This is a genomic window from Nitrospirillum pindoramense (assembly GCF_007827955.1).
Taxonomy (GTDB): domain Bacteria; phylum Pseudomonadota; class Alphaproteobacteria; order Azospirillales; family Azospirillaceae; genus Nitrospirillum; species Nitrospirillum amazonense_B.
The window spans coordinates 1-228,524 of sequence record NZ_VITR01000006.1 but is presented as its reverse complement, the minus strand read 5'-3'; the positions used below and the strand labels follow the sequence as shown (position 1 = coordinate 228,524).

Annotated in this window: 200 protein-coding genes, 4 tRNA genes and 1 riboswitch (1 of these 205 running past the window's edge); of the genes, 112 read left to right on the top strand and 92 right to left on the bottom strand. The window is 65.9% G+C overall.

Going from position 1 to position 228,524, the window contains the following annotated elements; translation table 11 throughout:
• The 4 genes from FBZ90_RS11915 to FBZ90_RS11900 all read left to right on the top strand — a co-directional run.
• Positions 1–283, top strand: partial view of a hypothetical protein gene (locus FBZ90_RS11915; protein WP_145732359.1) — the 3' portion only. The gene continues 11 nt to the left of window position 1, outside the view; 283 of the gene's 294 nt are visible here — the last part of the coding sequence; its start codon lies beyond the left edge, outside the window; its stop codon occupies positions 281–283.
• Positions 284–1,346: 1,063 nt separating this feature from the next.
• On the top strand, positions 1,347–1,934 hold the full coding sequence (locus tag FBZ90_RS11910) for a hypothetical protein (RefSeq protein WP_145732357.1): 588 nt from the start codon (positions 1,347–1,349) through the stop codon (positions 1,932–1,934).
• Between the two features lie 178 nt (positions 1,935–2,112).
• A complete protein-coding gene (locus FBZ90_RS11905) occupies positions 2,113–2,307 on the top strand; it encodes a hypothetical protein (protein ID WP_145732356.1) in 195 nt (64 codons plus the stop codon).
• A 142-nt stretch (positions 2,308–2,449) separates the two neighbouring features.
• Positions 2,450–2,893: a toll/interleukin-1 receptor domain-containing protein gene (locus tag FBZ90_RS11900; RefSeq protein ID WP_246130385.1), complete on the top strand. Its 444-nt coding sequence runs from the start codon at positions 2,450–2,452 to the stop codon at positions 2,891–2,893.
• 21 nt (positions 2,894–2,914) lie between these two features.
• Here FBZ90_RS11900 and FBZ90_RS11895 read toward each other — a convergent pair whose 3' ends face one another.
• The 3 genes from FBZ90_RS11895 to FBZ90_RS11885 form a co-directional block, all read right to left on the bottom strand.
• Positions 2,915–3,502 carry a hypothetical protein gene (locus tag FBZ90_RS11895; protein ID WP_145732352.1) on the bottom strand — a complete coding sequence of 196 codons (588 nt, stop codon included), beginning with the start codon at positions 3,500–3,502 and terminating at the stop codon, positions 2,915–2,917.
• A gap of 522 nt (positions 3,503–4,024) precedes the next feature.
• Positions 4,025–4,993 (bottom strand): HNH endonuclease, encoded by a 969-nt coding sequence (locus FBZ90_RS11890; RefSeq protein WP_145732350.1) that lies wholly within the window; start codon positions 4,991–4,993, stop codon positions 4,025–4,027.
• A 124-nt stretch (positions 4,994–5,117) separates the two neighbouring features.
• Positions 5,118–7,490 (bottom strand): hypothetical protein, encoded by a 2,373-nt coding sequence (locus FBZ90_RS11885; RefSeq protein WP_211102001.1) that lies wholly within the window; start codon positions 7,488–7,490, stop codon positions 5,118–5,120.
• A gap of 90 nt (positions 7,491–7,580) precedes the next feature.
• Between FBZ90_RS11885 and FBZ90_RS11880 the strand changes: the two genes are divergently transcribed.
• A complete protein-coding gene (locus tag FBZ90_RS11880) occupies positions 7,581–7,793 on the top strand; it encodes a hypothetical protein (protein ID WP_145732348.1) in 213 nt (70 codons plus the stop codon).
• Positions 7,794–7,808: 15 nt separating this feature from the next.
• Here the strand turns inward: FBZ90_RS11880 and FBZ90_RS11875 are convergent, their stop codons facing one another.
• The 4 genes from FBZ90_RS11875 to FBZ90_RS11860 are packed head-to-tail and all read right to left on the bottom strand — an operon-like array spanning position 7,809 to position 10,102.
• Positions 7,809–8,135, bottom strand: a complete 327-nt coding sequence (locus FBZ90_RS11875) for a DUF6634 family protein (protein ID WP_145732345.1) — start codon at positions 8,133–8,135, stop codon at positions 7,809–7,811.
• Between the two features lie 54 nt (positions 8,136–8,189).
• Positions 8,190–8,450, bottom strand: coding sequence for a helix-turn-helix domain-containing protein (locus FBZ90_RS11870; RefSeq protein ID WP_145732343.1), 261 nt, complete (start codon positions 8,448–8,450; stop codon positions 8,190–8,192).
• 6 nt (positions 8,451–8,456) lie between these two features.
• Complete coding sequence (locus FBZ90_RS11865; protein ID WP_145732341.1) at positions 8,457–9,791, bottom strand: AAA family ATPase; 1,335 nt, start codon at positions 9,789–9,791, stop codon at positions 8,457–8,459.
• The gene (locus tag FBZ90_RS11860; protein ID WP_145732339.1) at positions 9,788–10,102 is read right to left on the bottom strand and encodes a response regulator transcription factor; all 315 of its coding nucleotides are present in this window, start codon (positions 10,100–10,102) and stop codon (positions 9,788–9,790) included. Before FBZ90_RS11860 ends, FBZ90_RS11865 begins: the two co-directional genes overlap by 4 nt.
• On the opposite strand from FBZ90_RS11860, the gene FBZ90_RS11855 reads away from it, so the two are divergent.
• Together FBZ90_RS11855 and FBZ90_RS11850 are read left to right on the top strand one after the other, a co-directional pair.
• Positions 10,101–10,442 (top strand): helix-turn-helix domain-containing protein, encoded by a 342-nt coding sequence (locus FBZ90_RS11855; RefSeq protein ID WP_145732337.1) that lies wholly within the window; start codon positions 10,101–10,103, stop codon positions 10,440–10,442. The genes FBZ90_RS11860 and FBZ90_RS11855 overlap by 2 nt on opposite strands.
• A gap of 320 nt (positions 10,443–10,762) precedes the next feature.
• Positions 10,763–11,938, top strand: a complete 1,176-nt coding sequence (locus FBZ90_RS11850) for a hypothetical protein (protein WP_145732336.1) — start codon at positions 10,763–10,765, stop codon at positions 11,936–11,938.
• A gap of 370 nt (positions 11,939–12,308) precedes the next feature.
• Here FBZ90_RS11850 and FBZ90_RS11845 read toward each other — a convergent pair whose 3' ends face one another.
• Together FBZ90_RS11845 and FBZ90_RS11840 are read right to left on the bottom strand one after the other, a co-directional pair.
• Positions 12,309–12,608: a contact-dependent growth inhibition system immunity protein gene (locus FBZ90_RS11845; protein WP_145732334.1), complete on the bottom strand. Its 300-nt coding sequence runs from the start codon at positions 12,606–12,608 to the stop codon at positions 12,309–12,311.
• A 9-nt stretch (positions 12,609–12,617) separates the two neighbouring features.
• A complete protein-coding gene (locus tag FBZ90_RS11840; protein WP_145732332.1) occupies positions 12,618–13,478 on the bottom strand; it encodes an RNase A-like domain-containing protein in 861 nt (286 codons plus the stop codon).
• Between the two features lie 478 nt (positions 13,479–13,956).
• On the opposite strand from FBZ90_RS11840, the gene FBZ90_RS11835 reads away from it, so the two are divergent.
• A complete protein-coding gene (locus tag FBZ90_RS11835) occupies positions 13,957–14,373 on the top strand; it encodes a Ros/MucR family transcriptional regulator (protein WP_145732330.1) in 417 nt (138 codons plus the stop codon).
• Between the two features lie 818 nt (positions 14,374–15,191).
• On the opposite strand, the gene FBZ90_RS11830 is transcribed toward FBZ90_RS11835, so the two are convergent.
• The 3 genes from FBZ90_RS11830 to FBZ90_RS11820 all read right to left on the bottom strand — a co-directional run bounded on the left by FBZ90_RS11830 (position 15,192) and on the right by FBZ90_RS11820 (position 19,121).
• Complete coding sequence (locus FBZ90_RS11830; RefSeq protein WP_145732328.1) at positions 15,192–15,992, bottom strand: TIGR02391 family protein; 801 nt, start codon at positions 15,990–15,992, stop codon at positions 15,192–15,194.
• A gap of 2 nt (positions 15,993–15,994) precedes the next feature.
• Complete coding sequence (locus FBZ90_RS11825) at positions 15,995–17,854, bottom strand: hypothetical protein (RefSeq protein WP_145732325.1); 1,860 nt, start codon at positions 17,852–17,854, stop codon at positions 15,995–15,997.
• 823 nt (positions 17,855–18,677) lie between these two features.
• On the bottom strand, positions 18,678–19,121 hold the full coding sequence (locus FBZ90_RS11820) for an SOS response-associated peptidase (RefSeq protein ID WP_276509094.1): 444 nt from the start codon (positions 19,119–19,121) through the stop codon (positions 18,678–18,680).
• Positions 19,122–19,221: 100 nt separating this feature from the next.
• Between FBZ90_RS11820 and FBZ90_RS11815 the strand changes: the two genes are divergently transcribed.
• From FBZ90_RS11815 to FBZ90_RS11795, 5 genes are all read left to right on the top strand, one after another.
• Entirely contained in the window at positions 19,222–20,016 is a 795-nt protein-coding gene (locus tag FBZ90_RS11815) for a DNA/RNA non-specific endonuclease (RefSeq protein ID WP_186455758.1), read from the top strand.
• A gap of 314 nt (positions 20,017–20,330) precedes the next feature.
• Positions 20,331–21,602 carry an AAA family ATPase gene (locus tag FBZ90_RS11810; RefSeq protein ID WP_145732319.1) on the top strand — a complete coding sequence of 424 codons (1,272 nt, stop codon included), beginning with the start codon at positions 20,331–20,333 and terminating at the stop codon, positions 21,600–21,602.
• On the top strand, positions 21,599–22,282 hold the full coding sequence (locus FBZ90_RS11805) for a retron system putative HNH endonuclease (RefSeq protein WP_145732317.1): 684 nt from the start codon (positions 21,599–21,601) through the stop codon (positions 22,280–22,282). The genes FBZ90_RS11810 and FBZ90_RS11805 overlap by 4 nt, the downstream gene beginning before the upstream one ends.
• A gap of 567 nt (positions 22,283–22,849) precedes the next feature.
• Positions 22,850–23,128 carry a hypothetical protein gene (locus FBZ90_RS11800; RefSeq protein ID WP_145732315.1) on the top strand — a complete coding sequence of 93 codons (279 nt, stop codon included), beginning with the start codon at positions 22,850–22,852 and terminating at the stop codon, positions 23,126–23,128.
• 3 nt (positions 23,129–23,131) lie between these two features.
• The gene (locus tag FBZ90_RS11795; protein ID WP_186455757.1) at positions 23,132–23,593 is read left to right on the top strand and encodes a PIN domain-containing protein; all 462 of its coding nucleotides are present in this window, start codon (positions 23,132–23,134) and stop codon (positions 23,591–23,593) included.
• On the opposite strand, the gene FBZ90_RS11790 is transcribed toward FBZ90_RS11795, so the two are convergent.
• Positions 23,568–23,852: a hypothetical protein gene (locus FBZ90_RS11790; RefSeq protein WP_145732311.1), complete on the bottom strand. Its 285-nt coding sequence runs from the start codon at positions 23,850–23,852 to the stop codon at positions 23,568–23,570. The genes FBZ90_RS11795 and FBZ90_RS11790 overlap by 26 nt on opposite strands.
• A gap of 994 nt (positions 23,853–24,846) precedes the next feature.
• On the opposite strand from FBZ90_RS11790, the gene FBZ90_RS11785 reads away from it, so the two are divergent.
• The 5 genes from FBZ90_RS11785 to FBZ90_RS11765 all read left to right on the top strand — a co-directional run bounded on the left by FBZ90_RS11785 (position 24,847) and on the right by FBZ90_RS11765 (position 31,385).
• On the top strand, positions 24,847–25,548 hold the full coding sequence (locus FBZ90_RS11785; protein WP_145732309.1) for a hypothetical protein: 702 nt from the start codon (positions 24,847–24,849) through the stop codon (positions 25,546–25,548).
• A complete protein-coding gene (locus FBZ90_RS11780) occupies positions 25,545–27,695 on the top strand; it encodes a DDE-type integrase/transposase/recombinase (protein WP_145732308.1) in 2,151 nt (716 codons plus the stop codon). The genes FBZ90_RS11785 and FBZ90_RS11780 overlap by 4 nt, the downstream gene beginning before the upstream one ends.
• Before the next feature lies 1 nt (position 27,696).
• Positions 27,697–28,680: a TniB family NTP-binding protein gene (locus tag FBZ90_RS11775; RefSeq protein ID WP_186455756.1), complete on the top strand. Its 984-nt coding sequence runs from the start codon at positions 27,697–27,699 to the stop codon at positions 28,678–28,680.
• A gap of 2 nt (positions 28,681–28,682) precedes the next feature.
• The gene (locus FBZ90_RS11770) at positions 28,683–30,542 is read left to right on the top strand and encodes a TniQ family protein (protein WP_145732304.1); all 1,860 of its coding nucleotides are present in this window, start codon (positions 28,683–28,685) and stop codon (positions 30,540–30,542) included.
• 318 nt (positions 30,543–30,860) lie between these two features.
• Positions 30,861–31,385 carry an MbcA/ParS/Xre antitoxin family protein gene (locus FBZ90_RS11765; protein ID WP_145732302.1) on the top strand — a complete coding sequence of 175 codons (525 nt, stop codon included), beginning with the start codon at positions 30,861–30,863 and terminating at the stop codon, positions 31,383–31,385.
• 1,195 nt (positions 31,386–32,580) lie between these two features.
• Here FBZ90_RS11765 and FBZ90_RS11760 read toward each other — a convergent pair.
• From FBZ90_RS11760 to FBZ90_RS11745, 4 genes are all read right to left on the bottom strand, one after another.
• The gene (locus FBZ90_RS11760; protein WP_420872595.1) at positions 32,581–33,765 is read right to left on the bottom strand and encodes a beta/alpha barrel domain-containing protein; all 1,185 of its coding nucleotides are present in this window, start codon (positions 33,763–33,765) and stop codon (positions 32,581–32,583) included.
• 127 nt (positions 33,766–33,892) lie between these two features.
• Complete coding sequence (locus FBZ90_RS11755; RefSeq protein WP_145732300.1) at positions 33,893–34,333, bottom strand: periplasmic heavy metal sensor; 441 nt, start codon at positions 34,331–34,333, stop codon at positions 33,893–33,895.
• 59 nt (positions 34,334–34,392) lie between these two features.
• Complete coding sequence (locus FBZ90_RS11750) at positions 34,393–34,944, bottom strand: hypothetical protein (RefSeq protein WP_145732298.1); 552 nt, start codon at positions 34,942–34,944, stop codon at positions 34,393–34,395.
• Entirely contained in the window at positions 34,944–35,714 is a 771-nt protein-coding gene (locus tag FBZ90_RS11745) for an RNA polymerase sigma factor (protein ID WP_145732296.1), read from the bottom strand. The genes FBZ90_RS11750 and FBZ90_RS11745 overlap by 1 nt, the downstream gene beginning before the upstream one ends.
• Positions 35,715–36,067: 353 nt before the next feature.
• On the opposite strand from FBZ90_RS11745, the gene FBZ90_RS11740 reads away from it, so the two are divergent.
• A complete protein-coding gene (locus FBZ90_RS11740) occupies positions 36,068–36,916 on the top strand; it encodes a hypothetical protein (protein ID WP_145732294.1) in 849 nt (282 codons plus the stop codon).
• Positions 36,917–36,983: 67 nt separating this feature from the next.
• The gene (locus FBZ90_RS11735) at positions 36,984–37,820 is read left to right on the top strand and encodes an enoyl-CoA hydratase-related protein (RefSeq protein WP_145732292.1); all 837 of its coding nucleotides are present in this window, start codon (positions 36,984–36,986) and stop codon (positions 37,818–37,820) included.
• 37 nt (positions 37,821–37,857) lie between these two features.
• Here FBZ90_RS11735 and FBZ90_RS11730 read toward each other — a convergent pair whose 3' ends face one another.
• Positions 37,858–38,097 carry a hypothetical protein gene (locus FBZ90_RS11730; protein WP_145732290.1) on the bottom strand — a complete coding sequence of 80 codons (240 nt, stop codon included), beginning with the start codon at positions 38,095–38,097 and terminating at the stop codon, positions 37,858–37,860.
• Between the two features lie 381 nt (positions 38,098–38,478).
• Between FBZ90_RS11730 and FBZ90_RS11725 the strand changes: the two genes are divergently transcribed.
• Positions 38,479–39,372, top strand: a complete 894-nt coding sequence (locus FBZ90_RS11725) for a protein phosphatase CheZ (RefSeq protein WP_145732288.1) — start codon at positions 38,479–38,481, stop codon at positions 39,370–39,372.
• 25 nt (positions 39,373–39,397) lie between these two features.
• Here FBZ90_RS11725 and FBZ90_RS11720 read toward each other — a convergent pair whose 3' ends face one another.
• The 6 genes from FBZ90_RS11720 to FBZ90_RS11695 all read right to left on the bottom strand — a co-directional run bounded on the left by FBZ90_RS11720 (position 39,398) and on the right by FBZ90_RS11695 (position 47,049).
• Positions 39,398–40,036 carry an FMN-binding negative transcriptional regulator gene (locus FBZ90_RS11720; protein WP_145732286.1) on the bottom strand — a complete coding sequence of 213 codons (639 nt, stop codon included), beginning with the start codon at positions 40,034–40,036 and terminating at the stop codon, positions 39,398–39,400.
• 131 nt (positions 40,037–40,167) lie between these two features.
• Entirely contained in the window at positions 40,168–40,725 is a 558-nt protein-coding gene (locus FBZ90_RS11715; RefSeq protein ID WP_145732284.1) for a GNAT family N-acetyltransferase, read from the bottom strand.
• 103 nt (positions 40,726–40,828) lie between these two features.
• A complete protein-coding gene (locus FBZ90_RS11710; protein WP_145732282.1) occupies positions 40,829–43,063 on the bottom strand; it encodes an EAL domain-containing response regulator in 2,235 nt (744 codons plus the stop codon).
• Positions 43,063–44,769, bottom strand: a complete 1,707-nt coding sequence (locus FBZ90_RS11705) for an ATP-binding protein (RefSeq protein WP_186455755.1) — start codon at positions 44,767–44,769, stop codon at positions 43,063–43,065. The genes FBZ90_RS11710 and FBZ90_RS11705 overlap by 1 nt, the downstream gene beginning before the upstream one ends.
• A gap of 386 nt (positions 44,770–45,155) precedes the next feature.
• A complete protein-coding gene (glnA, locus tag FBZ90_RS11700; RefSeq protein ID WP_145732278.1) occupies positions 45,156–46,565 on the bottom strand; it encodes a type I glutamate--ammonia ligase in 1,410 nt (469 codons plus the stop codon).
• 145 nt (positions 46,566–46,710) lie between these two features.
• Positions 46,711–47,049: a P-II family nitrogen regulator gene (locus FBZ90_RS11695; protein ID WP_004274165.1), complete on the bottom strand. Its 339-nt coding sequence runs from the start codon at positions 47,047–47,049 to the stop codon at positions 46,711–46,713.
• 486 nt (positions 47,050–47,535) lie between these two features.
• On the opposite strand from FBZ90_RS11695, the gene FBZ90_RS11690 reads away from it, so the two are divergent.
• Positions 47,536–47,611, top strand: a tRNA-His gene (locus FBZ90_RS11690).
• 96 nt (positions 47,612–47,707) lie between these two features.
• On the opposite strand, the gene FBZ90_RS11685 is transcribed toward FBZ90_RS11690, so the two are convergent.
• Entirely contained in the window at positions 47,708–48,370 is a 663-nt protein-coding gene (locus tag FBZ90_RS11685; protein WP_145732276.1) for a glycine-rich domain-containing protein, read from the bottom strand.
• Positions 48,371–48,534: 164 nt separating this feature from the next.
• On the opposite strand from FBZ90_RS11685, the gene FBZ90_RS11680 reads away from it, so the two are divergent.
• The 4 genes from FBZ90_RS11680 to FBZ90_RS11665 all read left to right on the top strand — a co-directional run bounded on the left by FBZ90_RS11680 (position 48,535) and on the right by FBZ90_RS11665 (position 55,394).
• Positions 48,535–50,130, top strand: a complete 1,596-nt coding sequence (locus FBZ90_RS11680; RefSeq protein ID WP_145732274.1) for an NAD(P)H-hydrate dehydratase — start codon at positions 48,535–48,537, stop codon at positions 50,128–50,130.
• 453 nt (positions 50,131–50,583) lie between these two features.
• Positions 50,584–50,835 (top strand): hypothetical protein, encoded by a 252-nt coding sequence (locus FBZ90_RS11675; RefSeq protein WP_145732272.1) that lies wholly within the window; start codon positions 50,584–50,586, stop codon positions 50,833–50,835.
• Positions 50,836–51,114: 279 nt separating this feature from the next.
• A complete protein-coding gene (locus tag FBZ90_RS11670) occupies positions 51,115–52,899 on the top strand; it encodes a hybrid sensor histidine kinase/response regulator (protein ID WP_186455754.1) in 1,785 nt (594 codons plus the stop codon).
• A 143-nt stretch (positions 52,900–53,042) separates the two neighbouring features.
• Positions 53,043–55,394 (top strand): transketolase, encoded by a 2,352-nt coding sequence (locus FBZ90_RS11665; protein WP_145732267.1) that lies wholly within the window; start codon positions 53,043–53,045, stop codon positions 55,392–55,394.
• A 151-nt stretch (positions 55,395–55,545) separates the two neighbouring features.
• Here the strand turns inward: FBZ90_RS11665 and FBZ90_RS11660 are convergent, their stop codons facing one another.
• Positions 55,546–56,448 carry a LysR family transcriptional regulator gene (locus FBZ90_RS11660; protein WP_211102000.1) on the bottom strand — a complete coding sequence of 301 codons (903 nt, stop codon included), beginning with the start codon at positions 56,446–56,448 and terminating at the stop codon, positions 55,546–55,548.
• Between the two features lie 154 nt (positions 56,449–56,602).
• Here FBZ90_RS11660 and FBZ90_RS11655 point away from each other — a divergent pair, with 154 nt between their 5' ends.
• The 4 genes from FBZ90_RS11655 to FBZ90_RS11640 all read left to right on the top strand — a co-directional run bounded on the left by FBZ90_RS11655 (position 56,603) and on the right by FBZ90_RS11640 (position 59,236).
• Entirely contained in the window at positions 56,603–57,442 is an 840-nt protein-coding gene (locus FBZ90_RS11655; protein WP_145732263.1) for a DODA-type extradiol aromatic ring-opening family dioxygenase, read from the top strand.
• A gap of 2 nt (positions 57,443–57,444) precedes the next feature.
• On the top strand, positions 57,445–57,822 hold the full coding sequence (locus tag FBZ90_RS11650; RefSeq protein ID WP_145732261.1) for a glutathione S-transferase N-terminal domain-containing protein: 378 nt from the start codon (positions 57,445–57,447) through the stop codon (positions 57,820–57,822).
• Positions 57,823–57,846: 24 nt separating this feature from the next.
• Positions 57,847–58,260, top strand: coding sequence for a DoxX family protein (locus tag FBZ90_RS11645; RefSeq protein WP_145732259.1), 414 nt, complete (start codon positions 57,847–57,849; stop codon positions 58,258–58,260).
• Between the two features lie 73 nt (positions 58,261–58,333).
• Positions 58,334–59,236: an NADP-dependent oxidoreductase gene (locus FBZ90_RS11640; RefSeq protein WP_145732257.1), complete on the top strand. Its 903-nt coding sequence runs from the start codon at positions 58,334–58,336 to the stop codon at positions 59,234–59,236.
• 64 nt (positions 59,237–59,300) lie between these two features.
• Here FBZ90_RS11640 and FBZ90_RS11635 read toward each other — a convergent pair whose 3' ends face one another.
• Positions 59,301–59,975 (bottom strand): GNAT family N-acetyltransferase, encoded by a 675-nt coding sequence (locus FBZ90_RS11635; RefSeq protein ID WP_186455752.1) that lies wholly within the window; start codon positions 59,973–59,975, stop codon positions 59,301–59,303.
• Positions 59,976–60,261: 286 nt separating this feature from the next.
• Here FBZ90_RS11635 and FBZ90_RS11630 point away from each other — a divergent pair.
• The 32 genes from FBZ90_RS11630 (at position 60,262) to FBZ90_RS11475 (ending at position 91,425) form a co-directional block, all read left to right on the top strand.
• A tRNA-Leu gene (locus tag FBZ90_RS11630) sits at positions 60,262–60,346 on the top strand.
• A 108-nt stretch (positions 60,347–60,454) separates the two neighbouring features.
• Positions 60,455–61,792 (top strand): trigger factor, encoded by a 1,338-nt coding sequence (gene tig, locus FBZ90_RS11625; RefSeq protein WP_145732253.1) that lies wholly within the window; start codon positions 60,455–60,457, stop codon positions 61,790–61,792.
• Positions 61,793–61,923: 131 nt separating this feature from the next.
• Positions 61,924–62,559, top strand: a complete 636-nt coding sequence (gene clpP / locus FBZ90_RS11620) for an ATP-dependent Clp endopeptidase proteolytic subunit ClpP (protein ID WP_145732251.1) — start codon at positions 61,924–61,926, stop codon at positions 62,557–62,559.
• Positions 62,560–62,822: 263 nt separating this feature from the next.
• A complete protein-coding gene (gene clpX, locus FBZ90_RS11615; RefSeq protein WP_040849805.1) occupies positions 62,823–64,088 on the top strand; it encodes an ATP-dependent Clp protease ATP-binding subunit ClpX in 1,266 nt (421 codons plus the stop codon).
• Positions 64,089–64,444: 356 nt separating this feature from the next.
• On the top strand, positions 64,445–66,853 hold the full coding sequence (lon, locus tag FBZ90_RS11610) for an endopeptidase La (protein ID WP_145732248.1): 2,409 nt from the start codon (positions 64,445–64,447) through the stop codon (positions 66,851–66,853).
• A 157-nt stretch (positions 66,854–67,010) separates the two neighbouring features.
• The gene (locus FBZ90_RS11605) at positions 67,011–67,283 is read left to right on the top strand and encodes an HU family DNA-binding protein (RefSeq protein ID WP_004274300.1); all 273 of its coding nucleotides are present in this window, start codon (positions 67,011–67,013) and stop codon (positions 67,281–67,283) included.
• A gap of 326 nt (positions 67,284–67,609) precedes the next feature.
• Positions 67,610–67,684, top strand: a tRNA-Val gene (locus FBZ90_RS11600).
• Positions 67,685–67,977: 293 nt separating this feature from the next.
• Entirely contained in the window at positions 67,978–68,838 is an 861-nt protein-coding gene (locus FBZ90_RS11595; RefSeq protein ID WP_145732246.1) for a hypothetical protein, read from the top strand.
• Positions 68,838–69,050, top strand: coding sequence for a hypothetical protein (locus FBZ90_RS11590; protein WP_145732244.1), 213 nt, complete (start codon positions 68,838–68,840; stop codon positions 69,048–69,050). The genes FBZ90_RS11595 and FBZ90_RS11590 overlap by 1 nt, the downstream gene beginning before the upstream one ends.
• A 64-nt stretch (positions 69,051–69,114) precedes the next feature.
• Positions 69,115–70,800: a Na+/H+ antiporter gene (locus FBZ90_RS11585; protein ID WP_145732242.1), complete on the top strand. Its 1,686-nt coding sequence runs from the start codon at positions 69,115–69,117 to the stop codon at positions 70,798–70,800.
• Positions 70,801–70,926: 126 nt separating this feature from the next.
• Positions 70,927–71,220, top strand: coding sequence for a hypothetical protein (locus FBZ90_RS11580; RefSeq protein ID WP_246130343.1), 294 nt, complete (start codon positions 70,927–70,929; stop codon positions 71,218–71,220).
• A 175-nt stretch (positions 71,221–71,395) separates the two neighbouring features.
• Positions 71,396–71,472, top strand: a tRNA-Asp gene (locus tag FBZ90_RS11575).
• Between the two features lie 444 nt (positions 71,473–71,916).
• Positions 71,917–72,285, top strand: coding sequence for an NADH-quinone oxidoreductase subunit A (locus FBZ90_RS11570; RefSeq protein WP_145732644.1), 369 nt, complete (start codon positions 71,917–71,919; stop codon positions 72,283–72,285).
• 76 nt (positions 72,286–72,361) lie between these two features.
• A complete protein-coding gene (locus FBZ90_RS11565; RefSeq protein ID WP_463605636.1) occupies positions 72,362–72,922 on the top strand; it encodes a NuoB/complex I 20 kDa subunit family protein in 561 nt (186 codons plus the stop codon).
• Between the two features lie 19 nt (positions 72,923–72,941).
• A complete protein-coding gene (locus tag FBZ90_RS11560; RefSeq protein WP_145732238.1) occupies positions 72,942–73,589 on the top strand; it encodes an NADH-quinone oxidoreductase subunit C in 648 nt (215 codons plus the stop codon).
• Positions 73,590–73,597: 8 nt separating this feature from the next.
• Positions 73,598–74,791: an NADH-quinone oxidoreductase subunit D gene (locus tag FBZ90_RS11555; RefSeq protein ID WP_145732236.1), complete on the top strand. Its 1,194-nt coding sequence runs from the start codon at positions 73,598–73,600 to the stop codon at positions 74,789–74,791.
• The gene (nuoE, locus tag FBZ90_RS11550; protein ID WP_145732234.1) at positions 74,788–75,420 is read left to right on the top strand and encodes an NADH-quinone oxidoreductase subunit NuoE; all 633 of its coding nucleotides are present in this window, start codon (positions 74,788–74,790) and stop codon (positions 75,418–75,420) included. The genes FBZ90_RS11555 and nuoE overlap by 4 nt, the downstream gene beginning before the upstream one ends.
• A 5-nt stretch (positions 75,421–75,425) precedes the next feature.
• Positions 75,426–76,706, top strand: a complete 1,281-nt coding sequence (nuoF, locus tag FBZ90_RS11545) for an NADH-quinone oxidoreductase subunit NuoF (RefSeq protein WP_145732232.1) — start codon at positions 75,426–75,428, stop codon at positions 76,704–76,706.
• 20 nt (positions 76,707–76,726) lie between these two features.
• Positions 76,727–78,793, top strand: a complete 2,067-nt coding sequence (nuoG, locus tag FBZ90_RS11540; RefSeq protein WP_145732230.1) for an NADH-quinone oxidoreductase subunit NuoG — start codon at positions 76,727–76,729, stop codon at positions 78,791–78,793.
• Positions 78,786–79,805, top strand: coding sequence for an NADH-quinone oxidoreductase subunit NuoH (gene nuoH, locus FBZ90_RS11535; protein ID WP_145732228.1), 1,020 nt, complete (start codon positions 78,786–78,788; stop codon positions 79,803–79,805). Before nuoG ends, nuoH begins: the two co-directional genes overlap by 8 nt.
• 104 nt (positions 79,806–79,909) lie before the next feature.
• Positions 79,910–80,398, top strand: coding sequence for an NADH-quinone oxidoreductase subunit NuoI (gene nuoI / locus FBZ90_RS11530; protein ID WP_145732226.1), 489 nt, complete (start codon positions 79,910–79,912; stop codon positions 80,396–80,398).
• 154 nt (positions 80,399–80,552) lie between these two features.
• On the top strand, positions 80,553–81,161 hold the full coding sequence (locus tag FBZ90_RS11525) for an NADH-quinone oxidoreductase subunit J (protein WP_145732224.1): 609 nt from the start codon (positions 80,553–80,555) through the stop codon (positions 81,159–81,161).
• Between the two features lie 14 nt (positions 81,162–81,175).
• Positions 81,176–81,484: an NADH-quinone oxidoreductase subunit NuoK gene (nuoK, locus tag FBZ90_RS11520; protein WP_040846291.1), complete on the top strand. Its 309-nt coding sequence runs from the start codon at positions 81,176–81,178 to the stop codon at positions 81,482–81,484.
• Between the two features lie 5 nt (positions 81,485–81,489).
• Positions 81,490–83,436: an NADH-quinone oxidoreductase subunit L gene (gene nuoL / locus FBZ90_RS11515; protein WP_145732222.1), complete on the top strand. Its 1,947-nt coding sequence runs from the start codon at positions 81,490–81,492 to the stop codon at positions 83,434–83,436.
• A 19-nt stretch (positions 83,437–83,455) separates the two neighbouring features.
• A complete protein-coding gene (locus FBZ90_RS11510) occupies positions 83,456–85,171 on the top strand; it encodes an NADH-quinone oxidoreductase subunit M (protein ID WP_145732220.1) in 1,716 nt (571 codons plus the stop codon).
• An 18-nt stretch (positions 85,172–85,189) separates the two neighbouring features.
• Entirely contained in the window at positions 85,190–86,629 is a 1,440-nt protein-coding gene (gene nuoN, locus FBZ90_RS11505; protein ID WP_145732218.1) for an NADH-quinone oxidoreductase subunit NuoN, read from the top strand.
• A complete protein-coding gene (locus FBZ90_RS11500) occupies positions 86,626–87,414 on the top strand; it encodes a biotin--[acetyl-CoA-carboxylase] ligase (RefSeq protein WP_246130342.1) in 789 nt (262 codons plus the stop codon). The genes nuoN and FBZ90_RS11500 overlap by 4 nt, the downstream gene beginning before the upstream one ends.
• A gap of 15 nt (positions 87,415–87,429) precedes the next feature.
• Positions 87,430–88,221 carry a type III pantothenate kinase gene (locus tag FBZ90_RS11495; RefSeq protein ID WP_145732216.1) on the top strand — a complete coding sequence of 264 codons (792 nt, stop codon included), beginning with the start codon at positions 87,430–87,432 and terminating at the stop codon, positions 88,219–88,221.
• 56 nt (positions 88,222–88,277) lie between these two features.
• Entirely contained in the window at positions 88,278–89,942 is a 1,665-nt protein-coding gene (locus FBZ90_RS11490) for a ribonuclease J (protein WP_246130336.1), read from the top strand.
• A 118-nt stretch (positions 89,943–90,060) separates the two neighbouring features.
• Entirely contained in the window at positions 90,061–90,324 is a 264-nt protein-coding gene (locus FBZ90_RS11485; protein ID WP_145732214.1) for a DUF1467 family protein, read from the top strand.
• A gap of 61 nt (positions 90,325–90,385) precedes the next feature.
• On the top strand, positions 90,386–90,892 hold the full coding sequence (locus FBZ90_RS11480) for a hypothetical protein (protein ID WP_145732212.1): 507 nt from the start codon (positions 90,386–90,388) through the stop codon (positions 90,890–90,892).
• Positions 90,892–91,425, top strand: coding sequence for a hypothetical protein (locus tag FBZ90_RS11475; RefSeq protein ID WP_145732210.1), 534 nt, complete (start codon positions 90,892–90,894; stop codon positions 91,423–91,425). Before FBZ90_RS11480 ends, FBZ90_RS11475 begins: the two co-directional genes overlap by 1 nt.
• Before the next feature lie 58 nt (positions 91,426–91,483).
• Here FBZ90_RS11475 and FBZ90_RS11470 read toward each other — a convergent pair whose 3' ends face one another.
• Positions 91,484–91,816, bottom strand: a complete 333-nt coding sequence (locus FBZ90_RS11470; protein ID WP_145732208.1) for a YXWGXW repeat-containing protein — start codon at positions 91,814–91,816, stop codon at positions 91,484–91,486.
• 265 nt (positions 91,817–92,081) lie between these two features.
• Positions 92,082–92,420 (bottom strand): hypothetical protein, encoded by a 339-nt coding sequence (locus tag FBZ90_RS11465; RefSeq protein ID WP_145732206.1) that lies wholly within the window; start codon positions 92,418–92,420, stop codon positions 92,082–92,084.
• A 143-nt stretch (positions 92,421–92,563) separates the two neighbouring features.
• Between FBZ90_RS11465 and FBZ90_RS11460 the strand changes: the two genes are divergently transcribed.
• Complete coding sequence (locus tag FBZ90_RS11460) at positions 92,564–93,121, top strand: DNA-3-methyladenine glycosylase I (protein ID WP_145732204.1); 558 nt, start codon at positions 92,564–92,566, stop codon at positions 93,119–93,121.
• On the opposite strand, the gene FBZ90_RS11455 is transcribed toward FBZ90_RS11460, so the two are convergent.
• Complete coding sequence (locus FBZ90_RS11455) at positions 93,122–94,018, bottom strand: LysR family transcriptional regulator (protein WP_145732202.1); 897 nt, start codon at positions 94,016–94,018, stop codon at positions 93,122–93,124. It abuts the gene before it with no gap.
• Between the two features lie 201 nt (positions 94,019–94,219).
• Here FBZ90_RS11455 and FBZ90_RS11450 point away from each other — a divergent pair, with 201 nt between their 5' ends.
• Genes FBZ90_RS11450 through FBZ90_RS11440 form a run of 3 tightly spaced genes read left to right on the top strand, consistent with a single transcriptional unit; the run spans position 94,220 to position 97,228 of the window.
• Positions 94,220–95,002: a glycosyltransferase family 2 protein gene (locus FBZ90_RS11450; RefSeq protein WP_145732200.1), complete on the top strand. Its 783-nt coding sequence runs from the start codon at positions 94,220–94,222 to the stop codon at positions 95,000–95,002.
• On the top strand, positions 94,993–95,727 hold the full coding sequence (locus FBZ90_RS11445; RefSeq protein ID WP_145732198.1) for a TVP38/TMEM64 family protein: 735 nt from the start codon (positions 94,993–94,995) through the stop codon (positions 95,725–95,727). Before FBZ90_RS11450 ends, FBZ90_RS11445 begins: the two co-directional genes overlap by 10 nt.
• Entirely contained in the window at positions 95,720–97,228 is a 1,509-nt protein-coding gene (locus FBZ90_RS11440; protein ID WP_186455750.1) for a DUF2142 domain-containing protein, read from the top strand. Before FBZ90_RS11445 ends, FBZ90_RS11440 begins: the two co-directional genes overlap by 8 nt.
• A 644-nt stretch (positions 97,229–97,872) precedes the next feature.
• Here FBZ90_RS11440 and FBZ90_RS11435 read toward each other — a convergent pair.
• Positions 97,873–99,165 (bottom strand): NCS2 family permease, encoded by a 1,293-nt coding sequence (locus FBZ90_RS11435; protein ID WP_145732193.1) that lies wholly within the window; start codon positions 99,163–99,165, stop codon positions 97,873–97,875.
• Positions 99,166–99,249: 84 nt separating this feature from the next.
• On the opposite strand from FBZ90_RS11435, the gene FBZ90_RS11430 reads away from it, so the two are divergent.
• Positions 99,250–99,714 (top strand): hypothetical protein, encoded by a 465-nt coding sequence (locus tag FBZ90_RS11430; RefSeq protein ID WP_145732191.1) that lies wholly within the window; start codon positions 99,250–99,252, stop codon positions 99,712–99,714.
• A gap of 113 nt (positions 99,715–99,827) precedes the next feature.
• Positions 99,828–101,657 (top strand): DUF885 domain-containing protein, encoded by a 1,830-nt coding sequence (locus FBZ90_RS11425; protein ID WP_145732189.1) that lies wholly within the window; start codon positions 99,828–99,830, stop codon positions 101,655–101,657.
• Positions 101,658–102,059: 402 nt separating this feature from the next.
• Here the strand turns inward: FBZ90_RS11425 and FBZ90_RS11420 are convergent, their stop codons facing one another.
• The 4 genes from FBZ90_RS11420 to FBZ90_RS11405 form a co-directional block, all read right to left on the bottom strand.
• A complete protein-coding gene (locus FBZ90_RS11420; protein ID WP_186455749.1) occupies positions 102,060–103,751 on the bottom strand; it encodes a methyl-accepting chemotaxis protein in 1,692 nt (563 codons plus the stop codon).
• A 205-nt stretch (positions 103,752–103,956) separates the two neighbouring features.
• Complete coding sequence (locus FBZ90_RS11415; RefSeq protein WP_145732184.1) at positions 103,957–104,445, bottom strand: hypothetical protein; 489 nt, start codon at positions 104,443–104,445, stop codon at positions 103,957–103,959.
• Between the two features lie 176 nt (positions 104,446–104,621).
• The gene (locus FBZ90_RS11410; RefSeq protein WP_145732182.1) at positions 104,622–105,605 is read right to left on the bottom strand and encodes a helix-turn-helix domain-containing protein; all 984 of its coding nucleotides are present in this window, start codon (positions 105,603–105,605) and stop codon (positions 104,622–104,624) included.
• A 156-nt stretch (positions 105,606–105,761) separates the two neighbouring features.
• Positions 105,762–107,453 (bottom strand): methyl-accepting chemotaxis protein, encoded by a 1,692-nt coding sequence (locus FBZ90_RS11405; RefSeq protein ID WP_145732180.1) that lies wholly within the window; start codon positions 107,451–107,453, stop codon positions 105,762–105,764.
• A 487-nt stretch (positions 107,454–107,940) separates the two neighbouring features.
• Between FBZ90_RS11405 and proS the strand changes: the two genes are divergently transcribed.
• From proS to FBZ90_RS11370, 7 genes are all read left to right on the top strand, one after another.
• A complete protein-coding gene (gene proS / locus FBZ90_RS11400; protein ID WP_004273351.1) occupies positions 107,941–109,257 on the top strand; it encodes a proline--tRNA ligase in 1,317 nt (438 codons plus the stop codon).
• Between the two features lie 119 nt (positions 109,258–109,376).
• Positions 109,377–110,657, top strand: coding sequence for a lipoprotein-releasing ABC transporter permease subunit (locus tag FBZ90_RS11395; protein WP_145732177.1), 1,281 nt, complete (start codon positions 109,377–109,379; stop codon positions 110,655–110,657).
• On the top strand, positions 110,650–111,399 hold the full coding sequence (locus tag FBZ90_RS11390) for an ABC transporter ATP-binding protein (protein ID WP_246130334.1): 750 nt from the start codon (positions 110,650–110,652) through the stop codon (positions 111,397–111,399). Before FBZ90_RS11395 ends, FBZ90_RS11390 begins: the two co-directional genes overlap by 8 nt.
• Entirely contained in the window at positions 111,396–112,310 is a 915-nt protein-coding gene (locus tag FBZ90_RS11385) for a DNA-3-methyladenine glycosylase family protein (protein WP_145732175.1), read from the top strand. Before FBZ90_RS11390 ends, FBZ90_RS11385 begins: the two co-directional genes overlap by 4 nt.
• Before the next feature lie 141 nt (positions 112,311–112,451).
• Positions 112,452–113,444 carry a pepsin/retropepsin-like aspartic protease family protein gene (locus FBZ90_RS11380; protein WP_186455748.1) on the top strand — a complete coding sequence of 331 codons (993 nt, stop codon included), beginning with the start codon at positions 112,452–112,454 and terminating at the stop codon, positions 113,442–113,444.
• Between the two features lie 32 nt (positions 113,445–113,476).
• Entirely contained in the window at positions 113,477–114,436 is a 960-nt protein-coding gene (locus tag FBZ90_RS11375; RefSeq protein WP_145732171.1) for a retropepsin-like aspartic protease, read from the top strand.
• 65 nt (positions 114,437–114,501) lie between these two features.
• Positions 114,502–115,536 (top strand): retropepsin-like aspartic protease, encoded by a 1,035-nt coding sequence (locus FBZ90_RS11370; RefSeq protein ID WP_145732169.1) that lies wholly within the window; start codon positions 114,502–114,504, stop codon positions 115,534–115,536.
• Positions 115,537–115,556: 20 nt separating this feature from the next.
• Here FBZ90_RS11370 and FBZ90_RS11365 read toward each other — a convergent pair whose 3' ends face one another.
• Positions 115,557–118,037 carry an FtsX-like permease family protein gene (locus FBZ90_RS11365; protein ID WP_186455747.1) on the bottom strand — a complete coding sequence of 827 codons (2,481 nt, stop codon included), beginning with the start codon at positions 118,035–118,037 and terminating at the stop codon, positions 115,557–115,559.
• A 242-nt stretch (positions 118,038–118,279) separates the two neighbouring features.
• On the opposite strand from FBZ90_RS11365, the gene tcuC reads away from it, so the two are divergent.
• A complete protein-coding gene (gene tcuC / locus FBZ90_RS11360; protein ID WP_145732165.1) occupies positions 118,280–119,569 on the top strand; it encodes an MFS transporter in 1,290 nt (429 codons plus the stop codon).
• A gap of 6 nt (positions 119,570–119,575) precedes the next feature.
• On the opposite strand, the gene FBZ90_RS11355 is transcribed toward tcuC, so the two are convergent.
• From FBZ90_RS11355 to FBZ90_RS11330, 6 genes are all read right to left on the bottom strand, one after another.
• Positions 119,576–120,190 carry a class I SAM-dependent methyltransferase gene (locus tag FBZ90_RS11355; RefSeq protein ID WP_145732163.1) on the bottom strand — a complete coding sequence of 205 codons (615 nt, stop codon included), beginning with the start codon at positions 120,188–120,190 and terminating at the stop codon, positions 119,576–119,578.
• A gap of 79 nt (positions 120,191–120,269) precedes the next feature.
• Complete coding sequence (locus FBZ90_RS11350; protein WP_145732161.1) at positions 120,270–121,865, bottom strand: methyl-accepting chemotaxis protein; 1,596 nt, start codon at positions 121,863–121,865, stop codon at positions 120,270–120,272.
• Positions 121,866–121,990: 125 nt separating this feature from the next.
• On the bottom strand, positions 121,991–123,466 hold the full coding sequence (locus FBZ90_RS11345; RefSeq protein WP_246130332.1) for a sensor histidine kinase: 1,476 nt from the start codon (positions 123,464–123,466) through the stop codon (positions 121,991–121,993).
• Positions 123,451–124,125, bottom strand: a complete 675-nt coding sequence (locus FBZ90_RS11340) for a response regulator transcription factor (protein WP_145732159.1) — start codon at positions 124,123–124,125, stop codon at positions 123,451–123,453. Before FBZ90_RS11340 ends, FBZ90_RS11345 begins: the two co-directional genes overlap by 16 nt.
• A gap of 125 nt (positions 124,126–124,250) precedes the next feature.
• Positions 124,251–125,735, bottom strand: a complete 1,485-nt coding sequence (locus tag FBZ90_RS11335; RefSeq protein WP_145732157.1) for a Do family serine endopeptidase — start codon at positions 125,733–125,735, stop codon at positions 124,251–124,253.
• A gap of 132 nt (positions 125,736–125,867) precedes the next feature.
• Entirely contained in the window at positions 125,868–126,659 is a 792-nt protein-coding gene (locus FBZ90_RS11330; protein WP_145732155.1) for a DUF2076 domain-containing protein, read from the bottom strand.
• A 239-nt stretch (positions 126,660–126,898) separates the two neighbouring features.
• Here FBZ90_RS11330 and FBZ90_RS11325 point away from each other — a divergent pair, with 239 nt between their 5' ends.
• From FBZ90_RS11325 to FBZ90_RS11305, 5 genes are all read left to right on the top strand, one after another.
• Positions 126,899–127,681: an RluA family pseudouridine synthase gene (locus FBZ90_RS11325; protein ID WP_246130330.1), complete on the top strand. Its 783-nt coding sequence runs from the start codon at positions 126,899–126,901 to the stop codon at positions 127,679–127,681.
• Positions 127,682–128,492: 811 nt separating this feature from the next.
• On the top strand, positions 128,493–129,533 hold the full coding sequence (locus FBZ90_RS11320; RefSeq protein WP_186455746.1) for a glycosyltransferase family 2 protein: 1,041 nt from the start codon (positions 128,493–128,495) through the stop codon (positions 129,531–129,533).
• Positions 129,534–129,538: 5 nt separating this feature from the next.
• On the top strand, positions 129,539–131,287 hold the full coding sequence (locus FBZ90_RS11315) for a hypothetical protein (RefSeq protein WP_145732151.1): 1,749 nt from the start codon (positions 129,539–129,541) through the stop codon (positions 131,285–131,287).
• Positions 131,288–131,321: 34 nt separating this feature from the next.
• Positions 131,322–131,858: a molybdopterin-guanine dinucleotide biosynthesis protein B gene (mobB, locus tag FBZ90_RS11310; RefSeq protein WP_145732149.1), complete on the top strand. Its 537-nt coding sequence runs from the start codon at positions 131,322–131,324 to the stop codon at positions 131,856–131,858.
• 15 nt (positions 131,859–131,873) lie between these two features.
• Entirely contained in the window at positions 131,874–133,112 is a 1,239-nt protein-coding gene (locus FBZ90_RS11305; RefSeq protein WP_145732146.1) for a molybdopterin molybdotransferase MoeA, read from the top strand.
• A gap of 251 nt (positions 133,113–133,363) precedes the next feature.
• Here the strand turns inward: FBZ90_RS11305 and FBZ90_RS11300 are convergent, their stop codons facing one another.
• The 10 genes from FBZ90_RS11300 to FBZ90_RS11255 form a co-directional block, all read right to left on the bottom strand.
• Positions 133,364–134,620, bottom strand: a complete 1,257-nt coding sequence (locus FBZ90_RS11300; RefSeq protein ID WP_145732144.1) for a hypothetical protein — start codon at positions 134,618–134,620, stop codon at positions 133,364–133,366.
• A gap of 142 nt (positions 134,621–134,762) precedes the next feature.
• Complete coding sequence (locus FBZ90_RS11295; RefSeq protein ID WP_145732142.1) at positions 134,763–135,119, bottom strand: protealysin inhibitor emfourin; 357 nt, start codon at positions 135,117–135,119, stop codon at positions 134,763–134,765.
• Between the two features lie 14 nt (positions 135,120–135,133).
• Entirely contained in the window at positions 135,134–136,177 is a 1,044-nt protein-coding gene (locus FBZ90_RS11290; protein ID WP_211101999.1) for a M4 family metallopeptidase, read from the bottom strand.
• A gap of 68 nt (positions 136,178–136,245) precedes the next feature.
• The gene (mobA, locus tag FBZ90_RS11285; protein WP_145732140.1) at positions 136,246–136,911 is read right to left on the bottom strand and encodes a molybdenum cofactor guanylyltransferase MobA; all 666 of its coding nucleotides are present in this window, start codon (positions 136,909–136,911) and stop codon (positions 136,246–136,248) included.
• Complete coding sequence (locus FBZ90_RS11280) at positions 136,908–138,197, bottom strand: glycerate kinase type-2 family protein (protein ID WP_145732138.1); 1,290 nt, start codon at positions 138,195–138,197, stop codon at positions 136,908–136,910. Before FBZ90_RS11280 ends, mobA begins: the two co-directional genes overlap by 4 nt.
• The gene (locus tag FBZ90_RS11275) at positions 138,194–138,901 is read right to left on the bottom strand and encodes a YbhB/YbcL family Raf kinase inhibitor-like protein (protein WP_246130384.1); all 708 of its coding nucleotides are present in this window, start codon (positions 138,899–138,901) and stop codon (positions 138,194–138,196) included. The genes FBZ90_RS11280 and FBZ90_RS11275 overlap by 4 nt, the downstream gene beginning before the upstream one ends.
• Positions 138,902–138,903: 2 nt before the next feature.
• Positions 138,904–139,746, bottom strand: a complete 843-nt coding sequence (gene hexR, locus FBZ90_RS11270; RefSeq protein WP_145732134.1) for a transcriptional regulator HexR — start codon at positions 139,744–139,746, stop codon at positions 138,904–138,906.
• 140 nt (positions 139,747–139,886) lie between these two features.
• Positions 139,887–140,999, bottom strand: coding sequence for a HupE/UreJ family protein (locus tag FBZ90_RS28380; RefSeq protein ID WP_246130329.1), 1,113 nt, complete (start codon positions 140,997–140,999; stop codon positions 139,887–139,889).
• The gene (locus FBZ90_RS11260) at positions 140,996–141,820 is read right to left on the bottom strand and encodes a DUF4198 domain-containing protein (RefSeq protein ID WP_186455745.1); all 825 of its coding nucleotides are present in this window, start codon (positions 141,818–141,820) and stop codon (positions 140,996–140,998) included. The genes FBZ90_RS28380 and FBZ90_RS11260 overlap by 4 nt, the downstream gene beginning before the upstream one ends.
• Before the next feature lie 32 nt (positions 141,821–141,852).
• Positions 141,853–142,974: a hypothetical protein gene (locus FBZ90_RS11255; protein ID WP_186455744.1), complete on the bottom strand. Its 1,122-nt coding sequence runs from the start codon at positions 142,972–142,974 to the stop codon at positions 141,853–141,855.
• Positions 142,975–143,325: 351 nt separating this feature from the next.
• On the opposite strand from FBZ90_RS11255, the gene FBZ90_RS11250 reads away from it, so the two are divergent.
• The 4 genes from FBZ90_RS11250 to FBZ90_RS11235 all read left to right on the top strand — a co-directional run bounded on the left by FBZ90_RS11250 (position 143,326) and on the right by FBZ90_RS11235 (position 152,239).
• Positions 143,326–145,776: a hypothetical protein gene (locus FBZ90_RS11250; protein ID WP_145732130.1), complete on the top strand. Its 2,451-nt coding sequence runs from the start codon at positions 143,326–143,328 to the stop codon at positions 145,774–145,776.
• Positions 145,777–145,870: 94 nt separating this feature from the next.
• Positions 145,871–147,790, top strand: coding sequence for a GMC family oxidoreductase (locus tag FBZ90_RS11245; protein WP_211101998.1), 1,920 nt, complete (start codon positions 145,871–145,873; stop codon positions 147,788–147,790).
• 19 nt (positions 147,791–147,809) lie between these two features.
• A complete protein-coding gene (locus FBZ90_RS28105; RefSeq protein ID WP_211101997.1) occupies positions 147,810–150,782 on the top strand; it encodes a patatin-like phospholipase family protein in 2,973 nt (990 codons plus the stop codon).
• Between the two features lie 146 nt (positions 150,783–150,928).
• On the top strand, positions 150,929–152,239 hold the full coding sequence (locus FBZ90_RS11235) for an NRAMP family divalent metal transporter (RefSeq protein ID WP_145732127.1): 1,311 nt from the start codon (positions 150,929–150,931) through the stop codon (positions 152,237–152,239).
• Here the strand turns inward: FBZ90_RS11235 and sugE are convergent.
• On the bottom strand, positions 152,236–152,553 hold the full coding sequence (gene sugE, locus FBZ90_RS11230) for a quaternary ammonium compound efflux SMR transporter SugE (protein ID WP_145732125.1): 318 nt from the start codon (positions 152,551–152,553) through the stop codon (positions 152,236–152,238). The two genes, FBZ90_RS11235 and sugE, sit on opposite strands and share 4 nt — an antisense overlap.
• Before the next feature lie 153 nt (positions 152,554–152,706).
• On the opposite strand from sugE, the gene FBZ90_RS11225 reads away from it, so the two are divergent.
• Positions 152,707–153,885: a hypothetical protein gene (locus FBZ90_RS11225; protein ID WP_145732123.1), complete on the top strand. Its 1,179-nt coding sequence runs from the start codon at positions 152,707–152,709 to the stop codon at positions 153,883–153,885.
• A 7-nt stretch (positions 153,886–153,892) separates the two neighbouring features.
• On the opposite strand, the gene FBZ90_RS11220 is transcribed toward FBZ90_RS11225, so the two are convergent.
• From FBZ90_RS11220 to cysG, 5 genes are read right to left on the bottom strand one after another with little or no spacing between them, the layout of a single operon-like run.
• A complete protein-coding gene (locus tag FBZ90_RS11220; RefSeq protein WP_211102008.1) occupies positions 153,893–154,600 on the bottom strand; it encodes a phosphoadenylyl-sulfate reductase in 708 nt (235 codons plus the stop codon).
• 5 nt (positions 154,601–154,605) lie between these two features.
• Positions 154,606–155,118 carry a DUF934 domain-containing protein gene (locus tag FBZ90_RS11215; RefSeq protein WP_145732119.1) on the bottom strand — a complete coding sequence of 171 codons (513 nt, stop codon included), beginning with the start codon at positions 155,116–155,118 and terminating at the stop codon, positions 154,606–154,608.
• Positions 155,105–156,826 carry a nitrite/sulfite reductase gene (locus tag FBZ90_RS11210; protein WP_246130328.1) on the bottom strand — a complete coding sequence of 574 codons (1,722 nt, stop codon included), beginning with the start codon at positions 156,824–156,826 and terminating at the stop codon, positions 155,105–155,107. The genes FBZ90_RS11215 and FBZ90_RS11210 overlap by 14 nt, the downstream gene beginning before the upstream one ends.
• A 51-nt stretch (positions 156,827–156,877) precedes the next feature.
• Positions 156,878–157,180, bottom strand: coding sequence for a DUF2849 domain-containing protein (locus tag FBZ90_RS11205; protein ID WP_145732117.1), 303 nt, complete (start codon positions 157,178–157,180; stop codon positions 156,878–156,880).
• A 13-nt stretch (positions 157,181–157,193) separates the two neighbouring features.
• On the bottom strand, positions 157,194–158,690 hold the full coding sequence (cysG, locus tag FBZ90_RS11200; protein ID WP_145732115.1) for a siroheme synthase CysG: 1,497 nt from the start codon (positions 158,688–158,690) through the stop codon (positions 157,194–157,196).
• 509 nt (positions 158,691–159,199) lie between these two features.
• Between cysG and FBZ90_RS11195 the strand changes: the two genes are divergently transcribed.
• From FBZ90_RS11195 to dnaE, 6 genes are all read left to right on the top strand, one after another.
• Positions 159,200–160,207: a sulfate ABC transporter substrate-binding protein gene (locus FBZ90_RS11195; protein ID WP_211101996.1), complete on the top strand. Its 1,008-nt coding sequence runs from the start codon at positions 159,200–159,202 to the stop codon at positions 160,205–160,207.
• A gap of 168 nt (positions 160,208–160,375) precedes the next feature.
• Positions 160,376–160,894, top strand: a complete 519-nt coding sequence (locus FBZ90_RS11190; RefSeq protein WP_145732113.1) for a DUF2059 domain-containing protein — start codon at positions 160,376–160,378, stop codon at positions 160,892–160,894.
• Positions 160,895–161,048: 154 nt separating this feature from the next.
• Positions 161,049–161,561, top strand: a complete 513-nt coding sequence (locus FBZ90_RS11185; RefSeq protein WP_145732111.1) for a DUF2059 domain-containing protein — start codon at positions 161,049–161,051, stop codon at positions 161,559–161,561.
• Between the two features lie 428 nt (positions 161,562–161,989).
• On the top strand, positions 161,990–162,553 hold the full coding sequence (gene ahpC, locus FBZ90_RS11180) for an alkyl hydroperoxide reductase subunit C (RefSeq protein WP_145608432.1): 564 nt from the start codon (positions 161,990–161,992) through the stop codon (positions 162,551–162,553).
• Between the two features lie 268 nt (positions 162,554–162,821).
• Positions 162,822–164,384 carry an alkyl hydroperoxide reductase subunit F gene (gene ahpF / locus FBZ90_RS11175; protein ID WP_145732109.1) on the top strand — a complete coding sequence of 521 codons (1,563 nt, stop codon included), beginning with the start codon at positions 162,822–162,824 and terminating at the stop codon, positions 164,382–164,384.
• 174 nt (positions 164,385–164,558) lie between these two features.
• Complete coding sequence (gene dnaE, locus FBZ90_RS11170) at positions 164,559–168,053, top strand: DNA polymerase III subunit alpha (RefSeq protein ID WP_145732107.1); 3,495 nt, start codon at positions 164,559–164,561, stop codon at positions 168,051–168,053.
• A gap of 63 nt (positions 168,054–168,116) precedes the next feature.
• Here dnaE and FBZ90_RS11165 read toward each other — a convergent pair whose 3' ends face one another.
• The 3 genes from FBZ90_RS11165 to FBZ90_RS11155 all read right to left on the bottom strand — a co-directional run bounded on the left by FBZ90_RS11165 (position 168,117) and on the right by FBZ90_RS11155 (position 170,672).
• Positions 168,117–168,695, bottom strand: coding sequence for a hypothetical protein (locus FBZ90_RS11165; protein WP_145732102.1), 579 nt, complete (start codon positions 168,693–168,695; stop codon positions 168,117–168,119).
• Between the two features lie 301 nt (positions 168,696–168,996).
• A complete protein-coding gene (locus FBZ90_RS11160) occupies positions 168,997–169,530 on the bottom strand; it encodes a MarR family winged helix-turn-helix transcriptional regulator (protein ID WP_145732100.1) in 534 nt (177 codons plus the stop codon).
• Between the two features lie 188 nt (positions 169,531–169,718).
• A complete protein-coding gene (locus tag FBZ90_RS11155) occupies positions 169,719–170,672 on the bottom strand; it encodes an MlaA family lipoprotein (RefSeq protein WP_246130326.1) in 954 nt (317 codons plus the stop codon).
• Positions 170,673–171,085: 413 nt separating this feature from the next.
• Between FBZ90_RS11155 and FBZ90_RS11150 the strand changes: the two genes are divergently transcribed.
• Complete coding sequence (locus FBZ90_RS11150; protein ID WP_145732098.1) at positions 171,086–171,859, top strand: EF-hand domain-containing protein; 774 nt, start codon at positions 171,086–171,088, stop codon at positions 171,857–171,859.
• A gap of 140 nt (positions 171,860–171,999) precedes the next feature.
• Entirely contained in the window at positions 172,000–172,506 is a 507-nt protein-coding gene (locus tag FBZ90_RS11145; protein WP_145732096.1) for a TIGR00645 family protein, read from the top strand.
• Between the two features lie 25 nt (positions 172,507–172,531).
• Here the strand turns inward: FBZ90_RS11145 and FBZ90_RS11140 are convergent, their stop codons facing one another.
• Positions 172,532–174,454 (bottom strand): tetratricopeptide repeat protein, encoded by a 1,923-nt coding sequence (locus FBZ90_RS11140; protein ID WP_186455743.1) that lies wholly within the window; start codon positions 174,452–174,454, stop codon positions 172,532–172,534.
• A gap of 196 nt (positions 174,455–174,650) precedes the next feature.
• On the opposite strand from FBZ90_RS11140, the gene FBZ90_RS11135 reads away from it, so the two are divergent.
• From FBZ90_RS11135 to FBZ90_RS11125, 3 genes are read left to right on the top strand one after another with little or no spacing between them, the layout of a single operon-like run.
• Positions 174,651–176,165: a glycosyltransferase family 9 protein gene (locus FBZ90_RS11135; RefSeq protein ID WP_145732091.1), complete on the top strand. Its 1,515-nt coding sequence runs from the start codon at positions 174,651–174,653 to the stop codon at positions 176,163–176,165.
• A 16-nt stretch (positions 176,166–176,181) separates the two neighbouring features.
• Entirely contained in the window at positions 176,182–177,681 is a 1,500-nt protein-coding gene (locus FBZ90_RS11130; RefSeq protein WP_145732089.1) for a glycosyltransferase family 9 protein, read from the top strand.
• Positions 177,678–178,826: a glycoside hydrolase family 99-like domain-containing protein gene (locus tag FBZ90_RS11125; protein ID WP_145732087.1), complete on the top strand. Its 1,149-nt coding sequence runs from the start codon at positions 177,678–177,680 to the stop codon at positions 178,824–178,826. Before FBZ90_RS11130 ends, FBZ90_RS11125 begins: the two co-directional genes overlap by 4 nt.
• Here the strand turns inward: FBZ90_RS11125 and FBZ90_RS11120 are convergent.
• The gene (locus tag FBZ90_RS11120; protein WP_211101995.1) at positions 178,812–179,951 is read right to left on the bottom strand and encodes an FAD-dependent oxidoreductase; all 1,140 of its coding nucleotides are present in this window, start codon (positions 179,949–179,951) and stop codon (positions 178,812–178,814) included. The genes FBZ90_RS11125 and FBZ90_RS11120 overlap by 15 nt on opposite strands.
• A gap of 86 nt (positions 179,952–180,037) precedes the next feature.
• Between FBZ90_RS11120 and FBZ90_RS11115 the strand changes: the two genes are divergently transcribed.
• Complete coding sequence (locus tag FBZ90_RS11115) at positions 180,038–180,703, top strand: TetR/AcrR family transcriptional regulator (RefSeq protein ID WP_145732085.1); 666 nt, start codon at positions 180,038–180,040, stop codon at positions 180,701–180,703.
• 43 nt (positions 180,704–180,746) lie between these two features.
• Here the strand turns inward: FBZ90_RS11115 and thiC are convergent, their stop codons facing one another.
• Positions 180,747–182,600: a phosphomethylpyrimidine synthase ThiC gene (thiC, locus tag FBZ90_RS11110; RefSeq protein ID WP_246130324.1), complete on the bottom strand. Its 1,854-nt coding sequence runs from the start codon at positions 182,598–182,600 to the stop codon at positions 180,747–180,749.
• Between the two features lie 173 nt (positions 182,601–182,773).
• Positions 182,774–182,884, bottom strand: a riboswitch (TPP riboswitch).
• Positions 182,885–183,060: 176 nt separating this feature from the next.
• Here thiC and FBZ90_RS11105 point away from each other — a divergent pair.
• Both FBZ90_RS11105 and FBZ90_RS11100 read left to right on the top strand, forming a co-directional pair.
• Positions 183,061–183,774 (top strand): hypothetical protein, encoded by a 714-nt coding sequence (locus FBZ90_RS11105; RefSeq protein WP_145732083.1) that lies wholly within the window; start codon positions 183,061–183,063, stop codon positions 183,772–183,774.
• 7 nt (positions 183,775–183,781) lie between these two features.
• Positions 183,782–184,474, top strand: a complete 693-nt coding sequence (locus tag FBZ90_RS11100; protein ID WP_145732081.1) for a hypothetical protein — start codon at positions 183,782–183,784, stop codon at positions 184,472–184,474.
• 256 nt (positions 184,475–184,730) lie between these two features.
• On the opposite strand, the gene FBZ90_RS11095 is transcribed toward FBZ90_RS11100, so the two are convergent.
• The 19 genes from FBZ90_RS11095 to FBZ90_RS11005 all read right to left on the bottom strand — a co-directional run bounded on the left by FBZ90_RS11095 (position 184,731) and on the right by FBZ90_RS11005 (position 203,594).
• Positions 184,731–186,095 (bottom strand): lysozyme inhibitor LprI family protein, encoded by a 1,365-nt coding sequence (locus tag FBZ90_RS11095; protein ID WP_186455742.1) that lies wholly within the window; start codon positions 186,093–186,095, stop codon positions 184,731–184,733.
• A 53-nt stretch (positions 186,096–186,148) separates the two neighbouring features.
• Positions 186,149–187,480: a lysozyme inhibitor LprI family protein gene (locus FBZ90_RS11090; protein WP_186455741.1), complete on the bottom strand. Its 1,332-nt coding sequence runs from the start codon at positions 187,478–187,480 to the stop codon at positions 186,149–186,151.
• Positions 187,481–187,580: 100 nt separating this feature from the next.
• The gene (locus tag FBZ90_RS11085) at positions 187,581–188,909 is read right to left on the bottom strand and encodes a lysozyme inhibitor LprI family protein (RefSeq protein WP_145732076.1); all 1,329 of its coding nucleotides are present in this window, start codon (positions 188,907–188,909) and stop codon (positions 187,581–187,583) included.
• An 87-nt stretch (positions 188,910–188,996) separates the two neighbouring features.
• Entirely contained in the window at positions 188,997–189,335 is a 339-nt protein-coding gene (locus tag FBZ90_RS11080) for a c-type cytochrome (RefSeq protein WP_145732074.1), read from the bottom strand.
• 16 nt (positions 189,336–189,351) lie between these two features.
• A complete protein-coding gene (locus FBZ90_RS11075; protein ID WP_145732072.1) occupies positions 189,352–190,566 on the bottom strand; it encodes a molybdopterin-dependent oxidoreductase in 1,215 nt (404 codons plus the stop codon).
• A 161-nt stretch (positions 190,567–190,727) separates the two neighbouring features.
• Complete coding sequence (locus FBZ90_RS11070; protein ID WP_145732069.1) at positions 190,728–191,036, bottom strand: hypothetical protein; 309 nt, start codon at positions 191,034–191,036, stop codon at positions 190,728–190,730.
• 63 nt (positions 191,037–191,099) lie between these two features.
• Positions 191,100–191,531, bottom strand: a complete 432-nt coding sequence (locus FBZ90_RS11065; protein WP_145732067.1) for a protein tyrosine phosphatase family protein — start codon at positions 191,529–191,531, stop codon at positions 191,100–191,102.
• Positions 191,532–191,704: 173 nt separating this feature from the next.
• The gene (locus tag FBZ90_RS11060; protein ID WP_246130318.1) at positions 191,705–193,036 is read right to left on the bottom strand and encodes a Xaa-Pro dipeptidase; all 1,332 of its coding nucleotides are present in this window, start codon (positions 193,034–193,036) and stop codon (positions 191,705–191,707) included.
• Positions 193,037–193,447: 411 nt separating this feature from the next.
• Positions 193,448–193,855 (bottom strand): hypothetical protein, encoded by a 408-nt coding sequence (locus FBZ90_RS11055; protein ID WP_145732065.1) that lies wholly within the window; start codon positions 193,853–193,855, stop codon positions 193,448–193,450.
• Positions 193,845–194,561 carry a sigma-70 family RNA polymerase sigma factor gene (locus FBZ90_RS11050; RefSeq protein WP_186455740.1) on the bottom strand — a complete coding sequence of 239 codons (717 nt, stop codon included), beginning with the start codon at positions 194,559–194,561 and terminating at the stop codon, positions 193,845–193,847. Before FBZ90_RS11050 ends, FBZ90_RS11055 begins: the two co-directional genes overlap by 11 nt.
• A 220-nt stretch (positions 194,562–194,781) precedes the next feature.
• Positions 194,782–195,162, bottom strand: coding sequence for a flagellar export chaperone FliS (locus FBZ90_RS11045; RefSeq protein WP_145732061.1), 381 nt, complete (start codon positions 195,160–195,162; stop codon positions 194,782–194,784).
• Positions 195,163–195,237: 75 nt separating this feature from the next.
• A complete protein-coding gene (fliD, locus tag FBZ90_RS11040; protein ID WP_145732059.1) occupies positions 195,238–196,947 on the bottom strand; it encodes a flagellar filament capping protein FliD in 1,710 nt (569 codons plus the stop codon).
• Positions 196,948–197,024: 77 nt separating this feature from the next.
• On the bottom strand, positions 197,025–197,852 hold the full coding sequence (locus FBZ90_RS11035) for a flagellin N-terminal helical domain-containing protein (protein WP_145732057.1): 828 nt from the start codon (positions 197,850–197,852) through the stop codon (positions 197,025–197,027).
• A 141-nt stretch (positions 197,853–197,993) separates the two neighbouring features.
• Positions 197,994–198,908, bottom strand: coding sequence for a flagellin (locus FBZ90_RS11030; protein ID WP_145732055.1), 915 nt, complete (start codon positions 198,906–198,908; stop codon positions 197,994–197,996).
• Positions 198,909–198,919: 11 nt separating this feature from the next.
• A complete protein-coding gene (gene flgK / locus FBZ90_RS11025; protein ID WP_145732053.1) occupies positions 198,920–200,656 on the bottom strand; it encodes a flagellar hook-associated protein FlgK in 1,737 nt (578 codons plus the stop codon).
• 15 nt (positions 200,657–200,671) lie between these two features.
• Positions 200,672–201,196 (bottom strand): hypothetical protein, encoded by a 525-nt coding sequence (locus FBZ90_RS11020; protein WP_145732051.1) that lies wholly within the window; start codon positions 201,194–201,196, stop codon positions 200,672–200,674.
• Entirely contained in the window at positions 201,193–201,579 is a 387-nt protein-coding gene (locus FBZ90_RS11015; RefSeq protein WP_145732049.1) for a hypothetical protein, read from the bottom strand. Before FBZ90_RS11015 ends, FBZ90_RS11020 begins: the two co-directional genes overlap by 4 nt.
• A 10-nt stretch (positions 201,580–201,589) precedes the next feature.
• Positions 201,590–202,861: a flagellar hook protein FlgE gene (flgE, locus tag FBZ90_RS11010; protein ID WP_145732047.1), complete on the bottom strand. Its 1,272-nt coding sequence runs from the start codon at positions 202,859–202,861 to the stop codon at positions 201,590–201,592.
• A gap of 70 nt (positions 202,862–202,931) precedes the next feature.
• On the bottom strand, positions 202,932–203,594 hold the full coding sequence (locus FBZ90_RS11005) for a flagellar hook assembly protein FlgD (protein WP_145732044.1): 663 nt from the start codon (positions 203,592–203,594) through the stop codon (positions 202,932–202,934).
• 447 nt (positions 203,595–204,041) lie between these two features.
• Here FBZ90_RS11005 and FBZ90_RS11000 point away from each other — a divergent pair, with 447 nt between their 5' ends.
• Complete coding sequence (locus FBZ90_RS11000) at positions 204,042–205,706, top strand: tetratricopeptide repeat protein (protein WP_145732043.1); 1,665 nt, start codon at positions 204,042–204,044, stop codon at positions 205,704–205,706.
• A 75-nt stretch (positions 205,707–205,781) separates the two neighbouring features.
• On the opposite strand, the gene FBZ90_RS10995 is transcribed toward FBZ90_RS11000, so the two are convergent.
• The 3 genes from FBZ90_RS10995 to FBZ90_RS10985 form a co-directional block, all read right to left on the bottom strand.
• Positions 205,782–206,366, bottom strand: a complete 585-nt coding sequence (locus FBZ90_RS10995; RefSeq protein WP_186455739.1) for a MarR family winged helix-turn-helix transcriptional regulator — start codon at positions 206,364–206,366, stop codon at positions 205,782–205,784.
• A 181-nt stretch (positions 206,367–206,547) separates the two neighbouring features.
• Positions 206,548–206,757: a cold-shock protein gene (locus tag FBZ90_RS10990; RefSeq protein WP_040849967.1), complete on the bottom strand. Its 210-nt coding sequence runs from the start codon at positions 206,755–206,757 to the stop codon at positions 206,548–206,550.
• 279 nt (positions 206,758–207,036) lie between these two features.
• The gene (locus FBZ90_RS10985) at positions 207,037–208,053 is read right to left on the bottom strand and encodes a patatin-like phospholipase family protein (RefSeq protein WP_145732039.1); all 1,017 of its coding nucleotides are present in this window, start codon (positions 208,051–208,053) and stop codon (positions 207,037–207,039) included.
• A 196-nt stretch (positions 208,054–208,249) separates the two neighbouring features.
• Between FBZ90_RS10985 and FBZ90_RS10980 the strand changes: the two genes are divergently transcribed.
• Positions 208,250–208,966, top strand: coding sequence for a fumarylacetoacetate hydrolase family protein (locus FBZ90_RS10980; protein ID WP_145732038.1), 717 nt, complete (start codon positions 208,250–208,252; stop codon positions 208,964–208,966).
• Positions 208,967–209,018: 52 nt separating this feature from the next.
• Here FBZ90_RS10980 and FBZ90_RS10975 read toward each other — a convergent pair whose 3' ends face one another.
• Complete coding sequence (locus FBZ90_RS10975) at positions 209,019–209,693, bottom strand: class I SAM-dependent methyltransferase (RefSeq protein ID WP_186455738.1); 675 nt, start codon at positions 209,691–209,693, stop codon at positions 209,019–209,021.
• A gap of 485 nt (positions 209,694–210,178) precedes the next feature.
• On the opposite strand from FBZ90_RS10975, the gene FBZ90_RS10970 reads away from it, so the two are divergent.
• Both FBZ90_RS10970 and FBZ90_RS10965 read left to right on the top strand, forming a co-directional pair.
• Positions 210,179–212,014, top strand: a complete 1,836-nt coding sequence (locus FBZ90_RS10970; RefSeq protein ID WP_246130315.1) for an ABC transporter ATP-binding protein — start codon at positions 210,179–210,181, stop codon at positions 212,012–212,014.
• Between the two features lie 10 nt (positions 212,015–212,024).
• Positions 212,025–212,930: an alpha/beta hydrolase gene (locus FBZ90_RS10965; RefSeq protein WP_145732034.1), complete on the top strand. Its 906-nt coding sequence runs from the start codon at positions 212,025–212,027 to the stop codon at positions 212,928–212,930.
• Here FBZ90_RS10965 and FBZ90_RS10960 read toward each other — a convergent pair.
• On the bottom strand, positions 212,927–213,403 hold the full coding sequence (locus FBZ90_RS10960; protein ID WP_186455737.1) for a GNAT family N-acetyltransferase: 477 nt from the start codon (positions 213,401–213,403) through the stop codon (positions 212,927–212,929). The two genes, FBZ90_RS10965 and FBZ90_RS10960, sit on opposite strands and share 4 nt — an antisense overlap.
• A gap of 158 nt (positions 213,404–213,561) precedes the next feature.
• Here FBZ90_RS10960 and FBZ90_RS27805 point away from each other — a divergent pair, with 158 nt between their 5' ends.
• The 5 genes from FBZ90_RS27805 (at position 213,562) to FBZ90_RS10940 (ending at position 220,544) form a co-directional block, all read left to right on the top strand.
• On the top strand, positions 213,562–213,789 hold the full coding sequence (locus FBZ90_RS27805; RefSeq protein WP_186455736.1) for a hypothetical protein: 228 nt from the start codon (positions 213,562–213,564) through the stop codon (positions 213,787–213,789).
• Between the two features lie 13 nt (positions 213,790–213,802).
• Positions 213,803–215,413, top strand: coding sequence for a RimK family protein (locus tag FBZ90_RS10955; protein WP_186455735.1), 1,611 nt, complete (start codon positions 213,803–213,805; stop codon positions 215,411–215,413).
• A 206-nt stretch (positions 215,414–215,619) separates the two neighbouring features.
• Positions 215,620–218,145 (top strand): protein translocase subunit SecD, encoded by a 2,526-nt coding sequence (gene secD / locus FBZ90_RS10950; protein ID WP_145732028.1) that lies wholly within the window; start codon positions 215,620–215,622, stop codon positions 218,143–218,145.
• Between the two features lie 356 nt (positions 218,146–218,501).
• Entirely contained in the window at positions 218,502–219,497 is a 996-nt protein-coding gene (locus tag FBZ90_RS27800; RefSeq protein WP_211101994.1) for an EF-hand domain-containing protein, read from the top strand.
• A gap of 249 nt (positions 219,498–219,746) precedes the next feature.
• On the top strand, positions 219,747–220,544 hold the full coding sequence (locus tag FBZ90_RS10940) for an EF-hand domain-containing protein (protein WP_145732025.1): 798 nt from the start codon (positions 219,747–219,749) through the stop codon (positions 220,542–220,544).
• 76 nt (positions 220,545–220,620) lie between these two features.
• On the opposite strand, the gene rnd is transcribed toward FBZ90_RS10940, so the two are convergent.
• Positions 220,621–221,772 (bottom strand): ribonuclease D, encoded by a 1,152-nt coding sequence (gene rnd, locus FBZ90_RS10935; RefSeq protein ID WP_145732024.1) that lies wholly within the window; start codon positions 221,770–221,772, stop codon positions 220,621–220,623.
• Positions 221,773–222,088: 316 nt separating this feature from the next.
• Here rnd and FBZ90_RS10930 point away from each other — a divergent pair, with 316 nt between their 5' ends.
• From FBZ90_RS10930 to FBZ90_RS10920, 3 genes are all read left to right on the top strand, one after another.
• Positions 222,089–224,242: a TonB-dependent receptor gene (locus FBZ90_RS10930; protein WP_145732022.1), complete on the top strand. Its 2,154-nt coding sequence runs from the start codon at positions 222,089–222,091 to the stop codon at positions 224,240–224,242.
• A 154-nt stretch (positions 224,243–224,396) separates the two neighbouring features.
• The gene (gene aspS, locus FBZ90_RS10925) at positions 224,397–226,217 is read left to right on the top strand and encodes an aspartate--tRNA ligase (RefSeq protein ID WP_145732020.1); all 1,821 of its coding nucleotides are present in this window, start codon (positions 224,397–224,399) and stop codon (positions 226,215–226,217) included.
• 153 nt (positions 226,218–226,370) lie between these two features.
• A complete protein-coding gene (locus FBZ90_RS10920) occupies positions 226,371–227,003 on the top strand; it encodes a hypothetical protein (RefSeq protein WP_145732018.1) in 633 nt (210 codons plus the stop codon).
• An 11-nt stretch (positions 227,004–227,014) separates the two neighbouring features.
• Here the strand turns inward: FBZ90_RS10920 and FBZ90_RS10915 are convergent, their stop codons facing one another.
• The 3 genes from FBZ90_RS10915 to FBZ90_RS10905 form a co-directional block, all read right to left on the bottom strand.
• Positions 227,015–227,404, bottom strand: a complete 390-nt coding sequence (locus FBZ90_RS10915; RefSeq protein WP_145732016.1) for a type II toxin-antitoxin system VapC family toxin — start codon at positions 227,402–227,404, stop codon at positions 227,015–227,017.
• Positions 227,401–227,643 carry an antitoxin gene (locus FBZ90_RS10910; RefSeq protein WP_145732014.1) on the bottom strand — a complete coding sequence of 81 codons (243 nt, stop codon included), beginning with the start codon at positions 227,641–227,643 and terminating at the stop codon, positions 227,401–227,403. Before FBZ90_RS10910 ends, FBZ90_RS10915 begins: the two co-directional genes overlap by 4 nt.
• Before the next feature lie 104 nt (positions 227,644–227,747).
• On the bottom strand, positions 227,748–228,155 hold the full coding sequence (locus FBZ90_RS10905) for a hypothetical protein (protein ID WP_145732012.1): 408 nt from the start codon (positions 228,153–228,155) through the stop codon (positions 227,748–227,750).
• Between the last annotated feature and the right edge of the window lie 369 nt (positions 228,156–228,524).

The following is a 228,524-nucleotide window of genomic DNA, read 5'->3' as shown; positions in this document are numbered from 1 at the left end:
TGGGGTGCTGAAAATTCGGCAGGCTGTCCTCGCCGTGCTACTGGCCATCGGGCTGCTGTTCATCGGTACCACGGTGTCGGTAGCCGGTGGTGTGGCGCTGTTTCAGACGGAGCAGTCAGCGGCGGCTCATTGCCCCAAGGATGTGGTGGTGTGGGTGAACACACAGACGGGGGTGTTCCACTTCAAGGGCCAGCGCTGGTATGCGGCGACCAGGCAGGGTGCTTTCGTGTGCGAAGCTGAAGCCCTGCAAGGAGGCATGCGGGCCACCAGAAACGGCCAGTGATGGCTGTGGGCGAGCGACATGGGGCAATTTCCCGCCCTATGCCGGACGCCACGATGGATCACCGTGGCGTCAGAAGACAATTAGATCGATTCGGGCCACGCTTCAGGAACGGGGTTTCGGCCGCCAGGGGCTATGGGCACAGATCGTCTCCCACATCATCGGCACTTCCCCATCTGACTTCCACATATCCGCCCAAAACCTCTCAGGGGTGCTGACCCCCGGTCGCGCAATGCCGAAATTGAATTCCTTACCAACAAACGCTTCGATGACCAGGTCATCGGTTAAAGGCTTTCCCGTGTCTGGAACCCTACGCCTGCCATTATCGTAATCAATTCCAGATATATCCGAGCCATCGCTTCGTATAGAGTGCGAGTAAATTACGGCAGAGGCGACATCAATAATATCCCCTTGGTGTATTTGATCCTGGCTATTGGACATCACTTCCGTTACGTGGACCTTTAGGTGGATTAGCTCCGTTGGAATGCAGAATTTCGCGTCCTGAGGCATGGTCAATCGGCAGTCCTTGCTCTGAGCCTCAACAACCTCGCCACGTACCATCGATGATGCACTGCAGACCAACTGCTCTCGTGTGGCGGGCGTTGTTGCGTTCGCTGACGATGTGAGCAGTCCTACGAGGATGCCCGCTATCCCGATCCTCAATTTCCGCCGTCTCATCGTGGGGGCTCCATTCAATCCCCGGCGATGATGACCATTGAACGAGTTGATGTCCATCTGGTCGCCTCTTTGGATGACCGGCTGGGGGCCGACACACAGCCTTGGCTACCCGCGACATCAGCGGCCTTGTGTCCACACAGATGAACCGGGCGCCGATGGTTAGCAGAACGGCAGAAGCGGGGCATATCCGTGCCGCGCTCAGCCCTCGGGGACCGTGTGGGAGAGAAAGGCGTTGTCGATGTCCGTGCTATTGATCGTATCCAAGGTGGACCGGATAACCGCTCAATTTTCAGTTAGAGAAAGACGATCTCGGCGTGTAATGTCGGCAAAATGCATATACATTTCGGCCATAAACCATGTCGTCAGATTTAATATGGGGAGTAAATTTATGAAGAATCTTGCGTCAGTTGTTGGCTTGGCTCTGCTCGCTGCGGCATCCTTGACGGCGTGTGCATCCCAACCGGCGGGCCCATCCATTGCTCACGTCACGACGGATAAGTTTAGTAAGGTAGTTAGCATCAACGGCGTGTCTCTGTCCGATACGCCTTTTGGCGGAATTGGGAAGAAGTGGTACCTGCGCAGTTGGGTGGATAAAGATACCAAGGCGGTCACGCATCAGCTTTATGTATGGGTTAATTATGTTGGCGACTGGAAATTCTATCAATCTGCTTCTGATGATACTGCCCAGCCGTTGGCATTTACGTCAATAGCACGCGATGTTTCTGACTGCTCGGGCGGCAAGGTCTGCATTCTGAGTGAGACCTTCGGCTTGGACATTCCAGACTCCAAGCTGCGCGCCACGGCCGATAAGGGTTTCCAGGTGAAGATTATGGCGAAGACAGGCGAATGGATCGTGCTGTCGATTATTCCTGAGCAAATTCAGAAGCAATTGACGGGTGTTGACCAGGCCAACGCGCTGATCTCGGGTGTGCCGCCCGTGGCGCCTCCGGCAGTTCCGACGCCTTACAAATCGTAAAGTGGCTGGCTCAGGGGCATCGCGCCCCTGAGCCGACATTGCGATGGCTGACTTCCGCGTACCAGAGGCGGGCTGGTGACGAAAGGCACCACCCCGCCGCAGGAAGAGTCGCGTTGACATCGGAACAAAAGCAGAACAAAATCGGCGCGATATTTCTGACGTAAACCAGGAGGGGAAAATGGCGCCATCAATGTCCTTGCTGGTGACTGCATCCGAGGCGGACGAGGTGTCGCTGCTGGTGGCGGACCTGATTTACCTGTACGGAACGCGGATCCAGGTGACCGAGCGTTTCACCGATCCCACGGATGGCGATGCTGTTACCCATTGCGCCTCGCTGGAAATCCGTCGCCCAGAGGCTGCCCACGTTCCATAAGCCAGCTCGGCCGCCTGCATCGGAGGGGATGCAGGTGGCGTGGCCGTGGGCCAATGAACGATGAATCTATGTCCGGATCACCGCCGCCCAAGGAATGCGGCGGGTATCCCCTCTTTGTATCCGGAGGTCTGCCTTGGTTCGCGTGTTCATGTCATATTCCCATGCCGACGAGGCGCTGCGGGATCGCCTGGAGGTGCACTTGACGCCCTTGAAGCGTCGCGGCCTGGCGATTTGGCATGATAGGTTGCTGCTGCCCGGGGACGAGATCGACGGGGAGATCCAGGAGGCCCTGGCCGCCGCCGACATCGCGCTGATGCTGCTGAGCCCAGACTTTCTGGCGTCGACCTATTGCCATGACGTGGAGATGCAGCGCGCGGTAGACCGTCATCGGGCAGGCCTGTGCCGGGTAATTCCAGTGATTTTGAAGCCCTGTGACTGGCATTCGACGCCGCTACGGCAGTTATTGGCCCTTCCATACGACGGGAAGCCGATTACGCAGTGGCTGGATCAAGACCAGGCATTCTATGAGGTAGCTGTGGCAATTCGGAAAACGGTTGCAGGCCATAAAGGCGGCACCACGACGTAGCTATATGCGAAGATGTATTGCTCAGATTTCCTGTTTCTTATCTATCCGTTTCCTGGATATTAATTCCACATACATTTTTGCTGCTCTAATCTGAAGGAAATCCTCTAAGAAGCCGCTGGCAAAAATTACACCAATTGCGACGCAAAAACCCATGAGGATAGGCTGAGTATCCACGCCGGTCGCCAGGCGAAATAAGGCTACTGAGGATATAACAAAAAATAGAGCAGCAAAGGCAAAGTTGTCGCGTGCGGCAAGAGCAATAGCTTTGGATTTTGCGGCTTTACCACGAAGCCGGACCTCAAATTTATCTTCAAGGAAATGTGGCTCTAAATAAAAAGCACCCCTCCTGCGGAGCTTGTAGGCCATTGCGGAGAATCGACAGTTATCTATTAACGATTTCTCTTCCGAAGAAATTAATATTTTGTAATTCAAACTGACCCAACGCTCTTTAATGTATGGCGGTGTGTCTTTATCAGTCGATATATTGTATGATTCCTTCTCCGCTTTCAGTTCTTTCAGTGCCCTCGTGCGTCTTTCGTTAAAGAAAGTTTTGTATATCTCAGAAAATAAACTTAAAGATGATCTGGCGGTGTGAATAAGATCTTCCACTTCTCTTCCTCAAGATTATTGATGTAAAATAGAAATCACTCAGATCTATCGGGTCTCTACTCTGGGAACGGCAGGTCTGTGCTGTCCCATTTTCTAATGTTCGCAACAATATCATTGGATGTGTTGACAAGAGTATATGGGCAGTTAGAAACTCTGTCGCTGCACTGATAAAGGTACATGTGACCGATGCTCTTCTTTTTCTTTTGATTTATGGAATTACTGAATTTAACGTAGCCCGTTCCGAATGCAGCTGTTACTGCGCATTCTGGCATCCCTATACGAAGCTGACCGGAATCTATTAACCTAGCTTGTGTCTGAGAAATTACACCGCGTCGAAGCAGCTCGGCTCTAGATTCGTCAGATCTATTTAATCTAATGCCGTACATAGCGCATAAATCTTTCTCGCCAACTGAATGAATGTCGGAAGTCAGTGGATTTGTGGGCGCTGCGCAAGCAGAAACAATAGATAATAGAGATATGGCAACGTATATGATCTTCATAGTTTCCCAATCTGTTGAGAATTTAGAGTCGGTTGGCTGACCTTAACAACACCGAATCTCGGTGAAAATCCAAGAACTGCCTCTGCGCACTGGTGAAACTGCCGACGTTGATCTTCTCATCGACCTTGATGCCCATACGCTGAAGTGACGGTCGGTGGGCTGCTGGCGATATAATCAGGCGCCCGTTGTCCTCGAAGCCGATGAAGCCACGGTCGAAGAGGTGATCGATGGACGGCGTCAGCAGCAGGCCGTTCTCCCCGTTCAGGCGTTCCTCGTTGTTGGAATCTCGCCAGGGCTTGCAGTGGCTGGCCACTAGGTGCGTGGGGTTCTCGACGCCTGTGATCCGGCATCGTTTCTCAATCTGGCTGACGCGCTGCCTGAAGAGCCCCTGGCCAACCCGCGCGCGGACGATGGCGGTGCGGTCGGTATCCGGGATGGTTGGGTCTGCCTCTACCTGCTTCTGCATCTGGTGCTCCCACATATCGAGGTCGTCGGCCGCGACGGGGGGCACGCCGATGGCGGTCGCGCGCAGCGGCTCGACCTCAGCACCGATCAACCCTATCAGCACCTCAGCCAGCGGCACCGGAAGCTCAGTCAGGTAGACCGACTGAAGGCCATTTCCGTTTTCCTGGAGAGGGGAGTATTTCGGAGGGAGCAGTGGCGCCAGGATCGCCATGTGATCCTTGGGGCGCACGCGATGCCGGAGTTCGGTGAAGGCCACCTTCACCTTCCAGCCGACGTGATCCCAGTTCTGCCCGGCCGTTCCGAATTCCGTGGGCTTGGGGCTTTCCCAGCAATAGGATTCAGCAATTCCTATCGCGACGATGCGGGTGTCCATAAAGGAAAACACCAGGTCGCCGGGGGCCACCTCGCGCATGGATTCGTAATAAGGATTTCTGGCCTTGTTGGCGTTGCGCTTGGGCGACCAGAGATAGCCGCCCTTGACCTCCTGGCGGTACGTCTGATTCTGGTTGACCCACCAATAGCGCATTCGGTCGTAGGCTCGTCGGCGTGCTTTACGTCAGCAACGAGCAGGATAGGTTCGTCGCATAAGTGCCAGCATAACACGAGCCCGCGCCTTTTAAGCAATCCCGGCCATGCTGGCGAAGAAACGATCAGGCCGCCTCCCACACCTGGTTCAGCACTTGCGCGGCCAATGCCGCCTTATCCTGAGGGAGGAACCGGGCGTAGTGTTTGGCGACCGTATCCGGCGTATCCTGGATCGCGTAGCTGGCCTGCTCGAAGGAGCCGGTCATTTTCAGGATATGCGTCGCCAACACGTCGCGAACGCTGTGGGGGCCATGGGGCAGCAACCCTTTGATGGCCCCGCGCCCGGTGTGAGGGTTGTAGATGCCGTATCGCTGGATGATCAGCCGCCAGGCCTCGTAGAAGGTCGTTTGGTTGTAGGCCGCGTCCGCCGAGGTCGATTTCATCGTCTTCACGAAGAAGGTTCCTGGGTCAGCGGCGCCCCGCAGCAGCGCCTGCCGATGGCGTTCCAAGTAGGCATCGATGAAGCCGTACAGCCCGCCCAGGTCCGGCAGGATCAGCCTGAACGGTTTGCCGCCGAAATAGGTCGAGGTGGCATTCTTAAACGCCGCTGCCGGGATCAGCACTTCCCACCCCTGATCGCGCGCGCTCCACCTCAATTCTCCACACTGGCGGTCGGCCAACTGCCGTTCCGTCGAAGGAGTTTGGCCACGGGCTTTCACCAGGAGCTGACGCAGGTTCTTCTGCCGGACACCGAGGTGCAAGCCTAGCCGGATCAGCAAGAGGGATCGGACAGCTTCGGCCGCCGTAACGGGATAGCGGTTCTCATCGGGCATGCGGGCCAAGATCTCGTCGGCAATCTTCCGATACTCACCCACGGGGCTGTCCGACTCCAAGATTGGCAGGATGGGCTCGAATGGATCCCGGTGGACCTTAACCACCCGCTGGAGTTCACGGGCTCGCGCCGTGGCATGCCGATGAAGTGCTTCACAGGTTCCCGCCCAGTCGGCCTTGGCGGCGCTGATATCGGCTGCCGACACCAAGCCAGGGATCGGCGTCAGGTTTTCGACTAGCTGGGGAGACTGCCGCAGCCAACCGGTCTCGGCCCGAACCAGGGAGGCGGCCAGGGCCAGCATGTCGACCTCCCAGGCTGTGTAGAAACCCCGGCGACGTTCCCGCCACTGGATGTACCAGTCCCATGTCGCGGGGAAGGCGAGCAGGGCCAAGCTGAGGTGCCGGAGAGGAGCCCCCAGCCCCTGAACAGCGCCGCCGGGGGATGCCGCCATGGCACCGAACAGAAGCCCGAGGTGCTCAAGCTTCTGGGCTGCGGTTTCACCACCCCATACTCCGTTCCGCTTGAAGCCGATGCTGGTCAGGGTGGCTGTCTTGAAGCGGATCAGGCTGGACATCTCACCGGATAGGCGGGCGGGTGCCAGCTTCGTTCCCCACTCCAGCTCAGGGTCAATAACCTCATGGAGATCTTCATCTTCTGATGCCCGACTCATCTGATGGCCCACCGGCATATCTGCAAAACGCAGAGCATAGCGCTGCTTCATGGCCGCAGCCTGGAACAGTCGGTAGTCGGTGGTGCCGGTGATGATGTTGGTGCGAACCCATTCCAGGATCTGTTCTCGCTCGACCGGTGGACGGTTGGCGAAGTCATCGGGCAGGTGCCAGGCTAGGCGTCGTAACTCGGCGGCGCCCACACCGGCGACTTCGTGGCCCCGGGGCGCGGAATTGCGATTTGGCAACTTAGCCGCCAGATGTCCCTCCGGCAGACGGTACCGGCGTTCAATCACCTTGAGGACGCGGCGGGTCTTCAGAGTGCGTGGGACCGTCCGGCCCCGCAGCCAGTAGTACATGGTGGAGTAGTTGAGCGAGGGTTCGCTCAGGATGACTGCCCGGAACAGGGACCAGCCGGTGTCGCCGTGGCGTTCCATATGATAGCGGAGGGCATCCTTGAACACCTCCGGCTCGTTGGTCGGCATGTCGTGACGAGCGACTGGGAATTCCACGACAGGACGCGGCGGTACACCAGTTTTCCTTTTCGGCCGGACCAAGGTCGGCTCAGACAGCACGACCTCCGAGGTCAGTGCCTCTACGCCCTGATCCGGTCGCGAGGACCGTGCGGTGGTGGAGTGTGCCGCAGTTTTCGAGTTGGGCGTCGAACGAGGTGGTGCCGACTTCGCTGATGAATCTCCGAGTTTGGCTGCCTGCCGCTCCTTCTTCAGAGGGGGCAGCTTCCGGAGTCCCCGCACGATGGCGTCCAGTGCTGGGCGGATGTTGGCGGCGGCAGCATCGAGTGCATCGGCAGGCAGTCCAGCAGAGACCGCAAGCTGGGGTAGGTTGAAAGCGGAACTGGACCGCGGAGGCATGGTCCTGGTGCGGATCATATTGACCAGGTGTACCCGGAGCTGTTCGGCTTCTCGTGGCGGGAGCGCCTGGGTCAGGCGCGCTTTACAGAAGTCCGAGATCATTCGGGCGAGGACGACGGTGCTCATCAGGATTCCAAGCTATTTTCAGGAAGCCGGGAGCTGTGCCTTGCATTCCGAGGGACGGCCAGCTTTGCTGACATGCGGCTGGAGGGAGACATGGTGGATCAGGTCAGTGATCGGGACGTTTGGTTGGCAGCCAATGCATTGGTGAAGCGCCATGGCGATGACGCCGCGATCTTCGCCGCGACCCGGGCTGACGAGTGGCTGGCCCAAGGCGACATGGAACAATACCGGCTCTCGAAGCGCATCTTGGCAGCGGTGGACAGTTTGCTGGCCACCAGCGTCCCGCCCGGCACCAGGCTGACGTGACCATTGCGCACCGCGTCAGGCGCCATCACGCGGACGGGCGTGTCCCAAGCGATAGTATCGAGAGCGCGTCCGCATCCACCGATGCACGGGGTCAAATAAAACTACCTCGCTCGAAAGAAGCGGACCATCCATGATAGTCGGGTGGCCAAAGACGGTGCCCTGCAATGCAAACACCGGCCGGTCGATCAGCGAATAATTTTCGAGAATCGGTGCCACAGCCAGATCCCCCTCGGACGGCTTATTTCCTTGAAAGAATTCCTCTAAATCTTGGGAGAGCCGCTTATATTTATCGGCCTCGTCCGCTGCCATCAGATGCGCATATCTTGAATTGGTGTAGATCACGATCTTCCTTCCAATGTTATTTTCAGGCTGATGTCGGGGGGCCGGTGAGCAGGCCTATGGCTGCGCATCTTCTTCGTCGGTGATGAAGGCCAGAGCGCTACCCAACCCGACCGCGTACAGCACCGACACGTAGGCGCCGAAGGGCGTGGTGGTGTTGCCTTGCTCGATCTGCGCCAGCATCTCGGGTGATATGGCGGCCAACCTGGCAATTTCATCCTGCGATGCCCGCTGCCGCAGTCGGGCCGCCCGCAGCAGCTTCCCGATATTTTGGGCGGCCAACCGGGCGCCGCTGACAGGCGAATGAGCCGTCTGCATGGGGGACTAGCTGGCCAGCCGTTTTTCATCAGCGGCGGCAGCCATAGCCCGCCTGACCAAGGCGGTGAGCTGTCGGGCGGTCAGTGACCCCCGCCAGAATTCGCGCCGCATAAGCTCCACAGCCTCAGTGCTCAGTGCGGGCAGCATCATGGGGTGGACATCGAATTCCTTGGCCAGATCGTCCTGGATGGCCGCCAGGAGAGGGTGAAAGTCGGTGATCCCTGGCGCCTTCACTTCCACGGCCATGAACCGGGCGCGGAGCGCAGGCGGAACGAGGTCCAATCGATTTGCCGTCATGATCCAGTTCACCTTGGACAGGTTGACCGGCGCCCCGACACACTCGTCGTACCAATGGGGGGACACCTCGGGATCGGTCATCGTCAGCAGGGTGTCGGCGATATGCCCGTTGAGGCCTGAGCCACCCGCCTTGTCGATCTCCTCGATCAACAAGCCCGGGTTCCCGACTTGGTGGGTCAGGATCACCTTCACCGGCAGGCTTGGGTTGGCGTTGGCCCATCCTTCCGAGGTTCCGGCAAGATGGCGGTTATCGCTGCTCCCACCAGCGATGATCGTCACGAACGGGATCTGCATGATCTGAAGGAAGCGGCGGGCGAAGCGGCTCTTTCCGGCCCCTGGGCTGCCGTAAAGCAGAATCGGCCGGACTGTTACGTAAGGCCGCCCGCACGCCTCGGCCAGACGTAGCTCTGCCGTCACCGCATCGATGACGTTCCCCAACCAAGGAAATTCAATCCTCAGGGTGGCCGTGGCGACAGCAAGATCGCTGACGCCGACCAGGCGATGTGATCGGCGAAGCGCCCGGTACTTCTGCTTGATGTCGATGTCGTCCGCCACCACGCGGATCCAGTGGCCCGCCGATTCTGATGAGACGCTGCGCGGTTTAACTGACGCTCCGGATTTCCTGGCGCGGGGCAGAACCAAGTTGGCCGCCCCCAAAGCTGGAACGACGTGCGCTGGATCGAACGTCTTGAGTTCCAAGGCCTCGGCGACACGGCGGGCGATGCTAGACTTGGCTGAATGCTTGGCGGCGTGAACGACAAGCATGAGCTTCGCCCAAGGGATTTCATCGGCCAGCCAGAGGCAGGTGGCGATCAGGTCTTCCGCCCGGTCCACCATCATGGTGACCCCCAGCAGATCAGACGCCGCCTGAAGCCAGTCGGTTGCTGACGCGGTCTCCAGCGGCGGCACATGCACTTCCAGACCGTCTGAGGAATTCGCGAAGATGATGGCGCCGATGGCAGCCCTCTGAATTTCCGGCACCAGCGAGGCGGGCGGCGGAACTTCAGAACACCAACATCTCAGCAGATCGGCGTCGGAGCTCATTCTTCCAGCAGCCCCATTGCTAGGGCGACGACCACTGCATGCGTGGAGGTTTTGGCCCCCAGCTTCTGTCGGGCATGCAGCAGATAGGCATCGACCGATTTTAGACGGAGGCCCAGCTGGTGGGCGATCTGCTTCGTGCCTTCACCTTGCGCCAGCAACCGCAGGCACTGGGCTTCACGGGGTGACAGCATTGGGCGCATCGCTTCAATGACGCTAGCGGGGGACGGAAAATCGGAACCCAAATTGGCATTTTTAAAAATGCCAAAACGGTAATAGCTTGGCTGGGCCCTGGACGCCACAAATCTCGGCATGAATGGATTCGGCGCAAAACTCAGGGCGCGTTCGAAGGCGCTTGGCTTGACCGACGCGGAAGTCGCAGAGCGCCTGGGCCTGAGCCAGCCTCGGTATGCACGGTACGTGACCGACAAGCGGGAGCCAGACTTCGAGCTGTTGGTCCGGATCTGCAATCTCCTGGACATCACCCCCAACGATCTGTTGCTGGACGGTGGGCCCGAAAAGCCCGGAGATGTTGAACTGGACCGTGCCGTGGTCGCCCTGAAAGGCATGGAATCTCCGTTGCGCCAGGTGGTCGTTGATATGGTCGTTGCCGCCCAAAAGAAGGCGGCGAAGCAAGGCAAGACAGCGAACTAAAGGTTCCAAGGCGCCGGGACAATATGGGGAAATCACCGTATAGAGTGGTGGCCTGATGTGGCTTAAGCTGACATCCTCACTCTATGCGCCCGCACAATGAATTCATTGGGTGGTGGATATATTCCAATTTTGAAAATTTGACCGAATTTATATTCAGATATTTTCCAGAAATTAATACGTTAACATATGAATTATCAGCGCTTAGGCACGCTTGAATGTCGGGTGCAATATGGGGAATTCCCCACCTACCCCCTGAGAATGTGCGGATGCACGTTGGGCGCGAATAGGCACTTCGCCATGTCCTACGTGGAGAGTTTTCGATGTCGTGGAAGAAGGTGGTGGCCACGGGTTTGGCGACCAGCATCCTCGCGCCCGCCGCCTGGGCTGCCGACCCTACGCCGCTGACCCCGGAGGTCGCGGCGCTCTATTATCACAAGGTGGCCAACGATCCGCTCAACTTCGCTGAGGCGGCGAAGCGGTCACCGGCTGTCAAGGGGGCCAGCACGTTCGACAAGCCTGCCGCGCAGCAGGCCGAAGAAGATCGACTGAAGGCCGCCCAAGCCAAAGTCGACGACACTACCCCGCTGTCGATACATGTGACTGTCTCAATAGGCCAATACGACCTGAATGCCGGGCGCTTTCCCATCGAGGCGTTTGGTGAGAGGCATTACCTTTCCCTGGGGGCCTTCGGGAACCAATACCGGATTGCGTTTGCGAATGGCGACGGCGTCGGATTGAAGCTGCCGGTGGACCAGGCGCGCAAATTTGACAACGCGCTCGGCGTTCGTACTGTCACTGCGAACTTGGCCGCCCATTTTGTCGGCACGGGGGACCCCACCGGGAACCTGAACTCGCAGTACACAGTCAGGGTCGCCATCGACAAAATTACCCTGCGGCGTCTCGGTGGTGCTGAAGTTTTAGCCGAGATCATCCCGGACCAGGCGGCATCCGCGTCGGCTGCGACCCCACCCAAAGCGCCGTCTGACTGGGACGTAAGCGGCCTGAAGCTGGGAATGACTGAGTCCGAATTGACCTCGGCTGCCAAGGCGACCTTTGCCGACAAGAAGCTGGTCATCGGTAACGACCGCGACTGCGGCGGCGGGGCCGCCATGTACGCCAGTGGGAAGATGCCGTTGGGCGCGGTTTGCGTCGTGTACACCCTGGCCGCCGGGAAGGTGACCAGTGTGACGGTCAGGCAGGTGCTGGCGGATGCGAGATCGGTCTTCAACGATACGCGGCAGGCGTTGATCGCCAAGTATGGCCCCCCGGCTGTGTCGGATCGCGGGCGCTACTTTGGCTGGGGCCAGGGTGTCGGACGCCGCCCCCAGGACTACCCGCTGTACGCCGGTGTGGACGCATTGGCCACCCAGCAGGAACTCGATGTGGGGTCCAGCGGCACGCCGGTGTTGAGCGTGACGTTAACGGACATGGCGACGCTCCAGGCGAAGGCCGCCCAGGCGCCTAGTGCCGCCAAGCCGGTGTCGCCGCATCTGTAAATGGAGGGCACGGCCCTGTCCCAGTCTGCGCCGCGACCAGGGCCGTGGTTTTCTGAGGAGGTGACCGATGTCGGCTGATAAGCGCCATCACGACCCGGCTTATTGGGCGGCGAAGTGGGCAGAGGCTCGCCAGCGGGAAGTCGAGTTGCACGGCCACTGGTTTGACCGGCTGCTTGAAGGCGGGGCTGGACCGCCGGTCGATATCGTCCCGGTCGCGGGACAGAAGCGCCGCGTCCTCATTAAGCGCCGTCCCAGCGTCCCCCCCACATCGGAAGCCAGTTAGCAGCGGGCGCACGCCTAGGACCGCTGACATGCCCCTCAGAGTGCATGGTGACGGGCTCGCGGACTTCCAGGTTTGCCAGCTCCATCCCTACGCCCTTGCCAACAGCCCATCCAACCAGAGTAGGTATTCACGGGCGCTCGTCCCTGGTTTACGCGCCCAGTCGCCGCTGGTCAGTTCCTCCAGCGCGGCATCAAGGTGGTCAGCCTTGGCCCTGAGGAAACGTGCGATGTTCTCACGACCCTCCGTAATCTCGTCGGCTGAAGCATCATCGATGAACGCCTTCACCGCGTCCTCTAGTTTGGGGCCGTAGATGGTGTGGTCCTGGTTCAGGTAGCCGCCGATGATCTGGAGAAGTGCGGGGAATTCCCGCTCGATAGCGCTTTCCATGATTGCCCTTCAGACCGATGGGTAGGCAGTGAGGATGAAGTAGACCTTGTTGCCGGTGGTCGCTCGCCGGAGAACCACGATCATCTTCGACGTACGGGACATTGTGCCGGTGACGCGCGGAATCACCCACCCCACCGATTGGCCAGCATCATATTTCAGACGTAGCACCCTGGAATTGGTGGTGGCCCATTGCTGGATCTTGGGCGCGTTCGCTTTCATCGCCTCGCTGATGAACTTCTCGGCTTCTGACCGGGTGACGAATGTCCCAGCACCTGGGATGGTGGGCTCATTGACCAGGCGCTGCCGAAGATAGGCTTCCTCCTTGCGGACGTGCCGTTCAGCGATATGTCCGCCCGCATCATCCTCGACCGCGACGCTGATCCAGCCATTGCGGATGGAGATGATCCGGAGTGCCGCCCATTTGGCGGCAATGCTCACGGGTACCGCAATCTCGACTGCCAGGCCCACCTCGTCGGCAGTATCAGGGTCGCATCCCAGGGCGCGTGCAGCGGCGGCGGCCCCCTGGTAGGTGAGCGTGCTGTACTCGCGCCCGGTCCATAGTTTCTTGAGGCCGGTGGATACATTGTCGACGGCATCCAAAGCCATGGCCGTTCCGCCGACTTTGGTCAGCATGGTGGGTTCCGGCGTTACCATCAGGAACGACGCGCCCATGAACTCGATGGCGCCACTGACGATCTCCAGGGCGCCGAAAGCACGGGTCATGAAATGGCCGGTGTCGGTCTCGCCGCTAGTGATCGACAGGCCCTGGAGGATGGCTGACAGTTGGACCGGCGACAGGATGATGCTCAGACCGTCATCGTCCTGCGCGGTTGTTACATTGGCTTCCTGAAGCCACTCCAGCCCGTCCATCACTCCTCCTTGGCCTCTCCGGCGACCGGTCAGGTGATTAAGGGTGGTGTGTGGCTGAGGTCCTTCAACGTGGAGCGAGGCGATATGCCGAATGGGGGGATCGGGCGGCGGGGAAGCTGGGGCTTCACTGCGTTCGGTCCGCCGCCGACATCGCGGCATTCGCGTTCATGAAATATCTGACCTTGGGGTAGCAGCCGCTGGTGACCGGCGAAGTGGAAAGCCAGGAGCCATCTGGCCGCTGGACCGCCCATCCGAATTTGGCCTGCGGGGATATGAGCTGCGCTGTCATTCCATCTAGGCGGACCCAGGTTCCGTTGCTGTCTTCCACCCAATCCATGGTCTGAGCAAACCTACCCACTATTCCTCCACTGCGAACGTTCAGGCGAATCAGGCTCGGCTATACACTTTGCCGCGCGTATGAGGTAGACGCCAGCTTCAGGAAATGTACCATGCCCGGAGCGATAATAACGGGCTCATCATGAACGAATTCTTGAAGCTATCGGCGGACATCGTTGCTGCGTACGTCACGAAAAACCAGATCCCGCCGAACGATCTGCCTGGATTGATCCAGTCTGTTTACGGCTGCCTGGTTCACGTCGATAGCCCAGCGCCCGAGGTTATTCCCGAGGTCAAGCAGTTGCCTGCGGTCTCCATTCGGAAATCGGTCACGCCGGATTACATCGTGTGCTTAGAAGACGGCAAAAAGCTGAAGATGCTGAAGCGCTACCTGCGCACGGCCTACAACCTGACGCCGGACGAATATCGCGCCAAGTGGGGCTTGCCCGCCGATTACCCAATGACTGCCCCGAACTACGCCAGGGAGCGTTCTGGGTTGGCCAAGCAGATCGGTTTGGGCAGCCGGACACGCGAACCGAAGGCGAAGAAGAGCGCCTAGACTGATCGGATAACTACTGGAACAGCGCAGCGGGCGAAGCAGCCTTAAGCGGACAGAGCAGGGGCATGAGCCCTTACCAAAACAACGACGATGGTGATTAAATGATTACCATAGTTTTTAAACTAGGCACTGATGATCAAATGGCATTTGAGCTGCTTGCAGATAAAGTAAACTCCATTTGTTCTGGGAATAATTTGATGACCAAAAAAAGGGTGATTGGGGACCGAATAATTCTTGGAGATAATGATCAATTCACAATAACCCAGAGACATCCAGCGAGATTCACTGTGGAATCAACCATATTGAGTGCGGAAGAAATGAACGCATTGGAAATTATGCTTCGGAAGGCCCTGTCTGGGTCTCTTGCGCCCAAGGAGATGTTTATTTAACGAACAATTTGATTAGACAAAGATGAATGGTGCGGGCGCCGACAATGGAAAACGATATCGCTTTCGACCCAATTAAACATCTGGGCGAGTATATTTCATATTATATTGACCAGCTTGGCGTTGTAGACTTTGCTGTGATGATTGACGGCGAATGGGAATCCGGCGAGCCATACGTTGACACTCTGCCGCCTGCCGCGTCAACCTCGGCCAGTAACGCCGCACTCTCTGCCGTTGTCCAGCGCCGCCGCCGCGCCAGCACTGTCGCCTCTCCCACGTGCCCTCCTTCTTCTGGACCCCTCCAGAAGGAATCCCCATGGCAAAGCTTCCGCAGCTTCGTCACAGGCGCAAGACAGCCAAAGCCGGACGCTTACGGTCAGAACACAAGATGCCCAGTTGATAGCCCCTATGCGGTTGACACGGTTCTTGCCCTTAAGCCCGTGGCGGCATCGTCGCCGAATCCAGCCGCCGATGGATCAGTGATGCAAGGGAAAGCAAATCCTCTGCATCGGCCTTGGTCATCGACCAATGAATCCGCGCCGCATGCGCCGTGGTATTGCGGAACATGCCAAACGTGCCTTTGACTAGATTAGCGAAACCCTTCTGTTCACTCTTTTCACTCTCATTGGATAGCGCGTTGATGGCCAGCATCGGCGGATCGCCAGTCAGGGCATGATCCACAAGAAGCCCGCCGTCATCGGTAAGGCCGGTCCGCCGCCTGAGCTTGTCAGCGATGCTCTTGGTCGCCTCAAGGACCGCGTGAAAATAGTTGTCGGCCAGAAGCTCAGCCCGGCAGAAAACCAGGATGTCAGGATGGACGCCCCGCGAAAGTAAGTCAGTGCGCAGTTCGTTTGCCCGCCGCTCTGCCTCTGGCAGGGTAGTCGCCTGCTCTACATTACTAAGGATGCCGGACGCGTCGACGGCCAGTCCGGCAAACGCCAGCGCACGATTAAGATTGGCCCGCATGGGTTCAAAGCGAAGAGGCTGCCGGGCGAATCTCTCTGGCTTCATTGCATGGCGGATAAAAGCCAACACGGCCCTGCGGTCCTGCCGCACCTTCTGGCTCTCGACAAATGCATTGAAGAGCCGGTGTCGCTTGGTAAGCGATGGAGACGGATCTGACATCTTGCAGGTCGCAAGCAAATGCTCAATTTCCGATCCCGTCAGTCCCTCAGTCGTGTCAGCCAAAGAATTCGCAATCGCCTCAAGTTGGCTTTGAGAAAAGAAGGACATGATTATCCATTATTTTGAGCGTTATTCATTTCAGGCATGTTGAACTCGGAGCAGCGCCGGTTAATTTCAGGACAGGAACATATGTATGACTTTAGGTTTCGCACCTTCATTTCACTCAGGTAATCCAAGAAAGCCATCTCCGCTCCGTGAAGCATTCCGCGAGATGGCGTAAGAAAACGCCGATTATCTCCTGGGCTTCCAGAATAGTAAGTTGCCCCCCTAAGGGTTATGGATTTTATAAGACGATGTAGTGAGTCGCCATCATCCAGGTACTCATAAGAGAATTCAAAAGATAGTTCCTTTATCTCCATGTCCTTGTCCGATGGTTGGTGTGAAGGTAGAGTCAGCATGTAATCAAATTCAATTCCGTTGATATCTGGAATTCTCTGGATGCGGAAGCCGATTAGGTGATTTCCATGCTCGCGCACATCAAAAATCCGATAGAATTGCCTTATAAAATTTAAGGCGTCATTTTTCCCATCAACAATAGGAATGGAGATCATCTGCTGATGCACTTGAGCGCCATGGCCTATTTGTCGCTTAAGCATGAGATTTTGCCGATGTGTACGACCAACCTCTCGTCTTTCAACGCTGTAGCAAAAATAGACCCGCTCAGTGCCTTCAGGAAATGAAGTACCGAGAGCCGATGCCAGAAGGGTAATATCTTGTTTCATAAGATAATTTGCGCTGGTCTTGAGCTTCACCCCCGGAGTGAGAATGAATGATATGTCTTCTATGTTACCGATTTCGATGAACTCTCTCTCAAATTGGGGGAATTGGTCATGTGGATATTGCGGATAAAAGGCATCCGGCATGTTTGGCCTAATTACGAATCTAAATTCTCTCTGATATGAGTATTCAAATCTCTTGAAAAGTGATAAATTGCTTCCATAAGAAAGTAATTCTGAACACTCGTCTGCGAAAAATGGGTCATAATATTTTACGCTGCTGGCCACTATCGAAAATGAATGTCCTGTTTCATATCGCCTTCCGGCAAAAGCACTATTAGCTGCATCGTAAACACGCCGAACAAATTCGTTTACGTCGGTAATTACCAAACACCCAATCTGTTCATCTTCGTCATTTGCAACAGAATCGCCGGTAAAATTTCCAAAAAGCCGCCAATCATAAATCTGAGATAGGCAAAACATGTAATAGTCTGACTTTTGGTATATTTTGAGATTGATCGTATCTGTATCATCAGTTATCGTGACTTCATTCTGGCGCCCTGAAAAATTCAGAGAATCTGCGGGAAGCCTTATTTCAATCAGTATTTCATTATTGTCATTTCTGGCGCTGTCACTGGAAGAATCAACAGTAGAGGCGCAGCGTAGGTAGATTTTCCCTTCTTTTCTTAAGTTTTTAAGGTACTTTATCTTGTCATACCTGTAAAGGTTCGCCGAATTCGCACTCAGGTCCGGACTGACAATTTCAGAACTGGGCGAGAAAAAATTTAAGTCCGGCATATGTTTGAGCATAATCGAAGATGCCTCTGGACACTTTCCTCTAAGGCACGCTTCCTCTAGCGTATGGATGAGTCGTTTTTGCCAGTAGAATCCGTACCTGTTGTTTGCTGAATATACCCCGGAACTGGATATGTGAATCGAGTTGGCAATTATATTTGCGATCCGCTCCTCAATTTCTTCATCGTTCAAGTGGTATAGATATCTGTCTTCGTAATATTGCCTCCTAATACCCGCCTCGTCGGCAGGATAACGCTTAAGCCTTTGGTCGTTTGGCTCACCGTCTGCCAGTATCCTGCTCTTAGATTTGGCGTTCAAGGTACGGAGCGCTTTCATAGGGACTGATATCTGGATTTCCTGCGGAATTTTATCTAGGTCACCGCTGGAATTTTCGGCCATGAAAGCATCCCTATAGATGGTTGACATCCCTTTATGGCAGGATATCGTAAAAGTAGTAAGCAACAAAGGCATGGCTTATACAAAAACGCCCTTTGCGAGCTCGTTGAGCTACTCAGCGCCTCCGGAGCCGCCGCTACGGCAGCGCAGGAGGGAGGTTGATCATCCGGGACGGCCAACACTTGGTTCAGGCGACTCGGACTGGAGCGGCGGCGATACGTCATCGGGTCAAGGCCACGGATGGCGGTGGCCGGGCATCGGCGTGCAGAATCATCAGCCCCAGGGTTTCACCTGTTTCAGCAGCAAGCTGGAGACGGCGACACTGCGTCGGGGTGGGTAGCACGCCATCGCAGACCACAGCGGCCAGGCGGCGACACCGCAGGGCCTCTTCCAGTACCCACAGGGCTTCCTCAGGCTGGCGCGGATAGACCTGAATTAGCCTGCCGGACGCCAGGCCGAAGGCTGCCATCCCGGCCGGGTACAGGGACGGAACCTGCCCCAGCGGACGGCACCACAGAATACGTCCGGCGTCTTCCGGCAAGCGGCTCAAGATGGTTGCTATCTAGCCGTAAGCCGCGCCACAAGCCGCATCCGGGAGCAGCTCGTGGATGTCACCGGGAACCAGACCGCTGCCCGGTAGGGCCTGGTCTATGCTGACCAAGCCTATGCTGACCACGGTCGCGCCCGCCGTCACCCGGACTCTGTCCATGATGGAGAGACGAGCGCGGAGTTCCGCGATGGCTGAGGCACGGTCGGCCATGCCTCTATCGCGATGCTCTGCTTATGTTCTTATTGCAAGAGCGGGTTATGGTTAAAACGGATAGGCTTAAGGCTGGCCCAAGGGAATCAAGCCACTACATCGGATTGAGTAGGTATGGATCCATTCTTCGCTGGCTGGGTTTTTCCAACATTCCCACAACCCGGCGAAGGCCATCATCGGGTCATTGGCGAGCCCGATGGCATAGGGCTGCTTGCCTCCATCTGAGAGAACCTGCCATTCGAAGTAGGAATTGGTGGGCACCAGGCAGCGCCCCTTCTTGAATGCGGTCCTGAAGGAGGGTTTCGATGCGACCGTGTCGGCGCGCGCGTTGATGCATTTGGCCGCACCCGACATGTCCTTGGCGAACGACGGCACCAGACCCCATCGCAGCAGGCCAAGGTGACGTTCCCCGGTGTCCGGATGCAATCGGGATCTCATCAACATAGCCCGAGGGCTAAAATTCGTAGATAACGTTCGGCTGCGGCATGAACACTGGACTTGTAAGGGAATTCTTGACTCGTCCGATGGGCTAGGCGGCGGGGGGCTGACTGGTCATGATGGAGCCGGTTGGCGAGAGGATGGGGGCGAAATGCGGAGGCGTCTGCTGGGCTTGGCGTTGCTGGCCGGGTTGGGGTGGAGCGCAACTTCTGAATCTGCGGAGATTCCCGCTGACTGCCAGGCACAGGCCCCATGGGGAGCGCCGCAGTGGTCGGGGACGGAGCCCCACCTGACCCCGCTGGGCCGCCGGGCCTATGTGGCCCTGCACGACGACGTGAAGCTGGTGCCGGACTTTGTGTCCTGGAGCTTGACCGCCGAGCACGCGCTGGGGTGCTTGCCCCGCAAGGACTCGTTCGCCCCCGATCCTGATCTCCTGCCTGGCCACCGGGCTGAGCTGGCTGACTACAAAGGGCACAGCGGCATCTACGACCGAGGGTACTTCGCTCCGAACTCCGATTTCGAATGGGATGCGCGGGTTCTGCGCGAGAGCTTCTACCTGTCCAACATGAGCCCTCAGGCATCCCATCTGAATCAGTGGGAGTGGGAGATGCTGGAAGAGGCTACGCGGTCATGGGCGCTGACGCGGGGCCCGCTGGTGGTGATGGACGGCCCGATATGGAAGGACCCGGTGGAGACTATCGGCGCCGACGAGGTGGGCATCCCAGCGGCGTACTGGAAGGTGATCGTGGACGGGTCTGGCCAGGTCGCGGCGTTCATTATGCAGAACCAGCCGACCGCTAAGGGCGACTTAACGCCCCATGCCGTGTCGGTTGCCCAGGTGGAGCAGGCTGCTGGAGTTGCGCTGCCATTGCCTGCCAATACAGATAGAGGGAGTGTGAGCGCTGTTTGGCCCGTTGACCTTTACGCACTTCAAAAGAGAAAGCACGTTACCTGTCATATCCGCTAACTATCCGCTAACTCATCAAACTCATGCAGTGAAAATCGTATCTTTTTTGACCTAGCAGACGCAATCATATTTGCGAGGTCATAGGCGAATACTTTCATGAAAATACCTCTTGTTGGCAATGTTCGCGGGTGAACTCGGTAGTCTAGCTGTTGTTTATGAGTTGCATGTGCTCCAGACGGGGATGAAATGCCAGAATATATCTTTATATAGGCTGTTATATCTTTCAATATCGTCCTTCTCTCTGATCAATTTATTATAGTTGAGAAATTTACCCCAATCATATATAGTTCCATTGTATCGAAGGGTGTTGAGAGATGAAAATTCAGAAGTTGAGAATTAAGGGGTTCCGGGGCATCAGGGACGTGAATCTTGACCTCGATGCAAGGTTGACGGTTTTTGTAGGCGCGAACGGGGCGGGTAAAACGACCGTTTTGGACGCTATTTCTGTTCTATTAGATAATTACGTTGCCCGATTCGTTAGGGCTTCCCCCTCTTCGGCGAAGCGCATCGGCGAAATGGATATCAATACTGGCTGCTCAGAGGCAGAGCTGACTGTGGAGGTCGGTGTTGATAGTGAAGTCGTATCGTGGACTGTGAGGCGACAGAGGCGTGTTTCCAAGATACTCGGCCTGAAGTCAAGTGACTTCGAGCAATTAAATTCTTTAATTAGGAAGAAGGTCGCCACAAAGGGGGACGATTTATCCGGCGAACCTTTGATGGTATACTATGGCCAGCGTCGCGCAATACTCGATGTTCCTATGAGAATTCGGAATGGTGCTGAAATGACGGCTCTTGCCGCATTCCGTGGTACCTTAGCAGTTGGGGATCTGAATTTCAGGGATTTTATTGCTTGGTTCCGAGATAGAAGCTTACTGGAACTCCAGCAGAAACAGCTCAAGAAAAACCCTAAAAACTATGTGGATATTCAGTTGGAAGCTGTTCGGAAGGCGATGACTTCCGCTACTGACATGGAAAATCCAGTTTATAAAGTTGAGGTTCCTTTTGGGCTGTATGTCACCAAAAAAGGAAAGCAACTACGAGTCGACCAATTATCTAGCGGTGAGAGTGCATATTTAGCTCTAGCCGGTGATTTAGCGCGCCGCCTGGCCATGGCAAACCCTAATTCTTCTAACCCTCTCGATGGGGCTGCAATCGTTCTGATTGACGAAGTAGAGTTACATTTGCACCCCGTTTGGCAAAGAAAAATTATACCATGGCTTTGCGAAACTTTTAGAAATTGCCAGTTCATTATCTCGACTCACTCTGCCCAGGTTTTGGGGCTAATTTGTGCAGACGAAATTCGCATTATGAAGATTGACGAAAATACTGAGCTAAAGGTTATGATACCAGATGCCTCGAGAGGTAGGGACAGTAATTTCCTGCTACTGAATGTTCTGGGTGGAGATGAGCGGGATATTGATTTAAAAGAAAAGCTAGATGATCTACAGGCTGCGATTATTCAAGGTGAGAACGACAGAGCGGAAGGGCTGCTTTCGGTATTGAGGGGTCTCATGGAGGGCAGCCCTCCAGAATTGATAATAGCCCAGGCCCGTATAGAACGAAACCGGAGAGTTGCGCAGGAATGAAATATTCTTTCAAAGGACAAACTCCGGACGAGATGCAGGACTGGCTTGAGCTAGCTAATTCAGATTGGTCGCCGACTTGGAATAATTTCGGAGGTGATCCGAAGAAGAAAACCATAGAAGCTCTCTTAGTGGAGCAAGGTTATGTCTGTGCCTACTGTGGAAGGAGTATTGAAGCTTCGAAGTGTCACATCGATCATTTTTGGCCCCGCAAATTCTTTGATGGCACTAGCGATGGGGACGGTGTCACTCGTGCCGATCTAACCCTTTCCTACCAAAACTTCTTTGCGAGTTGCGGTCCTCAAAAGGAAAAACAGGGTGACAAAGCTCGTCTGCCGAGTACGTGTGGTGACGCCAAGAAGGCGTGGTTTAATGAGGGAAATGATATAATTCCATCATCATCTGTTTGCGAATCTCGATTTAAATATGGCTTTGATGGGAAGATATTCCCTTCAAATGCTAACGATCAGTTAGCTAAGAGTATAATAGAGGAATTTCGTCTTTTTGATGAATCTCTTGAGTATGAGAGAGGTGTAATAACAAAATATTTAGAGGAATCTATAGCAAATGGAGATATTGCGGACATTGACATGGAAATCCAAATTTGGAAACAGAAAAATGGCGATAAGCTTAAGGGGTTTTGCCAGGTGGCTGTTCGTTACTTGGAAGATTACCAGATATAGAATAGAACTTACCAATTAATAATGCTTTACGCAAAAATTATTGGCGCCAAGAATGTGGTTTGCATTCCACCTGGAGCCTGAATCACAAACCAAGCAGTCTGCCCGCCTCGTTTCCTCGCCGGTGCCGATGTCCAGAGGTACCAAGTTAATCGTTTTGCTTAATATCACTAGGAAATCCGTAAATGCGTTATCCGATCCGGGAAATCGCGACCTGTAAACTTGATCCGCTATCTCTAGAAAACTCTGAGTGAGTTTCGGCGAAAGGTGCGTGTCCGGTTTATCCGGCCCCGAGGGGAAACATTATGCTTTTTAAAGGGATAATCTGGAGTTGGAGGTCGTGACGGAGCCCGATAATGGGGCGAGCTTCTCGATTCCTATAATTCGCGAATTACCGCCATGGGTCTGTCTGAAGAGACCTTGCCGGGCTGAAATATCCAGAATACGCTTTTTCAGAAAATCCTGAGGGCGTGATTTTCAGGGACGTGCTGGGCCCGGTAGATACCGGTATATCCTGCGTGTCCCGATACGCTTGTGCGCGTCCTGGTGAAGTGTCGAGGCTAAGTCAGTATGGCGAACAAGGACTCCTGGGAACTGGGTCCCCTCGGCGATGGTGTTGCCGAGGTCGTCACGGCATGCCAACACGACGGCCCGCAAGCCCTTGCCAGCAACGGCGCGAACATCGCGGTCGTGATCTCCCAACCCGACTGGCTGGCCATTCGATCTCTACTGAAAGATCAGTTGGCCGCCGGATCGACAGCCGCTTACCCTGGAGGCCGGGCCGGTGACACCCCGTTCACCTGGATCCCCAGAATAGTCGGCAGGCAGGCCGGGGAGGATGGGAAATGACTGGTGACATACGTTGTCGACACCTGTGTCCTGTCCGATCTCCGGCGCGGCACTAAGCATCCAGAGCTACTGAGATGGTGGACTGACACGTCCCCTGAGCAACTCCTCGTCCCCGCTGTAGTGGTCTCAGAAATAGAACGCGGGATAACGCGCCTGCGGGTCCAGGGGCGAATAGCCGAGGCCAACGACAACGATCTCTGGTTCCGCGCCCTGACATTGGCGCTGCCGATCATTCCCTACGACGGCCAGATTGCCAGGCTCCACGGGGCGCTCTCCATCTCCGTTCCCCATGATGGGACCCCAAGCTTCGAACGGGATCTCATGATCGCCGCAACGGCCATGGACAGGGGCGCCATCATAGCAACCCGCAATATACGGCACTTTTCCCTCATCGCCGCCAGAACGGGTCTTGAACTGCTGAACCCCTATGACGGCCTGATCAATGTTGATGCACACTCGGGTTAGCCGCAACCGTCTGCAAGCCAGTCAGCATCGCCAGATGCACATGGACATTGGGGCGCCGTTTCAGACTGGTCGCCACCACCCCTGCGTCACTGCCTCCTAACTGTTCCACCGGCGGGATCAGCACCGGCAGCGGGGATCGGGCCCATTCCAAGCCCTCGACGATTTCCTCGATCAGCAAGTCGTGCCAAAAGCCGGGCGCCTTCTCGGACATCGCGTCCTCCATGTCTGGCTGAGCCCGCCATCCCTTCAGGGTGGCCATGTCAGTCAGCCTACGCCTCTTTGGCAGATAGTAGGACTCGATTCGGAACAATCGATGGCGGACGAATACTCCCCAGATGTGGCGCCCGAATTTTCCCCAGCTCCGCTAATCGGCCAGATCTCAAAGGCACGCTTTCCGCTACCTCATGGTCGCCGGTCACCGAACTGTCGTCGCAGACGTGGCGGAGGCTGGTAGTCCCACTTTGGAAATGAACGTGATCCTGGAACTCGGCCATGAAGGCTTGAGCACTGGAATTGAAGGGTTTATCCCGCAAATGAGCGATTTTGGAAAAACGCGGGATAAAGAGAAGCCCCACCAACGGCTCAACTCGCGTCCGAATTCGCCAGGATATAGAATGTCCAGACAAGCGGGGGCGTGACTATTCTTAAGATAAAGATTTTACGCCGAGACTATATCGGAAAAGTTCATTTTGCTTCTTGATGGGCAGATCCAGCGCAGGCCTAATGTCGGCAAGCCCTCATGCCCGGTGGCACGCCATGATCGACTGCTTAATGCTCAGCGAAGTATCTGGCCCACGTCTTCGGTCCCAATTTGGAATCGCAACGCGCCAAGCTGACATAATAGGCAGCGGCATATCCTTCGCTAGCATATGGCGAATAGGCATTTATTCGGGGATCTGACCGTTAAACCGGCCCAATCAAGGCCCCTGAAAATGCACGGCCTTGGTTAGGATCAAACTGGCCGGGTCAGGGTTTAATGGCCAAGTATCAGCCATAGCTAACTAACTATATACACCACCTTGAGGTCGCGCGCAATTGTTGCCGATACACGCCTGCGCGTGTGCACGTTGCGTCGTTACTCCATGCCGGAGTAGAAAATTATGGCCAAAGCAAATTATGCCACATACTCGACGGAATGCTGGCTACTTTCTACGGCCATTTCAATAATACTATCCCCAATAATATGACCTGAAACAGGCGTTGCGGCGCCAGATTCTTCCATTCTCGAAATCCCCCACATAAGCGAGGGTATTATGCCTTCGAGCATTTCGTTTACGGGATCTGATCGAGATCTCGGCCCTGGAGCTATTCGACTTTCAGAAACGGATGGCACCCCACCCAAGAACTATCGGACCCGGCAGAGCGGTATTTTCGCGACTAGGAAAGCTGTCGAAGGACAAGCTCGCTGGTATCGCGAAATCGACCGTGACTTCATGTACCTGCTCCAGGCGGACCCCGCCGTCATCAGGTTCAAGTCAAGGGCGCACGTCGCTCACTATGTCGTCAACGGCGAGCCGACCTCCCACGTCGTCGGATTCATCGTTCAGGCGGAGGCCGCCACCTATGCTGTCGACATCATCGACACGAGGCAGAGGCCGAAGGTTCGATATTGCGACATCGAACTCCTGACCACGGCATATGGTCAGTTGGGAATCGACTATCGCTGCCTCGATGATCGGTTCGTCCACCTCGAACCCAGGTTCAAGAACGCGGTCGAACTGAACCGGTGGAAAAACGCGCCCCTAAACCTGGCCAGCGAGCTTTCCATCATCGAGGCCATATCAAACGGCGCCAACACCGTAGGCAAGGTCATCCAGGCCATCGGTGCCACTGAAGTCGCAGGCCTGGCCCACGTCTACGGGCTAGTCCTCAAGGGCAAGCTGCGACTCAGCATGGGGCAGCCCTTATCCGTCAACACGTCAGTTCGCCTCGTCACGGGGAAGAAAACGCTATGACCAGCATTGCCCTGTTCCGCGACCAGTACCTGCGCATCGAGGGACGAATGGTTTCCTTCGAACGCCGTGATGCGAGTCGCAACCTGGTGTTCCAGGATGTCGCCAACAGTTCCCCTTTCGTGGTTCGCGAAGACGAACTGCTGGACCTGATGGCGAAGGGACAAGCGTACCGCGTCGGCGGTGCCGAAGAACGCGCCTTCAAGGAAGGCCGCAAGAGTGACCTGACATCGCTGGCCAAGCTCCAAGTCGATGAAGACCTGAAGGCCCGGACCCTCCGCCGCGTGACCTACGTCCAGGCTTGGGAGAGGAGCGGCTTGGAAACCCGGAAGCGGCAGGAACTCGTCCCTGTCATCGAAGCCACGGCGGCCGTGCTGAACGACCCTCACCCCCCTCAACCGGGCACGCTCCAGAGTTGGATCACCGAATGGCAGAAAAGCGGGCGCGATTTCCAGGCCTTGATGGACCGCATTGCCCAGCGCGGGCGACGCGGCTCGCAGCAGAAGCTCGACGCGCAGAACCTGTTTGACGAAACAGTCGAAGGCCTGTTCCTGAATTCAATGCAGTACGACGTAAGCAACGTCTACAGACAGGTCCGTGACGTATTCACGCGTCGCAATCGGCTGACCGGCGACACATGGGTGCCGAGCTACTCCACCGTCTACCGGAAAATCCAGACCTACGACCGATACGTGGCCACCGCGAACCGGAAAGGTGTCACCGTGGCAGACCGGATTTATCGACCGAAGACCGGACATGTCTCGACTGAGCGCCACCACGAGCGCACTGAACTGGATTTGCTCAAGACGGACCTAATCGTGGTCGACGCGGATGGAAATCCCATCGACCGGCCGGTCGTCATTATCGCCTACGACCACTTCAGCAGGATGCCGATTGGTCGCTACATCGGCTTCGAGCAATCTGTCGCCGCTGCCATCGAATGCATCCGTCACGCGACTTACCCGAAAACGTACGTGAAGGAAAAGTACCCTGACATCAAAGGGGAATGGCCGTGCTGGGGGCTGTCCGAAAATTACTTCGCGGACCTGGGGAGCCAGTTCGTCGCCAATGACTTCTCGGCGATGCTCAAGCTGCTCGGCTGCAACATCACCTTCGCGGCCCGCGAGACGCCCAATGACAAGGCGGCAATCGAACGATTCTTCGGCACCTTCACCCGCAGCCTGGTCCGCTACATCCCGGGCCGAACCTTCGAGGACTTCTATCGGCGGCGGAACGAAGAAGCCACCGAAATGCAGCCCGTCGTTACCCTGGAGGAATTGGACTACCTGGTCCATCGCTGGATTATCGAGGTCTATTCCCAGCAGTTTCACAGCGGAATCAACGACGCGCCTCATCGTCGATGGTCGGAGAGCGTAAGGCGGCATCACATCATTCCGCTGCCCGAACCGGAGGTGCTGAACGCTGCGTTCTGTCTAACAACGCATCGGCGGCTGTTCGATTACGGCGTCAGGATCAACAACCTGATCTACAACGGGCCGGAAATCGCGAGCATTCGCACCAGCCCCGCCTTTAACCCCGGCGGCACAGCGATGTGCAAGATCGACCCCAAAGATCTGGGAACCATCCAGGTCTTTGACCCGGGCAGAGAGTGCTTTGTCACCGTCCAACAGTCACCCAGTTCACGGCGGCTGTTCGATGCGCACGGTGTGACCCTCGTGCAGCAGGTCTTGGCGCTTAAACTCATCAAGGCCCGACCGGAAAAATATAGCGAAGACAACGTGGCAGCAGCTCACGCTGACCTACACCGCTACATCCAAGACAAGCATGTGTCCAAAGACAGAAAGGTTCGACGGCTGAAAGCTGCCTATGGTGCCCCTAAGCACCAAATTCCCAGTTCCATCAATCCGGTGTTAAGCGACCTTTCCATTTCGGACGCGTTGCAGCAACTGCCGGACTCAGTTCTTGCCGATGGCCTCGCCATTCCGGACGAGGACGACAACATCGGCCAGGGCTTCACCGCTTCCGCACCAACACCGGAGGTCACGGACCTACTCCCGTCCCCGACCGAATCCGTCGCATCGGATTTATCGGCCTCGGGGACGAACACATCAGCTTCCAACGCAGCAAGGTTCGCAGAGATGGCCCGCCGGATGGGGGTCACAGGTCGAGGTGGAAACAAGGATGCCTAAAATGGACCGTGAAGAGCGAATTGAACGCTTCAAAAACATCAGCAAAATCGCCATCGACCTGCCCCATCTGGCTCGCATTAAGCAGCGGATCCGGGATGCCATAGACATTGGCTGTTGCGGTAGGGAAGCCCAGTCGATGATGTTGCTGGGACCGACAGGCACCGGCAAGTCTACCCTTCTCAAGGAGATAGCCGACGAGTACCCGCCTGAACAGCGGGACCGCTATCTCTATCACCCGGTCCTATATGTCGGGATTCCTCCTCAGTCGACGCTGAAGGCCTTGGCTATCGCGATCTTGAAAGCGCTGGGCGATGTTTCTTCGAATCGCAGCATGTCTGAGTATACCCACATTGTTATTCAGATGCTGACCAGGGCGGCGCCTAAACTACTCATCCTCGACGAGATCCAGCACATCGTTAGCGCGGGGAACAAGCGAGCTAACGCGTATGCTTCAGGCGACCTCATCAAATCCATCCTGAACGCCGCCGTCTGTCCGATAATTCTCGGAGGTCAACCCGAGGGAGCCGAATTGATACGAGCGAATCCTCAATCACTGCGACGGAATAGATGGGCTGAATACCTTGAGCCCTTCGATTGGTTGAAGCAGGAAGATCGGGATACGTATCAATCCTTCCTCTATATGTATGAAGAACGCATGGGCCTCTCAGCGCCGTCGAACCTGTTCCACGATGACATGGCATTTCGCCTTTGGATCGCATCCAACGGCGCAATTGGCGAAACCACTAAATGGCTCCAAATGGCGGCCGAAATAGCACTGGTTGAACAAGAATCTTCATTGCCCTGCATAAGCAAGGAACTTCTCGCGGAGGCCTTCGACAGGGGACGGCTTGGTGCCAACCGACAAGAGCCGAACCCGTTCCTGTCCGACAAGCATTCGCTGAAGGTGCTGCGCCCGCCCACTACGGAGAAGCTCCGCCTCCCCCGGTTGCGTAAAGGCGATCAGGCGCTGAGGGAACTGCTGTAACCATGTTCAAACTAATTTTTCCACTGGTGCCGTACGCCGATGAAGGGTTCCTGGGTTTCGTCGCCAGGTCCGCTGAAGAGAATTTCAGACCCACCCCATGGGCCGTGCTGAGTTACGTAGCTCCGCGATTGATGGCGGCCCGCGCCTTCATGCTGTCGGATACCGACATGGAGCCCCTTCGCCGCCTCCTGTCGATGACGCCTGCCGAACTGGAACGCATGTCCTACCGCGCAGCCGATACCCGACACGTGCGCCTCCTCGGGCACACGCTGCCGAAGGAACTCGTCTCCCTCATTTGGCGGAAATGCTGCCCGCTGTGCCTGGCTGAAGCCCCTTATCATCGCGCTGTCTGGGACTTCGTGTTCATGGTGGCTTGCCCTCATCACAACGTCATGCTGGTCGACCGGTGTGCCGAGTGCAGGGGACCACTTAACTGGCTGACCAGCAAGTTGACCCACTGCGTGCATTGCGGTGCCGACTACCGCCTCATCGACCCCGAGCCTGCCCCTGACGATATTGAAGGCCTGAAAGCTGTTGTCTCTCTCCTCGAAGGTAAGCCCCCGCCGGAAGGGCTGGCAGGCATGGACGTCGGCTGCCTGCTGAAGACCATCTACATGCTGGGCCAATGCGTCCACGACACCTTGTTGAATGTCGCGGCGGTCAAAATCGGTCGGCATCATCCCGAACGAGTCCTTGCCTACCTGAACATCGGCTGGCAGGCCTGCGCGGACTGGCCCCATTCCTTCTACCGCCATATCGATTGGCTTCGGCAGGGGGCGGCTGATCGTCAGGACCAGCATGAGCGGATGTACCGCGACATCGGCGTTACCGCCAAATGGATCCTGAAACAGGATAAGGACCCGGCGTTTGGGCCCATTACCAGCACCTTCAGCCGGTATATCGCCGGTGATGTCAGGCTGGTAACCAAAGCCAGGGCCGTCGTCCGCGCGCGCAGGGCCAATCCATCACGGTCCTTCTTTCTCCCGCAGGAGGCTATTCGCCTCTTAGGGACCTCAATGCCTCGGCTGATGCGTCTGGCCGAGGAACGGGACATGTTCTTGGTTAGGGGGAAGGGCAAAGGCTACGGCTCCCGGCTCGACCCCCAGAAGCTCCTGGACCTCAAAGCTGAGGTCGAGAAATTCATCGACGGAAAGACAGCCCGGAAGATGTTGGCGGTCAATGACCGGATTCTTGGGCAAATGGAGGATGCCGGTCTTCTCACCGTGGCGTCCGAACCGGTCGCCACCACATTCTTTAAGCACCCGCTTCTCAAGGCGGAAGTTCAGGATCTCCTGGACGCCATCAACCGCTTGGAACTTACGGAGCTGCCGTCGCCGCTGGGCAAAGACATGATCACGACGGCCAACCTCATCAGGCGCATGCCGGTGAGTTATGACGACCGAAACGCCGCGACGGTGTATCGCGCTGTGATCGAGGGCGCATTGCTTCCGGCCGGGAGATTGGCGGGATCTCGGGGATTCGCCAATCTGGTCTTCACCATCGATGCGGTGAAGAAGTTGGCTGTGAAGCTTCGCCAGGACGCTCTGGCCGTTTCCGACATCGCGGCCAAGCTGAACGTTCAGACCAAGTCTGTTCGACTTTGGGTGCAAAACGACATCCTGAAATCCAGGGACAAGGTCGGACGCGTAACCCGCCGTGCTAAGGTCCTGAACAAGGATTTCCGGGACTTTTCTGGAAGGTACGTGCTCGCCAGGGACGTTGCGGCTCAGCGCGGTACGGATGTCAAATCAGTCAACTTGACGCTTCTCGGCAGCGGAGCACGACCGGTTTCCGGTCCGACCGTCGATGGCGGCGAGATGTATCTTTATGAGCGCAGTGATATCGACCGAATCATCGGATAGATAAATACAGGACAGCAGACGAATGGCTCGATGACGGTAAAATCCATGAATTTCGAGAACAGCTGGGCGTCGGGATAGGCAGGCCTACGTCGCCGCACGTGCCACCGGGTACTTCGGCTGCGGTCCACCGAGGGGAGCGATGGCTGGAACGGCTCCTGGAAACCGAAGGTGTCGAGGTGCCGGTGGAATTCATTCTCGAACCGGGGAAACCACGACGGCTGACCGTGGGGCAGAAGCCAAAGGCATGAAAGCCTGGTGACGGTGCCCTCCGTTCAGGGCGGCATTCTTGATTGCGGTGTGTTCACCAGGAGATTTACCATGACCCGTGTTCCAGAAGCCGAGGGTCCCTTCACTGGTCCCAAGATCGTCGCCATCGAGAATCTAACCAGGACCGATTTCCGCCGGGTCAGCGCGCCGGGCATGCGGGCGTTTCTGGCCATCGCCACCAGCTGGGGCCTGACCTTGGGAGAGCGAATCAACGTCCTCGGCAAGCCGGGGAAGTCCACCTATGGCCGATGGGTGTCGAAAGCTCGCTCTGGCGCCGATCTCACGCTGCCCTTGGATGTGCTCCTCAGAATCTCTGCTGTGCTGGGGATCTACCGGTCACTGCGGACTGTCTTTGCGCGAGATGAAGATGGCCTCGAATGGCTCCGGTGTCCTAACACCAGTCCACTTTTTGGGGGACAGCCGCCCTTGGCTCTGGTGATCAACGCCACCCAGGACGGCATCATTCTGGTCCGGCGGCACCTCGACGCCTGGCGTGGTGGGTTGTTCAATATGCCCGTCCATGGCTTCGATGATGTGGTGAAGCCAATTGCCGATGACGGACTGGTATTCCGGTGACCTATGTCTTGGCTTCTCTGGCCTGCCTGTTCCATCGCTCTTGATGGATCTGCCGTGTTCAGCGGCGGTGTTCTCCTGCATTCTGATGCGGTGGGGCGAGCGTGAGGGGCGAGCATGAACAGGCACTTGGTCTTGTGGTCACTGGCAGCGACTATAAGTTTTGTACTCCCCAGATTCGCGGTCGGGCAAACCCCAGGCACAGTGTCAGCGGCGGACACCACGGTTGCTGAATGCCAGCATCGAGGGCCCGATCCAGAAGGGAATTATCCTGGTCTTCGCCCTACTGAGACGTGGTGGTGTCCTTATGGCGAAGCTGAAGCGCGGGCCAAGATCGTGCGCTTCTTTGACACCAAGCATCAAAGCCTGCGCATCGAAGACGTGAAGCGCGACTTCAGGGTATCAGATGCGCAAACCTCCTTCGACGATGCCCGGCAGGCGAACTACTCTATTTTGCTGTCGGGAAACGGCGGTTGGCGGATGTACGTTTGGATTCGAGAGAGCTTCTTTCCGCTGAACAGTGGCCTAGCAAAATTTGTCCCGGGTCGGCACCCCAAGCGTTTGGATGCCTTTGAGAATAGTTCTCGGCGCATTGACATTAGCTTCAAAATTCCGGCCCAGAATGGCCGCACGGAAGCCGATTGCGAACGAATATTCTCATATGTTTCAGCGGCTAAGCAGGCCGGATGGACAAGCCCACCCATACTGTCTCTGCCCACCGATGGTGGCCGGAGGCACCCCTACCTGATCAGTGCGAGTGGTCGACATTTTAGCCTCATCCAACCGTTCGGGCCTGAGTGTCTTGCCCAAATTTCCCTCTGGGAAGACCCTCGGCCCCAGCACTAAATGTTCGGCCATCGTCCACAATGGCTGTGATCGGCGAATAAGCCCCAGTGCCGATTATCGGATTGTGAAGACGTGCCCAGGATGCGGTGGTGTGACACTGCTCCGGCGGACGGGAAGACGAATCCAGCGTTCTATGACAAGGACTGGCCTGAATCCGGCGTTCTATGAAAACGAATCCGGAATTCTATGAAAAGCATACCAGGCCTCCTGCGGCCCTCAGACGCCCAAGATCCGGATTTCTGTGAAAAAGGATGAAGATGAAAGGCGTCCAATAAGGCCCTTTTTATCTGGAATGCCCCCGGGCGGTTCTCTTCGAGCAATCGGGGAGGCCGCCCGGGGGCTTTTTGGGCTTTTATCGCTTCAGCAGGAATTCACGCCCCATCTTGACGCGGGCCACGCCGTCATAGGCGACGATGTCGGCGGTGGCATAGGTCTCACCCCAATGCTCTGGCAGGAAACTGCCGGTTCCCACCACGTCGATCGGGGCTTGAGCATCCGCCATAACCCGGCATTTGGCCGGGCTGAAACCACTGGAGGCCACGATTTTCACGGTGTGGAAGCCAGCTTCGTCCAAATGCTCCCGGACCCAATGCAGGCCCGCGGCGGATACGCCTGCACCGATCAGGTAGCGCAGCTCCGTTTCATCGCGATAACCGCGGATGCTGTCCGGGGCGCGGCGTTCAAGCACGGCATAGCTTTGTGGCGGGTCCAATCCTTCGATGAAGCGTCCGCCGGGCGTATCCAGCCGAACCGATAGTTTGCCGGCGGCCGCCAACTCCGGGAAGCGCCGGCACACCGCCAGCGTGTCACTGACTTCCCGCCCGAAATAGTCCACCAGCACGGTCATGGCTTCGTTGGGGAAGGTTTCGTTGTACAGTTCAGCCGCTTTGACCGTCGAGCCCGCATAACCAATCAGGGCATGCGGCATGGTGCCGAACCCATGGGACTGGCCAAAATAGTGAGCGGTGGCGTCGGTGGCGTTGCCGATGAAACCAATGGCGCCGGCCTTGCGCCGGGCGCGCTCGGAACCGACGCTGGCGGCGTAAGCCATCAGGTCCGCCATCTCGGTACCGGCACAATGGCGGGCATCCATGGCGAGGAAGGCGGATTTGGGCAGGCCCGCACTCATTACGAACGCGTTATGAGCGGCGACGCAGGCTGGACCCAATTTCATTAGGAACAGGGTTTCCAGTTCTGCGAGCTGCGAGAACGGGCCGGTGATCCACATCATGGGTTCGCCGGCGCCGACCCATTGGCCCTCGTGATAGCGAACCTCGATTTCCGGGGTGAAGCCCCGGGCAGCGGCCACCGACCTCAGCCAGTCCAAGGCCAAGTGGGGAGCGAACACCACAGGGCGGCGCATGAAAACGGCATAGGTCACAGCGACGTCGCCGTGGCGCTCCACGATGGTGCGGGTGCGCTTGAAATAGACGTCGGTCCATTGCCCAACGACGCCGGCGGGTGGCCATGGCGTGCCTATTTCCTGTGCCCTCGGGGCATCTACGGGGCCGGCCTGCAAGCGGGCCGTTTCATCCATTTTGTCCGCAGCCACGTGGCTATCCTTCCGTTGTCCTCAGGACATGCGGGTGGATCATAGTCGATGGTCGGTGGGCAAGGGCAAGCGGTGTCGTGAAGCGACGCGCCGAATGGCCTCCCAATCCATCTCATTGGGGCTTTTCAGGGGGCGTTGCCGGCGGCGTTTGGCCATAGGCGCGGGCGTAAGCGCCCAGGGCCGTTTCATGCACGCCTTGCTGGATCTCCCCAATCAGGGCCCGGACGCGGGCGAAGGCGGCGCTCGCGGCCGCCGGGTCGAAGGGCTGTGCCTTCAGTCGCTGCACGGCTTCATGCCGCGCATCCCGCAATTGCTGAAGCTGGATCTGCGCCAAATCCTGGCGGGCGGCGATGGCATCTTTGAGAAAAGGCAGCACCTGCTCCGGGGCGTTCTTCACGAACATGTCATAGGGACCGGGACGCGGATTGGCGTTGGGGTCGGGTCGGTTGACATTGACCCGAGCAACGACGTTGCTGCCGTCCAGGCGTTGACCCAGGACCATGCCCGCGACAAGGAGATTGATCGAAACGGAAATGATCAGCAGGACGATCATTACCTTGGAAAGCGAGCCTCCCGAGGAAGCGCCCAAGTCCGAATGCGCACGCCCCTCGGTCACTGCCCAATCTCCGTGTCGATTTCGGTCATAGCCTTCATATATTCCGTGGTGGCAGAGGCGTGGGTGTCGGCGGATGACAGGGCAATCGGCGAAACGCCGTGAACCCCCAGCACGATGCCCACGGCCGCAGCGGCCAGTCCGGAAGCCAGGGCAGCGGAAATGCCACCACCCCAAAGGCCGACCCCCGTCCCTCGGCCGCCACCTCCGGCGAAGATGGGCATGCGACCCGACCTCCAGCGGGGGCCCCCTATCATAAGCCGTTGGTCAGCCGGGCGCTGTTTTGAAGAGCGCGCTTCAACCGATGCAGTGGGAGATGCAGAGGGAATGGCGAGAATGGAGCGGCGTAATTCCGCGCTGGCTTGATCCAGCGGCATGGCGGTGAGCGCCTGTTCCATCAAGCGCGCCTGGGCCATGACAGTCTGCGCCGCCGATGACCGGGTCAGAAGTGCCACGGCCCGGGGCCGGTCGGCGGCGGGCCATAAGTCGGGATCCGGCCCATGCAGGTCGACCAGTTCCTCAAATTCCGCGATCATCATCATGTCGTCCATTATCGCGGTCCTCCCGTCCGTGAGCGCCGACCGTCCTGGGCATCAGAGGGGGCGAGGGGCGCCAATGTCGCCCTTAAGGCGCGGCGGGCCCGTACCAACAGGGTTTCCAGCGCGCCCACGCTCACCTCCATGGCGGCAGCGGCTTCGGCATTGCTCAGTCCTGCATCATAGCACAGGGAAATGGCTGCCCGCTGCCGCTCCGGCAGATCATCGACCGCGCGTGCCACGAGCCGCCCCAGTTCCGACCGCTCCACCAGGGCGACGGCGTCCAGCGATGGATCAACCGGCTCCGGCACGCTCTCCAATGCGTCATGGGCGGGCCGGCGCTTCCGGTCGAGGCAAAGGTTCATAGTGATTCGGTAAAACCAGGTCGAGAATCGGGCCTCCGCCGGTCGGAAACGTTCGGCATGTTGCCAGAGGCGCAGGAAAGCTTCCTGCGCCACGTCTTCCGCCTCCGCTGCGCCGCCGAGGACACGACGGGCCAATGTGACGGTTCGGTCCAAATGCCGATCTGTCAGCACGCGAAAGGCTTGCGCGTCGCCTTCGGCAACCCGTCCCACCAGGTACTCATCACTGCTGGTGGCCAACCCATGGCCATCGCTTCGCTGCACAGGCTTGCCTTTGCCGCCACTGGTGACAGGCAGCCCTGCCAGCCGCCCCACCCGCTTAGTTAGACCAATCGCGGCCGGTACGCCAGAGAGGTCATAACCACCCGCGCCGGCAGATGAGGCGATTGCGGCAGCTGAATGTGAGTTGGCATACGAAGGCATGGGCAGATGTATCCCTTGCGGTCTTTGGCATGGCCAAGTCGTGTCCATCAGCGTCGACACCAAGAACACCGGAAGGCCAAGCCACCGGAAGGCCGCCGCCAGTGGTGGCCTGAACTTGGGATTGATACGTCCCGTACCGCCGTAACCCTGCGCCGCCTAAGGCGGGACTCAAATGCGCGGGCGGGTGCCACCGACAATTTTGTTGTTACCCGCATAAGTGGTGTGCGCAATTAGTTAATCAATGTGACCAAATATGATATCGTGCTTTCTAAGGCGATTTGCCGGCTGGGGCGCTGCGGCAAGGTGGTGAGCAGCGGGCACAACGTGACTGTGGCTGCGGGCGGACTGTTTTCATGAGCTTGGCGGAGCGGGAACGGAAGACCAAGGGTGTTGTCTTCGGGCGCAGCCTCAACCACCGGCCGGAGCCGGTGGCAGGGGAAAGCGTTTCCTCGCCCTTGCGTCTGACGGACGTGGAATATTTCACCCTGCCGCAGAAATCCTGGCGCGATCAGCTGCGGCTATTCCTGCAAGCCAGCGGGCTCTCGACCATTCCGATGATGACTCGCCTGCGCTGGCAGGCCCATGACATCATCGAATCGCTGCAGGCGTCCCTTCTGGGCAAGGGGCGCGCAAAGCGGGCCGCCATCTCCCACCCCGTGCAGCTCCTGCCGGCGATGGAGTTCCTGATGGGATTGCCGCCGGACCTGGACGTGGAACGCCGCATGATCCAGACTTTGGTCGGCCGGGCGCTCATAGATTATCGCAAACGGATCAGCGAGGAGCGGGAGAAACCTTTCCTGTTCGCGCGCGAAGCATCGAACTATTTTTATGCTGGTTTTAAGGAACAGCAGCTGATTTCAAAAGTGTCTTCGCCAAGTGAGCAATTCTATATCGTTCAACGCATTTATAATAACTACTATTATTTCAGGCTTTTTTATATCTGCTCGATCATGTCGCGAGAACCGGCGGAGGGGGCAAACAAGCTCTTCTCCAAATTCATGCGCTCATCCTTTTTCCTGTCGACGGTGCAGGATGATGGCACCCTGGCGGCGAAGCCGTCCTATCGCTCCCTTCCCCCCAAAGACCACGTCGTCTACTTGGCCAAACGCGATCACGCACTGCAGGCGCGGCTGCGGGAGGACCAGGGCTTGCGTACCGAGCTGCAGTCCGTTCTGCGGTATTTCCGTCCCCTGCGGGGCTAAGCCGTTGCCTGCGCCAGCGGGTTCCGGCCACTATGCCGCCCTGTCCGGTCGTGGGGGTAAGTGACAGATGCATGAACGGGTTGCCGGCTTCGATCTGGCGGTGAACGGGGGAGTGGCCACCCTGACGGTCAACCGGCCGGGCAAGCACAACGCGCTGACGCTGGACATGTGGCTGGCCTTGCCCGAGCTTATGGCCACGGTCGGTGCCGACCCGGAGGTGCGGGTGGTGGTCGTTACCGGCGCTGGGAGTGAGGCATTTTCCGCAGGCGCGGACATTGCCGAGTTCGCTCAGGTTTTCAGCACCCCGGAAGGGACGGCCCGCTTCAATGCGGCGGTACGGTCGGGGAACCTGGCGGTCGAGCGCTGCCCCAAGCCGACCATCGCCATGATCCATGGCTTGTGTGTCGGCGGTGGGTGCGGATTGGCGCTGCATTGCGACCTGCGTTTCGCCGGGTCTGGCTCGCGCTTCGGCATTACCCCGGCCAAGCTGGGCTTAGTTTACCCGCTCGAGGACACGCGGCGGCTGGTGAACCACATCGGGCCGGCGCGGGCGAAGGACCTTTTGTTCAGCGGGCGGTTGATAGGCGCGGCGGAGGCCCTGGCCATCGGCCTGGTGGATCGGGTGGTGGGGGATACGGAACTGGGGGCAGCCGTGAAGGATTACGCCGCCACCCTATGCGGCCTATCGCAATTCTCTATCCAAGCGGCCAAGTGCATCGTGCAGTCCATCCAGGACGCGGCCCAGGACGGGCCCCAAGACGGAGCGGCGGGCGGCCCCGGCGGTGATGCCGAAACCTTCCTGGCCCATGCGGCCCGCAATGCCGACTTCGTCGAGGGGCGCGATGCGTTCCTGGTCAAGCGCCGCCCCAACTTCACCTGGCGAGGGTGGGACGAAGAGCCCTGACGGCGCGGCGGCGCCTGAGGTCACAGGCGGGTGGGTATCAGCGCACCAGGAAGCAGGTGCGCCCCTGGCAGCGGACATAGACCGCCAGATCCTTCCCATTCTGACACGTGATCTTATACACGATGTCGGGGTTGTTACCGACCAGGCGCTGCACCGCCTCCACCTTGTTGGGCTTGCAACTGGCTTCCAGCGCCACCGACTTGGCTTCAGCTTCTGACTCGGCGGCGGTTGCGCCGCTGGTCACACCCATGAACGCACCAGCCAGCAGGCCGATCATCCAGGGTATCCGACGCGGCGTAAGCTGGGACGGGAAGCGCATCTGACATCCATCTCGGAAAGATATCTCGGATCTTATCACTCTTGTTTGGCGAAGGTCACGACGGAGAGCGTGCCCGCGTGGCATGGGCTCGAGCCCTATCTCGGAAGGGGCTACCCAATTACTGCGTCGGTTCATGAGCCGGTGGAGAAATCTGTTCCTTTATTATCAAATGTTACGGGATATACCCATATTGCGTAAGGTAAAAATCATCTGAAATACATACGCCTACGGAGGAAGCCCATATTGACGGAAAAGCGATGCTTATGAGGAACATGGGACATCAGCATCGTGCGGCGGCTACGCCGGCGGCACCCTTATTTCCGAGAGGGCGTTATGGGCATGCAGACCACCCGTGGCTCAGGCCTGACATTGGACGAATACCGGCAGATGGAGGAGTCGCTGCTGGCCACGGCCAAGGGGCGCGACTTTTTCTACGAGGTCCAGCGCCGCGCCCGCTCGGTGGAAACTGATGAGCTTCGGCGTACCATCACCAGCATCCAACGCCTGATCGCCGCGTCCCGCAATGCCGCGGCCCCAACCACCACCGCGCTGGGCAACCCGGAAATCGCCTTCCTGAAGGCGGAGGTTGAGGCGATGGCCAACACCATCCGCCTGGTGAAACGCGAGATCGCCGCCATCAAGCCTAGTGATCCCAAAGCCGACCGCATCAGCGCCGCAACGTCCGAACTGGACGCCATCGTCACCGCGACGGAGGAGGCGACAAACCGCATCCTGACCACCGTGGAGCGTATGACCAACGCCTTGCGGCGCCTGCGCCCTGGGCGTGTGGTTGACGGTCAACTCCTGACGGCGCTGGAAAACGCCTGCATGGATGTGATGATGGCCTGTTCCTTCCAGGACATCTGCGGCCAGCGCACCGCCAAGGTGGTGAATACCCTGAGTTATATCGAGGAGCGGGTGGGTGTGATCACCGGCCTTTGGCGCACCCTGCCGCAGGCCTCGACCACCCCGGCCATGCCGCCGGCCGATGCCCCGCGCGACGTCTTGCTGCCCTATAAGCACGATGATGCCCGGCCGGATGCCCATCTTCTGCATGGTCCCGCGTTGCAGGCCCCCTCACAGACGGCCATTGACGCTCTGTTCGGCGCGGTAGCCCCCGCCCCGTCGGCAGCGGTGGTAAAGGATGTCGTCATCCCAAGCACCACCGGACTGTCCTCCGACGCGCTGCGGACCCAGCAGGAAATCGACGCCCTGTTCGAAGGGGCGCACTGACAGCCGTCCTAACGAGCTGAGCTGACTATCGGCCTTGCGCGCCACCGCTTCGCACCAAGGCGGCGACGTCGGTGGCCCCATCCTGGGCCAGCCCTTCCACCACGCCGTCGCGGTCGGCGGCGGGACGGTTCTGGCTCATCTTCCATTTGCCCTCCAGGCTGGTGAGGGCCAGCCGGAAGCCGACGATGCCGCGCAACTGAGCCTGAATGAAATCGACGGGGGCGTCATCCACCGCCCAGGGCACGGCGCGTCCATCCTCATGCCCCCGGGTCAGGCGGGTGACCAGATCCAGCAAGGCGTCCGCGTCCTCGAAAAAGGTGATGGGGCCCCGGGCATGGATGGTGGCGTAGTTCCAGGTGGGAACCACCTTCTCCGTCTCCGCCTTGGTCGCGTACCAGGACGGGCTGATATAGGCGTCCGGCCCCATGAAGATGGCCAGGGCCGGGCTGCCCGTCGGCGTGTCCCGCCACTGCGGATTGGCCTTGGCGAAATGGCCGTACAGCGTGCCGTAGGGCCCCTCATCCGCGCGCAGCAGCAGGGGCAGGGGGCTGGCATGGGGCGTTCCGTCCGCTCCCACCGTCACCACATTGGCTAGTCCGATCGCCGCCATGGCTTGGTGCAGCACGGGCAGGCGGTCTTCCTTGAAATGGGGCGGACGATACATGGCGGATCGCTTTCGGTCGGACTGTCCAGAGTAAGAGAGGGCGTCCACTTTTCCTCGGACTGGCGGACGGGCGATAATGCTGGTTTTCGCACCCTGGTCCGCCCATCCCGTGGGTCTGCCCCGCCCCGTGATCAGGTCGCCACCGGCAAGGGCGAAAGTTCCTTGCGCATGGGCACGAACTCGATGGTCTGGCCATTGGGCAAGGGGTGGAGCACCCGGCCTGTGGGCCGGAACCCCAGGGCGGTGTAGAGCGGCACGCCCGGCAGGGTGCCCATCAACTCCAGCGCCCGGAAGCCGGCCGCCAGGGCCTCCGCCTCGCAGGCTTTCAGCAGGGCGCGGCCGATGCCCTGGCGGGCCCGGCCGGGGTGGACGAAAAAGGCGCGGATGCGGGCGGGGTCGCGGGCCGGGTCCAGCATCTGGGAGGAGCGATCCGGACGGGCGTCGCCCCCGAACAGCGTCATGCGCCGGCTCCACCCACCGCAGCCCACGAACAGGCCGTCCTCTTCCTCCGCCACGAAATAGGTCTGGTCATGGATCAGTTCACTGTCCACGCCGAAGGCGCCCGCCAGCGCCCCTTCCACCACTTCCGGCGTATAGTGGCCCCCGCTGAGCCCCCGGGCGGAGGTCTGGATCAGATCCTGAAGCGCCGCCCTGTCGTCCAGCCGTGCCTTGCGCAGTGTATAGGCCATGTATCCCCCTGGCGCGCTATGCCGCGAAGCCCTTGAAGATACATCAGAATCACCCGGTCTCCACGTCCGGAATCATCGGCAGGCGCCTGGCCGAGGGGCCCTTTTACCCACGGGCCGCCGGCGCATCCTGCTTCAGCCACCAGGTCGCTAGGGCGTCGGCCGGCAGGGCGTGGCTGTAGAGGAAGCCTTGGGCCACGGGAACGCCCAAAGCCCGCAGGCGCGTGGCCTGTTCCTCCGTCTCCACGCCCTCGGCCACCACCTTCGCGTCGATGACGGCGGCCACCTGGACGATGGCGCGAACCAGCATGTCGGACTTCGAATCCTGGTTCATGCCCTGGATGAAGCGGCGATCCACCTTCACCGTGGTGGCGGGAAGGCGGTTCAGGTAGCTCAATGAGGAATAGCCGGTGCCGAAATCATCCAGCGCCACGCCAAAGCCCCGGTCGCGCAAGCCCTGGATATGGTCGAAGGCGCGCTGGTCGTCGCCGACGAAAACGGACTCGGTGATCTCCATCTCAAGACCGTCGGCCGTGGCATCCTGGGCCGCCAGCACGCCATCGATGCCATGCAGGAAATCCGCCTGCTGCACCTGCAGGGCACAGACGTTGACCGCCACCGGGATGTCCAGGCCCTCGGTCCGCCATAGGCGGCGCTGACGGATGGCCATTTCCAGCACCATCAGGCCCATGGGCAGAATCAGGCCACTGGCCTCCGCCAGGTCCAGGAACTGGGCCGGCATCAGCAGGCCGTGCCGGGGCGATTGCCACCGCACCAACGCCTCCACCCCGACCGGCCGTCCGGTCAGGAGATCCAGCTTGGGCTGGTAATGCAGCACCAGTTCGCGGTTGCGCAGGGCGGCGCGGAATTCGGCCAGCAGCGCCAGCCCGGCGTTATTGCGCCGTTCCAGCTCCGGGTTGAAGGCGACCAGGCGGCCCCGCGCCCGCAGCTTGGCGTCCTTCAGCGCCAGGGACGCCTGCTGCACCAATTGATCGCCGCTGTCGCCGGCGCTGATGGTGCAGCCGCTGGTGGCCGACAGGCTGGCATGGCGCCCGGCGACGTCGAAGCCGGCCTCGAACGCCATCTCTAGCTGCCGTTCCAGGGATGGCAACGACAGGCCCCCGTCCGTCGGCACCGGCAGGGCCAAGGCGAAACGGTCGCCGCCAAAACGGCTGACCGCCACGGCGTCGGGGAAGGTGGTCGCCAAGCGGTGGCCCACGGCGCGCAGCACGGCATCCGCCACCTGGAAGCCCAGGCGGGAGTTGATGAAATGGAACTGGTCCAGATCCAGCAGGATCACCACCAGGCCGCGTCCCGGTACCGCGTGGTCCCGCGCGTCCCGGTCCAGCGCGCTGATGAATCCGGCGCGGTTGGGCAGGCCGGTCAACGGGTCGGTGAAGGCCACGGAGCGCAGATGCTCGAACAAGGTCGCGGTTTCGAAGCCCAGCGCCACGTTGATGGTGAACAGGCGCAGCAGGTCGCGTTTCTGTTCATCCACCGGGATGGGGGTGGACATGTAGACGGCGGCCGGATGGGCGCTGCCCGACTGGAGGTACAGGATATCCCCATCCCGGCTCTTGAAGCCCTGGCGCCGTGAAAACGCCTCCAGCAGCGCGGCCTCGATCTCGACATTGCCCAGGGTGGCCAGGGGCTTGCGGATATGATCGGCGAATCGGCCGGCCGCGGCGACGATGACGGGGCCGTCCACCGTGCCCTGGGCGCACAACAGCCCCTCCGGTTCCGTTCCCATCTGGGCCGCCAGCTGGATCAGCACCCCGGCGCTGAACTCGTTCAGGCTGCGCTCGCTGAACAGGTCGGCGGAGGCCTTGATCACCTGCTCCAGTCCCCGGCGGTGGCGGTCCAGCGCCACGATCTGCTCATACGAGCGCAACGCCGTGATGATGCTGGAGGCCAGCCGGGTGACGGTCAGCTCCGTCTTGGCCTTGTAATCGTTGATGTCATACTGGCGGATGACGTCAAGTTCCGGGGCATAGCCCGGCTGGCCGGTGCGCAGCACGATGCGCACCTGGTCATTGCGCAGGTCCTCCCGGATGCGCCGCACCAGATCCAGCCCGGCGTGTTCATCCTCCATCACCACGTCCAGCAGCACCACGGCGATATCCGGGGTGTTGGACAGGTAATCGAACGCCTCCCAGGCGGAATAGCAGCTGTCCAAGGTCAGCGGCCGGCCCCGGAAATCCATGTCCTCCAGCGCCAGGCGCGTGGCCAGGTGAACCTGCTCATCATCGTCGACCACCAGGATGCGCCAGCCGGACCCGCCCTGCCGCGTGTCGTCCCGGTCATCCTCGATGTGGATCAGGGCCTCGGCCTGGTTCGCCATCAGCTGGATTCCTGGCCGGGGGCCCAGGTGCCGGGGCGGGCGCCGGCACTGTCGTCCGTCTGGGGCGCCACCAGCGGCAGGGTCAGGGTCACGCTGGTTCCCTGGCCGGGCGATGCGGCGACGGCGATGGAGCCGCCCAGGATGCCGGTCACGATGTTGTAGACGATGTGCATGCCCAGGCCCGACCCTCCCTGACCCAATTTCGTCGTGAAGAACGGTTCGAAAAGACGCCGGCGCACATCTTCGCTCATCCCCGCGCCGTTGTCCTGCACGCGCAGGGTTACCTCGCGGGCGTTGCGGCTGGCCTCGATGCGCAGCCTCTGGCCGGTGGCCTCCCGGTCCCGCGCCGAAACGGCGCCATCGAAGGCATGCAGTTCGGCGTTCTGGATCAGGTTGGTCAGCACCTGGCCCAGCGGGCCGGGATAGCTGTCGAGATCGATGCCGTCGGGAATGCGGGTTTCGACATTGAACGTGGCGCGCCGCAGCATGGGACCCAACGTGGTCAGGGTATCCGACACCATTTCCGCCAGGTCGAATCGCCGGCGCTGGGAACTGGTGCGGTCCACCGCCACCTGTTTGAAATGCTGCACCAGGCTGGTGGCGCGGTCCAGGTTGCGCTCCAGCAGGTCGGTGCTGTCGCGGGCCACGCGGGCGAAGCGGTCCACTGTGCTCTGTCGCAGTTGGCCGGCCTCGATGGCGGCCAGGAAGCGCTTGGTTTCCAGCGCCAGCGTGCTGCTGGCGCTGACCGCCACGCCCAGGGGGGAATTGACCTCGTGCGCCACGCCGGCGACCAGGGCGCCCAGGGCGGCCAGTTTTTCCGATTCGACCAACTGTTCCTGTAGTTGGCGCAGGGTGGCCAAGTTGGTTTCCGCCTCGGTCTTGGCGGCGGACAGGGACTGGGCCTCGTCCGTGCGGTCGGCGATCATCCGGTCGCGCTCCGCGCTTTTATCCCGCAGCACGGCCAGCGCCGCGGCAAGGTCAGCGATTTCGTCCCGCCGGTTTCTGCTTGGCAGGGGATGGTCGTAGCGGCCCTGCGCGAAGGCGGCGGTAGCCCTGGTCATGGCCTGTATCGGGGCGGCGATGGCGCGGTTGGCCAACATGGCCAGCAGGGTTCCCGCCGCGACGGCCAAGCCGATGCCCGCCCACAGCATCAGGCGCGTGGAGTCGTAGATGGCGTTGCCCTCGCGCGCCGTGGCGCGGCCCTGGTTCACGTTGAACGCCAGGTCACGCAGGATGGCGTCCGTCGCCTGGTTGTCGGCGTCCCGCAGCGGCCCATTGTACAGGGCGACGGCCTCCGCCTTGTTATGCTCCCTCACCAGGTCCTTGAGCCGCTGCTCGTATTGCCGGGCGGCGGCCCAGGCTTGGTCGAAGGCGTACAGGTGACGCTCATCCTCCGTATTCATGACGATGTACTGCTGATAATCGCGGCGCGCGATCTCCACATCCTGGTTGCGGTGGTCCAGCGTTTCCAGGTCCCTGTCCAGGGTGGACTCGTCAAAGAAAAGCAGCCGTGCCGTGGCCAGGCGATGGCTTTTGATGGCGGAGATCATCTGGCCGTTCACGGCCGTGCTGGGCAACCAATTGTCGCGGATGACGGTGGTCTTTTCATTCACGGCCGCCAGACGATTGACGGCGAGCAGCCCCGCCAGCACCACCCCCAAGGTCAACAGGCCGAAGGCCAGCAACAGCCGCAGGCGCACGGTCATCCCGCCCGTGGCCCGGCTCGGGGACGGGACGGGCAATGAGGCCCCGGGCGGGACGGTCCTCTCCGCCGTTCCCATCTCCATCGACCGGGGACCGGTGGACTGTGCCATGAGCCCTGCTTCCGCTTGTGACCCGCCCTATCCGCCCTTCCGTGACGGCGGACGTCCGGGAAAAGGCGCGACATCCCCCTGAGAGTAACGTTTGCCGGCGGTGGTGGACAGGGGCAGGGCGCTATCCTCCGGTACAGGGAAGGGCGGGGCAAGGGGGCGAGCGAGGGGGCGACGGCTGGTCGCGGTCCCGCCGCGGCCATGGCAGCCGCAAAAGAAAAGGGCCGCCCCGAGGGACGGCCCTTTCCCGACAGGAGGCTTCCCAGGGGAAGCCGATCCGATCAGACCGAGTAGTACATCTTGTATTCGATGGGGTGCGGCGAGGTCTCGAACGCCAGCACTTCTTCCATCTTCAGGTCGATGTAGCTGTTGATGAAGTCCTCGGTGAAGACATCGCCCTTCTTCAGGAAGGCGTTGTCGGCGGCCAGGGACTCCAGGGCCTCACGCAGCGAGCGGCAGACGGTCGGAACCTCCTTCAGCTCCTCCGGCGGCAGGTCGTACAGGTTCTTGTCCATCGCGTCGCCGGGGTGGATCTTGTTCTGGATGCCATCCAGACCAGCCATCAGCATGGCGGCGAAGGCCAGGTAGGGGTTCGCGCCCGGGTCCGGGAAGCGGACCTCGACGCGCTTGCCCTTCGGGCTGTTCACGAACGGGATGCGGCAGGAAGCCGAACGGTTGCGCGAGGAGTAGGCCAGCAGCACCGGCGCCTCGTAGCCCGGGACCAGACGCTTGTAGCTGTTGGTCAGCGGGTTGGTGAAGGCGTTCAGGGCGCGGGCGTGCTTAATGATGCCGCCGATGTAGTACAGGGCGGTTTCCGACAGGTCGGCGTAGCCCGAACCGGCGAACAGCGGCTTGCCGTCCTTCCAGATGGACTGGTGGCAGTGCATGCCCGAACCGTTGTCGCCGAACACCGGCTTCGGCATGAACGTGGCCGTCTTGCCATAGGCGTGGGCGACGTTGTGCACCACGTACTTAAAGATCTGCATGGTGTCGGCCATGCTGACCAGGGTGCCGAACTTGATGCCCAGTTCGTGCTGCGAAGCGGCCACTTCGTGGTGGTGCTTCTCGACCTCGACGCCCATGTCGGCCATCACGGTCACCATCTCGGCGCGCAGGTCCTGGCCGGCGTCGATCGGGGCGACCGGGAAGTAGCCGCCCTTGACGGCCGGACGGTGACCCAGGTTGCCTTCCGGATAAGCCTTGCCGGAGGTGTACGGGCCTTCCTCGCTGTCGAACTCGTACATGACGCGGTTCATCGAGACTTCGAACTTCACGTCGTCGAACACGAAGAACTCGGCCTCGGGGCCGAAGTAGGCGGTGTCGCCGATGCCGGCGCTGGCCATGTACTTCTCAGCGGCCTTGGCGATGGAGCGCGGGTCGCGCTTGTAGGGCTGGCCGGTGGACGGCTCCAGCACGTCGCAGAACACGGTCAGCAGCGGCTGGGCGGCGAACGGGTCCAGGACGGCGGTGGCGGGGTCGGGCATCAGGATCATGTCCGACTCGTTGATGGCCTTCCAACCGGCGATCGACGACCCGTCGAACATCACGCCGTCGGTGAACATTTCCTCGTTCACGGTGCTGATGTGCTGGGCGGTGTGCTGCAGCTTGCCGCGCGGATCGGTGAAACGGAAGTCGACGTACTTGACGTCGTGCTCCTTAACCAGGTCGAAGAACTTCGCGATATCGGACATCTTGATGGGTTCCCTAAAGTTCTGGGAGGTGTTGGGTTACTACTGACTGGTTCTCATGGGCGGGAACATCGCTGCACCCCCATCCCATACTGTTCCGGCGCCCAGGGTTACTCCCATCCCGTGCCGCCGGCCCCAAACTCGCGCGTCAGACGGCGTCCGGCCCGCGCTCCCCGGTGCGGATGCGGATGACATCCTCGACCGGAGTGACGAAGATTTTGCCGTCGCCGATGCGCCCGGTGTGCGCCGCCTGCTGGATGGCTTCGATCGCGCGGTCGACCAGCTGGTCGTCCATCACGATTTCGATCTTCACCTTGGGCAGGAAGTCCACGACGTACTCGGCGCCCCGGTATAGCTCGGTATGGCCCTTCTGGCGGCCGAAGCCCTTGGCTTCGGTCACGGTGATGCCCTTGATGCCGACTTCGTGCAGCGCTTCCTTCACCTCGTCCAGCTTGAACGGTTTGATGATGGCTTCGATCTTTTTCATCGCTTACGGCCACGCCTTCGCTTCAAGGGCGGGGGATGTTGGCGCCGCTGCCTGGGCTGGTGATCGACCCTTGGTCTCATCCCAGGGAAACGGTACCGGGAACCCCCCACGATTTTCAATTCGCTGTCTGGCCGATACACAACACGGCTTGGGCGTTTCCCGCAACAGGCGTTCCGCCCCACCCGTGTGGCCCGACCGGACCGGCCCGATAGGATAGCACGCCCCATGCCAACCCGCCGGATGGGGCGGTGCCGGCCCTCCTGGCCAACCGCCGCCCATGCATGCACTGTTTCTATGCAAACGGCAGCACAAAAAATAGACAATGGCCTGAAATTTACTCTTAAGCCATCCTCTCGCCCGGATTTGCGGGGGTGGCGCTGCCTCGATTGCGGCCTATCCCGCAACGCGACCCCGGCATGTGAAGATTATTTTATCAGAACGCTTGACGGGGTGGGGGTAGGTGGTGCAGAAACCCGCCTCACGGCGGCGGTGGTAGCTCAGCTGGTAGAGCTCTCGGTTGTGGTCCGAGCGGTCGTGGGTTCGAGTCCCATCCATCGCCCCATTCTCCTTATAGTATATATAAGGATGGCAAAGGCGCCCTTCGGGGCGCCTTTTTGCGTTATGGCGGTACGCTCGGCGGGCAGGCTCGCTTAAGGCCTCAATGGCCGCCGCAACTGCCGCCTCCGCAACCGCCATGGCCGCCGCATCCGCCGTGGCCGTCCCCACCATGGCCCGCCCCATGCCCATGGCCGCCCCCGCAGGAGCCGTGGGCTTGGCCGCTTCCGCTGTCCCAGCCGGTGGAGGACTCCGTCCCGCCCCCCTGGTCGCCCCGGGTCTTCTGCACCCGGGCGATGGCCATGGGGCTGGGGGCCGGCCAGGCTTGCGGATCGGGCACGCCATAGCATGCCTCATAGGCCAGCCAGGTGCGGGCGTAGGCCTCGGCGCTGCCGGCGCCGACATGGTGGTGGATGAACCGCCCGGCCGCCGCCCGGCAATAGTCGGCATAAAGCGCGGTGCACAGCACCAGCTCATGCCAGTAATCGTCCACTTGGCTGTCCGGCGCCCCCAGGGGCCGACCGGCGGCCAACGCCGGGGGCGTCGCCATCAGGCCGAAATAGCGGCGGAATTCCCGTTCCCAGAAGCCGGCGGTGGCCGCGTCCAGGCCTTGGCGTATGCGGAAGCGCTCCGTGGCCAGGGACAGGTCGTGGGCGAATACGGCCCGCAGGCGTTTTTGTCGTTGGTGAAGAAGGCGGCCGCCCCAGGCGGCAATGGTGGCCCAACTGGCCAGGATCAACGTACCCGGTCCCCAAATGGTGGACATAAGCCCTCGACGGGTGGTTACGGACGGCGCCATTGTACCCGGACATCCCCGGCGCCGCCAGTGGCGCGTTGTCCTGCCGATGCCGGGATCAACTTCAGGTCGCCCCGCCGCCGAGTGTCCGCCCTATGCCCCCGCGCGCCGCTTCCCTATTCCCGCCCGCCTCCATGAACGTCTTGCTGTCCGTCGCCCGCATGCGGGCTGCCGATGCCGCCGCCATCGCCGGTGGGGTATCCGGCATCACCTTGATGGAGCATGCGGGCCGGGCCGTGGCGGATGCCGTCATGGCCCATCAGCGTGGCGGCCAGGGCGTGGCGCCGGTGGCCGTGCTGTGCGGGCCCGGCAACAACGGGGGCGATGGCTTCGTCGCGGCCCGCCATCTGGCGGCCGCCGGTTGGCCTGTGCGCCTGGCCCTGCTGGGGGAACTGGACCGGCTGACGGGGGATGCCGCCCTGGCCGCCGCCGAATGGGTGGGGGCCTGGGGGCGAGACTCGGTGCTGGCGGCCGAGTCGCGGGTGTTGAACGGGGCCGCGGTGGTGATCGACGCCCTCTTCGGCACGGGGCTTACACGTCCGCTGTCTGGTGCTGCGAGGGAATTGGTGGTGGCGATGGCGGCGGCGCGCCGGGACGGCGCCATGGTGGTGGCGGTGGACGTGCCCAGCGGCCTGGACGCGGACACCGGCCATCCCGTGGGTAGCCGCCCGATGGAAGAGGGGGGCATGGTCCAGGCCGACCTCACCGTCACCTTCTTCCGCAAAAAGCCCGGCCACCTGCTTCTGCCTGGCCGTGTGGCCTGTGGCGCCACCCGTGTGGCGGATATTGGAATACCCGAGGGCGTGCTGGACGGGCCGGCGGTGGCGAGCGACGTGTGGGAGAACGGGCCGGCCCTGTTCGTGGACGCCCTGCCACGACCGCGCGTTGACGATCACAAATACCGGCGGGGCCATGCCTTGGTCGTGGGCGGGGCGGTTATGACAGGCGCCGCCCGTCTGGTGGCGCGGGCGGCGCAACGGGTCGGGGCCGGCATGGTGACGGTGGCCAGCCCGCCAGCGGCGGAATTGGTCTACCGTCTTTCCAGTCCCAGCCAGATCGTGCGTCCGATGTCGGACGCGACCGCCGCGGCCGACATGGTGGCGGATCCCCGTGTCGCCGCCGCCGTGTTCGGCCCCGGCGCCGGCACGGATGACGCGTCACAGGCCTTGCTGCATGCCTTGGTGGCGGCGGCCGGACGGCGGGGGTCCGATTTCGGCCTGGTGCTGGACGCTGATGTTTTCACCGCCTTTGCCGGCGCGGCTGACGCGCTGCGCCCGCATCTCACGGGGCGGGCTGTGCTGACGCCGCATGAGGGGGAATTCGCCCGGCTGTTTGGCGCCGGCCACCCGATCCTGTCCTCCACCGCTTCGGGCGCGGACAAGCTGTCCCGCGCGCGGACGGCGGCCCGGCATCTGGGCGCCGTCGTCCTGCTGAAGGGGGCGGACACAGTCATCGCCCATCCTGACGGCCGTGCGGTGATTGAGGCGGGCGGGCCAGCCACCTTGGCCACCGCCGGGTCGGGCGATGTGCTGGCGGGACTGTGCGTGGGGCTGCTGGCGGGGGGCATGGATGCCTTTCGCGCCGCCCAGGCCGCCGCCTGGCTGCACGCGCGGGCGGCGGTTCGCTTCGGCCCCGGCCTGGTCGCGGAAGACCTGCCCGAGCAGGTGCCGGCCCTTTTGTCGGTGCTGTTGCGGTCGATGGATGACCTCGACGTGGCCGCAGGCAAATAAAAAACCCGTAAAATTGCATATAATGCCGTGCCGTCTCCTTGGCGGCCGTCACGACCTTTTCAGGTCTCCTCGATGCCCATGAAGGGTGAAGGGGAATATTTGAAATTCGATTTTCGGCATACACCAAAAGCATTGCCCCTATAAAAACAATCGGATACTCTCCAATTCGAACTGAAACTGCCTTGCGACAGTCGTCCTCAACAGGGGGGGCGATTGACCGGCGCAATATCCACACACCGAACCATCTCTGCTTGCGGCATCTGTGTCTTTCGCAGTTTGGGTCGCGCTTCGCGTTTCAAGTATTCGCGAATCACGTTTTGGTTGTGGTTTGGGTCGAGCTGGCGCGGGTGGGGCAAGGCGGCGGGGCCTTTATCCCGAACGTCTGGCGCCGTGGCCGATCATCGCCCCGTTGTCTGGGGTCGGCCGTGGTGCCTGCTTTATAGGGGGGCGGGTGTGGGCTTCTCTCTTTTTCGCCGGTCGCGCCTGGACGATCCGTTGCAGGTCGGTGCGCAGTACCGTCGCGTCGTTTCCGGCAGTGTCACGGAAACGGCGGAGGTTTTGACCATCACCACGGACAGTTTCCATATCCCGCATGTGCGCTTCATGGTGCGCAATAACCTGCCCGAGGGCAGCAGCGCCCCGGACCAGCGCACCCTGTCGGCGGAAAGCTTCAGCCGGCTGTTCAACGAGCGCGTGGTCAACTGAGCCAGGGCGCCCGTCGCCGCCCGCCTCGCCTGACGGGGTAGCCCGCTAGCACGCTGGAACAACTGGCGGAATGTCCCCATCGTCTTATCTGGGGCCTCCGTTCAAGAAGGCCGGTTCTGTGTAACCGGCCGCCATCGGTGTCCCCGAACGGATGCGAACGGGGCGGACGGCATGGGATGGAAAGACGCGATTCCCCCCACGGCGGATGTCGTCCAGCCGGGCACGTCCGCGGCCCCTTTGAGGCTCACATCCCCCTTGGTCACACAGACACCCGTTCCCATGACCTCGCAGGCCCCCCTGGTGGCCGTTGACGGTCCCGCGGCGGGTTTGATCGAGCTGGTTCAGGCGCTGTCATTCTGCCGCGACATGGCCAGTGTCATGGCCCTGGTGCGCCGTGCCGCTCGCACGCTGAGCGGTGCTGACGGCGTCACCATCGTCCTGCGCGAGGGGGATCTGTGCCACTACGTGGATGAGGATGCCGTCGGTCCCTTGTGGAAGGGGCGCCGCTTCCTCTTGTCCACCTGCATTTCCGGCTGGGCCATGCTGAACCGCCAGCCGGCGGTCATTCCAGACATTTACCAGGACGACCGCGTTCCCCACGACGCCTATCGTCCCACCTTCGTGAAAAGCCTGGTGATGGTGCCCGTGCGCGTGGATGAGCCGATCGCCGCCATCGGCGCCTATTGGGCGGCGGTGCGCCAGCCGGCGCCGGAAGAGGTCGCGTTGTTGCAGGCGGTGGCCCATTCCACCGCGGTCGCGCTGACCAACGTCCAGCTTTATGAATCCCTGGACGCGGCATTGGCGGAAAGCCAAGCGCGGGCGGAGGAGGCGGAGAAGGCCAACCGCGCCAAGTCGGTCTTCCTCGCGGCCATCAGCCACGACCTGCGCCAGCCGTTGCAGACCATGCGCCTCTATCACACCATGTTGAGCGAGCGGGCGACGCTGGGCGCCGCGATCACCGGCGTGGCGACGGCGTTGGACCGCAAGCTCATCGCCGGCATGGGCGAGGCGCTGTCCTCTGGCGAGGAACTGTTGCGCGCCCTGCTGGACATATCGGTGCTGGACGCCGGCACGGTGCGGGTGAACCCCCAGCGCTTTTCGTTGGAAAATACCCTGGCCGGCTTGGTCAGCGCCATCCGCGGCGACGCGGAGAAGGCGGGCGTGGACATCCGCCTGCGTCCAAGCGCCAAGGCCGGCCCGCAGGCGGCGCTGGCGGAGGCGGATACCGACCCCGTCCTGCTGAAATGCATTCTGCGCAACCTGCTGACGAACGCCGTGCGCTACACCCCACGCGGGGGGCGCGTGCTGGTTTCCACCCGTCGGCGGGGCGATGCCATGCTGGTCCAGGTTTGGGACACCGGCGCCGGGATCGCCCCGGATCAATTAGGCGCCGTCTTCGAGGATTTTGTTCAGCTGAACAACCCCGAGCGGGACCGGGCCAAGGGCCTGGGCTTGGGGCTGGGCATCGTCCGCCGCATGGCCCGCCTGCTGGGCATTCCCGTCACGGTGCGCTCCCTTCCCGGCCGCGGTTCCGTCTTCTCGCTCGTGGTGCCCGCCGTGCCGGCGGCGGTGGCGCCCGGCGGCGACAGTCTGGTGGCCTTTCCCCGGGACAGCCAGCGTCCGGCCCAACGCGACTGCGACCCGCGGACCATCCTGGCGGTGGAGGATGACCCGCTGCAGCGCCTCGCGCTGGGCGCCATCATCGAAAGCTGGGGGTATCGCGTCATCACCGCAGCCGGTTCCGACGAGGCCATGGTCGCCATCCGCGGTGCCGGTCCCCTGCCCGGCCTGGTGATCAGCGACTTCCGCCTGCCCGGCCAACTCAACGGCGTGCAACTGGTGGCCCGCCTGGGCAATGAACTGCGGCGCCACCTTCCGGGCATCATCGTGACGGGGGATACCGATCCCGCCCGCATCCAGGAGGCGTCGGCCACCGGCTGCACCCTGATCCACAAGCCCTACCTGCCAGAGGTTCTGCGCGCCGCCATCGAGGGGGTGCTGCAAGGGCCAGAGGATGGCGCGCGTCCGGCCGTGCGGTCCCAGGCGGCCACCCGGGAGGGTTAGCGCGTGGTGTCAAAACTTTCAGGCGCCAAAAATTTTGAACACCGGTCTTCAGGGGCGCCGCGCGCGGGTCTATAACCCTGGGCATGAGCGGGCGCCGGGCCTTCGGCCCATGGGCGCCCCACCCCTGAGGGAAGACACGCGGCATGCCTGACGCCTCGACCGTTTCGGCCACCCACCCCGACAAGATCCGCCTGCTGGAGGCGCTGGAGCGCAAGGTGCTCTGGCTGTCGGCCTGGACCATCCACAACGCCAACCATATCCGCCCGTCGCGCGACGGTTTGAAGGTGGGCGGCCATCAGGCCTCCAGCGCCTCGCTGGCGAGCATCATGACGGCGCTTTACTTCGACGTTCTGCGGCCGCAGGACCGGGTGGCGGTGAAACCCCACGCCAGCCCCGTCTTTCACGCCATCCAGTACATGCTGGGCCGCCAGACTCGGGAGAAGCTGGAACGTTTCCGCGCCCTGGGGGGCGCGCAAAGCTATCCGTCGCGCACCAAGGACACCGATGATGTGGATTTTTCCACTGGATCGGTGGGGCTGGGCGTGGCGGTCACCGCCTTCGCCTCCCTGGTGCAGGATTATGTGCGGCTGAAGGGGCTGTCGGACCAGCCGGAGGGGCGCATGGTCGCCCTGGTGGGCGACGCGGAGATGGACGAGGGCAACGTCTTCGAGGCCATGCTGGAAGGCTGGAAGCACGATCTGCGCAATACCTGGTGGATCATCGACTATAACCGCCAGAGCCTGGACAGCGTGGTGTCGGACCGGCTGTGGGTGCCGATCGAGGGCATGTTCCGCTCGCTGGACTGGAACGTGCAGATCCTGAAGTACGGCAAGAAGCTGCAGGCCGCCTTCGCGCAGGAGGGCGGCGACGCCTTGCGCCAGTGGATCGACACCTGCCCCAACCAGCTCTATTCCGCGCTGACCTTCAAGGGCGGGGCCGCCTGGCGCGAGGCGTTGAGTCGCGACCTGGGCGACACCCGCGGTATCCGCCATATCCTGGACGCCCATGACGACGCGGCCCTGGGCGGGCTCATGACCAACTTGGCGGGCCATGACCTGCCCACCCTGCTGGAAACCTTCCACGGCACCACCGACGACCGGCCGGCCTGCTTCATCGCCTACACGGTCAAGGGCCGGGGGCTGCCCTTCCAGGGGCACAAGGACAACCATGCCGGCCTGATGAATCCGGAGCAGATGGCCGCCTTCAAGGTGGCTTGCGGCCTGGCCGAGGGCCAGGAGTGGGACCGGCATGCCGGCCTGGACGTGGATCCGGGCGACCTTGACGCCTTCCTCGCCCAGGTTCCTTTCGCGCAAGGAACGGGGCCCAAGGGGGCCAGCCGTCGCCTCAAGAGCGCGGCCATCCCGGTGCCGTCCACCCTGGCGGTGGATTTGGGCGCCCGCATGTCGACGCAGGAGGGCTTCGGCAAGATCTTGGGCGAGATCGCCAAAGGTGACGACGACCTGGCCGCCCGCATCGTCACCACCTCGCCCGATGTCACCGTATCCACCAATCTGGGTCCCTGGGTGAACCGGCGTGGCCTGTTCGCGCGGCAGGAGACCCAGGACATTTTCCGCGAACAGAAGGTGGTGTCCGCCCAGCGCTGGCAGGGCGCCCCCGGTGGCCAGCACATCGAGTTGGGCATCGCCGAGCACAACCTGTTCCTGATGCTGGCGGCATTGGGCCTCAGCCATGACTTGTTCGGGGCCCGGCTGCTGCCCATCGGCACGCTCTACGACCCCTTCATCAAGCGCGGCCTGGACGCCATGAACTACGCGGCCTACCAGGACGCCCGCTTCATGGTGGTGGCCACCCCCTCGGGCGTCACCCTGGCGCCGGAAGGCGGGGCGCACCAATCCATCGTCACGCCCCTGATCGGCATGGGCCTGCCCAACGTCTCCAGCTATGAGCCCGCCTTCGTGGATGAACTGGCCGCCATCATGGCCTGGGGCTTCGACCATATGCAGCGGCCGGACGGCGGCTCCCTCTACCTGCGCCTCAGCACCCGCCAGGTGGACCAGCCCCGGCGGGGGGAATCAGGGGGCCTGGACCGTGACGCCGTCATCCAGGGGGGCTATTGGCTGCGCCCCCCGGCACCGGACGCGGAATTCGCCATCGTCTATTGCGGCGCCCTGGCGCCGGAGGCGCTGGAGGCCCACGCCCAGGTGCTGGAGGATTGCCCCGGCGCCGGCCTGTTGGCGGTGACCTCCCCCGACCGGCTGCACGCCGGCTGGACGGCGGCCCAGCGCCAGGGGCGCGGGTGGGACGCCCATGTGCACCACCTGCTGTCCGCGCTGCCGCCCGACGCCCGCCTGGTGACCGTCATTGACGGGCATCCGGCGACGCTCTCCTGGCTGGGGTCGGTGCGTGGCCAGGCGGTGGCGGCGCTGGGCGTGGAAAAGTTCGGCCAGTCCGCCGACATCCCGGACCTTTACCAAGCCCAGGGTCTCGACGCCGACGCCATCGTCGATGCATGCGCCAGGGTGCTTTTGGGATAGGGTTTAGAGCCGAAACGCCTACCCCCTGATCGACCCGCAACCGCAACGGGACGGTGTTGAGCGACTTCGAAAGCGCATGGTGACGTGACGGTGGCGCATTCCCGTCAATATCGACCATATCTGCGATGGGCGAGCGGCATCGCCGATGCAACTATTTCGGGGGCAGGCCATAGGTGCAAGGGCCATTGTGCGACGCTAGGTAGTCGATAAAGGTTCTGACTTTGGCTGAGAGATATTTGCGGCTTGGGTAAACCGCATGGAGCGTTGTGCTGAATGCCGCCGTGCCCGGTAGCACGGCCTCCAGCCGTCCGGCGGCGACGTCGGGCTGGACCATCCAGAAAGGGAGCAGAGCAAGGCCCATTCCTTCGACTGCCGCCAAATGAAGGATGGTCTCGTTCCCGCTTCGAAGCACGATGCGGAAGCGGACAGTCTCAGGCCCCTCCGGTCCGTTGAACGTGAGATCCGGTCCGATGTTGACGCCGCTGTACATCAGCATTTGATGTCCATTGAGATCTGCAATCCTGGCGATACGGCCCGTGCGCTCGAGATAGGAGGGCGCGGCGACCAGGCGGAAGTCTATTTGGCCGAGCGGGCGGGCTATCAGGCCGGGATCGAGACGGTCGGGCGCCGTGGCGCGAAGCGCAAGGTCGAAGCCCTCGTCGACCAGATTGACGATCCGGCCGCTCAGATCAAGATCGAGGCATACATCGGGGTAGCGCCGGTGATACTCGGCCAACACGCCGGCCATCATGGCGTTCGCGATCCAGACAGGCGCGCTGACCTTGAGCGTTCCGCGCGGTGAGAGTGCGACGTTGCTGAGCGCCGCCTCGACCTCGTCCAGACCGTCAAGGGCCTGCCGGGCTTGCGCGAGATAAAGCGCGCCTGCCTCTGTCAGGCTGACATGGCGGCTGGTGCGGTTGAGCAACCGAATGCCCAGCCGATCCTCCAGGCGCTGCACATGCTTGCTGGTCATGGCCGGTGACAGGCCAAGGCGGAGCGAGGCAGCCGTGAAGCTCTCCAACTCGGCCACCGTGCAAAATACCCGCAAACTCATCAACGTATCCATCGATCATCAACATAGAAGAAACACTTCATCAATGGAAGCGCGGTTGTTCCACCAAAAGGAAACCATCACCTTGGTGGTGGCAAAGCGCCGCTGACCCAAAACCGCGGTGCCCACAGTTTGGGACATAGCAAGGATGTCAATCGTGAGCGCGGGACGCCTGCCGACCTATTTCATCAGCCACGGCGGAGGCCCCTGGCCGTATATGACGGGCGAGTTTCGCCGCCACTTTGACAAGTTGGAGCAATCGCTGATCGAGATGCGCGCCGAACTGCGCGACCTGCCGCGTTCCGTTCTCGTGATCTCCGGTCACTGGGAGGACGACGGCTTTGCGATCTCATCCGGCGAACGGCCCGGCATGGTCTACGACTATGGTGGCTTTCCAGAGTATCTCTATCACATCCGCTATGCCGCGCCGGGTTCACCAGAGCTGGCGCGCCGGGTGTGTGAACTGCTGGGTGCCGCCGGAATAGGGGCGAGGCTCGATCCGGCCCGTGGCTTCGATCACGGCACTTTCAGCATCATGAAACCCCTCTATCCCGATGAGGATATCCCCGTCGTCCAGCTCTCGCTCAACGTGGGGCTCGATCCCGCGCTGCATATCGCGGTCGGTCGGGCGCTTGCGCCGCTCCGCGACGAAGGCGTTCTGATCATTGGCAGCGGCTTGAGCTTCCACAACCTGTCGAGAATGAGCACTGAGGCCAGCCGCGAGTCTTCACGCCAGTTCGACGACTGGCTGCAGCAGACCGTGATCCATGCCGCACCTGATGCCCGTGTGGCCCGCCTCTTGGACTGGGAACAAGCACCTGCGGCGCGCAGAGCGCATCCGCGTGAAGACCATTTGATTCCTCTGATGGTGGCCGTCGGCGCCGCCGAGGCGGAGCCTGCGGCCCTTAGTTATCACCAGGCCGATTTCGCCGGAGGAATCACGGCTTCGAGCTTCCGCTTTGGCCCGCTTCCTGCCGCCCCTTCTCAAGGAGAATGAGCATGACCGAAGCCTTCAAGCCCATCGTCTATCTGAAGCAAAATTGCCCTTTTTGTATGAAGATCCGCCTGTTCATCCTGGAGGCGGGCCTTGGCGCCGAAGTCGAGACACGCGACTTCGGCAGTGGAACGCCGCAGGAAGACACGGTCCGCGCCGAGCTCAAGGATCACTTGGATAAAGTGAGCTTTCCGGCGGCCCATATCCAGCCTGGCCAATTCATCACGGAATCGGATGACATCATCGCTGCTCTGGCCCGGAAATCCGACCGCGATCCTGCGACCATGCCAATCTACCAGAACTATGTCGACGGGCCCTTCGCCGCCCTAATGAGGCTCTGGAAGGAAAATATGGACCTCAAAAAGGCCGCCGCGGCCGCCTGACCTGCTGTCTGGGAGAAAGAGACCATGATCAACACAGCCATTTGGACGCCGCGTGTCCTGGCCACTCTGCGGATCGTCACCGCACTTCTGTTCCTGGAACACGCAACGATGAAGTTCTTTCAGTTCCCAGCCGCGATCCCGGGCGTTCCCTATCCGCTGCCCGCCATCATGCTGATCGCCGGCGCCATCGAGGTCGTTACGTCGGTGCTGATCGCGGCTGGCTACCACACCCGCATCGCCGCCTTCATAGCGTCAGGAGAGATGGCTGCCGCCTATTTCATGGCTCATGCGACTCAGGGTTTCTGGCCCGCACTGAACATGGGTGAGCCCGCCATCCTGTTCTGCTTCATCTTCCTCTATCTCGCCTTCGCCGGCGCAGGCGCATGGGCGCTGGACAACATCCTGCGACCGGCGTCGCGGCAGAAGGCGGCGGTCTGAACCCGCCTCGGCAGCATCTCCATCCGATAGTCAGACCGCGCCCGCTCAGCGGCCCCCCGCAGGAAATCGTCCCATGAAAGCCGTTCTCCTCAAATCCTATGGTGACGTGGATCAGTTTGTCGTCGAGGACGTTGCGACGCCCGAGCCCGGTCCGGGCGAGGTCCTGCTCCGCCTCAAGGCGTCCGCCGTCAATCCGTTCGACCTCTATTTGCGCCAAGGCTACTTCACACAGTTCGTACCTTTAACCCTCCCAGCGATCCTGGGCGGTGATGCCGCCGGCGTCATAGCCAAGCTCGGAGCGGGCGTGAGTGGCTGGTCAGTGGGGGAGCGCGTCGTCGCCGACTTCATGGCTAATGGTCGTGGAGCCCATGCCGAATATGGCGTCGTTCCAAGCACTTCGATTGCGCGGTTGCCGGACGATCTGAGCTTCGAACAGGGCGCGGCATTGGTGAAGGCCGGCCTGACCGGAAGGCAGACCGTCACCGCGCTGGGCATCAAGGCTGGCGACCGCGTGCTGGTTTCAGGCGCCCTGGGTTCGGTGGGGCGCGCCGCCATCCAATATTTGCAGGAACTCGGCGCAAAGCCCGTAGCAGGGGTTCGCCCTCAGCGTCTCGAAGAGGCGCGCGCCTTGGCCGGCCAGGCGATTGACATAACCCTGCCGGCCAGCACGCCCGCCTTTGACTTCGCGATCAGCGCGGCGGCTCCGGTGGCGGGCAATTTGATCAGTCATGTGCGCGATGGTGGAACGGTCATCAGCATCGTTCCAGTTCCCGTTGGCGCCAACGCCGCCAACCGCGTGACCATCCGGGAGATCTTCCACCAGACCGACGCCACCACCCTCGACGCGGTTCTCGATGCGGCGGCTCGTGGAACATTGATCATACCCATCGCCCAGACATTCCTGCTGGATGAACTCGGCGCCGCGCACACGGCGGTTGCTGCCGGCGCACCGGGCAAGGTCGTGCTGAAACACTGATTGGTATTTCGACGCGCCACCGCGATGTCCGTGCCCCATGAAATTTCATGGGGCCCCCAGCCCCTCAAAACTCCCCCAACGCCTTGATCTGTGACCCGTCGCTCGTGAAGTTGTCCGGCGCGAGCCAGGCCGCCAGGCGCTGGCGGCGCATGGGCCACTCCGAATCCAGGATGGAAAAGACGTTGCTGTCCCAGTTGCGGCCCTTCATCCACAGGGTCTGGCGCAGCAAGCCCTCATGGGTGAAGCCATAGCGCAGCGCCGCCTTGACGGAGGCGACGTTGGGCGGTCCGCAGCGCCATTCCAGGCGGCGGTAACCCGATTGGCCCAGGGCGTAATCGATCAGCCGGAACACCCCCTCGGTCCCCGTCACCTTGCGGCTGAGGGCGGCACCGTAGACCAGGCCCATCTCCACCGTGCCCATGTCCGGGTTGGCGTTTAGCAGAAGCAGCAGGCCCGCGGGTGCCGGCGCTGCGCCGGTCTTGTCCATCACGACATAGATGCTCTGGCCGGGCCGGGGAATGCGGTCCCGCAGCCACTGCGTGAATATCTCGGGCTCGGCGAAGGGGCCGCCGGGGATATGGTCCCATAGGGTGTCGTGCCGGCCGATGGCCTGCCACAGGCCGGCGGCGTGCCGATCCAGATCCAGCCGTTCCAGGTCGACCGTGCGGCCGGCGAGCCGGTCGGCGGTGAGGGCGGGGCGGGGCAGGTCCGGGATGATGGGCGTCGGCGGTGTGGTCATGCGGGGGCAGCCTCGGGTGCGGGTGCAAAGGGGCCGCAGCATACCAAGCCCGTGGTCGCGCCGGATAGCCGCCGCCGCGCGCCCGGACACCCCACCCTCGGGTAGCACCGGGCCCACCCCTCAGCCTAGATTCCTATTTACGCGGGTGCGCGGGTGCTATAGATCGGACGGCGCCTGGAAGGGTCCGGGCGCTATTCCTATGCCTATTTCCCATTGGCGCCGCCGGCGTCGGCGGGGCGGGGCCGTGGGGTGGGCGCCCAGGCGACCTATAGTGCCGGGTTTGGACGCGGGCGTGGCGGAACTGGTAGACGCGCCGGATTTAGGTTCCGGTGACGAAAGTCGTGGGGGTTCGAGTCCCTTCGCCCGCACCAAGCACGAGATATCAACCCAACCGCCCGTGGTCCGTCCGGCCCCGGGCACCCAGGGGCCGGGGATGCCGGCATCCGGGGCCGATCACAGAGACAGGTTCGAATAGTCCCATGAACATCACCGAGACCAGCGCCGAAGGCCTGCGCCGCGAATACACGGTCGTCATTCCCGCCGCCGATCTGGCCGGCCGCGTGGACGCCCAATTGAAGGAAATCGGCAAGACCGTGCGCATGCCGGGCTTCCGCCCGGGCAAGGTGCCGATGTCGGTGCTGAAGCAGCGCTATGGGCAGTCGGTGATGGGTGAGGTGCTGGACAAGGCCATGTCCGACAGCGCCGCCAAGGTGGTCGAGCAGCACAGCCTCCGTCCCGCCCTGCAGCCCAAGGTGGAGATCGTGAAGTTCGAGGTCGAGTCCGAGAGCGACCTGGAATTCAAGCTGGCCTATGAGGTGCTGCCCGAGTTCGAGCCCGCCGACCTCGGCGGCGTCGCCATCGAGAAGCCGGTGGTGGAGATCACCGACGCGCAGGTGGACGAGGCCCTGGGCCGCATCGCCGCCGGCCGCAAGACCTCCGCCCCGCTGACCGAGGACCGTCCGTCCGCCAAGGGCGACATCGTGGTCATCGACTTCGACGGTTCCGTCGATGGCGAGAAGCGCCCGGGCATGAAGGGCGAGGGCCATGAGCTGGAGCTGGGCTCCGGCAGCTTCATCGACACCTTCGAGGAGCAGCTGGAGGGCACCCGCGCCGGCGACCACCGCACCGTCAACGTCACCTTCCCCGAGGGCTACCACGCCGCCGAGCTGGCCGGTAAGGCCGCCGTGTTCGAGGTGGACGTGAAGGAAGTGAAGCAGGCCGTCGAGGCGACCATCGACGATGAGTTCGCCAAGGGGCTGGGCTTCGACGATCTGGCCGCGCTGAAGACCGTCATTCGCGACCGTCTGGGCGGTGACTACACCGTCATGAGCCGCCTGCGCGCCAAGCGCGCCCTGCTGGACCAGCTGGCCGAGCTGCACAGCTTCGAGGTGCCGCAGGGTATGGTCGATATCGAGTTCGACCAGATCTGGAAGCGTCTGCAGGACGAGCTGAAGGCCGGCGACGCCGGTGAGGACGCTGGCAAGGACGAGGAAGAGCTCCGCAAGGAGTACCGCGATATCGCCATCCGTCGTGTTCGTTTGGGTCTGGTCCTTTCCGAGATCGGTCAGAAGAACAATATAACGGTGGCGAGGGAAGAGCTGAACCAGGCCGTGCTGGCCGAGGTGCGGCGCTACCCGGGCCAGGAGCGTGAGGTTTTCGACTTCTTCAAGAACAATCCCCAGGCCGTGGAAAGCCTGCGGGCGCCGGTTTTTGAAGACAAGGTTGTCGACTTCATCCTGGGACAGGTTAAGGTGACGGAGAAGCCCGTGTCGGCTGAAGAGCTGATGCAGGATCCCGATGAGGAAGAGGCGGCCTAAGGTCGCGTCTCCCGTCTTCGGTTTCTGACGGGCCTCGGTATTGAAACGGAATGGGGGAGGGATCGTCCCTCCCCCGGACCGGCAACGGGCCCGGGGATGGCCCCCGGGTCGGACGCAGCGCTGGAGCAGGCATGATCGACTTTGAGCCGCAGATGAACACGCTGGTCCCCATGGTGGTCGAGCAGACCAACCGGGGTGAGCGCGCTTACGACATCTATTCGCGCCTGTTGAAGGAACGGATCATCTTCCTCGTCGGTGGCGTGAACGACGCGGTGTCGAGCCTGATCTGCGCCCAGCTTCTGTTCCTGGAAGCGGAAAACCCCACGAAGGAAATCTCCTTCTACATCAATTCGCCGGGCGGCATCGTGACCTCGGGCCTGGCGATCTATGACACCATGCAGTACATCCGCTGCCCGGTGGCCACCCTGTGCATCGGCCAGGCGGCCTCCATGGGCTCGCTGCTGCTGGCCGGAGGTGCCGAGGGCCGGCGCTACTCGCTGCCCAACAGCCGCATCATGATCCATCAGCCGTCCGGCGGCGCCCAGGGTCAGGCCGCGGATATCGAGATCCAGGCGCGTGAGATCCTGAAGATCCGGCACCGCCTCAATGAGATTTACGTGCGCCACACCGGCCAGCCGATCGACAAGATCGAGCGGGCGATGGAGCGCGACAACTTCATGACCGCGGACGAGGCCAAGGCGTTCGGTCTGATCGACGACGTCATCGCCACCCGTCCCGGCGCCGGCGGAACAGCCCAGGCGGCATGAGGATTTGAGACGTTGAGCGTCCGGGGCTGGGCGGTGATTTCCGCCGCCCAGCCGTCCCACCGGGATACCCCGGTCAGGGAAACCGGACACAAGCCGACACACGGGGGGTTGAAAGCCCAGCGTTCCGTGGTGTTGAATGGGCGGGCAGTGGCGGGTGAGCGGTGTTCATCCCCTTGTCCGCCGGCCGATCCCGGGAGGATCGGGCCCCGGTTCCGTCATCGTGATGGCTCCGGGTGACTGTCCCGGTGATGTACGGAGCTTTTATGACCAAGTCGACCGGCAGCGATTCGAAGAATACCCTCTACTGCTCCTTCTGCGGGAAGAGCCAGCACGAGGTGCGGAAGCTCATTGCCGGCCCCACGGTGTTCATCTGCGATGAATGCGTGGAATTGTGCATGGACATCATCCGCGAAGAGAACAAGACGACGCTGGTGAAGTCCCGCGACGGCGTCCCCACCCCGCGCGACATCTGCGCGGTGCTGGATGACTACGTCATCGGGCAGAGCCACGCGAAGCGCGTCCTCTCGGTCGCCGTGCACAACCACTATAAGCGGCTGGCCCACGGCACCAAGCACAGCGACGTCGAATTGGCGAAGTCCAACATCCTGCTGATCGGCCCCACGGGCTGCGGCAAGACCCTGTTGGCCCAGACGCTGGCCCGCATCATCGATGTGCCCTTCACGATGGCCGACGCCACCACGCTGACCGAAGCCGGTTACGTGGGTGAGGATGTGGAAAACATCATTCTCAAGCTGTTGCAGGCCGCCGACTACAATGTTGAGCGGGCGCAGCGCGGCATCGTCTACATCGACGAAGTGGACAAGATCAGCCGCAAGTCCGACAACCCGTCCATCACCCGCGACGTGTCGGGTGAGGGCGTGCAGCAGGCCCTGCTGAAGATCATGGAGGGCACCGTGGCCTCCGTGCCGCCGCAGGGCGGCCGCAAGCATCCGCAGCAGGAATTCCTGCAGGTGGACACGACCAACATCCTGTTCATCTGCGGCGGCGCCTTCGCCGGCCTGGAGAAGATCATCGCCGCCCGCGGCAAGGGCACGTCCATCGGCTTCGGCGCCGATGTGAAGGGCCCGGACGACCGCCGTACCGGCGACGTCTTGCGCGAGGTGGAGCCCGAGGATCTGCTGAAGTTCGGCCTTATTCCGGAATTCGTCGGCCGTCTGCCCGTGGTGGCGACGCTGAACGACCTGGACGAGGAAGCGCTGATCGAGATCCTGACCAAGCCCAAGAACGCGCTGGTGAAGCAGTATCAGCGCCTGTTCGAGATGGAGGACGTGAAGCTCTCCTTCGCGGAAGAGGCGCTGAAGTCCATCGCCAACAAGGCCATCCAGCGCAAGACCGGCGCCCGTGGCCTGCGTTCGATCATGGAGTCCATCCTGCTGGAGTCGATGTTCGATCTGCCGGGCCTGCAGGGCGTGGATGAGATCGTCATCAATGGCGAGGTGGTCGAGGGCCGCGCCCAGCCGCTGTACATCTACGCCGACCGCAAGGCCGAGGCGGCGCCCGTCGCCTGACGGTTCCCGCGCAGGCGACGTAGCCAGTTCGGATAGTTGCAGCCCGGGAAGCTCCTCGTTGCGGAGTTTCCCGGGTTTTATTTTGCCTTCGCTCCGCATTTCAGCCGAAATTCAGGCACTTGGCCCCGATCATGTCCGGTTGTGGGGCGTCTACGCTTGCAAAAGCGCGATTTTCCCGCCTCCGCTCCCGTCCTTAGCGCAGAAATCACCGGGTTCAAGCCCTTGAAGGGGGTGGATCGGTGTGCCACGTTACCAGGGCGACCTCCCGACGCCGCGCCCATGACGGGGCGGCTGGTGGATGGCAGGCCAGGCCCATCACGGGCTGGCCGCTAAGATTTGAGTGGAAGGTCAGACCTATGTTGGAAGCCACCCGAGGCACCCTTTACCCGGTCCTCCCCTTGCGCGACATCGTGGTGTTCCCGCACATGATCGTGCCCCTGTTCGTGGGGCGCGAAAAGTCGGTGCGCGCGCTGGAAGACGTGATGAAGGATGACAAGCAGATCCTGCTGGTCACCCAGAAGAACGCCGCCCAGGACGATCCCACGCCCGACGACATCTATTCCGTCGGCACCATCGGCACCGTGCTGCAGCTGCTGAAGCTGCCCGATGGCACCGTGAAGGTGTTGGTCGAAGGCGGGCAGCGCGCGCGCATCGTCAGCTTTGAGCGCAGCGAGGACTTCTTCCAGGCCTATGCCGAGCCCATCGAGGAAAAGACGGGCGAGGCGCAGGAGGCGGAGGCTTTGGCCCGCGCCGCGGTGGCCCAGTTCGAGCAGTACATCAAGCTGAACAAGAAGATCCCGCCGGAGGTCCTGGTCTCGGTCAACCAGATCGAGGAACCGGGCAAGCTGGCCGACACCATCGCCTCGCACCTGGCGCTGAAAATTCCGGAGAAGCAGCAGCTTCTGGAAGCGGCGACGGTGGGGGAGCGGCTGGAAAAGGTCTACGCCTTCATGGAGGGCGAGATCGGCGTGCTTCAGGTGGAGAAGCGCATCCGCAACCGCGTCAAGCGGCAGATGGAGAAGACTCAGCGCGAGTACTATCTGAACGAGCAGATGAAGGCCATCCAGAAGGAACTCGGCGAGTCCGAGGATGGCAAGGACGAGGTTGCCGAGATCGAGGAGCGCATCGCCAAGACCCGCCTCAGCAAGGAGGCCCGGGAAAAGGCGCTGGCCGAGGTCAAGAAGCTGCGGACCATGAGCCCCATGTCCGCCGAGGCGACGGTGGTCCGCAACTACCTGGACTGGATGCTCTCCATTCCGTGGAAGAAGCGCACCAAGGTGAAGAAGGACATCAAGGGGGCCGAGGCCATCCTGGATGCCGATCACTACGGTTTGGAGAAGGTCAAGGAGCGTATCCTGGAGTACCTGGCCGTGCAGCAGCGCATGGACAAGGTGAAGGGTCCCATCCTGTGCCTCGTCGGCCCGCCCGGCGTGGGCAAGACCTCGCTGGGCAAGTCCATCGCCAAGGCCACCGGCCGCAACTTCGTCCGCGTGTCGCTGGGCGGTGTGCGGGATGAGGCCGAGGTGCGCGGTCACCGCCGCACCTACATCGGCTCCATGCCCGGCAAGGTCATCCAGGGCATGAAGAAGGCGAAGTCGTCGAACCCGCTGTTCCTGCTGGACGAGATCGACAAGCTGGGTGCCGATTGGCGGGGCGACCCGTCCTCCGCCCTGCTGGAGGTCCTGGACCCCGAGCAGAATGGCACGTTCAACGACCATTACCTGGAGGTGGATTACGACCTCTCGGACGTGATGTTCGTCTGCACGGCCAACACCCTGCGCATGCCCCAGCCCCTGCTGGACCGCATGGAGGTGATCCGGCTGTCGGGCTACACCGAGGACGAGAAGATCGAGATCACCCGCGGGCACCTGATCGACAAGGAGCTGAAGGCCCACGGCCTGAAGGCGGGCGAGTTCACCATCTCCGACGACGCGTTGCGCGACCTCATCCGCTACTACACCCGGGAAGCCGGCGTACGCAGCCTGGAGCGTGAGATCGCCAACCTGGCCCGCAAGGCCATCAAGGAGATCCTCATGAAGGGGGTCGACAAGGTGTCGATCACCCGCCGCAACCTCGACAAGTATGCTGGCGTGCGCCGGTATCACTATGGCGAGGCGGAGAAAGAGGATCTGGTGGGTTGCACCACCGGTCTTGCCTGGACCGAAGTGGGCGGTGAACTGCTGACCATTGAGGCGGTGATGCTGCGCGGCAAGGGCCGGGTCACCACGACGGGCAAGCTGGGCGATGTCATGAAGGAATCGGTGCAGGCCGCCGAGAGCTTCGTGAAATCCCGCTCCACCCAGTTCGGCATCAAACCGACGCTTTTCGAGCGCAAGGACATCCACGTCCACGTACCCGAAGGAGCTACGCCTAAGGATGGTCCGTCGGCCGGTGTCGCCATGACCACCTCCATCGTCTCCGTGCTGACAGGCATTCCCGTGCGCAAGGATGTCGCCATGACTGGCGAAATCACCCTGCGCGGCCGGGTCCTGCCCATCGGCGGATTGAAGGAGAAGCTGCTGGCGGCGCTGCGCGGCGGAATCAAGACCGTGTTGATTCCAAAGGATAATGAGAAGGATCTCGCGGACATTCCCGACAATGTGAAGCGTGGCCTGACCATCATCCCGGTGACGACGGCGGACGAGGTTCTGGCCAACGCCCTGGTGCAGCCGCTGGTTCCGATCGAGTGGTCGGAGCCGGAAGTGGTCGAGCCCGTGGCCGCGAAAGCCGCGGAAGAGGGCCAGGATGGCGTGATTCGGCATTGAAGTACGGACAGAAATCGTGTGAATTGAAGGCCTGACGCGACGGCCCCGGGGCGGATAACCCCGGGGCCGTACGTCCGAACCGAATCCCAATCCCGGCGCGCGCCCCGCGACCGGGACGTAATCCAGTCAGATCCTGCTTCAAGAAGGGGGGCCTTAAGTGAATAAGAACGATCTCGTTGCCGCTGTCGCCGCTAGCGCGGAGCTGTCCAAGGCTGATGCGAACAAGGCGGTCGATGCGGTGTTCGAGGGCATCACCGAAGCCCTCAAGAAGGGTGACGAAGTTCGCCTGGTCGGTTTCGGCACCTTCGCCGTTGCCGAGCGCGCCGCCTCCGAAGGCCGCAACCCGCGCACCGGCGAGGCGATCTCCATCGCCGCCAGCAAGCAGCCGAAGTTCAAGCCCGGCAAGGGCCTGAAGGACGCGCTGAACTAAGAACGGCGTCACCGCCGTTTGATCCGCCGGTTTTGGGGGACCGGTTGCCGCGATGGCGGCGCCTTTCCCCCACAACAGGTGTGATGGTCCACCACAGTCAAGGTGGCGGACCGTCGGGTTGGTGCCGGCAGCATGCTGGCGCAATCCCGACCAGTGATGTGATAAGACGGGACGCCAGCGGGTGTTCCCGTCTTTTTTGTTTCCGCCGTCAATTTTCAGGCTTCACGCCTTCCGCTCCGGTGGATTTCAAAAAATGGGTTCCCAAACCGGCCGTGGGCCGCTAAAGCGTCATGTCCCGGCGCACGACGCTGCGGGGCCAAGGTGACGGGCGGTTAGCTCAGGGGTAGAGCAGGTGCTTTACACGCATCGGGTCGGGGGTTCAAATCCCTCACCGCCCACCACTTTCCATGATGTCCAGCCTGGATGCGCGGCCCGCCGCAGGCAAGGCCGCCATGCCGGCCGGTCCCGCATTGTCACTTTGACCGCGATGGCAAAGCTGCAATCCTGACACGGGGGCGGTCCACGGCGGCCGCTCAGTCGTATCAGGGGCATCTGGCGTCTTGGCGCATCGGGGCATCTGGTTTCACCATGGGACGCGCGGGCCTTATCAATCCATCCTGCCACCTATTTAACGGCGGCGGGGCCCGCGAGCGCGCAATCCGGGGGACGCTGTCGCCCCCGTTTGGGAGGGGGCATGGCGTCGAACGGCCAGTCGATCTTGGGGGAAGTGGTCAGCCTCTTTCGTGAGGTGTTCGCCGCCCCTGAACGCATCGCGCGTTTCCTGGGCATGCCCGCGGTCTTTAGCTTGGCCGCCGCCCTGTTCTTCCAGTTTCGCAGCATCCAGTACCTGGGTCACGAACCTGGTCAGGAGCAATGGGCCGAGTTCGGCTTCATCTTCCTGGTCTTGGTCGTTTTCCAGACCTGGGCGCACATGCGGTCCCTGTCCGCCTGGGGGGGCTGGGTCCGGACGGGGCAGGAGCCCGTGACCTTCCTGCAGCCGGGTTTCGGCCGCAATGAATGGGCCGCCACCGGCTGGCAGATCCTATACTTCTTCATGCTGCTGATCGCCCTGATGGTGCTGATGTTCGGCCGTGCCATGCTGGTCGATTCGACGGCGGAGGAGCAGGCGGGGCCGGGCGTCTGGCTGGCCATCCTGGCGGGCGCCTTGGCCGTTGGCATCCTGGCGCTGCATGTCACGGTGCGCCTGGGCATCGGGCTCATGGCCGTCCTGGCCGGTGAGACGCCGGCGTTCAGCCGCTACTGGCGCGCCGCCGAGCCCCTGGCCTGGCGCTTGACCGGTGTCGTCTTGGTCAGCCAGGCCGTGCTGCAGGTTCCCTGCTTCTTCATCAACCGCCTGGTGATGGGGGACTGGCTAACCACCAGCACCACCGCGCCCCCCGACGTGGCGGTCAGCCTGCTGTGGACCCTGGCGATGGCGGTCGTGAATTTCATCTGTGTCGCCCTGCTGGGTGTGGCGCTGGCCCGCGCGCATCGCGCCTTGAGCCAGGACGGGCGGGCCGGCGCGGTGACGGTGGCCGCGGGGGATGCCCGGTGATGGACACGCCGCCGCCGGATATGTCGCCTGGCGGGCTGACACCGCAGCACCGGGTCTTGCTGATCATTCTGGGCTTGGCCATGATCGGTGGGCGGCTTTGGGACATGACCCATGACCGCAGCGGCGGTCCGGGGATGAACATCCTAGTCATCCTGCTGGGCGTCATCGTCCTGGCCGCGGCGCTGCTGGCGGGACGACGTCCCCGGCGCTGATCCGCCCTGGGCCTGTGTCCGCTCCCGCCCTGATCCATCGGCTTGCCTGGAATAGATCCGCCCCATGGAAACGATGACCGCCGTCCTGATCCTGCTGGTGACCGTCGCGGCATCGGGCGGGATCAGCCCTTTCGTCCGCCGTGTGCCCTTGCCGCTCATCCAGGTGGCCCTGGGCGCGGCCCTGGGCGGCTTCTCCGGCGTGCCCATCGTCCTTAACCCCGACCTCTTCCTGCTGGTGTTCATTCCGCCCCTGCTGTTCCTTGACGCCTGGCGATTCCCGGTGCTGGAGTTGCGGCGCCTGGGGTTCATCATTCTGACGCTGGCAGTGGGCCTGGTGCTGTTCACCGTGGTCGGGGCCGGGCATATCATCCACTGGCTGCTGCCCGCCGTTCCCCTGTCCACCGCCTTCGCCCTGGCGGCGGTGCTGTCTCCCACCGATGCGGTCGCCGTGGCGGGCATGGCCGGCGGCGCGCGCATGCCTCCCCGCCTGAAGCATATACTGGAGGGGGAGGCGTTGCTGAACGACGCCTCTGGCCTCGTGTGCCTGCAATTCGCCGTGACGGCGGCCCTCACCGGCACCTTCTCCATCGGCGCGGCCACTGTCTCCTTCCTGTGGGCGGCCATAGGCGGCGTGCTGGTGGGCGTGGTCATGGTGGCCGCGGTGCGGGTGGTCCATGGCTGGCTGGTGCGCGCCCGGGGCGATTCGCCGGGCACCACCATCCTCACCATGTTTCTGGTGCCCTTCGCCGCCTACCTGGCGGCCGAGCATCTGGACATGTCGGGTATCCTGGCCGCCGTGGCGGGGGGCATGACCTTGAACCTGCTGCCGCTCGAAGAGTCGGGGCAGGTGGCCACACGCCTGCAGGGCACGGCGGTGGGCGAGATGATCCAGTTCACGCTGAACGGCGTGATCTTCGTCCTGTTGGGCTGGCAACTGCCGGGCATCCTGGGCCAGGCGCCCATGATCGCCAGTCAGGCCGGGGCTCCCCATGCCGGACCCCTGGAAACGCCGGTCGGCCTGGGATGGCTGGCGTTGCAGGTCGCCATCATCGTCGGCGTGCTATTGGGCCTGCGGGTTCTTTGGGTCTGGGTGTCGCTGATGGTCAGCCAGGCGCTGGCCCGTTGGCGGGGGAAGCCCCGGCCCGGCGGGCCTCCCGGCATCATGCTGCGCATCATGGCCGCCATGGCCATCGCCGGGGTGCGTGGCGCCGTCACCCTGGCCGGCGTGCTGTCCCTGCCGGACTGGCTGCGTGACGGTGTGCCCTTTCCTGGGCGCGACGTCGCGATCTTCCTGGCGTCGGGTGTCATTCTGGTGTCGCTGGTCTTGGCCAGCCTGACGCTACCCTGGCTGCTGCGCGGCTTGAGCATGCCGGAGGAGGATGCGGGCGTGGAGGAGGAGAGGGCGGCCGAGGCCGCCCTGGCGCGCGCGGCCCTGCGCCGGTTGGAACAGGCGCACCACGCCAAGCGACCCGGAGCCGATGACGCCGACCTCCATACCGAGGCGGTGCTGCGCCTGATGGAGTTCTACCGCCGCCAGGTGGAGGATCCGGACATGCCGGTGGATGTCCGTGCCCAGGCCCGGCGGAGGCTGACCATCGACGCGGAACTGAGGCTGGCCGCCCTGCGCGCCAAGCGCGACGAACTGGCCCGCCTGCACCGTATTCATGCCATCAGCGAGGAAACCTGGCGCCGCATGGTCCACAGCCTGGACATGATGGAGGCGTCGCTGGCCCGGTCCCGGGTGCTTTGAGGCGTTCGGGCGCCGGGGGCCAGGGTGTGGACGCCACGTCTGGTGGCGAGGTGCCGGCCGCGGCCGACATGGCAGCCCCTATCCATGAGCAGAGGTCGATTTCCCATCGGGGACCGCCCGGGAAAGATGGTAAGCTTCTGCAGCCCCGGCTGTGCCCTGGGGGGCCTGCCTGGCAACGAACCGGAGCATCGGGTCATGGAAAAGGATGAGCGGCGCCTCGGCGACCGGATTTTGAGCGCGCTGGAACTGGCGCTGGAGCACGGCAACCTTACGGTGGCGGAACCGCTGGCCCAGGCGCTGGAATTGTGCATGACCGCTTTCGGTGGGCCCGACGCCGTGGACCATCGCGGCGTCCCCACCCGCCTGCTCCAGGCGCTTGACCGGTTGGACAGCCTGCGCCGCGCGGAAAAAGCCGCGTAAAATCAATTGCTTACAAAAAAATGAAAAAAATCGGCGCCACCGCGTTTTTCTTGTTTGACAAGGGGTGGGGCTTTTTACTACAAACCGCGCACCGCAGCGACGCTGACGGCGCGAAACGCACCGAACGATAAAACGAACGGTGCGAAATAAGGCCAGAAAGCAACGTTGCAACGACGCGGGTGTAGCTCAGTTGGTTAGAGCGCCGGCCTGTCACGCCGGAGGCCGCGGGTTCAAGTCCCGTCACTCGCGCCACTTTATCGATGCCGGACAGGGCAATCGATACCTTAGCAAGGCCGCGCTGGCAACAGCGCGGCCTGCTTGCGTTATGGGCTTTCGCACCTGCGGTAGAGCGGGAATTGAGAGTGGATCTCAACAAGCCCGATTTTGGTCATTTCCCCCATATTTTCAGCGCCTTGGCCCCAGCGCCGCGCATGGCGTAATTTGCTTTCCTTGGGCACGGCACCCGCCTATATTCCAACACGCCCGGCCCCAAGCCGGGCTTTTGTTGCAGGCATCCGGACCCCCGCATGGGTCTGGAGGTTATGTCCAGAACCGGCGGGCAGGCCGGGTGGGGCCAATACCGACAATCAGATGTGTGGGCCTGGGCTTCATGCACTTGGTTGCGGGTGGCGCCTTCCGCAAGCCCTGTCGGGCCAACCGGGACGAAATTGGGGCACACTCATGTCCAGTCAGGTTATGTCCACCGAGCTGCTGAGCCAGTACCTGCCGATCCTCATCTTCGTGGGTATCGCCGCGGTGATCGCGGCGGCCATGCTGTTCGGCTCCATGCTGGTCGCCAAGCAGAAGCCGGACAGTGAAAAGCTGTCGGCGTACGAATGCGGCTTCGAGCCGTTCAACGACGCCCGCAGCAAGTTCGACGTGCGCTTTTACCTGGTCGCCATCCTGTTCATCATCTTCGACCTGGAAGTGGCCTTCCTGTTCCCCTGGGCCGTGTCCCTGGGCCGCATCGGCTTGTTCGGCTTCTGGTCCATGATGGCCTTCCTGGGCATCCTGACCATCGGCTTCATCTACGAATGGAAGAAGGGCGCGCTGGACTGGGAGTGATCCCGGCCGGCGCTCAGGCCTTTTTCCGTCTTTCGCATCGCTGCCCGTTCACACCGGAGCCAGACCCGTGACGTCTTTGCCAACCCATTCTTCCGTTCCCCCCGCCGGCGTGGGCGCGCCCCTGCCGCCCGGTCCCGCCCAGGACGCCTACATCAAGGCCGTGACGACGGAATTGCAGGATAAAGGCTTCGTCGTGGCGAAGCTGGACGCCTTGCAGGAATGGGCGCGCACCGGGTCGCTGTGGCCCATGACCTTCGGTCTGGCGTGCTGCGCGGTGGAAATGATCCACGCCTACATGAGCCGTTTCGACCTGGACCGGTTCGGCGTCATTCCGCGCCCCAGCCCGCGCCAGTCGGACGTGATGATCGTGGCCGGCACCCTGTGCAACAAGATGGCCCCGGCCTTGCGCAAGGTCTACGACCAGATGGCGGAGCCGCGCTGGGTCATCTCCATGGGGTCCTGCGCCAACGGCGGCGGTTACTACCACTACAGCTATTCCGTGGTGCGCGGTTGCGACCGCATCGTGCCCGTGGACATCTATGTGCCGGGCTGCCCGCCCACGGCCGAGGCCCTGGTTTACGGCGTGCTGCAGCTGCAGAAGAAGATCAAGGGCGGCAACCGCCTGGTTCGGCGCTGAGCGGCCCGGGGGATCTGGAATGAACGAAGAAACCCTACAGGCGCTGGGCGCCAAGATCGCGGCGGCTCTCCCGGGCGCTGTGACCGGTACCGAGATCCAGCACGGCGAGCTGGTGGTCCGCACCACCCGCGAGGGTCTGCTGCAGACCCTGACCGTGCTGCGCGACGACGCCGGCTGCCGCTTCACCCAGTTGGTCGATGTGACCGCGGTGGACTGGCCGTCGAAGGCGGAGCGGTTCGAGGTCAACTACATGCTGCTGTCGGTGTCCAAGAACCTGCGCGCGCGGGTGAAGGTCACCACGGATGAGGACACGCCCGTCCCGTCCTGCGTCCCCCTGTTCCCGGCCGCCGGCTGGTACGAGCGCGAGACCTGGGACATGTTCGGCGTGTTCTTCGCGGGCCATCCCGACCTGCGCCGCATCCTGACCGACTATGGGTTCGAGGGTCACCCCCTGCGCAAGGACTTCCCCCTGACGGGGTATGTCGAGGTCCGCTACGACGACGAGCAGAAGCGCGTCGTCTATGAGCCGGTGAAGCTGACGCAGGACTTCCGGGCCTTTGATTTCATGTCGCCCTGGGAGGCGATGACCGATGTGCAACTGCCGGGCGACGAGAAGGCGGTCATCCCGCTGGGCGCGTCGCTGCGCGACGGCAGCGTGAAGAAGTGAGATCGGCCATGGCCAATCCTGTCGAAAGCCAAATCAAACCCTACACGATGAACTTCGGGCCGCAGCACCCTGCCGCCCACGGCGTGTTGCGCCTGGTTCTGGAGATGGATGGCGAGATCGTGGAGCGGGCGGACCCGCACATCGGTCTGCTGCATCGCGGTACCGAGAAGCTCATCGAGTACAAGACCTACATCCAGGCGATGCCCTACTTCGACCGGCTGGACTACGTGTCGCCGATGTCGGAGGAGCACAGCTTCGTCCTGGCCGCGGAAAAGCTGCTGGGCATCACCCCGCCCAAGCGCGCGCAGCACATCCGCGTGCTGTTCGCCGAGCTGACCCGCATCCTGAACCACCTGCTGAACGTCACGACGTTCGCCATGGACGTGGGCGCGCTGACCCCGGCCCTGTGGGGCTTCGAGGAGCGCGAGCTGCTCATGGAGTTCTATGAGCGGGTGTCGGGTGCCCGCATGCACGCCAACTATTTCCGCGTGGGCGGCGTCCATCAGGACCTGCCGGCCGGCATGCTGGACGATATCGAGGCCTACGCGGCCAAGTTCGAGAAGTTCGTTGACGATGTGGAGGGCCTGCTGACGGCCAACCGCATCTTCAAGCAGCGCCTGGTCGACATCGGCATCGTCTCGGGTGACGAGGCGCTGGCCTGGGGCTTCACCGGCCCGGTGCTGCGCGCCTCCGGCATCCCGTGGGACCTGCGCAAGGCGCAGCCCTACGACACCTACGCCGAGTACGACTTCGACGTCGCCATCGGCAAGACGGGTGACTGCTACGCCCGCTATCTGGTGCGCGTGGAGGAGATGCGGCAGTCCAACCGGATCGTGCAGCAGGCGATCGCCAAACTGCGCCAGACGCCGGGCCCCATCAAGGTGGACGACCGCAAGATCGCCCCGCCGCCGCGTGGCGACATGAAGCGGTCGATGGAATCGCTGATCCATCACTTCAAGCTCTACACCGAGGGCTATCACGTCCCGGCGGGCGAGACCTACACCGCCACCGAATCGCCCAAGGGCGAGTTCGGCGTGTACCTCGTGTCCGACGGCACCAACCGTCCTTACCGTTGCAAGATCCGGCCGACGGGCATCGCCCATCTGCAGGGTGTTGATTTCATGTCCCGGGGCCATATGCTCGCCGACGCCGTCGCGATCATCGGCTCCATCGACGTCGTGTTCGGAGAGATCGACCGATGAGCGCTTCCGAGACCCCTGCCGGTCCGGCGACCTTCGAATTCACCGCCGACAACCTGGCTCTGGCCCAGCGGATCATCGCCAAGTATCCGGAAGGCCGCCAGGCGAGCGCCGTGATGCCTTTGCTGGACTTGGCTCAGCGCCAGCACGACAACTGGCTGCCCCGCGCCGCGATGGACTATGTCGCCGGCATGCTGGGCATGGCCCCCATCCGCGTGTACGAGGTCGCCAGCTTCTACACCATGTACAACCTGAAGCCGGTGGGTAAGCACTTCGTGCAGGTCTGCACGACCACCCCCTGCTGGCTGCGCGGGTCGGACGAGGTGCTGGCGGCGTGCAAGCGCAAGCTGGGCATCGGCCCAGGCGAGACCACGGCCGACGGCCAGTTCACCGTGGTCGAGGTGGAATGCGCCGGCGCCTGCGTGAACGCCCCCGTGATCTCGCTGGACGATGTCTATTACGAGGATCTGGACGGCCCCTCCACCGAGGCGCTGCTCGACACCCTGATCCGGGGCGAGAAGCCCAAGCCCGGCCCGCAGAACGGCCGCATCAATTCCGCGCCCATCGGGGGTCCCACGACCCTGATCGAGATGGCGCAGCGTAACGGCGTCAAGCCGGCGTCGCAGGAGTAAGGCCGATGTTGCGCGACGAAGACCGCATCTACACCAACCTCTACGGCTTCGAGGATTTCCGCCTGGACGCCGCCCGCAAGCGCGGCGACTGGGATGGGACGAAGGACATCCTGGCCCGGGGCCGCGACACCATCATCGAGCAGATGAAGGAATCGGGCATGCGCGGCCGCGGCGGCGCCGGTTTCTCCACCGGCCTGAAATGGTCCTTCATGCCCAAGAAGGTGGATGGCCCCGTCTATCTGGTCATCAACGCCGACGAGGGCGAGCCCGGCACCTGCAAGGACCGCGAGATCCTGCGCCATGATCCGCACAAGCTGATCGAAGGCTGCCTGATTGCCGGTTTCGCCATCGGCGCCACCGCCTGCTACATCTACATCCGTGGTGAGTTCTACCACGAGGCGTCCAACGTCCAGGTCGCCATCGACGAGGCCTACGCCTCCGGTCTGATCGGCAAGAACGCCTGCGGCAGCGGCTACGACTACGACGTCTACCTGCACAAGGGGGCGGGCGCCTACATCTGCGGCGAGGAAACCGCGCTCATCGAATCCATCGAGGGCAAGAAGGGCCAGCCGCGCAACAAGCCGCCGTTCCCCGCCAACGCCGGCCTGTATTCCCGCCCGACCACGGTCAACAACGTGGAAAGCATCGCGGGCGTGCCCACCATCCTGCGCCGCGGCCCCGCCTGGTTCGCCGGCCTGGGCCGCCCCAAGAACGCCGGCACCAAGCTGTTCTGCATCTCCGGCCACGTGAACAAGCCGTGCAACGTGGAAGAGGAGATGGGCATCCCCCTGAAGGAGCTCATCGAGCGTCACGCCGGCGGCGTGCGCGGTGGGTGGGACAACCTGCTGGCCATCATCCCCGGCGGCTCGTCGGTGCCGGTGATGCCCAAGAGCGTCTGCGACACCGTGCTGATGGACTTCGACAGCCTGCGTGAGGTTGGGTCGGGCCTGGGCACGGCGGCCGTGATCGTCATGGACAAGTCCACCGACATCGTGAAGGCCATCGCCCGCCTGTCCAAATTCTACATGCATGAGAGCTGCGGCCAGTGCACGCCCTGCCGTGAGGGCACGGGCTGGCTGGCCCGCGTCATGGACCGCATGGTGCGCGGCCAGGCCCGCCTGGACGAGATCGACATGCTGTATGACGTGACCAAGCAGATCGAGGGCCGGACCATCTGCGCCCTGGGTGACGCCGCCGCTTGGCCGGTGCAGGGCCTGATCCGCCACTTCCGGCCGGAGATGGAAGCCCGCATCGCCGCCTACCGCCAGAGCATCGCTGCCGAGTGATCGGTGGAAGGATTTAAGACATGCCGAAACTGACCATCGACGGTATCGAGCTTGAAGTGGCGCCTGGCACCTCCGTGCTGCAGGCCTGCGAGCAGCTGGGCATCGAGGTTCCGCGCTTCTGCTATCACGAGAAGCTGTCGGTCCCGGCCAACTGCCGCATGTGCCTGGTGGAGATGGAGAAGGCTCCCAAGCCCATCGCCAGCTGCGCCATGCCCTGCGGCGAAGGCATGGTGATCAAGACCGACACCGAGACCGTGCACAAGGCGCGCAAGGGGGTGATGGAGTTCCTGCTCATCAACCACCCGCTGGACTGCCCCATCTGCGACCAGGGCGGTGAGTGCGACCTGCAGGACCAGGCGGTCGGTTATGGTTTCGACCGCGGCCGCTATGGCGAGGAAAAGCGCGCGGTCAAGGACAAGAACCTCGGCCCGCTGATCAAGACGATCATGACGCGCTGCATCCACTGCACGCGCTGCATCCGCTTCAGCGACGAGATCGCCGGCGTGTCCGTCATGGGCGCCACCGGCCGTGGCGAGCATATGGAGATCGGCACCTACGTCGAGGCCGCGGTCTCGTCCGAAATGTCGGGCAACCTGGTGGACGTGTGCCCCGTGGGCGCCCTGACCTCCAAGCCCTACGCCTTCACCGCCCGTCCCTGGGAACTGCGCAAGACGGAATCGGTGGACGTGCTGGACGCCGTCGGCTCCAACATCCGCATCGACACCCGGGGCGGTGAGGTGCTGCGCATCCTGCCCCGCCTGAACGAGGCGGTGAACGAGGAATGGATCAGCGACAAGACGCGCTATGCCCATGACGGCCTGAAGCGTCAGCGCCTGGACCGCCCCTACATCCGCGAGAACGGCAAGCTGCGCGCCGCCTCGTGGGAAGAGGCCCTGGCCCTGGCCGCGACCAAGCTGAAGGGCTCGGCGCCGGAGAAGATCGCCGCCATCGCCGGTGACCTGGCCGATGCCGAAAGCCTGCTGGCCCTGAAGGACCTGCTGGGCGGCATGGGTGTCGCCAGCCTGGAAAGCCGCCAGGACGGCAGCGCCATCGATGCCACGTCCCGCGCCGGTTACATCTTCAACAGCACCATCGCCGGGATCGAGCAGGCTGACCACGTCTTCCTGATCGGCACCAACCCGCGCTGGGAAGGCGCCCTGGTCAACGCCCGCATCCGCAAGCGCTACCTGCAGGGCGGCCTGACCGTCACCGTGCTGGGCCCGCGCGTCGACCTGACCTTCCCCATCGAGCATCTGGGCAACGACGCCACGCTGCTCAACGCCATCGCCGACGGCAGCCATCCCTATGCCGAAACGCTGAAGGCCGCCAAGAAGCCCTTGCTGATCCTGGGCTCCGGCGCCCTGGCCCGTCCAGACGGCGCCGCCGTCTGGGCCGCCGCCCGCGCGGTGGCGGAGGCCTGCGGCCTGGTGCGTGAGGATTGGAACGGCTTCAACGTCCTGCACCGCGCGGCCTCGCGCGTGGGCGCCCTGGATCTGGGCTTCCTGCCCGCCAAGGGCGGCCGCGACCTGGCCGGCATCCTGGACGGCGCCCGCAAGGGCGAGGTCGAGGTGGTCTACCTGCTGGGCGCCGACGAGATCGAGGCCCAGCACTTCGGCCGCGCCTTCGTGATCTACCAGGGTCACCATGGTGATCGCGGCGCCCACCGCGCCGACCTCATCCTGCCCGGTGCCGCCTACACCGAAAAGAACGCGACCTACGTCAACACCGAGGGCCGCGCCCAGCACACCCGCCAGGCCACCTTCCCGGTGGGCGAGGCGCGCGAGGATTGGAAGATCATCCGCGCGCTGTCCGGCGCCCTGGGCAAGCCCCTGCCGTATGACACCCTGCAGCAGCTGCGCAAGCGGCTGGCCGACGCCAACCCGGCGTTCGCCCAGATCGACCGCGTGACCCCGGCCGCCTGGGGTGCCTTCGGCACGGCCGGCGCCGTGGCCGCCGCCCCCTTCACCCTGCCGGTGGAGAACTTCTACATGACCGACGCGATCAGCCGCGCCTCGGCCACCATGGCCGAATGCACGGAGGCCTTCGTGTCGCCCGCCGTTGCCGAGAGGACCGGTACCCATGGCTGATTTCCTCGCCCTTCATCTGGGCCTGCCCCTGGCCGGGGCGACCCTGCTGGCGATCATCCTGAAGATCCTTGTGATCACGGTGCCGTTGCTGATCGCGATGGCCATGATGACCTACATGGAACGCAAGGTGCTGGCCGCCATCCAGCTGCGCCAGGGTCCCATCCTGGTGGGCCCCTTCGGCCTGCTGCAGCCCTTCGCCGACGGCCTGAAGCTGCTGACCAAGGAAACGATCATCCCGGCCGGCGCTAACCGCGCCGTGTTCCTGATCGCGCCCATGCTGACCTTCATCATGGCGTTGATCGCCTGGGCGGTCATTCCCTTCGGTGAGGGGCTGGTGCTGTCCGACCTGAACGTCGGCGTGCTCTACCTCTTCGCCATCAGCTCGCTGGGCGTCTACGGCATCATCATGTCGGGCTGGGCGTCCAATTCCAAATACGCCTTCCTCGGTGGCCTGCGCTCTGCGGCGCAGATGGTGTCCTACGAAGTCTCCATCGGCTTCGTCATCATCACCGTGCTGCTGTGTGTCGGCTCGCTGAACCTGTCGGACATCGTCCGGGCCCAGAGCCACGTGTGGTTCTGCATCCCGCTGTTCCCGATGTTCGTCGTGTTCTTCATCTCGGCGCTCGCGGAAACCAACCGCGCCCCCTTCGACCTGCCGGAAGGCGAGTCCGAGCTGGTCGGCGGTTTCCACACCGAATACTCGGCCATGACCTTCGCCCTGTTCTTCCTGGGCGAGTACATCAGCATGCTGCTGATGAGCGGCATGACCTCCGTGTTGTTCCTGGGTGGCTGGCAGCCGTTCCCCTTCCTGGGCTTCATCCCCGGTCCGCTGAACCTGATCATCAAGATCCTTCTGCTGATGTTCGTGTTCATCTGGGTGCGCGGCACGCTGCCCCGCTACCGTTATGACCAGCTGATGCGCCTGGGCTGGAAGGTGTTCCTGCCGTTCTCCCTGATCTGGGTGATCCTGACCGCTGGCTTCCTTGTCTACTTCGACAAGCTGCCGCACTGATCGCCTGCGCCGGTATGTGCCCCGCCCCGGGCGGGATTGATTAGTGACTGACTTTTGACCGCGGGGGGGAGCCGCCCCCCCGCATCAAGGAATGAGGTGACGACATGGCCTGGCTCGACCGCACGGCGCGCGGCCTGTTCATGACCGAGCTGGTGAAGGGCTTCGCCCTGACCTTCAGCTACATGTTCAAGCCCCGGGTGACGATCAACTACCCGTATGAGCGCAGCCCGCTGAGCCCCCGGTTCCGCGGTGAGCACGCCCTGCGGCGCTATCCCAACGGGGAAGAGCGCTGCATCGCCTGCAAGCTGTGCGAAGCGGTGTGCCCGGCCCTGGCCATCACCATCGAAGCGGAACCGCGCGAAGACGGCTCGCGCCGCACCACCCGCTACGACATCGACATGACCAAGTGCATCTACTGCGGTCTCTGCCAGGAGGCCTGCCCGGTGGACGCCATCGTCGAGGGACCGAACCTGGAGTTCGCGACCGAGACGCGCGAGGAGCTTTTCTACAACAAGGAAAAGCTGCTGGCGAACGGCGACCGATGGGAACCCCTGCTGGCCGCCAACATCGCGGCGGATGCGCCGTACCGCTGACCTTCACGCCTTGTGACGCCCAACCCCGTGACGCCCGCGCGCGGGACCGCCCACGCCCCCTACCCAGAGCCAGCGACCCAGACCCTGGGCCCGGTTACCGGAGAGAGATCTTGATCGCCAACGTCCGCAACCCGCACCGGAAGGAGAGCCGCCGATGATACTGCCCGCTCTCGCCTTCTACCTGTTCGCCGCCGTGCTGGTGCTGTCCGGCATGCTGGTGATCACGGCGCGCAATCCGGTGCACTCCGTCCTGTTCCTGATCCTGGCCTTCTTCAACGCGGCCGGCCTGTTCGTGCTGATCGGGGCGGAATTCGTGGCGATGATCCTGGTCATCGTCTACGTGGGCGCCGTCGCGGTGCTGTTCCTCTTCGTCGTCATGATGCTGGACATCAACTTCCAGGAACTGCGTAAGGGCTTCCTGCGCTACCTGCCGGCGGGTCTCGCCGTGGGGGCGGCCCTGCTGGCGGAACTGGGCCTGGTGATCTCCGGCTGGGTCTACGCCGGGCCGGCCGACAGCGTCCGCGCGGCGCCGACGCCGGAAAGCGTTGGTAACGCCCAGGCCCTGGGCGATCTGCTCTACACCCAATACGCCTATGTCTTCGAGGCTTCCGGCCTGGTGCTGCTGGTCGCCATGATCGGCGCCATCGTGCTGACCCTGCGCTCGCGCAAGGGCACCCGCCGCCAGGTGATCGCCGACCAGGTGTCGCGTCGCCGCGACGACGTGGTGGCCGTGGTCAAGGTCCGGACCGGGGAGGGCGTGTAACCATGGAAACCATGATGGATATCGGTCTCGGCCACTACCTGTCGGTGGCGGCCATCCTGTTCATCCTGGGCGTGTTCGGCATCTTCCTGAACCGCCGCAACGTCATCATCATCCTGATGTCGATCGAGCTGATCCTGCTCGCCGTCAACATCAACCTCGTCGCCTTCTCGGTCTTCCTGCACGATCTCGTGGGACAGGTGTTCGCCCTGTTCATCCTGACCGTGGCGGCTGCCGAGGCCGCCATCGGCCTCGCCATCCTCGTCATCTACTTCCGCAACCGTGGCTCGATCGCGGTTGAGGACATCAACCTGATGAAGGGTTGAGGGCCATGGCCGTCATCGCAGCAATCTTCCTGCCGCTTCTCGCGGCCTTCATCGCCGGCTTCTTCGGCCGTCGCATCGGTGACCGGGGCTCCCAGCTCGTCACCTGCGGCGCCATGGTGGCGGCGCTGGTCCTGTCGGTCATGCTCTTCATCGACGTGGCCATCAACGGCCATGCCCGTGTGGTGCCCCTGGCCAATTGGGTGGCCAGCGGCGACTTCCACGTCGATTGGGCCCTGCGCGTCGATACCCTGACGGCGGTCATGCTGATCGTGGTCAACGGCGTGTCGACCATGGTCCACATCTACTCCGTCGGCTACATGAGCCATGACCCGGACAAGCCCCGGTTCATGTCCTACCTCAGCCTGTTCACCTTCATGATGCTCATGCTGGTGACCTCGGACAACCTGCTGCAGATGTTCTTCGGCTGGGAGGGCGTCGGTGTCGCCTCCTACCTGCTGATCAACTTCTGGTTCGAGAAGAAGAGCGCCAACGACGCCTCCATGAAGGCGTTCCTGGTGAACCGCGTGGGTGACTTCGGCTTCGCGCTGGGCATCTTCTCGATCTTCATCATCTTCGGCAGCGTCGAATTCGGCACCATCTTCCCGGCCGCCGCCGGCAAGGCGCACGCCACCTTCAACTTCCTGGGCTGGCATGTGTCGGCGCTGGACTGCGCCTGCCTGCTGCTGTTCGTCGGCGCCATGGGCAAGTCGGCCCAGCTGGGTCTGCACACCTGGCTGCCGGACGCCATGGAAGGCCCGACCCCGGTGTCGGCCCTCATCCACGCGGCCACCATGGTCACCGCCGGCGTGTTCATGCTGGCCCGTATGAGCCCGGTGTTCGAATACGCCCCCACCGCGCTGGCCGTGGTGACGGTGCTGGGCGCCCTGACCGCCTTCGTCGCCGCGACGATCGGTATGACCCAGTTCGACATCAAGCGCGTCATCGCCTATTCGACGATGAGCCAGCTGGGCTACATGTTCTTCGCCATCGGCGTGTCGGCCTACCAGGCCGCCGTCTTCCACCTGATGACCCACGCCTTCTTCAAGGCCCTGCTGTTCCTGGGTGCCGGTTCCGTCATCCACGCTATGTCGGGTGAGCAGGACATGCGCAAGATGGGCGGCATCTGGCGGCTCATCCCCTTCACCTACGCGGTGATGTGGATCGGCAACCTGGCCCTGGCCGGTGTCGGCATTCCCGGTGTCTTCGGCTTCGCGGGCTTCTACTCCAAGGACATCATCCTGGAGGCGGCGTACGGCTCCGGCACCGCCGTCGGCCACTTCGCCTACTGGCTGGGCATCGCCGCCGCCTTCATGACCGCCTTCTACTCCTGGCGCCTGCTGATCATGACCTTCCATGGCAAGCCGCGCGCCTCGAAGGAGGTCATGGACCATGTGCATGAAAGCCCGGTGGTCATGACCGGTCCGCTGACCGTGCTGGCCATCGGCGCCCTCATCGCCGGTATCGGCGGCTACGAGTGGTTCGTCGGCCACGAGGCCCGTGCCGAGTTCTGGCGCGGCGCCATCCAGGTGCTGCATGCCCACGACAGCATCCACGCCGCCCATGAGGGGCGGGAGTGGGTGGGTGTCCTGCCGCTGTTCGTCGGCCTGGCCGGTATCGCCCTGGCGTATGTCTGCTACATGTTCGTCCCCGGCATCCCGGCGACCTTCACCAAGGTGGTGAAGCCGCTGCACGTGCTGGTCTTCAACAAGTACTTCTTCGACCAGATTTACGACGTGCTGTTCGTGAAGCCGGCGCGGCTCCTGGGCTTCGGCCTGTGGAAGGCGGGTGACGGCGCCATCATCGACGGGCTGGGCCCCGATGGCGTCGCCAAGACCACCCGCGGCGTGGCCGCCGGCGTCAGCCGTCTGCAATCCGGTTACGTCTACCATTACGCATTCGCCATGGTGATCGGCGTGGTCGCGCTGGTCGGCTGGTTCTACTTCAAGCCCTGAGCAGGACGAGGCATATACGATGGCTGATTGGCCGATCCTGTCGCTGACGACGTTCCTTCCGTCGATTGGCGCCCTACTCATCCTGCTGGTGCGCGGCGAAGAACAGGCCGTGGCGCGGAACGCGAAGGCGCTCGCCCTCGCGACCTCGCTCCTCACCTTCATCGTTTCGCTGTTCATCCTGGTGAAGTTCGACCCCTCCAGCGCCGGCTTCCAGCTGGTGGAGGAACACAGCTGGCTGCCCGCGCTGGGTATCCAATACCTGCGCGGCATCGACGGCGTGTCCGTCTGGTTCGTGCTGGCCTCGACCTTCCTCACGCCCGTCTGCGTGCTGGCCTCCTGGGACAGCGTCGAGAAGCGCGTGAAGGAGTTCATGATGTCGCTCCTGCTGCTGGAGACCATGCTGGTCGGCATGTTCACCGCGCTGGACTTCGTCCTGTTCTACATCTTCTTCGAAGGTGTCCTGCTGCCGATGTTCCTGATGATCGGCGTGTGGGGTGGTCCGGGCCGCATCTACGCCGCCTACAAGTTCTTCATCTACACCTTCATCGGCTCCGTCCTGATGCTGCTGGCCATCATCGCCATGTATCTGCAGGTCGGCACCTTCGACATGCGGGTGATGCTGGACCACACCTTCGATCCGTCGATGCAGAAGATCCTGTGGCTGGCCTTCTTCGCCGCCTTCGCGGTGAAGACCCCGATGTGGCCGTTCCACACCTGGTTGCCCTTCGCCCACGTGGAGGCGCCGACCGCCGGCTCCGTCATGCTGGCCGGCGTCATGCTGAAGATGGGCGGCTACGGTCTGATCCGCGCCAACCTGCAGATGCTGCCCATCGGCTCGGCCACCTACACCAACCTGGTGTTCGTGATGTCGGTCGTGGCCATCATCTACACCTCGCTGGTGGCGCTGGCGCAGACCGACATGAAGAAGATGATCGCCTATTCCTCCGTGGCCCACATGGGTTACGTCAGCATGGGCATCTTCTCCGCCAACGCCCAGGGCCTGGACGGCGCCATGTTCCAGATGCTGTCGCACACCGTGGTGTCGGCGGCCCTCTTCCTCTGCATCGGCGTGGTCTACAACCGCCTGCACACCCGTGAGATCGCGCGCTACGGCGGCATGGCGCACAACATGCCCAAGTACGCCGTGGTGTTCATGCTGTTCATGCTGGCCTCGGTCGGTCTGCCCGGCACCTCGGGTTTCGTGGGTGAGTTCCTGTCCATGCTGGGCGCGTATGAGGCCAACACCTGGGTGGGCCTGTTCGCCTCCACCGGCCTGGTGTTCGGCGCCGCCTACATGCTGCTGCTCTATCGCAAGCTGTTCTACGGCAAGCTGGAGAAGGCCGACGTGATGGCCATGCCCGACCTGAACGCGAAGGAAATCCTGTACTTCGCCCCGCTGGTCGCCATCGTCATCATGATGGGCGTGTACCCCAAGAGCTTCAGCAGCGTGTACGCCGCCTCTCTGGACCACATCCTGTCCCATCATCGTGATGCGCTGGCGGCCGAGGGCTTGACCCCGCCGGTCGCCAACCCGGCCTCCGCCTTCGTTCCGGCCGCCAATGCCGGGACGATGTCGGATGACCATATGGCCGCCCACCCGGCGACCACCGAGACGCCGGGCACCGAGCAGGCCACCGAACCGTCCACCACCGAAACGCCCGCCTCTGAAACTCCTGCCGGGGCACCCGTCCAGGCGGAGCCCAAGGCGGACGCCAACCCCGACGCCGGCCACTGATCCAGCGGGAAACGATCCATGCAACCTGTCCTCACCGATCTGATCCCGGCACTGCCTGAGATCTTCCTGGCCGTGGCGGCGCTGCTGCTGCTGATGCTGGGTGTGTTCAGCGGCAAGAACGGCACCCGCCTGGTCAGCGGCCTGGCCTTGGTGGCGCTGGTGGTGACCGCCGTGCTGCTGTTCCGCCAGGAAGGCTACGACGTGGCCTTCTCCGGCCTTTTCATCACCGATAGCTTCGCCGTCTTCTCCAAGCTGCTGATCCTCCTGGGCACGGGCCTTTCCCTCATCATCGCCCAGAACTTCATCGCCCGGGAGGACATGGACCGGTTCGAGTATCCGGTGCTCATGGTGCTGGCCACGGTCGGCATGATGATGATGGTGTCGGCCAACGACCTCCTGTCGCTGTATGTCGGCCTGGAACTGCAGAGCCTGTCGCTCTACGTCATCGCCGCTTTCCGCCGCGATTCGGCCAAGAGCACCGAGGCGGGCCTGAAGTACTTCGTCCTGGGCGCCCTGTCCTCCGGCATGCTGCTGTACGGCATCAGCATGATCTACGGCTTCGCCGGCACCACCAACTTCATCACCATCGCCCAGGTCCTGCAGGCTGGTCCGGCGTCCCTGGGCGTCATCGTCGGCCTGGTGTTCGTGGCCGCCGGTCTGGCGTTTAAGATTTCCGCCGTACCCTTCCACATGTGGACGCCGGACGTCTATGAGGGCGCGCCCACCCCGGTCTCGGCGTTCTTCGCCGTGGCCCCCAAGGTGGCGGCGATCTGCCTGTTCATCCGCGTGCTGGAAGGTCCCTTCGGGTCCCTGCTGCCGCAGTGGCGCCAGGTGATCGAGTTCTGCGCCGTCGCCTCCATGCTTGTGGGGTCCCTGGCGGCCATCCGCCAGACCAATATCAAGCGTCTGATGGCCTACAGCTCCATCGCCAACATCGGCTATGCCCTGGTTGGCGTCGCCGCCGGCACCGCCGATGGCGTGCAGGCCGTGCTGATCTACATGGCTATTTACCTGGTGATGACCGTCGGCACCTTTGCCATCATCATCGGCATGCGCCAGAAGGGGAAGGCGGTGGAGGAGATCGCCGACCTGGCCGGCCTGTCCAAGACCAGCCCCATGCTGGCCTTGGCCCTGGCCGTGTTCATGTTCTCCATGGCGGGCGTGCCGCCGGCGGCCGGCTTCTTCGGCAAGCTGCTGGTGTTCATGGCCGCGTGGAAGGCGGGCCTGTATCCGCTGTCCATCATCATGGCGCTGACCAGCGGCATCAGCCTCTACTATTACCTGAAGGTCTGTAAGGTTTCCTGGTTCGACGACGTGAAGGAGCCGTTGGACCGTCCGGCCGCCGGCCTGTCCTGGGTCGTCACCGCCACCGCCCTGGTGGTGTTCCCGGTGGCTCTGGTGATCGGCACCCCGGTGCTGAACGGTGCGGCCGCCGCCGCCGCCAGCTTGTTCCATTGAGCGAGCAGGCGCTGATCCCCGGCGCCTTTCCCCACCGTCTGCCGGATTGGATCCGGCCGACGGTGCTGGACCGGTGCGGCAGCACCAATGATGTTGTCAAAGAGATGGCCCGTACTGGCGCGCCGGAAGGCACGCTGGTCCGGGCCATTCGTCAAGAGGCGGGGCGTGGCCGGCGCGGCCGCTCCTGGCTGTCTGACGCGGGCAACCTCGCCTGCACCTTGCTGCTGCGCCCCGGCGGCACGCCCCAGCGGGCGGCCGAGCTGTCCTTCGTCACCGCGCTGGCGGCGGGGGAGGCGGTGGATGGCCTGGTCGCTGCGGCGCCTAAGCTGAAATGGCCCAACGATATCCTGGTGGATGGCGCCAAGATCGCCGGTATCCTGCTGGAGTCCGAGGCTGATATCGACGGCAGCGTCGCCTGGGTGGCCGTCGGCATGGGCCTGAACGTTCGCCACCATCCCGATATGGCCGATTACGCCACCACCTCACTGCTGGCCCAGGGGGCCGACGTGGAGCCGGATCAGGTCATGGCCGCCTATGCCGGTGCCTTTGATCGTTGGTACCGTCGCTGGCAGGAGTTCGGCTTCGCGCCCGTGCGCGCGGCCTGGCTGAACGCCGCGCATGGCCTGGGCGGGCCGGTGACAGTCCGTCTGCATGACCGCAGTTTTGACGGCCGGTTGCTGGACCTGGACGCCGACGGCGCCCTGCTGGTGGAGACGCCGGCCGGCCGGGTGCGGGTCACGGCCGGTGATGTCTTTTTCCCGCACGCCGCTCAGACGACCTCCTGAGACAAGGGCTCCCCCATGCTGCTCGCCATCGACGCCGGCAATACCAACGTGGTCTTCGCCATTTATGAGGGCGACACCCCCCGGGGGCGCTGGCGCATCTCCACCGACAGCCGCCGCACCTCGGATGAGTACGCGGTGTGGCTGACCTCCGCCATGGCGCTGAAGGGCCTGACCGCCCAGGATGTCAACGCCGCCATCCTGTCGTCGGTGGTGCCGGCGGCGACCCCGGACCTGATCCGCCTGTGCAAAGATCATTTCGGATGCGTTCCAATGCGCATCGGTGATCCGACGGTCGACCTGGGTATCGAAATTCGCATCGACAACCCGCGTGAGGCGGGGGCGGATCGCCTGGTCAATGCCGTTGCGGCAACGGAACGATATCCGTCCCCCCTGGTCGTCCTGGACATCGGCACGGGCACCACCTTCGACGTCGTGGACGCCGATGGCGCCTTCGCCGGCGGCATCATCGCCCCCGGGCCCACCCTATCGCTGGATGCCCTGCACCGCGTGGCGGCACAATTGCCCAAGGTGGACATCGCCAAGCCGGACAACGTCATCGGCCGAGGCACGGTGGGGGCCATGCAGTCCGGCATGTATTGGGGCTATACCGCGATGATCGAGGGCCTGCTGCGCCGTATCAAGGCGGAGCTGTCGCCCACCGGGACGCCGCCGGTCACCGTTATCGGCACGGGCGGCATGGTCCGCGTATTCGCGGAGGAGACGGGCATGGTCGATCACATCGACAGCGACCTGACCCTGCGCGGCCTCTTGCTCATTTACCGCCGCAACGCCAAATCAGGGGGCTGACCCCCACAAGTCCCGCCCCTTCCTTCCTTATGTCCCAGTCCTTTTCCCAGGTGTCCATGATCGACGATTTGCTGTCCCCCGATGCCTTGTATTTCCTGCCGTTGGGTGGGTCCGGCGAAATTGGCATGAACCTCAACCTGTACCATCACGCCGGCAAATGGCTGATGGTGGACTTAGGCGTCAGCTTCGGCGATGACGCCGCCCCCGGCGTGGACGTGGTCATGCCGGATCCCGAATTCATCGCCGAGCGGCGGGAGGATCTGGCGGGCCTGGTGCTGACGCACGCGCACGAGGATCATCTGGGTGCCGTGCAGTACCTATGGACGGAACTGCGCTGCCCTGTCTACGCCACCCCCTTCACCGCCGCCGTGCTGCGCGCCAAGCTGCGCGAGACGGAGTTCAGCGGCCTGGTGCAGATCATCGAGGTGCCGCTGTCCGGCCGCTTCCACGTCGGTCCCTTCGATATCGAGCTGATCAGCCTCACCCATTCCATTCCCGAGCCCAACGCCCTTGTCATCCGCACCCCGGGCGGTACGGTACTTCACACCGGCGACTGGAAGCTGGACCCCGATCCCCGCGTGGGTGCGCCGGTGGACGAGGCGGCGCTGATCGCCCTGGGACACCAGGGCGTGACCGCCCTGGTCTGCGACAGCACCAACGCCACGGTGCCCGGCACCTCGGGTTCCGAGGGCACCGTCGCCGTGGGGCTGGAGGAGCTGATCGGCCGCTACCCCGGCCGCCGGGTGGCCGTGGCCTGCTTCGCCACCAACGTCGCCCGCCTGCATTCCATCGCCAAGGCCGCCGCCGCGCATGACCGCCAGGTGGCCCTGGTCGGCCGCAGCCTGCGCCGCATCAACGAGGCCGCGCGGGCGACGGGATATCTCAAGGACTTGCCGCCCTTCGTCACCGAGCATGATGTGGGCTATCTGCCTCGTGAGGCCCAGGTGCTGATCTGCACCGGCAGCCAGGGGGAGCCGCGGGCCGCCCTGGCCCGCATCGCCGAGGGCGATCATCCCGAGATCGACCTGGAGCCGGGCGACGTCGTCATCTTCTCCTCCCGCGAGATTCCAGGCAACGAGAAGGCCATCGCCAAGGTGCAGAATGGCCTGATCCGCCGGGGCATCGAGGTGGTCACGGCCAGCGACGCCGACGTCCATGTCTCCGGCCATCCGGCGCGGGATGAGCTGGCGCAGATGTACCAGTGGGTCCGCCCCTTCCTGTCGGTGCCGGTGCATGGCGAGCAGCGCCATCTGAAGGCGCATGCCGACCTGGCGCTGGAATGCCAGGTGCCGCGCGCCCTGGTGCCGGAGAACGGCGTGGTCATCCGCATCGGCCCCGGTGAGCCGGAGATCATCGGCACCGTGCCCTCGGGCAAGCTGTGCCTGGACGGGCGCCGCCTGGTGCCGCTGGGCGGCACCTTGCTGCGCACGCGCAACCGCATGGTCTTCAACGGCGCCGCCGTGGTCACCCTGGTCATGGAGGACACGGACCTGATCGCTGATCCCAGGCTCAGCGTCATCGGGCTGCTGGATGAGGAGGAGGACGGCGCCTTCATCGAGGGTTTGGTGAAGGGCATCGCGCAGGCGGTGGAAAAGCTGGGCCCGGCGGAGCGGCGCGACGATGTCGCGGTGACGGAGGCCGCGCGCCTGGCCGTGCGGCGCACCTTCCACGCGGCGCAGGGCCGCAAGCCGGTGACCGAGGTGCATCTGGTCCGCGTGTGACCGTAAGCCGCACCGGCGCGGAACAGGACAGGGAAGCGGGGCCCCCTAAAGGCGCCGCCAGAGCGGCCCGGCGGCCCGCGTTTCGGCGCCGATCCGAGGCCGTGGGGGAGGAAGTGTCATGAGTCTGGTCACGCTGGCCGCCATCTATTTCACCCTGTGGTGGGTGGTCCTGTTCGCCGTTTTGCCATTCGGTGTCCGCCGGGACGACAGCCCGTTGAAAGGAAACGATCCCGGCGCGCCGGTATTTCCCGACCTGCGGCGCAAATTCATATGGACGAGCCTCATTTCAGCGGTAATTCTCGGGCTCGTCTGGGCTGTTTTTCATTTTGGCCTCATCAACTATGACCGGCTGTTCGATCCGCCAGGCAACGCGCCGCTTTGACGCGATCGCGCCCTGGTTTGGCGGATCGGCTGTTGGTTGAGCCGGTATGGTCGTTCGGGGAATGCTGATCCAAATCCTGATGGGCTTTTCCGCCCTGCTGATGCTTGCGGCCATCATGCTGTGGCTGTGGCGGCAGACCGTGGAACTGCGGCTGCGCAAGGCCTTGGGCTCGTCCACCGACAAGATGCGCGCCGTTTCCAACGAAAAGACCCAGGTGCTGTCCTTCCTGGAACAGCAGCGCATGGCGCTGGGGGTCAAGCGGGGGGAGGCCGCCAAGATGCGGGCCGCCATTTCCCAGCTGCGCATCGACAACAACGAGATGCGCGTCCGCGACTTCTACGTCCTGCACCAGATCGGCGAACCCTCCAAGGACAAGGAGGAATACGCCTGTAACCTTCTGCCGTCCCCGGCGGTGGATCCCGGGCGCGAACTGCCGGCGCCGTTGCGGGGCATCGACCATCGCTCCAGCATCTGGGCCGAATCGGAAGCCGCCGCCCGCCGTCAGCTGGATATGCACTTTCCGGAAAAGGGTCCGCTGCGACCCGCCGGCTTCCGTCGGGGGGCGTGATGGAACTCGGCTGGCTGATGCTGCTGATGATCGGCCTGCTGGGGGCCCTGTTGTTCCGCCAGTGGCGCGAACTGACGGTCCGCCGGCTGGAGCTGAGCCGACAGCTGGAAAAGCGCGAGGCCCTGGTGGCCCAGTTCCGCCAGGAAATCGATGGCACCTCGGGCGAGCTGGAGCAGATCACCACCACCATCGACACGGTGGATGCCACGCTGCAGGAACTGCGCGAGGAACTGGACGCGCTGGACAAGGAGCGCAAGACCCTGCGCGAGCGCCGGTTGCAGCCCTTGATCCTGCTGGATCGCCAGACGCTTTCAGCCCAGCGCTTCTGGGAGCTGACCATCGCCAATCCCGATTTCGGCGAGACGGCGACGGCCCGCATGGCGCCGACCGAGTATGTCGATGATTGGGTTTCCGGTCGCGTCTACCTGGTGGGGGCCGACACGGCGGAGGACGCGACCAAGCGCGCCACCCAGCGCTTCAGCCCCTCCCTAGGGTATCGGGTGCAGGGGGCGGTCGCGTTCCGCCGGCGCTGAGGCCGGCACCAGAAAGCCTGATGCCGGCCTTTGCCGATACGGCGACGGGTCGGCCCGCTTAGCGCCAATGACCCTCAACCCACAGGTGACGGCCGTCGGGGCCCGTGCGCCAGTGGCCGGGCACCCAATGGGCGCGGGGATGCGGCGGGGCGGCGTAGTGCCCCTCCACCCAATCCCAACGGTCATGCCAGGCCCAGTGGCCGCCCACCCAGACATGGCCCGGCTCCGGCGGTGGGGGAATCACTTCCTGGCGCGGCGGCGGCGGCGCCTCGCGCACCCACAGGTCGATGCCGACCTGGGCTGCGGCGGGGGGGGCGCTGACGATGGTCAGGCCGCCGGCCATGGCCACGGCCAACGCCGCGGCGCCAACGGTGGCGCGGGCGGACTTCATGATGGCATTCATCGGGTCACCTCGTGGTTGGTGGGCCAATTGTCATTGGCGCCACCAGTGCTACGAAGGATGACGACGGATCCCGTCATGCATTCGTCCGGTAATCGCCATGCGTTTGGCCCTCACCGGCAATAAGCGCAAGGATAGATGGCGGAATGGTGGCGAAGTTGGTGCCCTATTTGGCCATCATCCCTGCCAATACTCATATCCAATGAGGACGCCCATTAGGGCTTACGGCGTAAGATCGCGATTACTGGCGTTTTTGTCATGATCCCAGCAGTGTGAGTTGCTGTGCTCCCTGGATCAGCATCAGGATTCCCATCACCGCCACCCCGCCCAGGCAGCCCAGGATGATGGCATAGCCGCCATAGAAGAAGGGGTGGGGTGGGCGGCCGTTACGGATCATCTGGCGGGCCAGCAGGAAGAACATCCAAATGCCGGAGCAGGATGCGCCCACCCCGAAAACCAGGCGCAGCACCAGCACGACGGCCATGGTGCCGCCGATCAGGCCGGCGGCCACGCTGATGGCGATCAAGGTGACGAAAAAGGCCAGGACGTTGCGAAGCAGGCGGCGGCGGGCGGCGGGGGACAGGGTCGGGGTCATGGGACGGGGTAGCACTCGATTTCCAGGGGAGGGCGGGGGATTCCGGTTTCCTCCCGCCGCGTCCCCTTCTAGCATTCGCCGCCACCGTCCTCCTACCCCCGTCCTCCCACTCGTTGCCACGCCTTAGCCGGGAATCACGCCATATGTCGGGATATTGCGCCATCGCGCCGGGCCACCCCTTCCATGGCCCCTATCATGACCGGGAACACGGCCACCCGACCACGGACGAGGCCGTGTTGTTCGAGCGGCTGATGCTGGAGGTCAACCAGGCGGGTCTGTCCTGGCTGGTGGTCTTGCGCAAGCGCGCGGCCTTCAACGCGGCCTTTCACGGCTTCAACGTGGATGCCGTGGCCGCCATGACGCCGGAGGATGTCGAGCGCCTGATGCAGGACGCCGGCATCGTGCGCAACCGGTTGAAGATCGAGGCCGCCCTGCACAACGCCCGCGTCATCCAGGGGCTCCGCGCCAGCCATGGCGGCTTCGCCCAGTGGCTGGCCGCCCACCACCCGCTGACCAAGGCGGACTGGGTCAAGCTGTTCCGCCGCACCTTCCGCTTCACCGGCGGGGAGATCGTGGGCGAGTTCCTCATGAGCATCGGCTATCTGCCCCTGGCCCACGCGCCGGACTGCCCGGTGGACCAGGAACTGGCCGGGCTGGGCCAGCCCTGGCGTGAAGCCGTGGCGGCTGGGTTCGTCTACTGATCACCCCGCCGCGCGGAAGGCGGCCACCAGCGTGGCCAGCGCCGCCCGGCTGCGCCGGTCGCTGACGGCGGAGCGCAGCACCACGGCGGCGCTGGGCAGGACCGGCAATCCATAACGCTCCCCCACGTCGACGGCGCCCAGGGGGGCCGCGCGGGGGGCCAGGGCGGCCACGCCCAGCCCGGCCAGCACCGCCGCCCCCACGGCGGCCACACCACCACCCACGAACACCTCGGCCCAGGGGATGCCGGCGGCGTCCAACGCCCGCAGGGCGTGGCCGCGCACGCCGCAGGGTGCCGACAGCGTGGCGATGGGCAGGGGGGCCGCCACGGGCGGCTCCCACCCCGGGGCCGCGAACCAGCACAGCGGGTCGGTGAACAGCAGCTCCCCCGCCTCGGCGGGCGGGTCCGATTGCCGGCCGTCCAGGGGCGGTTCCAGGCGCAGGATGGCGGCGTCCAATTCCCCTTGTTCCAGCAGGCCGCCCAAGTGGCGGGACGCGGCGATGCGCACCTCCATCACCAGGGTGGGATCGCGGCCTTGCAGGCGGGCCAGCAACTCCGGCAGGTCGCGGCCGGCCACATGGTCGCTGATTCCGATGACCAGGCGGTGCGGTGCCTGCTCCAGGCCGGCCAGCGCCTGGTCGTGCGCCGCCAGCAACCGCCGCGCGGGGTCCAGGAAGGCGGCGCCCTGGGACGATAGGCGCACCTGGCGGGGCGTGCGCTCCAGCAGGCGGTGGCCCAGCCTGTCCTCCAGCCGTTTCAGCTTCAGGCTTATGGCGGACTGCGTGGTGCCCATGGCCTCCGCCGCGCGGGTGAAGCTGCGCAGCGTGGCCACCAGCACGAAGGCGTGCACGGCGTCCAGGTCCAAGGGGCGGAAAGGGGTGGCGGCGGCGATGGTCATCGAGATTTCAATCTGAAATCAATTTGTGACCAAGGATTTTATTTGGAAATGACCGGCAGATCCATCCTGCGGCGTCGTGTCCATCGCTGGTTTCGCCGTTGGCCTCCGTATAACCAGGGCGGTGCCGGGTTGGGCGTCGCCGCATGCTTTAGGGCCGGACGCTGACGCCGTTCGGTTCGCCACCCCTATACCGGCCACCCGATGCTGCATCACAAGAAGGTCGCCGTCGTCCTGCCCGCCTACAATGCGGAGCGGACCTTGCGGCAAACGTTCGACGAAATCCCCAAGGATATCGTCGACGACATCATCCTGACCGATGACGCCAGTTCCGACGCCACCGTGCGGCTGGCGCGCGAATTGGGCATCCATACGCTACGGCATGACCGCAACCGCGGCTATGGCGGTAACCAGAAGACCTGTTACCAGGCGGCGCTGGCGCGGGGGGCGGACATCGTCATCATGCTGCACCCCGACTACCAGTACACGCCCAAGCTGGTGACGGCCATGGCGTCCATGATCGCGTCGACGGAATATGACGTGGTGCTGGCGTCCCGCATCCTGGGGAAGGGCGCCCTGGCGGGCGGCATGCCCCTTTACAAATACGTGGCCAACCGAGCCCTGACGTGGGCGGAGAACTGGCTGGTAGGCCAGAAGCTGTCGGAGTACCACACCGGCTATCGGGCCTGGAGCCGGGAGGCGCTGGTCCGCCTGCCGCTGCTGCGCTGTTCCGACGATTTCGTCTTCGACAACCAGATGCTGGTTCAGGCCATCGCCCAGGGCCTGAAGATCGGGGAGATTTCCTGCCCCACCAAGTACTTTCCCGAGGCGTCCAGCATCAACCTGCGGCGCAGCATCGTCTATGGCTTGGGCGTCCTGCGCACGGCGCTGGCGTATCGCCTTCACCGCATGGCCGTCGTGGCCAGCCCCCTGTTCGCCAAGGCGGACGATGGCCGCCTGCCGGCGGGTGAACCCCGGTGCGGGTGACGGGCCTGTCGTCGCGCCGCGGCCTGACGCTGGCGGCCGCGGGCCTGCCGCTGCTGGCCGTGGCGGGGGCCCTGCTGGCCACTCGGACGGACCTGCTGCCCCCGCTGGCGGCCCTGCCCGGCGTGATGCGCCCGGCCGGCGTGGCCGGTTGGCTGGGCCTGCTGCTGCTCCAGGTTCTGGTGGCGGCCAGCGGCGTGCTGCCGGCGGCGTTGATCGGCCTGGCCGCCGGTGCCGCCTACGGCGTGGCGCTGGGCTTCCCCTTGGCGGCGCTCAGCCTGATGGCGGGGGCCTTGCTGACCTTCATGCTCAGCCGGTCCCTGTTCCGTCCCTGGGTGGCGCGGCTGCTGCCGGGGCGGCCCCGGCTGGCGGCCTTGGATGGCCTGGTCGCGGGGGACGGTTGGCGCCTGGTCTGCCTGTTGCGGCTGTCGCCGGTCATGCCCTTCGCCGTGACCAGTTACGCGCTGGGTCTGTCCTCCATCACCCCGGGGGCCTATCTGGCCGGCACCCTGGCCTCGCTGCCGGCGTTGCTGGGCTATGTCGTGGCCGGCCAGGTCGCGGACACGCTGCTGCGCGACTGGGGGACGGGGGCCGCCCCGTGGCGCTTGGCCCTGCTGGTCGTTGGCGGGGGCGCCACCATTCTTGCCACTTTGCGTCTGGGCCGCCTGCTGCGTCGCGCCGGCCTTCTGGGCGGTATGCCCGCCGAACAGGATCATGCCGGTGCCTAAGATCACGTCCCGCCTTTTGCCGGTGCTGCTGTTCCTGGCGGTGGCGCTGCCCACCTGCCTGGTGTTCGCTTTCCGGGTGCCGCCTGGGCAGGTCGCCGATGAACCAGGGCACATCGCCCGCGCGGACAGCCTGGCCTCGGGCCAGCTTGCCGGCCGCCGGGGGCCGCAACCGCAGCCCGACGGCACCACCGCCATCGTCGCCGGCGTCATGGCGGACCCCGCCTACATGCAGGTGGCCACCATGGTATCCCCGCATACCCAGGTGATCGACCCGTCACGCCTGGCCTGGGCCCGCGCGCTGGGGTGGCAGGGGCCGCGCGTCTTCGTCGGCCTCAACACCATCGCCACCTACATGCCGGTGTTCTATCTGCCGGCGGTGGCGGGCATGCAGGTCGCTCGCATCCTGGGGGCTGGGCCGTTCGACGCCATCCTGGCCGGGCGCTTGGCCAATGTCGCGGCCTTTCTGGTGCTGGCCGGCACCGCCCTGACCGTGGCCCGCCGGGGCCGGGGCTTGCTGTTCTGCATGCTGGCGGTGCCCATGACCCTGTCGCTGGCCGCCTCCTTCAACCAGGATTGTCTGATCATCGCCGCCGTGGCCCTGGCCGCCGCCCTGGTGACGCGGGGGGAGGGGGCGGCGAACCCGGCGGCGACCACGCCCTACCGCTTGGCCGCCTTGCTGCTGGCCATGGTCATCGCCGTGAAGCCGCCCTACCTGCCGCTGGTGGCGCTGTTGCTGCTGCCCCTGCCGGTGTCCTGGCGGGCGCTGGGGCAGGCGCTGGGGACGCCGCCGGCCCGCGGGCCCCTGCTGCGGCGTCTGGCCCTGGCGGGCCTGGCGCTGCTGCCCATGGTGGCGTGGGGCCTGCTGGTGCAGCGGGGCTTGGCCACGGCCATTCCCCGGCCCGCTTACGAGGCCGGGCTGATCTGGCCCGGCCCGCGCCCGGCCGTCTTCCATGGAACCGACGCGACGGCCCAAATCCAGGTTCTGCTGGCGGCGCCGTGGCGCGTGGTGACGCTGGTTTGGAACACCTTGCGCATCCCCCGCCACTTCACCGGCCTGTTTTTCGAGAGCATCGCCATGCTCGGTTGGCTGGATCTGCGTTTGCCCAAGGCGGTGTACGCGGCCTGGACCCTGGCCCTGGCCGTCGCGGCATGGCTGGACATGCGGCTGGACAGGGGGGGGCGGCCGGCGCTGTGCGCCGCTTGGGGCCGCGTGCGCTGGACGGAGGTGGCGTTGCTGGCCCTGGCCGCCGGCGTGGCGGTGGAAGGGATCTTCCTGTCCCAGAACCTCACTTGGACCAACGTCGGCTGGCCCACGGTCGATGGCCCGCAGGGGCGCTATTTCCTGCCCCTGTTCCCGCTGTTCATCCTGGCCCTGCCGCGTCCCCCGGCCGCGACGGCGGGGCGGCCGCCCCGCCTGCTGGGCTTGGCGCCCACGGCGGCGGCGTTGCTGACGCTGGCGTTGCTGCCCGCGGCATTGGCGGCTGCCTATTATCCGGGCTGAGGTCGGTCACGGCTTGCTCTTGCCGTAAAATTGATCATCGGTGGGGCGCGGAAGAGGTATCGCCGCCCCCTGTGCCCCCTCGTTGGCGGAGGGGGGGCGAGAAACGGCTCGGCCGTTTCGCCTAGTCAGGGCGCGGGCCTTCTGCGCCGCAGCATCAAATCGGAATGATTCGGGAGTGATTCTATTGCGGTGCGGAGCGATTCCGCAGGGCGGCAACAGCAGGATCGCTCAATAAAAGGGCAATTTGCCGGCTATATTGTAATCAATTGAACACCGATTGTGCAAAAGCACAGAAAAAGCACAAAAAGAAAGGCCAGCCCTGTGTTAGGGCTTGCCTTTCGGAAACTCGGCGTAGCATTATCCAAGCGTTGGAGGGTACATCCCCCTCTAACATTGAGTCGCTTGGTGGCGATTCCTCCCTAAACTCAAGGCCGCGCCGCGCTTCAGCGAGCGCGGTCTTTTTTATGCCCTTGTGTTTACGAGGGCGGAGTATAGGGAGACGAAACCATTCCGTCATCTGTTTTTTGATCATTTTCAAGGCACGATGCCTCAAAGGCGGCCTTTTGGGTCAAAAACGACGCCCAATCATAAATTTTACTCAACGAAAGACCGGGAATTATCTTGGTTGATCAAGGTCCTGGCATTTAAGCCAGGGCGAAGCGCAGCACAAAGAGTGCTGCCAGAATGGGCAGTGCGATCCCCAGCTCGCGGCCCTTTCCGGTCAGCAGCTTGATGGCGCAATGGGCGATCAGCCCAAAGGCGATGCCGTCGGCGATGGAAAAGGTAAAGGGCATGGCCAGGGCCGTGATCACCGCCGGAACCGAGTCGGTGACATCATCCCACGCGATTTCCGCCAGGCCGCGCACCATCAGGCAGGCGACGTAGAACAGGGCCGGGGCCGTGGCGTAGCCGGGAATGGCGGCCGCCAGGGGCGACAGGAACAGGGCCGCCAGGAACAGCAGGCCGACCACGACGGCGGTCAGGCCGGTGCGCCCGCCGGCGAAGGTGCCGGCCGCGCTCTCGATATAGGCGGTGACGGTGGACGTGCCCAAGGCCGCGCCGGCGGTGGTGGCCAGGCTGTCGGCCAGCAGGGCGCGCTTCAGCCGGGGCAGGCGGCCTTGGCCGTCCAGCAGCCCGGCGCGGTGCGACACGCCCACCAGCGTGCCGGCGGTGTCGAACAGGTCGACGAACAGGAAGGCGAAGATGATGGCGGTCAGCCCCATCTTGAAGGCGCCGGCGACATCCATCTGCAGCAGCGTGGGGGCCGGGTTGGGCGGCAGGGAGATGGGGCTGGCGATCATGGGCGTGACGCCCAGGGCCATGCCGGCCAGGGCCGTGCCGACGATGGCGATGACCACGGCACCGGTGACGCCGCGTGCCACCAGCACCACCAGGGCCAGGAACCCGGCGCAGGCCAGCAGGGCCTGCGGCTTGCCCAGCGGTCCCAGCGTCACCATGGTGGCGGGATGGGCGGCCACGATGCCGGCGTTCTGCAGGGCAATCAGGCCCAGGAACAGGCCGATGCCGGCGGAAATGGCATGCTTCAGGCCCGTCGGGATGGCGTTGACGATGGCCTCGCGCACCGGCAGCAGGCTCAGGATTGTGAAACCAACACCCGACAGGAACACTGCCCCCAGCGCCACCGGCCAGGGGTAGCCCATGCCGCCCACCACCGAATAGGCGAAATAGGCGTTCAGGCCCATGCCCGGGGCCAGGGCGATGGGATAGTTGGCGTACAGCCCCATGATGAAGCAGCCCAGGGCGGAGGCCAGGCAGGTGGCCACGAACACGGCCCCGGGGTCCATGCCGGCCTTGCCCAGCACCTGGGGGTTCACGAAGATGATGTAGGCCATGGTCAGGAAGGTGGTGACACCGGCCAGGATCTCTGTCCGGACGGTGGTGCCGTGCGGCGTCAGCCCGAAAAAACGATCAAGCAAAGGAAGCCCCCGGGGTTATTCTTGGAAAAGCGCGCCGAGACCCATGGTTGGCGCGCGGGCCCCTGCCAAGCAAGGACAATGCCGATGCGGCGGATCGCGGTTGTGATGGGCGGGCTGCTGGCGCTGGCGGCCATGGATGCCGCCCAGGCCCAGGGCGGGGCGCCGAAGGCGGGACCCGCCGCCCCCTCGGCGCCCGGCCCGACCATCGCCGTCGACCCCGCCGCCTGCCAATGGGCGGTACGCCACCAGCCGGCTCCCGACGTCGCCTATCAGCCCGGCGTGGATGTGGATGGCAACCCGGTGGCGCCGGCCGACCTGGACGGTGGCCCCCGCCCGCAGGCGCCCCAGCGCATCGAGATTCCTCTGACCGCCCGCCTCGCCCGCGCCTTGCCGCGCCCCACGGGCACCACCCGCCCCCGGGCCGATGCTTATTTGGGGCTGCTGACGGTGGAGGGTGACCAAGTGCTGTTCAACGGCCAGCCGCTGACCGACCCGGCGGAAGACGAGCTGGCGGCCCTGTGCCGGGAGCAGGGCCTGGCGGGACGGTGACGGCCGGCGTCCGGCTTTGGATCGGCCTGTAACCATTCCGTTACAGGCCGGTTCTTTTGCCCCGTTCGTGGTGCGGCTAGTCTTCTGCCCACCAAATCAAGAATGGGGACCCCATGTTCAATCGTCGCGCCTTCCTGGCCGCCAGCGCCGCCTCCGTCGCCCTGGCCACGGTTCGTCCCGGCCTCGCTGCCGACAAGGCTCCGGGGGGTGGGGATGCCGCCGCCAGCCTGAACCAATTGCTGGACACCTTCTTCCAGGAGGATCTGCGGCGCAGCCCCGAGGGCGCCACCCTGGCGGGTATGGACACCGGCAAGCTGGCGGGCCTGCGCGCCAAGCTGGATGACCGCAGCCCTGCGGGTCGCAAGGCCGATGCCGCCGCCGCGGAAAGCCAGCTGCGCCGCCTGCGCGCCCTGGACCGCAAGGCGCTGACCGGCATCGATGCCGTGAACTACGACAGCGTGGACTATGTCCTGGCCGACGCGGTGGAGAGCAACCGGAAATTTCCCTTCGGCTCCGGCGGGTCACCCTATGAGCTGTGTCAGCTGCAGGGTTCTTACCAGTCCATCCCTAACTTCCTGGACGTGCACCACCCCATCGAGGGTAAGGCCGACGCCGACGCCTACCTGGCGCGGCTGGAGGCGTTCGCCGGCACGCTGGATACCGAGACGGCGCAGTTCCGGCAGGACGCCGCCCACGGCATCCTGGCCGCCGACTTCATGCTGGACACCACCTTGACGCAGTTGCGGGCGCTTCGGGTGGAGGCGGGCGCGTCCGGCCTGGTGTCGTCCGTGGCTCGGCGGGCGAAGGAGAAGGGGCTGGGCGACGCCTATGGCGCCCAGGCCGCCAAGATCTACACCGACAAGGTGGGGCCGGCGCTGGACCGGCAGATCGCGGCGGTGGCAGCCGCCCGCAAGACGGCCACGCACGACGCCGGCGTCTGGCACATCAAGGATGGCGAGGCCTGGTACGCCCAGGGCCTGAAGTCCAGCACCACCACCACCCTGTCCCCGGATGAGGTGCACCAGATCGGCCTGGACCAGGCCAAGGAGATCGGCGCGCGGCTGGAGACCTTGCTGGCGGCCCAGGGCCTGACCCAGGGCACGGTGGCGGAGCGCATCAAGGCGCTGCGCGCCCGCCCCGACAGCACCTATCCCAACACCGACGCCGGCAAGGCCCAGCTGATCGCCGACCTGCAGGTGAAGCTGGACGAGATGGCTGGGCGCCTGCCGCGCATTTTCCGCGACATTCCCAAGGCCAAGGCCCGCGTGCAGCGCGTGCCGCCGGCCGTCGAGACCGGCGCGCCGCTGGCCTATTACGAATCCCCGCCGCTGGAGGGGGAGCGGGTGGGCACCATCTATTTCAACCTGCACGACACGGCCGAATGGCCCAAATGGTCGCTGCCCACCACCGTCTATCATGAGGGCATTCCCGGCCATCACCTGCAGGGCTGCATCGCGCAGGAAACCAAGGGCATCCCGCTCTATCGCGCCAACATGTTCTTCTCGGGCTATGGCGAGGGCTGGGCGCTGTATGCCGAGCAGTTGGCCGATGAGCTGGGCATGTACGATGCGGACCCGCTGGGCCGCATCGGCTTCCTCAAGTTCCTGCTGTTCCGGGCTGGTCGCTGCGTCATCGATACCGGCATGCACCACAAGCGCTGGAGCCGGGAGCAGGCCGTCAAATACATGGTGGACCTGACCGGCGACACCGAAAGCGCCATGACGCGCGAAACCGATCGCTATTGCGCCTGGCCGGGGCAGGCGTGCAGCTACAAGATCGGCCACACGCTGTGGAACCGGCTGCGCGACCAGGCGCGGACGGCGCTGGGCGACAAGTTCGACATCAAGGACTTCCACCAGGTGGGCCTGAACTCCGGCGCCGTGCCGCTGGATGTGCTGCAAACCATGGTGGGGGACTACATCGCCCGCGTCCAGAGAGGCTGAGCCGGTTCCCGGGCCCGGACCGTCGTGTCCGGGCCCGGATGCGCCGGGCGGTGGCGGCCCCGTTTTATCCCAGCGGCACGAGAGAGTGACTCGTGCCGCTGTAGGCTCCGACGGGGAGGCCGCCGGAGCGAGCACCGCCCGGTTAGTGTAAAGGGGGCGCAGCGAGGACAAGCCTAGGCGGACGGATGTCCGCCGCCCGGCGCTTGAGGGCGCATTTGATACCAGGTAGCGATGACCCTGACCTATTGTCAGGGTCATCGCCCTCAATCGCCGGCGCGGCCATCCGTCCGCTTGGCTTCCGCGCCTTACGGCGTGCGGCGGCAGTCGCCGCCGATACCAAGGAGCGATGAATGGAAATCATCGCTCCTTGGTATGAGAGGTCACGATCAAATGCCGCGCGTATTACGCCGCCTTGGTGTCCGCCAGGAACGTCTCCACCAGGCCGCGCATCTTCTCCGCCTCCCGCGCCATGGAGGTGGCGGCCATCAGGACATCGTGGGCGGAATGCCCCGTCTCATCCGCGGCGGCGGAAACGCCCTGGATGTTGCGGGTGACGCTGTCGGCGCCCATCGCGGCCTGTTGGGCGTTGCGGGCGATCTCCTGCGTGGCGGCACCCTGCTGCTCCACCGCCGAGGCGATGGTGGTGGCGATGCCGTTGATGGCCTCGATGGTGCCGGAGATGGCGCCGATCGCGCTCACCGCCTCCCGCGTGGCGCCCTGGACGGTGGCGATCTGGGCGCTGATCTCCTCGGTGGCCTTGGAGGTCTGGTTGGCCAGGTTTTTCACCTCGCTGGCGACGACGGCGAAGCCCTTGCCGGCCTCGCCCGCCCGCGCCGCCTCGATGGTGGCGTTGAGCGCCAGCAGGTTGGTCTGGCTGGCGATGTTGGTGATCAGGCCCACGATCTCCCCGATCTTCTGCGCGCTCTGTTCCAGGCCCGCCACGATGGTGCCGGTGTGGGTCGCCTGGCGTACCGCGTCGCCGGCCACGGTGGCGGCATCGGCCACCTGGCGGCTGATTTCCTGGGTGGACGATGCCAGCTCCTCCGTCGCTGCCGCGGCGGTCTGCACGTTGCTGGTCGCCTCCACGGCGGCGGCGGCGACCGCCGTCGCCTGCCGGGTGGTCTGCTCGGCGGAGGCTGACAATGAACTGGCGCTGGCCTGCATCTGGGCGGCGGCGGAGGCCACGGCGCCGATGACCTCTCCGGCCTGCGCGTCGAAGCTGTGGGTCAGGCGCTCCAGCACGGCGGCGCGGGCGACCCTGGCGGTCTGCTCCCTCTCCCGTTCGGCGCGCAGGCGCTCCGCCTCGCGGGCGTTGTCGCGGAAGATCAGGGCGGTCTTGGCGATGTCGCCGACCTCATCGCCCCGCTCCGTGCCCTGGATGGTGATATCCAGCCGGCCCTGCGTCAGGTCCTGAAGATCGCGGACGATGTGGCCGATGGGGGTGACCAGGCCGCGGCGCGCGATCAGCAGGCCTATGGCCATGCCGATGGCGATGCCGCCCACGGCCACGCCGATCACCATGCGGGACAAGTCACGGGCCAGCGTCTGGCCCTCATCCGCCACGGCGGTGCCGTCCTTATCCAACGCTTCCTCCAGGGTTTCGATCTGGTTGGTGAGGGATGTGGCCGCCGCGCGTGACCGCGTCACTTCGTCCAAGATTTCCTGGCGCGCGCTGTCATTTTGCAGGCTGGCATGGCGGCGGCTGACGGCGACGGTGGACCGATATTCCTTTTCATAGGTGCTGAACGCCGACTTTATTTGAAGCAGCGCGGGGCGGTACCTCCCTTCCGCCTGGGCTTCCAAGGCGGTCAACGTGTCATTGAATGCCGCGATGCGTTTTTGCGCGAGGCTTGCCGCCTCATCCACATCCGCCGGGCTCGCGGCCATGCGGTATTCAGCGCGGTTCATGAAGAGGATGTTGGCCCGCAGCTCGCTTGCCTGCTGCAGATTGGTGCCCATCACGTCCAGGCGCCGGGCCATCACCGACAATTTGGACATGCCGCTGTAGCCGGCGGTGGCGATGGCGATGGCGCAAAGCGACATCACGGCGATCACCAAGCAGAATTTAACGATGATCCTGGTGTTTGCGAGCATGGATACACCCATTTAATTGATATTGATTATCTGTCATCCGCCGAATTATTTTTATTGGCGGTGTGTTCGTGTGGTTTTGTTAATTGATGGTGTTTGTTTTAAATTTTAAAGAGCCTAAGTCGCCGCTGCGCCGCCAACAGGGCTTTTCTGCGCTGTCGGGAAACTTGGGCTGGGAATCGGCTGCCGAGTGGGTTCCCGATGAGCGTCAGTGCGGTACGTCACCCAGGAATGGCAACGCTGACGCGGTATCCGGCGTCAGGCTGAAGATGCCGATGGCCGTGGTCGCCGCGTCGCTGTCGCCATGGCGGACGGGCAGGGACAGCAGGCCATGGTTTCGTCCCGAGAGTGTCACCTCGTCATAGGCCGGCCATGACCGCGCGTTGCGCAGGTAGGATATGGAAAACGGCTGGCAAACCGCTGCATCGAAACAATTGGCCAGAATGCCGCCGGCGTTCCACCCGACATAATGCCAGCGCGGCGGCTCACGCCGGAAATCGGCCATGGCCAGGAAGTCGTGATAACAGGGGCAGATGCGATCCAGGAACCGTGACCACGCGGGCAACGCGTCGCCCGCCGCCTTTTCCCGCAACCAGGAAGCCAGGATGTTCAGGTGGCCCGGATGCTCGACGCTTCTGAGATAGGGGGCATGGACCAAGGCCCGCGCCACCACCTCCCGGTCCGTCAGGCGACTCATCACTCCCCCACCACCCAGGCCCCGATGCAACATGATCTCTGTTGCCGGACCAGCATATGGAACGCCCGTCGCCGCCAGCAATTGCGGTCACGGCTGGGCCGGGGCTTCTGCACTCTTGAGCGACATTTCCTGCACGGAGCGGATGGTGCCGTGCCTGGTCGCGCGCCTTGGGCGGGTTATCGCAGGTGCTGGCGGCGATACACGCTTGGCGACAGCGCGAATGCTTCCAGGAAACGGCGGCTGAAGTGACTGGGATTCGCGAAACCCGCCAGGGCGCTGATCTCGGTTATGCTCTTGGTGGAAAAGCGCGCATCGCGGAGCAGCGACCGGGCGTAGTCCAACCGCATGGCGGTCAACTCGCGACCGAAGCTGGTGCCCGCGGCGGCGAACAGGGCATGCAGGGTCCGTTTGGCGATGCCCTGCTGTTCGGCGAAGCGCGAGGGGGTTAGTGCCGGATCATGAAGTGTCTCGCGCATGGCCCGGCGCAGCCGGTTCAAGGTCGCGCGTTGATAACGCTTCATTTCCGGGGCGGTGTGACCGGCCGCCAGCGTCAGAAGCGCTGCGATCTGGCTGGCCACCTCGCCCGGGGGCAGGGGCAAGGTCTCTACCGTTTCCGGCGCCACCTCCTTCAGTACGCTGGTAAGCGCGCGCGCCCAGCCGGTATGGGGGGCGATGCTGGTAAGCGCCAGATCCTCCGCCTGCGGCATGCGGGCGCTGAGCCAGGCCCGTGGCATCTTCAGCGCCTTCGCCTGGGTGCGGGACGTGAAGCGCAGCGAAAACCCCGCCGCCTCGTCCAACAGGATGAACTGTCCGGCGTCCAGCGGGAAATCCGTTCCGGTCGCGTCGGAAACGACGGTGGACCCGCTGTCGACATGCAAGAGGCAAAAGTCATCGACCAGATCGCGGGCGATGTATCGCCGTGACCGGCAGGCCACGTAAGGGTCGACGTCCAGGGCCAGCAGCCGCACAGGTCCCAGGGACGTCGCGGTGGCCGTCGCCTGGAACGATGCCTGGTTTGGGAAATCCAGTAGCAGGCCCGGTCGCCGTGCGCTCACGTCGTCGGCCCAGAATTCCTTGGCGTCACTGGGGGACAATCCCGCCGTTGATAAATGGATGTAAGGCTTCGCGGCGGCGGGGGAAGATGCGGTGGCGGAAGACATGGGAAGGCACTCTCCGACAACCTAACTCGACCAGGGTAATCCCTTAGGTGCAAATATGTGACTTTGCGGAAAGGTCAAGATGGTCGCGTCCCCATAAAGCAAGGGCCCGGGACGCGCAGTCCCAGGCCCAGGCCGTCAATGCCATGCGGGAGGATGTTACGCCGCCCGGGCGTCCACCAGGAACTGTTCCACCAGGCCGCGCATCTTCTCCGCCTCCCGCGCCATGGAGGTCGCGGCGGTCAGCACGTCATGGGCGGAATGGCCCGTCTCATCCGCGGCGGCGGACACGCCCTGGATGTTGTGGGTGACGCTGTCGGCGCCGGCGGCGGCCTGCTGGACGTTACGGGCGATCTCCTGCGTGGCGGCACCCTGCTCCTCCACCGCCGAGGCGATGGTGGTGGCGATGGTGTTGATGGTCTCGATGGTGCCGGAGATGGCGCCGATGGCGGCCACGGCCTCGCGGGTCGCGTCCTGCACGGACGCGATCTGCGTGCTGATCTCCTCGGTCGCCTTGGAGGTCTGGTTGGCCAGGCTCTTCACCTCGCTGGCGACGACGGCGAAGCCCTTGCCCGCCTCGCCCGCCCGCGCCGCCTCGATGGTGGCGTTCAAGGCCAGCAGGTTGGTCTGGCTGGCGATGTTGGTGATCAGGCCCACGATCTCCCCGATCTTCTGGGCGGTCTGCTCCAGCCCGGCGACGATGGCGCCGGTATGGGTGGCCTGACGCACAGCGTCACCGGCCACCGTGGCCGACTGCGACACCTGGCGGCTGATCTCCTGGATGGAGGAGGCCAGTTCTTCCGCCGCGGCGGCCACGGTCTGCACGTTGGCCGAGGCCTCGACGGCGCCGGCGGCGACGGTGGCGGACTGGCGGGTGGTCTGCTCGGCGGAGGCCGACAGCGAGCTGGCGGTGGCCTGCATCTGCGTGGCGGCGGAGGCCACGGCGCCGATGACGTCGCCGGCCTGCACGTCGAAGGTGCGCGTCAGGCCTTCCAGGGCGGCGGCGCGGGCGGCGCGGGCCGCCTGCTCCTTTTCCTGTTCGGCGCGCAGGCGTTCCGTCTCGCGGGCGTTGTCGCGGAAGACCAGCGCGGTCTTGGCGATGTCGCCAACCTCATCCCCACGCTCCGCGCCCTGGATGTCGATGTCCAGCCGGCCATGGGCCAGATCCTGTAGGTCGCGCACGATGTGGGTAATGGGTGTAACCAGGCCGCGCCGGGCGATCAGCATGCCGACGACGATGCCGACCGCGATGCCGGCGACGGCGACGACGACGATCATCATCGTCAATTCCCGAGCGATGGACTGGGCCTGTTGCGCGACGACGGAGCCGTCCTCATCCAAGGCGTCCTGCAGGACCTTGACCTTGTTGATCAGCGTGGTGGCCACGGCGCGGGATTGCGCGACCTCATCCAGGATTTGCTGGCGCGCCGGTTCGTTCTTCAGATCCATGTGCTCACGGGTCGTTGCCGCCGTGGCATCGAACTCCTTCTTGTACGCAGCGAAGGCGGTTTTGATTTCCGCCAGCATGGGCCGGTACTTGTCCTCCACCTCTTGGTCCAGCAGGCCCATGTTTCGGGAGAACTCCGCCACCCGGCCGTCCACGTTCTTGAGGACCTCGTCCGCGTCCTTGGGGTTGGCGGCCATGCGATACTCGCCCCGGTTCATGAACAGGACGTTGGCGTTCAGCTGACCCGCTTGATGCAGGTTGCTTCCCATGACGTCCAGCCGGTGCGTCGCTACCGCCAGCTTCGACATGCCCATGTAGCCGGCCACGCCGATGGCGAGGGCGGCCAGCGCCATGACCAGGATGACCAGGTTGATCTTGGTTAGGATTTTGGCATTGGCCAGCATGGCGTTGGTCCTCGGGCGTCGGTCGGTATCGGCTTGGTATCAGGAATTGGTTAAGGCCGCGTAAAGACCATACGAAGCTTGCCGGGGTCAACGCTGCCATTGGGATATATATTTACTTTCGTGTATAATTTTCTTATCCGCCAGACGGACAGGCTGGACGATACTTATAAGGGAATCTAATCGGCGGATTTGAAAAACTGATTGATTCTGATTTTTCTATCTATATTCCAGATACGGGCTCGAGAAGTCGTGGCGTAGCGAAATGGAGCGCCATTTTTCTGTGATTTTTTCAGATTCCCGTCGCAGGGGACTCCCGCGCCGCGCCGGCGCCGATGGGTAGCGCTGTGATCGGGGAATGTCCCGCCGCCATGGACAGCGGGGCATGGACGGGGCCATGGACAGGGGGCCATGGACAGGGGGAATGTCATTGCCTAAAGTCGCGGCTCCCTTTCCGTAATCCAGTTCATGAAGGCGACGGGTTCCCGCGATGCGCTCCTCCCAGTTTTTCCTGCCCACCTTGAAGGAAACCCCGGCGGAGGCGCAGATCGCCTCGCACCGGCTGATGCTGCGCGCCGGCATGATCCGGCAGACCAGTGCCGGCATCTACGCCTGGTTGCCGCTGGGCTGGAAGGTCCTGCGCAAGATTTCGCAGATCGTGCGGGAAGAGCAGGACGCCGCCGGCGCCCAGGAACTGCTGATGCCCACCATCCAGTCGGCGGAGCTGTGGCGGCAGTCGGGCCGCTATGACGACTACGGCAAGGAGATGCTGCGCATCACCGACCGTCACGACCGTGAGCTGCTGTACGGCCCCACGAACGAGGAGATGATCACCGACATCTTCAAGACGTTCGTGCGCAGCTACAAGGACCTGCCCAAGAACCTGTACCACATCCAGTGGAAGTTCCGGGACGAGATCCGCCCCCGCTTCGGCGTCATGCGCGGCCGTGAGTTCCTGATGAAGGACAATTACTCCTTCGACCTGGATGCCGAAGGGGCCAAGCTGTCCTACCGCAAGATGTTCCTGGCCTATCTGCGCACCTTTGCCCGCATGGGGCTGAAGGCCATCCCCATGCGTGCCGACACCGGCCCCATCGGCGGCGACCTCAGCCATGAGTTCATCATCCTGGCCGAGACAGGCGAAAGCGGCGTGTTCTGCCACAAGGATTGGCTTAACCTGGACGTGCTGCAGAACCCGCCCGAGGCCGGCAGCGACCTGAAGGACTTCTTCGCCAAGTACACCAGCATCTACGCCGCCACGGACGAGAAGCACGACCCCGCCACCTGCGAGGTGCCGGAGGACCAGCTGGTCTCCGCCCGCGGCATCGAGGTCGGCCACATCTTCTATTTCGGCACCAAATACTCCAAGCCCATGGGCGCCGTCGTCGCCGGCCCGGACGGGGAGCCGGTGGCGGTGGAGATGGGCAGCTACGGCATCGGCGTGTCCCGCCTGATGGGCGCCATCATCGAGTCCAGCCATGACGAGAACGGCATCATCTGGCCGGATGCCGTCGCCCCCTTCCAGGTCGGCCTGATCAACCTGAAGGCCGATGACGCGGCGTGCGCCAGCCTGTGCGATGACCTTTACGCCAAGCTGAACGCCGCCGGCGTGGAGACGCTGTACGACGACCGCAACGAGCGCCCGGGCGCCAAGTTCGCCGACATGGACCTGATCGGCCTGCCCTGGCAGCTGACCGTGGGCCCGCGCGGCCTGAAGGCCGGGGTGGTGGAGCTGAAGCGCCGCGCCACCGGCGAGAAGCGCGAGCTGCCGGTCGAGGCCGCCCTGGCCGAGCTGATCAAGGCCTGACCAGGACAAGAAACGGGACGCCCGCCCCTGTCGCGCATGGTAGGAGCGGGCGCCTTTTTTCCGCCCAGAATCACGCGCATTGCCTCATCACTTCCCACCTCGACGGTCCGGCCCCCCGAATGATCTTTTCCGCCTTTGAACGCATGGTCGCGATGCGCTACCTCCGGGCGCGCCGGCAGGAGGGGTTCATCTCCGTCATCGCCGGCTTCTCCCTGCTGGGCATCGGGCTGGGCGTCGCCACCCTCATCATCGTCATGTCGGTGATGAACGGCTTCCGCACTGAACTGCTGAGCCGCGTCCTCGGCCTGTACAGCCATCTGGAGGTGCAGTCGCTGCTGGGCCCGCTGCCGGAAAACGATGCCGTCACCCAGCGCCTGCTGGCCGTGCCGGGCGTCACCGCCGTCATGCCGACGGTGGAGGGGCAGGCCCTGATCACCCAGGACGGCACCGCCAGCGGCGCCTATGTCCATGGCATCACGCCCGCGGATTTCCGCCGTCGGCCCATCGTATCCACCCATTTGGTCGAGGGAGCGGCGGAGGCCTTCGGGGCGGCCACCGGTGCCACGGGGGACGAGGCCAATCTGGGCGATGGTATCGCCATTGGCCGCAGAATGGCGCAGCGCCTGAACCTGCATGTGGGTGACAGCCTGCGCCTGATAAGCCCGCGCTTTAACCAGACGGCCTTCGGGTCGATTCCCCGCGCGCGCACCTATCCCATCGCCGCCATCTTCGACGTGGGTATGTATGAGGTCGACAACAGCTTGATCTTCATGCCCCTGGCGGCGGCGCAGACCTTCTTCGGCGTGGCCAACGGCTACACCTCCATCGAGGTGTTCGTGCAGAACCCCACCCAGATCGATCCCTATGTTCAGTCGGTTGGCCGGGCGGCGGGGCAGGAATACCGCGTCTATGACTGGCGCCAGCGCAGCGCCGCCTTCGTCAACGCCATTGATGTGGAACGCAACGTCATGTTCCTGATCCTGTCGCTGATCATCCTGGTGGCGGCGTTCAACGTCATCAGCAGCATGATCATGCTGGTGAAGGACAAGGGGCGGGACATCGCCATCCTGCGCACCATGGGCGCCAGCCGGGGCATGGTGCTGCGCATCTTCTTCCTGACCGGCGCCAGCATCGGCGTGGTGGGCACCGTCTTCGGCGTCATCCTGGGCGTGCTGTTCACCAAGAACATCGAGGCCATCCGCCAGTTCATCCAGTCCATCATCGGCCGCGACCTGTTCAGCGCCGAGATTTATCTGTTCACCCAAATCCCGGCCAGGCTGGACTGGATGGAGGTGACGCAGGTGGGCGTCATGGCCCTGTTCCTGTCTTTCGCCGCCACCGTCTATCCCTCCTGGCGGGCCGCCCGCCTCGATCCGGTGGAGGCCCTGCGCTATGAGTGACGTGTCCGTCATGGAAAAGCCCATCATCCCGGCCACGGGCGATACCGTACTGGAACTGTCCGGCGTCGTGCGCCGCTTCCAGCAGGCGGGCGCCGTGCTGGAGGTGCTGCGCGGGGCCGCCTGTTCGGTGCGCCGGGGTGAGATCGTGGCCTTGGTGGGGCCCAGCGGTGCCGGCAAGTCCACCTTGCTGCACATTGCCGGCCTGTTGGAGCACGCCGACGGCGGCGTCATCCGCATCGATGGCCGCGACGCCGCTACGCTGGACGACGCCGGCCGCACCGCGCTGCGGCGGCAGACCATCGGCTTCGTCTACCAGTTCCACCACCTGCTGCCGGAGTTCAGCGCGGAGGAGAACATCGTCCTGCCTCAGATGATCGCCGGCGTGCCGAAGGCCGTGGCGCGGGAACGGGCCAAGGAGCTGCTGGCCCAGGTGGGCTTGGCCGTGCGCGGCAGCCATCGCCCGGCCCGCCTGTCGGGCGGCGAGCAGCAGCGCGTGGCCATCGCCCGCGCGCTAGCCAACCGGCCCAGCCTGTTGATCGCGGACGAGCCCACGGGCAACCTGGACCACCACACCGCCGACGACGTGTTCGCCCTGCTGACCCGCCTGGTGCGGGGCAGCGGCACCGGCCCAGGGGGGAACAAAGACGGCTTCGGCGCATTGGTCGCCACCCATAACCTGGATCTGGCGGCGCGCATGGACAGGGTGGTGGAACTGCGCGACGGTCTGCTGGTGGAGTCTTGAGCCAGCAGACCCTGGACCTGCCGCCGGGATTCGACCCCGATGCCGCCTGGCGCTATCACGGCCGCGACTGGTACCGCGACCGTGACGCCCCGGCGGAGCGGGTGGCCGGACCGGCCTTGACCAAGGCTCTGGAATTCGACGGCCGGACCTACCTGCTGACCCTCACCGTGCCCCCCGGCGGTGGCACCCTGGTGATGGGCATGGACAGCGACGATCCCGTGATCCTGGCCCGCGCCCGGCGGGTGGCGTTGCGCATGCTGGGCCTGACGCCGGCGCTGGCCGGGGCCGCCGCCGGGCTGGAGGCGCGGGCGGACCGGGACGCGACGACCGCGCGCCTGGTAGGCGGTCGCCGGGGATACAGGCCGCCGCTGTCGTCGACGGTGTTCGAGGCGCTGGCCTGGGCCATCATCGGCCAGCAGATCAACCTGACCTTCGCCGCCGACCTGCGCCGCCAGTTGATCCTGCTGGCCGGCCGCCGGCACCCCTCCGGCATGGTGGCCCACCCGGACGCGGCGGCGGTGGCGGCCCTGGATCCGGAACTGCTGACCGCGCGCCGCTTCTCCCGCTCCAAGGCGCGCTATCTGGTCGAGGCTGCCCAGGCGGCGATGGATGGCCGGCTGGACCTGGCCGCGCTGGAGCGGCTGGATGCGGACCCGGCGGGCGAAGCGGCGGCCGAGGCGAGCTTGCTGGCCCTGCGCGGCATCGGGCCGTGGACCACCAACTACGTTCTGATGCGCGGCTGCGGCCTGCCCGACCGGGTGCCGGTGGGCGATTCCGGCCTGGCCGCGGCATTGCAGCGTTTCCATGCCATGGACCGCCGCCCCACGGCGGAGGAGCAGGCCACCCTGATGCGCCCCCATGCCCCCTGGCGCAGCCTGGCCACCGCCCATTTGTGGGCCAGCATGGCATAGCCCAGCCGCGCGCCTGCGGCGGGATGTCGCAAAGGGATGGTTCCCTGGAGTCGCGGGTATCGGATGTTCCGTGTCGCACTTGTTGGTTGCGGGCAAGTTTGCAATATAGAAGCGAAATTCAATTTCCGGAATTCGCCCGCGATGCTGCGCCGACATCTGGCCGTCCTGGCTCTTTCCCTTCTGCTGATACCAGGGCCGGCCTTGGCCGGGCCGGAGGATTGCCATCTTCAGAAGGTGGCTGAGTTGGGGGTGCGGCTGGATGATGGGCGGCCGGAGGTGGATGGCGCGCTGAATGGCCAGCCCATCCGCGTCGCGCTATCCACGGGCAGTTCAAAGACCACGCTGACGGAAGCGGCGGCCCAACGCCTGGGGCTGGAGGTGACACCCCTGCCCATGGCCCACAGGGTGCTGACGCCTGGCCGGGGCGTCCGGGAGATCGGGTCCGCTTCGGTGGAAAGCTTGACGGTGGGTGGCTGGCAGGCGGACCATTTGAGCCTTCAGGTGGTCGCTGTTGGCGCCGGGAATGTCGATCTTGTTCTGGGGCAGGACGTCTTTTCCCAGGCCGACGTGGAACTGGACTTCGCCCACAATGCCGTCCGCTTCTTCCAGCCGCATGGATGCGAGGGTGTGCCCTTGGCCTATTGGGCGGACACCTACGCCGAGGCGGGGATGCAGTACGCCCAGGATCCCCGCCGCCGCTTCAGCAACCGCATCTGGGTGCGGTTGAATGGGCATGAATTTCTGGCCCGCTTGTCGACTGGCACCCGCTACAGCACTCTAAGCGACACCATCGCCCACCAGCAGGGCGTTTATGAGGGGGATCCTGGCGTCACCAAACTCGCCATGATCGGGCCGCAGGATAGCGAAAAGTATCCCCTGTCGGTCGGCACCTTCAACAGCTTGGCCATTGGTGACGAGACGCTGAATAACGTGAAGCTGCGGTTCACCCGCTTCAATCCCGACTTCCGGTCCGATCTGGGGCGGCATACGTGGGGCCTGATCCTGGGCATGGACTTCATCAGGTCGCATCGCATCTTCATCGCCAACAGCCAGGACAAGATCTATTTCACCAACGTTTCCCGACCCATTTTCGACACGCAGACGCCCGATACCGAAGTGACGCCTGAGCGTTGAGCCAGCCGCCCCTGCTTGCGAGGATCGTCCCCATGCGCCATCGTCTCGCCGCCCTTGTCACCGCCCTCACGCTGATCGCCTCCCCGGCCCTGGCGGGGGCGGCGGATTGCCGCCTGAATCCGGTGGGCGAACTGCCCATCCATCTGGAGAACGGCTTGCCCATCGCCGAGGGACTGCTGGATGGCAAGCCGGTGCGGGCGCTGGTCGATACCGGCACCACCCGCCACCTGGTGTCGGTGCAGGCCGCCCGTCGCCTGGGGCTGGACTTTCAGGAACGCACCGTGCGCGGCGTGAACCTGGGGCAGGGGGATTGGCGCAAGGCCGGCACCATGAAGGCCGACACGCTCAGCTTTGGCCCCTGGCAGGGCAGCGGCTATCGCCTGCAACTGGTGGATGCCGGGGATTTCGGCGCCAATGTCGACATGGTGCTGGGCCAGGATCTGTTCGTGCAGTCCGATGTCGAATTGGACATGGCGCACAATGTCATCCGCTTCTTCCGGCCGGCGGACTGTGATGACACGCCGCTGGCCTACTGGGCCCAGACCTATTCCCAGGCCACGCTGCGCTCCCGTGGGTTCGGCAGCTATTCCCTCAGCCGGGTGGTGGTGCAACTGAACGGGCTGGAATTCTGGGCCCGCCTCGACACGGGCGTGCGCACCAGCACGGTGCTGACCCGCCTGGCCCACCGCGTGAACGTGCGCGAGGACAGCCCCGGGTCCATGCCGGGGCCGGAGCGGCGCGACATCGGCCGCACGCCGGTGCCCACCTGGATCGGCACCTTCGACACCCTCAGCGTGGGGGATGAGACCATCCGCAATGCCCGCCTGTCGGTGGGCGATTACTACAATCTGGGCGTGGACCGGGACGGCAGCCTGGCCATGGTGCTGGGCATGGATTTCATCCGGTCGCACCGCATCTTCATCGCCAACAGCCAGGACAAGATCTACTTCACCAACGTGGCCAAGCCGGTGTTCGGTCCGCCGGGGGCTTAGTTCGGCCCAGGGCCTCAAACCCCGCCGGATTGGCACCGGCGGACAGCGGAAGACGGGGGTTTTCGATGCGGGATGATGGTTCGCGCCGGCGCTTTCTCGCGCGGCGGTGGGGTTTGCTTGCCCTGGTGGGCGCCCTGGCCCCGTCGGGCGCGGCCTGGGCGGATGCCGCCAATTGCCACCTGAACAAGGTGGCGGAGATGCCGGTGCGGGTGGAACGCAACCAGCCTATCGTCGAGGCTGATGTCAATGGCACCCGCGTGCGCGCCTTGCTCGACACCGGGGCGGATGTCACCGTCATTTCCCAGGCGGGGGCCGCCCGTCTTGGGTTGGAGGTCAGCAGTCAGCGGAGGCTGAGCGGTATCGGCGGCACCGCCGCCCTGGGCCAGGTGAAGCTGAAAAAGCTGGTGGCCGGCGGCTGGTGGTCGGACTCGCCTCTGGTGCATGTGGTCCAGAATGAGAATTTCGGCCCGGATGTGGAAATGATCCTGGGCCAGGACATTTTCGCCCAATATGACATTGAACTGGATTTCGCCAACGGCGCCGTCCGCTTCTTCGAGCCCAAGGGCTGCGATGGCGTTCCGCTGGCCTATTGGGCGCAAGATTATGCCGAGGCGGCGCTGCGCCCCACGTTGCCCCTGGGGCACCGCGACATCCAGGTGCGTGTTTCCCTGAATGACCGCGAGACCTGGGCCCTGCTGGACACCGGCTTCACCCACAGCTCCGTCTTGCTGCGCACCGCCCATCTCGCCGATGTGCATGAGGACGGGCCGGATGTGACCAAGGGCAGCGAGTTCCACGGCATCGGCAAGAAGCGCACCCCCACCTGGATCGCCACCTTCGGCAGCGTCGCCATCGGGGATGAGACGGTGCGCCATGTCCGCCTGAACGTGGGTGACTTTGGCCTGTTTGGCGAGCCGGACCGGGTCAACGCCATCGGCATGTTCCTGGGGGCGGATTTCGCCAAGACCCACCGCATCTATGTCGCCAACAGCCAGGGCAAGGTCTACTTCACCAATGTCGGCCGCCCCATCTTCGCCCCCGGCCAGCGCGAGGCGGATGCGACGCCGGCATCCGATGCCAAGGCGCCGGCGGCCAATTGAAGCGACCTGGGCGCTGTGTCCTATTCATACCGCAGCGCCCGCACCGGCCTTTCCCGGGCGATACGGGCCAGTTGAGCGGCCACCGTCGCCCAGGCCAGCGCCAGCGATATCGCAGCGGCGCCCACGAACCAGAGCGGGTCGAGGGCCACGCGGTAGGCATAGCCATCCAGCCACCGCCGCAGGGCCCACCAACTCACCGGCCAGGCGATCAGGCAGGCCAGGCCCACCGGCTTGCAGGACTGCCACAGCAGTAGGCGCAGGATCTGGGGCAGGGTGGCGCCCATCACCTTGCGGATGCCGATTTCCTTGGTGCGCCGCTCCGCCGTGAACGCCGCCAGGCCGTACAGGCCCAGGCAGGCGATGACGATGGCCAGGCCCGAGAACAGGGCGAAGATCCCGCCGGTCCGGCGTTCCTGGTCATACAGATGCTGGTAGCGGTCCGACAGGAACCACCGGCGGATGGGCTGGTCCGGCACCAGGGTCGCCCAGGCGCGGTCGATGGCGGCCAGGCCCGCCGCCGTCTCGCCGGCCTGCAATCGGACCATCATGACCGAAAAGCCATCGCCGACATGAAAGATGGCGGGCGATACCGGGCGGTGGATGGAGCGAAAGTGGAAATCCTCCACCACGCCGATGACGGTGCCCCGGATGGTCAGGGCCGAGCCGGCCGAGCCCACGGTCTTCAACACCACCTGTCCGATGGCGGCCTCCGGGCTGGCGAAGCCCAGGCGCCGTGCGCCGGATCGGTTCAGCACCACCGCCGCTGGCAGTTCCAGAGACGTCACGCCTTGGGGCGACGGCTCACCCGCCAGCATCCAGTCCGGCCGGTGCACCTTGTCGGCGGGCCGGTCGGGGTCGAACGTCCGCCCCGCGATCAGGCGCAGGCCCATGGTCTGGATATAACCGAAGCTGACGCCCTCGCCCCGCATGGTGATGGGGGTGGCGGCCCCCGGCCGGCGCACCAGTTCATCCTCGCCCTCATCCGGGTTGCCCAGATAGATGGTGCTGGCCGCCACGTCCGCGATGGCCGGTTCCTGGCTCAGCCTGTCCATGAAGGGGGGCCATTTGCCGGGCCCGCCCAGCGTGTCGTCGATATCGACCATGACCATGTTGTCGCGCTGGAACCCGACCGGCTTATGCTGCGCGTAGAGATACTGGCTATGCACCACCGCCGCCGTCGCCAGCAGCCCGATGGACACGGCGAACTGGAACACCACCAGCAGGGTGCGCAGCCGCCCGGTGCCGCTGGCAGCCGAAGCCCCCCGCAGGGCTGACACCGGGGTGACGCCGGACAGGACCAAGGCGGGATAGGCGCCGCTGGCGACGCCGGTGAGCAGGCCCATCCCGGCCAGCAGGCCCAGCAGCGCCGGGTCGCCATAATCCAGCCTGAGGGGCGTGGCCGTCAGGCGGGAATAAAGGGGCAGGGTGACCTCCGCCAGGGCGATGGCCAGGATCATGCCCAGGCTGGTCAGCAGCAGCGCCTCCCCCATGAACTGAAGCATCAGGCGGCCCCGGCTGGCGCCCACCGTCTTGCGCACCCCCACCTCCCGCGCGCGCAGCGAGGCGCGAGCGGTGGCCAGGTTGGTGAAGTTGATGACGGCGACGCCCAGGATCAGCACCGCCACCAGGGACAGCAGGGACAGGCTGCCCGCGTCAGTTCCCGGCTGGGCGTCATCCTCGATGGGATCGGTGTGAATGGCGCGCAGGGGGCGCAGGTGGGGCACATACATCTCCGCCAGCCGCAGGGGGCCTTGCGGCGTCTGGGCGTCCGGCGCCGCGTGGCGGTACCAGCTGGTCAGCTCCCGCGCAACGGCGGCGGCATCGGCCCCCTGGGCGAGCCGGATGTAGGTGCGCCAGTCCAGCGCGAACCAGTCTTCCTCAGGGTTAGGCTTGGACAGGATGATGGAGTTGCTGGGCACCAGCATCAGGGACGGGGCGAAGTGCGTGGTTTCCGGCAGGTCGGCGACCACGGCGCGCACCGTCAGGCTGTGGTCACGCACCACCAGGGTTCGGCCCAGGGCGGGCCCATCACCGAAGTAGCGGCGCGCCCCCGCCTGGGTCAGCACGGCGGCGGCCGGGTCGGCCAGGGCCGCCATGGCGTCGCCGGCCAGCACCGCGCGGGGGAATACCGCCAGGAAATTGCCGTCGACGACGGTGACGACATCCTTGAACCGTTGGTCACCCTGGCGCATCACCACCCGCCCGCCGCTGGCGCGGGTCACCGCCTCCACCTCCGGGTGGTCCTGGGCGAAGGCCGGGCCGATGGCCCGCCCGGTCTGGGCGATCCGGCGGGCCGCTTGGCCCAGATCGTGGACCTCGGTGTCGATCTGGTAGAGGCGGTCGGCGGCGGGGAAAAAGGCGTCGAAGGAGGTTTCGTGCCGCACGAACACCAGGATCAGGATGGCCGCCGCCAAGCCTATGCCCAGGCCCAGCACGTTCAGCGCCGTGTACAGCCTGTGCCGGGCCATGACCCGCAGGGCCACCGTCAGATACTGTCCCACCAACCACCCCCTTCGCGTCGTTAGGCCATCCGGTTGTCCCGGTTCGCTGTTTTGCACCGGAATAAGCAATAACAAGGCCATCAATAAGCTCTTGTTTTTCCTATCCCTGCGCGTGAGGGTCGCTGTCCGCGCGCGGACAGTGTGCGGAAACGGACGGCGTGTCCGCCGCGACATGCGCGCCCTGGCGGGGCCGCGTGCCGCGTGGCAGGGTGGGATGGTAAGGAAATGGTTGGTGGTGTGAAATGGGTGTGACGCCGGTGGGTGTGGGCCGGGGCCGGTGGTCCCAGGTGATGACGGTGGTGCGGGTTGCCAGCGGCAACTTCCTGGAAATGTACGACTTCATGGTGTTCGGCTATTTCGCCGGCGCCATCAGCCGGGCCTATTTCCCCCAAGGCAGCGACACCGCCGGCCTGCTGCTGACCTTCGCCACCTTCGGCGCCGGCTTTCTCATGCGGCCCATCGGCGCTCTCATCCTGGGCGCCTATATCGACCGCAAGGGCCGCCGGGACGGCCTGCTTCTGACCCTGGGCCTCATGTCCGTCGGCACCATCACCATCGCGCTGATGCCTGGCTATGCCACCATCGGCCTGCTGTCACCCTTGCTGGTGCTGCTGGGCCGGCTGGTGCAGGGCCTGTCGGCGGGGGTGGAACTGGGCGGCGTCTCCGTCTATCTGGCGGAAATCGCCACGCCGGGCCGCAGGGGCTTCTACGTCAGCTGGCAGTCGGCCAGCCAGCAGGTGGCCGTCATGGTGGCCGCCCTGATCGGCGTGACGCTCACCTTCACCCTGACACCGGAGACGATGCAGGCCTGGGGCTGGCGCATTCCCCTGGTGGTGGGCTGCCTGATCGTCCCCTTCCTGTTCCAGATCCGTCGCTCCCTGACCGAGACGGAAACTTTCCTGGCCCGCACCCACCACCCCACGATGGGGGAGATCATGGCCACCCTGGCGGCCAACTGGGGCGTCGTCCTGACGGGCATCGGCCTGGTGATGATGACCACGGTGTCGTTCTATTTCATCACCGCCTACACCCCCACCTTCGGCCGTGACGCCCTGCATCTCAGTGACATCGACAGCCTGCTGGTGACCCTGGCCGTGGGCGCCAGCAACTTGGCTTGGTTGCCCCTGTCGGGCGCCCTGTCCGACCGCATCGGCCGGCGGCCCATCCTGGTGGCCTGCACCCTGCTGGCGCTGGCGACGGCCTATCCGGCGCTCAGTTGGCTGGCGGACGCACCCAGCTTCGGCCGCCTGCTGGGGGTGGAGCTGTGGCTGTCCTTCCTCTATGCCAGCTACAACGGCGCCATGGTCGTCTACCTGACGGAAATCGTGCCGGTCACCGTGCGCACCGCCGGCTTCTCCCTGGCCTACAGCCTGGCCACCGCCGCCGGCGGCTTCACCCCCTTCATCAGCACCTACCTGGTGAAGCATGGCGGCAACGCGGCCATGCCGGGGATATGGCTGTCGGCGGCGGCCCTGTGCGGCCTCATCGCCGTGCCGGTCAGCGCGAGGTTTGCCAAGCGGCATGCCGGCTAAGGGCGGCTACCGCCCCCGCGCCAGCCACACCGTATGCCCGCCGCAGTCGGGGTCCTCGGCCCGAAATGCCACGACATCGAAGCCGTGGCCGTCCAATAGGGCGCGGTATTCGGCTGGGTCCAGGCTGGCGTGGTACAGCGGCTCCCCGGCATAGCTGCCCAGGACCACGCCATGGCGTGGTCCGCTGGTGAACATCAGGGCGGCACCCGGCAGGGCGTGGCGCTGGAAGACCGTGAACAGGGCGCTCTGGTCATCGGCCGTCAGGTGGAAGAAGCTGTTCCAAGCCAGGATGCCGGCGTAGCGCCGGTCCAGACCCAGGCCGCGCATGTCGGCCAGCCGCCAGTCCTGCGCCGGCATGCGGGCGCGGGCCAGGTCCAGCAAGGCGGGGGCGGTGTCCACGCCGGTGACCGCGCGGCCCCGGTCCACCAGGTAGGCGGCCATGGGCCGACCGCCACCACAGCCCAGGTCCAGCATGGGGCCCGGGGGCGCCAGGGCTAGGAAGCGGTCCAGCCAGGCGCCCTCCATATCGGGGCGCCGCCGCTGGCCGGCCTGGCGGTCGGACTCCCACGCCAGGCCGTGGCGTTGGTACAGGGCGATGATGCTGTCGGCGTCTTGGTCCATGGGACTGTCCGGGGTGCGTGTCCTTGGTGCCGCCAAGGATACGCCCTCAGGCACGCCGACGGCGACCGGCAATGCGCGATCAGGCCGCGCGGACCGTGGCCAGGAAGTCCGACACCTCGCGGCGCAGGTGCTCCGCCTCCGTCGACAGGCTGCTGGCGGCGGCCAGCACCTGGGTGGCGGCGGTGCCGGTTTCGCCGGCGGCCTGCGTGACGCTGGTGATGGTGCCGGACACCTCGCTGGTGCCGGCGGCCGCCTGGCTGACGCTGCCCGCGATGTCGTTCGCCGCCGCACTCTGCTGGTCGACGGCGGCGGAGATGGCGGCGGCGATGCGGTTGATCTCCCCGATGGTGCCGGCGATGGTTGAGATCGACTGGCCGGCGGCGTTGGACGCCGCCTGGATATCGGTGACCCTGCTTGCCACCTCTTCCGTCGCTTTGGCCGTCTGGTTGGCCAGGGCCTTGACCTCGCTGGCCACGACGGCGAAGCCCTTGCCAGCCTCGCCGGCGCGGGCCGCCTCGATGGTGGCGTTCAGCGCCAGCAGGTTGGTCTGGCTGGCGATCTCATGGATCAGCGCGACCACGGCGGTGATGTCACTGGCCGAGCTTTTCAGCGTCGTCACGGCGGCGACCGTCTCGTCCGTGGTGGTGACCGCCTCCGACGCCACGGTGGAGGAGCGCGCGACCTGGCGGCCGATTTCCTGGATCGATGCCGACAGTTCCTCCGTGGCGCTGGCGACCGTGTTGACGTTGGCGGCGGCCAGTTCCGCGGCGCTGGCCACGGTCTGCGACTGGCGGCTGGTTTCCTCGGCGGTGGCGGCCATGGCCTGCGCGGCCGCCTGCATCTCCGTGGCCGCGCCGGCCACGGCGTCCACCACGCCCTTGACCGACTCCTCGAAGCGGCCCGCCATCTCCAACAGCACCGCCTTGCGCCGCGCCTCGGCCTCCTGCTTCTCGCGGGCCGCCGCCTCTTCCATGGCGCGGACGCGCAGGGTGCTTTGCTTGAACGCCTCCGCCGCGTGCGCCAGGTTGCCGATCTCGTCCCGGCGGCCCAGGCCCCGCACCTCGACGGTGGTGTCGCCCGCCGTCAGCCGGGCCATGACCGCGATGATGCCGTTGATGCCGCCGGTCACCGACCGGACGACGACGCCCGCCAGGATCACGCCCGCCACGATGCCCAGGCCGCTGATCCCGATGGTCAGGGCCATGGTGCGGCTGAAACGCGCCATCGAGTCGTCGAAGATGCGCTTGGCTTCATTGACCTGCAGGGCGATCAGCGGGGCCAGGGCCTGGGTCACGCGCCCGAAAGCCTCACGGTCCTGCGGGTCGCCGGCGGGCAGGGCGCGGTAGGCGGTGTAGAGGGGCTCGAACGTGCGGGCCAGGTCGGCCTCCTCCGGGGTCAGGTAGGTCGACATGTAGTGCGTCCAGGCCGCCGTCATGCCCGCCTCGGCGCTGGGGGCCTTTTCCCCCGCGCCGCGCGCCGCCCGCAGTTGGTACAGGTTGTCCTGAAGGGCGTTCAGATCGGCCAGGGCGACCGTGCGGTCTTCATAGACGCTCTTGAGGTCCTGGTTGGTGCTCCACGCGCCTCGCAGGCCCAGGGCGCCCGCCACGATGGCCACAAGCGCCAGGCACCCCACCAGCAGGGTGAGCCGCGTTCCGATCTTCAGGTTGTTCAGCATGACAAGGCCGGTCCTCAATTATTCACGGCTCAAGTATGGGAATTTCCCCTTGAGCAATGATTAACGAGGTAGTCCGGAGGGCTGGATCCATAAGGATGGTAAAAGGATAGGGTGCCGAACCGGGGTCAACCGACCGGCAGCAGCAGTTGGGCTTTCAGCCCCGGGCCGTTGTCCTCCAGCACCAGGGTGCCGCCATGGCGCTGGGCCACCGCGTCCACCAGGCTCAGGCCCAGGCCGCTGCCGGGGCGGGCCTGGTCGCGTTCCAGGCGGAAGAAGCGCTCGCGCACCCGCTCGCGGTCCTCCGCCGGGATGCCGGGGCCGTTGTCGGCCACGGTGATGCGGACCCGGCTGCCGCCGCCGGGAACGGGGCCGTCGCTGGCCACGGTCAGGCTGACGCGGCCGCCCTCGGGCGTGTACTTCAGGGCGTTGTCCAACAGGTTGGCCAGGGCCTGGCCCAGCAGCTGGCGGTTGCCTTGGACCAGCGCGGCCGGGCCTGTCGCCTGCACCGCCATGGTGAAGGTGATGCCCTGGTCCTCCGCCACCGCGTCATAGAGTTCGCCGGTGCTGAGCGCCAGGGTGTCCAACTGCACGGGGGCGATGGGCAGGTTGCCGCCCGATTCCACCTCCGCGATGGCCAGCAGGGCGCGGAAGGTGGCCAGCAGGTGGTCCACTTCTTCGATCGCCGCTTCCAGCACCTCGCGCGGGTTCTCCACCGTCTCGTGCATCAGGGCCAGTTCCAGGCGGGTGCGCAGGCGGGTGAGGGGGGTGCGCAAGTCGTGGGCGATGCCCTGGCTGACATGGCGGATGCCGGCCACCAGCGCCTCGATGCGATCCAGCATGGCGTTCAGGGTGTGGGCCAACTGGTCGAACTCGTCGCCGCTGCCGGTCAGGGGCACACGGCGGACCAGCATGCCTTCGCGGATGGCCTCCGCCGTGCGGGTCACGCCGTCCAGGCGCCGCAGCCAGACGCGGCTCATGGCCAATCCGCCGACCAGGCCCAGGACCAGGGCCAGGCCCATGCTCCAGCCGATCACGCGCTCCAGCCGTTCGCGCAGCACCCGCACCTCGCCCAGGTCACGCCCCACCAGCACCCGGTAGCCGCCCGGCAAGGCCGCGATCAGGGCGCGCACGTCGCCGGGGCGCACCTGGCCGGTGCTGGGGTCCTTCACGGGCAGATTGACCCAGCCGGCTTCGTCAACCCCCTTGGGCCAGAACTGGTTGCCCGCCAGGGTGGACCCGGAACTGGCCGACAGGATGTAAATGGACGCGGCGTTGCCCATGCCGCGCTCGTTCACCGCCTCCGCCAGGCCCGCCATGCCGCCGGTGCGATAGCGGTCGGCCAGGGCCTGCATGTCCTCGCGGATGGCGGTGTCCGCCTGCCCCGCCAGGAAGCCTGCCGTGGACCAGTAGATCAGCCACAGCACCAGCAGGACGGAACCGATGAACAGCCCCAGATAGATCAGCGCGAAACGGAAGGTGGTGGTGCGCAGCAACCGGCCCAGATGGCGATCCGCCGGACGATGCCGGTCGGCCGGCGCGTCACCCGCCGTCCCGCCGTCGTTCCCCTTGGCCGTGAGGCGCCGCTTCAGGGCCTTAAGCAATATCCGGCCCCCCGCACGGTCTGGATCAGGGCGTGGTCGAAGCCCTTGTCCACCTTCTGGCGCAGGCGCGCGATGTGCACGTCGATGACGTTGGTCTGCGGGTCGAAATGATAGTCCCACACCTGCTCCAGCAGCATGGTGCGGGTGACCACGCTGCCGACATTGCGCATGAGGCATTCCAGCAGCTGGAACTCACGCGGCAGCAGGTCGATGGCCTTGCCGCCGCGCTTCACCGTGCGGGCCAGCAAATCCAGCTCCAGGTCGCCGGCCACCAGCTTGGTGGCCTGGGCCTGCGGGGCGGCCCGGCGGCGGCCCAGGCTTTCCAGCCGGGCCAGCAGTTCGGAAAAGGCGTAGGGCTTGGTCAGGTAATCGTCACCCCCGGCGCGCAGGCCGGTCACCCTGTCCTCCACGCTGCCCAGGGCGCTCAGCACCAGCACGGGCGTGTCGTTGCCGGCGGCGCGCAGCAGGCTGACCAGGGACAGGCCGTCACGGCCGGGCAGCATGCGGTCCACCACCAGGGCGTCGTAATGCTCCGCCCCCGCCAGGTACAGCCCCTGCGTGCCATCGGGCGCGTGGTCCACGGCGTGCCCCGCCTCCTTCAAGCCTTTCAGCATGTAGGCGGCGGCCTGGGCGTCGTCCTCGATGACTAGGATCTTCATGGGGCTGAACCTGGGTTGGGGACTGCATGGACGTAAGGGTCTCAAACCAAAGGGCCGGGCGGTGGTGATCCGCCCGGCCCTGGTTCTCCATCATCCGGCTCCGGTGCGGGGCCGGGGGGCCGGCGTCAGCCCTTGGGCGTCACCGGCAGGGGCAGGAACATCTGCTGGTCGCCCCGGCGGACCAGCAGCAGAACGGACTTGCGGCCGTCCTTCTTGGCCTTTTCCACCTGGGCAGTGACGTCGGCCGGGGCCTTCACGCTTTCGTTGTTGACGCTGGCGATGATGTCGCCGGGGCGCAGACCCAGGTCGTCCTTGCCCGGATCGACGATGACGACACCCTGGGCGTCGCCGTCCAGGCCCAGGCGTTCCCGGGTGCGGTCGTCCAGCTTGCCCAGCTTCAGGCCGGCGACGCTGGTGTTGTCGCCCTTGCCGTCCGTCGAGCCAGAGCCGACGGCCGGGCCGTCCTTGTCGTTGCTCGGCGCCTCACCCAGCTTCACGGAAACGGTGATGGCCTTGCCGCCGCGCAGCACGCCCAGGTCCACGGTCTTGCCCGGGTCGATGCCGGCCACGTTGCGGGCCAGGTCGCGCTGGTTGTCGATGGCCTTGCCGTTGATGCTCTGCACCACGTCGCCCTGCTTCAGGCCACCCTTCTCGGCCGGGCTCTTGGGCGAGACGGCGTTGATGATGGCGCCCTTCGGCTCCTTCAGGCCCAGGCTGTCGGCGATCTCCGGCGTCACGGCCTGCAGGGTCACGCCCAGATAGCCGCGCTGCACATGGCCGGTGGCCTTCAGCTTCTCGATCACCGGCTTGGCCACGTTGGACGGGATGGCGAAGCCGATGCCGACCGACCCGCCGGTGGGCGAGAAGATGGCGGTGTTGATGCCGATGACTTCGCCATTGGCGTTGAAGGTCGGGCCGCCCGAGTTGCCCTTGTTGATCGAGGCGTCGATCTGCAGGAAGTCGTTCAGGTTGGCGGGGTCGATGTCACGGCCGCGGGCGGAGACGATGCCGGCGGTGACGGTGCCGCCCAGGCCGAAGGGGTTGCCCACGGCCACCACCCAGTCGCCGGGCCGCATCTTGTCACTGTCGCCAAAGGCCAGGGCCTGCAGCGGCTTCTTGGTTTCCACCTTCAGCAGCGCCAGGTCCGACCGTTCGTCCTGGCCCACGATCTTGGCGGGCACGTCGTCGGTCTGGTCCTGGAAGTGGACCTTCACTTCGTCCGCCCCCTCAATGACGTGGCGGTTGGTGACGATGTAGCCGGTGGGGTCGATGACGAAGCCGGACCCCAGTGCGGATTCGATCCGGGGGCGGCCGTTGCCACCGCGCCCGCCGGGCAGGGCGTCATCGGGCAGGCCGAAGTGGCGCATCATCTCCTGCAGTTCCTGGGGCACCTGCGGCGTCGTCACCTTGTGCGCGGCGGTGATGGTCACCACCGCCGGCGACACCTTCTCCACCAGGTCGGCGAAGCTGGGCAGGGACGCCGGGCTGGCGGCGTGGGCGGTGATGGCAGCCGGCGGGGCCACCAGCGCGGTGCCGGTCATCAGCCCGATGGCCAGCGCGGTGACGGCCAGGCGGGGAAAGCGCTTCTTGGTGCTGGGAACGGTGGTCATGGTCTAACGCTCGCTTTCACGAAGATAGTCTTGGCACGAAGATATTTTTGGTCTTGGGATTCCCGGATTCGCCCTTTGGCGGAACCGGGTCGGGAGGCGGGCCGGCGCGGGGGCCAAGCCTCAGGTATCACTTCAGGTGTCGATGGAACCGTCGTCGAAGCCGCCGTCGTTGGCGGTGTCGTAGCTGGCGTCCTGGTAGCCGCCGGTATCATCGCGATAGCTGTCGTCGCGATATCCGGCGTCCTGGCGGCCAGGATCGAAGCGGTCGCCGTTCTCATTCACGATGGTCTCGTTGACGGTGGTGTTGTTGATCACCGTCTCGTCGATCCGGTCGCCGCCATAACCGGCCCCCCAGGGGGAACCGCCCAAGCCGCCCCCGATACCGCCCCCGAGGCCACCATGACCGCCCCGGAACAGGGACTCCACGGCATCGGCCGCCAGCACGCCGCCGGCGACGCCGGCCATGGTTTCAAACATGCCGCGCATGAAGCTGCGGGGCTGGGCATAGACGGGCGGGGCGCCGTAAGCCGGCTGGCCATACGCCGGCTGCGGCGGCGCATAGTTTTGGCCATAGGCGGCCTGGCCATAGGGCGCCTGGGGCTGCTGTGCGGGGTAGGAGGACTGCCCCCACGGGCCGGGGGACGGGGTGGCGGCCGATTGGCCCGACGATGGGCCGGTGAAGGGCGGGGGACCGCCCTGCGGACGGGCGGCGGCGGTCTGCTGCAGATCGGCCAGGCGGCGCTGAGCGTCCACCAGCGCCTCCTGCTGGGCCAGCAGCGCCTGCGCCATGATGTAGGGCAGCGCCGGCTGGCGGGAGAGGGCCTCACCCACCAGGCGATCCGATTCCGGGTCGCGGGGCATGCCGTCCAGTCGGGACACACGCGCCAGCAGGGCTGTCAAATCTTCGCGGTCCTTCGGGGTCATGATGGTTTCTCGCCTGCTTTCCTCGGTTGGGCGTGGGGTACGCCGACCCAATTAACATGGGCCTAATTAACATGGGACGATCATCGCCCGCCGCAACGAGGATGATCATGGTCGGAATAGACTTTCCAGCCTGTGGAGCCAGGATTAAGTTTTTTTCATGCGGTGATGGCCCTAAAGCGATAGGAACACGTCTTCCTTTTGACTTGCCGAGGGTGCCCCCGGGGGCACGCCGTCCGCCCATGGCCATCATGCTACCCCTGGCGCCCCCCGCCTACACACCGGAGGAGATGCGCGCCCGCGTCCTGCACCAGGACGCTGACGTCCTGATCGTGGACAAGCCCTACGGCCTGCCGGTGCATTACGGCACCAAGTCCACCGACCATCTGGAGCGCTACCTTCCCTGGCTGGTGGCGGAGGACGCGCCGGCGCCGCGCCTGGCCCACCGGCTGGACAAGGACACCACCGGCTGCCTGGTGCTGGGCCTGAACGAGACGGCCTCCACCCGCCTGGGCAAGCTGTTCCTGGCCGGCCGGGTGGGCAAGCGCTATTGGGCCGTGGTCAAGGGTCGGCCGGCGGCGGATGAGGGCCGCATCGAGCTGCCGCTGATCAAGCGCCAGGTGCCGGGCTGCTCCCGCATGATGGTGGATCACGAGGAGGGCAAGCACGCCCTCACCGAATGGCGGGTGGTGGCCGAGGGTGCGGGCGGGGACGGCATTGGGGCCGAGGGGCAGACGCTGTCCTGGCTGGAACTGACGCCGCGCACGGGCCGCATGCACCAGCTGCGCGCCCATTGCGAGGCCATGGGCTGGCCCATGCTGGGTGATCCGATCTATGGCCGCGACTGGCGCGTGGAGGGCGGGCGGGAACGGGCGCCGACCGTGCCGCTGCACCTGCACGCCCGCTGGGTCGCCCTGCCCTGGGGGCCGCCGGCGGAGCCGCCTATGACGGCCACCGCCCCCCTGCCGCCGCACATGCGGGACACCTTCCAGCGGCTGGGATTCGCGCCGGAGGCCGCGGGCTGACGATACGACTTTTAGGCGACGGGTTGGCGCGGCACCCCGCGTATAAGCATCGTCCCAAGGGTCCCCGAAACGAAAGGGTCCCAAAGAGAAAAGGTCGGTGGCATGACACCACCGACCCAGTAGGCTTGGAAGGAATTCAAGACAGGACGGCAGCAACCGTCTTGGCTTGGTAGATCCACTACCGCGACCGGACAGGCCAGGACGCCGGACCGATCACCGCAGGTACGGGGAACATCCGCCGGGCAGGGTGGTCTAGAACCCCAGCCCGGGGCTTCGCCGGCGCCAGTCCCGACCCCCAGGGTTGGGGCAGAGGGGGCGGAACGCCGCTCGCGGTCTAGAACGAGCGTGGCACCGGTGCCACCAGCCAAGGGAAGGGCGCCGCGGGCGGGGGGTTGGGGCTCCCGTCTCTGGCTGTTGCCGTCCCCATCGGCTGGCGACAAGGGGACACTGCCACGGCAAGCTGACCGCAGCCTGACAAAGATGCCGGGCATAACGATTTTTGGACGCCGTCACATTTTCGCCCCCTAGGCCTGGCATAACCAGCCCCGTGGCCTTGGTCCCGCGCGCCAGCCCGACCCACCGACCGCGCCCCGCATCCCGTCCTTGTAGACGGGCTGTTAACCTTCCGGGGCTAGGGTCGGTGGTGCCGGGAACGCCGGCACCGTTCGCCACTTGCTCCCTTTTGTATCCATTTCGGGCCGTTTTCCGCTCCGGAACCCTTCCGCATCGCCGCGGATGATGCGATAGAGTTCCGGCAGGCGGACGCCGCTGCACGAACATGCTGTCAGAACCTGAGTCAGATACCGCTCCCATGTTGACCTCCCTCTCGGCCGCGTCCGGTTCCACAGCGCAGCAGGCGGCGGCACCCGCGGGCAAGCGCCTGTCCATCGTCATCCCCATGCATAATGAGGAGGGCAACCTCGACGCCCTGTTCCAGCGGCTGGTTCCCGTGCTGGAGGGGATAGGGCTGGCGTTCGAGATCATCTGCGTGGATGACGGCTCACGCGATGGCACCTTCGCCGCGCTGACCGCGCACCAGGCGCGGGAGCCGCGGCTGAAGCTGTTGCGCCTGTCGCGCAACTTCGGGAAAGAGGCGGCGATGTCCGCCGGGCTGAGCCATGCCAGCGGCGACGCCGTGGTGCTGATGGACGGCGACCTGCAGCATCCGCCCGAAACCATCGTCACCTTCGTGGAGCAATGGCGCCAGGGCATGCAGATGGTTTACGGCGTCCGCGCCAGCCGCCTGACCGACCCCTGGATGCGCCGCTTCCTGACCAAGCTCTATTACCGCCTGCTGGACAAGATGTCCGAGGTGACGCTGCCGCGCGGCGCGGGCGACTTCCGCCTGCTGGACCGCAGCGTGGTCGACGCCTTGAATGCCATGCCGGAGCGCAACCGCTTCATGAAGGGCCTGTTCAGCTGGGTCGGCTTCCGCCAGGTGGCCGTGCCGTTCGAGGTGGCGCAGCGCCATGCCGGCGCCAGCTCCTTCAATTTCTGGCGCCTGCTGCGTTTCGGCCTGGACGGCGTCGCCTCGTTCAGCAACGTGCCGCTGCGCGTCTGGTCCTGGCTGGGCATCGCGTTGTCGGTGCCGTCCTTCTTCTATGGCCTGGTCATCATCACCAAGACCATCATGTTCGGCCGTGACACGCCCGGCTATGCCTCGCTCATGGTGGCGGTGCTGTTCCTGGGGGGCGTGCAGCTGATCGGCCTGGGCGTCCTGGGCGACTATCTCGGCCGCGTCTTCACCGAGGTGAAGGGCCGGCCCATGTACCTGGTGAATGAGAAGGTTGGGTTCGATGACGCGCCGGCATCCGGCGGCGCATCGCCCAGCGTCGTCGGGGGGCACCCCTGACCTCCATGACCTTGGCCCGCTCATCCGACACCGCCGACGCCCTGCCCGCCGCATCGCCCGCCCCGGCCATCGGCGCCGGCCGCATGCTGCCGGCCGGCGCCCGCCTGGGCAAGCCCGCCCGGGCACCCCTGTGGCGCCGCCTGTCGCCGTGGGACATAGCCTTCTGGCTGGTCCTGGCGGTGGCCGTCGTCGTGGTGTCCTGCACCTTCCCCGACTTCGGCATCACGTTTGACGAGCCGCTGCACGTCGAATACGGCCAGCGGGCGCTGGAATGGTACGCCTCGCTGGGCAAGGACCGGGCGGTGCTGGAGTTCCAGAACCTCTATCTCTACGGCGCGCTGTTCGACACCGTGGAGGCGCTGTTCGAGAACCTGCTGCCCCTGGATGTCTATGCCACCCGGCGCCTGATCGGCGGCCTTACTGGCTTGCTGGGCGTGCTGGCGGTGCGCCGCATCGCCCGCGATATCGCGGGGGAGGAGACGGGCGCCCGCGCCGGGCTGATCGCCGGTCTGTGCCTGATGCTGATTCCCGACTGGTGGGGGCATTCCTTCGCCAATCCCAAGGATGTGCCCTTCGCCGTGGCCGCCGCCTGGACCTTGTCCTGGCTGGTACGGGTGGGCCGCGGCCTGGACGAATCGCCCCGGGGGCCCTCCCTCGGCGCTGTCGCCATGCTGGGCTTATGCTTCGGCATGGCCTTGGGCATCCGCGTCGGCGGCGTGCTGTTGGCCGGTCCCATCGGCCTGGTCATGCTGGCGCATGTCGCCAAGGGCATCCTGGCGGGCGATAGTGCGCGCCAGGCCGGGGCCACGGCCTGGCGCCTGGTGCGACGCCTGTGGATCGCCGCCCCCATCGCCTATGGGGTCATGATCGCCGCCTGGCCCTGGGCCCAGGTCGATCCCCTACGCCACCCGGTGGAGGCGCTGGCGGAATTCTCCAAGTTCCCCATGGACTTCACCTTCACCTTCGCCGGCGTGCAGGTGCGCACCACCAACCTTCCCTGGTGGTATCTGCCCGTGGGCTTCGGCGTGAAGCTGCCCGAGGTGGAACTCCTGGGCCTGTTCGCCGCCGCTTTCTTCGCGGCCAGGGCGACGTTGCGCCGCCCCTTCCCGGCGGGGGTGCGGCTGGACGGCGTCGCGCTGGTCACCGCCGTGCTGTTGCCCCCGGCGGCGGTGGTGGCGACCGACGCCGTGCTCTATGACGGCATCCGCCACATGCTGTTCCTGATGCCGCCCCTGGCCACGGCCGCCGGCCTTGGCTTGAACGGCCTGCTGACCCGACTGCCCCCGCGCTGGCCGCGCCTGGGCTGGCTGAAGCCCGCCTTGGGGGCTGTTCTGCTGGTCTGCGCCGGCATCCAGGTCGCCTTCATGGCCCACCTGCACCCCTATGAGACCATCTGGTTCAACCGCTTCGTCGGTGGCGTGCGCGGAGCGGGACCGAAGTTCGAGCTGGATTACTGGGGCAGTTCCCTGTCCGAGGCGGCCAAGCGCCTGACCGACACCATGGTCAAGCTGGAGGGGCCGCAGGCATTGACCCAGCCCTACCGCATCCGCGTTTGCGGCCCGCCCACCTCGGTGTTCCACTACCTGCCGCCGGCGTGGAAGCCCACGCGGCGCAACACCGGCCCGGTGGATTTCTACCTTGCCTTCACCCGCTGGGCCTGCAAGGAAATCCCGGCGGGCCAGGACATCGTGCGCATCGAGCGCGATGGCGAGGTCCTGGCCTATGTGCGTGACTTGCGGGAGCCGCCACAGTAAGGAGCGGCCTCCCGACTTGGGAGAGGATCGCCAGATGAAGCTGTTCGGCCTCGCGGGCTGGAGCGGTTCGGGCAAGACCACCCTGATGGTCCAGCTGATCCCGGAGCTGACGGGGCGCGGCTATCGCGTCTCCACCCTGAAGCATGCCCATCATGATTTCGACGTGGACCAGCCGGGCAAGGACAGCCATCGGCACCGCACGGCCGGCGCGACCGAGGTGCTGGTGGCCTCCTCCCGCCGCTGGGCGCTGATGCACGAGCTGCGCGGCGCGCCCGAGCCGACCTTGGCCGACCTGGTGTCCAAGCTGTCGCCGGTGGACCTGGTGCTGGTGGAGGGGTTCAAGCGCGACCCCATTCCCAAGCTGGAGATCTGGCGGGCGGAGAACGGCAAAGCGCCGCTGTTCCCGGAGGACCCCACGGTGGTGGCCCTGGCCGCCGACGATCCCTTGCCCGCGCCGCTCTCAGGAGCGGAGGGGCGGGCGGCGCCGCTGCCCCGCTTCGCCCTGGACGCGGTGCCGACCATCGCCACCTTCATCCTGGCCCATGTCGGCCTGCCGCCGTACGGTCCATAAGGACGGGTCTATCCCATGCCAGGCGCCACCGATTGCTTTGCCACTCCCTTGCTCAGCGTTGACCAGGCGCGGGATCGCCTCTTGCGCTCCGTCGCCTGCGTCGCGGGCGTGGAGATGGTGGCGCTGGACGCTGCCGATGCCCGCATCCTGGCCGGTGACCTGGTGGCGGCACACAGCCTGCCACCCTTCGCCCAGGCCGCCATGGATGGCTATGCCCTGGACCACCGCGACGTGGCCGGCGTGCCGGCGGGCCTGGTGCGTCTGCCCCTGTCGGGCCGGGTGGCGGCGGGCGATGCGCCGGGCCCCCTGACGCCCGGCACCGCCGTCCGCATCTTCACCGGCGCCCCCCTACCGCAGGGGGCGGACACCGTGCTGATGCAGGAGGACGCCGCGCTGGACGGTGACGTGCTGCTGGCACCGCCCGGCCTGGCGGCCGGCCGCCATTGCCGCGCGGTGGGGGAGGATATCGCCGCCGGTGCCGTGGCCCTGGCCGCCGGGCAGCGCCTGACCCCGGCGGCGGTGGCGCTGGCCGCGGCCCTGGGTGAGCAGGCCCTGGTGGTCCGTGCCCCCCTGACCGTGGCCCTGTTGTCGACGGGGAACGAGGTGCGGCCCGCCGGCGCGCCCCTTCCCCCCGGCGCCATCCACGACGCCAATGGCCCCCTGTTAGCCGCGCTGCTGCGCCGCCTGGGCTGTCGCGTGGTGCGGGCGGGCATCGTGGGCGATAGCCGGGACGCCCTCAAGGCCACCCTGTCGGGCCTCAGGGCCGACCTCATCCTCAGCAGCGGCGGCGTTTCCGCCGGCGAGGAGGATCACGTCAAGGCGGTGGTGGCCGACTTGGGCGGCATCGACTTCTGGCGCCTGGCGCTGAAGCCAGGCAAGCCGCTGGCGTTTGGTAATATCGGGGTCACACCCTTCCTGGGCCTGCCCGGCAACCCCTTCGCGGCCTTCGCCGCCTTCCTGGCGCTGGGCCGGCCCCTGGTGCAGCGCCTGGCCGGCGAAACCGTCACCGATCCGCCGCGCATCACCGTGCGCTGTGGGTTCAGCCATGCCCGCGCCCCGGGCAAGCGGGAGTATCTGCGGGTGACGCTACGGCAGGAGGGGGCGGAAACCGTGGCCCATCAGGTCGGCGCCGGGGGCAGCGCCGCCTTGTCCTCCCTGGCCCAGGCCGACGCCGTGGCGGAGGTGGAGGACGCGCGCGACAGCCTACGCCCCGGCGACCCGCTGACGGTCATTCCCCTGCACGGGCTGTTCTGACGGGCACGCTGATCTCATCACGCCGTGTCATCACGCCACCAGGGCCAACATGGCCAGCAACAGGAACAGGGTCTTGCGTATCATCGCGGGGCCTTTCGTCCGGCGGCGGAAAGGTCGATGTGCGGATGGTCTGCACGTGGGCAAGGGGGCGCTGGGCCGTCCCGTCGCACCCTATGGGTTATTGGCGAGGGGCATCAGCACCACCCTTGGTGACGGGCGTGAGCATGCCGGTGAACGCGGTCGGCCGCAACCTACCGCGTGTGCGTTGCCCTGCCGGTGGCCTGTGACAATTCCGGGGCGGCCACGGTGATCGGGGCGCTGGCCTGGATGGCGCCGCCCTCGCCCCGCAGGGTCAGGACGTAGCGGCCTGGCGGCAGGTAGAGCGGCAGCACCTCGCCCGGCCGCAGGAACAGGCGATCATAGGGCGCGGTATCGGCGGCCTGGCCGGGCTTGCGCGCCTCCACCACCCCGTCGCCGTCCTTGGGCAGCAGGGCTGCCGGGATGGCCACGGGCTGGCCCAGCCAATGGCGGGAGACGCCGGCGGCGGCCACCGGATCGGCGCCTATCGACTGGGGCATATGCACCTGCAGATCGACGCGGCCGGCATGGGATGGGGTGATGCGGGCGCTGCCGTCCGGGTTGAGATAGGTGGTGGCGGGTGCGGTCGCGTCTGGGCGTTGGCAGGCGGTGGTATCGATGGTCAGCGGATCGATGCCTGTGCGTTGCTTGAAAGCCGCCGCCATCCAGGGCACCGTGCTGCTCACGCCTTTGCTGACATGGGACCAGCCGGCGAGCACTAACAGCTTGCCGTCCGGCGGCATGCGGGCCAGGACGTCAGCCAGGCGCGCCGCCTCCACCCGTTCCCGCGACGCCGTCCATAAATCAGGGTCGTGGTTCATGACGTCCATATCGTCATAGGGAACGAGGTCGAAACCCAATGCGAGGGCCTCGCGGATGACGGCGGCGAAGGTCGGTTCGCTGAGATAAGGGGCGAAAGTGGGCTTCCCTTCAAGGAGCCAGTGCTCGCGCACCTCCCCGGCCTTCACGTCGCTCCCGTCTATGAAGAGCGCCTCCATGGCCACGTGGGTGAAGCCCATTTGGCGCAGGCGCGGTAGCGCCGCCAGCCAAAAGGCGCGTGACACGGGAGCGATGTGGTTCTCATTGATCATCACCACCCTGCGGTCCCGCGCCCGGGACAGCAGGGTTTCCAATGGATCCGCGGCTACGCCCCGGGCGGCCTCGTCACAGTCTGCGCTGTTCTGGCGCTTCCAGGCGATGGAGTCCGGGCCGCCATTCCACGCGATCCGTGCCAACTCGGGTCTGCCCAGCCGGGCAAATTGCATCGCCAGGCTATCGCGTCTGGCGCCATACTCCGCCTCCTGCGCGGCGGCTGCCTCATAGGTATGGATTTCGCCGACGAAGTCGCCAGCCGTAAGACGATCCGGCCGGTCGTAGGGCAGTTCAAGGGCAGAGAGGGCGCTTGCCGGTGGTGCGGACTGTTGTGCCATTGCCGACGAAACGCCTGTGGCCCAAGCCGCCGCCAGAAATCCCCAATACCCCCACCGTGCCATGCCCTACCCCCCGCGTCCCCTGGTTGCGGACAGGGTATGGTTAATGGGGAGGGGCGGCAACCTATGGCGTGTGCGGCGGCTATTTCTTCGCCTGGCCTGGTCGATTATGTCGCAGCACCCAGCCCGCCAGTTCATCCAGTGGGGCGGGGTGTCCGTCGCCGTCGCGGAAGCGCACGCTGGTGCTGTGGCCGGGCCAGGTCACGGTCAAGTGGGTTTCCAGGGCGTCGGGATAGCCGGGGCCGGGGTAATCCGCCGGCTGCCCGGCCAGGTCGGCGGCCTGCACCAGGCGTTGCAGGGCTTGGCGCTCCGCCTCGTCCAGGCCCGCCACCTCGACGCTGATCGCGGGCCGGCGCAGGGGGAAGGCCAGGCCGCCCTGGCGCTGGCATTCGACCACGACAGGAAGGACGGGGGCAGGCGAGGATGGGTCGGCGGTCATGGCGGCAGCATGGGTCAAAGGCCCACGGCCGTCCAGGCGTCGTCCACCGCTTTGGCGGCGGCGGGTCCATGCTTTTGCGCCACCTCGCGCGTGGCGGCGGCCGCGTCCTTGAACTCCGACCACAGCTGCAGGCGGGTGGTCAGCGTCTCGTACCAGATCAGGCCCGCCACCTCCCACGCCTTGCCGCCAATGGCGGTGGCCGCCAGGTAGAAGGCGTGGTTGGGGATGCCGGAATTGATATGGACGCCGTAATTGTCGTCGGACCCGCTGTAATAGTCCTTCATGGTGGCGGGCTGCGGGTCCTTGCCCAGGGTGGGGTCGTCATAGGCGGTGCCCGGCGCCTTCATGGACCGCAGCGCCGTGCGGTTGGTGCCGGCCTTGGGGATCAGCAGCCCCTCGCCGATCAGCCAGTCGGCCTTGTCCGCCGTGTCGCCGGCCGCATACTGCTTGATCAGCGACCCGAACACGTCGGAGAAGGATTCGTTCAGCGCGCCCGACTGGCTGGAATAGGTCAGGCCGGCGGTGAACTGGGTGACGCCGTGGGTCAGCTCGTGCCCAATGACGTCCAGACACTTGGTGAAGCGGTCGAAGATCTCACCATCCCCGTCGCCGTACACCATCTGCTGGCCATTCCAGAAGGCGTTGTCGTAGTCGGTGCTGTAATGCACCGTGGAATCCAGGCGCATGCCCTTGTCGTCCACGGAGTTGCGCTTCATCACGTCGAAATAGAAATCATAGGTCGTGCCGGCGTAGTCATAGGCCTCGTTCACGGCCACGTCCTGGCCCGCCGCCTGGCCCTCCGACCGGACCAAGGTGCCGGGCAGGTCGCCGCCATGCTGGGCGTCATAGACGGTGCGCCGCTTGGTGCCGGTGCCCAGGCCCGCGAAGGCAAACTGGTTCATGGCGGTACGCATGCCGCGCAACTGGCCCTGGTGATACAGGTTGCGCAGGGCCCGCCGACGCATCGCCGGGTCGGGGGCGTTGGTCGCCACATGCTCCGTCATGTAGGGTGGGATGATGTAACAGATATGCGGGGGGCAGCCGGCGTGCTGGCACATGGGGCGGGCCTTTTAGCGCTGGTGGGGTGGCCAGCGTGGCACCGCGATGGGGTCGCCGGAATAGTCGCCTAGGGCATACCCCGGCCGGGGGCGCCCGGCGCCACGCCGCTTAACCCCTTCGACAGCGCCTCGGCGGTGATCAGGTCGTCTGGCGTGTTGACATTGAAAAAGGGATCGACCGGCAGGGCCGGGAAATCCACCTCGGCCAGCGGCTGGCGTGCCAGGAAGGCGCCGACCTTGCGCAAGCCCTCCTCCACCAGCGCCCGACGCAGGGGGGCGGCCAGCGCCACGGGCCACAGCGCCACCACCGGATGCCGCTGCCCGGCCGACGTGGCTGTGACAACACCGCCCGGCGCTGCCGCGGCCACCAGCCGCGCCGCCAAATCCCGGGGCAGGAAGGGGCAGTCGGCCGGCACGCTCAGCACATGGGTGTAGCCGCCCTGGGCACTGGCGTAGTCCAGGCCCGCCAGGGCCCCGGCCAGGGGCCCGGGATGCCCCGGTACGTCGTCCGCCAGGATGGGCAGGCCCTGGTCACGATAGCGGGCGGGGTCGCCGTTGGCGTTCAGGGCCAGAGCCGCGACCTGCGGCGTCAGGCGGTCGCGCACGTGGGCCAGCAGGGGGCGCCCGGCGAGGGTCAGCCGCGCCTTGTCCACGGCTTGCCCCTCGCCGCCGCCGAAGCGACGGGCCAGACCGCCAGCCAGGATCAGGCCCAGGATGTGGATCGTTTCGCTCACGGAATGTAAAGCGCGCGGAAGTCGTTGACGTTGGTGCGGGTGGGGCCCGTCACCACCAGGTCGCCCAGGGCCTGGAAAAAGCCGTAGCCGTCGTTATTAGCCAGGTGGGCCGCCGCATCGATCCCCAGCGCCTGCGCCCGCGCCAGGGTGTCCGGCGTCAGCAGGGCGCCGGCGTTGTCCTCCGTGCCGTCGATGCCGTCGGTGTCGCAAGCCAGGGCCCAGACGGGGTCGCCCTTCAGCGCCACGGCCAGGGCCAGCAGGAACTCGGCATTGCGGCCGCCGCGCCCCTGGCCGCGCACGGTCACGCTGGTCTCCCCGCCTGACAGCAGGACGCAGGGGCGGGGCAGGGGCTGGCCGTGGCGCAGACAGCCGCGGGCGATGCCGGCATGGACCTTGGCCACCTCCGCCGCCTCGCCCTCCAGGTCGTCGCCCAGCACCAGGGGCGTCACGCCGGCGGCGCGGGCCACCTGGGCGGCGGCCTCCAGCGCCTGGATGGGCGTGGCCGCCAGGGTGTAGCGCGCATGCGGCAGGCTGCCGGGCTTAGGCGTCTCATTGGCCGGGTCGTCCAGCGCCGCCCGGATGCTGGGCCCGGGCTCGATGCCATGGCGCGCCAGCACGGCGCGGGCGTCGGCCAGGGTGGTGGCGTCGGGTACGGTGGGGCCCGAGGCGATGGTGCCGGGATCATCACCCGGCACGTCAGACACGGCCAGGGTCACCACCGGGGCCCGGCTCACCGCCGCCAGGCGCCCGCCCTTGAAGCGCGACAGGTGCTTGCGCACCGTGTTGATCTCACCGATGGCGGCCCCGCTGCGCAGCAGGGCCTTGGTCAGGGCCTGCTTGTCCGCCAGCGTCACGCCGGGGGCTGGCGCCACCATCAGGGCGGACCCGCCGCCCGACAGCAGGCACAGCAGCAGGTCGTCCGGGGTCAGCGCCGCCGCGAGGTCCAACGCCTGGGCGGCGGCCTTCATGCCTGCCGCGTCGGGCGTGGGGTGTGCCGCCTCCACCAGGGTGATGCGGCGGAGTTCCTGGCCGTGGTGGTACCGGGTGACGGCCAGGCCGGATAGGGGGCCGTCGGATTGGGGGGCCTCGCCCCAGGCCCGCTCCGCCACCGCGGCCATGGCGGCGGCCCCCTTGCCGGCGGCGATGACCAGGGTGCGGCCCTTGGGCCGGGGCAGGGCCTCCGGCGTCAGCAGCCGGGGCAGGATGGTGTCGGCCGACACGGCGTCCAGCCCCGCCTGGAACAGTTGGCGCAGGAAGGCGGCCGGGTCGGACGGGGCTGAGGTCATTGGGGAGGCTCCTTGACCGCTTTCACTGTGGGGACCGCTTCCACTTTGGGGACCGGTTCCGCCTTGGGTGTCGGCGCTGCCTTGGGCTCGGGCTTGGCGGCGTCGGGTTTGGCGGACGGTTTCTCTTCCGGCGGTTTGGCCTTGTCCGGCGGGGTGTCGAAGCGGGGGGACTTGGCGATGAAGCGGCCCTTGTCCAGCGCGTGCGACAGCACCAGCGATTCCAGGGCGCCGGCCGGCTGGTCCGGGCTCAGGTCCAGCGTGTCCTTGTTCAGGGCGTAGATGGTGAAGACGTAGCGGTGGGTCTGTCCCGCCGGCGGGCAGGGGCCGCCATAACCCTTGGGACCGAAATCGTTCAACGCCTGTACGGCCCCCTGGGGCAGGCCCTTGCCGTCGGCCGCCCCGGCGCCGGCTGGCAGGCTGTGCACGCCCACCGGGATGTTGAACACCATCCAGTGGCGGAAGCCCTTCTTCACGTCGGCGTCCATGACGATCAGGGCGAAGCTCTTGGCCGTCGGTGCCTCTCCCCCCCAGCGCAGGGCCGGGGACAGGTTCTTGCCGCCGCAGCCGTCACGGTCCCAGGCCTGCGGTGCCGCCAGGGTGCCGTCCGCCGCCAGGTCCGGGCTGCTCAGCCACATCCCGGCCTGCGCCTCACCCGCCGCCAGGCCGGCGGCCAGGGTCAGGGCTATCGCCAGCCGGCGCGGCATGCTCACACCCGTTCCGACAAGCGCCGCTCCCGCAAGGGGCGCTTCACCCGGGCCAGGTTCTCGCCCATGGCCGTCCCCTGGCGCAGGGCGACGGCCACCTGCAGCACGTCGATGACGGCCAGATGCGACAGGCGCGAGGTGCGCGGGGTGTAGATGCTGGTGTCCTCATCCACATCCACCAGCAGGGGCACGGTCGCCCGTTCCGCCAGCGGCGACCCGCCGGAGGTGATGGCCACCACTGGCGCGCCGCCGTCCAGCGCCAGATCGACGGAGCGCAGCAGCTCCCGCGTGCGGCCGGTGTGGGAAATGGCGATGACGGCGCCGTCGGGGCCCAGGATGCTGGCGGCCATGGCCTGCACATGCACGTCGGTATGGGCGATGACGGGCACGCCCAGGCGGAAGAACTTGTTCTGCGCGTCCTGCGCCACGACGCCGGAGGCGCCGAACCCGTAAATCTCGATGCGGCGGGCGGCGGCCAGGATGTCCACCGCGCGGCTCAGGTTTTCGGTGTTCAGCTGGTTGCGCATGCGGGAAAAGGCGCTGATGGCCCGGCCGATGACCTTGGCCGCCACCTCCGCCACCGGGTCGTCGGGCATGAGGTCGGCATCGACGAAGGGCGTGCCCGTGGCCAAGTCCTGCGCCAGGCGCAGCTTGAAGTCCTGATAGCCGCTGCACCCGATGGACCGACAGAAGCGCACCACGGTGGGCTGGCTGACATCAGCCTCGCGCGCCACCTCCGCCACCGAGGCGGTGACGACGGCGTGCGGCCGCTTCAGGACGATTTCCGCGATCTTGCGCTCCGAAGGACGCAAGCCGTCCATCATCCCGCGTATGCGACCCAGCATGAAGCTAACCCCCGACCCTGCCGATGACGTGGCGAAGGAACCAGGCACGCTGCCGCGGCGGCGTTCCTTCCCGTTTGTAGTGAAATTACCGGAAATTGTGCGGCCGTGTCACGCGCGCCGTGGCACTGGTTCCATAAGGGCTAAAAACCGGCCACCCGCTGTACCGTCCAGAACAGCCCGGTGGCGGCGATGACGGAGGAGGCGGGGATGACCACGCGGCGGCGATACCAGGGCTTGTCCTTGTGATCCCCGGAAGCGCAAACGAAGGCCACGGTGCCATAGGCGGCGGCGATGATGGACAGTTGCGCCAGCTCGATGCCGGCGTTGAAGCTGACCAGGGCGGGGATGATGTCGCGTCGGGCCAGGCGCAGGTCGGCCAGCGCGCCGGCGAACCCCATGCCGTGCAGCAGGCCGAAGCCGAAGACCACCAGGGGCCGCCACGGCGTCAGCCGCGCGGTCAGCAAATTCTCCACCGCGACGTAGGCGACCGACAGGGCGATCAGCGGCTCCACCACCCGGGACGGCAGGCTGATGACCCCGTACAAGGTCAGGCCCAGGGTGACGGAGTGGGCCAGGGTGAAGGCCGTGACCTGCACCAGGATGGAGCGCAGGCGCGTGGTCAGCAGGAAGATGCCCAGCACGAACAGGATGTGATCCAATCCCTCCGGCAGGATGTGCAGGAAGCCCAGCCCCAGATACTGGGCCGCCAGTTGGGGCAGGGATGCGGGTGCCGTATCGGCGGCTGTGGCGAAAGGGGCGCTGGTGGCGTCGCCCTCCAGCCATTGGGTCCGCGCCGCGCCGCCGGCGGCATCGGTGAAGACGACGCCGTAGGTGCTGTGCACCAGGCCGTAGCGCCAGGTGATGGCGCGGGTGCCCGGCGGCAGGGTGCCGCTGGCCCGCAGGACCACGAAGGCCGGCAGGGTGATGTCGCTGGGCATCTCCACCCGCTCCACCATCACAGTGGTGGGCCGGGGGGTGCCATCGGCACGCACCTCCACCTGGGCGGCGATGGCGGCGCTGTGGCCGGGCAGGATGGCGGCCGCCCGCTCCGCCGTCAGATCGTGGCTCAGCGGCTGGCCGGCCGCCGCCTCCAGCCGGTTCACCAGCGCGGTGGGGGCCGTTGTGATGACGGCGGACCAAGTGTCCCCGGGGCCCATCGACAGCTGTACCTGCGTGGTGCCGATCTCATGGGCCTGGGCGGCGCCCCCAAGCCATGCCAGCACCAGCAGCGCGGCGCGCAGCCGGCGGATCATGACGCCCTCCCGGGCGCGGGCTGGGCTGGGCCGGGCCAGTCGAAGGTCAGTGAGGCCCAATGGCTTTCCCAGTCCCGCGCGTGCAGCCAGCGGGCCAGCATGCCCGCCCGCACCATGTGCACCGACCGCACCAGCCAGACGCCGCCGCGCCGCAAGGGAAAGGTGAACGCGCCCCGCGCGTCGCTGCGGGTGGCCAGGCGCGCCGTCGGTTCGCCCTGCAAATGGGCGGTGACGACCGCGCCCGCCACCGGGTGGCCCTGGAACAGCACATGGCCGCGCAGGGGCGCGCCGCCGGGCATGGTGGGGTCGGTGTCGGGCACGATCTCATAGGTGAAGCCCAGGGGGCGGGTGACGGCGGGATCGGGACCGGCGCCGGTCAGCAGCGACTTGGCATAGCGGTAAAAACATTCGCGGCCGGCCAAACCGCTTTCGCCCCGCCGTTCCCGATCCGCCACGATGGGGTCCAGCCCGTATTGCCGCAGATAGGCGGTGAAGCGGTCGGCCGGCAAGGTAAGGTCGCTGCCGGTGCTGGTGTAGGCGATCAGCGCCGTGGCCCGGCCATCAGCCCGCACGAAGCCCGCCGGATCGATGTTGTCGGCACCGCTGATCGCCTGTTCCTCTCCCGCCTGGCGGATGAAGAAGCGATCGATCAGGCTGGCGGTGCGGGGCACCGGGTCGCCGATGAAGTCCTCCCCCACGCGCAGGCCCACAGCCACGGCGGTGCCGGGACCGGGCCGGAAGGACGACGGCTCGATCCAGAAGTCGTGCGCCAGGGCGCCAGCCCCCCAGGCGAGCGCCCACAATGCCAGCAGCCCGGCCAACCCTCTCCGCGGCCCACGCCGGGACATCGTCATCAGGCGTCGACCCGGCGCCACCACCACCGGACCAAATGCCGGATCAGGTGCCGGATGATCTCCACCACCGCCCACGCCACCAGGAACAGCACGACCAGGCCCAGGATGACCCAGGGCAGCACGCTGTGGGCGTTGGAGGGCGCCGGCTTCTGGTCCGGCCACTGCTGGGCCAGGTAGGGCCACTCGGCGGTGAAGGGCTTGTCGTTCACGGTGGCGCGGGGCCAGCCGCCCTCGATGAAGGAAATCTCCTGCAGCAGGCAGTCGCCAAAGGCGCAGGTCTGCGCCACCACGTCATCGGTCAGCAGGCGGCCGTTGGGATACCCCACCGGGAAACGGTCGGTGTAGACCATGACGTCGGGCTGCAGATCGTAGGGTCGCAGCTGCAGGGTGAACTGCAGGAAGTCGGCCGCCGCCACCGCCCACCATTCCTTGGCGCTGTGCAGGTAGTTGTAGATGGTGTCCAGCTTGGCCTTGCGCGCCATCAGCGCCTTCAACTGGTCCTTGGGGGCCATGGTGTTGATGAAGCCGAAGCGCGGCAGCTGGGTGCGGATGGACCGGCCGACGTGATCGATCTCCGTCCCGTCCTTCGCCGTGGTGCCCCACAGGATGAAGTCGTGCTGGTCCGCCGGGAACGCGCTCTTGGGGATGCGCATGACCATGGCGATGACGTTCTTCTTGAAGAAGCGCGGGAAGACGAAGGGATCGTCGCGCACGCCGAAGTAGGTCTTGATCTTGTCGGTGTCCTTCAGCCCCGTGTAGGTGACGCTTTTCAGCGTCACGTCATCCTGCAGTTTCACCTTGATGGTGACGTCGGGATGGATCTGGTCGGGCACCAGCACGGTGCCGCCATAGCGGGCACGGATGGCCGCATCCTGGAAGGACAGCGGCGTGGTGAGATCCATATGGATCTCATAGTCGTACGGCGCCAGGTCATAGGGCTTGGGGGCCAACAGGGCGCGGTTGACGTCGAAGATCAGGATCATGTCGTCCCCGTCCGGGTAGAAGAACAGATCCGTGATGTTGGCGGTCGGGTCCGTCAGGTTCGTGGGGTCGGCATGGTCCGATGCGCGTGCCGGTTGTGGTGTGCCGAGGCCCAGCAGCACCAGAACGGCCGCCCCCATGATTCCCGCCCGTGGCAGCGCCTTCTTTAACGTATTCAAGCCCATGGCCTGTAGGAACCGATGGCCCATCCTCATCCTCCGTCAATCCCGCCGCTGGCGGCTATTGGGTATCAACCATCTGATTATGAAGGAAAATGCTCGATATCCCGGCTTCCCTGCCTTCCAGAGCGCCTACCTCTTTCTAGGCATGACCACTGCACTTTAGGGATGGGATCGCCTTATGCATTTCGAGATAAACGGTATAATAACCTGATCAACATTTCCTGTAAGTTGTAGGTTTGGCTTGAGCCTAGTTCGCCCGGCGTATAATGTCCAGACCAACGAACAACCTTTCGGGGTGCGAGGTGGGGCATGAAGCGGATTGGTTTGGGGGCCCTGGCGGCCTTGCTGGCGGCGGGAATGCTGCTGTCGGGATGCGGTGACAAGCAGGTGGTGGACGAGGCCCGGCAGGCCGGGCGCGCGGCCGACACCTTCCCCGCTGCGGACGAGGACTATTTCAAGGACATGGATGGCGGCTACAAGCTGACCCAGACCGAAGTCATCGGCCGCAACAACTGGATCGTGTGGACGGCCGGCAACGACCGCTTCTGGGATGTCATCACCGACACCGCCTTCGGCAACTTCGACCTGCTGAAGACCATTTCCAGCCATCCCTCCATGGCCTTCGGCCGCCACAACCGCTTCAACCAGCTGGGCCTGATGAACGAGCCCTGCTTCGTGGAACCGACGGGCCCGTCCGAAGATCAGTTCGGCCTGTGGCTGGACCAGCGGGTGAAGGACGGTCCCAATTGCCCGGCCGATCCCTTCGCCAATGAGAAGAAATATCCCGGCGTGAAGATCGGCGCCCGGGGCACCACGGTCCCCGTGGGCTCCTTCTACGGCTATCCCACCGGCATCATGGGGCTGCGCCTGTTCCCCAACCCCGCCTTCGATGAGAAGGCGAAGAAGCGCTGGGATCCGGTGCGCTACTACACCGACCCCAGCTACTACAACGACAAGACGCTGGTGCGGCCCTACCGCGTCGGCATGGCCTGCGGCTTCTGCCATATCGGGCCCAGCCCGACCAATCCGCCGGCCGACCCGGAAAACCCGAAGTTCGAGAACATGAGCGCGGTGGTCGGCGCCCAGTATTTCTGGATCGACCGCATCTTCGGCTGGAACTACGGCAAGCCCGGCTCGCCGGAGCGCGAGAAGAACGAGCGCAACTACCTGATCCAGCTGGTGCACACCTCCCGTCCGGGGGCGCTGGACACCTCGCTGGTCTCCACCGACTACATCAACAACCCGCGCACCATGAATGCCGTCTATGGCCTTGGCGCCCGCATGAAGCTGGCCATGGAGCGGGGGCAGGAAACCCTGGGCGGCGGGGAGCTGAACAACAAGTTCCTGCCCGGTGACTTCAACGACGCCACCCGCCAGGTGCAGACGCCCCACGTGCTGAAGGACGGGTCGGACAGCGTCGGTGTCCTGGGCGCGCTGAACCGCGTCTACATCAACATCGGCCTGTTCAGCGAGGAATGGCTGCGCCATTTCAACGCCCTGTTCGGCGGCGTGCCCAACACCGCCATCCAGATTTCCGTGGGCCGCGCCAATTCCAGCTATTGGCAGGCGACGGAGGCGCAGACGCCGGCCTTGGCCGCCTACTTCCTGAACAAGGACATCCAGAAGGGCCACAAGCTGGCCGACGCGCCGGGCGGTGCCTCGCTGATCGCCCTCGACTCCGCCGTCCTCGACCGGGGCAAGGAGGTGTTCGCCGAGACCTGCGCCGGCTGCCACTCCAGCAAGCAGCCGCCGGTGCCGAAGGATATCGACTTCGCCACCTGCAACGGCCCCAACTACCTGGCCTGCTGGGACAAGTACTGGTCCTGGGTGAAGTCGCCCGAGTTCAAGGAGAAGATGAAGCAGATCGTGAAGTCGCCCGATTTCCTGGACGGGAACTACCTGTCCACGGACATGCGGGTGCCGGTGACCCTGTTGCAGACCAACGCCTGCAGCCCGCTGGCCACCAACGCCATCGCCGGCAACATCTGGGACAACTTCTCCTCCGACTCCTACAAGCAGCTGCCGTCGGTCGGGACCATCAAGATCCACGATCCCTTCACGGGTGAGGAAAAGGACTACGTCATGCCGGCCGGCGGCCGCGGCTACACCCGCGTGCCCTCGCTGGTGTCCCTGTGGTCGACGGCGCCCTATCTGGTGAACAACTCGGTGGGTGAGTTCGTGAACGACCCCTCCGTCGCCGGGCGCTTGCAGTCGTTCAACAGCTCCATCCGGCAGATGCTGTGGCCGGAGCGGCGGGCCCACGACAAGTTCCTGGGCGACAAGGGCGTGTTCCTGATCGACCGCACCTCGGTCAACAGCTACCTGGTCGTTCCCGGCGGTTTCCTGCCCGACTTCCTCAAGCCGCTGCTCAGCCCGCTGCACCGCTGGCTGCCCAGCATCTTCGGCGATGGCGACCTGATGGTGGGCCCCATCCCGAAGGACACGCCGGTCAACCTGCTGTCCAACACGGAACTGTACAAGGACGACGCCACCCTGGCGCAGAACCTGCCCCGCTATGTCGAGCTGTTCCAGCTGCTGAAGAAGGCGACCCACGACCTGAAGCAGCTGCCCCCCAACGCGACGGACGAGGAGGCGCGCAAGGTGTTCGCCAACCTGCGGGCTCCGCTGCTGAGCTTCAGCAAGTGCCCGGATTTCGAGGTCAACCGCGGCCACTACTTCGGCACCAGCTTCACGACCGAAACCACGGCGCTCAGCGATGCCGACAAGGAAGCGCTGATCCAGTTCCTGACGACCTTCTGATCATCCTCCGTCCACCGCCGGCCTCCAGCGCAAGGGGGCCGGCGGCAGGGGCGGCAAATCCACGGCCAGGCACGGGGGATAGGCTATGGCAAACGTGAGCGATACGTCCGCTGAGTATGATTTCATTGTCGTCGGCTCGGGCGCCGGCGGCGGCACGGTGGCGGCCCGCCTGGCGGAGGCGGGGTATTCCGTGCTGGTGCTGGAGGCAGGGGGCGACCCGCGCAAGAGCCAGGGCGGCGATCCCGCCTATCCCGACGACAACCGTTTGCCGGATGATTACGACGTGCCGGTGTTCCACCCCTTCGCGTCCGAGAACACCGGCATGCGCTGGGATTTCTTCGTGCGCCACTACACCTCCCAGGCGGCACAGACGGCGGACCCGAAATACGTCCAGGATTTCGAGGGCAAGCCCGTCAACGGCATCCTCTATCCCCGTTCCGGCACCCTGGGCGGCTGCACCGCCCACAACGCCCAGATCATCGTCTATCCCAACAATGAGGATTGGCAGTTCATCGCCGACCTCACCGGTGACGCCAGCTGGCAGCCCAAGGCCATGCGCCGCCTGTTCAACAAGCTGGAGAACTGCCATTACCGCTGGCCCTATCGCCTGCTGTATTGGCTGAGCTTCGGGCTCATCAATCCCACGGGCCACGGCTTCCGCGGCTGGCTGCACACCCAGAAGGCCATCCCCTTGCAGGCGTTGGGGGACAAGCCCCTGATCCAGGGGCTGCTGGACTGCGCCAAGGCGGTGCTGCGGCGCGAGCCCAACCCCGACCAGGGCTTCGAATGGCTGCTGGAGGGGCAGGGCGACCCCAACGACGTGCGCCTGGTGAATGCCGACGCCTTCGGCCTGCGCTACGTGCCCCTGTCCAACCACAACCACGCCCGCACCGGCACGCGCGAACGCCTGCTGGACGTGGCGGCCCGCCATCCCGACCGGCTGCACATCGAGCTGGACGCCCTGGCCACGCGGGTGCTGTTCGATGACGACAAGCGCGCCATCGGGGTGGAATACCTCAAGGGCGAACGGCTGTACGCCGCCTCCTACGAGCAGGCGCCCGGGGGGGAACGCCGCGCCGTTTACGCCAAGCGCGAGGTCATCCTGTCGGGTGGCGCCTTCAACACCCCGCAGTTGCTGATGCTGTCCGGCATCGGGCCCAAGGAGACGCTGGCCAAGTTCGACATCCCCATCCTGGTCGACCTGCCGGGCGTGGGCCGCAACATGCAGGACCGGTACGAGGTGGGCGTCGTCAATGAGATGACCGAGGATTGGGAGGTGCTGAAGGGCGCCAAGTTCGCCCCCGGCGATCCCCAGTACAAGCAGTGGAAGGACAGCCGCGAGGGTGTCTACACCACCAACGGGGCCGTGCTGGCGGTGACCAAGCGCTCCTTCCCCGAACGGCCCATGCCGGACCTGTTCTGCTTCGGCCTGCTGGGCCTTTTCCGGGGCTATTTCCCGGGATACTCGGCCCTGTTCCCGGCGCACCTCAACATGCTGACCTGGGCCATCCTGAAGGCCCACACCCTGAACCGCGGCGGCGAGGTCACCCTGCGCTCCGCCGACCCGCGCGACACCCCCTACATCAACTTCCATTACTTCGAGGAAGGCACGGACAAGGAGGGGCAGGACCTGGACAGCGTGGTGGAGGGCATCCGCTTCGTGCGCGCGGTGACGCGCAAGCTGTACGACCAGGGCATCGCCAAGCGGGAACTGCTGCCCGGACCCGAGATCCAGACGGATGAACAGCTGAAGACCTTCGTGCGCGACCAGGCCTGGGGGCACCACGCCTCCTGCACCTGCGCCATCGGCAGCGCCACGGGGGGTGGCGTGCTGTCCAGCGACTTCCGCGTCCATGGCGTGCGGGGGCTGCGGGTGGTTGACGCCTCCGTTTTCCCGCGCATCCCCGGCTACTTCATCGTCAGCGCCGTCTACATGATCGGCGAAAAGGCGGCCGAGGTGATCATCCAGCAAACCCGCCGCACGCAGACCCGCAGCCGCTCGGCGCGGGCGTGAGAGACCAGGGGGCAAACCAATGACCAATCCGCTCAGCACCATCGAGGTCTTGCGCGCCGAGGCCAAGGAAATCCATGGCGACCACGCGCTCGACGGGGTGCAGGACGACCAGCTCAACCTGGGGCTCAACGCCCTGGAATCCACCGCCCTCTGCCTGTCGGGCGGCGGCATCCGCAGTGCCACCTTCGCCCTGGGCATCATCCAGGCGCTGGCGGCGCGGCCCCGGCCCTGCAAGGACTTCCGCCTGCCGTCGCCGGACAAGGCGCTGCTGGGGCAGTTCAACTATCTGTCCACCGTGTCGGGCGGCGGCTACATCGGCAGCTGGCTGTCGGCCTGGCTTTCCCGCCAGCCCTATGCCGATGTGCTGCCGCAGCTGAACACGCGCGGTCATGAGGTCAGCGCGGTGGAGCCGACGGCCATCGGCGACCTGCGCCGCGACAGCAACTATCTGACGCCCAAGGTGGGCCTGGTTTCCGCCGACACCTGGGCGGCGGCGGCCATGATCCTGCGCAACCTGGTGCTGAACTGGGTGCTGCTGATCCCCCTGTTCCTTCTGAGCCTGGTGGTGGTGAAGCTGGCGGCGGTGGGTGTGGCCTGGCTGCCCCATCCCTTCGGCGACCAGAAATACGGGGTGGCGCTGGCCATCCTCGCGGCCATTTCCCTGGTCCTGGTCCTCACGGGGCTGCGCTTCACCTTGCGCAGCATGCGGCTCAGCGGCACAGCCAGCGCCACGCAGGAACAGTTCCTCTGGGGCAACCTCCTGCCCATGTTCTTGGGCGGGGTCGCCTGGACCGGGGCGCTGGACACCACCATCGGCTATCAACTGCTGATCGTGACGCCGCTGGCCGACCTGCTGGTCTTCGGCGGGCTGTTCGGGGTGGTGGTCTATGGCGCCGCCCAGGTCGTCACCCTGGTGACAACGGGTGAGTTCTTCAGCGCCCTGCTGGACCTCGGCCGCTGGGCGCGGCTGAAGCATCGCACCACCTGGGGCTGGCTGGTGGCTGGCTTCGCCTATGGCGCCTTCCTGGGCTTTGGCGCCCACCTGCTGGGCTCCGGCGGCGATGCGCCCTTGCGCCTGTTGCTGCTGCTGATGTTCGCCACCCCCTGGCTGCTGCTGTCGCAGCTGGTGGCGGAAACCTGCTACGTGGCCCTGACCAGCAACACGCCCCGCTCGGACGAGCAACGGGAGTGGTTCGCCCGCTCGGCCGGCTGGTACCTGGCGGTCTGCCTCGCCTGGATCGCCGGCGTGGCGCTGGCCCTGCTGGGGTCGTGGACGGCGGGGCAGGTGGAACGGGGCGCCGACGCCCTGTTCGATTGGCTGGTGGCCGGTGGCGGCGCCACGGCGGTGATCGGCTGGCTGACGGGCGCCAGCGGCCGCAGCTCGGCCCAGCCCGCCACCCAGGCGCCCAACCGCAGCCCGGTGGCCTTGCTCTACAGCGTGGTGGCCAGCCTGGCGGCGCCCTTGTTCTTCGCCCTGCTGCTGGTGGTCGGCTCCGCCGTCATCGACCTGGTGGTGTTGCGCGACTCCCTGTTCACCTACCTCATCTCCTACGGCAACTACGTGCCGCTGCCGGACAGCACCGGGTCGGTGCTGTTCCAGGGCATGGCGGAGCCGCAGGACCGCAGCATGGTGGTGCCGCTGCTGCTCATCGCCGCCGCCATCCTGGGCGCCATCGCCTGGTTCGCGTCGAAATACATCAACATCAACCGCTTTTCCCTGCACGGCCTGTACCGCAACCGGCTGGTCCGGGCTTTCCTCGGCGCCTCGCACATCGGGCGCAAGCCCGACCGCTTCACCGGCTTCGACATGGACGACAACCCGCCCATGGCGGCGCTGTGGCCCGAGGACCGGGCCCGGCGCACGGGTGACCTGTGGCGGCCCTTCCACGTGCTGACCACCACGCTGAACATCGTGTCCACCCGCAATCTGGCGTGGCAGCAGCGCAAGGCCATGCCCTTCACCATCAGTCCCCTGCACAGCGGGGCGGCGTCGCTGTGCCCCTTGTTGGACCAGCCGGGCGGCACGCTGGCGACCTACCGCGGCGCCTATCGCCCGTCCGCCAAGTACGGCGGCGCCTCGCACAGCGGACGCCAGTGGATCCTGTGGCCCTTCCTGTGGCGCAAGGCGCGCCGCCCGGTGGAAGAGGATGAGCAGAACACCGGCATCACCCTGGGCACGGCCATGGCCATTTCCGGTGCCGCCGTGAATCCCAACATGGGCTATCACTCCTCCCCCACCGTGTCCCTGCTGCTGACCCTGCTGAACGTGCGGCTGGGTTGGTGGCTGGGCAACCCGTCGCCGGTCGGCGACAAGTCCTGGTACCGCAACGGGCCGCCCACGGCCGCCCTGCCGCTGGTCAAGGACGCGTTCGGCCTGACCACCGACACGCAGCCTTATGTCAACCTATCGGACGGAGGCCATTTCGAGAACCTGGGGCTGTATGAGATGGTGCGGCGCCGCTGCCGCTACATCGTGGTCAGCGACGCCGGCTGCGACCCGACCTTCACCTACAGCGATCTGGGCGACACGGTGCGCAAGATCGGCATCGACTTCGGCATTCCCGTCCGCTTCCATGACTTGCAGGCCATGAAGCCGCGCCCAGCCAACCCGGCGGAGGTGCTGGCCAACGTGCCCTATCACGCCATGGGCATCATCGACTACGCGGCCGCCGACGGCCCGACCGCCAAGCCGGGCATCCTGCTGTACGTCAAGGCCAGCTTCCACAACTGCGAGGAAAGCGCCGGGGTCAAGGCCTATGCCAACAGCCACCCTACCTTCCCGCACGAGTCCACCACCGACCAGTGGTTCTCCGAAAGCCAGTTTGAAAGCTATCGGTCGCTGGGCTTCGAGATCATGGACAGCATCCTTGCCGAGGCCCAGGGCTGCGCCACCGATCTGGCCACCCTGAAGCAGATCCTGGATCGCCTGGCCGAGCCCGCGCTGAAAGAGGCGTGTGACGAGTGTGATCCGCCGGTCATCGCTGGCGCGTGAGGACACGGAGCTTGGCCATGGCCCGGGTCAGCGCACCTTGGTCTGAACGGAACAAGGTATCGCCCTTGCATCTTTAGGGGCGGGGATGGGCCGCACGGTAGGCGGGTGGCCCATCCCGGCTTCGACACTGAGCGGGGAGGCACACCTTGGACACGCTGGAGCCGGATTCGGCGCCATCCGCAACCGCGACCGGCCCGCGCAAGCCCCGTACCATTTGGCAGTGCCTGGGCCCCGGACTGGTCACCGGCGCCTCCGACGACGACCCCAGCGGCATCGCGACATATTCCCAGGCGGGCGCCCAGTTCGGCTATGGCTTGGCCTGGACGCTGGTGCTGACCTATCCGCTGATGGCGGCCATCCAGGAGATCAGCGCCCGCATCGGCCGGGTGACGGGCCACGGCATCGCCGGCAACCTGCGCCGGCATTACCCACCGCTGACCATCAACGCCATCGTCTTCCTGCTGGTGGCGGCCAACGTGGTCAACATCGGCGCCGACCTGGGCGCCATGGCGGCCGCGTTGGGCCTGCTGATTGGCGGGCCGCAGTGGTTGTACGTCATCGCCTTCGGCGGGGCGTCGGCGGCCCTGCAGATCCTGGTGCCCTATTGCCGCTACGTCTCCATCCTCAAATGGCTGACCCTGTCCCTGTTCGCCTATGTCGCCACCGTGCTGGTGGTGCCCATCCCGTGGGGCGAGCTGGGGCGAGCCATCGTGCGGCCGCACGTCGCCTGGGCCTCCCCCGACTATCTCGTGGCGGTGGTGGCCGTCTTCGGCACCACCATCAGCCCCTACCTGTTCTTCTGGCAGGCAGATCAGGAGGTGGAGGAGGAAAAGGACGACCCCGCCGCCCAGCCCCTGAAAAAGGCGCCGGAGCAGGGGCCGGAAGAACTGCGGCGCATCCGCCTCGACACCTATATCGGCATGCTGCTGTCCAACGGTGTGGCCCTGTTCATCATCATCACCACGGCCGCCACCCTGCACACCCACGGCGTCACCGACATCCAGACATCGTCGCAGGCGGCGGAGGCGTTGCGGCCCATCGCCGGCACTTTCGCCTTCGCCATCTTCGCCCTGGGCATCATCGGCACCGGCCTGCTGGCCCTGCCGGTGCTGGCGGGTTCGGCGGCCTATGCGCTGGGGGAGGCGCGGCGCTGGCCGGTGGGCCTGGCGCGGCCCTGGAACAAGGCCAAGGCCTTCTACGGCGCCATCCTGGCCGCCATGGCCGTGGGTTCGGTCATGAACGTCATCGACATGGACCCGGTGAAGGCCCTGTTCTGGAGCGCCGTGGTCAACGGCCTGGTCGCGGTGCCGGTCATCGTCATGATGATGCGTATGGCGACCAAGCGCGAGATCATGGGCGACTTCGTCCTGCCGCCGGGCTTGCGCGCCCTGGGCTGGGCCTGCATGGCCGCGATGGCGGTGGTCGACACCGCCATGGTGGTCACCTGGTTCGTTTAGCCGTGCGCCAGCTTCAGACCGGCGATGCCGGCCACGATCAGGCCGATGCAGGCCAGGCGCAGGGCCGTCGCCGGCTCGTTGAACAGGACGATGCCGGCGATGACCGTGCCCAGGGTGCCGATTCCCGTCCACACCGCGTAGGCCGTGCCCAGTGGCAGGGTGCGCAGGGCCAGGCCCAGCATGCCGAGGCTGACGCCCATGGCGGCGAGGGTGAGGACGGACGGGATGAGGCGGGTGAAACCCTCAGTGTATTTCAGGCCCACGGCCCAGCCCACTTCGGACAGGCCGGCCAGCAGCAACCATAGCCAAGCCACGGCGGTTCTCCGGTGTGTTTGGGAAGGGGCGGGGGCGTTCCCGGTCGGGAAAGCATGGCGGCCCGGAACCGGAATGCCAAGATTATAAAAAAGAGAAAGACTTTAGTGACGCATGTCTCTTTAATTGAGTTCTTGGGATGGGGAGGGACGGCCATGACCGATGGGACGAACGCGGAGGGGACCGGTGCGGCGCCGGCCGCGATGGATGCGCGCGACCACCAGCGGTGGGATGAATGGCAGGAAGATCTGCGCATCATGCTGAGCTATGCCGCCGGCCGGGGCCTGGCGCTGGAGCGGGCGGTGATCGACACGGCGGTGCGCGTCACCGCCATCCCGCCGGAGCGGTTGAGCCTGGAGGATAAGCAGGAGCTTTGGGTGGCCTACCAGGCACTGTCGGTGGTGATCGCCCCGGCCACCAGCGCCAGCCTGCGTCATCTGCGGGAGTTTCGGCGCGACATGGGCCTGGCCGGCTGGTGGCACTCGCTGACGCGGGCGGGGCTGGTGCAACGGACCATCCGCAGCGGCGTCGCCTGGCTGGTGGGCGTGGCGCTGGTGACGGCCATCGTGCAGATACACGCCGTCAATGGCACCAACCTCCTGACCCAGACCGGCGTGCGCAAGCTGCTGTTCATCGAGGGCGCGGTGGCGCAGCGGCCCATGGACGATACGGCCGCCGGCGGCGGCGGTCCCACCCAGGCGGCGGCCGAGGAGCCCCTGGTGCAGTTGCGGCGGCATGCTGCGGCGCAACTGCTGGCGCCGTGGATCTGTCATCCGCTGTCCCGCGTCGTCACGCTCAGCTTCGATGCCCACGGCTATTGCCAGCGGCGGGAGACGGTCTCGACGGTTTCCCCGGCGGCGCCCGTAGGCGCCTCCTCGGAGGATCCCGACACCATCCTGCTGCACACGGTAGAATTGGCCTGGAGCGCCGGCACGGCACTGACCCTCTACGTCCTGCCCGCCCTGTTCGGCCTGCTGGGCGCCTGCGCCTATATCGCGCGGGTGCTGACGGACGCGGTGGTCAACGCCTCCCTCCTGCCGCAGTTGGGCTTTCGCATGGTGCTGCGCCGGGCGCTGGGCCTGACCCTGGGGCTGTCCACCGGGCTTTTCTACAAGAGCGTGGTTGCCACCATCGAGCCCACGGCCTCGGCCCAAATCTCGCTGCTGGGCGCCGCCTTCCTCGCGGGCTACAGCGTGGAGGCGGTGTTCACCATGTTCGATTCCGCCGTCGACAAGTTGCGCGACGTGTTCAAGGCGCGCGACACCGCCCCGCGCCCTGCCGCCCTTGGGGCCGCCGCCCATCGGCAGGCGGCCCCCAAGGTGGCGGAGGGTTGAGCCGGACTTAGGCGGAGGGGGCCGCCACGGCGGGCAGCGGCAGGTGGATGCCGCATTCCGTCTTGCCCAGGCCGGCCCAGCGGCCGGACCGTCCGTCCTCGCCCGCGGCGACGCGGTCGGTGCAGGGCATGCAGCCGATGGACAGGTAGCCGTCGGCCTCCAGCGGATGGTGGGGCAGGTCGTGGCGGTCCATGTAGGCCACCAAATCGTCGCGGCCCCAGTCCGCCAGGGGATTGATCTTCAGGCGGCCTTCGGTGGCCTCAATGGTTACAAGATCGGCCCGGGTGGCGGCCTGGAAGCGCTTGCGGCCGGTGATCCAGGCGCCAAAGCCCTCCAGCGCGCGGTTCAGCGGTTCCACCTTGCGGAAGCGGCAGCAGGCGTCCGGGTTGGTGCGCCACAACAGGCCGTCGGCGTCGCGGGAGGCCACATCCTCGGGCAGCGGCTTGATCTCACGGGCGTCGGTCAGGCCCAGCTTGGCCACCAGCTCCCGGCGATAGCGCAGGGTCTCGCCGAACAGCTTGCCAGTGTTCAGGAAGAGGACGGGCGTGGCCGGGTCGATCGTCGCCACCATGTGCAGCAGCACGGCGGATTCCGCCCCGAAGGAGGAGACCAGCGCGATCTCACCCTTCAACTCCCGCGTCAGCAGGGGTTCCAGCAGCGCCGGGCCTGTCAGGCCGGCGTAGGTCCGGGCCAAGTCGGCCGCCCGGTCGCCCACCCCGGTCACGCCGCGTGCTCCGTCGTCTTGTGGCGCGCCAGGCGCGCCATGGACAGGGGCCCGGCCACCGACACCTGATAGGCGGTGTCGATCTCCGTCAGGGCGTGCGCCCACAGGGCGGGGTCGCGGCCTTCGGGAATTTCCACCTGGGTCACGCCGCAGCGGACCAGGAACAGATACTGGTCCGGCAGGGTGTGGCCGGTGGCGCGGATGACGCCGCGATAGCCCAGATGCTCCCGCAGCTCACGCGCGATGGTGAAGCCGCGGCCATCGCGGAACTTGGGGAAGTCCAGCGCCACCAGGGCGAAATCCGCCAGATGGTCCGCGATGTCCTTGGGGTGCTGGTTGCTGGCCAGCCAGACGCCCAGGCCGCCATTGCGACCCGCCAGGCTGGCGCGGTCCTTGTGGAACCGGGCGAGGCTGACGATGACGGGCACGTCCGCCGCCGGCAGGGCGTCGTCATCACCCAGGCGCACCCAGGCGTCGTCGACCAGTTTCCCGGAGTCAATGAGAGGCATAGACCTTGTCCTTGAACGGGGTGTGACCGATGCGGGCCAGGGTGTCGAGGAAGCGTTCCCCGTCCTGGCGCTGTTCCAGATAAACGCCGACCACGGACTCGATGGCGTCCACCGTCTCATCCGCCGACAGGGCCGGTCCCATGATGTCGCCGATGGCACCCACCTCGGCCGCCGAGCCGCCCAGCGTCAGCTGGTAGGCCTCGACCCCCTTCTTATCGACACCCAGGATGCCGATGTGGCCAACATGGTGATGCCCACACGCATTTATGCAACCACTGATTTTAATTTTCAATTCGCCGATGTGGTGCTGCCGGTCCAGGTCGGCGAATCTTTCGGATATGCGCTGGGCCAGGGGAATGGAGCGGGCGTTGGCCAGGGCGCAGTAGTCCAGGCCCGGGCAGGCGATGATGTCGGTGATCAGGCCGGAATTGGCCTCGCCGAAGCCGATGGCCGACAGCGCCTTCCACAAGGCCGGCAGGTCGTCCTGGCGCACATGGGCCAGCACCAGGTTCTGCTCATGCGTCACGCGGATTTCGCCGAAGCTGTAGTGGTCGGCCAGGTCGGCGATGGCGTCCATCTGGTCCGCCGACACGTCGCCCGGGATGCCGCCCGCCGGCTTCAGCGTGATGGTAGCGATGGCATAGCCGGGCTGGCGGTGGGCGGCGACGTTGGTGCGGACCCAGCGGTTGAAGGCCTGGTCCTCCAGCCGCGCGCGGGCCAGGACGCCGGAAATGGGCTCCAGCGCCTCATAGGGCTGGCTGGCGAAGCGGGCGCGGATGCCGTCGATGATGGTGGGCTCCAGCCGATACTCGGCCACCGGCATGCGGGCGAACTCGGCCTCCACCTCATTGCGGAAGGCGTCGATGCCCAGTTCATGCACCAGGATCTTGATGCGCGCCTTGTAGATGTTGTCGCGCCGGCCATAGGCGTTGTAGACGCGCAGCACCGCCTCAAGGTAGGCGATCAGCTGATCTTCCGGCAGCCAGTCACGCAGCTTCTTGGCAATGAAGGGGGTGCGGCCCAGGCCGCCGCCGACATAGACCTCAAATCCCACATTACCGTCCGCGTCGCGCTTGGCGATCAGCCCCACGTCGTGGATGCAGATGGCGGCGCGGTCGGCGCTGCTGCCGGTGATGGCGATCTTGAACTTGCGCGGCAGGAACGAGAATTCGGGGTGTAGGGTCGACCACTGGCGCAGCACCTCGGCGTAGTGGCGCGGGTCCACCACCTCATCGCTGGCGACACCGGCGAACTGGTCCGAGGTCACGTTGCGGATGCAGTTGCCGCTGGTCTGGATGGCGTGCAAATCCACCTCCGCCAGCAGGTCCAGGATGGCCGGCACGTCCACCAGCTTGATCCAGTTGAACTGCAGGTTCTGGCGGGTGGTGAAGTGGCCGAAGCCCTTGTCGTACTGCCGGGCGATGCGGCCGAACTGGCGCACCTGGCGGCTGGTCAGCACGCCATAGGGCACGGCCACGCGCAGCATGTAGGCGTGGAGCTGCAGGTACAGGCCATTCATCAGGCGCAGCGGCTTGAACTCGTCCTCGGTCAGCTCACCGGCCAGGCGGCGGGCCACCTGGCGGCGGAACTGCTCCACCCGCTGCTTCAGGAAATCGCGGTCCACCTGGTCATAGTGGTAGATGCCGGCGTGGCTGGGCAGGCCGTTGGCGGGCGGGTCGATCTGGCGGGCGGCGGCGGTGGGGCTCATGACGGCAAGCTCAATGTGGTCTTCATTCATGCGGTAAGGGCGGGCACCGACTCACGCCGCCGTGGGGATGGCGTCGATGCTGGGGCCGGCGGCGCGGATCCACTCCCGCGTCTTCAGGGGGCGGGGGCCGGCGGCCTCCACGGCCACGTCCACGGCGTAGGGCTCGACCACCTCCTGCCGGGCGGCGGAGGCGCGGGCGATGCCCAGGGCCGCTTCCGCGCCGGCGGCGTCCGCCTGCACCTGGGCGTCCGCGATGCGGGTCGACCAGTCGCCGGCGGCGGTCAGCCAGACGACGGCGCCGTCCTGCAGGCGGTTGGCGGTGACGACCTTGGGGGCGTCGGTAACGCGGGCCATGGGGCTATCCTTTTCAGACGGCGGCTTTGAAACCCGTGTCCGGGGTCGTGTCCGCATCGCGGCCCGGAACGGGAACGGTGGTTAAAATGTCGGCGGCGATTTTGGCGGGGTCGGCCAGGGTCACGACCTTCCCCACGAGGATCAGGGCGGGGCCGGTCAGGTCGGCGGCCAGGGGCCCCAGCCGGTCCAGCGTGCCGACGATCAGGGTCTGGTCCGGCCGGGTGCCGTTCTCGATCACCGCGACCGGGGTGTCGGACGCCTTGCCGGCGGCGATCAGGCGATCGGCCACCAGGCCGGCCTTGCTCAGGCCCATATAGATGGCCAGCGTGTGGTCCAGGCGCGCCAGCGCCGTCCAGTCGATGGCCGGCTCCGACGGACTGCCATCGGCACCCGGGCCGCTGTGCGCCGCGCCGTGTGCCGTCACCAGGGTGATGCCCTGGGCCAGGCCGCGGTGGGTCAGGGGAATGCCGGTGGCGGCGGCGCAGCCCGCGGCCGCGGTGATGCCGGGCACCAGTTCCACCGCCACGCCGGCGGCGCGCAGCACCGCCATCTCCTCACCCCCCCGGCCGAAGACGAAGGGATCGCCGCCTTTCAGGCGCACGACGCGGTGGCCGGCCTGGGCCTCACGCACCAGGATGGCGTTGATCTCGTCCTGGCTGACGGTATGGCAGGACTTGGCCTTGCCGACATAGATGCGGCGGGCGTCGCGGCGCACATAATCCAGGATGCGGTCGTCGACCAGCTTGTCATGCACCACGACGTCGGCGTTCTGCAGCACGCGCAGGGCCCGCAGGGTCAGCAGGTCGGGATCGCCGGGGCCGGCGCCCACCAGGGCGACCGATCCCCCCTCCACCGCGTCGCCGGCGGCCGCCGCGTCCGTGTTCAGGGTTTTCACCAGCTGCTCATGCGCGCCGGCCTCATCCCCCGCCAGGAAGCGCTGGGCGATGGGGCCGTCGATGACCCGTTCCCAGAAGCGGCGGCGCGCCGTTTCGTCCGACTTCACAGCGCGGACGGCGCCGCGGAAGCTGTCCAGGAAGGTGGCCAGGCGGCCCAGGCCGGGCTCCAGCGTCGCCTCGATGCGGGCGCGCAGGCGGCGGGCCAGGACGGGGGAGGTGCCGTTTGTGGAGATGGCCACCGTGATCGGGGCCCGGTCGACAATGGCCGGCATGATGAAGGTGGAGAGGTGCGGCCGGTCCGGCACGTTGACCAGCAGGCCCCGCGCCCGGGCCAGGGCCGCGACCTTGGCGGCCTCTTCCTCATCCTCGCCGGCGGCGAACACCAGGGTCACGCCGTCCAGGTCGTCGGGGGTGAAGGGGCGGTGGCGGACCTCGGCGGCCAGGGGCGCCAGGTCGGGATGCACCTCGGGCGCCACCACCACCAGGCGGGCGCCCCGGCCTTGCGCGGCGGACCCCGCCACCAGCCGGGCCTTGCGCAGGGCCAATTCCCCCCCGCCGACGATCAGCGCCGTCTGGCCAGTCAGCGTCAGGAACAGGGGGAAGGCGGAGGACATTGTACACAAATACCATGTGGAAGCATTGGCGTTCCCTCCTAATGTGTTCGTAAACAGCATATTTGTCGAGGTTGAAGCGGGGGCACCTCCATGGGCGGCGGCGGCGTGTGGCGCGGCCGTCACAGCCGGGTCCATTATGGAAAACCACGGTATGTCAACGATCTGAGGTGCCTGGCGGCTTCCGCAGCGCGCAGGTCGGCGCCGCGTCGCAATACTGCCATGCATGGCGCCGGTGTTATGGCTGGATTATTTCACGCGCTGGAAGTGGTTAATCCGTCGTCATACAGGCAAAGCCTTGGCTCGGCTGGGGTCTGGGAAGCCAGGTTATCAGCGCGCCTCATAATAACATCAATGAACTGTTATTAATGTTTCGGTTGACACAGATTGCGGTGTCGTTTGTCATGGGCGTCAACAACACGGAAGGGGTGCGCCATCCTGTCACAGGGGGTGCCTTCGCTCCGCCAGGATGGGCCACCGGGCCCCGCCCGAACGCTTGAGGGGGATACCGAATGCATCGCAGAACACTGTTGACCGCCATGGCGGGTGCCGCCGGCGTGGCCATGCTGGGATCGGTGCGCGCGCGCTCCGCCTCGCAGTTGCTGAACGTGTCCTATGACCCGACACGGGAATTCTACAAGGAATATAACGACCTGTTCGCCAAGGAATGGGCCAAGGCGTCCGGCGGCGATCAGGTCAGCGTCAACACCTCCCACGGCGGGTCGGGCAAGCAGGCCCGCGCCGTCATCGACGGGCTGGAGGCGGACGTCGTCACCCTGGCGCTGGCCTACGACATCGACGCCATCGTCGAGAATGGCGGCCTGATCAACAAGGATTGGCAAAAGCGCCTGCCCTATAACTCCACCCCCTACACCAGCACCATCGTGTTCCTGGTGCGCAAGGGCAACCCCAAGGGCATCAAGGATTGGCCGGACCTGCTGAAGCCGGGGGTGGAGGTCATCACCCCCAACCCGAAGACGTCCGGCGGTGCCCGGTGGAACTATCTGGCGGCCTGGGGCTATGCCCGCGCCAAGGGCGGTGATGCGGCGGCCCGCGACTACATCAAGGCGCTGTTCAAGAAGGTGCCGGTGCTGGACACCGGGGCGCGTGGCGCCACCACCACCTTCGTGCAGCGCGGCCTGGGCGACGTGCTGCTGGCCTGGGAGAACGAGGCCTACCTCGCCATCCAGGAACTGGGCCCGGGCGAGTTCGAGCTGGTGACCCCGTCCGTCTCCGTCCTGGCGGAACCGCCGGTGGCGGTGGTGGACAAGGTGGTGGACCGCCACGGCACCCGCCGGGTGGCGGAGGCCTACCTGCAGACCCTGTACACCCAGCCGGCGCAGATCCTGGCGACCAAGCACTTCTACCGCCCACGTGATCCCGTGGTGCTGCAAGAGGTGGTGAACAAGTTCGCCAAGGTGGAGCTGTTCGACATCTCCACCTTCGGTGGCTGGCACGATGCCCACAAGGCCCACTTCGCCGATGGCGGCAGCTTCGACCAGCTGTACCAGCCGGGCTGAGGCCGGCCCCTTCACTTCGGTGCCAAGCGCGCCGCCGTCCGGGATGCCGGGCGGCGGCGTTTGGCATTTAGATGTAGAGGGCCGCCGCGCCTCTTCCGCATCCTGCCGTCCCAACGGTACTGTCGTCGGCTTAAAGCCACGGAAGTGGCAACAGGGAAGGGGATGGACGTGCGCAAGGGACTGTTTGCCGGCGTGGCCGGCCTGGGTGTGGCCGCGATCCTGTGGGCGGGGGCGGGACTGGCGCAGTCCCCGGCGCCCACCCCCAAGGCCTTGGAACTGGCAAAGGCGCTGGCCGACAGGGTCAACGCCGACGACCTGATGCAACAGGTGCTGGCCGCCACGGTGCAGCCGCTGACCTTCAACCTCAAGGCCGCGAATCCGGGGCGGGAGGCCGAAGTGGACGCCCTGTTCGAGCACACGCTGCTGCCGGCGTTCCGCAAGGCCATGGCGCCGGTCATCGACAGCTATGCCCAGGCCTACGCCGCGCGCTTCACCGAGGGGGAGCTGAAGACCATCCTGGACTTCTACGACTCACCCACGGGCGCCAAGATGCTGAAGGAAATGCCGCTGGTGCAGCAGCGCGGCCGGGGCCGGGCGCAGGCCCTGTTGCCCCAGGCCCTGGGGCCGGTGGTGAGCGATTTCATCACCACCTGCAAGGCCAAGGGTCTGGCCATTCCCCAAGGGTGAGGGGTGTCGGCCCGACTAGAGCTACCGATGTAAGCACCCCTGCGACATTCAGCCCAGAGTGGTGGTGGATGATGTTCGTCGGCCGGCCGCTGCGCTACCCTGGCGCACTCAATCCACCATCATAAGTGGCCGTGAGGCCAGAAGGGGAGTGCGGGTGTTTAAGAGAATTGCCGCCGGTGTGATCGGCGTGTGCATCATGGCCGCCGTGCCGGCTTATGCCCAGACCGCCGCGCCGCCGTCACCCAAGGCGTTGGAACTGGCGCATAAGCTGGTGGCCAAGACGAATGCCGCCAACCTGATGCAGCAGATCATCCCCACGGTCATCGAACCCGTGGTGCAAAAGCTGAAGATCGCCAACCCGGGCCGCGAGGCCGACGTGCAGGCGCTGGTGGACAAGCGCCTCCTGCCCGATTTCAACACGGCGATGGGGCCGTTCTTCGACGCCGTCGCCGCGACCTATGCGGAACATTTCACCGAAGCGGAACTGGGGCAGATTTTAGCCTTCTACGACACGCCGGCCGGGGCCAAGCTGGTCACCGAAATGCCGGCGCTGCTGCAACAAACCATGGTCAAGTCCAAGACCATGCTACCGCCCGTCCTGGGTAAGGTGATGAATGACTTCGCCGCCGCCTGCAAGGGCGAGGGGCTGACGGTGCCCCAGGGCTGATTCCGTTCCGAAGGGGAGGGCGGCGCCCATCGGCGCCGCCCAATCCCCAAGGCCGCTCCCCTGGCGGCGATTCGCCCTATGAGCGGCTGGCGTCCCGGCCGCATCGCCAGTAAAGTGCCCCCGCCGTTCTGATCCACCCCGTGCCGGCGCCCCATCCCGCGCGACGCCGGATGCCGCTGGGTGGTCCTGGCCCTCCCGAATGCCAAGGGGACGGGCCCCGTTGCGGATCGCGACGCTGGCATGCTGCGACTGCAAACGGCTCTCAATTTTTATAATTGGAATTATTCTAAGATGCGGCTATGGTCCTGTTCGTCGGTAGGGCGAACGCCGCAGGGCCTCGGATGGGGGCCGCGGCCGGTGCGCCCCACCGAAAACAACGCGATTGCCAACCCGCGACTGACCAATTTCAACCAGCCAAGGAATTAATGATGTCCCTCATCAATACCGAAGTGAAGCCCTTCAAGGCGACCGCTTATCACAACGGCAAGTTCGTGCCCGTCACCGAGGCCGACCTGAAGGGCAAGTGGTCCGTGGTGGTGTTCTACCCGGCCGACTTCACCTTCGTGTGCCCGACCGAGCTGGGCGACCTGGCTGACAACTACGCCGAGTTCCAGAAGCTGGGCGTGGAGATCTACGGCGTGTCGACCGACACCCACTTCACCCATAAGGCTTGGCACGACACCTCCGACACCATCGCCAAGGTGCAGTACCCGCTGGTCGGCGACCCGACCGCCACTCTGGCCCGCAACTTCGACGTCCTGATCGAGGAGGAGGGCCTGGCCCTGCGCGGCACCTTCGTGATCAACCCCGAAGGCCAGATCAAGCTGTGCGAGATCCACGACAACGGCATCGGCCGTGACGCCTCTGAGCTGCTGCGCAAGGTGAAGGCCGCCCAGTACGTCGCCAGCCACCCCGGCGAAGTGTGCCCGGCCAAGTGGACCGAGGGTGCCGAGACCCTGAAGCCCTCGCTGGACCTGGTCGGCAAGATCTGATCCCGCGCTGGTTGATGCCGGACCGGGACGGTGACGTCCCGGTCCCTGTCCGGGGGCCCTCGGGCCCCCGGACGCCTCCGGGCCATGCGCCCTTGGAGGCTTAGGTCCGGGCCGTGACGCCGCCGTGACGCTATGGGTGGCGCGCCCGCTTGAACAGTCCGCCTGCGATATTACGTTTCAAAATGCGCACCTGGCCGCCGCATGGCGCCGGTGACCGCCCCTTCTTTGCCCGCCCTTCCCCTCCCTCTCCGCCAGAAAGCCCGCCCCGATGTTGGACGCCAATCTCAAGACCCAATTGAAGGCCTACCTGGAACGGGTGAAGCAGCCGATCGAGATTGTTGCTTACCCGGACGATAGCGCCACCTCCCGCCAGATGATGGAGTTGCTGGCCGATATCGCCGAAGCCTCCACCCTGGTGAACATCAACGAGAACGTGGACGGCGCCGGCCGCCGCCCGTCCTTCACCGTGAACCGCCCGGCCGGCGACATCGGCATCCGCTTCAGCGGCCTGCCCATGGGCCACGAGTTCACCTCGCTGGTGCTGGCGCTGCTGCAGGCCGGCGGCTATCCGCCCAAGGTCAGCGACGAGGTGATCGAGCAGATCAAGGCCATCGAGGGCGACTACCACTTCGAGACCTTCATCTCGCTGACCTGCCACAACTGCCCCGACGTGGTGCAGGCGCTGAACCTGATGGCCGTGCTGAACCCCCGCATCCGCCATGAGATGATCGACGGTGGCGTCTTCCAGGATGAGGTGACCAAGCGCCAGATCATGGGCGTGCCGGCCATCTTCCTGAACGGCGAACCCTTCGGCCAGGGCCGCATGGACCTGGAGGAGATCCTGGCGAAGCTGGACACCAGCTCTGTCGCCCGTGAGGCCGCCAAGATCGACGCCAAGGACCCGTTCGACGTGCTGGTGGTGGGCGGTGGCCCCGCCGGCGCCGCGGCCGCCATCTACGCCGCCCGCAAGGGCATCCGCACCGGCATCGTGGCAGAGCGCTTCGGCGGCCAGGTCATGGACACGCTGGGCATCGAGAACTTCATCTCCGTCACCGCGACGGAGGGGCCCAAGCTGGTGCGCAGCCTGGAAGAGCATGTCCGCAGCTATGAGGTGGACATCATGAACCAGCAGCGCGCCAAGGCCCTGGCCACGGTCGACGGCCTGCATGAGGTGACGCTGGAAAGCGGCGCCAAGCTGAAGGCCAAGGCCCTGATCCTGGCCACCGGCGCCCGCTGGCGCGAAATGAAGGTGCCGGGCGAGGAGCAGTACAAGACCAAGGGCGTGGCCTTCTGCCCGCACTGCGACGGCCCGCTGTTCAAGGGCAAGCGCGTGGCGGTGATCGGCGGCGGCAATTCCGGTGTCGAGGCGGCTATCGACCTGGCCGGCATCGTCGCCCATGTCACCCTGCTGGAGTTCGACAGCCAGTTGCGCGCCGACGCCGTGCTGGTGACCAAGCTGAAGAGCCTGCCCAACGTCACCATCCTGACCCAGGCCCAGACCACCGAGGTCACGGGCGATGGCCAGAAGGTGAACGGCCTGGTCTATAAGGACCGCGCCTCGGGCGAGACTCACCGCCTGGCGCTGGAAGGCATCTTCGTGCAGATCGGCCTGCTGCCCAACACCGACTGGCTGCGCGGCACGGTGGAACTGACCCAGCGCGGCGAGGTGATCATTGGCCACCATGGTGAAACCTCCGTCCCCGGCATCTTCGCCGCCGGCGACGTCACCACGGTGCCCTACAAGCAGATCATCATCGCCATGGGCGAAGGGGCAAAGGCCTCCCTGGGCGCCTTCGACCACCTGATCCGCTCCTCAGTCCAGGCCGCCTGAGTCGCACGCGCGTCAAGTACAGCGCCCATCTGGGGTGGTGCCGGGTAACACCGGCGCCCTCTCCAGGTGGGCGTTTTCATTGGGGGAATCGGGGTTGCCGAGAGGACAGGTGACGCAGCCTTCGCGGCCTTCGTAAACTGACCGTCCTATTCCTGTCCCGGACCGTTCCACCCCATGTCCCATCCCGGCTTCATCCACCTGCGCACCCATTCCGCCTATTCGCTGTCCGAGGGGGCGATCAAGGTGAAGGAGCTGGTGAAGCTGTGCACCAAGAACGCCATGCCGGCGGTGGCGGTGACGGATACCGGCAACCTGTTCGGCAGCTTGGAATTCGCCATGGCGGCGTCGGATTCGGGCGTGCAGCCCATCGTCGGCTGCCAGATGTGGATCGGCCGCTGGGGCCCGGCGGCGACCACGCGCGGGCCGCAGCGCCCCGGCACCTTCGGCGCGGACCAGCTGGTGCTGCTGGCGCAGAACGCCCAGGGCTACGCCAACCTGATGGAACTGATCAGCAAGGCGTACATGGAGACGGAGCCGGGGTTGGAGCCCCAGGTGTCCGTGGCGGCGCTGGATGGCCACAGCGCCGGCCTGATCGCGCTGACCGGCGGCATCCATGGCGGGGTGGGGCGCCTGCTGCTGGAAGGCCAGGCCCCGGCCGCGACCGAGCTGTTGCTGGAACTGAAGCGGCTGTTCCCGGGCCGGCTCTATGTCGAGCTGATGCGGCATGACAAGGACACCGCCATCGGCCGGGCGGAGCGGCGCATCGAGGGCGCGCTGGTCGATCTGGCCTATGCCCACGACCTGCCGCTGGTCGCCACCAACGACTGCTACTTCGCCACCGCCGACATGTACGAGGCGCACGACGCCCTGCTGTGCATCGCCGACGGCGCCTTCATCATGCAGGATGACCGCCGGCGCCTGACGCCCGACCACTACTTCAAGAGTGCGAAGGAGATGCGGGAGTTGTTCGCCGACCTGCCGGAGGCGGTGGACAACACGGTGGTGGTGGCCCAGCGCTGCGCCTACATGCCGCGCAAGATCAACCCCATCCTGCCCAACTTCCCCACCGTGGAAGGCCGGACGGAGGCGGAGGAACTGCGCGCCCAGGCCCATGACGGCCTGACCTTCCGCCTGAACCGCTACGTCTTCACGGCGGAGATGACGGAGGAGGAGAAGGCGGACACGGAGAAGCGCTACCGCGAGCGCCTGGATTACGAACTGGCCGTCATCGAGCGGATGAAGTTCCCCGGCTACTTCCTCATCGTGTCGGACTTCATCAAGTGGGCCAAGGACAACGGCATCCCCGTGGGGCCGGGCCGTGGCTCGGGTGCCGGCTCGCTGGTCGCCTGGTCGTTGCTCATCACCGACCTGGACCCCATCCGCTTCGGCTTGCTGTTCGAGCGTTTCCTGAACCCCGAACGCGTGTCCATGCCCGACTTCGACGTGGACTTCTGCCAGGACCGCCGCGACGAGGTCATCCGCTACGTCCAGGCCAAGTACGGCCACGACCGCGTCGCCCAGATCATCACCTTCGGTAAGCTGCAGGCCCGGGCCGTGCTGCGTGACGTCGGGCGCGTGCTGCAGATGCCCTACGGTCAGGTCGACCGCATCTGCAAGATGGTGCCCAACAACCCGGCCAACCCCGTCACCCTGCAAGAGGCGCTGGACGGTGAGCCGCTGTTGCAGGAGATGCGCCGCCAGGATGAGACGGTGGACCGCCTGATCGGCGTGGCGCTGAAGCTGGAAGGGTTGTACCGCCACGCCTCCACCCACGCCGCCGGCGTGGTGATCGGCGACCGCCCGCTGGACCAGCTGGTGCCGCTGTACCGCGACCCCCGGTCCGACATGCCGGTCACCCAGTTCAACATGAAGTATGTGGAACTGGCCGGCCTGGTGAAGTTCGACTTCCTGGGCCTGAAGACCCTGACGGTGCTGCAGAAGGCGGTGGAGCTGATCCGGCCGCTCAACCCAGACCTGGACCTGCTGAACCTCGACCTTTACGACGAGAAGACCTACAGGCTGCTGGGCCGGGCCGAGGCATCGGGCGTGTTCCAGCTGGAAAGTTCGGGCATGCGCGACGTGCTGCGCCGCATGAAGCCCAACCGCATCGAGGACATCATCGCGCTGGTTTCGCTGTACCGGCCGGGCCCGATGGACAACATCCCCAAGTACATCAAGGTCAAGGACGGGCAGGAAGAGCCCGACTACATGCATCCCTCGCTGGAGCCCATCCTGAAGGAGACCTTCGGGATCATGGTGTACCAGGAACAGGTGATGCAGATCGCCCAGGTGCTGGCGGGCTACAGCCTGGGCGGCGCCGACCTGCTGCGCCGCGCCATGGGCAAGAAGATTAAAGAGGAGATGGAGAAGGAGCGTTCCAAGTTCGTCGACGGCGCCACGGCGCGCGGCGTGGATGCGGAGCAGGCGGGCCTGATCTTCGACCAGGTGAACAAGTTCGCGGGCTATGGCTTCAACAAATCGCACGCCGCCGCCTATGCCCTGGTCGCCTACCAGACGGCCTACCTCAAGGCCAATTACCCGGTGGAGTTCATGGCCGCGTCGATGACGCTGGATCTGGGCAACACCGACAAGCTGAACCAGTTCCGCCAGGAACTCGACCGGCTGAAGATCAAGCTGCTGCCGCCGGACATCAACAGATCGGGCGATATCTTCCGCGTGGAGGACCTGCCCAACGGCGACCGCGCCGTGCGCTATGCCTTGGCGGCGGTCAAAGGCGTGGGCGGGCCGGCCATGGCGGCGGTTGTGGCGGAGCGGGACGCGAACGGGCCCTACCGCGACCTTTTCGATTTCGCCCGCCGTCTGGACAACAAGGTCATCAACAAGCGCCAGTTGGAGAACCTGGCCGCCGCCGGCGCCTTCGACAGCCTGGTGCCCAACCGCCACCAAGTTCATTCCGCCATCGAAATCATGCTGCGCTACGCCCAGGCGGAGGCGGCGGAGCGCGAGAGCGGCATGAACAGCCTATTCGGCGCGTCGGCGCCGCTGAAGGCGCCGGAGCTGCCGCGCGTGGTGGATTGGGAGCCGCTGGAAAAGCTGCGGCACGAGTTCGAGGCCATCGGCTTCTATCTGTCGGCGCACCCGCTGGACGCCTTCGCGGCCCCGCTGGCCAAGCTGAAGGTGGTGCGCTTCGCCGACTTGGCCGGGGTCATCGCCCGTGGCGGCGGGTCCACACGCTTCCGCATGGCCGGCATCGTCGTCGCCCGCCAGGAGCGCACGGCCAAGAGCGGCAACCGCTTCGCCTTCATCGGCATGTCCGACGCGTCGGGCGTTTATGAGGTGACCCTGTTCTCCGAGGCACTGGCCCCGGCGCGCGAGCATCTGGAGCCGGGCAAGGCCGTGCTGATGACGGTGGACGTGCAGCAGAACGGGGAGGAGCTGCGCCTGACCGGCAGCGGCGTGCAGTTGCTGGAGGATGAGGTCGCCAAGGTGGCGTCCGGCCTGCGCGTGACCCTGAAGGATGAGACGCCGGTGGAAGGCTTGCAGACGGTGCTGAAGCGCCTGCCGGCGGGCCGAGGCAAGATCCACCTGATGGTGGAGGTCGACCGGCTTGAGGTGGAACTGGTGCTGCCCCAGGCCTATCAGATCAGCAGCGCCAGCCGCTCCGCCCTACGCTCCATTCCCGGCGTGATCGACGTCCAGGATATCTGAGCCCAAACGAAAAAAGGCGGCTCCCGGGATGGGAGCCGCCCCTTCATGCCTGGCGGTGGCGCCTTAGTTCATCGCGCCCTGCATGCCGCCGGACGCACGCTCGCTGTCCGGGATGCCTGGGGTGGCGCACATGGTGCTGACCTGCACCCAGCCGCCCTGGCCCTGGTCGCTGACGGGGGCGTCACCCTCGCCGGCCCGCATGGACGACTTGATGATCCACTGGCCACCCTGGCTTTCAACCCAGGTATCGATACCTTCCAGGCGACCCTTGCCCTGCGGCATGCCGAACACCACCGGGGCGGTCCACACGCGGGGCTCGGTGCCCTCCAGGCAGACCGGCTTCGGCACGGTATCGCCCGGCTTCATGGCCGTGTTCACCTTGCCGGTGCCGGTGGAGATCATGCCCCGCGGCCGGATGATGTAGGTGCGGGTTTCGGTGCTGTACGACGACGTGCTCGTCGTCGTGGCCGGGCCGATGGCCCCCTCGTCACCCATGGGGGCCGGCGGCGGGGCGTTGGCCTCGGGCGGGGCCATGGTGGTGTCATTGGGGTCGTTCGCGGCCGGGGCCCCGGTCTGGGCCAGGGCCGTGCCGCCGATCAGACCAGTGGCCAACAGCGTGGCCGCAAGCAGGTGCATCCGCATGTCCATCTCCTTCATGTTCGATCGGCCTGATCCAGGTTGGCGCGCCGCCTGATACCAAACCCCAAACAGACGGGGAGGGTTCCCGCACGCCATGGGGCGCGGGCTGGCGGCGACATCAGCCGTGAACCTGGATCGGCCATCGGTGAAACTTGGCGGTTCAATGTGCGGGCGGGAGGAATACTGTAAAGCTGCCCTGTGGTTATTGATGCCGCCGGATTGTGTCCGCCGTTGGGCCGAATCTGGATGGTGATGGGGCTTGTTTGTTACAACCCTGCCGGAAATTTCCCACCGTGGTCCGGCGTCAGGCCGCCGGGCCGGCATCCTCCGCCGCGGGGTCGTAGGCGTTGACATGGGGAATGCGGGCCAGCAGGCGGCCCAGCAGGTTGATCAGGGTGTCGACCTCGCGCGGGCTGAGGTCCGCCAACAGCCGCCGTTCCCGCTCCAGCGCCATGACCAGGATGCGGTCATGCAGATCACGGCCGGCCACGGTCAGCGCCGCTTCGCGGCCGCGGGGCTCCGCCGGGCGGAACTGGATCAGGCCACGATCCTCCATCAGGGCATAGCTGCGGCTTACGGCCGCCTTGTCCATGCCGATGATCTGGCAGATGCGGGCGGCGGTGCACCAAGGCTCCGCCACCAGGTGGACGATGATGCGCCATTCCACCACCCCGATGCCGAAATGCTTGAAGTAGAGCCGTGAGGCGCCGCTGGACAGCTTGTTGGCGATGGAGTTCAGAAAGGCCGGAACATAGCGGTCCATGTCCAGCTTGGGGCCCATGTCCAAGGTCAGGTCGTTGACCGGCAGCGCCACCGGCTGCGGGCGGGAAGGGGGCATGGTGGGTCCTGTCCTCATGCGCGACCCCGTCTTCGGGGGGTCTTGTTCCCACGAACACCAGGCCGGGGCCGAACCCCGTCCAGGCTTGTGATCGCAATGACCTTGGCACCATGGCCCGGAATGCACAAGACCCGGTTCGCGGTGCGAACCGGGTCTTGCGAGGAGAATGACGGCGCCCAGGGGCCGGCTTACTTGCTGTCGTAATCCGGGATGGACGGGAACTGGTCCGGATCCACCTTGCCGTTGCGGATGTAGTTGTTCTGCCGCTGGCGGTACAGGGACCGCATGGTGGCGTAATAGTCCACGCTGTTGCGCTTCATGTCGTCCAGGACGTCCAGGTACTGCGCGCGCAGGTCGACCGCGTACACACCGGCGCGGGTGTAGCTGGCCCAGTCGTCATGGGTGTTGCTCAGGTACCGCGACACCGGGTCGCCATAGGCCTCGACACCGAAGCCGACGGCGTCGCGCAGGGTGCTGGACCCCAGGAACGGCAACACCAGGTAGAAGCCCTCGGGCACGCCCCAGACGGCCAGGGTCTGGTCGAAGCTCTCATACTCGTAGGTCAGCCCGTGATCGCCCGCCACGTCGATCAGCCCGCCCAGCCCGATGGTCGAGTTGATCAGGAAGCGTTCGGTCGCGACGCTGGCGCCGTCCCAGTCGCCTTGCAGCAGCTTGTTGGCCAGCGTCAGGGGGGAGCGCAGGTTCCACAGCACGTTGCGGATGCCCGTCTGCGCGAAGTCCGGCACCACGGTGCGGTAGACCTTGGCGGCGGGGCGCAGCAGCACCGTGTCCACGCCCTCGTTGAACCAGAAGATGGCGCGGTTCATCCCCTCCAGCGGGTCGTTGGCGTCCTCCTCCTGCGCGGCGGCGATGGCGGCGCGCGCCTCGGCCGTCTTGGCCTCGGCCACCTCCGTGCGGGTCTCGCCGCCGCCGGCATCGGCCGCCGGCGCGGTGGGCTGGCTGGCGTCCGCCGCCGTCGTTTCCTGCGCGCGGCTGGTGGCCGGCAGCAGCAGGGGCAGCGCCAGCAGGCCCGCCAGGGCGGCGGCCTTCAGGCCCGGCCGGCGGGGCCGCGCGGTCCGGGGGGCGGCCAACGGGGCGATCAGAGGGGTGGACGGAGCAGTGGTGGAACCGGGACGCAGCATCGGGGGGATGCCTCCAGCAACGGGATAGGAAAGGCCGGAACCGGCCGGGGGTGGGATGCCGTCTGGCCTGGGCACGCGGGCCCATGCTCCATACGGATGGAACGGCCAGAACCTGTCATGCCGTCCAAACTCAACCATAACGGGGCGCCGGCCAGGCCCAAATGGGAAAATTTGCGGCCCCGTTGCCGCTTGCGCATGGCGGCTTTGTCATTTGGGGGGCGTTGTAAAAGTGTTGTTTACCAACGGGGCAGCGCCAACCATGCTGGGCGCCGGTGGGTTTCACGGCCCAGGCTGCGACAGTTTGCGCGGCCAGGGGGCGTAAAAGAGCCGATTACGCGGCTGTGCCGGGCGGAAAGAGCCACCACGCCGCACCGTTGAGACCGCGCGCTTCGCGCAACATAAAGGGACACTCGATGCATCGCCATCCCGCGCCGCGCCATCACCTCCTTCGTCCGGCTCTGCTCGGCGTCCTGGCGCTGACGGCGGCGTGCTCCAGCCATAAGACCTTCTACAACGTCACCACGCCGCTGGGGCAGACCTTGGGTCGCACCCCGTCGGAGGATGCGGCCAAGGTGGCCTTGCGCGCCTGGTTCATCCGCGTGGACAGCAACCAGGATGGCAAGCTGTCGCGTGAGGAATTCCAGGCGGAGGCCGACGCGGTGTTCGCCCATTACGACCTGAACGGCGACGGCGCCCTGAACGTGACCGAACTGGAGAAGGTGCGCCAGGCCGACCGCATGGCCATGATGGGCCAGGACGGCCGGCCGCCGCGGGGCGGGCTTGGTGGCGGACCTGACGGCAATCCGCAAGGCGCAGGCCCGGATGGAACGCCGCCCGAGGGCGGCCCAGGCGGCATGGGGGCCCCTGGTGGCAGGGGCGGCGGCATGGGGGGTGGCCGGGGCGGGGTCGACCCCATCATGGCCGCCGACACCAACCTGGATTTCCGGGTGACCCGGGAAGAGTTCCGCGCCTATGCCCAGGCCCTGTTCGAGGTCATCGATGCCAACCACGATGGCCAGTTGACGCTGGAGGAGATCGAGAAGGTCGACCTGACGGTGCAGGAGCCAGGCGGCGGCGGCCGGGGTGGCCCCGGCGGCGGCATGGGCGGCGGTGGCATGGGCGGTGGCCGTCACGGCGGTGGCGGCATGGGGGGTGGCGGCATGGGCGGCGGTCCCGGCGGTATGTGACCGTCCCGCGTCAGCCGATGAAGGCGGTCGAAATCGGCCGCCGGAATCGGTTAAGGTCCCTTCCGACAAGGCTTTGCCCCATCACGCCCCTGGCCGCTACCCGTGCGCCCCTGGGTGGTCAGCCCCTCGGAAGGATGCTCATGGACCGGTGGATCGAAAGCGTGCTGTTCGCCAGCCGCTGGCTGCTTGCCCCCCTTTACATTGGCCTGGTGGTGGCCCTGCTGCTGCCGCTCGCCGGCTTCGTCCATGAGCTGTGGCTGCTGGTCAACCACCTGCTCACCGCCACCTCGCATGAGATCATCCTGGGCCTGCTGTCGCTGATCGACCTGTCGCTGATCGCCAACCTGGCGCTGATGGTGATCTTCGCCGGCTATGAGAACTTCGTTTCCAAGATCAGCGTCGCCAGCCACGCCGACCGCCTGGAATGGATGGGCGAGGTCGACTTCGGCGGCCTGAAGCTGCGCCTCATCGCCTCCATCGTCGCCATCTCCGGCATCCAGTTGCTGCGCGCTTTCATGAGCGTCGGCGACTACAGCGACCGCGACCTGATGTGGTCGACCCTCATCCATGTGGTCTTCGTGATGTCCGGCGTGCTGCTGGCCCTGATGGACTATCTGACGGCCAAGGCCCACAAGCTGGAGCATTGAGAGGGGGAGGGGCGCGGCATGCCCCTCACGCTGCCCGCCCTTCCGCGTGCCGCGTCCGGAGTGCCGTCACCACCTGCTGGATGACGGGCGCCCAGTCGCCCTGCCTCTCCTGACGGAACAGGCGGGTGGCGGGATACCAGGGGGTGTCCTGGCTATCCAGGCGCCAGCGCCAGTCGGGCGCGAACGGCAGCAGCAGCCACACCGGCCGGCCCAGCGCCCCCGCCAGATGGGCCACCGCCGTATCGACCGTGATCACCAGGTCCAGCGCCGCCAGCAGCGCCGCCGTGTCGGTAAAGCCGTCCAGCGCGATGTCGGCCATGCCCAGCGCCGCCAGCGTTTCCTCATCCCCCTGCCGCCGATCCGTCTGCACGGGCCAGAGCGCCATGTCGGACATGGCGGCCAAGGGGCTGGCCAGGTCGGCGAGAGGGATGCTGCGCAGCCGGTCGGCCCGGTGCGCCGGGTTCCCCGACCACGCCAGGCCGACGTTGAGCGTCCCAGCGGTCACCCTGCCGCGCCAGGCGCGCACCCGGTCGGGGTCCGCCGCCAGGTAGGGCGCCGGTGCGGTCAGGTCCTCGGCCGTTCGCACCCCCAAGACCGCCGGCAGGCTCATCAGCGGCACATGCATGTCGAAGGCGGGCAGGGGCCGCCCCCGCGCCGTCACCTCCATCACCGACACTCCCGTCAGGCCGCTGCGCAGCAGGGCCAGCAGCGGCGGCTGTACCTCCAGCACCACGCGTCCGGCCTTGGCGTCACCGGCCGGCAGGCGCGCCAGGAAGCGGGCGAACTGCAGGGTGTCGCCCAGCCCCTGCTCGGCATGCACCAGCAGGGTGCGGCCTGTGAGATCCTCCCCCTGCCATTCCGGCACGGTGAATCCCCGGTCGACCAGATCCTCCACCCCGCCGCGCCAGCGCCAGCCATAGGCGGGCCAGCCCCGGGTGTCGTCGCCGGCCAGCAGCCAGGCCAGCGCCTGGTTGAAGCGTACCACGCCATTGTCCGGCGCCAGGTCGGCGGCCCGTGCATGAACGGCCAACGCCTCGTCGATCTTTCCCTGCTCCGCCAGGGCCTGTCCCAGGTTGGACAGATAGGTCGCGTCCGCCGGGGCCAGGGCGACGGCCCGGCGGTAGCTCTCCACCGCCGCTGCGCCCTGTCCCGCCAGTTGCAGCGCTGTGCCCAGATTGACATGGACGTTGGCGGCGTCGGGCGCAAGCGCCGCGGCCCGCCGGTGCAGGGCCAACGCCTGCTCAAGCTGCCCCTCCGCCTGCAGGACCAGGCCCAGGTTGGTCAGGGCGTCCGGCCACTCGGGATGCAGATGCAGGGCGCGGCCATAGGCGGCCTTGGCCTCCGCCCGCCGCGCCTGGTCGGTCAGGACGTTGCCGAGGCCCAGGAAGGCCGCGGCGTTGTCGGCGTCGCGGCGGATGGCGTCGGCATAGGCCGCCAGGGCGGCGGCCTTGTCGCCCGCCGCCTCCAGGGCCATGCCCAGCGTGACGCGGATATCGGCGTTGCCGGGGGCCAGCGCCGCCGCCATGCGGAAGGCGGCGATGGCTCCGGCCAGCTCGCCCATGCCCTGGCGCGACAGGCCCAGGCGCAGGTGGGCGTCGGCGTCGCCCGGCTGCAGGAACAGGATGCGCTGATAGGCGATGACGCTGTCGGCCAGGTGCCCCAGGGCATGGAAGGCGTCACCCAGGGCGCGCAGCGCCGCGACGTTGCCCGGCTGGGCCGCCGCCACGCCGGACAGCATCTCTGCCCCCTCCACCAGCCGTCCGGTTCGGCAGAGGATGACGCCCAGCAGGTGCAGCACGGCTGTTTCATTGGGCAAGCGACGCAGGATGACCCGGCATAGCCGTTCCGCCTCATCCAGGCGCCCGGCGCGGTCATGATGCTGCGCCTGCCCGAACAGGGCCGCCAGCTCCGGCGATACCATCAACCGTTCCTTGGATACCGCCGTCATGTCGCTGCCCCCAATTCCCCCGATGCCTGCAGTGTGGCGGGAAAGGGGGTTCGCCACCACCGGCCGGGCGGCGCCTACCCCTTGCGGAAATACCGCGCCAGCTTTGGCGTCCTCATCCGTGTAGCTAAAATTGAATCTATTTTCGCCGGCGGGGCCGGGGCGGTGCTCCGGTTGGGCGGCAGTGGTGGGGGCGGCGATGCTGAGCAGTCTGGCGATCTCCGGAGCCGGGGTGGAGTCCTTCGACTTCCGCTTCTCCAGCGGCGTGCTCACCCCCAACGACATCCTGGACAGCGCCACCACCCCGCCGGGGCGATATGTGTGGGAGGTGGCGCGCCGCACCCTGGCTGCCTGCCCGGACGCCGATGCCGTGGTGGTCGCCAACCCCATCCTGCCCATTCGCGGCAGCCGGTTGGTCAAGCTGGCGCTGGCCGGCGGGCCCTTGCCCTGCCCGGCGGTGCTGACGGACGAGGGTACCTTCCCCATCGCCTACATCCTGCCGCGCCGGCTGCTGGAGGAGGGGTTGGGGCGCTTCCTCTGCCTGCTGTCGGTCAGCCGCTCCGCCGCCGATGCCCAATTGCTGTCGCGCCTGACGGGGGGCGGCTTCGTGCCCCGGCGGCCCACCCCTCTGCGCGCCATCGGCACCCTGCCGGAAAGCACGCCCCAGGGCTATGTCCTGGGCGACAACCTGGAGGCCTGGCTGGTCCAGTGCGTCAACGCCGTCACCCTGATGCGCAAGCGCGACGATTGGCGGGACCTGCCGTTCGCCGCCCACCATCCCGGCCACGCCGGCGACGTGCTGTTCTTCAGCCTGGCCTCCCGCCTGGTCGGGGATGAGCACCTGGCCTTTCAAAGCCAGGTGGTGTGCCGCGCCTACCTGGACATCTTCCACGATTGCGGCAACCGGCTGGCGCCCATCGTGCTGGACATCCCGCCGGCCCCCCGCAACACCGACGTGGGCGATGGGCAGTATTTCATCGACAGCCTGGCCCACCTGCCGCCCGGCGTGGCGGAGGAGACCTTCATCGTCTTCTCCCGCTATTCCAAGGCCTACGCCAAGTCGCCTTTCAACCTGATCGACCATGCGCGGTTCAGCCTGGGCGACCCGGTGGCCACCTTTGCCGATACGCTTTATGGGCGCCCGCCCCCGCTCCCCCATCATACCGCCGCCAGTCAGGCGGCCCCTTTGGCGCCGGGCGCGCCGCTGAAGGTGCTGATGCAACTGACTGGCGGGTGGGACCTCAAGACCTATCCGGCCAAGGAGCGCCGCGTGCTGATCCGCGCCCTGACCGATTTGGGCTGCGCCGTGACGGTCATCGACCTGCCCGACGCCGCCGCCGATGGCGCAACGGTCGTCACGGCCGGCAGCACGGTGGCGCTGAAAGCCCTGCTGGCCGACCATCACGTCTTCCTCAGCGTCGACAGTTTCCCCCTGCATTTCGCCAGCCAGGTTCTGGGCCATCCCACGGTGGCCATCTTCGGCTGCACGGCGCCCGGCAATTCCGACGCGCCCCGGCGCGCCGGCTATCGCCTGCCCGCACCCGCCTTGCCCTGTGGCCCCTGCGGCTGTCTGGACTATTGCCCCGTGCTGATGATCCGGGAATGCACCAACCAGCCGCGCCCCGCGCAGCTGGTGGCCGCCATCCTGGACGTGGCAGCGGAAGTTTACGGCGCCGGGACCGGCGTGGCGCCGGGCCTGGGCGACGCCGCGTAGACGGGGGAGGGGACCGATGCTGGGCGGTATCGCGATCACCGGTGGACGACTGGAGGCCTTCGACTTCCGCTTCTCCATGGGCCCGCTGTCGCCGGAGGAATTGCTGGACAGCGCGACCTCACCCCCCGGCCGTTATGTGTGGGAGGTGGCGCGCCGCACCCTCGCGCGCGTGCCTGGGGCCGACGCGGTGGTGGTCAGCAACCCCCTGCTGGCCTCACGCGGGGCCCGGCTGGCCGACCTGCTGCAAGGGGGCGACACGCTGCGCTGCCCGGCGGTGCTGACGGATGCCGAAACCTTCCCCGTCGCCTACGTCCTGCCGCGCGCCCTGTTCGACCAGGGGCTGGGCCGCTTCCTCTGCCTGCTTTCCGCCAACCGGGCGGCGACGGACGCGCAACTGCTGTCGCAACTGACGGGGCAGATCGTCCCCCGGCGTCAGACGCCGCTGAAGCCCCTGGCGCCCCTGCCGAAGATCACCGCGCAGGGCTATATCCTGGGCGACAATCTGGCGGCCTGGCAGGCGCAGTGCGCCGACGCCGTACGGCTGATCCGGTCGCGGGCGGATTGGCGCGACCTGCCCTTCGCCGCCCATCATCCGGGCCATGCCGGCGATGTGCTGTTCTTCAGCCTGGCGTCGCGCCTAGTGCCGCCGGAGCGCCTGGCCTTCCGCGCCCAGGTGGTGTGCCGCACCTACCTGGACATCTTCCGGGACTGCGGCAACCGGCTGGACCCCATCGTGCTGGACATCCCGCCCGTCAGCCGCACGGGCAACGTCTCGGATGGGCGCTATTACCTGGACAGCCTGGCGCGTATCGATCCCCAGGTGCGGGCCGGCACCTTCATGGTCTATTGCCGCTTCTCCAAATCCTATTCCCGGACGCCCTTCAACCTGCTGGACCAGGCGCGCTTCGCCCTGGGCGACCCGGTGGCGACCCTGGATGACACGCTGTATGGCTGGGCGGCGGCGGCCCGGCTTCCCCTGGGGCACAGCCGTTGCGCCCGGCCCCCGGCCCCCTTGCGTGTGCTGATGCAGCTGTCGGGCGGCTGGCCGTTGAAGGCCTATCCGGCGCGTCCCGCCCGGGTGCTGGTCCAGGCGTTGGCGCGGCTGGGCTGTGCCGTCACCGTGCTGGACGCGCCGGCGGATCTGGTGGCGGCGGGCGCCACCCCGGCCACGGCGGGCAGCACCGACCGATTGGCCGCCCTGATCCGCGACCATCACGTCGTCCTCAGCGTCGACAGTTTCCCCCTGCATTTCGCCAGCCAGGTGCTGGGCCATCCCACGGTGGCGGTGTTCGGTCCCACCTTCCCCGGCAATTCCGACGCGCCCAGACGCTTGGGCTATCGTGTTCCGCCGCCGGCGCTGCCCTGTGGCCCCTGCGGCGGCTACAAGGCCTGCCCCCTGGATGAGGGGCCGGAGTGCCACAATCATCCCCCACCCGCCGACCTGGTCGCGGCCATCCTGGAGGTGGCGGCGGAGGCGTACGGCGGCGCCGTTCTGCAAAGAGGAGACGCGGCATGATCCCGCCCCTGAGCTTGCTCGTCCTGGCCTTCTTCGACGCCCGTTTCCAGTCCGGCCCCCTGGGTCAGGCCTGCGGCGGCGGCGACCCCTGGGCGCGGGCCCTCGACGCCTATCCCGCCCGCCGCCACCACAGCCCCCTGTTGCAGCCGGGCAAGGCGCTGGGCCGCTATGACCTGGCTGATGCCGCCAGCGCCGGCCGGGTGGTGGCGGTGGCGCGCGCCACGGGCATCGGCGGCTTCGTCCTGGACTGCCACCGTGTCGGCGACCAGTACCTGACCGGCGCGGAGTGCCTGGATGCCTGGTGCGACGACGATTTCGGCCTGGCCTTCCGTTGGACCCCGCCGGCGGGCCCGGCGACGGCGGCGGACGTCGCCGCCCTCATGGCGGCCATCACGGGGTTCAGCACGCTGCTGGCCGATGGGCGCCAGGTTCTGGTGGTGAATGAACCCTACCGCCTGCCCGATCCTGCGGGCACGGTGGCCTTGCTGCGCCAGGCGGCCGATGCCGCTGGCCTGCGCGGCCTTTATCTGGTCGCCACGGCGGCGGAGGCGCGCGGCGGGCTGCTGGACGCCGGCTTCGACGCCCTGCTGGACCCCGGCCCGGCGCAGTGGCGCTCCTGCAAGCCGGCGGAGCTGCTGAACGGCTACACGTTCTTGCAGGCGGAGGCGGGGCAGGCCGATGGCGGCATGTTCGACGACACCATCATGACCTATGCCCATTTCGTGAACAGCCGCATGGTGGACCGGCCCTCCCGCGGCAAGGTCTTGCCCCGCGTGGTGCTGGACTATGCCGACTGGCCCGACCATCCCCAGGGCGGCGCCACCCTGCTGGCCAGCACGTCCCCCACCCTGTACCGCCGCTTCCTGGCCGGGGCCCTGACCTATGTGGCCCAGCATTTCCCGGAGGACGAGCGGCTGGTCTTCATCGACAGCTGGAACCATTGGCGCCAGCGCAGCCAGATCGAACCCACCACCCAGTTCGGCAGCACCGTGCTGGATGAGACCGCCAACGGCATCCGCCAGGGCGGCTATGTCGCCCTGACCCGCGTGGGCGAGCCCACCCCCGGCCGGTCACCCGGGGTGGATTACGACGCCATCGCGGCGCTGTGCCGTCAAATTGAGGATGAACTGTCACTCTCCGCGTGAAAAAGCGCCGGTGAAGAAGTCGAGCAAGCCGAAGGGGGCGCTGTCGCCCAGGCAGAGGTCCAGGATGTGGTGTGCGCCGGCCGCCGCTGCGTGGCTGCGCGGGAACAGGGCGGCCTCATAGGTGGCCAGGGCCGCCTCGACATCGCCCGGGTTTGCCACGATGGCCTGCGCCAGTTCCGCGCCGTCCAGCATGGCCAGGTTGGCGCCTTCCCCGGCTGGTGGAGCCAGGTGGGCGGCGTCACCCAGGAGCGTCACGCCTGGCACACGGTTCCAGCGGTGATCGCTGGGCAAGGTGTGGAGCAGGCGTGGGACCGGTGGGGTGTCGCTGTGGGTGATCAGCGTCGTGAGAGCCGGGGCCCAGCCTGCGAACTCGGCGGCGATGCGGGCCTTGGCGGCGGCGGCGTTGCCAAAGTCGATGGCGGCGATCCACTCGGCCGGTCGCCTCAGGCCGATATAGGCGTGCAAGGTGCCGCCGGGCTCACGGTGGGCGAAGATGCCCCGGCCCGGCGTCAGCGCGAACATCCCACCACCGCCCACCGCCTGGGCCGTCGCCGGATATCGCGCGTCGGCGTCGAACAGGTAGGTGTCGATGAAGGTGGCCCCGACATAGGCGGGCGTGGCGTCCAACAGCAGCGGCCGCACCTTGGACCAGGCGCCGTCGGCCCCGACCAGCAGATCGGTGGTCACGGTCGACCCGTCCGTGAAGGTCAGCGCGTGCCGGCCGTCGCCTAGGCCCTTGGCGTTCGCCAGCTTCCGGCCCCACCGGATGGTTCCCGCCGGCAGGCCGTCCAGCAGGATGCGCCGCAGTTCCCCCCGCAGCACCTCGGGCCGGCCGCCCGTGCCGTCGTCCGGCTGGTCCAACAGCACCCGGCACTGCGGGTCCAACACCCGTGACGCTTCCCCGCCCAGGTGGATCAGGGCGCGGAATTGGTCGAACAGGCCGGCGGCCTTCAGCGCCATCTGCCCATCCCGTTCATGGATGTCCAGCATGCCGCCCTGGGTGCGGGCGCCGGCCGACGCCTCCGCCTCATAGACGATCGCGGGGATGCCGTTGAGGTGCAGGGCGCGGGCGAGGACCAGGCCGCCCAGGCCGGCGCCGACGATGGTGACGGATGGCGTCATCATGCTTCCTTCAGGGGAGGGCACTTGAATGGAACGACGTTCCATAAATATCAATTGGAACGACGTTCCATGAATGTCAAGCTGGAACCATGACCAAGCGGACCGAGCGGCGCGCGGATGCGCTTTCCAAGGAAAAGATCGTGGCGGCGGCCATCCTCCTCCTGGATGCGGAGGGGGAAGGGGGCCTCACCTTCCGGGCCCTGGCCAGCCGCCTGGCGACGGGCAGCGGTGCGATTTACTGGCACGTCGCCGATAAGGGGGAGTTGCTGGCGGCGGCGACCGACCATGTCGTCACGCGGGCCATGTCCGCGATTGAGGCCGGCGGGGCGGACCCGCGTGACGCGATCCGGACCATCGCCCTGGGCATGTTCGATACCATTGACGCGCACCCTTGGGTGGGCGCCCAGTTTTCCCGTGCGCCGTGGCAGCCGGCGATGCTGCGGGTTTTTGAGGCCATTGGCGCGCGGTTGTGGCAGCTCGGCGTGCCGGAAGGGGCCCGGTTCAACGCCTGGTCGACGCTGGTGACCTATATCTTCGGCGCCGCCGGGCAGAACGCGGCCAATGCCCGTCTGCAGGCGCCGGGGACGGATCGATCGGCGGCGCTGGCCGACATCGCCGGGGGGTGGTCGCGGCTGGATGCGGCCGAATACCCCTTCCTGCGTCAGGTGGCGCCGCAGTTGGCGGCGCACGATGACCGTGACCAATTCCTGGCCGGTGTCGACCTCATCCTGGCGGGGATCGGAACGGTACTATAGGGGCGGCCCCGCCGGCATGAAACCGGCGGGGACCGAAGGAACCTCAGGGCGTGTGATAAATCTCAGCGCCCTGGGCCAGGAAGGCCTCCGACATCTCGGCCATGCCCTTCTCGGCTTCCACGAAGCTTCCCTCCACGCCGGCCAGGTCGCGCACCTCCTGGCTGATTTTCATGGAGCAGAACTTCGGCCCGCACATGCTGCAGAAGTGCGCCAGCTTGGCGCCGTCGGCGGGCAAGGTCTGGTCGTGGAACTTCTCCGCCGTTTCCGGGTCCAGCGACAGGTTGAACTGGTCGCGCCAGCGGAACTCGAACCGGGCGCGGCTGAGCGCGTCGTCGCGTAGGCGGGCGGCGGGGTGTCCCTTGGCCAGGTCCGCCGCGTGCGCCGCGATCTTGTAGGTGACGACACCCACCTTCACGTCGTCGCGGTCGGGCAGGCCCAGATGCTCCTTGGGCGTGACGTAGCAGAGCATGGCGGTGCCGAACCAGCCGATCTGCGCCGCACCGATGGCGCTGGTGATGTGGTCATAGCCCGGCGCGATGTCGGTGGTGAGCGGCCCCAGCGTGTAGAACGGCGCCTCGCCGCACCACTTCAGCTGCAGGTCCATGTTCTCCTTGATCTTGTGCATGGGCACATGGCCCGGGCCCTCGATCATCACCTGCACGTCGTGCTTCCAGGCGATCTGCGTCAGCTCGCCCAGGGTCTTCAGCTCGGCGAACTGGGCGGCGTCGTTGGCATCGGCGATGCTGCCGGGCCGCAGGCCGTCACCCAGGGAGAAGGCCACGTCATAGGCCTTCATGATCTCGCAGATTTCCTCAAAGCGGGTGTAGAGGAAATTCTCCTTGTGATGCGCCAGGCACCACTTGGCCATGATGGACCCGCCGCGCGAGACGATGCCGGTGACGCGCTTGGCCGTCAGCGGAATGTGGGCCAGGCGCACGCCGGCATGGATGGTGAAATAGTCCACGCCCTGCTCGCACTGCTCGATCAGGGTGTCGCGGAACACCTCCCACGTCAGGTCCTCGGCCTTGCCGTTCACCTTCTCCAGCGCCTGGTAGATGGGCACGGTGCCGATGGGCACGGGGCTGTTGCGGATGATCCATTCGCGGATGGTGTGGATGTTGCGGCCGGTGGACAGGTCCATGACCGTGTCCGCACCCCAGCGGATGGACCACACCAGCTTGTCCACCTCTTCCGCCACCGATGAGGTGACGGCGGAATTGCCGATGTTGGCGTTGATCTTGACCAGGAAGTTGCGGCCGATGGCCATCGGCTCCGATTCCGGGTGGTTGATGTTGTTGGGGATGATGGCGCGGCCGCGCGCGATCTCATCCCGCACGAATTCCGGCGTCACGAAGTCCGGGATGGATGCCCCGAAGCTCTCGCCGTCACGCTCCAACTGCTCCTTCAACGCCTGGCGGCCCAGGTTCTCGCGGATGGCGACGTATTCCATCTCCGGCGTCACGATGCCGGCGCGGGCGTAGGCCAGCTGGGTGACGGCCTTTCTTTCCTTGGCGCGCAGGGGCAGGCGGCCGCCGCGGTCGAACACCGGCACGGGGCTGCTCTCGCCCTCCTTCAGGCCGTTGTCCACCGCCTTGATGGCGCGGCCGTCATAGCGCTCCACATCGCCCCGGGCCTCAACCCAGGGGCGGCGCAGCTCCGCCAGGCCCAGGCGGATGTCGGTGGTCACGGCCGGGTCGGTATAGGGGCCGGACGGGTCATAGACGCGCACCGGCGGCTCATTGGCGCTGGGGCTCAGGTCGATCTCGCGCATGGCCACGCGCAGGTCGGGGTGCAGGGTGCCCGGGATGTGGACCTTGCGGGAGGCGGGCAGGGGCCCGGTGGTGACGGCGAAGCCGTCGCTTCCCGGAATCGCGGCCGGGGTCAGGGTATCGGGCATAGGGTCGTGCTCCTCCGTAGTCCGGCGCCCTTGGCTCTCTGGCCGTTGATGCGTCCGGCACGTCACATGTCGCCAACCCGGGGCAACGACGATGGGGAGGGAGGAAGACGGCCGCTTGCGGTTCGCGGCCTACAGGGCGGATGCGCGTGTGGTCCCTATTGGCGGGCAGATACGCGAAGGCCCCTGTTCCCATCCCTACGCCGGTACGATCCGGATCAGGTTCAAAGGGTCCCCGCGTCTCTCCGCAGATCTCAGCGCCCTCCGGCGCACCCCTGGAACGAAGGCCGCACTGTGCGCGCCCTGGGGCACGGGTGTCAATGGGTGGGAAAATGGGGCGGTGGGGGAATGGTTGGGGCTGCTGTGGTGCTTGCAGTCCTGCGAAATGAGTAATGCAATCGCCCAAGGGGCATGACAGTGTGCGCGCATGGGGAATATGGGGCGCCTGATAATGAATAGGGTTTTGTCCATTCTTTTGTTGGTCGTTCTGGCGGCGTGTGCCGCACGGCCGGACCATACGACGCTTCGTCCGTATAAGGATGTGCCCTCCCTCAAGCCAGGCACGGGCGCCGTTGTCCTGGGGCTGACGGCGCAAAACTTCGGCATGGCGTTGGGCAACAGTCGTAGCGGTGAAGTCCTGATGCACTTCGCCCCCCTGTTGCCGCCCCAGGGAGGCAAGGAGTTCTTGGGCAGCGAGCATTATGAGGCGCAGTTCCTATGCTCGATCTTCGATGAACAGGTTTGCCGGAGCACCGGCGGAGTCCGCGTCTTCCTGTTACCGCCGGGTCGCTATGCCATCGCTGGCGTTGCCGCCTTCGGCGTCAACAGTGATTCGGACAGAAGCATCAATTTCTTCGAAATGGCCACGTATCCGTGGATCAAGGTGATCTACACGCCCAATAAGGCGGTGGTGGGTCGGGAGTATTCCAAGGAAAGCTTCGCCAATGGGGATACCCCAACCTTCACGGTGGAGGAGGGCAAGGTGACTTATATCGGCAGCATGGTCATGGATTTCGCGCAGCCCTATGAGATGCGGTATTGGATGGCGGCGGACAACAGCGCGGTGGCTGAATTGCTGGCATCCCCCGACGTCTCGGCGCGCGCCCTCATTCGGGCGCCGATCTGGGGCGGTCTCTCGGACGAGAAGGTCGCCCGGACGACCAAGGGCCTTTATTGAGAGGGGGGTGGCGACCATGCGCTTATACGTTCTGCTCAGCTTGGCGGTGGCGCTGGTGGGCGCCTGCGCGCCGGCGCCGCGCTACGGCCTTATGGAACCGGGAAAGGCCTTGCCGCTGGAAGGGCTGGAGGGTGCCGTGGTCGCGGGGATCGGCACGGAAAACGACGGCTTGTCCGGTGGTCTGCAGGAGCGGTTGACCTTCTTTCCGATTAGTGCCGGTTTCGGGTTTGGCGCAAGCCTGGGATCGCCCATCAGCACAATGGTAAGCTGTGGCGGCGTCTTTCATCCCTGCCAGCCCGGCGTCCGCTATGTGTTGATGCGGCTGCCGCCGGGAACCTATGCCCTGGGCGTCGTGTCCCGATTCAATGAGATGTACCCGCTGATCCATTTCTCTTCGATTTCAACGGTCGGCTCCGCGTCCATGGGGCAGGTCAACTTCCCAAGCGCGGGGCAGATCAGTAAGGACACGCCGCTATTCCGGGTGCGCGGGGGAGAGGTCAGTTACATCGGGACCTTCGTCATCACGCCTTCCGGCGATGGCCCCAAGGTCGAGGCAATGACCCTGAACCGCGCCAGCAATGAACAGGAGGCGCGGCAGTTCCTCGCCAAGACCGGGCTGGCCGACCGTATGGTCGCCCAGCCTTGGGTCACCAACGACCCGCACCTGCCGAAGCTGTATTACGCCAACGGCGGCCGTTGATCGGAACCATGAGCGGACAAAAGGTCAGGGGCAACGACAATGGGGAGGAGAGATTGGGCGCTGCGGTCGCGGCCTTTCCCCATCCCTATGCCGGTACGATCGGGATCAGGTTCAAAGGGTCCCCGCGTCTCTCCGCGAATCTCAGCACCCTTCGGCGTACCCCTGGAACGAAGGCCGCACTGAGCGCGCCCTGGGGCACGGGTGTCAATGGGTGGGAAAATGGGGCGGTGGGGGAATGATGGTCCCGGCCACGCGGTCAGGGCTGCGGCGTGACCTTAACCGCAGGCGCGCCTGTGCGCTTCAGGGCGATGACGTAGCCGGCGACGGGCTTCAGCGTGTCACCTACACTGCGCCAGGCACCCAAGATGTAGGTCGTATCCTCCCGCCAACCCAAGGTAGCATGGGAGAGGCGCAGGGTAAGGGGCTCGCCGGGGCCTTGCCATGTGAGCAGCGGGGCTTCGGTGACGAACAGCGGCCAACTGGCTTGCGCCATGTCCGGCACAAGTTCCAGGGTTCCCGTCGGCGGCAGGCCACCGGCGACAACGCCAGGCAGGGCGGGGAAGGTTTTATGTGCCCCTTGTTTGCTGGCGTCTTTGCTCCAGCCGCTCTTCTCCACCATCGCGGCCCAGCCGGCCAGCTGGCCCTTCAGGGCAGCGCATAGGGCGGTGTCGGCCGCGCATCCGCCCTCGGTTACCTCATAGGTTGTTCTGTACTCGGCTGCCACCTCGCAACTGTCGGTCCAGGCGCCGTTTACCAGGCTGCGGGTGCGCAAGGTGGCGGCGGTGATTTGGTTCTCACTCACGATGAAGGCGGCGGTGCCTGTGGCGCCCGTGCTGATCTCGCCCGCCGTGGCACTGGTGGATAAGGCCCCGGCGTTCAGACAATAGCTGCTTTCGTAGGCCTGTTCCGGTGGGGGCAGGGGCGCCACGGCGTCCGGACCGTTCAGCTTGAACCAATCGAAGTCCTGGCAACTCATGGAACCACCCACGGTCGACAGTACCATGTAGGCGGGGGGCGTGCCGAAGCGGTGTAGGTCGATCTGGCCGCTGGTGATCTTGTTCAGGTATGGGGCCAGGCGGCGGTTCCAGACGGGGGTCAGCTCCTGGTTGTCGGTGGTGGCATGCACCAGGCCGGCCTTGATCGCCTGGTCGCTCAGGTTGTCCCCCGGCGGGGCACCATCGGGCATGCGCGCAGCGCCCAGGGTGGCGGCTACCCGCTGGCAAAAAGGGGCGAAGGGCGTGCCGTCCGCCAGAACGGATAGGGCGGCTCTGCGGAAGGGCAGGGTCTTCCCCAGGCAGTCCTGTGTTTCCTTGCGCACCCAGTCTTCTGGCAAGGGCGGATTGGAGGTCTTGTCGCAGCTCTGGTCGCGGTAGGCCAGCCAGCGGCGCTGCTCCGCCCGGACGGCACCCGCATCCGGGCCGGCCTTGGCTAGCGCCTGCTTGTAGAGCTGCGCGATATTGGCATCCAGTGCCGCCAGCGTCGGGTCGGCGCAGATGGCTTTCTCCGTCACCGTCTTGGCGTCGGCGCAGTTGAAGCTGGGTCCAATGGTGGCTTGGGCCTGAGCGCCACTGGCGCACAGCAACAGGGGAAGGATGGCGAGCGAACGGCGAAGATAGGACACGGGGCAGGCGATCCAGATGGTTGAAGCGGTGTCGGGAAGGGTATCGGCTAAGCCTAACGCTTGGTGGCCTTTGATAGGGTCACGGTGGCCTTCACCATGGGCGCGCCGATAGCCTGAGGGCTCATGATGAAGGCGGCGGCAGGCACCCATTGCCCATCCCGTTGCCGCCAGGCGCCGACCAGGATGTTGTCCAGTTCTTGCTCATGGGGGCCCACCAGTGGGCTGACATCCACCCTCAACTCTTCCCTGGGGCCATGCCAGAGCCAATTAGCGCCCCCCTCTTCTTCCGTGTTGGTCCAGTCCTTCAGGGCTGGGAATGCCTTCAGAAGGTCTGGGCCGCCTTCATCAATAGGCTTGTCCCCCAGTTCCGGATACCGGTAACCCGTGCCTGGACCCTTGAGGTCGGGTTCCGGTCCGCCACGGATGTGTGCCCATTCGGCGAGGCGGGACTTGAAGGCCTGGCAGGTCGTCTCGTCGGCTTCACAGGTACCGACGGTGACCACATATCGCTGTTCGTATGACACGTCGATGTCGCAGGCGTCGTTCCACTGCGCCCCGTTCGTTTCGCGGATGCTGACGGTGCCGGGCGCCCACGTGATCAAGGCAGGCCGGCTGCTGGGGGTGCCGACGGTGTCCATCATGTCGAAGCCGACATCGTCGCCGCAGAAGCCGTCGTCCATTCCGTCCGGATTCGGTAGGGCCTGGAACTTTCCGTCGCTGCCCAGCTGGAAGGCCACGAAGTTCCAGCACGACTGCCAAGACGCCCCGGAAACAGGGACTTTAACCAGGGCGTAGCGGTCGCTGACTATGATGGGAAGGTCATCCACATCTCGGTTGGTACTGTCCTGAATGTCGCTTGCCGCCTTGGTCAGTTGCTCGGCCAAGGCCGGCGCCAGGGAAGTGCCCGGCGCGGATTGCGAAAAGAGACCTGATTGGAACAGCAAGTCCTTGGGTCCGCCACGGGCGGGTTCGCCATCGGATCCGCGCAGCACCCGTAGAGTTTCGGCCGCGCGCTGGCACAGCGGCAAGGGCTTGACCTGATCTTTCAATACCATCAGCGCCGCTCGCCGAAAGGCTAGGCGATCGGCCAAAAGTTTCATGGAGGCGCCATCCGACGGCGCCTTGTCGCGCGCTTTCCCCGGGACCGGGAACAAGCCGTCGCGGCCCTGCAGCCAGCGCCGCTGCTCGACCTTCAGGGAGTCGGCTGACGGCCCGGCCTTGGCCATGGCCTCCTTGTAGAGGGTGGCGATGTCACTATCCAGCGCCGCCAGCTTCGGATCCGCACAGATGGCCTTCTCCGTGGCGTTGGCCGCCGCCGCGCAGTCAAAGCTGGGGCCGGCCGCCGCCTGCGCGAGGCCGGAGAGGAACAGGGCGGTGGTGCTCAAGAAAGGCAGGCGACTCATAGTGGCAGGCAACCGGCGGTGGAGGGTGTCGCCAGAATTAAGCATCCCCGCCAGGAACGCCATAGGATGTTGGTGGCGGATGTCAGGGCCGGGGCGCCATCGTCACCGCCGGCACCCCCACCCGCACTTGGTTGATGGTGTAGGCGGCCACCGGAACCAGTGTCCCACCCTCCCGCCGCCAGGCGCCCAGAATCATGGGGCCGGGGCGCCAGTTCAGCATGCCGGGGGACAGGCGCAGGACCAGGGGGCCGCCGGGGCTGTGCCACGCCAGCGGCGGCGCCTCCTCCTCGAAATTGGGCAGGCCGGTGTAGGTCCAGCCCTTCACGCGCGGAATGGTCAGGAAGGCGGGGACGAAGGGGCCGGTGTAGGGGGCCAGGCCGTCCAGGGCGGGATAGTCGGGGCGGCCCGGCGGATGGTCGGCGCCGATGGACCAGGGGCTGGCGGCCAGGGCGGTGGCCCAGCGCGGTGCCGCCTCGGTCAGCGCCTTGCAGGTCGCGGCGTCGGCGGCGCAGCGGCCGTCGCCCAGGCGGAATTCGGTCTGGTAGGTCGCCTCGATGCGGCAGGCCGCGCCCCAGCGGTCGCGGTGCACTTGGTGGATGCGAACCTCGGCCCGGGTGGGGCGGGCCCTGGGGCGGCTGGGCCCGGAATCCTGGGCGAAGAAAACCGGGACGCCGGCGGCGTCCAGGCCGAAGCCGGCGCTTTCCGACCAGCAATAGGCCGGCTTGTCCGCCGGGCGCGCCTCGGGCGGCGGCAGGGCGGGGCCACCATTGCCGGCGGTGTCCAGCCAATGGACGCTGAAGCTGGTGCAGGACGCGGCATCGTCCAGCGCCGTCACCGCCACATGGGCGCGGCCGAAGGGCACCACGGCCATCTGGTCGCCGGCGTCCTGCGTCGCCTCCGGCGGCAGCCGGTCGCGCCACGCCTGGGTCAGTTCCTGCTCTGGCGCCGGGGTCAGCAGGCCGGCGCCGATCAACTGCTCATCCAGGTCGCCCACGGGCGGGCCGCCATCCAGCCCGCGCGCGTCGGCCAGGGTGGCGGCGGCGCGCTCGCAGAAGGGCTGGTCCGGTTTGGCCGCCCGCACCGCCAGTGCGGCGCGGCGCAAGGGTAGGGCGCGGGCCAGGCAGGTGCGCGCCCGTTCGTCATCCGCCGGGGTCAGGTCGCCGCACAGCCGGTCGCGCGTCGCCAGCCAGCGCGCCTGCTCGGCGATCACGGCCGCCGCGTGCGCCCCCGCCTTGGCCACCGCCAGCCGGTACAGGCGCGCGATCTCCGCATCCTCGGCCCGCAGCGCCGGGTTGGCGCAGATCATGCGGTCCGTGGGCTTGCCCGCCGTGGCGCAGGGGGTGGCCGACAAGGCTGGCGGCGCCAGCAGGAGGGCGGCGGCAATGGCGGGCAGAACACGGTGTCGGATCACGGGACGGGGTTAACCTGCGTCGTCGGCGGGGTCGACAAGATCAGGCATAACGCCCGCGATTGCCACAGGATCGTTGGCTTGGCCGTCCTACCGCTTCGCCAGATAGTCGACGATGGCCGGCACGTCGGCGGCGTCGATGGGCGCCTTGTAGGTCTGGATCATCTTGTTGACGATTTCCGCCCACTTTTCCCGTGGGAAGGGGGGCTGCCTCAACACCATGCCCGCCGAATGGCAGGTCAGGCAGTTGTTGTTGATGGCCGCCGCGTCGGCGCCGGGAAACTCCCGGTCCGATTCCGGTAGGTCCACGGTCACGGACCGCAGGGTGACGCCGCCGGCCCCCGTGACCGTCGTGACGTCGGATACGGCGAGGGCGGGCGTGGCAAGGCCGGCGGCGGCGATGGCCAGAAGAATCCAGGCGCGGGTCATGGTGCGACCTCCTCCGTCAGGCGGCCGTCAACGTGGTCGTCTCGACCACGTTGCGCATGAAGCCGTTGGGGTTCCAGTTGGCCTCCAGGGGTTGGGCCTCCCCGGCGGTGTTGGTGCAGCGGACCATCAGCCGCACCGGGCCCGTGGCCGGGCCGGCGGCGGTGAGGTGCCATTGGCGGAAGCTGTAGCGCCCCTGGTCACGGTCCAGGTTCGCCCGGCGCCAGGTGGCGCCGCCATCGGCCGACACCTCCACCGCCGCCACCCCCTGGTCACCGCCGAAGGCCAGGCCGCGCAGGGCCAGGGGCTTGCCCGCCGCCACCCGAGCGCCGTCCACCAGATTGGTGATGAAGGAACGCGGCACCATGCGGTTGATGGGAACCTGGGCGTAGCCCGTTTCCCCCGGCGTCACCGACGCGTGCGGCGTGTCCGGGATGCGGTAGGCGACCTTGGTCCAGTACTGGTCGTCGGTGCTGGCCAGCACCTCGATATCGCACAGCATCTTGACCCAGTAGGTGGAATACCAGCCCGGCACCACCAGCCGTAGGGGGAAGCCGTTCAGCAGGGGCAATTGTTCGCCGTTCATCTGGAAGGCGATCATGACCTCGCCATCCCGGGCGTGGTCGATGGCCAGGGACTTGGCGAAGGCGGGGGCGTCGGGCACCACCGGCTCATCCAACCCCCGGGCGCGGATGGCCACGGCGCCGGCCTTGACGCCGGCCCGGTCCAGCACGGCCTTCAGCGGCACGCCCACCCAGCGGGCGTTGCCCATGGCCCCATGCCGCCATTGCGCCCCGGCGACGCGGGGGGTGAACAGGCTGCGCGAATTGCCGGAGCATTGGTTGACCGCCGCGTATTCGATGCGCGGCATGGCCAGCAGTTCAGCCAGCCCCAGGGTCAGGGGGCGGTCCACATGGCCGTGCACCGTCAGCGTGAAGCTGGCCACATCCACCTGCTCGGGAATGCCCGCCCAGTGCCAGCGCACGAAGAACCGGTCGTTGGGGGTGAAGACGCCCTGGTCGAACACCTCGAACGGCGTTTCCAGCAGGGGCGGGCGGGTCCGCTGCAGGATCATCCGCCCCTTTTGCGGGAAGGCGGAGGTGAAGACGGTGTCATCCGTCTCATGGGCCAGGGCGCCCAGCGCACCCCCGGAGGCCGGCAGCGCCCCAAGGGCCGCCGCGCCCGCGATGAATCCCCGTCTGCCGATCATGGGGAACCGATAGCCGTGGCCCATGGTCCCGACCTCCTCAATTGGGTGGCGCCATTGCCGGAACCATCGGTGCCGGCCTGGATACTGCCTCCATTGAGACGGAGAACAACCGATCTATCTAACGCTCAATTTGCGTTGTACCGTTCGGTTCAACAGAGCAATCTGCTGTGGACCGAGGCGGTTCGTCAGCCGGGGTTCTTCTTGTAGGCGTCGATGACGCCGTTCCATTCCTCGATCACGCCCTTGTGCTCGGTCATGGCGTCGGTCTTGGCCTTGTCCAGGCACTTCAGATAGGCGGTCATCTTGGTGGTGTAGTCAGCCACCTTCTTTTCCGCCGCCTCCATCTCCGGCCCTTTGGTCTTCTTGCCTGGGGGCAGCTTGGGGCGATCGGGCCGGGTACAGGAGGGGCTTTGCGCCGCCGCCGGCAGGGCGGTGGCGATGACGGGGGCGGCGGCCAGCAGGGCGGCCAGGGCCAGGGTGATGCGGCGGGTCATGTCGATAGATTGATCAATGTTGACGATGAGTCGGCGGAGGGAATCACGCTCAGCCGCGCGCCCTCAGCCGCGCGCCAGGTTTTCCAGGGCGTGGGCATAGGGGCTCAGGTCATAGCCCTGGCGGCCGGCGGCCGTGATGATCTCGTTCACCGGGGTGCCGCTGGCGGCGGCGCCCAGCGACCACAGGATGGTGCTGCGCGTGCCGGACCGGCAGTGGGCCAGCACGGGGCCCGGCAGCTTGGCCAGGGCCTCGGTGAAGGCGGCGGCCGTCTGCGGGCCCAGGTTCATGTTGTTGACCGGCAGGTAGACATAGTCCAGGCCGGCCTCTTTGGCCAACTCGGCGGCGCGGGTGGAGGTCAGCTGGCCCGGTTCTTCGCCGTCGGGGCGGTTGTTGATGATGGTGCGGAAGCCCAACGCCTTGGCCTGGGCGATATCCGCCTCCTCGATCTGCGGGGCGACGCTGAGGTTGTCGGTCAGGGGGCGGGGGGTCAGCATGGGGGCGGCTCCGGTCTTGGGAACGGGCGGAAAGGTCGGGGTGAAGCTACCCCCATTCCCCCGCCCGGTTCCAGTATCTGCTTACGTCAATGGGCTCTCGAGCGACAAGGCCGGCGACCGCCGGCCCGGGTTTCACAAGCTGGCGCCCGCCGCCTGAGGGAACTGAAGGCCCCTCAGCGCTGGTCTTTCACCACCTCGCCGCCCTTGATGACGACGGGAATGTGTTCCAGCAGGGTCACGTCGGCCAGCGGGTCGCCCTTCACCGCCACCAGGTCACCATATCGGCCCACGGCCACGGCGCCGATGTCCTGGGTGGTGCCCATGGCCTCCGCCGCGTTGCGGGTGGCGGCGCGGATGGCCTCCAGCGGCGTCATGCCCCACTGCACCATCTTGGCGAACTGTTTGCCGTTGTCGCCATGGGGATAGACGCCGGCATCGGTGCTGAAGATCATCTTGACGCCGGCCTTGACCGCCTTGGCGAAGTTCTCGCGCTGCACGCGGCCGATCTTGCGCTCCTTCTCCAGGCTCTCGGGCAGCATGCCGGCTTTGGCGCCCTCCGCCAGGATGTAGTCGTCATCGTAGATGTCCATGCCCAGCCAGGTGCCGCGCTTCTTGGCCATCTCGATGCCCTCGTCGTCGATCAGGCTGGCGTGCTCGATGGTGTCGATGCCGGCGCGGATGGAGGCCTTGATGCCTTCGGTCCCGTGGGCGTGGGCGGCCACCCTCATGCCCAGGGCGTGGGCCTCCTTGGCGATGGCGTCCAGCTCCTCCTGCGTCAGTTGCTGGGCGCCGGGGCTGTCGCCCTTGGACAGCACGCCGCCGGTGGCGCAGACCTTCACCAGGTCGGCGCCGAACTTCTTGACCCAGCGCACCTTCTGCACCATGGCCCAGGGGCCGTCGGCCACCCCCTCTCCCACGCGGCCATAGTCGGCCGGCAGCAGGTTCTCGTCGCAGTGGCCGCCGGTGGCGCCCAGCAGGGGGCCGGACACCTTCATGCGCGGACCAGGCACCAGGCCGCTGTCGATGGCGTTGCGCAGGGCCACGTCGGTGAAGCCGTCGGCGCCCACGTTGCGCACGGCGGTGAAGCCGGCCATCAGTGTCAGCCTGGCGTTGGCCACGCCGGCGATGGCCTTGTCGGCCGTGCTCACCCCCAGCGATTCATACCCGTTCCAGGTGGGCTGGATGGTCAGGTGGGTGTGCATGTCGATCAGGCCCGGCAGCAGGGTCAGGCCGGGCAGCGCCACCGTGCGCGCGTCGGCCGGGGCCGTCACCGCGCCCTGCGTGCCCACCGCCGCGATACGGCCATCGACGATCAGCACGGCCGGCCGGTCCACCACCTTGCCCGACAGCACGTCCACCATGTGATCCGCCGTCACCAGCACCGCCTCCGCCTGGGCGGCGCCGGCGGCGGCCAGCAGGCCCAGGGCCAAGGCGCCCAGGCCGGCCATCAGGCGCCGGGCGGGCTTCGGCCGGGCGGACTTCGGAACGGTCGTGCGGTCGGACATGATGCGGAGAACCCCTGTCGATTCGGATTTTGGATATTCGTTGCGGCGAAAGGTGCCGTTCCGTCCCCGGGCCGTCAACGTGACAATTGGGGTGACAATCGGGTGGGGTGACAATCGGGCCGTCCGCGCCCTCCGTCCGGCCCAAGATTAAAATTCCGTCATGACATTAAAAAAATGTCAGGAAGCGGCGACAGGTTAGGGCCGTCCGCGCGTGAAAGGGTGTGGCGACCGAAAAACGGTCGCCCCTGTCAAAGCCCGGCGCAAAGGCGCGGGCCTCCTCTCCTCCTCCCAAACTGGGGTTTCATATCCGTCCGGGCGCCATCCAGGCAGTCCCTGGGCGCGACGGAGGCATCCACCGACCGGCCAGTGGCGAGAGGGCCGGGCGGATGGGCCGCCGGAGCGCCGGGGATATCAGTCGCGATGGGGTTCGGGGACCTGCCGCCGCCCTCGGGCGGACGGGGCCGGCTCCGTGTCGCTGTTGGCGGCGGCGGACGATATCGGCTGGGCGGACGACGCCGGGCCCGGCTTAAAAAAAACGGCCGCTGGCCGCGCTGGCGCCGTACCCGATGGGGGCGGCGACCAATCCTTCAGGGCGGCGGCGACCAGCCTGCGCTCCACACGCTCCATCATGCCGGGCGGCGGTTCGACCGGCACGTCCTGGACGACCAGCCGCTCCAACCGGCGCATCTCGCGCACGCGGGCCCGCCCCTCGCTGGAAGATAACAGGAATGCCGTTACAGCCCGCTGCTGCTCGACTGGCCATGCGCGAAGCTGCGCCCCGTACTGGCACAGCAGGTCGTCGAGTTCCTCAGGCGTCATCAAATGCATCCCGCGGCCGTATTGCGGTCTTGCGGAAAGCGGAGCGAAGGCGCTGGCGTGCGCGCTTCAACAGGGCCTCCGCCGCCACGACGGTAGTGTTCATGGCCGCCGCCACTTCGGCCGCGGACATCGATTGGTCGTAATATAGGGCCAGCGCCACCTGCTGACTAGCCGGAAGTCGTTGCCGGGCTGTGTGCAGAACTGTGGCCAATTCCTTTTCCAGGACGATTTCGTCAAAGCTTTGACTGTCGTCCATGATGTCTTCGGTCAGTTCCAATGTATTTTCCGCCGGTCGGCGGCGGTAATCGATACAGCGGTTGATGACGATGCGGTGGATCCAGGTGGTGAACTTGGCGCTGATGGGCTGCCAGGTTTCCCGGTGGTTCCACACCTGCAGGAAGGCGTCCTGCACCACGTCCTCCGCGTCGCTGTCATTGGGCAGGATGCGGCGGGCCACGGCGTAGAGACGGCGGAAATAGCGGCGGATCAGCAGGCGATAGGCGTCGACGTTCCCCGTTTTCAGCAGGGCCATCAGCATCTCGTCCGTGGCGTTGGCCAGGTCGGCGCCTTCCAGGATGGGGGTCAGCACCGGCGCCAGCACCGTCAGGCCGGCCCCACCGCTGGCGCTCAGGCCGCTGGTGTCCCGTGCCCCGGCATCCAGGGTCGCCCCGGCGGGGATGCCGTGCGAGTAAGGGGAGCTCGTCATAATCACCGCCATCTGTTTCTTGGCCCCTCCGAGGGCGCTGCCGTCGCCCTGGATTCTCATGGAATTTGCACGCTGGCCCCAGGACGGTCCCCACCCCGCCCGGGCCTCATCCGGCGATCCCGCCCCGCGCAGATCCCCGGACGATGTGTATTAAACGGTACAGAAGCCGTTACCTGTTCCTGAAACCTGGCCCTGTGACCGCATGCCGCCCTTCATTTTCTCAGGTCCGGGGCGGACGCGCCCATAGCCGGCGGTGCAGCGCCAGCCGCTCCTGGATGCGGCGCACCCGGTTGGGCACGTCGCGCCCGCCGGCCGCCCGGCCCAGCGCCATGATGAAGGCGCCATAGAGCTGGCTCAGCGCCTTGCCGCTGGGACCGCCCACCTGGTTGGTCATGACGACCTGCAGGCCGGTGTAGATGCGGATGGCGTGGACGATGTCGGCATGGAACTGGTCGAACTGGCCGTCGGCGGCGTGGCGCTCGGCGGAGGTGCACAACTGCAACGCCCGGTCCTGCAGCGCCTCCACCAGCTTGTGCGGGGGCAGGGTCTGCTTGGCCGATCCGTAGGCGCTGGTGGCGCGCTGGAACGCGGTGTGGTTCATGGCCGCTCTTTTCAACTCTCTGGAGGAAGGGAATGTCCGATGCCCCCCGGGCTGGCGCCGGCGGGATCGCGGGCGTCAACTACTGCTGCTGTTGCTGGCGTCGGAATACGCCTTCAGGGTCTTCAGCAAGGTGGCCGCCGTCTGCGCCTGCGCTTCCAGCTGGGCGTAGTAGGTCGCCAACTGGGTGCCATAGGCTTCCGCCTGGCTGCGGATGTCGGCCGCGTTGCTGGTCAGGGTGGTGTCGTAGTCCGTCAGGTTGTCGATCAGGTTCTGTAAGGTGCCGGTGTCCTTGTCCCCCGCGGTGTCGGACGTGTTGTAGATCAGGTCGGCCAAGCCGCTGCTGGTGCTGACGCTGACCGTTTCGCTCTGGGACCCCAGATAGACCAGCGTCATGCCTGCATATGCCGTGCCATCCTTGCCGATGATGCGGGTGCCGCTGATGGTGAACAGCGACGTGTCGCCACCGACGCCGGCGGACGCGATGCTGCCGTCGGCGTTCATGGTGATGTCCAGGTTGAAGTTCAGGCTGTCGGTGCTGTCGGGGGACCGCAGCATCGACAGCTCGGTCGAGGAGGTCGAATAGTTGAAGCCCAGGAGGGTCTCGAGATCGTCGAGATTGTCGCTGAGCGCGCTGTCCAGCGTGGTGCTGTCGATGGCCAAGGTGTTGTCGCTATTGAAGGAAAGCCCCAGGGAGGAGATGGAATAGGTGCCGTCGGTCAGGTTCAGCGCGTTCTGCAGGGCGGTGGAGATGGACCGCACCTGGCTGTCCGCGAACAGCACCGCGGAACTGGCCGGGCCGCCGTCGGTGCCCGTGGCCTGCTGGGTGGAGATGAAGTTTCGGACGGCGTTGTAGGCTGTAACGAAGGTGGAAATGCCGCTCTTGATGGCGCTGAGGTTGGCCGTCAGCTCCATGGTGATGGTGGAGCCGGTGCCGGTGCTGCTGTCGTAATCGCTGGAATAAAGGTCCAGCGTCACCCCGGACAGCACGTCGCTGATGACGTTGCTAGAGCGCTGGATGTCGATGCCGTCGACCTCGATCTCCGATCCTTGGGCGGCCGTGAGTTCGTCGGCGTAGCTGCCGTCGCTGCTGGTGACCCCCAGCGAGGTCAGGATGCCGCTGCTGTCATTGCTGAACTCGATGGCCTTGCCGGTGTCGGTGGCCGTCAGCACCAGTTCGTAAGCGCTGTCGGACACCTGGATGATGCTGGCGGAGATGTTGGTGTTGTCGCTCTGCTTGTTGATGGCGGCGGCGACGTCCTTCAGGCTGTCGGTGCTGGCGACGCTGATAGTGGCGGTTGACCCGTCGGCCAGGCCCAGGGTGAAGGTGCCGGACAGGTTCAGGGCGCCGGTCTGGTTGGATTGCGTGCTGCTGCCCAGCTTTTCCGCCGTCGCCAACTGCTTGATGACGATGGTGTGGGTGCCGGTGGCGGTGCCGTCGTCCACCGATACGCCCAGCATGTCGCTGGCGGAAACGGTGGAGCTGCCGCCCGACAGAAAGGCCGTGCGCTCGGAAAACAGGTTGGTGCTGGAACTGTCCACCGGGTTGGACAGGGCCTCCGCCGCCGTCGCCAGCGTGTTCAGCAGCCCCTGGAAATCCTCATAGGCCGAAATCTTGGACTCGTTGTCCGAGATTTCGCTGTCGATGGTGTCGGCCCTGGCCTCCTTCGCGGCCACCGCCGCGGCCACCAGGGCGGAATAATCCAGCCCCGTGACGGACGAGGCCGAGGAGGATGTGCTGGCCGTCGATGTGCTCGACGTGCTGCCGGAAATGGTGGACACCGCCATGATTGATCCCCTGGCCTAACCTTCTCCTTTCCCGCGAACCGGGGGCGCCTGTCGCCAGGCGCCCCCGTCGCTTAGCCTTACTGCAGCAGCTTCAGCAGTTCGGACGGCAGCTGGTTGGCCTTGGCCAGGGCGTTGATGCCGGCCTGGACCAGGGTGTCCTCGTTGGACAGCTTGGTCTGTTCCGACGCCACGTCGACGTCCATGATGGCGGACTGCGCCGCTTCCTGGTTCTCGATGGAGGTCGAGATCATCTCGCCCTGGTACTCGAAGCGGGAGATCTGGGCGCCCACCTTGGCGCGGGCCGTCGACAGCGCGCTGATGGCCGACTTGATGGTGGTGATGGCCGAGGTGGCCCCATCGGACGTCGACACGCTGGATCCGGTCAGGCCCAGCGAGCTGCTGTCCACCGTCGTCAGGCTGATGGTGATGGTGTCCGTGGTCGCCGTGCCCACCAGGAAGGTGACGCCCGAGGACCAGGAACCGGTACCGTCCAGCAGGCTCTGGCTGTTGAAGCGGGTACCCGTGGAGATGCTGTCCACTTCGTCCGTCAGCTGCTGGTATTCGGCGTCGATGTAGCCGCGCTCCGTGTCCGTCACGGTGCCCGAGACGGATTCGGTGGCCAGCGATTCCATGCGCTGCAGGATGTCGGAGATGCGGGCCATGCCGCCGTCCGCCGCCTGAAGAATGGACTGGCCGTTCGAGGCGTTGGTCGACGCCTGGTTCAGCATGGTCACGTCGGACTGGATCTTGGTGCCGACGGCCAGGCCGGCGGCGTCGTCCGACGCCTTGGTGATGCGGGACCCGGACGCGATCTTGGAAACCGAGGACGATTCCGCCTCGGAGTTGGTGTTCAGGTAACGCAGGGCGGAGTTCGCCGCTGTGTTGGTGGTGACGACAGGCATCATGGACCTCCATGTGGTTGGCGAGAGGTTCGTGGGGCGGCCGCCTTTTGCGGCCAGGCCGTACTCCCCCTCACACGGTTCAACGGCAGGTCAGATGAAAGCGGGCGCACTTTTTTTCGCTATTTTGCGAAAAGTTCCGAAGCGTCACATGTAGTTCGCCAGACTCATTTTCTGCGACGCCGCAATAGCCTGCATCGTCGCCTCTAATGAGGTCTGTAGCGTTGTCACTGTTGTTGAAACCTCCGCCAGATCGACACTTTTCAAGTCGCTGCTCTGGGTGCTGGCGAAGGAATTTATATCGGACAGATGGCTCGACGCCTTCTGTATTCTAGAGGATGTGTCCGACAATGTTTGGCTGATGTCGCTCAACCCGTCTGAGGCGTCGTTCACCAAATCCAACGCGGTGGTGAGTGTGGTGTCGTCCAGGGGGTTGGTGTTGCTGACCATGTTCAGGGCCCGCATCAGCTTCTCGATGGACGGGTCGTCGGCGGTGACGCCGTAGCTGACGCTTTGGGTGGCGGACAGGCGCACCGTGGCCAGGGTGTCATTGCCGCTGTAATAGCTGGTGTCGGCGCTGCTGGAGGATGTCTGCGCGGGATATGTCGAACTGTCCACCGACACCGGTGCGTGGTTGGTGTCGCTGCCGCCGAACAGGTACTGGCCGCCATAGGTGTCGTTCAGGATGGAGGCCACGTCCTTCAGCCAGCCCGACGCCTCCTCCTGGTAGGTCGACCGGCTGGTCTGGTCGGTGGACATGGCCTCGCTGATCGCCGTCTTCAGGCTGGTGGCTATGCTGGAGATGCTAGTGATGTCGGAGGAGATGGCGTCGATCTTGGTGACGGCGTTGTCGGCATTGGTGATCAGGGTGCTGGAATAGCTGACCTCGCTTTCCAGGTTCACCAGCAGCTTGACGTTGCCCCCGGCAGTGGACAGGCCGGCATAGGTGGTGGACTTGGCGCTGGTCGATTCCTGCACTTCCGCGGTGTTCAGCGCGGATTCGTTCTTCAGCATGTACTGGACAAGGGCGCTGTGCGCGCCGGCGGTCGATATCCGGTTCATCGGTGGGCCCTTCAGTTGACCATCTCGATGGTGGCGGTGAACATTTCCTGCAGCGTCGACATGATCTTGGCGGCCGCCTGGTAGGCTTGCTCCAGGGTCGAGACCATGGCCGTCTCCTCATCCAGGCTGACCCCGGACTGGGAGCTGAGCGCCGTGGTGGCGTCATCCAGGGTGGAACTGGCGGTGTCCGCCTTGGTGCTGGCGGTGGACGCGGCGGTGGCGGCGCTGCTGATGATGGTGGAGGCATAGCCCGACAGGGTGGTCGTGGCCTTGGCCAGGCCGCCGGCGCTGCTGAAGCTCTGCTTGCCGGTGAAGGCGTCCTCCAGCGCCGTGATGGTGCTGACGTCGCCCGAGGTGATGGCGCTGTCGCCCACGGCCAGGCTGCTGCTGTCCGACAGGGTGCCGGTGGGCAGCAGCGAGCTGTCGGCCGCCAGGCTCGCCTTGACCGCGATATCGCTGGCGCCGGTGCCGGTCAGCACGTCGTTCAGCCCGAAATAGAGCGAGGCGCCTTCCTTGTCGGTGCCGTCGCTGCTGTCCATCTCGTTCACGGCGATGCCGTCGCTGCTGTCGGCGGCGGCGATGGCCAGGTGGCCGTCGCTGGTGATGCTGGCGGTGAAGGTGCCGCTGGCGTTGATGGTGTCCAGCAGGTCCTGCACGGTGGACACGCCGCTGAGATCGATATTCAGCACGGCCGCCGCGTCATCGTTGCTGTCCACCGCCACCAGGCGCAGCGTGCCGGTGGCCGACAGGCTGTCGCTGGCGCTGACCGTCGCCGTGCCGGTCAGCGAGGTCGCGGCCGGATAGCTGGTGCCCTGGTTGGACACGGTATTGACCGTGGTGATGACGGTGCTGGCCAGGTTGTCCAGGCGGGTCTGCTGGTCCACCAGCGTGTCGTCGCGCAGGGTGATCAGCCCGCCGATGGCGCCGGACTTGACACTGCCGGTGATGTCCGTGCCATCCACGCTCAGCGCGCTGAAGCCCGTGGGGTAGGTCGTGCTGGCGTCGACGCTGCCGGCGGCGGTGTAGCTCAGCGTGTGCGCCGTGCTGCCCACCAGCACCTGGCCGGCCGTGGTCGACACCTGCATGGCGCCGGTGCTGTCCACCGTGTAGCTGACGCCCAGATAGCTGGACAGGGTCTTCAGCTGGGTGTCGCGCTGATCCTCCAAATCGGCGGTGGATTGGCCGGCGGCCTTGGCGGCGACGATTTGCTTGTTCAGGCTGGCGATGGTGGTGATGGCGGTGTTGGCCGAATCCACGTCGCTGGCGATGTCGCTGTCCGCCTGGGCCCGCAGGCCCTGCACCGTGCTGGATGCCTCGGAAAGGGTGCTGGCCATGGTTTCCAGCGCGGTCACGGTGGAGGATTTGTCCGTGTCGGTGCCGTTGCCCGAGGCCAGGGTGGACAGGTCGCTGGTCACCGTGTCGATGACGTCGGCGATGGAGGTGCTGCCCGATACCGTGCCGTAGGCGGTATCCACGTCGCTCATATAGCTGCTGATCACGCTGGCCTGGCTGTTGGCCGAGGTGGAGGACACCACCTGGCGCAGCAGGTACTGGTCCACATCCCGCGTGACGCTGCTGACGCTGACCCCGGACGCCTGGCCGTTGACGGTGACGGCCGTCTGGTTGGCCGTCTTCTTGGTATAGCCGTCCGTGCTGGAATTGGCCGTGTTGGCGCTGGTGACGGTGATGGCCGTCTGCGTGGCCGTCAGGGCGGACTGGGCGATGGAACCGGCGGTGCGGAGCGACATGGCGGGGGCCCTTCCTCAGGCGGTCAGCTGCACGCAGTGGCGCGCCTGGTGGCTGTCCACACGCACCTGGCGACCCCGCGCGGGGTAATAGCCACGCACGTCCTGCGCCCGTTCCCGCGTCACATGCAGCAGGCCCTGCAGGCGGGACCGCCGGCCCTTCAGCTCTGCGGCCATGCCGGCCTGCAAGACCGCCATTTCCGCCATCAGGCCCTGCAGCTGCGGCGCCCAGTGCTGGCCGGTGGCGGCGCGGCCCTGCGCGCCGCCCTGGGCGGCGCGGGCCAGGGTGACGCGGGCCACGGCCTCCGCCTCGCGCAGGTGCTTCAGCGCGGTGTACATGGCGCGCCGCCGGTCCAGGCTGGCCTCCGGCTGGCTGGCCGCGGCCTGGAAGGCTGCGAAAGCCTCGATCAGCGCTGTCGGGAACTGGGTCCCGCCTGGGGGCGGTGCCGGCAGCGTCACGGCCTCTGGCTGGGGCGCCGGCGCCACGGCGATGGCGGGTTCCGGGGCGGGCGTGCCGAACAGGCGGGAGAAGAGGCTGCTCATCGCGTCCCCCGGCGGTAGGAGGGCAGGTAGGCGTTGTTGAGCGCCCGCGAATATAGGGTCAGGGCCCGCGCCCGCTGCTGCTGCGCCTCCACCAGGGGGCGCAGGTCGGCGAGCGCCTGCTCCAGCCGCTCCTGGTAGCGCATCAGGTCGTCGATCAGGGCCAGCCGGGCGGCCTGGCGGATGTGGCCGCCCACCCGGACGCCGGGCGTCAGCGCCGACCGCACGGCGGCGTTCAGCCGCTTGCCTTCGCGCAGCAGGCGCTCCAGGCGGTTGGTGTCGAAGGCGGGACCGACGGGGGTGGGGGCCGAGGGCGCGGTGGCGGGGGTGACGGATGCCACGGGCGGGGTGATGGATTGGGCGGCGAGAAGGGCGAGGTGGTTCATGGCTGGGTCCTCACCGCTTGGCCTGCAACAGGGTGTCCATCATGTCCTGCGCCGTGGACACCACCTTGGCCGCCGCCGAATAGGCCTGCTGGGCGTAGATCATGCGGCTCAGCTCGTCCGACGTGTCGACGTTGGAGCTTTCCAGCGACTTGGACTCGATGGTGCCGGCCCCGTCGCTGCCCGCCTCCTTCAGGGAGTAGGCGCCAGAGGCGGTGGACTGGGCGTAGGTCTGGCCGGACACGGCGGTCAGGCCGTCGGCATTGGCGAAGGTGGCCACCGGGATCTTGTAGACCGTCTTGGACTGGCCGTTGTCGAAGTTGGCGACGACGCTGCCGTCGGTGTTGATGTCCACGCTGTTCAGTGTGCCCTTGGCGTAGCCGTCCTGCTTGGGGGTGCCCGTGGTGGTGACGCTGGGCGTGGTCGACCCGCTGGCATACTGGGTGATGGAGCCGCTGCCGCCGTTCTCGCCGTAATCGAGGGTAATGGAGCTGTCGGTGGCGCCGCTGCTCCAGCCCGTGATGCTCAGCTGGATGTCGCTGGTGGGCGAGGCCAGCGAACCGTCGCTGTTGAACACCAGGCTGACGGGCGTGCCGCTGCTGGTGCCGGTGACCGTGGACCCATCGGTGGCCGACACGGGGTTGGAGGCGTCCAGTTCCCAGGTGTTGGTGCCGGTCTTGGTCCAGGTCATGGTGACCGTGCTGCTGTTGCCCAGGCTGTCGTACACCTCGGTATCGGTGGTGTAGCTGCTGCCCACCGTGGCGTCGGACGGCAGGTTCAGGCTGCTGGTCACCTTGGTCGTCGCCTTGGGCGAGCCCGAGATGTTGTCGAGGTTGATCTTCTCCAGGCTGGCGGTATCGCTGCGATTGGTCGCCAGGATGTTGCCGCTGTCGTCGGTCGCCCAGCCCTCCAGGTAATAGCCCTCGGTGTTCACCAGGTTGCCGCTGTTGTCTTCGCTGAAGCTGCCATCGCGGGTGTAATAGGACTGGCTGCTGCTGCCGTCGTTCACCACGAACATGCCGTTGCCATCCAGCGCCAGGTTGGTGGTGACGTCGGTGGAGGTGATGTCGCCCTGGCTGCTGACCGATTGGGTCGTGCTGGCGATGACGCCGCCATAGTCGGCGGAGCTGCTCTGGCTGTCCGTCAGCAGGGCGGTGAACGACGTGTCGGTCGCCTTGTAGCCCGTTGAGGACGAGTTGGAGATGTTGCTGGAGATCGAGGTGAACGCCTTGGACTGGGCGTACAAGGCCGAGGTGGCGGTGTTCAGGGCGCTGAAGATGCTCATGGCCGTGGTTCCTTGGGATCAGAAACGGCGGTTGCCGATGCGGCCGCCACCTCGATAAACGCGTTTGGGATCAGAGAATTGACGTCACGTCGTCCATGCTGATCTCGTAAGAGCCCAGGGACAGCTTGGCCGTACCGGTGGAGGTGTCGACGCCCGTGACCTTGCCGACGCCGTAGGCGCTGACGCTGCTGGAGGCGCTGTCGGTGGTGGCGGTGATGGACAGGGTGTAGGTGCCCGAGGTGGCGGTGCCGCCATCCGTCTCGGTGCCCTTCCAGGTGATGTAGTTGGTGCCGGCGGTGGTGCTGCCGCTGCCGGAGTAGACGACGTTGCCGCTGCTGTCGCTGACGGTGTAGCTGACGCTGTCCGCCGCCGACGGCAGGGTGTAGCTCCAAATGGCGGAGCCATCCTGCAGGGGCGCCTCATTGCTGTCGGTCGACACGGTCTGGCCCAGGTAGTTGTAGGCCGGATAGCTGCTGGTGAAGCTGCTGAGGGTGCTGCTGATGCCATCCAGATAGGTGTTGGACGCCTCCTGCGCCTCCAGGCTGGACATCTGCACCAGCTGGGTGGTGAAGGTGCTGGTGTCCATGGGGCTGGTCGGGTCCTGGGTTTCCAGTTCCTTCAGCAGCAGCGACATCATGCTGTTGAAGTCGCCGAGCGTGCTGGAGGACGACGAGGACGCGGTGGTGCTCGTGCTCGTGGTGCTGCTGGAACTGGTGCTGGTCACTGACGTCATGATCCGACCCCTGCATCTTCCGGCGGCGTCAGGGATCCTGGAACGGGACCCCGGGCCGGAATTGGCTTTCGATCGGTTCAACGCCGGACCTTACAGAAGCGGGCGCACTTTTTTTGACGTTTCCAAAAAAAAGTTCAGGGCCATGAAGTCGTGGTCCGGCTTATATGCTTTCAACGGCCGATGCTGTTCTCGGAAAACAAGATCAGCAGTATTTGGATAGGCAATTTTTTACTAGTTCAGTATTGCCGATAGGCAGTTTCTTCCTAGTTGGCGCCGGCATGCGGTGGGTGACGTTCGCAAAAGTGGCGGAAACGCTGGGTTGATGGCCCCCTGCCACGCCGGGCCCCGACCGGCAGATTTTGCCCACCCGCGCAGGGGCGCCCTCACGCGCGACGGCTTGCCCGGCGCCGCGCGTGAGGAAGGTATCGATGAAAGGGGCGCCATCCCATGAACCTGACGCGAGCGCATGACCAGACGCCGGAGCCGGCGGACGACCCGTCGCAGGCCGCGGCGGCGTCCCTGCTGGCGGCCGGCCGGGCGGACGCGGCTTGGACCTTGTGCCGCCCGGTCCTGGCGGCGGGGCTGCGCACCCCGTCCTGGCTGGCCTTGGCCGGCCGCGCGCTGCTGGCCCTGGACCGCCCGGTGGAGGCCGAGCCCATGCTGGCCCTGGCGGCCGGCACCGCCGGGGTGGCCGAGGCGGCGACCCTGGGCCTGTTCACCCTGTGGGGGGTGGCGTTGCGCCGGTTGGGACGTGTTCCCCAGGCGGAGCCGGTGCTGCGCATGGCCGTGCGCCTGTCGCCGACGGACGCGGTGTGCCGCAGTAACCTAGCGGCCGTGCTGCGTGTGCTCGACCGGCTGGGGGAGGCGGAGGAGGAGGTTCGCGTCGCCCTGGACCTGGACCCCGACCTGGTCAACGCGCATGTCAACCTGGCCTCCATCCTCATGGCGCGCGGCGACTTCCACGGGGCGCTATCCGCCAGCCGCCAGGCCCTCGCCAGGGAGGGGGCGCAGGCGGAGGCGCTCTACACCCAGGCCGCAGCCCTGCAGGCGCTGGGCGATGTCGCGGCCGCCGCCGACGCCTGGGCCGCTGGCGTCGCGGCCCACCCGCAGGACGCCCGCCTGGTTTTCGGACGCGCCAACCTGGATTTGGCGCGCGGCGCGCTGGCCGCCGGCTGGATCGGCTACGAGGCCCGCAGGACCGCCGACCCGCAGCGTTTCCGCCCGCCGCCGGCCCTTCCGGCCTGGCAGGGGCAGCGCCTGGACGGCCCCCTGCTGATCTGGCGGGAACAGGGCCTGGGCGATGAGCTGATGTTCGCCAGCTGCTATGGCGCCGCCATCGCCGCCGCCGGATCGGCGGTGGTGCGCTGCGATCCCCGCCTGACGGGCCTGTTCAGCCGGGCCTTCCCCCATGCCTGCGTGGTGGCCCAGATGCCGGGGACGGAGGCGCCCGTGCCGGCTGTGGCCCCACCGGCTGTGGCTCAGGTTGCGGCGGGCTCTCTACCGGGGCTGGTGCGCGGCCGGTTGACCGACTTCGCCTCGCGGTCCCCCGGGCCGGTGCCTGGGACGGGCGAAGGCTATCTGCGGGCCTTGCCGGATTTGGTGGCGGGCTGGCGACGGCGCCTGGCGGCGCTGGATGAGGGCGGTTTTTCGACCCTGAAGGTGGGCTTATGCTGGCGTAGCGGCCTGGATGTCGAAAGCCGCGCGGGCCGTCAGCCGGACCTGGCCGATTGGGCGCCCCTGCTGGCCCTGCCGGGGGTGACGGTCGTGACCTTGATGTACGTGGACACGGGCGAGGAGCGCGCGGCCCTGGGCGCCCGTGCGCCCCATCACTTTCCCGACCTGGACCAGCGCGATGACCTGGAAGGGCTGGCCGCCCTGCTGTCCGCGCTGGACCTGGTGGTCACCGTGCCGACGGCGACGGGGGAACTGGCGGGCGCGCTGGGTGTGCCCGTGTGGCGGTTGGCCGGGGAATTGGATGTCACCTGCCTGGGCACCGGGTGCCGGCCCTGGTTCCCCTCGATGCGGATCTTCCGCGCCGGTGCCCGGGGACATCAGGACATCATCGCGGACATCGCGCGTCAGGTTGCGGCTCTGACTGCGTCCCGGTTATGAGCGCGCACGACAAAACGCGCCCGGCCGATGGTGGCGGGGCGCGCTTTGACGGCGGGCGTCAGCGTCGACGATGCGTCAGGACGCGTGACGCAGGGCGTGCGGACGATCGGCGTAGGGGCGGATGTGCTCTGCCCGGCGCGACCGGTCGCGGATGATGCGCAGCGCTTCCAGCAGGGTGCGGCGCTGGTGGCTGTCCAGGTCGGCCAGCAGCAGGTCGTTCACCGCCTGGCGCAGGGGCTGCAGCCGGCGCAGCACGGCCAGGCCCTCGGAGGTGGCGGACAAGAGCTTGCGACGGCGGTCGCTGGGATCGTCCTCCTGCCGGATCAGGCCCTTGCGCAACAGCTCGGTCACCGTGGCGCTGATGTGCGGACGGGACAGGCCGCGGGCGGCGGCGATCTCGGACGAGAAGATGCAGCCCTGGCGGCTAATGCCCAGGTCGGCGCCGGCATAGGCGTCGGCATGGGGATCGTTGGCCGGCTGGGACGGGCCGTCGTTGAAGTTGCGGTCGCCCGCGACGTTCATCAGAACGGTCCACTGCGGCGCGGTCAGTCCGGCCTCTTCCAGCAGGGGCTCGCTATGGCGCACCAGGGCGTTGGCCACGTCGATGACGCACAAGGCGATGGCATCTTCGGCGCGGAAATGGGCAAGGGCGTCGGGCATGGAATGGAACCCCCACATAACTGTTTTCAGGCCCCCACCATGATCCGTCCGACCCACCCCGGCATTGACCAGGATCAATAGCGCTGCGTCCTACCCCAATGGATAAGTTAAAATAGAAACGGGCGGCCGTCGAAGGCGGCCACCCGTTTCGATCAGGACAAACGTGGTTCGAACGTCCGTATTACAGCGTCCGCAGGTTGCCGGCGGCCGACTTGCCCTTGCGGGGGTCGTGCTGCAGGTCGAAGCTGACCTTCTGGCCTTCGTTCAGGGAGCGCAGGCCCGCCTGCTCGACGGCGCTGATGTGCACGAAGACGTCGGCGGTGCCGTCCTCCGGCTGAATGAAGCCGTAACCCTTGGTGCTGTTGAACCACTTAACGGTGCCGATAGACATGGTGTCTCCTTGAGGGGGTAGTTCCCGGTCCGGTGTCGTCCGCCCCCAAGGGGGCGGCGTCAAACATGACGGGAGCGAACCGGTGGACCGGGCAGGGCTCCGCGACAAATTCGACACCATAGTCATGAAACCCAAGGCGCCGGAGGACAAGCAAGAAAATCCGAACAATACTTAAAGTGCTCGAATGCTTGTCCTGATGGGTAACAAAGTATGGTGGATACATATTACCGGAGCGGCCTTTCGGCCTAAAGGCATAGGCCGCCCGCGCGCTGTCCGATATTAGTGCGCCATCCGCGTGCCGATGCCGAAGACGCGCAGCGCCTCGCGCAATTCCGGCAGGGCCCGCTCCACCACGGCCTTGCCCTCGGCGATGGCCTCGTCGGCCCGGTCGAACTCCAGCAGGCCGATATGGCCCAGGCGGGGCTTCAGGTGGATGTCCGGCGGCTCGCCCGCCAGGCGGGACCGGGTGATGCGGTCCAGCGCGATGCCCAGCGAGGTGGCCATGACGCCGAACATGCTGGGCCCCTCATACTTCGGCGGTTGCGGCCGCGTGCGGCGGGATTGCAGGAATGTCGACAGGAATTCGAAGTTATGTTTCTGCGGGATGCCCGGCGCTTCCTCGGCCGGCGCCTCCATGTCCTCCGTCGCGGGGGCGGCGTCCGGCGGCGCGGCGGCGCCGGCCTCGGCGTCGTGGCGGCTGCGGGTGCGGCCGATGATGTCGGCGTTCAGGTCCACCGCCACCACCATGGCGGCCCCCATGGCGCGGCAGGCGGCCACGGGCACGGGGTCGACCAGGGCGCCGTCCACCAGCCAGCGGCCGTCCACGTGAGAGGGCGGGAAGATGCCCGGCATGGCGTAGGAGGCGCGCATCGCCTCCACCACCGACCCGCGGCGCAGCCACACCTCCTTGCCCGTCGCCAGGTCGGTGGCCACGGTGATGAAGGGGCTGGGCAGGTCGTCGAAGGTGGAATCGCCCAGGTGCTGGTTCAATTCGGTCAGCAGTTTTTCACCGCCGATCAGGCCGCCGCCGCTGCGCAGCCGCAGGTCCAGCAGGCCCAGGATGCGCATCTTGGTCAGGTTGCGCGCCCACTGCTCCAGCGTTTCCAGGTGGTTGCCCAGATAGACCCCGCCCACCAGCGCCCCGATGGAGCAGCCCGCCACCACGTCCGGCTGGATGCCGTGCTGGGCCAGGGCCTGCAGTACGCCGATATGGGCCCATCCCCGGGCGACCCCGCCCCCCAGCGCCAGGCCGAGCGTGGGGCGGGGGGGATGGCGGTCGGCATGGCGGTCGGGCATGGCGGTCGAACACTCCAAAGGGGGGCGCCTGGCACTGAAGTAGGTGGCGCGGCCGGAAGGCACAGTACCGGCTTCTGATAACCGGTGAAAGTGGCGCGGGTGGGGCCGGCCGGCGGTGACATCGGGGTCGTGGGCTGGCGCCGGCGATCCGGTTTGCTATGGTGGCGGCCCCGCCTCCAGCCTGGAAAGCCCCGCCATGACCGGCATGCCCCCGCTTTTGTTCCCTGTGCCCCAGCCCGTGGTGCCGGTGGTTGGGGACGATGCCGTCTTCCCCGTGCACCGCATCTATTGCATTGGACGCAACTATGCGGCGCACGCGCGGGAAATGGGTTCCGACCCCACCCGCGAGCCGCCCTTCTTCTTCCAGAAGCCGGCCGATGCCGTGCAGGTGGTGATGCCCGGCACCGTGGCCGACCATCCCTATCCCACCCTGACCAGCAACTATCATTATGAGGTGGAACTGGTGGCGGCCATCGGCGTCGGCGGCCGCGATATCCCGGCGGACCGGGCGCTGGACCATGTCCTGGGCTATGCCGTCGGCCTGGACATGACCCGCCGCGACCTGCAACGCGCCATGGGCGACATCAAGAAGCCGTGGGAGATCGGCAAGGCCTTCGACCGCAGCGCCCCCATCGGCCCGCTGCACCGGGTGGGCTTGGTCGGCCATCCAGCGGGGGGCGCCATCACCCTGGCGGTGAACGGCGAGGTGAAGCAGTCCACCACCCTGGATCAGATGATCTGGTCGGTGGCGGAGCAGATCGCCAACCTGTCCCGCGCCTTCGCCCTGCTGCCGGGCGACCTGATCTATACCGGCACGCCGGAGAATGTCGGCCCCGTCGTGCCGGGCGACGTCATCACCGCCCATGTCGACGGCCTGCCCGACCTGTCTCTGCACATCACCGACCGGGCGTGAGGCGCAGGCGGCAAGGGACTCTTGCCGTCGCGCACCCTGGACGGTTGCCGTGTCAGGTCCGTCTCAGGATGGTGACCAGATAGAAGGGGCGCCGCGCCTGGCTGGCCACCGTGAAAAGGGGGGACCAGGCGAACGCGTCATGGATGCGCCGGGACAGCCGTGATTCAGGGTCGGCCGAAAAGAAGTAGTGGTTGGCCAACAGGCAGAGGCCGCCGGGCTTGAGCAACCGCGCCATCCGGGCCGCCACCTGTTTCAGCAGATCGTCCCCGATGGGCGGCGGCAGATAATAGAGTGTGTCGGCGAGGGTGATGAGGTCGAAGCCGCCGTCAAGCCCGGGGTCAAGGTCCAGCACGTCCCCCTGGCGAAAGCTGATCGCCGGACTGCCGAACCGCGCGGCCGCGCGATCCACCGCGGCCTGGGCGATGTCGATTCCCAGCACCTGATCGGCGCGCTTGCCCAGGTGATGGCTCAGCAAGCCCAAACCGCAGCCCAGGTCAAGGGCGTGCGTGAAGCGCTGGCCCGCGGGAAGGCAGGCGACGATGCGTTCGTATTTCCAGGCCTGGTAGCGATAGCGGCTGTCGGCGGAGGCCCAAGGGTCCCCGGTCTCGACATAGACCGCTTCGAAAGCGCCGCGCTCCCCGACCGTGGTCCGCAGACGGCTGATCGCCTTGTCGGTTCGTGCGCTCTGGAGGAACAGGGGCACGTCCGCGGGCGACATGAAGCGCATCGACCGCCACAGCTGGGCCAGGTTCCGGGCCGGGGAGGGCTGGCGTCTCGCGTTCGGTGCAATCGACATGGGGCTCCGTCTTTTTCGCATGCTTCCGCCGCGCCGCCGGGCAGGCGGACTCTGGGTGTCGGTGGAAATTTTGATGGTCGAACCGGCGCCTGAAAATGTGTACGGCCCATGGCGCGGGGGCTTGAGCGTGATCTCTGTCGCTCGGGTACGGGCTCGAGCCGGAGACTACTCCAAAAGGCTTGGTGAGTGCATAAATGTCCGGGGCAATGGACGTGTCAGATCGCCGCAATCCAAGAGTTTAACATCTGAAAGATCATCAACTGGCGAGGGGGCGCCGTGCCGGTGCCCGGCATTGTCGCGGTCTGGCCGCGCCGGACAGCCCGGTTCTGGCTGGGGGGACGCCTTCGTGTTAAGCATGGCCCGTCCGTTTCCTTCGGGGTGCTCCACCCCGCCGCAGTCCGAGGTTCGCCGGTCCCTTGTCCAAGAAGCCTAAGCAGAAGCCGCAGCACACCGCCACCCTGCCGCTGGTGAGGCGCCTGGCCGGCAGTTACCTGCGGCCCTATATCGGCATGGTGCTGCTGGCCAGCATCCTCATCGCCATCAACGCCGGCAGCTCCGCCGTGCTGGCGCAGAAGCTGGTGCCCCTGATCGATGAGGTGCTGAGCGGCAAGAACCCCGGCTACCTGCGCACCTTCGCCATCATCGTCTTCGCCACCTTCGTTGTGCGCGGCTTTTCGGGATATTTCTCGGCCGTGCTGATGAACAATGTGGGGCAGCGGCTGGTGGCGGCGTTGCAGAAGCAGCTCTACAACCACCTGATCCAGGCCGACCTGGCCTACCTGCATTCCCTGCCGTCGGGCCAGCTGGTCTCCAGCCTGGTGAACGACGTGAACCAGGTGCGCCAGGGCACGGCGGAGGTGCTGACCAATTACGGCCAGAGCGTGCTGACCCTCATCTTCCTGGTGGGCGTGATGTTCCAGCAGGATTGGCTGCTGGCCACCATCTCGCTGACCGTGGTGCCCTTCACCACCGTGATGCTCAGCCGCATGACCGGCCGACTGCGCCGGGTGGCGGGGCGCACGCAGGCGGCGCTGGGCACCTTCGCCAGCATCCTGACCCAGACCTTCCAGGGCGCCCGCCACGTCAAGGCCTATGGCATGGAAGAGTATGAGATGCGGCGCGTGGCCACCATCGCCGACGATTTGCGCAAGCTGACCAACAAGTCGTTCCGCGTCTCCTCCTCCCTCATTCCCATCAATGAGGTGTTGAGCGGCGTCATCTTCGTCGGCGTCATCATCTATGGCGGGCTGGAGGCGGCGGCCGGCCATGCCACCGCCGGCACGCTGACCAGCTTCACCGGCGCCTTCCTGCTGGCGTTTGAGCCGCTGAAGCGCCTGTCCAAGCTGCAGACCCAGTTGCAGGTCAGCCTGGCCTCGGCGGAGCGGGTGTTCGAACTGCTGGACACGCCGCCCCGCATCGTGGATCGGCCCGGCGCCGGGGAGCTGGCCGTGGCCTCCCACGCCATCCGCTTCCAGGACGTGCGCTTCGCCTATCAGGACGGAACGGTGGCGCTGGACGGTGTCTCGCTGGAGGTGCCGGCGGGCAAGACCGTGGCCCTGGTGGGGTCCAGCGGGTCGGGCAAGACCACCATCCTGAACCTGATCCCCCGCTTCTACGACGTGACCGGCGGTTCCGTGACCCTGGGCGGCCAGGACGTGCGCGACGTGACGCTGGCCTCGCTGCGCAGCGCCATCGGCTTGGTCAGCCAGGAAACGGGCCTGTTCGACGACACGGTGCGCGGCAACATCGCCTACGGCCGCGTTGGCGCCACGGCGGAGGAGATCGAGGCCGCGGCCAAGGCGGCGGCGGCGCACGACTTCATCCTGGGCCTGCCCCAGGGCTATGACACGCGCGTGGGCGAAAATGGCGTGAAGCTGTCCGGCGGCCAGCGTCAGCGCATCGCCATCGCCCGCGCCATGTTGAAGAACGCCCCCGTGCTGCTGCTGGACGAGGCGACCTCGGCGCTGGACAGCGAGTCCGAGCGCCTGGTGCAGGACGCCCTGCGCCGGCTGCAACAGGGCCGCACCACCCTGGTCATCGCCCACCGCCTGTCCACCATCATCGACGCCGACCGCATCTATGTCATCGATGGCGGCCGGGTGGTGGAATCCGGCACGCATGACGAGCTGCTGGCACTCGACGGCGCCTACGCCCGTTTCCATGCCTTACAGGCTGGCGGCGGACACGGCGCGGTGGCGGAACTGGACGTGGCGCCGGCTACGGCGGCCGGCGCCCTGTCGGCGGCGGGCTGAGGGGCGGACGATGGCGGCCGGGGCGGTCACGAACATGGTCTTCATGGTCGTGTTGATCGCCCTGGTCATCGGCGTGGTCCTTCTCGGCAGCCTGTTGATGACCCTGTCCCGCGAGGGCGGGGCCGCCCTGTTCGTCCATCCGCGCCTGCCCGACCCCGGCGCCCCGCCGGAGGGGTCCGGCCTGCGCGCCGTCGCCTATGCCACCGCCGATGGCGCCACCTTGACCACGTGGACGGCGGAGCCCACGGGCGTCCGGCCCCTGGTCCTGATCCTGGCCGGCCCCGGACAGCGCCGCGCCGACCTGGCGGGCCTGGCGTCGGCGCTGGTGGCGCACGGCTATGGCGTGATGCTCACCTGCCGCCGCCCGGCCTCCCTGATAACGGGGGAGTGGGGGGAGGCGGCCCTGCTGGCCGATGCCCGCGCCGCCTTGGATCACCTGACGGCCCGGGGCATCTCCGGCTCCCGTCTGGTTGTCCTGGGCGTGTCGGCGGCGGCCGCCCTGGCGCTGCAGATGGCGTGGGAACGCCGGCCGGCCGCCCTGGTTCTGGCCGCTCCCCCGACGTCCGGGGCCGACCTGCTGGTTGGCCGCTGGCATCTGTCGCCCTTGGCCCGCATGGCCACCAATCCCCTGGCCGTGGCCCGCCGGTTGACGGTGGCGCCCCCCGCCTGCCCCCTGCTGGTGCTGCACGGCCTGGCCGACCGCAGCGTGCCGCCGGCCATGGGGCGGGTGGTGTTTCAAGTGGCGCCGGAGCCCAAGCAGGCCGCCTGGATCAAGGACGCGGGCCATGCCGACCTGTGGGACAAGGGCGGGACCGACGCCCTGCTGGACTTCCTGGCCGGCCGGCGGGGGCCGGCGCCGACGCTGGAGCAGGAGGCCCCCCGGCGGGCGCCCGGCCTGCCAGCCCTCAGGCCCTAATCGACCGACCGGCGCAGCCGGAAGGCGGGGGAGCCGTCGGCGTAATAATCCTCCTCCACCGAGGTCTGGTGAAAGCCCAGTCGGTGGTACAGGGCGCGCGCGGCGCCGTTCTCCGGATGCACCTCCAGCGACAGCCAGCGGTGGCCGGTGGCGCGGGCGTGGTCCAGGGCGGCCTGCATCATGGCCTTCGCCAGGCCCTGGCCGCGCCGTGCGGGATGGGTCGCCAGGGAATAGACGCGCAGGCCCCGGGTGCCCCGGCGGGACAGCAGCACCGCGCTGGCCGCCAAGGTGCCATCCTGACCATCAATCACCAGGATGCGGGCCGACGGCCGCTCCAGCAGGCGTTTGAAACTGCGCCGGCCCATGCGGTTGAACTCGAAGCACAGTGCCTCGAGCGCCAGCAGGGCCTCCAGGTCGGCCGGGGTGGCGGGCCGAGGGGCCGGAAAGGGGACCGGGGAAGGAGAGGGTGTCATCGTAAGGACCAAGGTACGGGAGGGGGCGTCGCGGGGCCTAATCAAAAACCCTTTATCTTCCGTCCCCGGCATTGCCATGGAGATTTAATGCGGGTCGCCCGGACACTGGGGACACCACGGCGGCCTTCGGTGCCGTGGCCTTTCCAGAGGAACGCATCATGGCACGCACCATCGTCATCGAACGCGGCCCCGGCGGCTTGTGGGCCGCCCACGACAGCGCCGGCCTCATCGGCGGTGTCTTCAAGGAGCGGCGGGCCGCGGTCGCCTTCGCCATATTCCAGCCCGACCGTCCCACCGTGCTGCTGCGCGCCGGCGGTGCCGGTGCGGGCCCCGGCGCCGGTGCGGCGCGGATGGCCGCCCCCCGCTTTCCCAGTAGCCGGTTTTAGGGGGAGCGGCGCCATGCCGGACTGTTCCCCAGCGGCTTCCAGACAGCGTGACCCCAACCCCGTTCCGGCCCGGCCTCCGGTGCTGGCCGGGACCGACCTGATCGTGGTGGTGGAACGGCGGCGCGACTTCCGCTGGCCCGATCCCGGCGGCCGCATCATGACCGCCGGCGCCTATGCCGCCGCCGGACCGGGGCGCCCCTGTCGCGTCATCAACCTCTGCCGTCATGTCGATTACCTGTCCGCCGGCTATTATACGTCCCTCTTGGCGGAGGCGCGCGGCGACCGTGTGACCCCCGCACTGCGCACCCTGGTGGATCTGGCGGATCGGCATGACCTGGCCGACAGCTTGGCCGATTTCAATGCCGGTCTTGCCCATCTCCCGCCCCCGCCTGCCGGCATCACCCAACACACGGCCAACATCTATTTCGGCCGGACGCCCGATGCGGGGCTGGGCGATGTCGCGGCCCGCCTGTTCCAGCGGCTGGACTGCCCCCTGATGCGGCTGACGCTGGTGCATGCCGAGGGCCAGGGCTGGCGTATCGCCGGCGTGGCGCCCTTGGGGCTCGACGCCGTGCCGCCGGCCCACGACGCGGTATTCATGAATGCGCTGGAGGTCCATGCCCGCCGGCGCTGGCTGCGGACCCGGGGGCCCGTGGCGCCGGCCTTCACCCTGGCGGTCCTGCACGACCCGGCCGACCCCCTGCCGCCCAGCAAGGCCGAAACGCTGGACCATCTGGCGCGGGTGGGCGCCGACCTGGGCGTGCGGGTGGAGGTCATCGGCCAGCGCGACTATCGCCACTTGGCGCGCTTCGACGGCCTGTTCATCCGCGAAACGACGGCCGTGACCCATCCCACCTTCCGCTTCGCCCGCAAGGCGGAGGCGCTGGGCATCCCGGTCGTGGACGACACCACCAGCATCCTGCGCTGCACCAACAAGGTCTTCCTGGCGGAGGCGCTGGCCGGCCACGGCGTGACCACGCCGCGCACCCGGCTGGTCACCCGCGCCACCGTGGCGGAGGTGGCGGCGTCGATGACCTTCCCCGCCGTGCTGAAGGTGCCCGATGGCGCCTTCAGCCGGGGGGTGGAGCGGGTAATGGACCCCGACGCCTTCCACCGCGTGGCCGCCGCGCTGCTGGCGCGGTCGGAAATCATCCTGGCGCAGGACTATGTGCCCACCGCCTTCGACTGGCGCGTGGGTGTGCTGGGGGGGCAGGTGCTGTTCGTGGCCCAATACCACATGTGCCCCCAGCACTGGCAGATCGTGCGCCACGGCGCCGATGGCAGTCATGAGGAGGGCGCCACGCGCGCCGTGGCCGTGGCCGACACGCCGCCGGCCGTGCTGGCCGCCGCGATGAAGGCCGCCCGGCTGATGGGCAACGGCCTGTATGGCGTGGACCTGAAACAGACGGCGGCCGGGGAGGTCATGGTGATCGAGGTGAACGACAATCCCAATCTGGATGTGGGCATGGAGGACCGCGCCGCCGGCCCGGTGCTGTGGCGTCGCGTCATCGGCCATTTCCTTACCGCTGCCGGTCGGGTGCCCATGCCCGGCAGCACCACCCTGGCCGCCACCGAGCATGCCGCCCTGGCCCGCTTGGCCGCGGTGCGGGCGGCGGTGGCCTGACGCCACCGCCGGCGGCGGGCTCCGCGATGGGGCCGCCCGGATGGGGCCACTTCGCTTTTTTGGTTGGAAGCGTGCGGGGGTGCGGGTATTCAAGGCGCTTGGTTTAACCGGCCCGTGGTGGGTGTTCCACCTGGGTCGCCTGTTTCCTGGCGGCGGCTTCCCTCATGGTGGGCCGCCCACGCGGGTTCCCAAGGACGTCGTACCCTATGCTGCGCTTTTCACCGCTCAAGTCCGCGTTGATCGCCCTGGTTTGTTTCCTGGGCGTGGTCTTCTCCCTGCCCAGCCTGATCAGCAAGGATTACCTGCCCGGCTGGATGGCCGACCGGCATGTGAACCTGGGCCTGGACCTGAAGGGCGGCTCCTACTTGCTGTTGCAGGTGGACAGCGACGCGGTGGCCAAGGCGCGCTTGGAAAGCCTGACCGATGAGGCGCGCACCGCCCTGCGCGCCGCCAAGATACAGGTCAGCGGCATCACCCCTGCCGGCCGGTCCATCGCCATCGCCCTGCCCGAAGGGGCGGACGTCGACGAGGCGCGCAAGGCCCTGGGCCCCATCGCCACCGCCACGACCGGTGGCGGCGTGCCGGAGATCGACCTGCGCACCGATGGCCAGACCATCACGCTGACCCTGACCGACGCCGGTTTCAAGGACCGCATCGACAAGGCGATGGCGCAGTCCCAGGAAATCGTCCGCCGCCGTATCGATGAGACGGGCGTGAACGAGCCGGTGGTGGCCCGCCAGGGCAGCGACCGCATCCTGGTGCAGCTGCCCGGCGTGGACGATCCCGGCCGTATCAAGAAGCTGATCGGCACCACCGCCAAGATGACCTTCCGCCTGGTGGTGACGGATGAGCCCATCCGTGCCGACGGCGCCGCCCCCCCGGGAACGCAGATCATGTCCGTCGCGGACGGCCGGGGTGATCGCAAGATCCTGGTGCGCAAGAAGGTGGAGGTCGACGGCGCCAACCTGACCGACGCCAGCCCCAGCACCGACCAGAACGGCCGCTGGGTCGTCAGCTTCCGCTTCGACAGCATCGGCGCCCGCCGCTTCGCCGAGACGACCACCAACAACGTGGGCAAGCCCTTCGCCATCGTGCTGGACGACAAGGTCATCAGCGACCCGGTCATCCAGGAACCCATCACCGGCGGCCGTGGCCAAATCGCCGGCAGCTACACCGCCCAGACGGCCAACGACCTGGCCGTGCTGCTGCGCGCCGGCGCCCTGCCGGTGCCGCTGACCGTGGTGGAAGAACGGACCATCGGGCCGGAGCTGGGCGCCGACAGCATCCACGCCGGCCTGACCGCCGTGGCCGTGGGCTTCGTCCTGGTCGTGGCCTACATGCTGATCAGCTACGGCATCTTCGGCGTCTTCGCCAACATCGCCCTGCTGTGCAACCTGTTCCTGACCCTGGCCCTGCTGGGCATCCTGCAGGCCACGCTGACCCTGCCCGGCATCGCCGGCGCCCTGCTGACCCTGGGCATGGCCGTCGACGCCAACATCCTGATCAATGAGCGCATCCGGGAAGAGTTGCGGAAGGGGGCGACCCCCCTGGCGGCGCTGGAGGCCGGCTTCTCCAAGGCCTACGCCACCATCACCGACAGCAACCTGACCACGCTGATCAAGATGGCCATCCTGTTCTCGGTCGGCACCGGGACCATCAAGGGCTTCGCCGTCACCATCAGCCTGGGCATCATGACCTCGATGTTCACGGCGACCGTGGTGGCCCGCGCCATAACCGCCAGCTGGTTCCGCCGCTTCCGGCCCAAGACGCTGACCGTGGGCACGCGCCTGCGCCCGGCGCCGGACCACACCAACATCTCCTTCATGCGCGGTCGCCACATGGGCATCGGCCTGTCGGTGCTGTTGTCGGTCGCCTCGGTGGTGCTGTTCTTCAAGCCCGGCCTGAACTACGGCGTGGACTTCGCCGGCGGCGTGGTCATCGAGATCCGCACCGAGGGCCCGGCCGACTTCGCCAAGCTGCGCTCCAAGATGGAAACCCTGCACCTGGGGCCCGTCCAGCTGCAGCAGTTCGGCTCTCCCACCGACGTGCTGATGCGGCTGGAGCAGCAGGCCGGCGGCGACGCCGCCCAGCAGGGGGCCGTGAAGGCCGTCCAGGACGAGCTGAACAAGGACTTCCCCGGCGCCGTCATTCGCCGCCAGGAAGCCGTGGGCGCGTCCGTCAGCGCCGAGCTGTTCCACGACGGCATGCTGGCCCTGGGCCTGGCGGCCATCGCCATGCTGGGCTACATCACCTTCCGCTTCGAATGGCAGTTCGGCATCGGCGCCGTGGTCACCATGCTGCTGGACGTGACGAAGACCGTGGGTTTCTTCGCCATCACCGGCATGCAGTTCAACCTGACCTCCATTGCCGCCATCCTCACCATCATGGGTTATTCGATCAACGACAAGGTCGTGGTCTATGACCGTGTGCGTGAGAACCTGCGCCTCTACCGCAAGATGCCCCTGCGGGAGCTGATCGACCGCAGCATCAATGAGACGCTGAGCCGGACCATCGGCACCTCGCTGGCCATCTTCCTGGTGACCGTGCCCCTGGCCCTGCTGGCGGGCGAGCAGCTGCGCGAGTTCGCCTGGGTGCTGCTGTTCGGCGTGGTGCTGGCGACCTCGTCGTCCATCTTCATCGCCGCCCCCATCCTGCTGTTCCTGGGCGAAAAGAGCCTGCGCCGGCCCGTGCCGGCCGACGGCTCCGCTGCCCCGGCCGCTCCGGCGGAGTAAAGGGCCGCATTTGGCTGCCGGTTGTCCAGGGCGCCGCCCATGGGCAACCGGCGTGCCAGAATAAAAGCGCAATAAAAACAGATGGTTGCAAAATCGCACTAGACAATTTTGCACCAAAGGCGGCAATAACCGCCGGGCACTGGGCATGAAATGCCGGGCCGAATTTGCCGATTCATTTGCACAGCTGTTCCGCATTGACGGCCAGTTCTGTAAAGAATCAATGATTACAGTTCGGTAAGGGTTGGTCCCCCGGTTGCGATGGCAGCCGATGCGCGCGTGCGCACCCCTTGGAGGGGGCCGGGGGAAATCCAAGGCGGCCTCGTCCAAGGTTTCTTCATCGGGGGAGACCTTAACCCATGAGCTCCATCGCCGCCTCGGGCTCCAGTCAGTCGCTGTACAGCGGCTGGCAGGCCCAATGGGCGTCGCGGACGCAGGCCTCGGCCGGCACCGACGACGCCAGTTCCTCAACCTCAACCACCGCCACCGGATCGTCCAGCGACGTCACCGCCGCCCTGTCGGATGGTGGTGTGGGCGCCCTTTCCGGCAGCCCCTTCGCCCTGCAAATGGGCGGGCTGTTGTCCCTACTGCAGGGTATCGACAGCGGTTCCGATTCCAGCGCCGGCAGCACGGCGGGTGGCCCCCAGTCGGGTCCGCCACCGGGTCCGCCGCCGGGGGATGGCGGCTCCGGCGACAGCGGCGGCACCAGCGCCAACGGCATGGACCCGCTGATGAGCCTGATGATGCAGACGGCTTTCGGCACGTCCGGCACCACCAGCACCGACGGCACCACCACCTTGACGGCCAGCGCCACGGCCAGCTCCACGGATGGCACGACCACGGGTGCGACAACGACCGACGGCATCTCCAAGCAGGCATTCGAGTCCGCCTTCGGCACCGGCACCGGGGCCACGGAACTGGCGGACAAGGTGTTCTCCAAGCTGGATACCGACGGCAACGGCACCATCAGCCAGTCCGAGGCGCAAAGCGCGTTGAAGCAGGCGGGCGGCGGCCACCATGGCGGCGGTCACCACCACCATGGCGGGGGCGGCGGTGTCGGCGGTCCGTCCTCCAGCCAGCAGGCATCCACCCTGCTGAGTGACACCAGCACGGACGACAGCGACCCGACCTCGGCCGCCAGCATCCTGGGTGCCCTGGACGGGACCTCATCGACCTCCACCGCCGGGGCCACCACCGGAACCTCCACCACCAGCGCCACCACCGCCTCGTCCAGCAGCGACGCTTCGGGCACCAGCTTCACCTTCAACGGCGTCACCATCGACAGCAGCACGATGCTGAGCGGATCGGCGCTGGCCTTCATGGCGCAGCTGCAGGGCCAGTTGGCCGCAGCCTGAGCCGGCGGCGCCGGCCCTTGAAACAGGGGGGCGTCCAACGCGCGCATGCGAACCCGCAGCGGCGGCATGAAATCATGCCCCGCCGGCGTTTCCTTGCCGTTCTGTCGGTGGGGCGATCGTCGCGCGACTGCCTGGAATGTCGCTTGCGTTCGGGCCCGGCGCGCGGCCGCGGGGTCGCGCCCTTGGGAAGCGCGGTGACCGGTTGGGGGAAGCCGTGGCCCAGGGTCCCTTGAACGGAGCGCAGCCCCCATGACCTCCATTTCCTCCCTGGGTTCGTCCCAGTCGCTCTACAGCGTCTGGCAGACCCAGATGGCGTCCGCAAACTCATCCGCCGACGCCACCTACACCGCCGACACCGCGACCAGCGGCACCACCGCCGCCTCCAGCGCGCCCAGCTTTCAAATGGGCGGCTTCCAGATGGATGGCGGTCTGCTGAGCATGCTGCAGGGCATCGGCGGCGACAGCGATGGTGATGGCACCGATGGCACCGCCACGACGGCCGCCTCCTGCGGCAGCGGCGGCTCGGGCGATGCCCTGCTGAACCTGCTGCTTCAGACCGCCAGTGGTACGTCCTCCAGCGGTTCCACCGGCACGGACTCCGCTTCTTCCAGCAGTTCCTCGTCAAGCAGCGCCACGTCCTCTGGCAGCGGCATCAGCGAAAGCGACTTCGAGTCCGCCTTCGGCAGCGGAACGGGCAGCAAGGAGTTGGCGGACAAGGTGTTCTCCAGCCTCGACACCGATGGCGACGGAACGCTGAGCCAGTCCGAGGCGCAGTCGGCGCTGGAATCGCTGTCGGCCGGCCAGGGCACCGACGGCATGGGCCCGCTACCCCCGCCGGGTGGGTTCGATATGGGCGACTCATCGTCGTCCGCTGATGGCAGGTCCTCGACCACCACCTCTAGCGACTCCGGCGCATCCACCAGTGGCACATCCACCAGCGGCACCAGCAGCATCACCATCGATGGCGTCACCATCGACACCAGCACGATGCTCAGCGGGTCCGCCCTGGCCTTCATGGCGCAGTTGCAGGGTTCCGTCGCGGCTTAAGTGCCAGGGGCACTCATGAAAACGCCGCCCAGCGGGTTGCCCCGGGGCGGCGTCTGGGCTTGCCGTCAAACCGGCATCAGTCCAGGTGCACCAGCTTGACCTTGCGGTTCTCCATCGCCAGGGCCAGCTTGCCATGCTTCAGGGCCAGGGCCTGCCGGCCGAACAGGTCGAAGCGCCAACCGGACATGGCCTGCACCTTGGCATGGTCGTCGGCGGCGATGGCCTCCAGGTCGGCGGCGTTGGCCACCAGGCGGCTGGCCACATCCTCGTCATCGCACACCAGCTTCAGCAGCACGCGCAGCAGTTCAACCGTCGGCGCGATGCCGGCCGGCAGCTCGGCGCGCGGTTCGGCGCGGGGCAGGGCGCTGTCGGGCAGGCTGCGCGCCTTCTCGATGGCCGCCAGGATTTCGGTGCCGTAACGACCCGCGGCCATGCTGGGGCCCAGGCCGCGCGTGCGGGCCAGGTCGTCCACCGTGCTGGGGGTGTGTGCGGCGATCTCCATCAGGGTTTCATCGCGCACCACGCGGTTGCGCGGGATGTCCTTGCGCTGCGCCTCACGCTCGCGCCAGGCGCACAGCTCCTTCAGCACGGCGATGAAGCGCGGCTTGTCGGTGCGCGGTTTCAGCCGGCGCCAGGACTCGTCCGGGTCCTGGCGATAGGTGTCCGGGCTGGTCAGGATGGCTATCTCGTCGGCCAGCCATTCCTCGCGGCCCGTCTTGTCCAGGCGGCGGCGGATCTTCTCATACGCCGGGCGCAGGTGGGTCACGTCCGACAGGGCGTAGGTCAACTGCCGGTCGGTCAGCGGCCGGTTGGACCAGTCGGTGAAGCGGCTGGACTTGTCGATGCGGGCGTTGGTCAGCTTGGTGATCAGCGTCTCATAGCCCACGCTGTCGCCGAAGCCGCAGACCATGGCCGCGACCTGGGTGTCGAACAGGGGGGCGGGCACGGCACCGGTCAGGTTGAAGAAAATCTCCAAATCCTGGCGGGCGGCGTGGAAGACCTTCAGCACGGCGGGATTGGCCAGCAGCGCGAACAGCGGCGACAGGTCGATGCCATCGGCCAGTGGGTCGATGGCGGCGGCCTCGTCGGGGCCGGCCACCTGCACCAGGCAGAGCTGCGGGTAGTAGGTCTTCTCCCGCATGAATTCGGTATCGACGGTGACGTAGGCGGCGGTGGCCAGTCGGTCACAGAAGGCGGAGAGGTCGGCGGTCGTAGTGATCAGCGTCATGGGGTTCTTCACATACTATAGCTAAGCGCGCGTGCATAGGGCCTGCTGCCCCGCCACCCGGGAATATGGCCAGGGCCCGCCGAGTCGGGAAGGGCGGGGTGGAGGCGCCCGCTTGTCCACAGGGCGGCGGCGGCGCGGCGCCGGAGCATGACAGCCATCCGCTCCCGGAAAATAGCAGTTTTGCTAGCGATACGGCGTCAACCGCCCCCCGGCGGGGCCAAGCCGCCCACAGCGGGTCGCTTGACACAATGCCGCAGCCCAAATATGCGAGTGATTATTAAAAACATTCGCATAAAAACAAATGGGGACCTCTGTGATGCGCACTCGCCTTCTGCTTTCCGCCTGCCTGTTCACCGCGCTGCTGCCCCTGGCCCTGCCGGCCATGGCCGCCGGCCCCGATGAGGCTGACGCCGCCGCCGAGGGGGGCAAGTCCGGCGGCATCCTGCCCGAGGTGGTGGTCAGCGCCGACCGCCAGGCGGCCATGGGGTACAACCCCAAGGATGCGGTCAGCGCCACGCGCATGGACATGGCCCTGCGCGACGTGCCGCAGACGGTGAACGTGGTGCCCCTGGCGGTGATGCGGGACCAGGGCGCCCTGTCGCTGCAGGATGTCATGCGCAACATCCCCGGCATCGGCCTATCCACCGGCGACGGCCAGCGCGACCAGGTTTCCATCCGCGGCTTCTCCGCCATCGCCGACCAGTACGTCGATGGCCTGCGCGACGACGCCCTCTATTTCCGCGACCTGTCCAACCTGCAATCGGTCGAGGTGGTGAAGGGCCCGGCCTCCGTCCTCTACGGCCGGGGCTCCTCCGGCGGCCTGATCAACCGCATTACCAAGAAGCCAGGCATCGATTTGGCGGAGGCGAGTTTCCGCTATGGCGGCTGGGATGACCGGCGGGGGGAGGTGGACCTGGCCCATGTGTTGCCCGATACCGGCGTCGCCCTGCGCCTGACCGGCGCCATCGAGGCGGCCGACAGCTATCGCCAGCAGCAGTTCCTGGACCGCAAGGCCTTGGCGCCCTCGGCGGAATTCAACCTGGATGAAAAGACCAAGCTGCTGGTCCAGGCCGATTATCTGGAGGACAAGCGCGTCACCGATTTCGGCATCCCGGCCTATCACGGCCTGCCGGTGGATGTGCCGCCCGGCACCTATTACGGCGCCGCCAACGCCCGCGACGCGGATTACAGCCAGTCCCGTGTCCGCTCCACCACCGAGACGTTGACGCACGAGGTGAACGACAGCCTGTCGCTGCGCAACGCCTTCCGCTACTACCGCTATAACCTGGACCGCCGCAACACGCTGGTCGGCTCGGTCAACGAGGCGGCGCGGACGGCGGCCCTCACCCGCTCCATCGTCGGCCGGTATGAGCACGGCTGGTTCAACCAGAGCGAGGCGGTGCAGAAGTTCAGCCTGGCGGGCATCGACAACCAGCTGCTGCTGGGGCTGGAGGTGGGGCACCAGACCAAGGACGCCATCACCTATTCCCAGGGCACGGTGGCCACTGTCGCGCTGTTCAACCCCGTGCTGCCGACCTTGAACCCCGGCACCTTCGGCACCGTCACCGCCAACAACCGCGGCCTGTTCGACACCACCGGCGTCTATGCCCAGGACATGGTGACCCTGCTGCCGGAGCTGAAGGCCCTGGTCGGCATGCGATTCGACCGGTTCGAGCAGCGCACGCTGCAGCATCTCGCCAACCTGGCCAACCTCAGCCGCACGGATAGGAACTGGAGCCCGCGCGCCGGCCTGGTGTGGCAGCCGACCGATGACAAGGCCGAGGTTGCCCAGTCCTATTACGTGTCGTGGAGCCGCTCCTTCCAGCCCTCGGGCGAGGCCTTCTCCGTGGCCGCCAACAACGCGGACATCGCGCCGGAAAGCACCCGCAATGTCGAGGTGGGCGCCAAGCTGGACTTCTGGCAGGGCCGGCTCAGCACCACCGCCTCGCTGTTCCGCCTGGAACGCAGCGGCATCAAGACCACCGACCCGGTGACGCAGAAGCTGCTGCCCATCGGCGTGCAGCGCACCGACGGGGTGGAGCTGACCGGCGCCCTGGACCTGTCGGACGGGTGGAAGGCCATCGCCGGCTATGCCTATCTGGATGCCCGGGTCACGGAGTCCGTGGCCAAGGACGCCGGTGTTCCGGTGCAGGGCAAGCGCGCCACCATCACGCCGCGCCACAGCACCAACCTGTGGGTGACCAAGGCCTTCGGCAATCGCTTCGGCTTGGGCGGCGGCATGAACTATGTCGGTGACCGTTACGCCAACCCAGGCAATACCGTGACGCTGCCGTCCTACGTCACGGTGGATGCCATGGCCTGGTACCGCCAGGGGCCGGTGACGCTGCAGGTCAACATCTACAACATCGCGGATGAGCGCTACATCGTCTCCGCCCATGGTTCCAACGCCAACCTGAACCTGCCGGGCAGCCCGCGGTCGGTCATGGGCAGCGTCAAGATCAGTTATTAAGGGGGACCAAGACGGCAGCACCCCGGTGCAAATGGGCCCGGCCGTCTTGACAATCCGCCCCCGTCCGGCCCTAGTGTCCGCCGGTCCGTCAGTCCCGCGTTTTCGCGGGCCGGCGGCGCTATTGCCCAACCCGCACTCGTCAAGGTCCGGCCCCATGCATCCCTATCGTTCCCACACCTGCGGCGCCCTGCGCCTGGAAGACGCCGGCAAGACCGTCCGCCTCTCCGGCTGGATCCACCGCAAGCGTGACCACGGCCAACTGCTGTTCGTCGACCTGCGCGACAATTACGGCCTGACCCAGTGCGTGATCGATATCGACAATCCCGGCTTCAAGGTGCTGGAGTCCGCCCGCCTGGAATCGGTCATCACCGTGACCGGCCGCGTGGTGGCCCGCACGGCCGACACCATCAACGACAAGCTGCCCACCGGCCATATCGAGGTGAAGGCGGATGAGATCGTGGTGCAGAGCCTGGCCGACCAGCTGCCCCTGCAGGTGAACTCCGACCAGGATGCGGGCGAGGATATTCGCCTGCGCTACCGCTTCCTGGATCTGCGGCGCACCAAGATGCACCGCAACATCCACCTGCGCTCCAACGTCATCGCCTCGGCCCGCCGCCGCATGATCGAGGCGGGGTTCACCGAGTTCCAGACCCCCATCCTGACCTCGTCCTCGCCCGAGGGTGCGCGCGACTTCCTGGTCCCGGCGCGCAACCACCCGGGCAAGTTCTACGCCCTGCCGCAGGCGCCGCAGCAGTTCAAGCAGCTGCTGATGGTGGCGGGCTTCGACCGCTACTTCCAGATCGCCCCCTGCTTCCGTGACGAGGACAGCCGCGCCGACCGTAGCCCGGGCGAGTTCTACCAGCTCGACTTCGAGATGAGCTACGTCACCCAGGACGACGTGTTCGCCGCCATCGAGCCGGTCATTCACGGCATCTTCACCGAGTTCCGCGACTTCACCGGCGTCGCCAAGACCGTCAGCCCCTATCCGTTCCCGCGCATTCCCTATGCCGAGAGCATGCTGAAGTACGGCAACGACAAGCCGGACCTGCGCAACCCGCTGGTGATCACCGACGTGTCGGCCGTGTTCCGCCGCGACGACGTGGAGTTCAAGGCCTTCCGCGGCGTGCTGGACAAGGGCGGCGTGGTCCGTTGCGTCAAGGCGCCGGCCGTGGGAGACAAGCCCCGCAGCTTCTTCGACAAGCTGAACGACTGGGCCCGTGGCCTCGGCGCTCCCGGCCTGGGCTACATCCTGTTCGAGAACGGCGCCGGCAAGGGCCCCATCGCCAAGTTCGTGCCGGAGGCGGCGCAGGTCGTGCTGCGTGAGCTGACCGGTGCCGTGGACGGCGATGCCGTGTTCTTCGTCTGCGACCTGGAAGGCCCCGCCGCCAAGCTGGCCGGCCAGGCCCGCACCCGCATCGGTGAGGAGCTGGACCTGATCGAGAAGGACGCCTTCCGCTTCTGCTGGATCGTCGACTTCCCGATGTATGAGAAGGATGAGGAGACGGGGAAGATCGACTTCTCCCACAACCCCTTCTCCATGCCGCAGGGCGGCCTGGAGGCCCTGACCAGCATGAACCCGCTGGACATCAAGGCCTTCCAGTACGACATCGTCTGCAACGGCATCGAGCTGTCCTCGGGCGCCATCCGCAACCACAAGCCCGAGATCATGTACAAGGCGTTCGAGATCGCCGGCTATTCGGCCGAAGACCTTGAGACCCGCTTCGGCGGCATGCTCTCGGCCTTCAAGCTGGGTGCCCCGCCGCATGGTGGTTCCGCCCCGGGCATCGACCGTATCGTCATGCTGCTGGCCGATGAGCCCAACATCCGCGAGGTCATCGTCTTCCCGCTGAACCAGCGCGCCGAAGACCTGCTGATGCAGGCCCCCAACGCCGTCGACACCGCGCGGCTGAAGGAACTGCACATCAAGTTGGACCTGCCCAAGCCCAAGATCACCACCGAGGCCAAGGAAGGCTGAGGCGGGGGACCGTCGCTTAGGCGGAGTGTTAAGACGGGCGGCGTCTGGAAGGGCGCCGCCCGTTTTGTTTTTGGTATCGGGGCTTGACCCTATCAGTGAGCTACCGGTCTTCTATCAGCGATGATGGGGGGCAAAATGCGCGCATGGCGGTGGGTGACAGTGGCTCTGGGCACGATTGTTTATTCAGGAGTGGCGCACGCTGGCCCCTCCACGGGCGTACTTGCCGTACCCAGATTCAGCATGTTTCTTGAGATGCTGGAGCAGATGCCGGCTCATATTGACATGGCCGATCCAGAGGCGATGATCGCATATCTTGGCGGTCTCCACGGCGCCGAGATATTCGAAAAGAGGGTCGCGTCATGCGGCTATAACCTGACCATGGAAGGCGGTGACATTACTGGGCTTGATAGCCTTTATTTTCGCGCATCTTCCACCAAAGTGGGTTGTGAAGCGCCCAACGGCCTAGGGCAGCCTCTGTATCAATTGGAAATACAACATTACTTTCCATTGCACCCACTAGGTGAGCCATTGGTGCGCAATTTCTGCGATTTAGATCTGGACGTTAGTAAAAGATACCACGGCGATAACAAATACGTTACGCCATATGCGCATGAGTGGGACTTCAGTGAAAAGCATGGGGCGGGTGACAATTATAATTTCTTTTCAGCGGGATCGATAAAATATTATATTAGGTTTGATCAATGGGAGGGGCTGTGCCCCAAACAAATTATCATAACCGCTTTTCTATCAACGATCGCAGATCAGATGGAAGTGCCACGTCACTAGGGGAATACTGCCTATTGCCAGTCTTCCAGGCGCAACCCCGGCACGCGTTGGAACTCCTGGGTGTTCTGCGTGACCAGGGTCAGGTCCCGCGCCAGCGCCTGGCCCGCGATCAGCACGTCATAGGGGCCGATGGGCGTGCCGGCGGTGGCCAGGTGCGCCCGGATAAGGCCCGCCTGACGGGCATCCTCCCGGTCGAGGTCCAGGATAGGGAAGCGCAGGGCCTCGACACGGGCCATGTTGTCCGCCGCGCGCTGGCTCTTGGCGGCGCCGAAGTATAGTTCGTGGGCGACGATGGCGGGCAGGCCGAAATCCTCCGGCCGGTATTGCCGCATCCGGTCCAGGAACGCGGCGTGTCCTTTCATCACCGCGATGACGGCGTTGGTATCCAGCAGGAACTTCACTCGAAGAAGTTCAGGGCTGGGCGCTCCTGCTCCGCCGGTCGTTCCGTCGCGGCCTTGGCGAAGTCCTCATCCACCGGCCCGATGACCTCCGCCAGCCAGTCCCAGCCGTCGGCGATGGGTTCCAGGATCACGGCGTTCCCATGCCGACGGATGCGCACCGTCTCACCCTCGAACCGGAAGTCCTTGGGCAGGCGCACGGCCTGTGAGCGGCCGGACCAGAAGAGCTTGGCGGTATCCATGGGGGCTCCGTTGATATCCACCAAAAATATATACCACACGGATGTGGGGGGCAAGGCTCACCCATGTCTGCCCCCTACACACCCCTTCCTCAGAGAGGGCTCAATCACAGGACCGTGACGGGGATGCGGATGGGATTGCCCTCGAGCTGGGCGCGGATGCCGTTCTCGCCAAAGGAAATCGTGGCGCAGACGACGTCGCGGGGCTTCAGGCCGAAGTCATGGGCGACGGAGAACAGGCAATAATACGACAGGTCGTAGCCCACGCCCGTTTCCGGCGCCTTGAAGCTGTCGGCGCACACCAGGAAGCCGCTGCCGATATCCTTGCCGGAACGCTCTTCGGAAAACAGGATCCAGCAGGGCGTATCCTGGGTCGGCATGTTTTCCAGCGTGAAGCCCAGGTCGATGATCAGGCCGCCGCCGGAGACATCCGCCTGCGCGTAGCCGACGCTGATGCTGGCGCTTCTGCCGATCCGGCCTTGGTGTCTTTTGATGGCGTCGATGGTCGCGTTCATGATTGTTTTCCTTCTGGGTGCGGCGCACAGGGCCGCCAAGGTGCCGGCTGCGGGGCAAAGCAGATTCCGGGCCACAACATTTTCCGAGGATTCATAAGGGCTTGCCGGTGAGCCCCTCTGTCCGTGCCGGTGTCCGACATGGTGGACGCGTCGGACATGCCCCATCCGGCCCGCGACGCCCGCGCTGTGGACGCCTGTCCCACGGGGCCGAACCCCTGCAAAACACTCAACGCGGCAGGGGCGTAACTCCAAACAACTCCACATGCCGGCCCTTTAGCCTGGATAATTCACCAGGGTTGGCGGGCATAGGCTAAGGCCCTGGAATCACGTAGGATTCGATTGCTGAGGCCGAACCTGCTGTTTCCGGAG

What these genes read in the sequence shown, in the direction of transcription:
- FBZ90_RS11275 (WP_246130384.1), bottom strand. Translation starts at nt 138,901, where the DNA reads ATGCCGCGCCGGCTGGCGATAGCCCTGACCCTGGCCGCCGGCCTGGCG.
- FBZ90_RS11155 (WP_246130326.1), bottom strand. Translation starts at nt 170,672, where the DNA reads ATGCTGCGTCCCGGTTCCACCACTGCTCCGTCCACCCCTCTGATCGCC.
- FBZ90_RS11525 (WP_145732224.1), top strand. Translation starts at nt 80,553, where the DNA reads ATGATACTGCCCGCTCTCGCCTTCTACCTGTTCGCCGCCGTGCTGGTG.
- FBZ90_RS11080 (WP_145732074.1), bottom strand. Translation starts at nt 189,335, where the DNA reads ATGACCCGCGCCTGGATTCTTCTGGCCATCGCCGCCGCCGGCCTTGCC.
- FBZ90_RS11590 (WP_145732244.1), top strand. Translation starts at nt 68,838, where the DNA reads ATGGACACGCCGCCGCCGGATATGTCGCCTGGCGGGCTGACACCGCAG.
- FBZ90_RS11350 (WP_145732161.1), bottom strand. Translation starts at nt 121,865, where the DNA reads ATGCTGAACAACCTGAAGATCGGAACGCGGCTCACCCTGCTGGTGGGG.
- FBZ90_RS11840 (WP_145732332.1), bottom strand. Translation starts at nt 13,478, where the DNA reads ATGGACGGGCTGGAGTGGCTTCAGGAAGCCAATGTAACAACCGCGCAG.
- FBZ90_RS11370 (WP_145732169.1), top strand. Translation starts at nt 114,502, where the DNA reads ATGCGGGATGATGGTTCGCGCCGGCGCTTTCTCGCGCGGCGGTGGGGT.
- proS (WP_004273351.1), top strand. Translation starts at nt 107,941, where the DNA reads ATGCGCTCCTCCCAGTTTTTCCTGCCCACCTTGAAGGAAACCCCGGCG.
- nuoN (WP_145732218.1), top strand. Translation starts at nt 85,190, where the DNA reads ATGCAACCTGTCCTCACCGATCTGATCCCGGCACTGCCTGAGATCTTC.
- FBZ90_RS11800 (WP_145732315.1), top strand. Translation starts at nt 22,850, where the DNA reads ATGGCGAACAAGGACTCCTGGGAACTGGGTCCCCTCGGCGATGGTGTT.
- FBZ90_RS11855 (WP_145732337.1), top strand. Translation starts at nt 10,101, where the DNA reads ATGAATGGATTCGGCGCAAAACTCAGGGCGCGTTCGAAGGCGCTTGGC.
- dnaE (WP_145732107.1), top strand. Translation starts at nt 164,559, where the DNA reads ATGTCCCATCCCGGCTTCATCCACCTGCGCACCCATTCCGCCTATTCG.
- FBZ90_RS11330 (WP_145732155.1), bottom strand. Translation starts at nt 126,659, where the DNA reads ATGACCCCGAAGGACCGCGAAGATTTGACAGCCCTGCTGGCGCGTGTG.
- FBZ90_RS11315 (WP_145732151.1), top strand. Translation starts at nt 129,539, where the DNA reads ATGACCTTGGCCCGCTCATCCGACACCGCCGACGCCCTGCCCGCCGCA.
- FBZ90_RS10980 (WP_145732038.1), top strand. Translation starts at nt 208,250, where the DNA reads ATGACCGGCATGCCCCCGCTTTTGTTCCCTGTGCCCCAGCCCGTGGTG.
- FBZ90_RS11395 (WP_145732177.1), top strand. Translation starts at nt 109,377, where the DNA reads ATGATCTTTTCCGCCTTTGAACGCATGGTCGCGATGCGCTACCTCCGG.
- nuoK (WP_040846291.1), top strand. Translation starts at nt 81,176, where the DNA reads ATGGATATCGGTCTCGGCCACTACCTGTCGGTGGCGGCCATCCTGTTC.
- FBZ90_RS11580 (WP_246130343.1), top strand. Translation starts at nt 70,927, where the DNA reads ATGGTAAGCTTCTGCAGCCCCGGCTGTGCCCTGGGGGGCCTGCCTGGC.
- FBZ90_RS11710 (WP_145732282.1), bottom strand. Translation starts at nt 43,063, where the DNA reads ATGGCGAACCAGGCCGAGGCCCTGATCCACATCGAGGATGACCGGGAC.
- FBZ90_RS11660 (WP_211102000.1), bottom strand. Translation starts at nt 56,448, where the DNA reads ATGAGTTTGCGGGTATTTTGCACGGTGGCCGAGTTGGAGAGCTTCACG.
- flgK (WP_145732053.1), bottom strand. Translation starts at nt 200,656, where the DNA reads ATGTCGCTCCGCACCGCCGGTTCCATCGCCCAGTCCGCCCTGACGGCC.
- lon (WP_145732248.1), top strand. Translation starts at nt 64,445, where the DNA reads ATGTTGGAAGCCACCCGAGGCACCCTTTACCCGGTCCTCCCCTTGCGC.
- FBZ90_RS11725 (WP_145732288.1), top strand. Translation starts at nt 38,479, where the DNA reads ATGCAGACCACCCGTGGCTCAGGCCTGACATTGGACGAATACCGGCAG.
- FBZ90_RS11420 (WP_186455749.1), bottom strand. Translation starts at nt 103,751, where the DNA reads ATGCTCGCAAACACCAGGATCATCGTTAAATTCTGCTTGGTGATCGCC.
- FBZ90_RS11720 (WP_145732286.1), bottom strand. Translation starts at nt 40,036, where the DNA reads ATGTATCGTCCGCCCCATTTCAAGGAAGACCGCCTGCCCGTGCTGCAC.
- FBZ90_RS11005 (WP_145732044.1), bottom strand. Translation starts at nt 203,594, where the DNA reads ATGACGTCAGTGACCAGCACCAGTTCCAGCAGCACCACGAGCACGAGC.
- FBZ90_RS11470 (WP_145732208.1), bottom strand. Translation starts at nt 91,816, where the DNA reads ATGAAGTCCGCCCGCGCCACCGTTGGCGCCGCGGCGTTGGCCGTGGCC.
- FBZ90_RS11125 (WP_145732087.1), top strand. Translation starts at nt 177,678, where the DNA reads ATGATCCCGCCCCTGAGCTTGCTCGTCCTGGCCTTCTTCGACGCCCGT.
- FBZ90_RS11050 (WP_186455740.1), bottom strand. Translation starts at nt 194,561, where the DNA reads ATGACGAGCTCCCCTTACTCGCACGGCATCCCCGCCGGGGCGACCCTG.
- FBZ90_RS11430 (WP_145732191.1), top strand. Translation starts at nt 99,250, where the DNA reads ATGCGGCGGATCGCGGTTGTGATGGGCGGGCTGCTGGCGCTGGCGGCC.
- FBZ90_RS11495 (WP_145732216.1), top strand. Translation starts at nt 87,430, where the DNA reads ATGCTGCTCGCCATCGACGCCGGCAATACCAACGTGGTCTTCGCCATT.
- FBZ90_RS11715 (WP_145732284.1), bottom strand. Translation starts at nt 40,725, where the DNA reads ATGGCCTATACACTGCGCAAGGCACGGCTGGACGACAGGGCGGCGCTT.
- FBZ90_RS11300 (WP_145732144.1), bottom strand. Translation starts at nt 134,620, where the DNA reads ATGGCACAACAGTCCGCACCACCGGCAAGCGCCCTCTCTGCCCTTGAA.
- ahpF (WP_145732109.1), top strand. Translation starts at nt 162,822, where the DNA reads ATGTTGGACGCCAATCTCAAGACCCAATTGAAGGCCTACCTGGAACGG.
- ahpC (WP_145608432.1), top strand. Translation starts at nt 161,990, where the DNA reads ATGTCCCTCATCAATACCGAAGTGAAGCCCTTCAAGGCGACCGCTTAT.
- FBZ90_RS28105 (WP_211101997.1), top strand. Translation starts at nt 147,810, where the DNA reads ATGACCAATCCGCTCAGCACCATCGAGGTCTTGCGCGCCGAGGCCAAG.
- FBZ90_RS11485 (WP_145732214.1), top strand. Translation starts at nt 90,061, where the DNA reads ATGAGTCTGGTCACGCTGGCCGCCATCTATTTCACCCTGTGGTGGGTG.
- FBZ90_RS11055 (WP_145732065.1), bottom strand. Translation starts at nt 193,855, where the DNA reads ATGACGCCTGAGGAACTCGACGACCTGCTGTGCCAGTACGGGGCGCAG.
- FBZ90_RS10940 (WP_145732025.1), top strand. Translation starts at nt 219,747, where the DNA reads ATGACCTCCATTTCCTCCCTGGGTTCGTCCCAGTCGCTCTACAGCGTC.
- FBZ90_RS11410 (WP_145732182.1), bottom strand. Translation starts at nt 105,605, where the DNA reads ATGTCTTCCGCCACCGCATCTTCCCCCGCCGCCGCGAAGCCTTACATC.
- FBZ90_RS11735 (WP_145732292.1), top strand. Translation starts at nt 36,984, where the DNA reads ATGCATGAACGGGTTGCCGGCTTCGATCTGGCGGTGAACGGGGGAGTG.
- FBZ90_RS11780 (WP_145732308.1), top strand. Translation starts at nt 25,545, where the DNA reads ATGACCAGCATTGCCCTGTTCCGCGACCAGTACCTGCGCATCGAGGGA.
- FBZ90_RS11325 (WP_246130330.1), top strand. Translation starts at nt 126,899, where the DNA reads ATGGCCATCATGCTACCCCTGGCGCCCCCCGCCTACACACCGGAGGAG.
- FBZ90_RS28380 (WP_246130329.1), bottom strand. Translation starts at nt 140,999, where the DNA reads ATGATCCGCCGGCTGCGCGCCGCGCTGCTGGTGCTGGCATGGCTTGGG.
- FBZ90_RS11640 (WP_145732257.1), top strand. Translation starts at nt 58,334, where the DNA reads ATGAAAGCCGTTCTCCTCAAATCCTATGGTGACGTGGATCAGTTTGTC.
- FBZ90_RS11785 (WP_145732309.1), top strand. Translation starts at nt 24,847, where the DNA reads ATGCCTTCGAGCATTTCGTTTACGGGATCTGATCGAGATCTCGGCCCT.
- cysG (WP_145732115.1), bottom strand. Translation starts at nt 158,690, where the DNA reads ATGTCCTCCGCCTTCCCCCTGTTCCTGACGCTGACTGGCCAGACGGCG.
- FBZ90_RS11730 (WP_145732290.1), bottom strand. Translation starts at nt 38,097, where the DNA reads ATGATCGGCCTGCTGGCTGGTGCGTTCATGGGTGTGACCAGCGGCGCA.
- FBZ90_RS11555 (WP_145732236.1), top strand. Translation starts at nt 73,598, where the DNA reads ATGGCCAATCCTGTCGAAAGCCAAATCAAACCCTACACGATGAACTTC.
- FBZ90_RS11045 (WP_145732061.1), bottom strand. Translation starts at nt 195,162, where the DNA reads ATGAACCACACCGCGTTCCAGCGCGCCACCAGCGCCTACGGATCGGCC.
- nuoL (WP_145732222.1), top strand. Translation starts at nt 81,490, where the DNA reads ATGGCCGTCATCGCAGCAATCTTCCTGCCGCTTCTCGCGGCCTTCATC.
- FBZ90_RS10995 (WP_186455739.1), bottom strand. Translation starts at nt 206,366, where the DNA reads ATGCCCGACGCCCTTGCCCATTTCCGCGCCGAAGATGCCATCGCCTTG.
- FBZ90_RS11415 (WP_145732184.1), bottom strand. Translation starts at nt 104,445, where the DNA reads ATGAGTCGCCTGACGGACCGGGAGGTGGTGGCGCGGGCCTTGGTCCAT.
- FBZ90_RS11510 (WP_145732220.1), top strand. Translation starts at nt 83,456, where the DNA reads ATGGCTGATTGGCCGATCCTGTCGCTGACGACGTTCCTTCCGTCGATT.
- FBZ90_RS27800 (WP_211101994.1), top strand. Translation starts at nt 218,502, where the DNA reads ATGAGCTCCATCGCCGCCTCGGGCTCCAGTCAGTCGCTGTACAGCGGC.
- hexR (WP_145732134.1), bottom strand. Translation starts at nt 139,746, where the DNA reads ATGCTGGGTCGCATACGCGGGATGATGGACGGCTTGCGTCCTTCGGAG.
- FBZ90_RS11405 (WP_145732180.1), bottom strand. Translation starts at nt 107,453, where the DNA reads ATGCTGGCCAATGCCAAAATCCTAACCAAGATCAACCTGGTCATCCTG.
- FBZ90_RS10960 (WP_186455737.1), bottom strand. Translation starts at nt 213,403, where the DNA reads ATGACACCCTCTCCTTCCCCGGTCCCCTTTCCGGCCCCTCGGCCCGCC.
- nuoH (WP_145732228.1), top strand. Translation starts at nt 78,786, where the DNA reads ATGGCTGATTTCCTCGCCCTTCATCTGGGCCTGCCCCTGGCCGGGGCG.
- FBZ90_RS11195 (WP_211101996.1), top strand. Translation starts at nt 159,200, where the DNA reads ATGCATCGCAGAACACTGTTGACCGCCATGGCGGGTGCCGCCGGCGTG.
- tig (WP_145732253.1), top strand. Translation starts at nt 60,455, where the DNA reads ATGAACATCACCGAGACCAGCGCCGAAGGCCTGCGCCGCGAATACACG.
- glnA (WP_145732278.1), bottom strand. Translation starts at nt 46,565, where the DNA reads ATGTCCGATATCGCGAAGTTCTTCGACCTGGTTAAGGAGCACGACGTC.
- clpP (WP_145732251.1), top strand. Translation starts at nt 61,924, where the DNA reads ATGATCGACTTTGAGCCGCAGATGAACACGCTGGTCCCCATGGTGGTC.
- FBZ90_RS11755 (WP_145732300.1), bottom strand. Translation starts at nt 34,333, where the DNA reads ATGATCGTCCTGCTGATCATTTCCGTTTCGATCAATCTCCTTGTCGCG.
- FBZ90_RS11355 (WP_145732163.1), bottom strand. Translation starts at nt 120,190, where the DNA reads ATGGACCAAGACGCCGACAGCATCATCGCCCTGTACCAACGCCACGGC.
- FBZ90_RS11135 (WP_145732091.1), top strand. Translation starts at nt 174,651, where the DNA reads ATGCTGAGCAGTCTGGCGATCTCCGGAGCCGGGGTGGAGTCCTTCGAC.
- FBZ90_RS11335 (WP_145732157.1), bottom strand. Translation starts at nt 125,735, where the DNA reads ATGACCACCGTTCCCAGCACCAAGAAGCGCTTTCCCCGCCTGGCCGTC.
- FBZ90_RS11890 (WP_145732350.1), bottom strand. Translation starts at nt 4,993, where the DNA reads ATGCGCTATTGGTGGGTCAACCAGAATCAGACGTACCGCCAGGAGGTC.
- FBZ90_RS11030 (WP_145732055.1), bottom strand. Translation starts at nt 198,908, where the DNA reads ATGAACCGGATATCGACCGCCGGCGCGCACAGCGCCCTTGTCCAGTAC.
- secD (WP_145732028.1), top strand. Translation starts at nt 215,620, where the DNA reads ATGCTGCGCTTTTCACCGCTCAAGTCCGCGTTGATCGCCCTGGTTTGT.
- FBZ90_RS11380 (WP_186455748.1), top strand. Translation starts at nt 112,452, where the DNA reads ATGCTGCGCCGACATCTGGCCGTCCTGGCTCTTTCCCTTCTGCTGATA.
- FBZ90_RS11120 (WP_211101995.1), bottom strand. Translation starts at nt 179,951, where the DNA reads ATGATGACGCCATCCGTCACCATCGTCGGCGCCGGCCTGGGCGGCCTG.
- FBZ90_RS11595 (WP_145732246.1), top strand. Translation starts at nt 67,978, where the DNA reads ATGGCGTCGAACGGCCAGTCGATCTTGGGGGAAGTGGTCAGCCTCTTT.
- FBZ90_RS11280 (WP_145732138.1), bottom strand. Translation starts at nt 138,197, where the DNA reads ATGACCTCAGCCCCGTCCGACCCGGCCGCCTTCCTGCGCCAACTGTTC.
- FBZ90_RS11160 (WP_145732100.1), bottom strand. Translation starts at nt 169,530, where the DNA reads ATGCCCCCTTCCCGCCCGCAGCCGGTGGCGCTGCCGGTCAACGACCTG.
- FBZ90_RS10985 (WP_145732039.1), bottom strand. Translation starts at nt 208,053, where the DNA reads ATGCCCGACCGCCATGCCGACCGCCATCCCCCCCGCCCCACGCTCGGC.
- FBZ90_RS10905 (WP_145732012.1), bottom strand. Translation starts at nt 228,155, where the DNA reads ATGAACGCGACCATCGACGCCATCAAAAGACACCAAGGCCGGATCGGC.
- FBZ90_RS11140 (WP_186455743.1), bottom strand. Translation starts at nt 174,454, where the DNA reads ATGACGGCGGTATCCAAGGAACGGTTGATGGTATCGCCGGAGCTGGCG.
- FBZ90_RS11670 (WP_186455754.1), top strand. Translation starts at nt 51,115, where the DNA reads ATGACCTCGCAGGCCCCCCTGGTGGCCGTTGACGGTCCCGCGGCGGGT.
- FBZ90_RS11215 (WP_145732119.1), bottom strand. Translation starts at nt 155,118, where the DNA reads ATGCCTCTCATTGACTCCGGGAAACTGGTCGACGACGCCTGGGTGCGC.
- FBZ90_RS11320 (WP_186455746.1), top strand. Translation starts at nt 128,493, where the DNA reads ATGTTGACCTCCCTCTCGGCCGCGTCCGGTTCCACAGCGCAGCAGGCG.
- FBZ90_RS11790 (WP_145732311.1), bottom strand. Translation starts at nt 23,852, where the DNA reads ATGGCCACCCTGAAGGGATGGCGGGCTCAGCCAGACATGGAGGACGCG.
- FBZ90_RS11075 (WP_145732072.1), bottom strand. Translation starts at nt 190,566, where the DNA reads ATGGGCCACGGCTATCGGTTCCCCATGATCGGCAGACGGGGATTCATC.
- FBZ90_RS11765 (WP_145732302.1), top strand. Translation starts at nt 30,861, where the DNA reads ATGACCCGTGTTCCAGAAGCCGAGGGTCCCTTCACTGGTCCCAAGATC.
- FBZ90_RS11000 (WP_145732043.1), top strand. Translation starts at nt 204,042, where the DNA reads ATGAACCTGACGCGAGCGCATGACCAGACGCCGGAGCCGGCGGACGAC.
- FBZ90_RS11130 (WP_145732089.1), top strand. Translation starts at nt 176,182, where the DNA reads ATGCTGGGCGGTATCGCGATCACCGGTGGACGACTGGAGGCCTTCGAC.
- nuoI (WP_145732226.1), top strand. Translation starts at nt 79,910, where the DNA reads ATGGCCTGGCTCGACCGCACGGCGCGCGGCCTGTTCATGACCGAGCTG.
- flgE (WP_145732047.1), bottom strand. Translation starts at nt 202,861, where the DNA reads ATGAGCATCTTCAGCGCCCTGAACACCGCCACCTCGGCCTTGTACGCC.
- FBZ90_RS11880 (WP_145732348.1), top strand. Translation starts at nt 7,581, where the DNA reads ATGGTGGATCAGGTCAGTGATCGGGACGTTTGGTTGGCAGCCAATGCA.
- FBZ90_RS11250 (WP_145732130.1), top strand. Translation starts at nt 143,326, where the DNA reads ATGAAGCGGATTGGTTTGGGGGCCCTGGCGGCCTTGCTGGCGGCGGGA.
- FBZ90_RS11290 (WP_211101999.1), bottom strand. Translation starts at nt 136,177, where the DNA reads ATGTGCCAGCACGCCGGCTGCCCCCCGCATATCTGTTACATCATCCCA.
- FBZ90_RS11390 (WP_246130334.1), top strand. Translation starts at nt 110,650, where the DNA reads ATGAGTGACGTGTCCGTCATGGAAAAGCCCATCATCCCGGCCACGGGC.
- clpX (WP_040849805.1), top strand. Translation starts at nt 62,823, where the DNA reads ATGACCAAGTCGACCGGCAGCGATTCGAAGAATACCCTCTACTGCTCC.
- FBZ90_RS11460 (WP_145732204.1), top strand. Translation starts at nt 92,564, where the DNA reads ATGTCGGGATATTGCGCCATCGCGCCGGGCCACCCCTTCCATGGCCCC.
- FBZ90_RS11770 (WP_145732304.1), top strand. Translation starts at nt 28,683, where the DNA reads ATGTTCAAACTAATTTTTCCACTGGTGCCGTACGCCGATGAAGGGTTC.
- FBZ90_RS11740 (WP_145732294.1), top strand. Translation starts at nt 36,068, where the DNA reads ATGAGCTTGGCGGAGCGGGAACGGAAGACCAAGGGTGTTGTCTTCGGG.
- FBZ90_RS11680 (WP_145732274.1), top strand. Translation starts at nt 48,535, where the DNA reads ATGAACGTCTTGCTGTCCGTCGCCCGCATGCGGGCTGCCGATGCCGCC.
- FBZ90_RS10975 (WP_186455738.1), bottom strand. Translation starts at nt 209,693, where the DNA reads ATGCGCTTCATGTCGCCCGCGGACGTGCCCCTGTTCCTCCAGAGCGCA.
- FBZ90_RS11835 (WP_145732330.1), top strand. Translation starts at nt 13,957, where the DNA reads ATGAACGAATTCTTGAAGCTATCGGCGGACATCGTTGCTGCGTACGTC.
- FBZ90_RS11340 (WP_145732159.1), bottom strand. Translation starts at nt 124,125, where the DNA reads ATGAAGATCCTAGTCATCGAGGACGACGCCCAGGCCGCCGCCTACATG.
- FBZ90_RS11035 (WP_145732057.1), bottom strand. Translation starts at nt 197,852, where the DNA reads ATGATGCCTGTCGTCACCACCAACACAGCGGCGAACTCCGCCCTGCGT.
- FBZ90_RS11585 (WP_145732242.1), top strand. Translation starts at nt 69,115, where the DNA reads ATGGAAACGATGACCGCCGTCCTGATCCTGCTGGTGACCGTCGCGGCA.
- FBZ90_RS11465 (WP_145732206.1), bottom strand. Translation starts at nt 92,420, where the DNA reads ATGACCCCGACCCTGTCCCCCGCCGCCCGCCGCCGCCTGCTTCGCAAC.
- nuoG (WP_145732230.1), top strand. Translation starts at nt 76,727, where the DNA reads ATGCCGAAACTGACCATCGACGGTATCGAGCTTGAAGTGGCGCCTGGC.
- FBZ90_RS11480 (WP_145732212.1), top strand. Translation starts at nt 90,386, where the DNA reads ATGCTGATCCAAATCCTGATGGGCTTTTCCGCCCTGCTGATGCTTGCG.
- FBZ90_RS27805 (WP_186455736.1), top strand. Translation starts at nt 213,562, where the DNA reads ATGGCACGCACCATCGTCATCGAACGCGGCCCCGGCGGCTTGTGGGCC.
- FBZ90_RS11210 (WP_246130328.1), bottom strand. Translation starts at nt 156,826, where the DNA reads ATGAGCCCCACCGCCGCCGCCCGCCAGATCGACCCGCCCGCCAACGGC.
- FBZ90_RS11750 (WP_145732298.1), bottom strand. Translation starts at nt 34,944, where the DNA reads ATGGACGACATGATGATGATCGCGGAATTTGAGGAACTGGTCGACCTG.
- FBZ90_RS11225 (WP_145732123.1), top strand. Translation starts at nt 152,707, where the DNA reads ATGACCGATGGGACGAACGCGGAGGGGACCGGTGCGGCGCCGGCCGCG.
- FBZ90_RS11450 (WP_145732200.1), top strand. Translation starts at nt 94,220, where the DNA reads ATGCTGCATCACAAGAAGGTCGCCGTCGTCCTGCCCGCCTACAATGCG.
- FBZ90_RS11665 (WP_145732267.1), top strand. Translation starts at nt 53,043, where the DNA reads ATGCCTGACGCCTCGACCGTTTCGGCCACCCACCCCGACAAGATCCGC.
- FBZ90_RS10910 (WP_145732014.1), bottom strand. Translation starts at nt 227,643, where the DNA reads ATGGATACCGCCAAGCTCTTCTGGTCCGGCCGCTCACAGGCCGTGCGC.
- FBZ90_RS11870 (WP_145732343.1), bottom strand. Translation starts at nt 8,450, where the DNA reads ATGCAGACGGCTCATTCGCCTGTCAGCGGCGCCCGGTTGGCCGCCCAA.
- FBZ90_RS11805 (WP_145732317.1), top strand. Translation starts at nt 21,599, where the DNA reads ATGAAATATTCTTTCAAAGGACAAACTCCGGACGAGATGCAGGACTGG.
- FBZ90_RS11165 (WP_145732102.1), bottom strand. Translation starts at nt 168,695, where the DNA reads ATGCGGATGCACCTGCTTGCGGCCACGCTGTTGGCCACTGGTCTGATC.
- thiC (WP_246130324.1), bottom strand. Translation starts at nt 182,600, where the DNA reads ATGCCCGATACCCTGACCCCGGCCGCGATTCCGGGAAGCGACGGCTTC.
- FBZ90_RS11070 (WP_145732069.1), bottom strand. Translation starts at nt 191,036, where the DNA reads ATGACCCGCCGCATCACCCTGGCCCTGGCCGCCCTGCTGGCCGCCGCC.
- FBZ90_RS11020 (WP_145732051.1), bottom strand. Translation starts at nt 201,196, where the DNA reads ATGAGCAGCCTCTTCTCCCGCCTGTTCGGCACGCCCGCCCCGGAACCC.
- FBZ90_RS11650 (WP_145732261.1), top strand. Translation starts at nt 57,445, where the DNA reads ATGACCGAAGCCTTCAAGCCCATCGTCTATCTGAAGCAAAATTGCCCT.
- FBZ90_RS11060 (WP_246130318.1), bottom strand. Translation starts at nt 193,036, where the DNA reads ATGTCCGACCGCACGACCGTTCCGAAGTCCGCCCGGCCGAAGCCCGCC.
- FBZ90_RS11850 (WP_145732336.1), top strand. Translation starts at nt 10,763, where the DNA reads ATGTCGTGGAAGAAGGTGGTGGCCACGGGTTTGGCGACCAGCATCCTC.
- FBZ90_RS11425 (WP_145732189.1), top strand. Translation starts at nt 99,828, where the DNA reads ATGTTCAATCGTCGCGCCTTCCTGGCCGCCAGCGCCGCCTCCGTCGCC.
- FBZ90_RS11885 (WP_211102001.1), bottom strand. Translation starts at nt 7,490, where the DNA reads ATGAGCACCGTCGTCCTCGCCCGAATGATCTCGGACTTCTGTAAAGCG.
- FBZ90_RS10955 (WP_186455735.1), top strand. Translation starts at nt 213,803, where the DNA reads ATGCCGGACTGTTCCCCAGCGGCTTCCAGACAGCGTGACCCCAACCCC.
- aspS (WP_145732020.1), top strand. Translation starts at nt 224,397, where the DNA reads ATGCATCCCTATCGTTCCCACACCTGCGGCGCCCTGCGCCTGGAAGAC.
- FBZ90_RS11705 (WP_186455755.1), bottom strand. Translation starts at nt 44,769, where the DNA reads ATGACCGTGCGCCTGCGGCTGTTGCTGGCCTTCGGCCTGTTGACCTTG.
- FBZ90_RS11375 (WP_145732171.1), top strand. Translation starts at nt 113,477, where the DNA reads ATGCGCCATCGTCTCGCCGCCCTTGTCACCGCCCTCACGCTGATCGCC.
- FBZ90_RS11115 (WP_145732085.1), top strand. Translation starts at nt 180,038, where the DNA reads ATGACCAAGCGGACCGAGCGGCGCGCGGATGCGCTTTCCAAGGAAAAG.
- FBZ90_RS11760 (WP_420872595.1), bottom strand. Translation starts at nt 33,765, where the DNA reads ATGGATGAAACGGCCCGCTTGCAGGCCGGCCCCGTAGATGCCCCGAGG.
- FBZ90_RS11475 (WP_145732210.1), top strand. Translation starts at nt 90,892, where the DNA reads ATGGAACTCGGCTGGCTGATGCTGCTGATGATCGGCCTGCTGGGGGCC.
- FBZ90_RS11830 (WP_145732328.1), bottom strand. Translation starts at nt 15,992, where the DNA reads ATGTCCTTCTTTTCTCAAAGCCAACTTGAGGCGATTGCGAATTCTTTG.
- FBZ90_RS11910 (WP_145732357.1), top strand. Translation starts at nt 1,347, where the DNA reads ATGAAGAATCTTGCGTCAGTTGTTGGCTTGGCTCTGCTCGCTGCGGCA.
- FBZ90_RS11570 (WP_145732644.1), top strand. Translation starts at nt 71,917, where the DNA reads ATGTCCACCGAGCTGCTGAGCCAGTACCTGCCGATCCTCATCTTCGTG.
- FBZ90_RS10990 (WP_040849967.1), bottom strand. Translation starts at nt 206,757, where the DNA reads ATGTCTATCGGCACCGTTAAGTGGTTCAACAGCACCAAGGGTTACGGC.
- FBZ90_RS10930 (WP_145732022.1), top strand. Translation starts at nt 222,089, where the DNA reads ATGCGCACTCGCCTTCTGCTTTCCGCCTGCCTGTTCACCGCGCTGCTG.
- FBZ90_RS10965 (WP_145732034.1), top strand. Translation starts at nt 212,025, where the DNA reads ATGGCGGCCGGGGCGGTCACGAACATGGTCTTCATGGTCGTGTTGATC.
- tcuC (WP_145732165.1), top strand. Translation starts at nt 118,280, where the DNA reads ATGGGTGTGACGCCGGTGGGTGTGGGCCGGGGCCGGTGGTCCCAGGTG.
- FBZ90_RS11685 (WP_145732276.1), bottom strand. Translation starts at nt 48,370, where the DNA reads ATGTCCACCATTTGGGGACCGGGTACGTTGATCCTGGCCAGTTGGGCC.
- nuoE (WP_145732234.1), top strand. Translation starts at nt 74,788, where the DNA reads ATGAGCGCTTCCGAGACCCCTGCCGGTCCGGCGACCTTCGAATTCACC.
- FBZ90_RS11255 (WP_186455744.1), bottom strand. Translation starts at nt 142,974, where the DNA reads ATGGGGGCGGCCGTTCTGGTGCTGCTGGGCCTCGGCACACCACAACCG.
- FBZ90_RS11775 (WP_186455756.1), top strand. Translation starts at nt 27,697, where the DNA reads ATGGACCGTGAAGAGCGAATTGAACGCTTCAAAAACATCAGCAAAATC.
- FBZ90_RS11150 (WP_145732098.1), top strand. Translation starts at nt 171,086, where the DNA reads ATGCATCGCCATCCCGCGCCGCGCCATCACCTCCTTCGTCCGGCTCTG.
- FBZ90_RS11810 (WP_145732319.1), top strand. Translation starts at nt 20,331, where the DNA reads ATGAAAATTCAGAAGTTGAGAATTAAGGGGTTCCGGGGCATCAGGGAC.
- FBZ90_RS11825 (WP_145732325.1), bottom strand. Translation starts at nt 17,854, where the DNA reads ATGGCCGAAAATTCCAGCGGTGACCTAGATAAAATTCCGCAGGAAATC.
- FBZ90_RS11635 (WP_186455752.1), bottom strand. Translation starts at nt 59,975, where the DNA reads ATGACCACACCGCCGACGCCCATCATCCCGGACCTGCCCCGCCCCGCC.
- rnd (WP_145732024.1), bottom strand. Translation starts at nt 221,772, where the DNA reads ATGACGCTGATCACTACGACCGCCGACCTCTCCGCCTTCTGTGACCGA.
- nuoF (WP_145732232.1), top strand. Translation starts at nt 75,426, where the DNA reads ATGTTGCGCGACGAAGACCGCATCTACACCAACCTCTACGGCTTCGAG.
- FBZ90_RS11745 (WP_145732296.1), bottom strand. Translation starts at nt 35,714, where the DNA reads ATGCCTTCGTATGCCAACTCACATTCAGCTGCCGCAATCGCCTCATCT.
- FBZ90_RS11455 (WP_145732202.1), bottom strand. Translation starts at nt 94,018, where the DNA reads ATGACCATCGCCGCCGCCACCCCTTTCCGCCCCTTGGACCTGGACGCC.
- FBZ90_RS11560 (WP_145732238.1), top strand. Translation starts at nt 72,942, where the DNA reads ATGAACGAAGAAACCCTACAGGCGCTGGGCGCCAAGATCGCGGCGGCT.
- FBZ90_RS11145 (WP_145732096.1), top strand. Translation starts at nt 172,000, where the DNA reads ATGGACCGGTGGATCGAAAGCGTGCTGTTCGCCAGCCGCTGGCTGCTT.
- FBZ90_RS11295 (WP_145732142.1), bottom strand. Translation starts at nt 135,119, where the DNA reads ATGACCGCCGACCCATCCTCGCCTGCCCCCGTCCTTCCTGTCGTGGTC.
- FBZ90_RS11205 (WP_145732117.1), bottom strand. Translation starts at nt 157,180, where the DNA reads ATGGCCCGCGTTACCGACGCCCCCAAGGTCGTCACCGCCAACCGCCTG.
- FBZ90_RS11865 (WP_145732341.1), bottom strand. Translation starts at nt 9,791, where the DNA reads ATGAGCTCCGACGCCGATCTGCTGAGATGTTGGTGTTCTGAAGTTCCG.
- FBZ90_RS11845 (WP_145732334.1), bottom strand. Translation starts at nt 12,608, where the DNA reads ATGGAAAGCGCTATCGAGCGGGAATTCCCCGCACTTCTCCAGATCATC.
- FBZ90_RS11490 (WP_246130336.1), top strand. Translation starts at nt 88,278, where the DNA reads ATGATCGACGATTTGCTGTCCCCCGATGCCTTGTATTTCCTGCCGTTG.
- FBZ90_RS11065 (WP_145732067.1), bottom strand. Translation starts at nt 191,531, where the DNA reads ATGCTGACCCCCCGCCCCCTGACCGACAACCTCAGCGTCGCCCCGCAG.
- FBZ90_RS11905 (WP_145732356.1), top strand. Translation starts at nt 2,113, where the DNA reads ATGGCGCCATCAATGTCCTTGCTGGTGACTGCATCCGAGGCGGACGAG.
- FBZ90_RS11305 (WP_145732146.1), top strand. Translation starts at nt 131,874, where the DNA reads ATGCCAGGCGCCACCGATTGCTTTGCCACTCCCTTGCTCAGCGTTGAC.
- FBZ90_RS11695 (WP_004274165.1), bottom strand. Translation starts at nt 47,049, where the DNA reads ATGAAAAAGATCGAAGCCATCATCAAACCGTTCAAGCTGGACGAGGTG.
- FBZ90_RS11015 (WP_145732049.1), bottom strand. Translation starts at nt 201,579, where the DNA reads ATGAACCACCTCGCCCTTCTCGCCGCCCAATCCATCACCCCGCCCGTG.
- FBZ90_RS11645 (WP_145732259.1), top strand. Translation starts at nt 57,847, where the DNA reads ATGATCAACACAGCCATTTGGACGCCGCGTGTCCTGGCCACTCTGCGG.
- mobB (WP_145732149.1), top strand. Translation starts at nt 131,322, where the DNA reads ATGAAGCTGTTCGGCCTCGCGGGCTGGAGCGGTTCGGGCAAGACCACC.
- FBZ90_RS11860 (WP_145732339.1), bottom strand. Translation starts at nt 10,102, where the DNA reads ATGCCGAGATTTGTGGCGTCCAGGGCCCAGCCAAGCTATTACCGTTTT.
- fliD (WP_145732059.1), bottom strand. Translation starts at nt 196,947, where the DNA reads ATGGCGGTGTCCACCATTTCCGGCAGCACGTCGAGCACATCGACGGCC.